This is a genomic window from Bacillus sp. ISL-7 (assembly GCF_018613065.1).
In genome coordinates this window covers 1-206,924 of the sequence record NZ_JAGGQW010000046.1, presented here as the reverse complement: position 1 = coordinate 206,924, position 206,924 = coordinate 1, and the positions used below count along the sequence as shown (strand labels likewise).

Below are 206,924 nucleotides of genomic sequence, written 5' to 3'. Positions count from 1 at the left end.
GCAGGAGTCTGCGTGCCTTCCGCGCAAATCAACAGGCCCATTAGCAGGTACAATGAATAATTAAATGCTGAGAATAAAAAATTGCCGAGAAAAATACCCTTTCTCGACAATCTGAGGATGGGGCAACCCCATCCTTTTTTTTACCTATTTTTTCTCTTTTTCCTCGCGGGCCACCCGGTGTGCGAGTCTGCTCGATGCGGCCGCTGCAATCGCACCAACAATATCATCTAAAAAGGTATGGCACTCTCCCGTTGATTTATCATTTAAATGGGCTAAAATCCCTGGCTTTAACTTATCGATGTAACCGTAATTTGTAAAACCAATCGAACCGTATACATTTACAATGGAAAAGGCTAGAATTTCATCCACACCATAGAGGCTTTCATCTGTTCCAATGATGGATTGAAGAGGCTCTTCAAGCATTCCTTTTTCAGCAAGTATATCCAGCTGTATTCCTGTTAAAATTGCGTTCTGTACCTCACGTTTTGAAAGAACGCGTTCCACGTTCGCTAAGCAATCTTCCATTTTTAAATTTTCGTGATACTTTTCCTGTAAAAAGAAAACTAAATCAGCGATGTCCTGTACTTCAACGCCTCTTTCTTTCAGCCATCTGCGTGCAGTTACTTCGGTTAGATTTACGTTTTTGTCGTCTGCCATTCCTCTGATCACCTTTTCTATGGATTTTCACTAAATATATACTTTATTATTCTAACTTATGCAAATTCACCTTAAAAAAGAGCATGGATAAAACCTTATATTCTCCATCATTTTTCTTCGTTATTCAGAAACAAGTTTTTTAAGCTAAATACATATACATGAGGTAAGAAAAGAGAAAGAAATGAGGTGGGACCTTAATGCTTCAGAAAATGCTGGAAAATCAATATGGCATTACGGTGGATGAATATGTAAAATTAGATACTTACGATGCGTTAAGAGGAAATGGCTGGCTCTACTTAATCTCCAAACCAACTGGTAAGGAAGAAGAGGATCTTGCCGAGCTTGAAAAAATATCGCAGCATTTAAGAAATTATGGCGATCAAAATGTCCCGGTCTTTTTGCAATCGAAAGAAGGTCATCTAATTACGACATGGGAAGAAAATAAATATTGTGTCTTGGCCAATCGACAAACGGAAGCACAGCGAAAAATAAAATTGGGGAGGAAATTGGCTAGATTTCATGAACGTGGGAGAAGGGTTCCCTTTCAAATAGAGAGGTCCAGCAGGATTGGCCAATGGAAGTCATTATGGGAAAAGCGGCTTGAGCAAATGGAAAAGGTTTGGAATGGATTGCTTTTTCAAACACCTGAAGATGAGTTTCAACGAATGTTTATTGATTCTTTCCCCTATTATTTAGGGTTAACGGAGAATGCTATTCAATATTTAGTGGATACCGAAATCGATGATGAACCATTGGAAACAGATAGCGGCACTGTTTGTCATGAACGTTTTACCCAAAAAACATGGGGGCCACTCAATAATTATATGATTAAAAACCCATTTGATTGGGTTTTTGACCATCGCAGTCGTGACCTAGCTGAATGGACAAGAGAAAGATACCTTCACAATTTTCAAACCTATGATGTGGAATTAAAACGATTTTTTGAAGAGTACCAAAGTATTTCACCATTGTCGCCTTTTACATGGAGATTACTATATTCGCGCTTAATTTTCCCGCTTCATTACTTTGAATGCATCGAGAGTTATTATATAACGACATCGGAACAGGATAAAAAGGTATTGGAGGAGAAGTTAACTAGAATTTTACGGCAGTCTGGCGAATATGAACGGTTTTTGGCTGGTTTTTATCAACTAACGGATGCCCCCATTAAGACTTTAAAACTCCCGCTATTGGAATGGCTTTATTAATAATTAATTACAGGTATCACGAAAAAAGCGATTGCCTCGGTAGGCAATCGCTTTTTTTGAGTATTATTTAAAATACTTGCTCTACTTCAACAATACCAGGAACTTCTTCTAAAAGAGCTCTTTCAATACCAGCCTTAAGTGTGATTGTTGAACTTGGGCAGCTTCCACATGCACCTAACAGGCGAAGTTTTACAATGCCTTCTTCCACATCTACTAATTCACAATCTCCGCCATCGCGAAGAAGAAATGGACGTAATTTATCTAATACTTCTTGAACTTGCTCAAAAATTTCTTGTTCTGCCAAATGAATCGACTCCCTTCCTATAGTTTATATTATAATGTCATCGGCGCTAAAAATCCATTATCAGAAATTAGGAAAACACACATTTAAAGACATTTTCTTTGTTTGTATAGTATAAATAAGATAGTCAATCTTAAAGGAAAAGGCAGGAATCATATGATGAATAGTCAAGAAGTAGAAATTGTTGTTTATGGAGCGGAACAATTATGCCCAAGTTGTGTAAATTTACCTTCTTCAAAAGAAACGTTTGGATGGCTGGAGGCAGCTATAGCTAGGAAATTTCCGGATCAACCTTTTAAAATGACGTATGTTGATATTTACCAGCCCACAGGGGAGAATGAACAACTCGATTTTGCCAAAAAGGTGGTCGAAGAGGATATGTTTTACCCGGTAGTTGTCATTAAAGAAAAAGTCGTTGGCGAAGGGAACCCTCGCCTAAAAACTATTTTTTCAGAACTAGAAAAATATGGGTATAAAGCAATTTAATGAGAAGAAGCATTCCATAACATCGGAATGCTTCTTATTTATTCAGCCATTATGATATTTGTACATCCAGAGTATACCGGTTTTAAGCATACGGGCGACGCGTCCTGTAATGGCGCGGTCTGCCATCATCCCAAAACCATGCTTTTTCCCCAGGGAACCAAGGATCCCCTTTAATTTAATTTGTGGGAAGGAAGCAGGAGGTTCTTCACCTTTCCAACGTCTCTTTAAGACTTCAACAATTTGTTCAGCCTGTCCCTCTGCTAATTGAGCACTTGGTGCATGGGGGAGACTTGCACAATCACCGAGTATAAAAACATGTTCATCATTTGGTAAATGATGAATTGGGGTAAGGACTAGTCTGCCCATTCCGTCTTTTTCCCCGTCCATATCGCGGACAATTTTATTGGCTTGAATCCCTGCCGTCCAGACAATCACATCGCAATGAATAGGCTGATCGTGATTGTATAATACATTTTCTTCCACCTTGGTAATATTGGAACCGTTGATAATTTCAACATTGTTTTTCACAAACCAATTTTCAACATATTTGCTTAAACGTTCTGGGAAAGAGGAAAGAATATGTTTTCCTCGATCAAATAATTTAATGTTTAGATCTTCACGGCTTTCACTTAATTCACTTGCTAACTCTACACCGCTAAGACCGGCTCCCACAATACCGACAACTGAGCCAGGTCCCAAATTGTTTAAGACGGAGTAAGTAAGGCGGGACTTTTCGATACTCTGTATACTGTAAGTGAACTGATCTGCGCCGGGAACATCATGGTACTTGTCCTCACAGCCAAGGCCGATAATTAAATCATCGTAGGCGATGGGTTCTGCATCTTTCATTACGACTCTTTTCCCCGCGGAATCAACGGCGATTACTTCACCATATTTTACAACTAATTGAGGGTGTTCCGGAAAAGCAACACGGACTTCTTTGTCTGAAATGGTTCCTGCGGCTAAAGCGTAGTATTCCGTTTTTAAGCAGTGGTAGGGTACACGGTCCACAAGAGTAATCGTTACGTCCTCTGGTAAATGGTTGGGGAAAAGTTCGTTTAAAACTTTCATCCCACCATATCCTCCACCTAAAATTACAAGGTTTTTCATTATTATTTCCCCTTTGAATATCCGGTTTTCATATTAAAAAAATTGGCTGAGTGCAATAAAAAAAGTAGTATAATTCTTTCGTTTCTTTACCAAATACGAGTATATCTAAAATGTGTAGAAATAACAACATTATTCATGATTTTCTTGACATCAGCAGGGTAAACATGGTAATTGACTAAGCAAATTAAATAGAGTAGGATAAGTAGTTGTGGAGAGGTGAAGGCAATGATTCAACCCATCATTGAATTTTGTATTAGCAATCTTGCTAATGGTGCACAAAAAGCACTTGAAAAATTAGAAAAAGATCCTAACTTGGATATTATTGAATATGGATGTCTTGGATATTGCGGGAAATGTGCAACTACCCTATATGCTCTTGTAAATGGCGAAGTGGTAACGGGAAAAACAGCCGATGAGTTGGTAGATAACATTTATCAATATCTAGAAGAAAATCCAATGTTTTAAGAAAAGCGGAAGCGCTAAGTTCATCAGTATGAATAAAATAAGGGAGCAACGCCGCTCCCTTATTTTTTATTATTCCATATATTAGTTAAAAGGATTCAATTAGTTGAGTAGTTAACAATCTGTGTATATAATTTAATAAAAGCCTCATTTAAGGAGGGGAATACAATGAGTAATGAAGTGGTTATTTTAACAGAAGCAGCTTCGCTCCATATTAAAGAAATGATGAAGCATAACGAAGAAGAAGGTGCACTGTTACGAGTCAGTGTAAAAGGCGGTGGCTGCAGCGGTTTATCTTATGGTATGGGCTTTGAGCATACGGTAAACGAAGATGATCTCACGTTTGAACAATTCGGGATAAAAGTGCTGGTCGATAAAGAGAGTGCTGCTATTTTACAAGGGACGAAGATTGATTTTAAAGAATCAATGATGGGCGGCGGCTTTACGATTGAAAATCCGAATGCCATTGCATCATGCGGCTGTGGCTCTTCGTTTAGAACGGCTACAACAACAGGTACACCAGAAGAATGCTAAAATATTGAACATGAAAAAGCGTCCGCTGAGGGACGCTTTTTTCCCTTATTTATTAAACATTGATGAACTGTGTAAAGGCTGGATTTTTGCTTTAGGATCAATGAAGGCTTTTGCATTATTAACGGCGGTTGGTGCTTCACCAAAGCCACAAGCAATTAATTTCACTTTTCCGTCATAGGTGCAAATATCGCCCGCAGCATAAATGCCAGGTATATTGGTTTCCATTTTCGAATTTACAACAATGGAATTCTTTTCGATGTCTAGACCCCATTCCTTAATGGGTCCAAGGGATGAGACAAAACCATAGTTACAAATAACAGCATCCACATCGAGTGTAACTTTCTCTTCACCATTAACCGTTTCAAGAACTACCTGCTTAATTCCACTTTCATCGCCAATAAGTTCGGCAGGAACATAAGGTGTCTTCACATCTACTTTTGAGTTATACAAGTTTTCGACACTATGTTCGTGAGCACGGAATTTATCTCTGCGGTGAACAATAGATACTTTCTCAGCAATTGGCTCAAGCATTAGTGCCCAGTCAACGGCAGAATCTCCGCCACCAAAAACAACAACTTTTTGGCCTGCAAACTGATTTAGATCCTCAATAAAGTAGTAGAGATTTTTTCGTTCATATTGAGCAGCGCTTTCTAGCTCTAAACGACGCGGTTGGAAAGCACCATTTCCGGCGGTAATAATAATCGTTTTTGAATAATGAACTTCTTTATTTGTTGTTAATTTGAACGTGCCATCTTCTTGTTTTTCTAACTTTTCAACAGATTGCTCAAGAGCAACTGTAGGTTCGAATTTGCGCATCTGTTCTTTTAAGTTATTTATTAATTCTTGTGCACGGATTTTTGGAAAACCTGCCACATCATAAATATATTTTTCTGGATAAAGCGCTGATAATTGACCGCCTAGCTGTGGCAAGCTCTCGATGATCTTCACAGATGCTTGTCTCATTCCTCCGTAAAAGGCGGTAAATAAACCGGTAGGGCCTCCACCGATGATTGTAATGTCATAAACTTTTTGATTCTCTTGCACTCCGTATCCCCCCCAACTTGTAGTTAGAAACTCTACACACTATAATATCATAAAACAGAAAATTCTCACATTATTATATAAGGTAATATTCGCAACAGAAACAATATTTTAAACTAGAACTATAAGATAACAGGCGATGCAATTCCTTATCTTTTAAAGTTAATTAATTTATAAAAATTGCTTGATAATCCTGTGAAAGTAGCATAAGATGTATTGAGGATAGATTGTTAAATTTTTGTGTCACAAAAAGCACATTTTTATGACAATCAGGAAAAAATATTTACTTTCTTAGCGTAATAAATCTCTGCGAAAATCGATATCCTGACCAAGCAGTTCGTTTTTTTTAGACTCATACGTGAATTATATCACATACATTTTTCTATTATTCAAAATAAAAATGGATAAAGCAGTGGAAGCTAAGAAAAAGAGATTTTATTCAAAAAAAATAAAAGGTGGAAGTGATCACTTTGAGAAAGCCTAAAATTGTTATTCTCGGTGCAGGTTATGGTGGACTAATGACAACAGTTCGCTTACAAAAATTAATCGGCGTTAATGAAGCGGATATTGTATTAGTGAATAAAAATGACTATCATTATGAAACCACATGGCTCCATGAAGCTTCTGCAGGAACGTTACATCATGATCGTGTCCGTTATGATATACGTGATGTGATTGATCGCAGTAAAGTGGATTTTGTTCAAGATACAGTAGTAGAAATAAACAAAGAAGAAAAAAAGGTTATTTTAGAAAAAGGTGAAGTCAACTATGACTACCTTGTTATTGCTCTTGGCGGTGAGCCAGAAACGTTTGGTATTAAAGGATTAAAAGAATTTGCATTTGGAATCTCTAATGTAAATTCTTCACGTCAATTGCGCGAACATATTGAATACCAATTTGCCACCTACAATATGGAAGAAGAGAAGAACGACAATCGCTTGTCTATTGTTGTTGGTGGTGCTGGATTTACAGGTATTGAGTTCTTAGGTGAATTAACAAACAGAATACCGGAATTGTGCCATGAGTATGATGTGGATTCCCATAAAGTAAAAATTATTTGTGTTGAAGCTGCACCAACCGTACTCCCTGGTTTTGACCCAGAATTAGTGAATTACGCCGTTTCACAATTGGAACGAAAAGGTGTCGAATTCTTAATTGGAACAGCGATTAAGGAATGCACGGAAGAAGGAATTTTTGTAGCAAAAGGTGATGAGGAACCACGTGAGATTAAGGCTGGTACCGTCGTTTGGGCCGCTGGCATTCGCGGGAACTCGATTGTTGAAAAATCAGGTTTCGAAGCCATGCGAGGCAGGGTAAAGGTTCAGCCGGACCTTCGTGTTCCTGGCTTTGAGGATGTCTTCATGATTGGTGACAGCTCCCTTATGATTAATGAGGAGATTAATCGTCCTTATCCTCCGACCGCTCAAATTGCTATGCAGCAAGGCGAAGTTTGTGCCCGTAATATAGCGGCCCTAGTTCGCAATAAAGCTGAGTTAGAAACTTTTACGTTTGACAATAAAGGGACTGTTTGCTCCCTTGGTGAAGATGATGCAATCGGTGTTGTTTTTGGTAAAAAAATAACTGGTGCCAAGGCATCCTTCATGAAAAAAGTAGTCGATAATCGCTCTTTATACATGATTGGCGGCGCAGGCCTAGTATTGAAAAAAGGTAAATTTAACGTATTTTAAAATATTTTAATGTGAAAGGGACAGAGAAATCTGTCCCTTTTTGATATGATTGAACAAATGAATTCTTTGTTAGGGGGAGTTTGGGTGAGCAATCGTGAAAAACGCGGGAAGGTTTGGTTGGCTGTTGCTGGGGTGGTAAAGTCTAAAGATGGACAATGGCTTGTCGTGAAGAAAAGATATGGCGGTTTAAAAGGACAATGGTCATTGCCAGCAGGCTTTGTTGAGATGGGGGAAACTGCGGATGAAGCAGTCATTCGGGAAGTCAAGGAAGAAACCGGTATTCAATGTCAGGTCAAGGGGTTCATGGGATTGAGAACCGGTGTTATTAAAGACGAAATTAGTGATAATTTACTTCATTTCCTGCTTGAACCGATAGAAGAGGGTGAGGTTATCCACCAGGAAAACGAACTCTTTGAAGCGAGATTTATGTCTCCAGAAGAACTTCTGCTCGAGAAAGACGCATCGATTATTCTCCACTACCTGATAAAAAATGATGTTTCCTTTTCGAAGCCAGGTATTAGTGACCTGAACCCTGGCGATCAATTCGGGTATACAGCCTATAAATTATTTTTATAATTTTTAGAAAATTTAAGGAACACTTAGTAAATGAAAGAATACTTAATGTGTATCCGTTTTCTTGGGGTAATTCGCTCGAATTCTGACCTTTCCATTTTAGCTAATCCTTGATATATTATCAGAAAATTAAGTTAATTTTTAAGGAGATGATGGACAATGACAGTTAAGAGTTTGGATTCAACAACCTGTGATTATTGCTCTGGAAAAGGATATTTTCAACTAGTACTAGGCGGATCAGAAACCTGTACGTGCTGTAATGGAACAGGCAAGAAAAAAGAATAAGGCTTTTTACCTTTTCTGTACCGGTTGGATAACGAGCCATAACTGCTTCTTCGAGACTTTCGAGGGGCTTTTTTTTTTCGTAAGGAAAGTATTGCCTTGCAAAAATAATTCGTTTATATTGACTCCCTTTTCGACATTAAGTACACTAAATGTTGATGTATAAGGGGGAATCTCGGATGCAAATGAGCATTGTGGTCTTAATCATTTCGATTTTATTATTCTTTGTTTTATTTTTTGGAATTGGATTTATCTTAAATATGCTTCTAAGAATGTCATGGGTTATGGCAGTAGTTTATCCAATTGTGGCAATTTTTATTGTAGATAAAGTAAGGTTTAGTGAATATTTTACAAATAGTAAAATGGCCTTCAACGAGTTGGGCCACAGGTTTACTTCGCTAGCAACTGCAGATATTCTTATCTTAATAAGTGGGCTTGCTGGTGCAGTCGCAGCTGGTTTTACAATCAAGCTTTTACGAAAAAATGGATACCAAATGTTTTAAGACTTTTAATAAATGAATACCAGATGATTTTAGACTTTTACCTCTAGGTAAGGGTCTTTTTTGGGGAACAAGGATTTATGGAATTGAAAAATCAGTTCTAAAAATTTTCCTCCTCCTTTTTTGAATAATTTCCTCTAGCTTGGGAATGAATATTTTGGGAGGAGTGAAAATTTTTATGAATAAAATGAAAAATTGGACTAGGCGTTTTGCGATGGTGTGTCTTTTCTTGATGGCAATATTAGCGACCTTCCAATCTATTTCCGGAGTAAATGCCGAGTTGCTAATTAAGCAATTTGCAACGGTTATCTCAACCACTGAAACCGTTGCTGGAACCTCACGTTCCTTAGAAGACGAAATTGATTGGTCAAAATATCCTAAGCTAACTGTTACAGCCACTGGTTATACTGCGGGAGTAGAATCAACAGGAAAGAGTAAAGGTCATCCTGAATACGGGATTACCTACTCAGGAGTAAAAGTTAAACGTGATTTATTTTCAACGATCGCAGCAGATTTATCTGTTTTTCCGATTGGAACGATTCTCTTTATCCCTGGATACGGGTATGGAGTTGTAGCTGATAAAGGCGGGGCTATTAAAGGGAATGAACTAGACCTTTATTATGAAACGGTAGATGATGTTTATAATAAATGGGGGAAAAAGAAGTTAGATATTTATGTCGTCGAAAAAGGTAATGGGAAACTGACAGAGCAAACACTCAAATCATTAAATGAAGATAAATCAATGCAAGTTTTTCGCGGGCAATACATTAGCTCGGAGAAACGATAGAAGCAGGCTGCTGGCCTGTTTTTTCTTTTAATAAATTTCAAGATAATTAGTTAGTCGAAATAAACGTTTATTCGTTATAATAAAAATACAATATTATGGAGGTGAAGTAGTTTGTTTGATGTTAAAAAGGAAATAGACCTATCTACTGAGCATGAGGGTTTAATCATTGGTCTTTTTGATAAACCAGAAAAATTTTCAGGATTATTGACAAGTCTTGATTATCGGTTCGAAGGCCAGCTTACAAACCTAGTAAAATCGGGTGATTTATCGGCCAAGTTAAAAAGTATCAGTAAAGTACATAGTTTTGGTAAAATCGGTGCAAAACGAATTTGGTTTGTTGGTCTAGGGAAAGAAAAGGATTTAACCTTCGATAAACTAAAAGAAGCGTTTGGCAGGCTTTTTAAGGAAATACAAAAGAGTAAAATTGAGGAAACCGCTGTTTATTTAGATTCCTTTACAGCAGTGGAAGTAAATGGTTTAGATGCCTCACATGCGTTGAGTGAAGCACTTTCTCTTTCCACTTACCAATTTGAAGGCTACAAACAAAAATCGAACGAGCCTGAGAAAAAACTCGAGCATGTGACGATTTATTGTGATACATATGAGGAAGATGAAGTCGAAGCATCACTAACTGTAGGGTTTGCGTTTGGAAAAGCAACGAATTCGGCGAGAACACTTGTTAACCTCCCAGGCAATATGTTGAAAGCAACAGATATGGCTAATTATGCCAAAGACCTTGCTGTAAGGTATGATTTCGAAGTGGAAATCTTAGATAAAGCAGAGATCGAAAAGCTCGGTATGGGAGCCTTCCTTGCAGTTAACCAAGGGTCCACAGAGCCGCCAAAAATGATTGTCCTGAAATATCAAGGAAAAGACCAATGGAAAGATGTCATCGGCCTCGTCGGAAAAGGGATTACCTTTGATACAGGCGGTTACTCTATTAAAACAAAAGCTGGAATTGTTGGGATGAAAACGGACATGGGCGGAGCAGCAGCAGTGCTAGGGGCAATGGAAATCATCGGCGAGACCCAGCCAGAGCAAAACGTGGTCGCGGTCATTCCATCCACAGATAATATGATTAACGGTCATGCCTTTAAACCTGATGACGTCATTACCTCGATGAGCGGTAAAACCATTGAGGTTTTAAATACCGATGCAGAAGGGCGCCTTGTGTTAGCTGATGCAGTTACCTATGCCAAGCATCATGGCACAGATTACCTGGTAGATGTGGCAACTTTAACCGGTGGAGTGATAACAGCTCTTGGCCTCCATACTACTGGAGCAATGACTAATCATGAACAATTATATCAACAGGTGTTAGAAGCTTCGGTGGAAGCTGGTGAGCAGATGTGGCAGCTGCCATTATTTGAAACGGAGATCGAGCGGGTAAGAAACAGTAAAGTCGCCGATTTAAATAATTCCCCAGGCAGTGAAGGCCATGCGCTTGTTGCTGGGGCGTTTATCGGTGAATTTGCCGAAGGAACACCGTGGGTACACTTAGATATCGCAGGGACGGCAACCTCTTCCAAGGCATATGATTTAGGTCCAGCTGGGGCAACAGGAGTCATGACCCGTACACTTGCCTTATTTGTAGAACGTTTTGAACCAATCGAGAAATAACCACTTGAACTGTCCTCATGACCGCCTCATGAGGACAGTTTTTACTTTACGTTGCTGATTTCCATGACATCTATCTATATTGCTATTGATTGCGTTTCTCCTCGCCGTAGAAAACCAATATGTCGTTTTGGTGATCTTTTTCGCCCACTCCAAACCCCTTTATTTCGCATATGAAATAGTGTAGGCAAGTATAGAGCAAAAGGAGGTATGGTTATATGTACCCTTATCGAAGTCACTACCCAGTACAAGATCAAAGGTTTATAGGTTTTGGATTGCCTTTGGCAATAGGTGGGCTAAGCTTTTTAGGAGGTTTAATAGGAGGCGGACTAGGTGCTTCATTTGCGGCACGTCCATTTTACGGAGGATTCGGTTACCCTGGATATGGGTATCCTGGTTTTGGAGCTCCCGGTTTTGGAGCCCCTGGTTTTGGAGTTCCTGGTTTTGGAGCCCCTGGTTTTGGAGCCCCGTATTACTATTAATGAAAGAGAAACAGCTCTAGTGGGGGCTGTTTTTTTCTATAAAAGAATTAATTGCAAAAAAGGAAAATTAATAAATAAAGCGAATAGATTAATATAGACAACATTTTACATATTGGAGGAATAAATATGATTGAAAACACATTACTGAAAGCTCTTGGAATTGAAATTACCCATTTAGAAGAAGGTAAGGTCATTGCAACAATGCCCGTTGATGAACGAACCCGACAGCCATTCGGATTACTCCATGGGGGTGCATCTGTTGCATTAGCCGAAACGGTTGCAAGTGTTGGTGCTTATGAATTGGTAAATAAAGAGACCGAAGCCGTAGCTGGTTTAGAAATTAACGCTAATCATGTTCGTCCCAAAACGGAAGGGGTTGTTACAGCGGTAGGAACTGTCCTTCATCAAGGGAAATCGACTCAGGTATGGGACATTAAAATTACCGACGAGCAAGATCGCCTTATTTGCGTGTCTAGATGTACGATGGCGGTCATTAAGTTAAAAAGATAAAAACGTACATACCAAGATTGTATATAAGGATGGAGTCATTCCCATTCTTTTTTATATTGATGAAAAATTTAAAAAATTAACTTTAATTTCATGTTATAATGTAAGAAATAAAAAAATAGAAAAAAAGCACAATTCTTTGTACAGGTTTCTTTATATAATGTATTAAGAAGAAACGTAAAGGTGGTGAAATTGATGAGAGCAAGGCGGCAATATTTGTTTATCGATTTTGAGTTTACAATGCCTGAACGAAATGTACGAATGAAGGACTTTTATGCAGAAATTATCGAGGTTGGAATAGTTGCAGTCGTTGATGACCAAGTGACGGAACAGTTTTCTTCCTTTGTGACTCCACTTAAATTCCCAAAACTTACGGAACGCTGTAAATCCTTTTTACATATTTCCCAGCAGCAAGTAGACAAGGGTTTATCTATTTTTGAACTTGTAAAAAAATTGGAGGAGTTCAATAAGCATAATTATGAAACAACCATTGTTACGTGGGGAAATATGGATATGAAGGTCCTTCGGCATAATTGCTTAAAGGCAGGGGTTGCTTTTCCGCTCAAGGCAGCTGAATTAGATCTTTCCATGGAATATAAACGCTTTTTTGGTGACCAAAATCAAACTGGCCTCTGGAAAGCTGTACAGGAATATGGGAAAGAAGGGACAGGCAGGCATCACCGAGCACTTGATGATGCGTTGACTACCTTTAATATATTCAAGCTCGTTGAAAAGGATAAACGTTATTTAGAAAAACCAGAACCAACGACAATTGGTGATCGGATTGATTTCTCAAAGTTATTAAGCGAATTCGCATAAAAGGCCAAATCATTCAAACTGATTTGGCCTTTAGCATTTTTATAATTTATAATCTTTTTCTAGCGATTCTAATGCCTTTAAGCTCATCTCAGCCCAATCTGAAGATGTCTCTGCCAGTTCCTTTTTCATAATGGCTACGGCCTCTTTTAAGGACTCCATATAGTCTGGAACTTCATTTTCGAAGGCCTTAACCATTTTGTATGGAATATTCGCTTGCTCACGATAGCTGAGCGCTTTTCTCTCATGAAAAATAAGTACATCAGCATCTTTCGGATTATGTAAATCTCCTTGCATCGGATGTTTAAGTACTGCGAGGATTCTTACTAAATAATGCTGTGGGCGTACTTCTGTTATTTCTCCGATATATTTTCCTGTTTTATAAATGGCTGTTACGATTTCACCGATTTGTAATTCTGACACAACAAACACCCCTTTCGCTTTTCCTCTTTCATTTTAATATGAAACATAGTAAATTTAAAACATTGTGAGGAAATTATTTCGGTTAAAGTGAAAAAAATGGAGGAATGATATATGAGAAAGAATTTGCAAATCTTGTTTACATTATGGGCGATTGTTTTAGTATTGGCCGCATGTGGGACAAGCACAAAGAAAGAAGAATCCACACCGAAAACGACGACACCAAAAACGGAACAGAAGGAAGGGGACCAACAAGTGACAAATGAAGGCTTTCCTCAACTTTCAACCGAGGTTTCCGATGATGAAAAGCTTGTTGAAATGGAAACATCAATGGGAACCATTAAAATCAAATTATTCCCTGAGCATGCACCAAAAGCGGTTGAAAACTTTGTAAAACATAGTGAAGAAGGTTATTATGATGGACTAATTTTTCACAGGGTCATAAAGGATTTTATGATTCAGGGCGGGGATCCGAACGGGAACGGAACAGGCGGAGAGAGCATCTATGGGAAGCCTTTTGAAGATGAGTTTTCAAAGAATCTTTATAATCTCCGCGGTGCCTTATCCATGGCAAATTCGGGTATCAACACTAATGGGAGTCAGTTTTTTATTGTGCAAAGCTCTTCACTTGATCCAGCAATGAAAGAACAAATGGAAAAGGCTGGGTATCCAAAAGAAATTATTGAAGCTTATACTAAAAACGGCGGTACACCGTGGCTGGATCATCGTCATACGGTTTTTGGCCAGGTGATTGATGGCATGGATATCGTTGATAATATTGCCAACACTCCAGTTGGTGCCCAAGATAAACCAAAAAAAGACGTTATCATTGAAAAGATTAAGGTTTTAAAATAAAGAAATGATTATCGAATTGATAAAGTGGTAGGAAACATTTTTTGTTGCTATAATTAATTTTTAGAGCAGTTCCTTGATAGAAAGGGAGAAGGAAAATGTTTCAACCATTGGTACTTTCTTTATTTTTATACTTTCCAGAAGATAAATCAGAATATATTCCTGCTGCAATTACGTTTACAATTTTTTTAATTGGAGCCTTTCTTACGATGCGATTAATAATTGTGGTTTCCAAACGGGAGGCCCAAAAAGCAAAAGAATTAGAAGAACAATTAAAAAATCAGCAGCCACCACAAAGGAACAGTTAACAAATAACTGTTCCTTTTCATTTATCCTTCCATTGGATAAAGGAGGGGGTGATTGACCATACTAAGGGCAAATTGGCTAGTGTGGGGGTATACATATGAAGAAAAGCTGGTTGATCATTCCACTGCTCATTCTTACAGGTTGTACTGAAAAGGAAATTAGAAAGATTGATGTGGAAATGTATAATGCAGTGGGAGATTCGCTTGGTAAAGTTAAGTTAGCTGAGCAAGCTAGTGGTGTGAAATTATCAGTGGATTTAAAGGGCCTTCCAGCTGGGGAACATGCCATTCATATTCATGACAGCGGGAAATGTGAGGCTCCAGATTTTAAATCTGCAGGGGACCATTTTAATCCTGAGAATAAGGAACATGGGCTTCTCCATCCTAAAGGTGCCCACGCAGGGGATCTTCCTAATTTAATCGTCGAGGATGATGGGTCAGTTAAGGCAGACTTAATGGCACCCAATGTTACCTTAAAAGATGGAAAAACTTCATTGTTTACAAAAGAAGGAACCACGATTGTGGTTGATGAAGGAAAAGATGATGGCATGACACCACCTGCAGGAGATTCAGGTAAACGGATTGCTTGCGGTGAAATTACTAAAAATAAAAAAGAAGGTCAAAAGAATGCTCAGGATGAGAAATAATAAAATTTTAATGGCTATCACCGAAATGTGATAGTCTATTTTTCATCATGAAGGTTTTTATTTTGAGAAATTTTCTTCTAAATAGGTAGTAATCTAAGCTTATCCTAAAAGTGGACATACACTAGCATGGAGACAGTTTAGGAGGCGAAAATAATGGAAAAAAGGCAATTCTTTGGAGGATTTCCGGGACAACCTGGTTACCAACAAATGGGAGGATACCAACAACCTGGTTATCCACAAATGGGAGGATACCAACAAATGGGCTATCCACAAATGGGAGGATACCAACAACCTGGCTATCCACAAATGGGAGGATACCAACAACCTGGCTATCCACAAATGGGGGGATACCAACATCCTGGCTACCCGCAAATGGGGGGATACCAACAACCGGGCTATCCACATATGATGGGTGGATATCATCACGGATCCCCTCAAGGCATGGGAGGGTTCCCGCAAATGATGGGAGGACAACAAACAGGATCCCCTCAAGGCATGGGAGGGTTTCCGCAAATGATGGGAGGACAACAAACAGGATCCCCTCAAGGCATGGGCGGATTACCGCAACTGATGGGCGGACAACAGCATACTGGGTTCTCTCAAGGCATGGGCGGCTCTCAGCAGAGTGGACAAAAACCACCAACTAAACCCACGCAGCGTAAAGAAAAGAAATAACAAATAAGAAATAATATGGTGAGAGAAAACTGTTCCTTCATAACCGAGGGAACAGTTTTCTTATACCTTGATTTATTTCCCTTTTTTCACGACAATGAGTTTATAAATAAATGTTAAATACATAGGAGTGCACAACAAAAATGGAGAATAAATTGTATTATCAGGACGCATATATAAAAGCCTTTACAGCGTTGGTGTTAAAACAAGAGCAAGACTCTACTGGAAATTGGTACGTGGTTTTGAATCAGACCGCCTTTTATCCAACTGGTGGCGGACAGCCACACGACTTAGGAACCCTTGCTGATCAGAACGTAATAAATGTTGAAGAAATCGACGGGGAAATTCGGCATTATCTTGTGGGGCCATTACCAGGGATAGGGAAGGAAGTATCTGGTATCATTGCTTGGGAACGACGCTATGATCATATGCAGCAGCACGCTGGACAGCATATTTTATCTGCGGCCTTTGACCAGTTATTCGAGTTCAAGACCGTCGGCTTCCATTTGGGTGCGGAATTGCTCACGATTGATTTAGAGACAGAAAATCTAACCCAGCACCAAGTTCAAAAAGCAGAAGAACTTGCGAATCAGATCATCCTGGAAAACAGGCCGATCGAGATTAAATGGGTGTCTGAAGAAGAGTTGACTCAATTTACACTACGAAAAGAAACCAAGGTCAAAGAGGATATTCGCCTTGTTAATATTCCAGACTTTGATTATAACGGCTGCGGTGGCACGCATCCAAAGGCAACTGGTGAGGTTAGCGCAATAAAAGTATTGGATTGGGAAAGGCAAAAGAAAAAAGTTCGAGTCCAATTTGTTTGTGGAAACCGAGTGCTTAAGCAACTTGGTCAAAAACAAAAGGTGCTGCTAGAATTAACAAAGATTCTTAATGCACCAGAAAAAGAAATGGAACAAGCTGCCCTTCGTCTCCTTGAAAATAATAAAACCTTAGAAAAAGCCCTGGAACAAACTCAGGAAAACCTTCTCCATTATGAGGCGCAAGACTTACTTGGAAATAGTAATCCGAATGAGCAGAAACTCGTCAGTGAAGTATTTCAAAACAGATCGCTTAAAGATCTGCAAAAGCTTGCCCGAATCATCACTGCGGAAGATGAAACAGCAATCGTTTACTTTGTTTCACAAACTGAAAATCGGCTCCAGCTAGTTTGTGCGAGGGGGGCATCTGGAACGGAAAGTATGAAGAAAGTAATCGCCAAGGCGCTTTCCCTTATAAACGGAAAGGGCGGTGGAAATGATTCCTTTGCCCAGGGTGGCGGTGAAGCCCTGATGTCAGGGGAGCAAATGCTGCAGCATATATTGGAAACAGCACAATAGTCACGCAACGCAAAATAGGCCTCCATTCCAAGGAGGCCCAATGCAATCAAAGCTATTACACCTCCCTATTTAAAAAGTATACAGGGTTGATCCCAGGGCAATATAAAAGTGCTCATTTAATCAAAGGTAAGGATGGACTTGAAGTAAATTATTAGTTTGAAAGGGTGAAGTTAGTGGGGTTTTTAGATGGATTGATGGGTAACGCATCAGAGGTAAATGCCGCCGATGTACAGCGGGAATTTGGAAAAGTGCTTTCACCGAATGAGCGTATTGATAAAGCGTACAAGTTAATTCGTGACATGTTTATTTTTACCAATAAACGTTTGATTTTAGTAGATAAACAGGGGCTAACGGGTAAAAAGGTTGAATACCATTCCATTCCCTATAAAAGCATTACACATTTCAGCATTGAAACTGCGGGAAACTTTGATTTAGATGCGGAACTGAAAATATGGATTTCTGGAAATGCCCTGCCATTACAAAAACAATTTAACAAGAACTTAAACATCTACGAGCTTCAAAGTGTTCTAGCTGAGTATGTTCTTAAGTAAGTGAAACAGTGTATTATGGTATACTATTTAAAAGCAAAAATTAGGAGTAAAGCATATGAGAAAAGAGCTTCAAATAAATTTGCAATATGTTGACCTATTAAATGAGTGGGACCCATTCCAATTGACCAATGGAGGATATGAAACAGAAATCGCTGATACGATCCAAGCGATTCATGAACTTGATGCCTCGGATGAGTTGGCCAAAAAAATACAAAGCATTTATGAATTTTCATTTGAAAAGGTAATACCAATGGAAAAATGTCTGAAAGTAGCAAAAGAATTACTAGCTATTAAAGCAAATGATTCTTGTTCCATTTAGCAATTTAGGAAAAAAAAAGGGACATACCATTATTGGATGTCCACTTCAAAAAAGGGGGGAATACTAGAAAGCCTTATGATATAAAGGTTTTCCAATATTCCCTTTTTTTATACCGTCGTGGAAAGAAAAAACGGATTATTTTACCATAAGGATCATTGCATCAAAAAAATGGTTGAATATGTTATTGTTTTAATAACTCTGTAGCTGGGAGATCTAAAACAGTAGATAACTTTAACAGTGTCTGCGTACTTGGAATTTGTTCGCCAGATTCGTATTTCTCAATTGTGTGTGATCCAACTCTGATTTTTTGTGCCAGCTCCTCTTGAGACATGTTGAGCATTTCGCGGGCATTTTTAATGGTTTGGCCGATTGTATTCATTTGGTTCACCTCTCCTTTAAAAATAGATTTCCTCATTATTAGTGTATCACGTTTGGTATATCTTTCTCCTGCACAACTTGAACATTATGTTAAAATTTTTGAATGAGCCCTTTTATATTTAATATTTTTTGATTAAAGGCATTCTTTGTGATATAATATTATAATGCATATATAATGGATAAAATAATTAATCACTTAGGAGTGTTTTCATGTCAGAAAAGATCGAAACTGGAAGTATATTAGCAGGTAAAGTTACAGGAATTCAACCATATGGAGCGTTTGTTGCGCTTGACGATAATACCCAAGGCCTTGTGCATATTTCTGAAATTACACATGGTTACGTGAAAGATATTAATGAACACCTTAAAGTAGGCGATGAAATTAAGGTTAAAGTATTATCAGTAGATGAAGGTGCAGGCAAGATTGGTCTTTCCATCCGTGCTACTGAAGAGGCACCTGTTCAACAGCAGGCTGCTCCAAAAGCAAAGAAGCCTCGTAAACGCCAAGCAGCTGCGATTATTCCAGAAGTGGAAGGTCAACAAGGCTTTAACACATTAAAAGATAAGCTTCAAGAATGGATTGACCAGTCTCAACGTGAAGATTTAATTAAAAAATAAATTTTAAAAAAAGCCTAGTCCAAATGCTATGATTTTAGCAGTGGACTAGGCCTTTTTTTTATGCACAAAAATTATGCAAAAATATAGCCTTTTTCATAAATAAAAGTTTGGATGAAGTGTTCATTCTTTTTTCAAGCTCGGCTACAATAGAACTATATATACATATCCCAGCTTTGAAATGGAGGAAATTCATTATGACAACAAACGTTAATTCGAATGAATTAATCGCAAAAACAGAGAAATACGGTGCGAATAACTATCATCCATTGCCAATTGTCATCACTCGTGCAGAGGGTGTTTGGGTAGAAGATCCTGAAGGGAATAAATATATGGACATGCTTAGTGCTTATTCTGCGGTAAACCAAGGGCATCGTCACCCACGAATTATTCAAGCGTTAAAGGATCAAGCAGATAAGGTTACATTAACTTCTCGTGCTTTTCATAATGACCAGCTGGGCCCATGGTATGAAAAAGTTTGTCAATTAACGAATAAAGAAATGGTGCTGCCAATGAACACAGGGGCGGAAGCAGTGGAAACGGCTGTGAAAACGGCGCGACGTTGGAGCTATGATGTTAAAGGTGTGGCAGAGAACCAAGCAGAAATTATTGCATGTATTGGAAACTTTCATGGCAGGACCATGACGGCAGTCTCCTTATCATCTGATGATGAATATAAACGCGGATTTGGACCAATGCTGCCAGGAATCAAACTTATTCCTTATGGTGATTTGGAGGCATTAAAAGCTGCGATTACGCCTAATACTGCAGCGTTTTTAATTGAACCCATTCAAGGTGAAGCTGGGATTGTCATTCCGCCTGAAGGCTTTATGAAGGCGGCCTTTGATTTATGTAAGGAAAATAATATTCTGTTTATTGCTGACGAAATTCAAGCTGGTTTGGCCCGAACAGGTAAAATGTTCGCCTGCGAGTGGGAAGGGATCGAACCTGACATGTATATCCTCGGTAAAGCACTTGGCGGCGGCGTGTTCCCTATTTCGTGTGTAGTTGCTAATAAAGATATTTTGGGTGTTTTTAATCCAGGATCGCACGGTTCTACCTTTGGTGGAAATCCGATGGCATGTGCGGTTTCAATTGCTGCACTTGATGTGCTAACGGATGAAAAACTTGCTGAAAAATCCCTTGAACTTGGTGATTATTTTCTCAGTAAATTAAAAGAAATTAAAAATCCGTTAATCAAAGATGTTCGTGGCCGCGGCTTATTTATTGGTGTTGAACTAACGGCACCTGCCCGCAAATATTGTGAACAATTAAAGGACCAAGGTCTACTCTGTAAGGAGACACATGATACGGTGATTCGTTTTGCGCCGCCGCTGGTTATCAGTAAAGAGGAATTGGATTGGGCGATAGAAAGGATAAACAACGTTCTAGGATAATGGACTACTAATTAGGGGTGCCAAAATGGGGATTTATGATGTAACGAGTAGTGGAGATGAAAAGGATATAGAGAAATTGAACCTACTCACATCAACACAGATTGTTATTCATGATGCATTAAAAAAAATAGGCTATAACGAAGAAATGTACGAATTATTAAAAGAACCGTTAAGAATGTCGGATGTCAGAATTCCTGTTCGGATGGATGATGGTTCTACAAAAATTTTTAGCGGGTTTAGGGCACAGCATAATGATGCGGTTGGACCGACCATGGGTGGTGTCCGCTTTCATCCTCAAGTGACTGCTAATGAGGTAAAAGCATTATCGATGTGGATGAGTTTAAAATGCGGAATTGCTGACTTGCCTTTTGGAGGGGGAAAAGGAGCCATTCTTTGTAACCCCCGAACGATGTCATTCGGTGAGCTTGAGCGATTAAGCAGAGGTTATGTGCGTGCAATCAGTCAAATTGTCGGACCTACAAAGGATATTCCGGCACCCGATATGTATACAAATTCTCAGATTATGGCCTGGATGATGGATGAATACAGCCGTCTTCGCCAATTTGGCTCTTCCGGTTTTATTACAGGCAAGCCACTTGTACTTGGAGGTTCTGAAGGGCGGGAGAAGGCTGGGGCAAAGGGAGTAACCATTTGTATTGAAGAAGCGGCCAAAAAACGCGGAATGAAGGTAAAAGGAGCCCGTGTGATTGTCCAAGGATTTGGGAATGCTGGCAGCTATATCGCTAAATTTATGCATGATGCGGGAGCAATCGTGGTGGGTATATCCGATGTTTATGGTGCCCTCTATAACCCGGATGGTCTAAATATTAATTATCTCTTGGACCGCCGGGACAGCTTTGGTACGGTGACTTCGCTTTTTGAGGGGACAATTACCAACAAAGAATTACTAGAGCAGGAATGTGATGTGTTGGTCCCTGCAGCGATTTCAAATCAGATTACAGCTGAAAATGCCTCTAACATCAAAGCAGGAATTGTCGTAGAAGCGGCAAATGGACCGACGACGCTGGAGGCAACGAATATTCTTACAGAACGAGGGATTCTGCTCGTTCCAGATGTTTTGGCAGGTGCTGGAGGAGTTACAGTCTCCTATTTTGAATGGGTTCAAAATAAGCAGGGGTTATATTGGAATGAAGATGAGGTGGAGGTTAAATTACGTACCAAGCTTATTAAATCGTTTCATGATATTTATCATCTTTCGCAAACTAGCAACGTCAATATGCGATTAGCCGCATATATGGTTGGTGTAAGAAAAATGGCGGAGGCCTCCCTGTTTAGAGGATGGGTATAAAAAAAATCCTTGCATTATTCAATATGCAAGGATTTTTTTGTCTAGATCTTAGCTAGTTTTTTTTGCAAATTGAACCATAATAACTAATAATGGAAAAGGTAAAGGATGGTGTTTTATTTTGGAAAATTTTACATTTTTGAATCCAACCAAATTAATTTTTGGAAAAGGTGAGTTGGAACAATTAAAAACAGAAGTACCTCGTTATGGTAAAAAAGTTTTACTCGTCTATGGCGGCGGCAGTATCAAACGAAGTGGCTTGTATGAAAATGTTATTAGCCTATTAGCTGAAATCGGTGCTGAGGTTTTTGAACTCCCGGGAGTGGAACCGAATCCACGGATAACTACCGCACGAAAAGGGGTAGAAATTTGTAAACAAGAGGGGATTGAATTCTTGCTGGCTGTTGGCGGAGGCAGTGTCATTGATTGTACAAAACTAATTGCAGCGGGAGCGAAGCATGATGGAGATGCCTGGGATTTAGTCGTTAAAAAGGCGCTTGCAGAAGATGCACTCCCTTTTGGAACCGTCTTAACACTTGCGGCAACAGGCTCAGAAATGAATCCAGGTTCCGTCATTACTAATTGGGAAACAAATGAAAAATATGGCTGGGGAAGTCCAGTAACTTACCCTAAATTCTCGATATTAGACCCAGTTAATACATTTACGGTTCCTAGGAATCAAACGATATATGGAATGGTCGATATGATGTCACATGTCCTTGAACACTATTTTCACTTAGAAGAAAATACAGACTTTCAAGATCGCATGTGTGAATCACTGCTTATTACTGTTATGGAAACCGCGCCAAAATTGCTCTCAGACCTAGAAAATTATCAACACCGGGCAACAATCCTTTATTGCGGTACAATGGCTCTCAATGGCATCTTGAATATGGGATATCGCGGCGATTGGGCTACTCACAATCTTGAACACGCTGTATCAGCAGTCTATGATATCCCACATGGTGGGGGTCTTGCCATCCTATTCCCGCACTGGATGCGCCATAATTTAGCGGTGAAGCCGGAACGTTTTAAGCAGCTTGCTGTTCGGGTATTTGGGATTAATCCTGAAGGCAGGAGTGCCGAAGAGGCAGGGCTTGAAGGCATTCAAAAGTTACGTGAATTCTGGAATAGCATCGAAGCACCTTCACGGTTAGCCGATTATGACATTGACGATTCGAAGCTTGAGTTAATGGCGGACAGAGCGATGGAAAACGGAGAATTTGGAAACTTTACTAAGTTAAACCGTGAGGATGTATTGGCTATTTATCGTGCATCACTATAATATATCGATTGTGAAGAAATTTGTCGAAATTGGGTGCGCTTACATGGAGTGACCTTCCTTGATAATCATCTCATCATTCGATAAAGTGGTTAGTGAAAAATAAATTTTTGGAGGATCATGCATGACACACGTTCGTTTTGATTACTCAAAAGCATTAAGCTTTTTCGGAGAACATGAACTTACATATTTACGAGATGCTGTAAAAGTTGCTCATCATTCTCTACATGAGCAAACAGGTGCAGGCAGTGACTTTTTAGGGTGGATTGAACTTCCAACCAACTATGACAAGGAAGAGTTTTCACGCATACAAAAATCAGCTGAAAAAATCAAAGCTGATTCTGATGTACTTCTTGTCATTGGAATCGGTGGTTCATACCTTGGAGCAAGAGCTGCGATCGAAATGCTCCAGCATAGTTTTTACAATGCGTTGTCAAAAGAAAAACGAAAGACACCTCAAGTAATATTTGTTGGTAATAATATCAGTTCTACTTACATGAGAGATCTTATCGATGTCCTCGACGGAAAGGACTTCTCTATTAATGTTATTTCCAAATCGGGAACGACAACCGAACCAGCAATTGCTTTCCGCATTTTCCGTAAGCTTCTTGAAGAAAAATATGGTCAAGATGAGGCGCGCAAACGAATCTATGCAACAACGGACAAAGCAAGAGGTGCTCTTAAAACTTTAGCAACAGAAGAGGGCTACGAGACATTTGTGATCGCCGATGATATTGGCGGCCGTTATTCTGTCCTAACAGCAGTAGGGCTGCTTCCGATAGCAGTAAGCGGAGCAAACATTGAAAAAATAATGGAGGGCGCCGCACAAGCACAAACCGACTTTGGTCATTCTGAACTCGAAGATAATGCCGCCTACCAATACGCTGTCGTTAGAAATGTGCTTTATAATAAAGGCAAGACGATTGAAATGCTGATTAATTATGAGCCAGGACTACAGTATTTTTCAGAGTGGTGGAAGCAGTTATTTGGAGAAAGTGAAGGGAAAGACCAAAAAGGTATTTATCCATCTTCAGCAAATTTTTCAACGGATCTTCACTCGCTTGGACAATATGTTCAAGAAGGTCGTCGTGATTTATTTGAAACCATTATTAAGGTAGACAAGCCGCGCCACGAGTTGAAAATTGAAGCTGTCGAGAATGACTTAGATGGGCTGAATTACCTCGCTGGTCAAACGGTTGACTTTGTTAATAATAAGGCATTTCAAGGGACAATGCTTGCCCACACAGATGGCGGCGTGCCGAACTTAATTGTTAATATTCCAGCAATGGATGAATATACATTAGGCTATCTTGTTTATTTCTTTGAAAAGGCCTGCGCGATGAGCGGCTACTTACTGGGTGTAAATCCTTTTGATCAGCCAGGGGTAGAAGCCTATAAAGTCAATATGTTTGCTCTCTTAGGAAAACCGGGATATGAAGAGAAAAAGGCAGAATTAGAAAAACGATTATAATAAACAGAAAGAGAACTGATAGTGAATAAATCAGTTCTCTTTTTTTTATTGAAATTTACCTGATTTGGAGAAACTAATTGTATCGATAATTAGGGGGTAAATTTTTATGATTGACGTACCATCAAAGGTGGAAGGTAAGCAGTTTGATTTGTATAAGCTTGAAAAAAAACTAAAACCAATCGGCTATACGATTGGCGGGAACTGGGATTATGATCATGGTGCATTTGATTATAAAATTAATGGTGGTGAAGAAGAAGGCTATCAGTTCTTGCGCTTGCCCTTTCAAGCAGTCGACGGTCAGCTTGATGCTAATAATTGTACCGTTAAGCTAGGACGACCGTTTCTATTGTCGCACCTATTTGAGGCAGAACTAGATGACGAAGCAGGAACAGGCACCTTTTCAGGAACCATCAATCAGTTTCAAGAGCCTGTCGATAAGGATGCTAGCTTTCCACAAGCATATATCGATGACGGGAAAGCATTGGTACAGGAATTGGAAATGCTGCTCCTAGCTGATTAGGTTATTTAAAAATTAACAGTTGATCATTTTCTTCGATTGGCAAGGAGTGGGATGGATTCAGCAAGGTTTCATCCCCTCTTTGAATCCCAATCAGAAGGAAGCCCTTTTTTAAAAGGATATGGCAAACATCGCTGAAGGGCTTTCCAATCTCCTGTTCCTCGGCTCGATAGGAGGACAATCGACTTTCCTGTAACTCATGAACAATGTTTGATAAGAGTCCATTCCCATTCGAGTGCAGGCTGTTAACCATAAAAACACATGTCAGTTTATTGGATTGTATTACTTCGTCGGCACCAGCTCTAAAGGCGTTGACCACTTGCTCAGCCGTTAATATTTCAACGATACATTTTACTTGAGCACATATCCCTTTTATCGTTAATAAGGTAAGAATACTGTTCATATCTGCTTGGAGTTCATCGTTTCCTCTGTCAGCAGTAATCAGCACCTTCTCCGCTCGATTGATATCACTTTTGATGATCGTTTCATCGACATGGCCTTTCCCTTGGATAAAGTGGACAAACCGTGAATTCACTGGGTTTGCTTCAAGTGTTTCATCTATTAAAACAATCATTTGTGCGAATTTCGTGTGGGTAAGCTTACTTATTAACTCTTTTGACCGTTCATTCCAACCGATAATGATGATATGGCCCTCGCCTTTAAAAGGAATTCTTCCTTCGGAAAAGGCATCTTGCTTCGTAACGGCAGCGGCTGCCAATGTTCCAAAATAGGAAGAAACAAATCCAACACCTAACAGTATTAAAATTAACGCTGTTAGTCTGCCTAAGAAGGAATGTGGTACATAATCGCCATATCCGACTGTTGATGCAGTAATAATGGCCCACCAAATGCCATCGAAAATGGTTGGAAACGTATCAGGTTCTAATAAATGAATGGATATTCCAAATGAGAGAAACACTAGCAACGCAATTAATAGAATTCGAACGAGGAGCGGTAAACGCAAGAAACTGATATATACTCTGTTCGGCACGAATGTCACCTCTTTTCTCGTGATCTAGCTCCATCACTTAGATTTGTTGCTGAAACAGTTATTCCTATTATTGACGAAAAAGAATCGATCTAATAGGACTACTTGATAATTTTAAAAATAGGTCAATGTTCACAAAAGATACGAATATTTTTCTCTAATCTACTTGTATTTAATGCTTAAAACTTATAAATTATGGTTATTAACATTAATATATTTACAACATCGAAAGAGGGTTGGTTTCATGGGGATTGGTTTGAATACGCTACTATCAAAAATTGAAAAAACAAGGTCAGAAATGGTTGAATTAGCGCATCTTTACGGTTATTCTAATCCAAATGTAGTACAATGCAGCCAGAAACTCGATTCTCTATTAAATGTCTTTTATAATTCTGGAAAAAAATAATTCATGTCCACAACATAAAACCTTCCGGCAAACCCGGAAGGTTTATTTTTGTCAAATCGGAATAATATTTTCCAAATGGCAAACGTTAAAACGGAATTGTCCTTTTTAAGTTTTGACCTATGAGGTGAAGAAGAGTGCTTATTGAAACCAAAAAAGAGCAAAGATTCATCATCATTGCTCTCCTTGTTATAGCAGCCTATCTTTCTCCACTTTTTATTCTCCAAGAAAATGCACATATACGTGTTCATGATAACCTTGATTCGAACCTGGCATGGTATAAGGTTTTAGCGAGAAGTGGAGAAATGTTCGGCCCTGTTGATGCGAAGATTCCCCAAATCATCAATGGACAATTATCGAGAAATGCCTTTGGGACTGAATATAGTATCATTGTCTGGCTTTACGCCCTTTTTCCAACAATGATTGCCTATGGTTTAAGCCAAGCCCTGACAAGAATCGTAGCTTTTTTTGGAATGTATTGGCTCTTAAAAAAACACTTTTTACCTGGGGAGAAATGGCTGTTTTTACAAATTGGAACCGCTCTTGCCTTTGCCTTGACGCCTTTTTGGCCGTCTGGGATGTTGAGTACGTTGGGGATGCCGCTTGCACTTTGGGCACTTCTTAACATTCGCAAAGGTGAGGGAGCTTGGTCGGATTTATTGGTGCTAACCCTCATACCTTTTTATGCAAGCATTGTTTTAGGATTTTTCTTTTTTTTAACTGCGATCGGGTTCTTATGGATAACTGATGGTGTAAGAGGGAAGGGATGGAACCTTCGTTTTTTTGCAGCGATTATTTATATGACCGTCATTTTTATGTTCGTTGAATATAGGCTCATTTTTTCATTTCTATTAATCGATGAACCGAATAGTCGGGATGAATATTTTAATCCAACCTTGCCTTTTTGGAGATCGGTTAGGCTTACCGCAAAAAATTATCTGCTCGGACACACCCATGTGATGACGGTTCATACGCTATTTATTTTACCTGCAACCATTACCGCCATATGGTTTGTTTTTAGAAAAAAGCTTTGGAGGCAGGAAAGCCTATTTGTCTTTTTATTCTCACTAAATATTGTGCTATCGATCTGGTATGCTTTTTGGTTTTATGAGGGATGGGCACCAATAATCAAGCGGTTCCATTTTTTGGCTACCTTTAATTTCGCCCGTTATCATTTTTTACGGCCAATGGTTATTTATGCAGGCTTTGCCCTAGCATTAAAAGTCCTTTCGCTTCAAGGAGAGAGCTGGGTTAGAACAGCTAAGTGGTATGCCGTCTTGCAACTTCTCTTTTTGGGACTTTTTAATGATGAAATCATTTATCGGGAAAAGCCTACTGTCAAAGCATTTTTTGCTGAGGAAATGTTCCATGAAATAGAGGAATATATCGCACTTCCAAAGGAAGAATATCGTGTTGCCAGTATAGGAATACACCCAGCCATCTCTCAATATAACGGGTTTTACACACTGGATACCTATAATAATTTTTATCCATTAACCTATAAACATCAGTTTAGGAAAATAATTGAAAGGGAATTGGCTAAAAATAAAAAGGTTCGCACCTATTTTGATAAATGGGGAGGCCGTTGTTACATTTTTACCGCACAGCTTGGAAAACATTATATGATCAAAAAAGATTCTAAACGTCATTTGAAACATTTAGAACTGAATACGGGTGTCTTTAAAAAAATGGGAGGCCGCTTTATTTTTTCGGCGCTGCCTATCGATAACGCAAAGGAAAATCAATTATTGCTAATGAAAGTATTCGAATCGAAAACATCAGCATGGAAAATATATTTATACAAGACTTTGTAGACAGCGGGGGTTTTAAACAGATGATGGAACCAATTCTTACAATTGTTGTGCCTTGCTATAACGAGGAGGAGGTTTTACCTTTGACCATTGCTGAGCTCCAGCAATTGGTGAAAGAGCTGATTAACGATAGGCTTGTTTCTAAACAAAGCAAGATCTTGTTTGTTGATGATGGAAGTCAGGATCGAACATGGGAATTGATTTATAAAGAGGGATTAAGAAATGAATTTGTTCGGGGCTTAAAATTATCCAGAAATGTAGGTCACCAAAATGCATTACTTGCTGGTTTATTTACAGCAAAGGATCTTTCTGATTGCGTTGTATCTATTGATGCGGATTTACAGGATGATATCAATGTAATCCGTGAGTTTGTCCTGAAGTTTCATGAAGGGTGTGAAATTGTTTACGGTGTAAGGAAGGGGCGTGACACGGATACTCTCTTCAAACGAGGTACTGCCCAAGGATTTTATAAGATCATGGAAAAGATGGGAGTTGACCTCGTTTATAATCATGCCGATTTCCGATTAATGAGTAAAAGAGCAGTGCAAGAATTAGAACGATTTAGCGAAGTCAATTTATTTTTACGGGGGATTGTCCCTCTCCTCGGCTTTCGCTCAGATATAGTTTATTATGACAGGCTAGAGAGACAAGCGGGTGAAACGAAGTATCCTTTAAAAAAGATGCTCGCCTTTGCTTTTGACGGAATTACCTCCTTTTCTGTTTCGCCGATTCGCTTTGTGTTAATCATCGGTTTGGTTTCTTTTTTCTTTAGTCTATTCTTTGGAGTTTATTTTTTAACGCTAAAGTTTTTTGGGAATACCGAGACGGGCTGGACGTCACTGATTACTTCGATTTGGCTTATTGGCGGCTTGCAGTTAATTGCAATCGGATTGATTGGCGAGTATGTTGGGAAAATTTATAAAGAATCAAAACAGCGTCCAAAGTATATTGTTGATATCGATTCCTTTAATCTGGCAAAACCAAGGCACCATTTGCTTAATCCAACAGTAGAGGATGAGTTTTATAATCTTGACCTTAGACAAATATCTGAAACCAACAACTAACTCACTTGTTCGATTTCTCCTTGTAGGCATTGTAAATACAATTATTGGTTTGACTTTTATGTTCTTTCTTCTTAACGTTGTGGGCTTATCCTACTGGACATCCACATTTGCAGGAAATGCGATCGGGGCATGTGTAAGCTTTTTATTAAATCGGTCGTTTACGTTTAAAAGTAATGTTTCCTTCCATAGAGGTCTGCCAAGGTTTTTCGCGCTTCTTTTTATTTGTTATTTTTCCGCCTATTTCTGTAGTGAGAAATTGGTCGAGCTGGCAAGTCAATTTGTTCTTCTTAGCACGTCTATTAAGGAAAGTGCTTCCGTTCTATTAGGCAGTATTTTGTATACAATTGCCAATTATCTTGGACAAAAGTATTTTGTCTTCAAAAATCTAAAAACTGCGTGATAGTTTTCCTGAATTATTAGTAAGCTCATTTTATTTTTTTGTCGTACAAACCTATTTCTCTGAATAAAAATGGATAGACAAGCTTCTACTCATTTATTAGGGGAGAGATATGGATGAATGTATTCTTGAGCTACATACTTTTAGGATTGTCACTAGCGGCTCCTATTGGACCGATTAATGCCGCGCAAATAGACAGAGGCATAAGAAACGGTTTTATTAACTCGTGGCTTATTGGAGTAGGGGCAGTTGTCGCAGATGGCATATATATGTTTGTTGTTTACATAGGAGTTGTCCAATTTCTTGAGACTGCATTTATGCAAACCTTTCTCTGGTTTTTTGGTTGTTTTGTACTGATGTATACAGGCATAGAAACCTTTATGAATGCAGGCAAGATTAATTTAGAGCATTCCAGAGGGAAGGAACCGCTGATCAAATCTTTTTTTTCTGGGTTCCTAATGTCGATATCCAATCCGTTAACCATTCTTTTTTGGTTAGGTATTTATGGGTCTGTACTTGCCAAAACTGCTGCAACCTATAATACTGGTCAATTAGTGATTTATAGTAGTGCAATTTTTATCGGACTCTTAATCTGGGATATTGCGATGGCAAGTGTCGCTAGCAGCTTCAGACAATTTTTAACAGCCCATTTACTTGTAGTCATCTCCTGCCTATCTGGTCTTTCATTGATTGGCTTTGGGCTTTATTTTGGCATGCAAGCTTTTAATATTTTACTTGGATAACAAAATAAATCCAGCGAAAAAACTCGCTGGATTTTTTATGCTGTTGGCCAAGGGTTCAGTACTTTTTTCTTAGACTTTTTCCATTTGAACGACATGATTAATGTAATTGCTCCAATAATCACAAGAAACGCTACGCTTATAAAAAAGCCGGGTCTGCTTGTTTTGTGAAAAAGTGTTCCACTGACAGCAATTAAAATAAATAATGCACCAATTGAATACATTATTTTTTCTTTCAGCTTTAACTCTAAGATTTTTCTTGAGGATGCAAGGATAAAGAGCCAATTATAAAGTAGCATTAATGCTGCTCCTGTTGTCACCCACTCATAAATTTGATCTGGCAGTACCAGTGCGGATACAATCGACGCAGTAATTCCTAGCATTGTAACTAGAAGTGCAGGGAGGGGAACCTTTAATTTTCCCTGTTTTGAAAAACTTTCGGGTGCATCGCCTTCTTCTCCAAGGGTAACAAGAACGCTTGTAACGCCATAAAGAGATGCTGTCATTGTCGAAAACCCTGCTATAATTAACGCTGCATTAAATAAATGCGGAACAAAAGTTAGATGGTAAGCATCTAAGGCAACCACAAATGTACTTTCCTTTGTATTAAATTGATTCCATGAAACGATGATGACCGCTAGGCCGATCGAAATAACATAAATAACCATCAGCGTAAACAACATCACTTTTCCTGCTTTTGGAGCCTCCTTTGGATCTTTTAAATTTGTTGCCATTAAACCTAAGATTTCTATTCCCCCAAAGGCATAGAAAGCAAATATTACAGCCGACCACAAACCTTTAAAGCCATGTGGAAGGATTTCGCTTTTACTATTCGGGTACTGAATCGGGCGATCCCCATTAATGACCCCAAAAAGGGCTAGCAAAGCGATAACGATAAACATTAGTATTGCTGAGATTTTTAAGATGGCAAGAATATTTTCGAGCTTGTTTAAAACTTTTACCCCGATTAATATAACGACTAATCCTAGAACAGCATAGATTGCGGCGAAAATCCACAATGGTATTTTTGGAAGCCAAAAACGAGAAAAAATGGAGAGGGCCGTCATTTGGCTTCCCATGATTAGCACCTCTGAGGACCAGTAAACCCAGCCGCTGCTAAATCCTGCCCATCTTCCATAGGCTTTCTTGGCATACGACCTAAAACCGCCCTTAAGAGGCTCTTGGGAAGTCATCTTTGACAGAGCATCATAGACAAAATAGGTACCAAGGGCAGCGATCATAAACGCAACTAAAATAGAGGGGCCCGTCATCTTAATTGCTAAACCAGAGCCAAGGAAAAAACCTGTCCCAATTGTGCAACCCACTCCAAATAAGGAAAGCTGCCACCATTTCATGTCGTTTTTTTCGCCCGCACCGGCTTTAGATTTACTCATTGAAATTCTCCTTTAACTAAATATCCCGTCCGGTTGCTCCTGGTGATTTGTCGGTATTATCTTGATTATTATATTCTGGATCATTAAGGCCTGGCTTTTGCGTTTTGTTACCGCCTAAATATACTGCTTGATGTTCCTTTTGTTCTTGTCTGAATTTATCAAAGTTTTCATTAACCACATAATCTCCTCATTTCTCTAATTGATATTTCTTAAGATACTCGCCTGGTCAATTCTTATTCAGTTAATAATCGATGCATTAGTTAGGTTTTTGATGGAATTAAATTTTCATTACATAATCAACCGCGAAAAAAATGAAAATATAGGAGAACGAAAAAAATAAAAACAATAAATGCTGAAATAGATCGAGTAATAAATAATTGCGCTTTTCATTGAAAGGGGTTTATCACATGTTATCGACACAGCAGCTAGCTGAGTTACGGTTACAGTTGTTACAGGAGAAGAGTGAAGTGGAAGGGCATTTAGAACAAAATGATCATTTTGGTTTAGAAAGAGGTCATTTTCATGAGTCAATGGGGGAGTTATCCAGTATTGATAACCATCCAGCTGATGAAGGAACCGAATTATATGAACGGGAGAAAGATATTGCTTTAAATGAACATTATCAATTTGAACTAAGAAATATAAATCATGCTTTAGATGCGATGGAAAATGGAACCTATGGAAACTGTGAGGTATGCGGAAAGGAAATACCGTTAGAACGTTTAGAGGCCTTGCCAAATACAACCTATTGTATCGAGCACAGCCCCGATCAGGTTACCTCACGTAAACGACCAGTTGAAGAAGGCGTTTGGATGCCGCCATTTGGTAAGTTTGATATGGATGAAAAAGACGAAAATGTTGCATATGATGCCGAAGATTCTTGGCAGACGGTTGCAGCATGGGGAACATCCGAAACTCCATCTGATTTAGCCTTCCCACAGGATAGTTATAGTGATATCTATTCTGAAGCAGACGAAAACATTGGCTATGTCGAGGACTATGAAAATTTCGTTGGAAATGACATGTATGGTAATGAAATCAAGGTTTATCCAAACCCTCAGCATGAAAAATATGAAGATGCCCTGGATGAGGAAGGAATCATGACAAGCTTTGGGGATTTACCTGCATTTGAACACGACCCTTACGTTGATCATGATGATAAATGATGGGTTAAAAAAAGAAAACAGCTTTCAAGTGAGAGCTGTTTTCTCTAATTTTATTGTTTATCATAGCCTTTTTGTGGAATGGGGATATCCTTACCGTTTACATCATCAATCACTGCGCCAATTTCACCTTCTGTATACGTGTCACTAGCTTGCTCATGTGTAGTGGCAAGCCCGGCAGAAAGGTCATCTGATTCTTGATAATAACTTGGATGATAGAAACTACCTGCCAATTCTTTCTTTGGATTAGCTTTCTGATTCTTATTGTCCATCTTAATTCCTCCCTTTTCGTGTTTGATACAAGGGTATTTTTTTCTTTTTTTGACAGGATTACTCCCAATAAAAAATAAATCTCAAATGGAGGTTACATTATGAACGAAAAAAATGAATTCCCATCTCGGGAAAAGTTAGACGAAGCTTTTCATTTTCTGCATGACCAAATCAATAAAATTTCTGTTGTTGAAGAGATCGAAATGGTAAAAGAGGATAGTCAAGGTGAAGAAGGATTATGATTTTGCGTATGCCCAACATAGCTTGAAGCAGGCAAGACTTTTTCTCTAGACCCATCTAGGTTAGGTTTGCTATGATTTCTAGAGGTAATTTTAAAGGTGGTTTACTTATGGAGATGAGAGAAACTCTGGCTAAAAAAGTAGCCTGGATCAGTGTAATCAGTAACATTATTCTTACATTAGGCAAAATAGTCATTGGTTGTTATGGACATAGTGACGCGGTCTTTGCAGATGGAATCCACTCAGCCGCAGATGTTTTTGCATCTGTCATTGTGCTGTTAGTGATTAAAATTGCTAATAAGCCTGCCGATAATGAACATCCTTATGGACATGGGAAGGCCGAAGTCATTGTTTCAGGCATTATTGGTATATTGCTTTTTCTCGTCGCCATTTATGTGGTTTACGAAGGCATTAGCGGTTTCTTTCATAAAGTGGAATCACCCAGTTTTCTAGCGATGTGGGTTGCCCTATTTTCATATGTAACCAAGGTTATTTTATACCGCAGTTCATTAAAGGTTGCGAAACAGAATAAGAGTAAAGCCATTGAGGCAATTGCCTTTGACCATAAAGCAGATATTGTCGCATCAATTGCTGCTGCAATAGGGGTTCTCCTTTCAATAGCGGGGAATCGGTTCGATATCCATTTTTTACTTTACGGAGATAAGGCAGCCAGTATTTTTGTCGCCTACTTAATTTTTAAAATAGCGAAGGAAATGTTAACAGAGGCATTTGACATCTTACTCGAACGTAATATTAATACAGAGACACTTCAGGAATACATCGCGGTTGTTAATGAGTTCCAAGAGGTAAAACGAATTGACCGGATTAGAGCAAGAGAACTTGGTCATTATGTATTGGTTGATTTACGTATAGCGATTGATCACTATAAAACGATCAAGGAGGGGCATGACCTCGCAAAAACCATCAAACAAAAATTGATGGATAAATTTGATAACATTCAGGAAGTTTTAATTCATTTAAATCCCTATTTTGAGGAAGATGAATAATTCCAAAAAAACTCCTTTGTACTTTCGATGATTTGGGTTTATGATAGGAAAGGATATATATAAGGTGAGAGGGAGTTGATATTTTTGAGTTATTCCGTAGACCCGGACCCAAGTAGGCGAGGGGAAGTCAATGTTATCTTTGAATGGATTGAATTGAATATCAAGAATATCAACTCTAGAAAAGGTTATTGGCTTCCTCAAACAAAATGAGTGAGGAGGTTAAGTCATGCTGGAAATATTTAAAAGCACGGAGACAAAAGTTTTAGAACAAGTAGATGTAATCTCAAAAGGCTGCTGGGTTAATATGTACGCCCCAACACAAGAAGAAATTAACAAGGTATCAATGGATGCTCAAGTGGATGTGGATATCATCAAAGATGCCCTGGATGATGAAGAACGCCCGAGGATTGAACGTGATGATGGCCGAGTCTATATTATTGTTGACTTTCCCTACATTGTTCATGATGAAGATGGTTTTGCTGGTTATGAAACCATTCCAATCGGCATTATTCTTACGGACGAATGTATCATTACCGTTTCCTTAAAAGATACACCGATTTTAGAAGAATTTCGGAAAAACAGAGTGAAAGAGTTTTTTACGTTTAAAAAGACACGCTTTGCGTTGCAAATTCTGTTTGTCATCTCTTCTTATTATCTTCGGTACTTAAAGCAAATTAACAAGAAAACAAATGAAATTGAACGTGTCGTTCATCAATCGTTGAAAAATAAAGAGCTATTCGCCTTCCTGGCTTTAGAGAAAAGTTTGGTTTATTTTACGACTTCGTTAAAGTCAAATAAGGTTGTCCTCGATAAAATTTTACGCTTTAACTATTTAAAAATGTATGAAGAAGACAAGGACTTATTAGAAGATGTTATTATTGAAAAAACACAGGCGATTGAAATGGCTGAAACCTATCGTTCGATCTTAACAGGTATGATGAATGCCTTTGCATCGATTATCTCGAATAACTTAAACATTGTAATGAAATTCTTAACTTCCATTACAATTATTTTATCCTTCCCAACGATGGTAGCGAGCTTTTATGGGATGAACGTTGATATCCCTTTCCAGCATGCTACTCATTCCTATGCAATACCACTAGTAATCTCTGCTTTTTTAACAAGTTTAACAGCCTTCGTTTTTTGGAAAAAGAAATATTTTTAGATTTACCAGTCCTTCGGAGGGCTGGTTTTTTTGTATATTATAAAAATTTTCCCAAGTTTTAAGTGGTACTAAAATTCTTATTTTTTTAATAATCAGAAAAGTATCTGTATGAAATACATAAATTGTTGTAAAATAGTGTAAAAAGGAAAGGCACGCTGGGTGGTATTATGGAATTTGGAGCTCTGATTAAATTCTATCGAACTCAAAGAGGAATGACACAAGCTGAGCTTTCCAAAGGGATTTGCTCTGTCCCGCATTTAAGTAAAATTGAGAACAATTCAAAAGAAGCAAACGAAGAAACAATTTCCCTGTTACTCAAGCGGCTAAACATAAGCCTTGAAGAGATGGAGGAAAAAGAAGAAGAAATAAAGATCTTACTAAGAAGGCTAGACGATAAGATTAATTTTTATCTAAGGGATGAAATAGAAGAAAATTATCAGAAACTAGTGAAAATAGAACACCTCATCCCATTCTCCAAATATATGTATATCTACGAGCTATATAAATTTAGATATCTTATATTTAAGGGACTTGTTGAAGATGCAGAGCATCAAAGAGCTCTTTTATATAAGCAAAAGAAAAATTTTTCCCAACATGAAGATTATTTATTTCGATACTATCATGCGATATTCTTAATGTGGAAGGGTCAATATCAAAATGCGGATGAAATTCTCGATGTTTTACATACAGAAAATAATAAGGAAGCATCAAGTGGGGAATTTCTCTATCATCGATCACTTGTAAAAAGCTCACTTGAGCAATCAGGACATGCTATCCATTTTGGTAAGATGGCCCTGCAAATATTCATGAATCAGCATAACTTCATCCGAATTCTCCACACACTTATGCTGCTCGGGATTAATTATACCCACTCCAATATATATGAGGAAGCACAGGAGTGTTTTCAGCACATAATCCGTAACGCAGAATTATTAAAGAAAGTTAAATTACTTCCCGAGATCTATCATAATATGGGCCATTTGCAATTTAAAATGAAGAATGCAAAGGAAGCTCTTTACTATTATCAAAAAAGTTTGGCCATGCAGCCAAACAAAAATCAGCACTATCTGGTCACATTACATGCGATTGGGGAGCTATACCATTCACTTAACTCCATCGAAAAAGCAAAAGACTGCTTCCAAGAAGTTAACTTACTGTCAAAAGAGCTGGGGGTTAAAAAATATAGACTCTTGGCGGACTTTTATCTCCTCCATATGGCCTCTCCTGCAAAAGCGTTTAAATATTTGGAATCTAAGGTAATTCCCTATTTTGAAGAGGAAAATGAACATAGTGATGACCTAACCTGTTTTTATAAAATGCTTGCAGATTATTACAATCAAAAGGGTATGGTTGTTGATGCAGTTACTTATTTAAATAAAATAACTTAAAGCCAAGGAGGCAATTTATATGAAAAAGTTTGTTGTCATAATGTTTTCAATCTCACTGATTGCTCTTTTTACTTCAACTAAGGATGTGAATGTGTCAACATCAAGCAGTGACGTGGCCTATTCAACTGGTGGCCCTGCATATCATCCCATTCAACCGCCAATTGGCTGATCGTTATCAAAAATCCCTGAACTGATCAGGGTTTTTTTTTTTGAGGATTGGAATGGTAATTAAAATTAAGGCAGACAATACTAGGAAAATATTATTATGAAAGAGGTGATAAAAATGAAAAAAGAAAAATCTCCAAGTGAGAAAAATGAGGGGAAATCAGTCGACGAACTTTACGGACTGGAACCGAAAATGAGTTTACAGTCAGTTAATTTCGCTCCAAGTGAAAATACACTCTTAAATGAACATTTTGAAGGGGAAGAGAAACAGTGTGATTAATGATGTCACCTTTTTACCTATTTTTAACTGATTAGGAATGAAACGTGCTTGAATTAGGGCATGCTATTGACATGTGTTTTTTATTACGGAAAAGAATGAAGGAGGAAAACATGAAATCATTTGTTGTCGGATTCCATCAAGAAGATAATGTAGATAGCATGCAGATTCAAAAACTTAGTCAAGAAGATTTTACGAAAGCCACGGAAGGTGGAACAAGGCATTTATTTGAGCTCGACACAAATATTGGTCTATTTGTGTTTTTTGATGCAGAAGATGAGGACGGGGACCTCTCTTATATGGTATTGCATTATGAGGAAGACAATGAAGACCCAGTTGGCTGCTATTCCTTCCAATTGAAGGACTTTTACGAATTTATGGCGCTATTCTTAAATGACATGGAGTTTAATGAGGAACCAGACGATGAGGACGAGGAAGAATATGGCCCGATTCATCATCTAGCCCATCTTCTGTTCCATGTAGTCGAAGAAGGAAAGGATCTCGAGGTATAACGAGGGGGCATTTTTTGAAAAAGATACTCGCTTTCCTCAATATTATGGTAGAGGACACCTAATTTAGGTGTCCTCTATTGGTTTTGATCGATATTTTTCTTTAATGGGGTAATGCAAGTGGTACATTTTTGATTTATGGGCGAATTTCTGCGTTCAATGGGCGAATCTACAGATTTAATGAGCGAATTTCGGCGTTTAATGGGCGAATTCCGGCGTTCAATGGGCGAATTTCGCAACTTTATGAGCGAATCATTTTTACCCTGTTAATAAATTTGAAATTAAAACTCACCATGGGAAACTCTTTGGAGCATAGGACCAGGATCTGTACTTTCCAAGGCATTGCAGATTACAAGATAGCAGTATTCTTTTTGCTACATCCCGTGATTTTAAGTGAGCAAATTCCCGAAACTGCTTATTTGTTATCGTCGGACCAAAAAGCAGAAAATAATCGTACAGTGCGTTAATATGTGCATCCTTTGAAAAAGTATCGCAGGCAGCACAGTACCATTTGTGGTTCTTACGGACAAGGGAATGATTAGAGTGGGTAGGACAGTGGACACCCGTTAACAGGTCACATTTCTGAATACCATATTTATTCAATACATAGCTTGTTGGAATGGTATTCTTTTTCACGAGGAGGCGGCAAAGCTTACGGAGGTCTTTAGCGGTCAGTAGCGGTTTCGGATATTGTTTTTCTAATAGGGTAATTTTGTTTAAGAAGACGTCGGCCTTACATACTCGAGGTTTAACTTTGTGAGTGTTTTTTCCTGTAACAGCATATGTTGTATAGCTATTACTAATCACCACTAAATATTCAACTGGAACTTGAGGGAAATGATGTTCAGCAAGAAGTTTCTGTAAGTATTTTTGATGTCTTTCTCCCTGAGCAATCGGATAGGGGTAACCTTTTTCATTTCCATTGTTGATTTGAATAAACTGTTCATTTTCAGTATCAAATATTAACTTTCCGGCCATGTTTTTTACATCGATTGCTATTGCAAATTCAGGTGTTAGAAGAAGGGTATCGATTTGGCAGTTGTAGTCACCATCAGGTAGGTTTAAATCGTGGAGGATCATATATTTCTGCTGTGGAAGGTCACGATAATAGTAATCGAGCGATTTCTCACCAAGGTAGCCGGCCTGCCTCCTTCCTAGCTCTTCTAAAATTTTTTGGTACTTTTGGTGACTGTAGGGGAGTCGCCGCAGTAAAGCTTCTAATATAAGCATAATTAATGGTTTTGTCCGTTCTTTTATTAGCAAAATTAACACCCCTCTCAGTTTATGAATGAATTCTAGTAGAAGTATAGAAATTCCTGCCGAATTTTATCGATTTTTGTAAAATATTTATCCGAATATATTTCAATGAGCGATTTTCGGAGTTCAATGAGCGAATCCCCGTATTTAATGGGCGAATCTACAGATTTAATGAGCGAATTTCAATGTTTAATGGGCGAATCCTGGTATTCAATCAGCGCATCCCATTTTTGCACATATCAATCCTTAAATTTGATTAAACAACTCTATAACGATACCATTATCATAATTTACAAAGGGAGGATACAAAGGATGAGCGAAATTTTTCAAAGGGGTATTGACCGTGTTTGGACGGTACAGCTCCACCAGAATAGTCCGATACATATAGCGGGAATGGTTTTGGATCCAAATCAAATGAAAGAGTCAGATCCATTTCTATTTCTAGCAGAAGATTTTTTTAAAAAAGGTACCTTTGATTTCCACCCGCATCGTGGGATTGAAACAGTGACTTATGTGATTGAGGGTAAACTTGAGCATCAGGATAATAAAGCGGGACGGGGGGAGCTTGAGCCTGGTGATGTCCAGTGGATGACAGCCGGAAAAGGCGTGATCCATATCGAAGACCCGGCTGAAGGAGAGACCGTTCATTCCTTGCAGCTATGGGTGAACCTGCCGCGTGAGCATAAAATGGCTGAACCGCGTTATCAAAATCTCCGTGCCAAAGACATGCCAGTGCGCGAAGAGGATGGGGTATTAATCAGAATCTTTTCCGGTTCATCAGGCGGCATTCAATCGACAACGAAAAATTATGTTCCGGTGACAATGGTTGAAATCAACTTACAACCAGGAGCAACCGTTACCCAGGATCTTCGGGGAGACTACAATGGCTTCATGTATGTTTTAGAAGGAAAAGGTCAGTTTGGAAAAAGTAAGACAGAGGCCGAAAAAGGCCATGTGCTTCTGCTAGGAAAAGGCGAGGAGGGACAAGACAGTGAAGTTACTATTACCGCCAGGGAATCTCTTCGCTTGTTGTTATATGCAGGAAAACCACTGAATGAGCCAATCGTTGCGAGGGGACCTTTTGTCATGAACACCGAAGAAGAAATCCGCCAGGCCTATCGCGATTATATGGACGGGAAGTTTGCAGAATAAGATTACAAAAATAAGCACTTGGGATAAAAACGCCCAAGTGCTTAACTATTATCCTTTTACCTGTTTCTTACTGACTTCTACCCGGGCATTGCCCATGAATAAGATTGTAATCGCCGCAATCGCAATGGGAATCAATGTTAGTAAAAAGGTATGTGTGATTGAATCCGACATCGCATGAACAATTTTATCTAAAATAAAATCTGGAATTTTTGAGCGTTCACTCGCTTGGAAAATTTGGCGGGGATCGCCCATTTTAAAATCTCCTGCACCCTGCATGCCTTTAAACGCATCTTTCAATTTATCCGTAAACAAATTGTTTTGCAGGCTTCCAAAGATTGTTACCCCAAGTGTCATTCCAAATGACCGTAAAAATGAGTTTGTTGAGTTGGCTGTCCCGCGGTATTGCGGCTCCAAATTGTGCATAGAAGCAGTTGGTAATAAAGAAAAGGAAAAACCAACCCCGAAGCCAACCAAAATCATATAAATCGTCAGCAAGGAACGTGCTGTATCGACAGTCAAGGTACCAAGGAAATACATGCCAAGAACGTATGAAATAATCGAAACAATCATCAAATTGCGGTAGGAGGTTTTCGTCAAGAAAATACCGCCCACCGAACTCCCTGCAACAGACCCGAGCATCATTGGTGTTAAAATCAATCCAGCATTCTTAGCCGACCCACCATAAACCGCTTGAACGAAGATCGGGATAAACACGGTTAAAATAATAAACGTACCGCCGTATAAAAAGGACAAGATTTGCGAGGTGGCAAATAAGCGCCTTTTGAAGAGCCAAAGCGGTAAAATCGGTTCAGCAGCCTTTATTTCAGCAATGAAAAAGGCCACAAAAAAGACGAAGAAGCTTGCAAACAAAGCGATGATTGGAGTAGAATCCCAAGCATATTCTTTCCCGCCTAGCTCAAGGGCAAACATTAAGCTCACCACCGAAATGACCAGTGTTATCGCCCCAAGCCAATCAACCTTTTGCTTGGAATGCTGTAATGATTCATGATAAAAACGAACAATTAAGTAAATCGATACAATACCAATTGGCACATTCACATAGAAAACCCAGTGCCAACTAATATAATCAGTTATGTAGGCCCCAAGTAATGGCCCTAAGACGCTGGATGCTCCGAAAACTGCCCCCAACAAACCGGTCATTTTCCCGCGGTTTTCAGGGGGGAAAATATCAAAAACAATCGTAAAAGCAATCGGCATCAGGGCTCCGCCGCCGATCCCCTGAATGGCACGGAAAATACTTAATTGAACGATGCTCTGGGCAATACCGCATAATGCCGAGCCAATCAGAAAGACGATGAGTCCAAAAATAAAAAAGCGTTTCCGTCCGTACATATCGGAAAGCTTACCGAAAATAGGCATTCCTGCCATTACCGCTACCATATAGGCAGAGGTGACCCATATAAATTTATCAAAGCCGCCGAGGTCTGCTACAATCGTAGCCATCGCCGTAGCTACAATGGTATTGTCCATAGCTGCCATTAAAATCGCTAACAGTAAACCAGCGACAACTGGTTTAAGATTCGTATCTTTTTTAATCATAAAATTTCCCCTTACTCTAGAAAATGATAAGTAATGAAACCGCTCCTTGTATGTTTTTAAAATATTTAGGAAGATTACCAAAGCTAATGATAATCAAGTTAAACCAATTTTAAAAGGAAGGTTTTAGACTGTCAATTTTTATGTAAAAAGCATCTTGTACTCACAATGAAGAAAAGGGACTCAACTGCTGAGTCCCTTTTCTTAAATTTAACTTACCTTTGGAAAAACTCGACTTTTTCACCATCGGGTCCTTGCACAAAGAAATTACGATATCCGTTCGGAAGTGACACGATCTCATCACTAATGAAAACTACGTTGACACCTTTTAAACGCGTGAATTCATCTTCTATATCGTCCACCAAAAAGGCAACGTGATTAACTTTCCCTTCAGTTGGAAGGTCGGGATTTCCACCATACACTAATTCTAATTCTGTTTCGTCTGACCCATTGAACCCAAGGAAGGCTAAATTTATCGTACCGTTGGCAATCGTAAATTGGTCTTTTAACTCCATCCCAACCACTTTTTGATAAAAAAGAAGTGAGGCATTAAGGTCATTTACCATTACGCCGACATGGTCCATTTTCTTTACTGCCATCTGGCTTCCCCCTTTATGTATCCTTTTTTAAGCTTTTAAAACATCATGGTCAACATAACGTACACCGTTTATTTCACTAATAACATTAATCGCCACCTTGGCACCGTCACCAGCAGTAATAATGGTATGCATACTCACACCGGCAACTGTTCCTGCTGCCCAAATGCCGTCAATATTTGTTTTTCCAGCAGCATCTACGTCAAAAATAGTCTTGATTCTTGGCTCTGTACCTGGCTTTGTTTGTAAACCCGCTGTTTCAGCTAGATCAACAGACATGCCAGTGGCAAGGATAACATGTTTAGCCTCATATTCCCCTTGATCGGTTTCAACTTTAAAACCGCTTTCAGTTTTACTGATATTTGAAACTGTAGCGTGGACAATTTCTGCACCGAATTTGCTGGCTTGTTTCTTACCAGTTTCAACTAGGTCAGGTCCAGTAATTTCTGCAACACCATAATGGTTCTCAATCCAAGCACGCTTGGTCACACTTTTATCATTATCAATAACCAATGTTTTCTTACCAGCTTTAGCTGTAAATAGGGCTGCACTTGCCCCTGTAGGCCCAGCACCAACAATTAATACGTCAAACATATCAATAACCTCCATTTTTTAAAAAATTAAAGCTAGATTAAGCTTAGCGTAAATAGAAACTTATGTAAAATCAACTGCCCATACTAGAAAATATTTCTTAATGGGCAGACCGTCAAACAACGATTAGTGCTAGCAGCAAAATAAAAAGAACCATCATTTCCTGCTTAGGATTGATGGTTCCTTTAGTTAAATTATTCATTTTTAAAAGGGTATAGCAAGTATTAAGAGTTAACGTTATTTAACTCTGTTTTATGTTCCTTAAGCGATGCTTGTTTTCGCGTATGAAGAAAGTAATAAAGAACAATACCGAAAAGAATATAGAATGAACATAAGAAGTATAGCGAGCTATAATCTATTTTTGCGGCCGCTAAGCCTAAAAGAAACGAGCCCAATGCAATCCCAATATCATAGATTGATAGGAAAGTAGCTGTAGCTAACCCTCGTTTTCTAGGCGCAGCATCTTGAATGGCGATGGTTTGAAAGGTTGGAAAAAGTGTTCCCCAGCCTAAACCAATCATTCCTGCTGAAAGGAGAAAGCTGAGTGCGCTGCCGCTTTGACTTAAAATAAACATCCCAATGGCAAACAATGCGATGGATGGATAGACAATCACATTGGGACCATGCTGGTCTAACCATTTTCCAGTAAAAGGTCTTGAAATCAATAAAACAATCGCATAGACGACAAAGAATAGACTAGAAATCTCAGTAAGGTGTATTTCAGTGGCAAATACAGATACGAAAGAAAGAAGCGCTGAATAAACGATGGCAAGAAAGCAGCCGACAATTGCGATAGGAATGGCGGAAACTTCGAAAAAATTTCGAAATGAAAACGCAGAATGGACGACCATGTGGTCTGCTTGCCCCATTTCTTTAACCTTTACGCTTAAACCTGTAATCAGGGCCCCAATCGCGACAATGACACTGACGATAAACAGGGTTTTTGCACCCCATTGCTGAATGGCCGTTAAGCCGATAAATGGCCCTAGCACCATAGCCATATTCGTCGACATAATGAAATAGCCCATGCCTTCACCACGGCGTGAAGTCGGAATGAGATCCGCCACGATTGCCCCTGCAGCGGTTGTTGCCATGCCAAAACCAATTCCATGTAATAACCGAATGAAAAGAAAACCAATGATTGTTTTTGGAAAAAAGTATAACAGGGAGGCGCCTGAGAAAATTATCAGTGCGGTAAGCAGCACCTTTTGGTGACCAGCTTTTTCAAGACATTGACCAGCCAGAGGACGGGAGATAATCGCTGAAAATAAAAAGACCGTTGTCATCAATCCCGCTTTTGATGCATTGCTATGGAACTCCTGTATCGCATAAATAGGAAGTGTGACGAGTAAAACATAAAAGGTTAAAAATAGAAAGAAGTTACTTAAAGAAATACTTATAAAACTTTTCGTCCATAATTTAGGTTTATTCATATGATCCGCTCCTTTTATAAAAGCTTTTGCAACCAGCTTTTTTGCAAATTTAAAAGCTCTTCCTGTGATGTTTCTGGAAAATGCTTCAGTATTAACTGATTCGTTTCAAAGACTCTTCTTTCCCATTCGGGGAACATCTTTAACGCCACATCTGTTAATTGAATCAGTTTCTCACGTTTGTCTTTACCGGGGGCCTGAATTACGTATCCTTGCTTAACAAGCCGTTGAATGGTACGGGTCATTGGAGGTGCCTCAACAAATAAGTAATCACAAAGTTCTTTTTGGCTTAAAGAGCCTTTGGTTTTTAAAACAAAAATAACAGACCATTGTGACCCGTATAACCCTAATGGTTTTAATGCTTCATTGAGTGTATTGGTAAGATGGCGTGATAACTGATGCAGCGTATGGAATAATTCATGGCTATTCATTTATGTAGGTCACCTCAAAAATCACTAATTAGTTACCTAGGTAACTATAGTGGATTTGTTGGAATATGTCAAGAAAGGTCCACAGATTTAAGGCTGTAAATCCGGTTCGCGGAATTAAATACCAAGTTCGCGGAATTATGTTGGTTTGGCGGAATTCCACACAACATTGGCGGAATTCAATCCGTTTTTCGCGGAATAACGACAAGAGGTGCTCACGGAAAAAGAAAAATTCCGCGGAATGACGAACTTCCGCGGAATCTCATATAAAAACCTTATCTTAACACATTAAAATATCTAGCTTCCGGATGGGCAAATACGATGGCAGAAACAGATGCTTCTGGCTCCATCATACAGCCCTCTGTTAATTGGATGCCGATCTCCTCCGGTTGAATCAACTTAAACAGCTTCTTTTGATCTTCTAGTTCTGGACACGCTGGGTAGCCAAACGAGAAACGCTGTCCTTGATATTTAGCGGAAAACCTGTCTTGCATTGTAAAATCCAGTGGATCTGGGAAGCCCCAACGGTCACGCATTTGGCGGTGAATTAATTCAGCGAAGCCTTCCGCCGTTTCAAGTGCCAATGATTGAAGTGCATGGCACTCCAAAAAGCGTCCTTCCGCTTTAAATTGTTCTGCCTTTTCACGAATTCCTCTACCAGCCGTGACGGTGAAGAAGCCGACATAGTCCTTTTCTCCGCTATCAACTGACTTTAGAAAATCAGCTAAGCAAAGACCTGGTGCTGATTCCTGACGTGGGAAGTCGAAGGTTTCCAAAATTTGATCAGGATTTTCCGGATGATAAATAATGACCTTATTCCCATCGGATTGTGCTGGGAAAAATTGATAAACAGCGGCAGGCGTAATCCAATTGTTTGCACTAGCATTTGCTAGTAATTGATCCACCACTTCTTTTACCTTAACAGCCTTTTCATCCTTTTCAGCTAGCAACTTCGCGATTTTCCCTTTTACACCGAGATGGTGGCCAATCAACATTTGCATATTGATATAGGGCTCGATATGAGAAAGTGAATACGATTTAAGGATATGTCGCTTTGTATCCATTGGCGTAAATACAGGAGCCTTTGTCGATACCGCTGGCTTCGGTTTTACGGCAACGGAAACAGTGGATGGACGTTCATACTCCCTCGGCACATTTAAAGAGGCTAGCTTTTCATTTTTCTCAAGCATTAATTTCTGAACTTCCTCTTCCGAATTCAATTGATTCGCAAGGGCTAAACCATTCATTGCATCCTTTGCATAAAGGACAAGGCCGTCATATTCTTTGGAAATCTTCGTATCTGTGAATTTCCGTGAAAGCGCCGCACCGCCAACAAGGATAGGTACTGCAATACCAGATTCTTTCATATCCTGTGCTGTTAACACCATTTGCTGCGCAGATTTCACCAGCAAACCCGATAAACCAACCATGTCTGGTTTTTCTCTAAGAATGGCTTGAACCAAGTCAGTTGGATTCACCTTAATCCCAAGGTCGATTACTTCATAGCCATTATTGCTGAGAATAATATCGACGAGGTTTTTACCGATATCATGCACATCGCCTTTTACGGTAGCTAAAATGATTTTCCCTTTTGTAGCAGAAACATCGCCTTTTTCCATATGAGGTTCTAAATGCGAAACGGCTGCTTTCATTACTTCAGCACTCTGGAGAACCTCAGCAACGATGAGCTGGTTATCGTTAAAGAGTCGGCCAACCTCTTTCATCCCGTCCATTAATGGTCCATTAATAATATCAAGCGGAGCTGGATAAGTTTCAAGGGCTAGGTCTAAATCTGGAAGCAAGCCTTCTTTTGTACCTTCAACCACATAATAGGCGAGTCTCTCTTCTAAGGTCATATTTGGAACAGTTGTTTTCGGTTCTTTCTTTTTGCCGCGGTAAAATTCAGTGAATGTAGCGAGAGACTCATCTGTTGTATCAAACAAGAGGTCCTCCGCTAATTGAACTTCTTCTTTTGAAATAGATGCAAACCGTTCTAGTTTTTCTGTATTAACAATAGCATAATCAAGTCCAGCCTGGGTGCAATGGTAAAGGAAGACAGAGTTTAGAACTTCTCTACCGACTGGAGGCAATCCGAAAGATACATTACTAATTCCAAGAATTGTTTGTACTTCCGGGAGTTGCTCCTTGATTAACCGGATGCCTTCTACTGTAGCCTTGGCGGAACCAATATATTGTTCATCACCTGTACCTACTGGAAAAACGAGCGGATCAAAAATGAGATCCTGCGGCTTCAGATGATATTTGTTCACTAATAAATCATGTGACCTTTTGGCAATTTTTAGCTTTTGCTGCGCAGTTACTCCCATGCCTTCCTCATCAATGGTGCCTACAACGACAGCAGCACCATAGCGATGGATTAATGGGACAACTGCTTCAAATCGTTCTTCACCATCTTCAAGGTTAATCGAATTGATAATTGCTTTTCCTTGTGAATATTTAAGTGCTCTCTCGATGACCTTTTCGTCGGTTGAATCGATCACAAGGGGAGCCTTTACTTTCTTGACGACTTCTTTAATGAAGTTTTCCATATCAACCATTTCTTCACGGTCAGGGTCGGCGAGGCAAAGATCAATTACATGCGCGCCGCCTTTGACTTGGGCTCGTGCAATCTCTGACGCTTCCTCAAATTTCCCTTCGGTGATTAACCGTTTGAATTTGCGAGAGCCAATGACATTGGTCCGTTCGCCGACCATAATCGGTCTTAACGTCGGATCGTCATAGATGAATGGCTCGATACCCGAAACCATATGAACAGTAGATGTTTTGACTTCCCTTGGTTGATATTGTTTCATTGCCTCGGCAATAGCCTTAATGTGGTCTGGCGTGGTACCACAGCAGCCGCCAACAATATTAAGCCAGCCATGGGCGGCAAAATCAGACAGCTTTTTGGCTAAAGTCTCTGGTGTTTCATGATAATGACCTTCTTCATCAGGCAAACCTGCATTTGGATAACAGCTGACTGCCGTCGACGCCAGATTTGCTAATGAGCGGACATGGTCCTGCATGAATTCTGGCCCTGTTGCACAGTTAAGTCCCACAGCAACGGGATTCATATGTTCAACGGAAATAAAAAACGATTCAATTGACTGCCCTGCGAGCGTTGTACCCATTGGCTCGATCGTCCCTGAAATAAAAAGCGGCAGAGTTTTACCGGTTTTTTCAAACGCCCTTTCAATCCCAACAAATCCTGCTTTTACATTCAGCATATCTTGACTTGTTTCTAGGAGGAGTAAATCCACACCGCCATCAATTAAGCCGATTGCTTGTTCTTCATAGGATGCTGCAAGTTCATCGAAGGTCGTGCCGCCTGTTACACTTAATGTTTTTGTGGTCGGGCCCATCGAGCCTGCCACATAGCGCGGCCATTCATCGGTTGTAAGTTTGTAGGCTTCTTTAACGGCAAGAAAGGCAGCGATTTTATTAATCTCATAGGCTTTAAACCCTAAATCATATTCATCCAGAACAAGGCTGGTCGCCCCAAATGTATTGGTTTCAATAATATCTGCCCCAGCCTCTAGGTATTCACGATGAATATTGGCAATGACAGAGGGGGCGGTTAACACTAGGTTTTCGTTACAGCCTTCATACTGCTCGCCGCCAAAATCTTCCGCTGTAAGATTTGCTTCCTGGATCATTGTACCCATTGCCCCGTCCATCACGAGGATTCGTTTTTTGAGTTGTTCAGTAAATGGTGTTTTCGGCATAGGTGCTCCTCCTCAATTCACTAGCACGCTGACGGGTATATAACGCCAATTCAGCAGTTAATTCATAGCGTAAAAATGGTGTAATTAAATAAATACCGTTAAATAAATCTAAAGCTGTATCAATTAGTGACTTGGTAATGGCAATTCCTTCACTAGCTGCCTGAATCGGATCATCACCCAACTGGGCCATCCGGGTGCGAATAGAATCCGCAATTTTGATTCCAGGTACCTCATTATGGAGGAACTCAGCGTTCTTGCTGCTAATTAGTGGCATTAAGCCAATATAGATTGGTGCATCAAGATGCTTTGTATGTTCATAAACTTCGAGTAATTTTTCCTCTGAAAAAACCGGTTGGGAGATAAAGTAATCTGCCCCATAATGAACTTTTTTTTCAAGTCTCTTCACGGCTTTCTCCAGTGAGCGGACATTGGGATTAAAGGCTGCCGCAATGCTAAAGTCTGTCTTTTGCCCCAGATCTTTCCCTGAAAAAGACAACCCTTCATTCAACTGCTTAATCATTTGAATAAGTTCAAAGGAGGAGACATCGTAAACAGATGATGCACCTGGAAAATCGCCTACTCTTGCAGGATCACCGGTAATAGCAAGAACATCATTCATCCCAAGCGTATGCAGACCCATTAAATGCGATTGCAAGCCGATAATATTGCGGTCACGGCACGCAATATGAATGAGCGGACGCATTCCTAATTCCTGTTTCACTAAATAGCCCAGCGATTCGTTGGAAATTCGGACCGTTGCTAGTGAATTATCAGCTAAGGTAATCGAATCGATTCCCGCTTCTTTTAAGGCTTTAGCTCCTTGGAAAAACTTTGTTGTATCTAGTTTTCTAGGTGGATCTAATTCAACGATTACCGATGGTCTCTCTTTCACGAGTTCCTGCAGGGGAGTAAACTCCCTTTTTGGCGCAAGAGATTCAACGATTATCTTCTTTGGCTCTAATTTTACTACTTTTTCAGTAATTGGAACACTATTCTTTAGTTCAGAAGCATAGGCTTTGATATGTTCAGGTGTGGTACCACAGCAGCCCCCAAGCAACCGAATCCCTTGATTTCGGAACGCTTTAGCTGAGTTCCGAAAATAATCTGGATCCCCTTCATAATGAAACTTTCCGTCTGTATAAGTTGGAAGGCTGGCATTTGGATAGGCAGAAAGATAGGCATGCTTCGGAATTTCAATCTGTTCAAGTGCTAGCAGCATATGATGGGGGCCTAGTCGGCAATTAAGACCAACGACATCCGCCCCAAGTCCTTCAAGTCTTTTTAAGGCGTCATTTACTGGCGTCCGATCCTGTAAAAATCCAGGCTCTTGAAGGGAAACTTGTGCAATAATCGGAATCTTCGTTTCCTTCCTAGCAATGGTTAGAATGGTTTCAAGTTCTTCTAGGTCGTAAAAGGTTTCAAGTAATATTCCATCCACCCCTTCGAGAAGGAGGCAATAAAGCTGTTCACGAAAGCTTCGTTTTATTTCTTCTATTGTAATAGAGTTCGTTTTAATCCCGCGGTTTCCACCCATTGTTCCAAGCACATAAGCGTTATTTTGAGCTGCCTGTTTGGCGTGACGGACTGCGGCACTATTAATCTCTTTAACTGAATCTTCTAATCCATAGCGCTGCAATTTTAAATAGTTAGCAGCATAGGAATTGGTTTGGATGACATCCGCTCCGGCGTCAATGTATGCATGATGGATATTTTGGATTTGTTCCGGCTGGGATAAATTCAACTCCTCAGAGCATGAATCGACTCCGTAGGAATAAAGCAGTGTACCCATCGCTCCATCAGCTATTAAAATTTGATTTTTTAATTTTTCTAAAAGGCTCATGATGTTTCTCCTCGTTGAAAGACCAACTGACTTTGTTCAACCTGCTTAAATGCCTGTGAAAAATCCTTCATTAAATCATCAGGATTTTCAAGTCCGACCGATAATCGAACAAGACTATTTGTAATCCCGCGCTTCTCTCGCTCTTCTTGAGGCATGGCTGCATGGGACATTTTTGCTGGATAGGATAGAATCGATTCTACCGCTCCGAGACTGACAGCAAATACAGGAATTTTTACATTGGCAAGAAAGGTGCGAAGTGCATCTTCATTAGCCAATTCAAACGATAAGACCGCTCCTGGACCAGCTGCTTGCGCTTTTTGAATTTGATATTGTGGGTGACTTTCCAACCCTGGGTAATGAACCTTTTCAACAAGCGGATGAGCATCTAAAAATTCCGCTAGTTTAATAGCCGATTTTTGTGATTGTTCTAGTCGGACGTGCAGCGTTTTGATCCCTCTTAAAACGAGCCATGCATCTTGAACACCTAAGATCGCCCCAAACCCATTTTGCAAAAAGCCTAATCTTTTCGCCAAGTCTTCGTCTTTGACGACAGCAAGTCCGGCAACGACATCACTATGGCCCGATAAAAATTTCGTCGCACTATGGAGCACGACATCGGCTCCTAACTCCAATGGCCGTTGGTGGGAAGGGGTAAGGAAGGTGTTATCGACAAATGTTAACGCGCCCGTTTCCTTAGCTAAATTGCTAATTGCCTTAATGTCAGTCACTTTCATTAATGGATTCGATGGTGTTTCGACATAAAATGCTTTTGTATTTGCCTGAATGGCTTGTTTTACTTCATTTAAATTCGTCATATCGACGAAGGTATGTTCAATTCCGAGCCGCGTGAGGACCTCTGTGACCATCCGAAATGTACCGCCGTAGACATCTTCCGTAATGACAATATGATCACCTGCAGATAGCAGGAGAAATGCCGTCGATATGGCGGCCATACCGGATGCAAAGGCAAAGCCTTTTAACCCGCCTTCAAGTTCAGCAATGACATTTTCAAGTGCTTCCCTTGTCGGATTTAAACTGCGGCCATAATCGTACTTGCCAAACTGATCGAAATCAGATTGGTGAAAAGTGGATGCATGCTGTATGGGTACACTAACCGCTCCTGTTGTAGGATCAATTTTGTGCTTATTATGAAGGAGCCTGGTTTCAAATGTGTATTCTTCGTGTGCCATTATGCAATCACTCCTTCTTGAACATGGGCAAAAGCTTTTTCCAAATCTTGAATTATATCTTGTGAATCCTCAAGTCCAACGGAGAAACGCAATAAACGATTGCAGACGCCGGATTGAATTCGGATTTCTTCAGGAATATCGGCATGAGTTTGTGTTGCCGGATAGGTAATAAAACTTTCTGTACCACCTAAACTTTCCGCAAAACTGATTAGCCCTAACCCTTGTAAAAATGGATTAACCCATGTTTCGTCTTTTATCCTAAAGGAAACCATTCCGCCTCGACCCGGATAGAGGACATCTGTGACAGCATCATGCTGGGAAAGAAATTCGACGATATTCTTTGCATTTTTTTCATGTCTCTCCATTCGAAGGGATAATGTTTTCATACCGCGCATTAATAGCCAAGAATCGAATGGACTTAAAACCGCACCGGCACCGTTATGATGAAAGGCTAATGCTTCACAAAGCTCTTTCCCCTTTGCGACTACAAGACCGGCAAGGACATCATTATGTCCTCCTAGGTATTTCGTTGCACTGTGGATGACAATGTCCGCGCCAAGGGTAATCGGCTGTTGTAATAATGGAGTATAGAAAGTGTTGTCCACTATTAATAATAATCCGTGCTGTTTTGCAATTTTTGAAACAGCGGCAATATCGGATTCCTGCATAAGTGGATTGGTTGGTGTCTCAAGGAAGATGGCCTTTGTTTGAGGCGTAATTTTCTTTTCAATCTCTTCCGGACAACAGGTATTCACATATTGAGTAGTTAAGCCCCATTTTTTATAGCCCTTTTCTAATAGGCGGTAGGTACCTCCATATAAATCTTCACTAACGATCCATTCGTCTCCAGATTCAAATAGAGCAAGGATAAGTTGAATAGCAGCCATACCTGAACTGCATGCAAATCCCTGATCAGCACTCTCTAAATCAGCGATTGTTTTCTCAAGGAGCTGACGCGTTGGGTTTCCTGTTCTCGTATAGTCAAATCCAGTTGATTGGCCAATTCCCTCATGGCGGAAAGCTGTTGAAAAGTATACAGGCGGATTAACCGTTCCTGTAGTTGTTTCACTTCGGTTGCCTATTTGTGCAAGTTTCGTATCAATTTTGTACATGAATACCACTCCTCTTTTTTAACAAAATATTAATCTATATTAGCTGAACGTATAAATACAACTTAGCTCTGTCTTATTACAACAGCTCACTAGTCAGCTGATTTCCCCTTTATAAAAACAAAAAAGTCTTCTATAAGAAGAAGACTTTTGTCGGCACGACCACAATGTCATTCTTCTTATCTTGCAAATTAGCAACTAATTTGCAGGACTTAGCACCTTTTCAATGAATGAAGCCATTGATGGTTGCTGAGGCGTCGCAGGGCCATTCCCTCAACCTCTCTTGATAAGAAAATCAATATTTAGATTATTTATAAAATTTACTACATATTAGTGATGATGTCAATTCGTTTTTAAATTTAGCCATGTTTAAAAGGATCCAGGAGTTAAATTCCAGAAAAAACAAAAAATATAATTTGTTAACTGAAAGTTGTTGACAGTGATAGGTTTAGAAGATATTATTAATTCATTGAACGTTCTCGATAGAGAACCACGATGGAATAATACATAGGTAATAAGTTTTATAAATCATTAGATTTTGTACTTAATATTAATAAAATGAAATATTTACAAGGGACTTTTGATTCGGATAAGATTCCTATAATTAAGCATGATCAAAATGTTCTTTTTAGTGAACTACGAAAAGAATCTGAAATAATAGAATAGGTACTAAGTAGATTTCAAGCCTGGCAGGGGGAAAAGATGAGCGCGATAGCCGGAATTTATCATTTAAACGATGAACCAATCAATTTTGAGCACGGAAATCGAATAATGAAAGAACTAGAAAAATATCCGGCTGATGATATTCAAACTTGGCATAGTAACAAAGTCTTCCTTGGCTGCCATGCACAATGGATTACACCGGAGTCTGTAGGCGAAAAACTTCCTTATTATGATCATGAAAGGAAGTTAGCCATTACAGCTGATGCGATTATTGATAATCGGGATGAATTATTTGAAAGATTACAAGTTGATAAAAGAAAAAGAAAAGAAATAACTGATAGTGAACTAATCTTGCTTTCTTATCATAAATGGGGAGAGGACTCTCCGAAGTATCTAGTTGGTGATTTTGCCTTTATGATTTGGGATGAAAACAAACAACAACTCTTTGGTGCAAGAGATCCATCTGGTTATAGGACACTTTACTATTTCAAGAATAATTCAAAGCTTACTTTCTGTACAACTATAGAACCCTTATTGTCCGTGCCTTATATTGAGAAGCAATTAAACGAAAATTATATTGCTGAATTTCTTGCAATCACTGGAATGATTGACACAGTAGATGCACGTATGACTCCTTTTAAAAATATAGATCAAGTGCCTCCATTTCATTCCATTTCTATTGTAGGGGGAAGAATTAACTTAAAAAGGTACGGTACCTTTACCCCAAAAGAGAAATTGAAATTAAAGTCAAACGAAGAATATGTAGAGGCATTTCAAGAGGTTTTTCAAAAAGCAGTAAACTGTAGGTTACGAACGTACCGTGAAGTAGGTTCTCAATTAAGTGGGGGATTGGATTCAGGTGCAATTGTAGGGTTTGCTGCAAAAGAGCTGCAAAAAAAAAATAAGACTCTACATACCTTCAGTTATATTCCACCAAAAGATTTCGTAGATTTCACACATAAACGATTAATGCCGGACGAGCGGCCGTTTATTAAGAAAACTGTTGAATATGTAGGAGGTATCTCTGACCATTATTATGATTTTGATGGGAGAAGTTCCTATACTGAAATCGATGAGTATCTTGATGTGATGGAAATGCCGTATAAATTTGCAGAAAACTCTTTCTGGTTAAGGGGCATATTTGAGAAAGCGCATGAAAAAGGCGTTGGAGTGCTTTTAAATGGTGATAAAGGTAATTCGACAATATCATGGGGTTCTGCACTTGATTATTATGCGATTCTATTAAAAAAGTTTAAGTGGCTGCGTCTTATTCAAGAATTACATTTTTATAGTTTGAAAACTGGTGGAGCCAGATTTCGATTACTCCCGGATATTGTTAAAATAGGCTTTCCCTTAATAAATCAAATGGCAGCAAGAAACGTGGAGGATCTTCCGGTTTTAATTAATTCCCGGTTCTCAGAGAGAACCGGCGTATTTTCAAAGTTAAATGAGTATGGAATTGATAGTTCCGGATGGTTAGTATCTAAAAATCTTTATGAACAAAGAAGAATCATATTTGATAATATATCCACTTGGAATTCTGGGAGTACTTTTAATGCCAAACTCTCATTACGATATAAACTCTGGAAACGCGATCCTACAAATGATCTTCGGGTGGTCCGCTATTGTTTTTCAGTACCTGAAGATCAATTTGTTCAAAATGGATTAGATCGGGCACTCATTCGAAGAGCAACAGAAAATATACTACCGGACCAAATCAGGTTAAACCAACGTGTCTGGGGTATCCAGGGTGCAGATTGGCTCCATCGAATGGTTCCATATTGGACTATGCTCATTGAAGAGGTTAAGGATCTACTCAAAAATTCAAGCGTGATGGAATTTTTTGATGAAGAGGTAATAAGGTTAGCATTGGCCAATAGTGAAAAGGGACTAAGACTGGAGAGTATGTCTAACCCCGACTATAGGATATTAATGAGAACAGTAATAGTGTATCGCTTAATAAAAAAATACTTTGAAAGGGGGTGATTAGATGAAAAGAGAATGGCAAAAACCGGTATTAGAAATGTTAGATGTGAAGATGACAATGCACAATGTTACTGGAAGCAAATATGATGCAGATTGGTCCAATGGACAGCCAATACCTACAGACTCAAATGGTCACCATTTAGATTCTAAGAGCTAATTGAGAAGAAATATTAAAATAATATTTTAAGAGACTGTTATTTATTCTGATCTATTTGAACCTCGTTTTTAGGAATTCATCTAGACAGTATTGGTTTGACTTACATAAAAGGCCCTTATATAGAGAAAATGATATAAGGGCTTTTTATATAATCAGGGATTCATTGGAGTGAATGTGATGGAGAAAGTTGCAAATGAAGTAATTTATAAGGCCTTTGGATTTTCGGTGAGAAGTAAAATCTCTCTCCCTGAGTTATTAATTGAAGATTTTTGTGGGGATTCTGTTGATATTGAAATAGGATTTAAGGATTTATCAGATTTATGGTTAGAATTATCCAATTCGCAAGGTAGATTTGTAATGAATGAAGCTTTAGTTATGTTTAAGGTTCTTAATACTGCTATTTTTCTTATCGAAGAAGGTAGACGAATTACTATTTCACCTCTGAATGAATATAAAGAAGATGAGATACGACTCTATGTATTGGGAAGTTGCATGGGGGCTATTTTGATGCAAAGAGGAATTCTCCCTTTACATGGGAGTGCTATCGCAATCAACGGAAAAGCTTACGCTATTATTGGTGATTCTGGGGCCGGAAAGTCTACACTGGCATCCGCATTTCTACATAAAGGATATCAATTGCTAACAGATGATGTGATTGGTGTTACTTTTACAAAGGAAAATGAACCAATGGTAATTCCATCTTATCCCCAACAAAAACTCTGGCAGAAAAGTTTAGATGAGTTTGGAATTGATAATAGGGATTTCAGACCTATTTATCAAAGAGAAACCAAGTTTGCCATTCCAATTAGAAACAAATTCTCCCCAACGCCACTACCACTAGCTGGTATATTCGAACTAGTATTAACTGAGAAAGAAGAAATAGAACTTAAACAAATTGACGGTCTTGCTCGATTACAAACACTTTTAATTCATACTTACAGGAATTCACTTATCCAAAACCTTGGCCTTTCTAATTGGCATTTTACTAATTCAACGAAGATTATTAATCAGATAAAAATGTACCAGTTACGGAGACCTCTAAATACATTTACGGCAAATGAGTTGGCTTCACTAATACTAAACTGTGTAAACAAGGAGAATGAAAAATGAAAATGTTAAGTGCAGATATACTCTCTATGGAAACAACAATTGTTCAAAGTCCAGGAAATATCATAAGTGATATGGATGGAGAGACAGTGATGATGAATATTGATAACGGAAAATACTACAATTTAGGTACAATTGGTGGATCTATTTGGGAAATATTAAAGACGCCTAGTTCTATCGCTAAATTAATTTCGAAATTAACTAACGAGTTTGATGTCGAAAATAGTGAATGCCAGAAAGAAGTCATCCCCTTTCTAGAACAATTATTAAATGAAAAGTTAATTATGATTGAAAAAGGTTTATAGAATTATCAGTGTTTAAATAGTAAGGAAGGGTTCGTGAAATGTGAGAAGGATATGGTTATTCTTAACTTCAGATGTTCAGATGAAAAATTTACTAATTGAAGCTTACATTCTATTGGCATGGGCACGTGTGTTAAAAGCCATCCCTTTCAGAAGGGTTTCCCCTTTTCTTGGATCTAAAATGAGTGAAACATCTTTTGAGATGGATGCAGCAAATATAAAATTAGTAAAACAAATATCACATGCAATCCATATTATGAGTAAATATACTTTTTGGGAAAGCAAATGTTTGGTAAAGGCAATTGCTTCTATGAAAATGCTGGAACGGCGCCAAATAGACTGTACACTCTATTTAGGGACTGGCAAAGATGAGAATGGAGAAATGATTGCTCATGCATGGTTAAGGAGTGGTCCGCTTTATTTGACAGGTGCAGAAGAAATGAAGAAATTCGTGATTGTTTATACATTTGCAAAAAAGTCGAGGTATTTATTAAATAAGGAGTAATTTACAGTGAAAAAATTCATTCTCGACGTGCGAGATGTTCCTAACGAATTATTACTTATACTTGAAATGTTAAAGAATGATAATGGTTGTATTCAAAAATATTTAATGGAAGAATACAATAATATAGATTGGAAAATGTTTTTGGATTTAACAATACATCATCGAGTTTTTCCATTACTAGCTTCTAAACTTCAAAGCTTTGATGATAGATTGATTCCCCAATTTGTGGTCCAAACAGTTAGTGATTTCTATAAGAAAAATATTTTCAAGATGCTCCAACTGAGTGGTGAAATGGATCAATTAGCAAAAGTATTTAATACTAATGATATAAAAGCTATCTTTTTAAAAGGTCCTATGCTTGGTTATGAAATCTATGGTGATATTTCGCATAGAACATGTGGAGATTTAGATTTACTAATTCCAATTGAAGATTTAGATACCATTCATAAGCTTATGGGGATTATAGGATATGAAAAAGATGATTATATACAAAGCGTTTTAGAAGATTGGAAATGGAGACATCACCATGTTACATATCACCATCCAACAAAAAATATTAAGGTAGAAATTCATTGGAGATTGAATCCGGGACCCGGAAAGGAACCAAGCTTCAACGAATTATGGGAACGAAAAAGAAAAAGCCTGTTTTCAAACAGTCCAATCTATTTCCTAGGTAGGGAGGATTTATTTTTATTTCTTGTTTCTCATGGTGCAAGACACGGCTGGTCACGTCTTCGTTGGTTAATAGATATTAACCGAATGATTGGACAGGGAATTGACTGGCAAGAAATTAATCTACTGGTGAAAAGATACAACAATTTCTATGTTGTTGGGCAAAGCATTATCTTATCATCACAACTGTTAAATGGCAAAGTAACTAAAGAAATGCGCATGTTTATAACCAATAATCAATCAAAATTATTGGCTCAGGAAGCAATATTTTATATTAGAAAAATGGTTAATTTACATAATGACCCTTTACCAAAAGATGTTTCTTCCTATCATGGGCGCCATTTATTTTCATTAATGTCACGGCAGCATAAGGTTTTATTTATTTTGAGTTATTTATATCCCTATCATATTGATACAGTTACATTACCACTACCCAAAAAACTTCATTTTTTATATTTTATATTAAGACCTTTTTTATGCTTATGGAGAAAAGTTAAGAAGCAAGAACTATCCTTGGAGGAACCAAAATGAAAGAAGCGATGCATTTTGTAAAACAGATTCATTCCTTTTCAGGGAAAATCCTATATTTTAACCTTGTGGCAATGATATTGATTAGCCTATTTGAAGGTGTAGGCATTTTTTTGCTACTACCCTTAATTAGTCTAACAAAAATTGTAGACCTAAATATACCTGATAGTTATTTAAACACTAAATTCTTTTCCATCTTTCAAGGTATTCCACAAAGTATGGGTTTATCAATAATCTTAGGTATATTCGTTGTAGTAATGATAGGACAAAGCTTTTTTCAAAGGAATCAAACAATATTAAATACAAAAATCCAACAGGGCTTTGCTCGTTATTTAAGAGAAGAAACCTATAAATTAATTTTATTAGCTAAATGGGGGTTTTTTCTGAAAAATAGGAAATCTGATCTCGTTAACTCAATGATTACGGAAACGGCTCGCGTTAGTGGAGGTGTTAATCTTTTTTTAAATTTTATCTCTGCCATCGTATTTACACTAATTCAAATTGGGATTGCTTGTTTATTATCGATAAAGATGACCATTTTTGTTACTACTTTTGGATTTTTATTGGTCCTTTTCTCACGTAAGTTTATTAAACAAACCAGTAAATTAGGACAAGATAATATTGAATTAGCACAAACATATATGGCGGGAATAACCGATCATTTCAACGGTATAAAAGATATAAAAAGTAACAACATAGAGGAGCATCACATTTCGTGGTTCAATAAACTAAACGAAAAAGTGGAAAAAAACGTAATTAGTACTGTGGATTTAAAAACAAAATCTAACTTTATCTATAAAGTAGTATCCGCATTTTTAATTGGTATTTTTATATTTATTTCTATAAAAATGTTCCAAGGACAGTCGGCTTCTTTGTTTCTAATTCTTATCATATTTTCTAGAATATGGCCCCGAATTACTGGGATACAGTCAAGTTTGGAACAGTTAGGTTCAGTATTGCCTTCATTTAAAAAACTCCTCGCTCTGCAAAAGCAATGTTTTGAGGACCAGGAGCTAAATGAAAGAATGATGCATAATATTAAGCCAATCCTAATCAAAAAAGGTTTAGAGTGTAATAATGTATATTTTAAATATAATAGAGAAGTGGAAACCTATGCATTAAAGAATGTAAACTTAAAATTTCCCACCAATCAAATGACAGCTATAGTGGGACCATCCGGTGCTGGTAAAAGCACATTAATTGATTTATTAATGGGGCTTAATCAGCCAGAAACGGGGGAGGTTTTAATTGATGGAAATAAATTATTAAGTGAAAATTTACTTTCATTGAGACGTTCAATCAGTTATGTACCGCAAGATCCATTTCTGTTTAATGCTTCTTTACGAGAAAATTTATTAATTATTAATAAAAATGCTAATGAGGAACAAATTTGGGGTGCACTAGAATTCGCGGCAGCTGCTTGTTTCGTTAGAAAGTTACCTAATGGACTAGATACTATCATCGGCGATAGAGGGATAAAGCTATCTGGAGGAGAAAGGCAGAGGCTTGTTCTAGCACGAGCAATTTTACGCAAACCCTCGATACTGATTTTAGATGAAGCAACAAGCGCATTGGACACCGAAAATGAATCCAAAATCCAGGAAGCTATTGAGCAACTTAAGGGAAAAATGACAATAATAGTTATAGCACATCGCCTGTCCACTATTCGAAATGCAGATCAAGTGGTAGTACTTGATCAAGGAGAGATTATCCAGCAAGGACAATTTAATCAGCTCGCTAGTGAAAACAAAGGAATGTTCAGTCGGTTGCTTAAAAAGCAATTAGAGGTGAGTGTTTAATAATTTTAATTTTTTGTAAATGAGACATTTTCCGGAAAATTTGATTTGACACGTTCTTTATAATGAACTAGTATAAAGAATAGAAAATACAATTTAATGCTTTTACAAGGTTTTAATAGAGTTTTATCAAACTTGTATTTTTTTTGTTTTACTTGTTCTCTATTCAGAACTAAATGTTCTTGAAAAAAGTCTCACATAAAAGGTGGTTTTATGGATAGTTTTCAAAAAATGAGCCAAGGAAATCAAAAACGGCCAAAGGAAATTAATCTGAAAGAATTGTTCCTTGTGATAAAAAGGCGTTTCATGGTCATTTCATTGGTGACCCTTATAGCTGGAATAGCGGGGTATATCTTAAATCAAGCCACAGTGGTCCCGTTATATCAGTCTTCATCTAGAATCATTATTGGTGCAGATGAAGAATCTAGAAAAACTCTACAAGTCATTGTAAGAGATTCTTCTATCCTAGACATCGTTCTTAAGAAATTAGACTTAAAAGAAACATCGGAACAATTGGCAAATCAAATTTCAGTAGCCAGTGTAGAGAGCTCTCAGGTAGTCAGCATAAGTGTATTGGATACTGACCCAGTTAGGGCAGCAAAAATTGCCGATACAACAGCTGAGGTTTTTAAAGTAGAAGTTCCCAAAATCGTGGAGCAAGACTATATTCGGATCCTATCCAAGGCAAAGGTAAATCCAGTTCCTATTAATCCAAAGACAAATAATAAGATGTTTTATGGAATAATTGGCGGTATTGTAGCTGGGATTGGATTAGCCTTCTTTTTAGAAACATTGGATGATAGAATCCGCTCCAAAAAAGAAATTGAAGAATTATTAGATGTCCCCGTATTAGGGAGAATACCAAAAATTAATAAAAGGAATATGAAAAAAGCAGCAAATAAAAGTAAATTTGAAGTAGAAATGAGGGGGGAGACCATTGATTATAAATAAAAGGACAACAAAGCAAACAAAAAAAAGGAGCCCCTTTGTTACCTACTATTATCCCGAATCTAAATTAGCAGATCAATTTCAAATGATTCAAACAAATATTAATTTTCTTATGTCTGAAAAAACGACTCAAACCTTCTTAGTGACCTCCCCTGAAGAGGGAGATGGAAAGTCGACAATCTTAGCCAACCTAGCTGTATCAATGGCACAACAGAAAAAGAAGGTTCTCTTAATTGATACAAATTTAAGAACCCCTGCATTACATGAATTCTTTCATACGGTTAATTCAACTGGATTGTCAGATTTATTGACAGGAAGGATGACCTTTAGTGAGGTTGTTTATCATACCGAGATATGGAGACTAGACTTACTGGCGTGTGGTTCAATTCCCAAAAATCCGGTTGAATTATTAGGCTCAAAAATGATGAAGGATCTGCTAGTAAAACTAAAAGAATCCTATGATGTTATTATACTTGATTCTTCAGCTCTTCTTAAACTACCGGATACAAAGCTGTTGGCAAATCTATGTGATGGTGTACTTTTGGTAGTTAAAAACGGCAAAACAAAACTCCAGAGTGCAACTGAAGCTAAAAAAGTGATAGAATTCGCAAAAGCAAGACTTATAGGTGTTATTTTAAATCAGTAGCTAACGAAAGCTTATTTTTTTTAATCTGGATGTTCTTAATTCAGAACGATAAGTGTATCTTATAAAAGATTTATCGTAGTGGAAATGTCTCCTGTCCATTATCAATGGAGGCACTCGGTCATGCTGTGGGTAAAGAGCCTTAGACGCTTGTCGTCGAAAGTGTGATGTGAGGACGGGTTAGATGCCCATAATAAAAATTTTTATTTATGTGCTCTTTTCGAAGAACCTATAATTAAAAATTTTTAAGGAAGTGTTGTTTTGAAGAATGATCATCATTATCCAAAATGTATCAAAAAGGCAGTTAGGTATATTAAACAGGATGCACCAAGAGCTCAACTGGATGAAATTAAGAAAGTAATAGACAATGCAATCCGAATTAGAACGAAAACAGCGACTTAAATTGTATTCGAGTAAACAATTTCTATTATTTTAACAGGGGGGGGTTATATGTCATATCGGCAACGATTATCCTTATTTATTTTTATAGATTCATGCATTGTATTAACAGCTATATTTATTAGCTGTTTTTTAGTGAATGGAACCATTCAGGTTATTACCTTTCCAATTGTATTAAGCTGTATTGTCATTTTATTAAGTCATTATTCTCTGTCATTTAAATTTCATTTGTACAAAAAAGCCTGGGAATATGCGAGTGTTGGAGAATTATTAAGTATATTAAAGATCGTGACAATTTCAGTCTTTCTTGCAGCAGTTGTCCAACAGGTGATTGTTCAGGAAATTTTTGTAAGACTATTGGCAGTAACGTGGTTACTTAATATGTCTATCATTGGAGGATCGCGTTTTTGCTGGCGAATGCTTCGGGATTCACATCTTAATAAAATCGATAATAAAATAAGAACGTTAATTGTCGGGGCAGGATCCGCTGGAACCATGGTCGCAAGACAATTATTACAAAATAATGAAGCAGACTTAATGCCAGTGGCATTTATCGATGATGATGCTAAAAAGCATAGACTTGATATTTTAGGGATACCCGTTGTTGGTAGCATTGACAAAATCGAGACTGCAGTTACGGACAATGATATTGAAAATATTGTAATTGCCATTCCTTCACTAAGCAAGAAGGAATTGAATACTATTTTTCTTGAATGTGCAAAAACAAACACTAAAACACAAATTTTGCCATTGCTAGAAGACTTAATGACAGGGAAAGTATCTGTTAGTCAATTTCGTGATGTACAGGTGGAAGATTTACTTGGAAGAGAGCCAGTTGAACTAGATGTGAATAGTATTTCAGATAATATCACGAATAAGGTGGTTTTAGTTACTGGTGCAGGAGGGTCTATTGGTTCAGAAATCTGTAGACAAATATCCATCTTTAATCCAAAGACACTTATTTTATTAGGGCATGGTGAAAATAGCATTTATTCCATTGAAATGGAATTAAATGAAGTGAATAAACATACTGAAATTGAATTTATTCCAGTGATTGCGGATATACAAGATGAAAAGAAATTGATGTCGGTAATGAGCGCATACCAACCTGATATAGTCTATCATGCGGCTGCACATAAACATGTACCTTTAATGGAAGCTAATCCAGAAGAGGCAGTCAAAAATAACATCATTGGAACAATGAATGTAGCAAAAGCTGCTAGCTGGAACGAAGTAAAGACCTTTGTTATGATCTCAACCGATAAAGCAGTGAACCCAACAAGTGTGATGGGTGCAGCAAAAAAACTTGCCGAAATGATTATCCAATATATGGACAAACATAGTGATACTAAATTTGTAGCCGTTCGTTTTGGAAATGTATTAGGTAGCAGAGGCAGTGTGATTCCCCTATTTAAGAAGCAAATTGAAAAGGGGGGACCAGTTACAGTTACCCACCCTGAAATGGTTCGTTACTTTATGACGATTCCAGAAGCATCACGGTTAGTGCTTCAAGCAGGTGCCCTTGCAAGTGGGGGAGAAATTTTTGTATTAGACATGGGCGAACCTGTTAAAATTGTAGATTTAGCTAAAAACCTCATCAAACTCTCTGGCAATTCTATTGAGGAAATAGGAATTGAATTTTCGGGTATAAGACCAGGGGAAAAGCTTTTTGAAGAATTATTAAAGGAGGATGAGGTTAACGAGCAGCAAATTTATCCAAAGATTTATATTGGAAAAACTTCTGAACTATTAATAAAAGAAATAGAGGAAATTATACAAACCTACCCTAGCCTTGGTAAGGACGAAATTAGGGAAAGACTAATCGATCTTGCTAACTATAAAGTAACGCCAAAATCTAAGATATCAGTGCCAGTTTAAAGGAGTGGGATTTATTCAAACAACAATTGAATTCGCCTGAAGCGTAAGGATCTAAGAAGTTAATTATTGAATATCTATCTGCTACTCTAGACAAGGAACTGATTAAATAAACCCTGTGAAGGATCGGGTGTAATACTCTGAAAGGACCTTTTGTATGACTGTCCTCTGGATCAATCTTGCTATCGTATTTTTATGTTCATTACTTTCGCGTTATTTTTCAAGAACTCTAGTATTACATGGTTCATTAGTGTCATTAAAACCAAATAAATTATTTGCTTTGGTTACTATAATATCTTTTATTTTAGTTTCTGGACTACGTAATAATATAGGAGATACCCCCTTCTATATACATACCTACAATATTACTGATTTTACTTGGGAGTTAGTTAAATCTCAAGATGATATTGGATTTGCAGTTCTTCAAATGATTTTAAAAAGATATTCGAACGATCCACAAATTCTAATATTAACTACTGCTTTAATAACGAATGTTCTTATCATTATTGGTTTATATAAATATTCTAGATTATTTGAATTAAGTATCTATGTTTATATAACAGGCGGCTTGTTTTTAGTCACAATGAATGGGATTAGACAATGTCTCGCAACAGCAATTATTTTTACTGGTACTAAATATTTAATTGAGGGTAATTGGTTTAAATATATAGTAATAGTAATTTTTGCATCGCTTTTCCACCAAAGTGCACTTATCTTAATTCCTATTTATTTTTTAGTAAGGTATAAAGCTTGGTCAAAGGCAACTTTAATCCTATTACTCTTTTCGGTACTAATTGTTTTAGGTTTTAATCAGTTTTCAAGTGTTCTATTTTCTGCCATCAAGGATAGTCAATACGGTGTATATAGCAGCTTTAATGAAGGCGGAGCAAATATTTTAAGGGTAATAATTTTTGCAATTCCACTCGTAATTGCTTTCTTTGGTAGAGAAAAGCTGAGAGAAATATATCCAGAAAGTGACATTATTGTAAATATGGCAATAATCGGTCTGTCATTTATGATTATTTCAATGGGAAACTGGATTTTTGCCAGGTTTAATATTTATTTTGAACTTTACCAAATAATCATACTCTCATGGATCGTAAAGGTTTTTAGAAAAAAAGACCAAAAGCTTGTATATTATGCAATAATAATATGCTATTTAGCATATTTTTTCTATGAAAGTGTAATTAATTTAAATATAGTATATAGAAGTAATTACTTAGGATAATGAAAGTTCACATCAATGAATCATATTATTATAAATTATAGGAGGGAATAAATGGCGATATTAATTACTGGAGGAGCCGGGTATATTGGTAGTCACACATGCGTTGAATTACTAAATGCAGGCTATGAAATTGTGGTCTTGGATAATTTTATTAATAGCAAGCCTGAAGTAATTAAAAGAATAACAGAAATAACAGGTCGTTCTTTTAAATTTTATGTTAATGATTTGTTGGATGAAAACAGTTTGGATGAGGTTTTTTTAGAAAATAATATTGAGGCAGTTATTCATTTCGCAGGCTTGAAAGCAGTTGGAGAATCGGTATATCTTCCACTTCAATATTATCATAACAATATTACTAGTACCCTAGTCTTATGCGAGACGATGAAAAAATATAATGTGAAAAAATTAGTATTCAGTTCATCTGCAACGGTTTATGGAGTACCGGAACGATTCCCCATTTCTGAGGATAGCCCATTAGCAGCGCTAAATCCTTATGGGCGTACAAAGCTTATAATTGAGGGGATTTTACAAGATCTTTATGTATCAGATAATAACTGGAGTATTTCTATATTGAGATATTTTAACCCAATTGGTGCTCATGAGAGTGGACAAATTGGTGAAGATCCAAATGGCGTTCCCAATAATCTTATGCCTTATATCGCACAAGTGGCTATTGGAAAACTAGAGGAACTCAATGTTTTTGGTAATCAATACCCGACAAAGGATGGAACGGGTGTAAGAGACTATATTCATGTTGTTGATTTAGCCTTAGGACATTTGAGAGCTTTAGAAAAGATTACATATTCAACAGGTGTTGAAGTATACAATCTAGGTACTGGAAAAGGATATAGTGTCTTAGAAATGATTGCTGCATTTGAAAAAGCTTCAAGTAAAAATATTCCCTATAAAATAACTGATGCAAGACATGGTGATGTAGCTGTTTGCTACGCAGATCCAGTAAAAGCGGAGAAGAATCTGGGCTGGGTTGCTAAAAAAGGAATAGACGAGATGTGTGAAGATGCTTGGCACTGGCAGACTAAAAATCCAAACGGATACGAAAAAAATCAAGATTTAGAAAGTCCTCACTTCATTCTAAGTGAGGACTTTTTAATTAGAAATGAATAATGATTCTAAAGAGAGGTTAATAAAATGTCTTTATCTGAACATTTAACCCAACAGAAACTTCAAGCAATCTTGAGCAATATTTGTGTTATGGGAAAAGAGACAGAAAACATCCAGGTCAAAGATTTTATTGAAGAAATAAAAAAACAATTATTAGCTGATTCCAAATAGCTCGGGAGGTAATAACATGAAAAGGCTATTTGACTTTACGGTTTCTTTAATCCTATTTGTTGGTCTTTCTCCCATTTTTATCGTAATTGCATGGTTAGTAAAAATGAAGCTCGGTGCTCCAATTATCTTTAAACAAGAACGACCTGGTTTATATGGGAATACTTTTTATTTATATAAGTTCAGAACCATGACAGACGAAAAAGATGATCAAGGTCAATTGATGCCAGACTATATCAGGTTAACATCTTTTGGAAGATTCCTTCGTAAATATAGCTTAGATGAATATCCACAATTATGGAATGTAATAAAAGGGGATTTAAGCTTAGTCGGACCAAGACCATTACTCGTTAATTACCTGCCGCTCTATACAAAAGAGCAATCTTTAAGGCACAACGTAAGACCTGGGATAACGGGGTGGGCACAAGTGAATGGGAGAAATGCTTTATCTTGGGAAGAAAAATTTAGATTGGATGTTTGGTATGTAAAGAACCGAACTTTCATCCTTGATTTGAAAATATTAATTCTTACAGTATATAAAGTTCTTGTATCGGATGGGATCAATCAACCAGGGAGTGCGACGGTGGAGAGTTTTAAGGGATCAAATTCATCAATTGGCGGGGGGAGTTCATGAATATTTTCGTGATAGGACACGGAGGCCACAGTAAGGTTGTTTCAGATATAATTCGGACCAATAACAATTATCAAATTATTGGTTATTTGGATAATAAGTATGAAGGAGTTCAAATGATCAATAACGAATTTTGTGGACCTATTAGAGCAGCGAGGCAACTTATTGAAGACTTTACAGATGTAAAATTTGTAATAGCCATTGGGGATAACAAGGTAAGAAAAGCAATCGTTGAGGAGCTTGCCTTTACCTTAGAACACTTTGTAACACTGATTCACCCTTTGGCCAGTATTAGCCCAACTGCAAAAATCGGCCCTGGTACAGTTGTTATGCCGTATGCAGTCATTAATGCAGATGCTGTTATTGGGAATCATTGCGTCATCAATTCATGCTCAGTTGTTGAGCACGATAGTAGACTAGAAGATTTTGTTCACCTCTGTCCAAATAGCACAATTGCTGGTACCGTGGAAATACGTGAGGGTTCAAGTGTGGGAAGTGGAGCAACGATTATTCCAAACAAAAAAATAGGTAAATGGACAATGATTGGTGCAGGAGCAACTGTAATCGATCATCTTCCAGATAGTTGTCTAGCTGTGGGTACACCTGCCAAGGTGAAAATGAATAATAAAGTGAATGCGGGGTGAAGGTCATTGGGTCAAACAACCTATAAAAAAAGGATCTTTCTGTCCTCTCCACATATGAGTGGGAAGGAGCATAAATATATAAATGAAGCATTTGAAACCAATTGGATTGCTCCTCTTGGACCAAATGTGGATGCTTTTGAAGAGGAAATAGCTCAATACGTGGGAGCCAGTGAAGCGGTCGCCGTTAGTTCAGGAACGGCAGCCATTCATCTGGCTCTTTCTTTATTAGAGGTGGGAAACGGTGATAAGGTATTTTGTTCGAGTCTTACCTTTATAGCTAGTGCCAATCCAATTATTTATCAGGGGGCCGAACCGATTTTTATTGATTCAGAACCTGAAACCTGGAATATGTCCCCACAGGCTTTAGAAAGAGCTTTTTATGATGCAATACAAGATGGGAATCTTCCGAAGGCAGTAATTGTTGTAAATTTGTATGGTCAAAGTGCCAAAATGGAAGAAATTTCAGCCATCTGTGATCAATATGGAGTTCCCATCATTGAAGATGCAGCAGAATCAATTGGTGCTTTGTACAAAGGAAAAGCAAGTGGAACGTTTGGTAAGTTTGGTGTCTTTTCCTTTAATGGGAACAAGATTATTACAACTTCAGGAGGCGGAATGCTTGTTTCGGATGATCGAGAGGCGTTACAAAGGGCAAGATTCTTAGCTACACAAGCAAGGGATGCGGCGCCTCACTACCAACACAGTCAAATTGGATTCAACTATAGATTGAGTAACATTTTAGCTGGGATCGGTAGGGCGCAATTAGAAGTACTGGATGAAAGAATTGCTGCAAGAAGAACGATTTTTCAACGATACTATGATGAACTTTCCAGCTTAGCTGGTATTACGTTTATGCCTGAGTTAAAAGATACTTTTTCTAATCGATGGCTAACAGCATTAACAATTAATGAGAAAGAGGCTGGAATTTCTGTATCAGAGATACTGAGTTCATTAAGTGCGGAAAACATTGAAGCACGACCGGTTTGGAAGCCACTTCACCTTCAGCCTGTATTCAAAGAAAGGAATTATTATCCTCATAATGAACAAGAAAGTGTTTCAGAAGACCTCTTTAAAAACGGGTTGTGCTTGCCATCAGGGTCGAATATGACTATGGAGGATATAGAAACTGTCATTCACCATATTAAACAAACAGTTATTGTAAGGAAGGAAAGAGCGGATATGTTTAATATTTAGTATTTATTTTATGAAAAACGGGGTATGAGTCGTGATCGGAAAAACGATGTATGAATTTCGGAAGCAAAAGGGGCTAACTTTGTCCGAATTAGCCAAACGCACTAAAATATCTAAGTCGTACTTAAGTAATATTGAACGTGATCTAAATCGGAATCCTTCTATTGATGTAGTAAAAAGAATTGCTACAGTGTTAGATGTGGAATTAGACATATTTTTAAGTATAGAAAAAACGAATGACGTTCCGCAAGTAGTAGATCAAGATTTAATTGATTTTGCAGCACAATTAAAGGAAACAGGAATTGAAATAGAACAAATTAAAGATTATAAAACTTTGTTTGAATTTATTAAATGGAAAAATCAAAACTCAAGAATAGAAAAAAACTGAGGTAAGCGACATGGAGTATATTAATAAGATTCCTAAGACAATCCATTACTGCTGGTTTGGTAGAAAAGAAAAACCTGTAATTGTAAAAAAATGTATAGAGAGCTGGAAAAAGTATCTACCACAATATGAAATTTTAGAATGGAATGAAAGTAATTTTAATATCGATTTAAATTCATATGTGAAAGAAGCCTACAACGCAGGGAAATATGCTTTTGTCAGTGATTACGTTCGAGTGTTCGCTCTCTATTATTATGGTGGGATTTATCTAGATACAGATGTTGAGGTGTATAAACCCTTTGATGATCTTTTGCATCTTCCTTCTTTTTGGGGATTTGAACAAGAGAACTTTATCGCAACAAGCACGATCGGAGCGGAAAAGGGAAATGCCTTAATAAAGGAATTTTTAGATTCATATAATGAGAAAAATTTCATTAGAAATGATGGTACGTTTAATCAATTAACCAATGTAGCTATTATTACTAAGTTACTTGAGGATAAAGGATTAAAATCAAATGGCCAATACCAGGAAATTAATGATATGGGAGTTTTTTACCCTCAGACTTACTTTTCTCCTTATGATTATATAAATTGCCAAACATTCATTACTGAAAAAACATATACCATCCATCATTTTTATAAAAGTTGGCTGCCACCAGGGAAAAGAATAAAAGGAAAAATAAAATTTATCCTGTCAAAACTAATAGGTGGTCACAATATTGCTAGATTAAGAAAAATATATCGGTAAGTCAGTTTTTTAAGGAGAATAATCATGGTCAATATTGGCAAAAAAATAATTCTGACACTTATATCCGAAAGTAAAAAACGTGGTTTTTTTATTATGATTCTCATGAATTTATCCCACTTGGTGGGGATTATAAGGGGTTTTTTTTATAAAATCATTTATTTTAAAAATATTAGGTCATCTATCTTTTCTCTTCAAGCCAATAGTAAGATAGAGGTTTTTAATATACAGGCAAAAATTTATATTGGAAAGTTTGTTTTTATAAGGAAGAATGCCAGCATTCGGATCGATTTTGATGGTGTACTAAACATAGGGAATAATGTTTTTATAAATGACAATTGTAATATTAATTGTGTGAACCGAATCACGATTGGAAAAAACACCAAAATAGCTCCTAACGTTTGTATTAACGACCATGATCATAATTATAAAAAAAATTCCTCTGACCATTTAGTGAGGGGAGAAGTAACAATTGGTGATAACGTCTGGATAGGTGCGAATGTCGTCATATTAAGGAATACCCATATTGGTGATAATGTGGTTGTTGCTGCTGGAAGTGTTGTTAAAGGAATCGTACCACCTAATACAATATTCTTAAATAAAAGAGAGACGGAATTTAAACAATATAAAAGTAAAGACAAGGTAGTGCAGTTTAGCGTTTAAAGGTGAGGATAGAGATGAAAAAGAATATTTTAATTTCTGTTTATAATATGGAAATTGGCGGAATTGAAAGAAGTTTAATTAATATGTTGGAAAGCTTTGACTATCAAAAGTTCAATGTTGATCTTTTAATCTTTCATCATGTTGGCGAGTTTATGAGTTTGATCCCTAAGTCAGTAAATATTTTACCTCAGGTAGGAAGTTACTCTGTTTTTCGTAAATCAGTTACTCTTTGCATTAAAGAAAGACAGTATTCATTAGCTTTTATTAGGGTTCTATCCAAGTATTTAGCAAAAATAAAATCCAAAGCTAGAGACCTGGAAGAGGGAGCCGGATATATACAAATGCAGCTAACTCAAAAATACTCCTCCTTCTTATTACCAAAGCTTGATAAAGAATACGATGTAGCAATCAGCTATGCGTGGCCACATGATATCATTGCAGATAAGGTAAAAGCTAAGAAAAGAATTGCTTGGGTTCATACTGATTATAGCAAGTTGGAAATTGATAATGAGTTGGACCTTAAAGTTTGGAATGAATTTGATTATATTGCTTCAGTATCGGATGCATGCAGGGAGGCATTTTTATCTACCTATCCAACCTTGATAGATAAAATGATGGTTGTAGAAAATATAACTTCACCTAATTTCATAAAGAAAATGGCGGAGGAAGAGCTGCCACTTAATCAAGAAAAATCTAAAACCTTTAATCTTGTCTCTGTAGGTAGGTTATCGTATGTCAAAGGGTTTGATTTGGCAATACAAGCTCTTAAACTGCTGCATGACAAAGGGTTAACCAATATTAAGTGGTACATTATCGGTTATGGCGGATACGAGAAGGAATTGACAGATTTAATTTCCAAACATGATTTAAAAGATAGTTTTATCCTTTTAGGTAAAAAAACAAATCCTTATCCTTATATAAAAAATTGTGATTTATATGTTCAACCGTCTAGATATGAAGGAAAAGCAGTAACGGTTTCTGAAGCTAAAATTCTAGGAAAACCAATTCTAATTACAAATTATCCAACAGCATCTAGCCAAATTGAAAATGGGATTGAAGGAATCATCTGTGATTTAAGTGTTCCAGGTTTAGCGAAAGGGATAGAGGAGTTTTATCGTAATCAAGAATTGAAGAATACTTTAGTTAACAATATAAGAAATAAAGACTACAGCAATAGTTATGAACTAGATAAGCTCTATAAAATCATTAGTTAGTAAAAATAAGATTAATAGAACAAACAAAATAGGCAGTTCCAGAATTAAATACTGTAGGTTTATGTCGAAGGGTTGTGCTTTAATAAGAACGATTTGTGAGTTATAATTTAAAAAAGAGAAATACCGATAACCATAAAAATAATGTATATATTTTTTTTGTAATTACGTTCATTATAATGAACAGTTTCTGATGATTAAGTTAAAACTCATTTTTTACTTTAAACCTGATAATATTGAATACTGGGGTTAAAGATTATTAATTTTAAGGTGTGACTAAATTGAAGGATACAATAAAAAAGCTTCGGGTTCTTTTTAATAAAAGAGATAAGAAAAAGTTTTTATTACTTTTTTTTATGATGATCGTTGCGGCTGTATTTGAAACAGTGGGGATTGGTTTAATTGTTCCTTTTGTTGGAATTGTTACAAATCCTACTATGATACATGAACAATCCATCCTATCATATGTATACGAAATGTTAAACTTCAAATCAACGAATGCTTTTATTTTATTTGGTGTTGTCTTTCTATTAACAGTTTTTATGATTAAAAATGCCTACCTATTGTTATTTTACTATGTACAATATAGAGTTATTTTTAATCAAAAAGTAAAACTATCGAGTGCATTGTTTAAGGCGTATTTAACAAAACCATATACATTTCACTTGCTGCGAAATTCCTCAGAATTATTAAGAAATGTAAATGGAGAAGTAACGAAAGTTTTCGATGGTATTATATTATCGAGTTTTCAGTTGCTAACGGAAATACTAGTCATCATTTCTATACTTACGTTACTAATAGTTACAGCACCGGTAGCTACATTTACGTCCGGTATTTTGTTGGGTGGAAGTGTTCTGGTTTTCTTTAAGATTTTCCGCAATAAGATAACTCATTTAGGAAAAGAAGAACAAAGAGTAAGTCGTGAGCTGATTAAATCGATAAATCAAGGATTAGGGGCAAGTAAAGAAGTTAAGGTTTCTGGAAAAGAAAGTTACTTTGTGAATTCGTATGCTAAACAAAGTCAAATCATGGCAAACAATAATATTTATAAAAGAATGTTAGATCAAATACCAAGGCTTTTTATCGAGACAATATTAGTAGCAGTTGTCCTTATTACGATGATTATAATTGTATTTCAAGGGACAGATACGAATACATTAGTGGCCACTATGTCATTATTTGCAATGGCTGCTTTTCGTCTTATGCCTTCTATAACTAGAATCGTTGCAATGCTAACAACCATTCGTTTTAGTCAACCAGCTTTGACGGTAATTTATAATGATTTGATTAAAGATAATAGATGCAAATACCCAATATATGAAGATGCGACCATTGATTTAAAACCAGTAAAGGTGAATAGTGGTGAAAAAACATTCCTTAATTCGATTAAATTAGAAAACGTACATTTTCGTTATCCAAATCAAGAGGAATATTCCATTAAAAGTCTATCATTAACAATTCCAATTGGGAATTCAGTTGCCTTTGTTGGAACTTCTGGTGCTGGTAAAACCACTATTGTTGATATAATACTAGGACTATTTGAACCTGAGAAAGGTCGAGTATCAGTTGATGGGAAAAATCTAAATGAACTCATGTCAATATGGCAAAATAAGATTGGCTATATCCCACAATCCATTTATTTATCCGATGATACAATCCGAAAAAATGTAGCATTTGGAATCACGGATAAACTGATTGACGAAGCTGCTGTTCATAGGGCAATTGAAGATGCACAGTTAAAGGATTTTATTAATACTCTCCCAGAAGGATTAGATACTGTTGTTGGAGAGAGAGGGGTTAGGCTCTCTGGAGGACAACGTCAACGAATCGGGATTGCTAGAGCATTGTATCATAATCCGGAAATTATCTTTTTAGATGAAGCAACATCTGCTTTAGATAACGATACAGAAAAAGAGATTATGAAATCAATAGATGGTCTGAAAGGCGACAAAACATTAATTATTATTGCTCATAGACTAAGTACAATTGAAAACTGTGACATGGTTTTTAAAGTGGATAAAGGTAAGTTAATATCAGTAGATAACAAACTTAAACAGTCAATTTAAAAGTATTACAAATACATTGAAGGGAGGAAAAAGATGCTTCCGAAAATCAGCGTGGTTATCCCAGTATATAATGTTGAAAATTATTTACACCGTTGTGTTGATAGTGTACTAAATCAAACCTTTCAAGATTTTGAAATTATCCTAATTGACGACGGTTCTAAGGATCATTCGGGCAAAATTTGTGATGAGTACGCGCAAAAAGATAAACGGATAAAGGTTTTTCACAAAAAAAATGCCAGAGTTTCAGCAGCTAGAAATGACGGGATTAAAATGGCAAAAGGTAAATTTATAAGTTTTATTGATTCAGATGATTGGATAGAACCTGAAATGTATCAGGAGATGATTAATCGAGCTGAAAAATTAAATTTAGATTTTATTATGTGTGACTACAAAAAAAGATCAAACGATTATGAAGATATACGAACACAACCCATTCGGGGAGGGTATTATTCAAAACATGACATAAAAAATGAACTGTTCCAATGTTTAATCATGTTTGAAAGCATTGAATATCCACCTACCATATCAAACTGGGTTTGTTTATTTAATTTGGAATTTCTAAAAAAAAACACTTTATACTATGATGAAGATATACATTACGATGAAGATTCTATATTTGGCTCAAAGATTATGTATCATGCAACTAATTTCTACTATTTGAAAGATCATCATTTTTATAACTACTTTTATAATCCAAATTCTACTACCAATACGTATAATGAAAAAAAGTGGAATTCCTTCCTTAAAATTAATGAAAGGTTAGTAAAGTATTTTGGAAATACTATTGAATATGACTTTTCAAGACAAATAAAAATTAATATGTTGTATTTTGCGTTAAGTGCATTAGGACAAATAAAATACTCCGAGAACGACCGGCAAGAAAGAATAAATATGATTAAAAGAATTATGTATTACCCTAAAGTTACGGAAATATTTAAGGACTTTAAATTACCAAACGTTTCTTGGAAGACGAAAGTTATTATACTTTTAATAAAATTTAAAATGGTTAGACTGTATAGTTTATTGGTACTGAATAGTCAAAGGCCTGGCACATTACACTTTACTGATGAGTTACTGGATAAATAAATAACAATAGAAGAGAAAAATCATTAGTACATTGTGAGGTAATAATTTGAAAAAGAATGTTTTATTTGTAAATGGTCATTTAAATGTTGGTGGGATTGAGAACTCGCTTATAAATGTGCTAAAAAGTATAGATTATAATTATTATGAAATTGATCTTATATTATTTGAAGAGCTCGGTGATTATGCTAATGAAGTTCCAAAAGAAGTAAATATTATCTACTACGATATGTCAAATGTGTATGGGCCTATTACGCAGTGTATTATTGAGAACATAAAAAAATGGAATTGGTTCGCGTTAGGACTTAGATTAATATTTTTGCTTGAGAAAATAATGGGAGTAAAGGCATTATATCTTGCTAAGCCACTTTTTAATTTGAATAAAGAATATGACTGCGCCATTGCATATCGAGTTGGCATCTGCACTGATTTTGTTGGATATATTATTAACAGTAAAAAGAAGGTAACTTGGTGGCATCACGGAACATATGAATATCCCGAAAATCAAACAAAACGATTGATCGAAGTATTCAAAAATTTTAACAAGATAATAGCTGTATCGGATTGCAGCAAAGAAATGTTAATAGATAATATTAATGAAATAAATAATAAAATGATTACTATCCCCAATATAATTAACGTTGATGAAATTCGACACAAAGCAAATGAAAGAACTAGATATGACATTAATATTAATTTTAATGGTATAACGCTATTGAGTGTAGGGAGATTATCACCTGAAAAAGGTATGATTAATTGTGTTCATACCTGTAAAAATTTAGTTGATAATGGGTATAACGTAAAATGGTATCTCATAGGTGAAGGTTCGCAACGCGGTGAGATTGAAAGATGTATTAAAGATTATAAATTAGAAAATAGTATATATCTTTTAGGTGCTATCTCCAATCCTTACCCATATATCAAAAATGCATATATATACGTTCATCCATCTCTTGTTGAGTCATTGTCAATTTCGGTATTGGAAGCTCTGGCTATAAATACACCTGTTACTGTTGCAAAGTCTATGGGACCTTTGGAGTTTATCCGACATAAAGAAAATGGATTACTAGTAGATCCAACCCCAGATGCTTTATTTAACGGAATTGTTTCTTTGATTAAGGATAATGAACTATATACCCAATTGAAAAAAGATAAAAGTGATGTATTAAAGAATTACAGTCCGGAAGTGATTATGAAAAAAATATATGATTTAATCGAGGCTAGCTAGCATGATGAAAAATGTTAAAAGATCGATAGTTGAATTAAATTATAGAACTAAAAAATATTTAAAGGAATCCTTATTTCCCTTTTCTAGAAACGGAAAAAACATAAAAACTCTAAAAAACCTTCATTTAAATAAACGCTGCTTTATACTTGGAAATGGTCCAAGTTTAATAGGTGAGGACCTTGATAAATTAAAAAATGAGATTACGTTTGCTTTTAATCGAATTTACTATATATTCGATCAAACCGATTGGCGACCTACATATTACTGTTCTGAAGATGATAAGACCATTTTTAAAAGTAAAGAAGAGATCAATAATTTAAAGATAGAAAGCAAGTTTTTCCCTGTTAACTTTCCATGGGATTATAAGATTCATTTTAAAAATGCAAAGTATTTTATATTTAAATTCGGTGATAGGAATGTTGAACCCAAGTTTTCTGAAGACATTGTTAAGGGAATATACTGGGGAAATACCGTAGCCTATACCGCAATACAGTTAGCCGTTTACATGGGAATCAAAGAGATTTATTTATTAGGTGTTGACCATAATTTCAGTAGAATGGTAAACGATAAAGGTGAACTTGTAATTGATGAGACAGCAAAAGACTATTTTACTGAAAATTATAATACTGATAAAGAGGATTTATATATTCCTAATATTGAAGTTTCCACTAAAGCATTTAGAGCTGCAAAAAAATATGCAGATAACCACAATATAAAAATATTTAACGCAACTCGCGGTGGAAAATTAGAAGTATTTGAGAGAGTAGAATTTGATAAAATAATTATTTAGAAAGAGTGGTATCAAGTATGAAAATAGTTGGAGTAATACCTGCAAGAGGCGGGTCAGCAAGATTTTATAATAAACCTTTAGCAAATATTTTTGGAAAACCTATGGTTTGGTGGGTTTACACACATTCAAAAGAAGTTGAATGCTTTGAAGAGGTATATATTGCCACAGATAGCGAAGAAATTAAAACTGTATGCGAAGGCTTTGGTGCAAAAGTGATCATGACTTCAAAGGAGCATGATACTGCAACGGAAAGACTTTATGAAGTATCTCAGAAAATAGTTGCTGACCTTTATGTAATGGTAAATGGTGACGAGCCTGTCATAGAAGCGAAAGATATTGTAAAATGCATTCCAGCTGATTTAAAGAAAGAAGATTTTTATGTATCAAATCTTATGACAGATTTTACTGATCCAGTTGAAGTTGTTGATACAACTAATTTAAAAATAGTTACGAATAAAGATGGGATTTGTTTGTTCATTTCCCGTAGTCCAATTCCATTCCCTAAAGGTGGTATGAATTACACCTACCAGAAATTTGTTGGGGTAGGGGCATTTACGAAAACGGCTCTTCAATACTACCATGAAACACCACGAGGGCCTATTGAAAAAATTGAAGAAAATGATTCTTTTCGATTTATAGAAAACAGGAAGGACATTAATTATATAAACGCACATTGTAAAACAATTTCAGTTGATACTCCTAAAGATATTGAAAAGGTTGAAGAGTATTTGTTAGGTAATGAAAAAAAACCAGTTTATTCACTTTAATAATGAAACAGTTGAAGATTATATATTAGGAAGGAAGAATTAATAATGAAAAAAATGAAGGTTGGTAATCTTACAGTTGATAATACTATTTTTACGTTAATTGCAGGACCTTGTGTGATAGAATCTGAAGCACAAGTGATAGAAGTGGCATCAAGAATGAAGGAAATTACCGATCGACTTGGTATTCCTTTTATTTTTAAATCATCATTCGATAAAGCGAACAGAACGTCCATTTCAGCGTACAGAGGTCCTGGAATAAATGAGGGTCTACGTATACTTAAGAGAGTGAAAGATGAATTAGGTTTACCTGTCGTAACAGATATTCATGAACCTTATCAAGCAAGGGTTGCTGCTGAAGTTGTGGATATGCTTCAAATACCAGCTTTTCTATGCAGACAAACAGATTTATTGGTCGCATCAGCTGAAACCGGGTTGCCAGTAAACATTAAAAAAGCACAGTTTTTATCTGCAAAAGATATGAAAAATGTAATTACAAAGGTTGAAGAATCTGGTAATGAAAATATTCTATTATGCGAAAGAGGTAACACATTTGGTTATAACAATTTAGTTGTGGATATGACTAACATAATTGAAATGAAAAAGTTCGGCTATCCAGTTGTTTTTGATGCAACACACAGCGTTCAAAAACCAGGGGGCAACCTAACGTCTACCGGTGGTAATCGAGAGTATGTAGAACATTTAGCTAAAGCAGCTTTAGCTGTCGGTGCAGATCTATTATTTATGGAAGTACATGAGGATCCTGATAATGCGAAGTCCGATGGACCTAATATGGTTAAACTTGATGAAATCGAGGTTATGCTTAAAAAACTAATTAAAATCTATAAGGCGGTGCACGAAGTTGAATCAAATCAATATTCTCACTGAACCGAAATATGTACATCAAATCGATATTCTATCTGAATCAAAATATGTCTTTGAAACTGAACTAAATGCAATAAACCTAGTAAAAGATTCTCTAGATGAAAGGTTTGTAAGAATAGTAGAATTAATTTCCGATTGTACCGGTAAAGTTATTGTTACAGGGATGGGTAAACCTGGGCATGTTTCGAGGAAAATTGCCGCAACAATGTCCAGTCTTGGGACACCCTCGTTTTTTCTTCATCCTGCAGAAGCTCTACATGGAGACTTAGGGATGATTTCGGCAAATGATATTGTAATAGCTATTAGTTATAGTGGAGAAAGTGAAGAGATTACTAGAATTCTGCCTAATATAAAAATAATAGGTGCAACATTAATTGGTATCTCTGGTAATCCAAATTCATCACTTGTCCAATACAGTGATTATTCTTTTGTATTTCCTAAATTTAAGGAAGCGTGTTCGATGAATTTAGCACCTACCTCAAGTACAACGGTTGAATTAGTTTTGGGAGATGCATTAGCAGTTTGTTTATCAAAAATCTATGGTTTCCATGAAAGTAATTACGCATTGTATCACCCAGCTGGTTCCCTTGGTAAAAAACTGCTAGTAAAAGTGAATGATATTATGCATACAGGAGATAACAATGCCGTTGTAAAGGCTGGGACCAAGTTAAAAGACGCTATTATTGAGATGAGCATGAAAGCGATCGGGATTATTAATATTGTAAATAAAAATCATGAATTAATTGGAGTCTTTACGGATGGTGATTTAAGAAGGACATTTACAAGAGAAGTAAATGTTTATGATTTGTCAATTGATGATGTAATGGCAAAAACACCTCTATCTATAGATTCTCACATGCTCGCTGTAGATGCGCTAAAAATGATGAAAAATAATAATATCTCTGCTTTACCAATTGTTAAGGGTAAGAAACTGGTCGGAACAGTAAGAGTTAACGATATTCTTGGAGTGGGTATATTCGTATGATTAAAAATAAAGACTTATCAAAAATAAAAATGCTAGTTATGGATGTAGACGGTACCCTAACCGATGGGAAAATTTATGTCGGTGCAAATGGTGAGGTTTTTAAAGCGTTTAATGTAAGAGATGGGTACCGATTAATTAATATTGAAAAGTATAATATAATCCCAGTTATCATTACTGGTAAGAAGTCAGAGATTCTAGCTAATCGTGCTGCTGAACTAAAAATTGAAGAAGTTCATCAAGGAGTTGATGATAAGCTAAAGGTTTTGGATGAGGTTATTCATCGATACCAGTTAAAATACGAAAATGTTGCTTATATCGGTGACGATGTAAACGATATTGATTGTATGAAAGTATGCTATCTTAAAGCTTGCCCAGCAGATGCAATGGTTGAAGTAATAGATGTTGTAGATTATGTTTGCAAATCTAATGGTGGAAATGGAGCTGTTAGGGAATTTATTGATTTAATTGTAATGTGAGGGATATATAAATTAAAACAATACAAATAACATATGGATTTTATGATAAAGAAATTTATTGATTTAATTGTTTTACATACTAAAATTGGGTCAATAAATTTCGTGCTGAAAATATTTAATTTCATCAAATTGAAAATTGGGAAATATTTACTCAAAGAGATTTGGCTTGAAGATTATAAAAAATCAGGCATGAAAATTGGGGAAAATTGTACAATTCAAGCAGGTGTAACTTTTGATTATTCCTTTTGTTGGTTAACAAAAATTGGAAACAATGTAACAATTGCTCCAGAAGCTTTTTTTCTGGCACATGATGCAAGTACAATGAAGGAACTTCACTATACAAAGGTTGGATCTATTACCATTGAGGATAATGTTTATATAGGGGCAAGATCCCTAATTATGCCTGGGGTAACTATCGGAAAAAATTCAATAGTAGCTGCAGGGAGTATTGTTAAAAAACAGTTCCAGAAAACTCTATAGTTGCAGGTAATCCTGTAAAAGTGATATCAACCACAAATGAGTACATAGATAAGAGTAAAAAGTTATTCAAACAATCTAGTGTTTATGACTATTCATACAAAGGTAATGCCACGAATTTTAAAAAAGAAAAGATGTTTGGTGAATTAAAGAATAAAGTAGGGTACTTATTAGCACGAAAGTAACTTTAAATAGTATTATTAAAATTTTATTTAGTTCTAAATGAAAAGAGGCAGACATAATTAATTTTAAAGAATTATAAAGTGGATTATATGAAGGGGTAAAAAGTAGCTGTTCTATATGCAAATTCAGCTAGTGGAATCGGAAACGTTATAGAGTTTGTTGAATTGATTGTGAAAAAAATGATGACTAAATAATACTGTAGAAGAATTAGTAATAGGAGATTTAAGATGTTAAAAATAAAAAGAAGTATAATTAAAGTTTACAACGCTCTATATTTAATAATCTTTTATATTGTTGATTCTTTCTCGAAAATCAATATCCCTTTAACAAAAAATAACTATAAAATACTAAGGTTAAAAAACAAATATAAAGGTGAGCGTTGTTTCATTATAGGTAATGGGCCAAGTTTAAAACCCGAGGATCTAGAAAAATTGAAAGGTGAATTTACATTTGCTTCTAATAAAGTATACAAAATTTTTAATAAAACTACTTGGAGACCATCATTTTATATGGTTGTTGATCCAATAGTACTGGAGGAAAATGTAGAAGACATAAATTTAGTTGAAGCAAAAACAAAATTCTCTTTAAGAGTTTATAAAGGTCTATTTAATGCAGATATATACTTTAATAATAATGTTAATAAGAACAAACGAAATTCTTTTTCAACTAATATTATGGAGTCTTTATACTCGTCTGGAACTGTTTCATACCATCTACTTCAAATAGCTCATTATATGGGGTTTTCTAAAGTGTATTTGGTTGGGCATGATTACAATTTTAAAGGGGCAGTTTCGAAAACCAAAGATTTATCCTTCCTTAAAAAAGAAGAAAATTCACAAATTTATTTTAGTGAAGACTACATAAAAGCAGATGAAAAGAAACCAGGTCAGGCTCCGGAAGAAATGTATATTGGAATGGAAAAAGCGAAATTGATATTTGAAAGTTCTGGCAGAAAAATATATAACGCGACACGGGTTTCTTACTTGGATGTATTTGAACTTAAGAATTTTGATGAATTGTGTGGAGATTAAAATGGTAATTTTAATAAAAAAGTCAACAAATAAATTATTGTCATTCTTTATATGGACGTATAGAAAAAATATTAAACCATCTTATATAAATATGAGAATAAGAATTCTGTCTAGAAAAGTAAAAAAACTTAAAGATAGTCATATAGGTGAAAGTTGCTTTATAATCGGAAACGGTCCTAGCTTGACAGTTGAAGATTTAAATATGATAAAAAACCAAGTATCTTTCTCAAGTAATAGGATTAATTTATTAATAGAGAAAACTGATTGGAAACCTTACTATTATACCTTTACTGATTCCTTAATGGCCAGTAAATTTTTTGATGAAGTATATAACATGCAAAAGAAGGAGATGTTTGTAGTTGTTTCAAATACAAGTTATAAATCATTAAGAAAGAAATTAGGGAAGAATTGTCATTTTTTAAGATCTTATTATGAACTGGAAAATAGTGGTTTACCAAAATTTAGTTACGATATTTCGAAAAAATTAATCCAACATGGTACTGTAACGTATGCAAATATTCAGCTTGCAACGTATATGGGATTTAAAAATATATATCTGATTGGTGTCGATCATAATTTTGGAATTAGTAAGCAAAAAGATGGGAGTATTAATTTTAATAAAGACTTGATAGGTAAGGATCACTTTGATGAAAATTACTACAATTCTGTCGAACATAAAAAAGAGGTACCAGTAAATGTATATGAAATGACAGAAGCATATTTGTCTGCAAATAGAAATTGCGTAGAAAGAGGAGTAAATATTATTAATGCTACCAGAGGTGGCAAACTCGAAGTTTTTCCACGGGTAAACTTTGATGATTTATTTGATAACAATGGTGAATTTATTGGTACAGCAGTAGAGGTAGAGAAAAAAAATTTATTATACCAATAACTTTCGTTTTAGTATTCAGAATATTCAATGAATAGTAAGTTGATATAGGAGATTATATTTTTAATAGATGAAGTATCCTAATTTTTCCAAAAATGAATGATGTTCGAATAAAATTGTTTCCTACTCTTTAGGAATAAATACTTTTAAGGCTAGTTTTTTATTGGGAGGTAATAAAATGAGTAAACCATATATTCAAATTGGAGATAGAAAGATTGGAGAGAATTACAAACCATTTGTAATTGCTGAAATTGGAATTAATCATGAAGGTAGTCTAGAAGTTGCTAAACAAATGGTTGATGCGGCATATAAAGCTGGAGCTGAGGTTGTAAAACATCAGACTCACATTGTAGAAGATGAAATGAGTAAAGAAGCTAAAAAAGTTATACCAGGAAATACAGATGTATCAATTTATGAGGTAATGGAAAGATGTGCGCTTAACGAAAAGGATGAGATAGAATTAAAAGAATATGTTGAGTCATTAGGAATGCTTTTTATTAGCACCCCATTTTCACGAGCTGCAGCAGACAGGCTTGAGAGAATGGGAGTATTAGCTTATAAAATTGGATCTGGTGAGTGTAATAATTATCCCTTAATTGAACATATTGCTTCATTTGGCAAACCCATGATCGTTTCTACTGGTATGAATGATATTGAGAGCATAAAGAAAACAGTTGAGATTTTAGAGGAAAAAGGTGTGGAATATGCCCTTTTACACTGTACTAATTTATATCCAACACCACCACATCTAGTAAGACTAGGTGGTATGCAAGAATTACAACAATATTTTCCACGATCTGTAATTGGACTTTCTGATCATACTGCTAACAATAATGCAGCATATGCAGCAACTGCTTTAGGGGCATCTATACTAGAAAGACATTTTACAGATTCAAAAGATAGACCAGGGCCTGATATTTTGTGTTCCATGGATGCAAAGGATTTGAATGACTTAATTGTTACTAGTTCAGAGATTGCTGAGATGAGAGGTGGGAAAAAAGAAGCAGCCTTAGAGGAGCAAGTAACAATTGATTTTGCTTTTGCAACTGTAGTAACAACTAATCAGCTTAATCATGGTGAAGTTTTAACCAAAGAAAACATCTGGGTCAAAAGGCCAGGCATAGGTGAAATTAAAGCAGAACAGTTTTATTCGATTTTAGGTAAAAAGGTAAATAGAGATATTGAAATAGATGAACATCTTTCATGGGATGATATTAAATAAAATTATTTTAAATTTTTATTATAATAAACGAAAACTTATTACAGAAAGGGAAGAAAAAAGTAGATTGGGGGTTTATCAAATGAAAAAAATACTATTTTTAACTGGTACTAGGGCTGATTATGGAAAAATAAAGACTTTAATGAAAAAAGTAGATTCAAGTCCAAATCTTGAACTATATGTATTTATTACTGGAATGCACATGTTATCTAAATATGGGTCAACATGGAAAGAAATAGATAAAGATGGTTTCCAAAACGTATATCACTTTGTAAATCAACAAACAAATTACAAAATGGATATGGCCCTTAGTAATACGATAATGGGATTAAGTAATTATGTTCACGAATTAAAACCAGACCTAATTGTAGTCCACGGTGATCGACTTGAGGCATTGGCTGGTGCAATTGTAGGTGCTTTCAATAATATAAAAGTAGCACATATTGAAGGGGGAGAGGTGTCTGGTACTATAGATGAATCTATCAGACATGCTATAACAAAATTTTCTCATCTTCACTTTGTTAGTAAAAATGAAGCTAAAAAAAGAATAATTCAATTAGGGGAGCATGAAGAAAATATTTTTGTAATAGGTTCACCAGATATTGATGTTATGATGTCAATTGATTTACCAACAATATCAGTAGTAAAAAAACATTATGGTATTAATTTTGAGAATTATTCAATTTTGATATATCACCCTGTTACTACACAGGTTGATAAATTAAGTAATAATATAAAAAATGTAGTAGATGCATTGATAGAAAGTAATAGGAACTATGTAGTTATTTTTCCAAATAATGATGAAGGCAGCGATATAATATTAAATGAATATAAAAGATTAAAAGATAATGCTAATTTTAAGATTTTTCCATCTATGAGGTTTGAGTATTTTTTAACCTTATTAAAACATTGTGAGTTTATGATTGGTAATTCAAGCGCTGGTATTAGAGAAGCGGGAGTATATGGAGTTCCTTCAATTGATATTGGTAACAGGCAGACCGGTAGATATGAGCCTAGTTTTTCTAAAAATATTACTCATGTTAGAGAGAATAGCATCTTAATTATGAAAGCAATAGATGAACAAGATGGGATTAGAATATTTAGTCATGAATATGGTGATGGTGAGAGTGCAGATAAATTTATTCGAATAATGGAGAATACTCTTATTTGGGATATAGATATTCAGAAGCAATTCATAGATATTAATCATATAGGTGAAAACGCTTATGTATAATAAAAAGTCCTTTTTAGCTATTATTCCTGCTAGAGGTGGGAGTAAAGGTATTCCAGGTAAAAACATTATTGAAGTATACAATAAACCATTAATCCAATATACAATTGATGCAGCTCTTGATTCGAAATACTTAGATAGAATCATTGTCTCAACGGATAGTAAATCAATTGCTCAAGTTTCATTAAAATGTGGAGCAGAAATACCATTTATGAGACCCAAATTCTTATCTACAGATACTTCAAAGACTATTGATGTTTTAATACATGCATTAGAAGAGTTGAAGAAAGAAGGGAATAAATACAACTATCTTGTACTCCTACAACCAACGCAACCCCTAAGAACAGGTCAAAATATAGATGAAGCTATTGAAATGATTGTTAATAATAATGAAGAAAGTTTAGTAAGTATTTCAGAAGTATCAGAACATCCATTTTTAATGAGGGAACTTGATGGAAATGGTAAACTTCAGAATTTATTAAATATGGAAAGTACGGTGAGAAGACAGGATTTTCCAAAATACTATAAAGTAAACGGTTCAATTTATATTAATGAAATTAATACCAATCTTAATTTAAATACAAGCTTAAACGATAACAAATTAGGTTATGTTATGAATGAAGAAAACGATATTGATATAGATGATCCTTTTGATCTAGAAATATTAAAGTTAAAGATAGATAAAATAAAAGTCAATAGATAAATTATGTCTGTTTATTATATTGAGTTTTATGTACCTTTAAGATGTAGTGATCATAACAAATGTAGGGTTGTTACTTTTTTTGTTTAGAAAGTTATAATAGTGATACTAATTATATAATTTAAATGAGGTTTTAAAATTAATTTGATTGTAGTATTTATAATAGGAGCGGAATAATTGAATAACAGAGTTGTATCTTTAGATTACTTAAGAGGTTTAATGGCTTTATCTGTAATGATTTATCATTATACGGTGTGGCAAGATATTAATTTGGTTTACCCGATTGGAGATTTATTTTTTAAATTAGGGATTTATGCTGTGTCCTGCTTTTATGTTTTAAGTGGAATTAGTTTAGCTCTTGTATACTCAAACAAAGATGTGAATATGAGTTTTATTCAAGATTTCATTAAAAAAAGGTTTTATAGAATTGCTCCACTGTTTTATATGGCAACTACATTAACAATCACATTAAAACTTTTAGTAATCTATTGTTTTGGGCAATGGGTAGAATTTCCAACAGCAAAAGAGATACTTTTAAATTATACATTCTTATTTTCGTGGTTTTCTCCAGGTGGTTATATCGCTGCAGGCACATGGTCTATTGGAAATGAGCTTGTTTTTTACTCATTGTTTCCTATTATGATTTTTCTTTTTCATAAAGGAAAGAATTATTTAAATGCTTTTTTCGGTATAACTATAGTTCTAACTTTAATATTTTCTTTTATTATACTTGATAGAAGTGTTAACCTCGAAAACCAATGGAATTTTTACATTAATCCACTTAATCAACTTTATTTTTTTGTAGGTGGAGTAGTTATTGGTGCGTATACAAAGTTTCACAATGGGATTAATAAGAAATATCTAACCTCTTATATTATTTCTCTTTCCCTTATCTTTATTTTTTTACCAATTGGCGGTTCCGATCAAATCTTCGTGGCTACAGGATTTGAAAAGTTTGTTTTATCATTATGTATTTTGGGATTATGTTCAGCTATAGCTTATTGGAGAAATACAAAAGAAAGTAAAGTGAATAAGGTCTTAAAATACTTTGGGGATATTTCATATTCATTGTATCTTTTACACCCAATTGTAAATACCATACTTAAAGCTGTTTTTAATCAAATACAACTAAATGATACTACAGTTATTTTGGTGACTTGGGTATTTTTTACTTTAATCTCATCAAGCATTTCATACTATTTAATTGAGAAACCATTTACTAATATGGCTAGAAAAAAAATAGTTACGAAAGAACAACCTATATCAAAAGTAAACTGAGCACTTATTGTTTTAAGAAAGAAGGATACCCCTTAGAAAATTTATTAATAGGCGGCGTAGGATAGTTAATTCTCTAACCATTATCTAATAAATTGCAAAATTAAACGAGAGTTCCAATATGAACTTATTAATAATAAGTAGTTAAAGGGAAAATTTAAATTTCTTAAGAAAAAAAGAAGATGGAAATTAGCTAATCTAAAAAAATAAACTAGATTAAAGAAGGGCAGGAGTTATGGAATTAATACCGAATAAGGAATTAATGAAAGTAGGAATTATCTTAAATTCATTCGATGTACCAAAATGGATAGAAAAAATAATTTCTGATATAATACAAGTTGATTTTTTAGAATTAAAAGTAGTTATAGTCAATAACCACAATTATCCAAATAAAATACATAAAAATAATTATAGACATTTTCTTTATAAGCAATATTGTAAATTAGACTATAAATATTATAGTACAAAAGTTAAAGAAAATGCGTTTGAAAAAATAAATATAGAATCAACTTTTACTCAATCAAATAACAAAGTAGATATAATTATGTTACATACTATCGGATTCTCTCAAGTGGAGATTGAAACTTTAAGGAAGGAAAAACTGGATGTAATTATACAATTTGGTTTTAGTGAAATTAGACCACATCTGATTGGTTTATCCCAAAATGGTATATGGTTCTATCCTCACGATAATTTTGGTGAAGGATATATTACGGAACCCAAGTTTTTTAGATCGATGTTTAACAAAAATGATCCTTTAGAAATTTCTTTAAATTGCTTTTTGGAAAGTCCAGAAAAAAGTAATTTTATCTATAAGTCGCAATCATCAGTAATAAGAGATTCCTTATTCTTTAACAGTAACGCAGTATATTGGAAGTCCTCGGAATTTATTTTAAAAAAACTTCGTGATTTAAACGAAGGAAAAATGAAGTGCTTTAATATTAATTCAGAGGAAAGATTAATGATGCTAAAAGACAGCAACATCCCAAAAAACTTAGAGATTCTTAACAAATTGCTAAGTTTGTCATTTGAAAAAGTTAAATCAAGGGTATTTTCCGAACAATGGTTTCTAGCATTTAAAAAATTAAATGGTAAGAAGGAAAATTACACTATAATTAAGCCCCCTCTTGATAGGTTTTATGCAGACCCATTTATTATTAAAAAGGATAACAGAACTTTCATCTTCTTTGAGGAATTTATATATAAAAAGGGAAAAGGTGATATTTCTGTCCTGGAAATAGATTCTGAAACCAATATATGCTCTGAACCCATTACTGTATTAGACAAATCATATCATTTGTCATATCCTTTTCTTTATGAGTGGGAAGATGATATTTATATGATACCTGAGACTTCTGGAAATAGAACAATTGAATTATATAAGGCGAAGAAATTTCCATATGAGTGGGAATTAGTTAAAGTTTTAATTGATGATATAAATGCTGTGGATGCAACCATTATACATTATAATAATAAGTTTTGGATGTTTACTAATGTGTTTATTGATGGATCATCTTCATTAGATGAGTTGCATATTTTTTATTCTGATAATCTGCTTGGTGAATGGAAGCCACATCAGATGAATCCTGTAGTTTCTAACGCATCTTCTGCTCGTCCAGCAGGAAATATATTTTTAAAAGAAGGGAAGTTAATGAGACCTTCGCAAGACTGTTCATTCAGTTATGGTTATTCTGTTAAATTTAATGAGATAGTGGAATTGACAGAAGAAGCCTATAGTGAAAACCTTCTATCTGAATTGAAACCTAACTGGTTAAAAAAAAATAAAGGAACACATACTTATAATTTTAATGAGGATTATGAGATAATTGATGGAAGGATTATTGGGCGGAGAAGGTTTAGAGGGTAATGTATCAGCACTTTAAATATACTTTGGGTAAAAAAGCTAATAAATTTTTTAGAATCCTCTGTGCTGTAAACGTCAAGTACTTTAGAACACTTTTTATTAGAGATTATCCCCGCCTTTCCTATTAAAAAGGTGGGGATAATCTCTAATTATTGATAAAAACAGCATAATTCCTAACAAATTCTTTTATGCTTACTCGCGTTTGTAAGCTAAAAACTTCATAATCCCCGCCTACTTTAATTCCGTTGAGTTTTCCCTTACTTATCCATTTCTTATTAGTTTCCATATCGCATTTCACCCCAGATGTGAATGCATAAGGAGGTAGCCTCTGTTATTGTTTATGTGGTAGTAGTCATTTCCTTTCAACCCCCCGTATGATTTTGACTAAAAAATAGTAGATTGATGTTTTAGTCTATAGCATTCATCTTCATTTAACTGAATAACTTGTACTTGATGAAGTAATCAATACAGAATTGCAGTTGTTATTTTTTGATCAATCAGTAGTTCACCCCAATTCTTCTGGACCTTTATAGAAGGTTAAATATAATGCAACTACTTTCATAATTGATAATCTTACACAAGAAAGAATATTCAATTTATCTCTGAACAAGAATCACAGGACAACCAACTTCATATTAAATCATTAAATGCAGTGTTCAATGTGTGGAAGTTGCATTTAATCAATCACACTATATCAATTGCCTACATATATATGGAATAACAAAAGGTTTAAGGAAACAGCTACCTTAAAGGCTATTACTAAGGTTTTAATTCTTCAAATGAAAAAAACAAAAGTAATATATCCAGCGATGCTTTTATATATCATTTATCACCAAATTGCGTTTTCTAACCAGAGACTAGCTACAGTAACAAGGACAAGCGTTGGTGGGACAAGCAAACTTTTCCCAATTATATAGAGGATAAATCAGTACAGTAAAAATTGATGGAGATGAATAGTATTGGATGGTGGTTTATTTACAGTAACCCCGGACTCAATAGTGGATGGAGGAACATTTATTGAACAACCTAGCGGGGAAATTATAAACGGCGGGTTATTTTCATTAAGAAATATTTTTTTTGTGGATGGTGGATTATTTACAGCAATCCCGGATTCGATGGTGGATGGAGGAACATTTATTAAACAACCTAGTGGGCAAATAATAAGCGGCGGGTTATTTTCATTAAGGGGTATTTCTATAAATAAAAGCATTGATACTCTTGAAGTAGGAGAAAACTTCACCGCTATGGCAACAATATATCCTTATGATGTGATGGATAGCAATATAGTTGAATGGGAAACATCGAACCCAGAAATATGCACGATAAAGTATGGGGTTCTGGAGGGTGTCTCCGTGGGAGCTTCAACAATTACGGCTTTTGATAGTACAAGAACATATTCTAAGAGTTTTACAATCGAGGTAAAAGAGCCAATAATACAAACCTTAACACCAACGGATATATACATCGTAACAGCTTCAAGTTATGGTATTTATTTAGATAATACCCATTCTACTGAAACCACATATGGGATTATCAAAGCTTTAAACTATGCTAAGTCAATAGGGTATAAAAAGATTGTTTTCCCATATGGAACATATCTTGTTACGCCTATGGCGGGAACAGTTAATTTTCCTAGCAATATGTTAATTGACTTTAACAATTCCGATATAAATATCGAAATTAGTGCTAAAACATCGACTGGATACGTCATGTTTAAAATGGATAACGTCCAATATACAAAGCTAGTTAACACAAATGTTTTTGGGGAAAAGGACTTTACAACTATTGCAGAGTCGCATGAAGATTGTGTTTCTTTACTCATTGGTGATGCCTTTAAGTCCGGGATTGAATTATGTACCTTTAGTAAATCACCTGGTTTTAATGTCAAAACATCAACTAAACTTAGGAAAGATGGTACAGGTGATGCTTGGTTTACCTATTCCAATTTTGAACCAGGTAATATTGATAATTCAGGTGTCAATGATGATAATACCGTTACTTATCATTACCGCACACCTAATTTTATTGACATATCACGTTTAGGAAATCATTATATGGTGGGCTATAATCAAGGCTATTGGGATTATCGTTTCTTACGGTCACGATTATATAGCATTTATTTTTATGATGTTAATCATCATTTCATCGAAGTTCAACATTACAACTTGCAATATTACTGTTACGATAAACCTCAAAATGCATATTACACAAAGATTGTTGTTTATCAAGATGAACCCCCGACGACGGGTGATACAGATTATAAAGGTGCAGTTGCTTTCATACGAACATTAGGAATCCCGCGAAAATGTTTTATTAAAAACTCTATCCTTTCAGATAGTTGTTCTACAGGATTAGCAATGACAGGTGGACAAGATTGGACTTTATCAGGAAATACATTTTCAGGTAATGGAGGAAGATCACCGGGGTGTGATATTGACTGGGAAGATGGCTGGGATGCAATGGTGGGCGATATTGTTAAAAACAATACATTTAACTCCACACTAGGTATTGTTACGGCAGCAGGAGCAAACCATTCTATATTCGATAACACTTTTAATAATTCATATATTTATATATGGGCAAGAACGCAAAATTGGCGAATATTTAGGAATAACTTTAATGGCAGGGGTGGTCCATTGGAACAATTTAATATACGCCTCGAAACTCAAGGAGATTCATACTTTGCGAAAAATACATTAAAAGAAATCCGATATACTACAGCTAAGAATCATCCAGACGCAGATTATGATATTCATTTTATAGAAAATAATTTAATATAAATGATAAGAGGGTTGAGAAAATGACTCAAATTCAAATCCGCAGAGGATTGAAAGCAGATTTACCTGTTCTTAGTGAGGGTGAGTTTGGTTTTTGTTTAGACACAAAAGAACTATATATTGGTACAAGCGGAGGTAATGTTTTAGTAAACAACTTTTCCTGGTCGAGTATTCTAGGTAAGCCTAGTTTTTCAACGGTAGCAACAACTGGAAGTTATACGGATTTATTAAATAAACCCTTTATTCCTTCCGTCTACACGTTGCCTATAGCTAGTAAAATTACATTGGGTGGGGTAAAGGTCGGTAATGGTATTACTCTAGGTAATGATGGTACTATTTCCGTTTCAGGTAGTACAGGCGGAACTGCATTAGAGCTTTATAAAACTGAGCCAATAGGTGAAATATTTACCCCACCAGCAAACTATAATGCTTGGTGTCCTAGCAATCTACAATTTGATAAAACAAGAGGGGTTTACGCTATTCTAATTAACGGGGCAAATGATCATGTATTTACTGCCTTAAACCAATATTTTTGTACAATTAACCCTGATACACTTGTTTCAACAACGCCAAAGCTTATTTCAGTGGTGGATACGAACGGGAATCGAGTTTCGTTTGATATTTCTTCCTCAAATAACTTTATGGTATTTGAAGATGGAACTTATATGTACCTACTACGAAAAAATGGTATTTATCACAGAATTACCTCGATTGATGGTGGGGTGACTTGGGTAGACCGGGGGCAAATAGTGGTAAGTCCCAGCAACAGTTTAACAACCTCTAGCAATATATGGGGCATTACGAAATTATCTAATGGTAGATTAATATGCGGGTTCGGAGCACAAGCTGAAGTTCGTGGAAAAGTAATCTATTCAGATGACAAAGGGATAAATTGGACAGTTGTATCTGTTGGTACAAGTTATCCTAGCGGTACGACTAGCGCTGAGCCTTGTATTATTGAAGTATCTCCTAACAAACTAATTAGTCTTGCAAGGAAAACAACAGCTGGGGCACCCGCAGGTAGTCCGCCTGAACCTGCTCTAATTTCGTTTTCTACCGATAACGGGGCAACATGGACAAATTATAAAGATTCTACTTCCATTCTTAATATGAATGCGTCAGGAGCAACTGCATACGTTCATGCTGGCATTGTTGAAGTATTCGTTGCTTCAAGATTTTACTCAACGACTGCTAATTCGAACACAGGAGAAACAGGTAGTATAACTCACTATATTGCAACATTAGAGAATGCACTTAATGATAACTTTACGTTGAAAGAGACGACTGTTTATGCAAATGCTGCAAATAGTGTAGACTTCCATTCCCCATGTGTTTCGATTGATGATAAAAAGAGATTATTGTTGATGTATATGGACGAATCCGAATATCTAAATGCTGACGTTAATTATTGGTTTGTAAGAGGTGGGCTAGGGTATGTTCCTTACAATAACCGTGATGGTGCAAAATCCCCTTTCTTTAGTTATAGTGGAAAATATATTGATTATTTAATCTCTAATTTAAGGACAGATTTAGCTAGCCTCCAATATGCAGTGTCGCAAATAAGCACAGGTGGGTCTGGCGGTGGTGGTGTAGTTAATCCACCAACAGGAACACTTATTTGGACAAAACAATATAGTGCCCAAAATGAACAAATACTATTAATTAATGACCCAGCTTTTATTGGTAAAATAAGGTGGGGTAATTCAACCCCTGATTATAACCAATTAAGAACTGATGCAAATGGAATTACTTATAACTGGAACGGTAATGATTGGGGATTGGCTATTACAACAGCAAAACCTAATTTTTCAATTGCTTATAAAGGAACGGTTGGTAATAATTCTATTGGGTTACCTGTTGTTGGTGCTGTTATCAATGGAGTTGGTTATGGTATTTACAAAATAGGTCCGTCATATGGATTATCTCGTGCTACACTTTATGATTTTAGATTTGAATATTGGGAAGGAACAATGAAAGCATTTGTTAATGATAACGAAGTAGCAGTTAAAACCTTCTCATTTGATTCAACAAACGTAATTAACTACACATACCTAACCAATGTTATCGGTCCAGTGGATACCACAAAAATTTATGCCATCCATGGAGGTATAAGCGGCGGTAATATCTACGAAGTAAAGTTCGGTGAGTGGAATAGCTAAAGAATATTGAACAAAATAGCGACATTCATAGAGGCTGAATTCAGGCCTCTTTTTATTTTAGGAGGAATCGGGATAATACACTTTATTCGTGGTCTGCTAAATCAATCTACGTTAAGGAACTTCAACATGCCAAGAGAAGAAAGATTAAATTCCCTTTATGAATGAAGCATGTGGATGTAACGGTCTCTATGCTGGTCTGTTTGTAGCAAGAAATGAGTTAGGTTAGCCTACTAAAATAGGATTAGAAGAAATCTACCGGGACTCTTGGAGGTGACAGGAAAAGAATCTGCATGGATATGGAGTAACAAAATTGTTTAGTGGATGAATATATATAACTTTTTGAAAATTTTATCAAATCTTTTTAAAAAAATAATATTGACTTCATTTCCTTAAGATAATATGATATTCATATCAAAATGTTCGTAATAGAGAACCTAAAAATTATTTATAAAAATAAAAATTCATTTGATTAATAAAATATGGAGAGGAATATGCATCTAAATATAAAAACTCTCGATTTTTTTGTATTTATCGTTCTATTTAATGAACGATAAATGCTGGGATTATGCTAATTGTTGAAAACATTCACACACTCCGCTCTTGCAGCGCCGGTTTATCTTGGCGCGGATATTGTCATTCATAGTTCAACGAAGTACTTGGGATGTCACACTGATGTTTTTGTCGTTTTAAATTTTTGCTAAGGGAAAGAATTGTGTAATACTTTAGCGTTTTTATATGCAGACGTGGATAGGGATATAACTGAAACTGGAGCTTATGTTGGTTCCGGTTAGGGAGAGTTTAGAAGATGAAAATTCTTGTGTTAGCTAATTTCGGTATGGGGTTGTATAACTTTAGAAAAGAATTATTAGAAGAACTGATCAATCAAAATAACGAAGTCTATATTTCCTTGCCAAATGATGAATATGTACCAAAGCTAAAAAGTTTAGGGTGTAAATTCGTAGAGACACTTCTGGAAAGACGTGGTACCAATCCAGTTAAAGATTTTAAGCTTTTGCTTAAATACATAGAAATAATTAAACAAATTAAACCAGATGTTGTGTTGACTTACACGATTAAACCGAATGTCTATGGCGGCCTGGCATGTCAATTTACAAAAACACCTTATATTACAAACATAACCGGACTGGGTACCTCAGTTGAAAATGAGGGTGTCATTCAGAAAATCACGTTGATGCTTTACAAAGTAGGATTAAAAAAGGCATCATGCTTATTTTTTCAAAATGAAACAAATCTAAAGTTCTTTTTTGATCAGAAAATTGTAACGGGCAAGACCAAACTAGTTCCCGGTTCCGGCGTAAATTTAGAACAACATAGTTTTGAAGAATATCCCGAAGATCAGGAAAAGAACAGATTCCTCTTTATTGGACGAATCATGAAATCAAAGGGGATAGAAGAACTGCTGCAAGCGGTTAAAATTGTCAAAGAAAAATATCCAAATACACAATTTGATTTAATTGGTAATTGTGAAGAAGATTACAATCAAAAATTAGTTGAATTAAATAAATTAGGAATTATTAATTATCATAGCCAACAGGATGATGTACATTCGTTTATTAAGAAATCTCACGCTACAATTCTTCCTTCTTATCATGAAGGAACAGCTAATGTACTGCTTGAATCTGCTTCTTCTGGGCGTGCTGTTCTAGCGTCAAGAGTACCTGGTTGTAAAGAAACTTTTGAAGAAGATGTAAGTGGTTTTGGATATGAGGTTAGGAGTGTGGAGAGTTTAGTTGAAGCAATTATTAAATTTATTAACCTCCCCTATGAGCAAAAAAAAGCAATGGGGATGGCTGGACGCAAAAAGATGGAAAACGAATATGATCGTAAAATTGTGATTAAGGCATATATCGATGAAATTAACAATTTATAAGGAGAAATGAAATGAACTTATATGAAAAGATTCTTAACAGAGAAGAAATAGTATCTTTAATCGGACTTGGATATGTTGGTATGCCAATTGCTGTTTCCTTTGCTAAGAAAGCTAATGTCATTGGATTTGATGTTAATAAAGAAAAAATTGAACTTTATAAAAATGGTATAGACCCTACAAAAGAAGTGGGTAATGAAGTGATTAAGAATACAACTGTCGACTTCACTTCAGATGAAAAAAGACTGAGAGATGCTAAATTTCATATTGTCGCAGTACCTACACCTGTCAAAGAAGACCGGACTCCAGATTTAACACCGATAGAATCTGCAAGCAGAACGCTTGGTAGAAACTTAACCAAAGGTTCAATTGTTGTCTTTGAATCTACTGTTTATCCAGGTGTAACAGAGGATATCTGTGTTCCCATTTTGGAAAAAGAGTCTGGTTTAAAGTGTGGGTTAGATTTTAAAGTTGGATATTCTCCTGAAAGAATTAATCCTGGGGATCAAGAGCATAGATTAGAAACGATCATTAAGGTAGTTTCTGGTATGGATAAAGAGACACTGGATATCGTGGCAAAAGTGTACGAATTAGTTGTAGATGTTGGGGTTTATAAAGCAGAAAGCATTAAAGTGGCTGAGGCTGCAAAGGTTATTGAAAATTCTCAACGAGATATTAATATCGCTTTTATGAATGAACTTTCTATTATCTTTAATAAGATGGGCATTGATACAAAAGCTGTATTGGAGACGGCAGGAACGAAATGGAACTTTCTTAACTTCTCTCCTGGACTCGTAGGTGGCCACTGTATCGGTGTTGATCCATACTATCTTACATACAAAGCGGAACAAATGGGCTACTATTCTCAGATTATCCTCTCGGGTAGAAAAATAAATGATGATATGGGTAAGTATGTAGCGGAAAGCACTGTAAAAAGCATGATAAAAGCCAATAAACAAATAAATGGCTCAAAAGTAGCTATCTTTGGTGTTACCTTCAAGGAGAACTGTCCTGATGTTCGTAATACAAAGGTAGTAGATGTAATTAAGGAATTAGAAGAGTTTGGAGTAGAAGTAAAAGTTGTTGACCCTCTAGCCGATAGAGACGACCTATGGCATGAATATAGAATTAATCCATGTGAAATTCATGAAATAAAAGAGATGGACGCAGTTATCTTTGCCGTTCCACATGATGAGTTTAAATCTATTCGATTAGAAGATGTAAAGAAAATGTTTCGATCATCAGGGCATATGTATATCCACTCTGAAGCTATGAATGAAGTGGCTGTAACTTCTGAGTTTAATACAGTAGTTGACAGTAACGTAATAATGGACATCAAGGGAGTATTTAATCGAACAGAAGCAGAGAATGCAGGCTTTTTATATTGGAGGTTATAAAGTGGGATATAAAAATATGAGTTTTCCAGAGGGGTCTAAGTTCTTAGTAACTGGATCAGCGGGATTTATTGGATCCAATTTAGTGGAAGTAATATTGAATTTAGGTTATCAAGTTAGAGGACTTGATAACTTTTCTACTGGAAAAAAAGAAAATGTAGAAGAGTTTATTAATAATCCTAACTATGAATTCATTGAAGGAGATATTCGTGAACATGAAACATGCATGAAAGCTTGTGAAGGGGTGGATTATGTTCTTCATCAAGCAGCATGGGGGAGCGTCCCCAGAAGTATAGAGATGCCTTTACTTTATGAAGAGATTAATATTAAAGGTACTTTGAATATGATGGAAGCAGCTCGGAAAAATGGAGTGAAAAAGTTTGTTTATGCCTCAAGTTCATCAGTTTACGGAGATGAGCCAAATCTTCCGAAGAAAGAGGGAAAGGAGGGTAATTTGTTATCACCATACGCTCTTACAAAAAAAGTAGATGAGGAATATGGGAAACTCTATACAAAGTTATATGGACTTGATACCTATGGTTTACGATATTTCAATGTATTTGGTCGAAGACAAGACCCAAATGGAGCCTATGCTGCAGTCATTCCAAAATTTATTAAACAATTACTAGATGATGAAAGTCCAACTATTAATGGTGATGGGAAGCAGAGTAGAGACTTTACTTATATAGAAAATGTAATTGAAGCGAATTTGAAGGCTTGTAATGCAGATAGTGAAGCTGCAGGAGAGGCCTATAATATAGCCTACGGTGGTAGAGAGTTTTTGATTGATATCTATACTCACTTGTTGAATGCTTTAGGAAAAGATCTTCAACCAGTATTTGGACCTGAACGAAAAGGAGATATTAAGCATAGTAATGCAGATATATCTAAAGCAAAAGAGATGCTGGGGTATGATCCGGAATGGAGTTTTGAGCAAGGGATTGAAGCAGCGATAGAATGGTATAAGGAAAACTTGGGTGTTAAAGTTGGAATTAGTGTTAAGTAGGAGTGGAGTGAATGGGTAAGCCTATTAGAGTTTTACACGTCGTAGTGAACATGAACAGAGGCGGTGCAGAAACGCTGATTATGAATTTATATCGGAATATCGACCGATCCAAAGTTCAATTCGATTTTCTAACGTGTAAAGAAGGGGTTTTTGATACTGAAATCAAAGAACTTGGTGGGACCATACATCGGATTCCATATATTAATGAAGTGGGTCACTTTAGTTATATAAAATCCCTTAATAATTTTTTCACTAAGCATCATGACTATACAATCGTACATTCTCATTTAAATAGGATGAGTGGATTTGTAGTTAGAGCAGCAAAGAAAGTTGGAATTCAGTATTGTATTTCTCACAGTCATAATACTGGTGGAGAAGGTGGGATTTTGGCTAAAGGATATAAATGGTATTCAGGATTATATATTCCCTCCAATTCTGATTATACCTTTGCCTGTTCCGAAGCGGCTGCCAAGTGGTTATTTGGCAGTAAATCAAATCAATCAAAATTACTTAATAATGGAATAGAACCAGAAATTTTTTCTTTCTCTCCTGAAGTTAGAACGTTGAAAAGGAAGGAATTAGGGATTAGTGACCAATTAGTTTTTGGACATGTCGGTAGATTTACAAAACAAAAAAATCACAAATTCTTAATTGAAGTATTTGCTGAATTTGTTAAAAGAAGACCTGATTCTATTTTATTGCTATGTGGTGACGGCGTATTACGGAAAGATATTGAAAAAAGGGTAAATGAATTAAATTTACAAGAAAAAGTAAAGTTCCTAGGTGTTAGAAGTGATATTAATCAATTACTTCAAGCTTTTGACCTATTTTTATTTCCTTCGCTACATGAAGGTTTACCAGTAACTCTAATAGAGGCACAAGCAGCAGGATTACCGTGCTTAATATCGGATGAGATCACTAATGAGGTTGACTTGGGTTTAGATTTAATGGAATTTTTGAAACTAACAAGTAAAGATTTATGGGTTGCTGAACTAGAAAAATTTAAGATGGATAAAATAGACCGTCATACCTCAAAACTCAAGATGCTAAGAGATAGAGGATATGATATAAAAAATACAGCTGAATGGCTTCAAGATTTTTATATATTGAATTCGAGGTGAAAGTTCTTGCCGATATTAACGATATTTACCCCGACATATAATAGGGCCTATACACTTCACAAATGTTATGAAAGCCTTAAAAGACAATCAAATAAGGATTTTATTTGGTTAATTATTGACGACGGTTCTTCTGATAATACGGAAGAATTAATTAGAAGTTGGATAGGTGAAAATGTTATTACGATTCGATATTATCGACAGGATAACCAAGGGATGCATGGGGCTCATAATACTGCGTATAACCTGATCGATACAGAATTAAATGTTTGTATAGACAGTGATGATTATATGCCGTACGATGCTGTTGAAAAAATAGTTGCTTTTTGGAAAGAAAATGGTAGTGAAGATATTGGTGGTATAGTTGGTCTTGATTGCAATAATAGAGGAGAAATAATAGGGACAGAGCTGCCAAAGGATATTAAAACATCGACACTATTTAACCTATATAATAGATACGGAGTAAAAGGAGATAAAAAGCTAGTCTATCGGACGAAACTAACAAAGAAATATCCTTACCCAGTTTATCAAAATGAAAAATTAGTACCTCTATCGTATAAATATTTCATGTTAGACCAGGAATATGAAATGATGATAATGAATGAAGCGCTTTGTTGTGTGGAGTATCTGCCAGATGGATCATCAATGAATATACTAAAACAATATAAAGTTAGTCCAAAGGGTTTTCGATTTTATCGAATGGAAATGATGAAATTACCAAACACTCCGATTCTATTTAAATTTAAGCAGGCAATCCATTATGTATCCTGTAGCATTTTTGCCGAAAGTAAAGTCGTTTTAAGACATTCACCTCAAAAGCTACTGACACTTATTGCACTACCATTTGGTTTCGTACTAAATAAATATATTATTGCTAAGGTGGCAGAAAAGTAGATTTAAAAGTTTTGATTTAAAGGGATTTTGTCCTTTTTAATGTTGTATGGCTATAGTAACTTTTTAGCTATTTCATAATAGAAAATTGCAGGTATTTGTCGAATGGTTGTTCTTTAAAGAGAATACCCTTTGAGCTATAATTTAAGATAGTGTTAACATTAGAATTTATTATTTGTGTATATGATTTAATAGCTCTTTTTTTAATTTTTGTGTTCTTTATATTGAACGTTTATATCAAGTAAGGAGGTGAAATAATGATTATAGAAAAGGTTTATTCTAGACCAATCGTCTTAAGCCATCAACCAATCCAGTTTGAAACTAGGCATAGTTGGAATCCAGGGAAAGGTAATTCACCTGAATCAAATGGGAATGGAGGAATAAATTTCCCGGTTGAAACAAATCCAAATCCACAACCTTGTGGAGCAGGAACCCCTGGAAATGGAAACGGTAATGGAAATGGAAATGGAAACGGAAATGGTAATATCGGAGTAGGTCAGTGTAATCCAAATGTTAACCCTTAATTTCACAGAGGCGGAAGACCAAAGGGAATATCTCCATTGGCTTCCCTTCCTAATCAATATCGACTTATCCTATAGGAGGCCAATATGAACGAAATAAAAACAAAAATTGGCGACCATTTCATACATATAATCTGTGAATCTGTAAATCTAAAGAAAATGTTTGAAAAAAATTATCAATCCCATATATGTGCTGATAATCAGAAGCAAGATCTAGTCATCAAAATTGAAGAGGGGTACGGTGTCTCATTTCAAGATTATGACGTAGAAATCACAAAAAAACACAACCAAATCCTTTACCGCCGAGCTGATTACTTAATAAAGGTAGATACTGACTTTAGGACTGCGACTATATCAGTTTATAATGATTTCGCCTTAAAACACGCCTTAACGAATTTATACAGTTCCTTCATCGTTTATCATAATTGGGGTCTGTTAATTCACTCTTCCTGCGCAATAGAAAATGGTAAAGCCCATATTTTTGCAGGTCAATCGGGGGCAGGTAAATCAACAGCAGCCAAACTGTCGTATCCAAGACCTCTTCTTTCGGATGAGGCTACCCTTGTCAAAATTACCTCAAATAAAGTTACTGTGTATAATTCACCATTTCGTAGTGAACTCCAAGCAGACTCTTTTGAGGGAAATGTAGAATTAGCTAGTGTTCAAATACTCTACCAAGCCCTTCAAAATAAAAGAAACAGGTCTACTAAGTCGGATGCTTTCCTTCATTTAATGGATAAAGTCTTCTTTTGGCCCCATAGTGGTGAAGAGACGAAAACCATAATGAGGCTAATGACAAAACTGGTGAAGAACGTGCCTGTTTATGAACTTCATTTTCAAAAAAATAATACATTTTGGGAGTTAATATCATGATGACTCAATATATTCAAAAAGGAAATTATGAAGCTACCGAGCTTGATGGTGAATGGATTATTTTGAATACAGATCAATTTACCATCACGAAATTAAATGATGAGGGTGGACATTGCTGGTCAATGCTAAACGAGGTTCAAACAACGGATTCTCTAACACATTCCTTATTAGAGAAATTTTCAATAACTGAAAATGAACAGCAAGTAAAAAAGGACATGGAAGAATTTCTAGCCAATCTTGTTCAGTGCGGGCTGATTGAACATGTTGATTGACAATCATACCTTTGCACTTCTTAAACGTACGATCCAAAAGGACGGCTGGTTGGAGCTGCCTGCACATGGAAATAGTATGTTTCCTTTTATTCAACAAGGTAATCTTTGTAGGTTTATCCCATGTCAATCTTCACAAATAAAGAAGGGCGATGTGATTCTTTTCTATTCGCAAACTGGTCAATTAATTGCCCATCGATTTGTGAGCGTAAAAAAAATAGATAACCAACTGTTTTTCTTATTTAAAGGTGATACAAACCTTGGGTACGATCAACTTATAAGAGAAGAGTATATCCTTGGTAAACTAGCAAGTGTGCAAAAAAAACAACTGACTATAAACCCGCAACATTTACTTGCTCGCTGTTGGGGAAAAATGATTCTTACCTTTCCTTTACTATCAGGCATGCTTAGAAAACATTTAAATAGGAAGTTCAAATTACAATTCTAATAAATTTTGGAGTGTCCATATGATGAAGGAACGGATTGATTCTTTAATTAAACAATATTTTACCATGAAAGATATTCGCAGGACCTTTTCCTTTGTTTTACCTTTTATCATGAGACGCTGGAAGGCCTATATTGTCATTCTTCTATTATTAGGTTTGGACATTTACTTAACGATCGCTTTCGCAAAGTACTATGGTCAGATTACTGATGCAGCTATTCATGGTGGCTATCAACAGATTTTAACATTCATTCCATATGGTGCATTGCTTATTTTATTGAGTATCGTCTCAAGTGTTTCGTATACATATTTTAATATGATTGCGACGAATGGGGTGAAAATGGATATTAAAAACCATTTTTTTCACCATGTATTAAGACTGCCAGCAGCAAATACATCAAATATTCGCTCCGGTGAATTAATGTCCCATTTTTCTAATGATATTCATGGTGTTGATGGGGTGATTGGCAGTAATCTTATCAGTCTAGTCAGACTGCCCATTATCTATGTTGTCGTATTTTTTTATTTGGTAAATATTAATCTGACACTATGCTTGGTAAGCCTTATCATAGCGCCAATCGCGGCATTATCTGGTGTCGCATTTGGCTTGTTACTTCGGAAAAATGGTAGATTAATACACCGATTAGTAGGAAATATTAATAGCCTCCTAAATGAGACGTTTCACGGCTTCACGGTTATTCGATCGTTTACACTTGAGAAACTTCAATATAATAAGTACGCCAAACAAAATAAGGAATTATTCCAATTGGAGCTAGAAAATGCAAAGCTTCAAAGTTGGTATAATACGGGTGGTCAAATATTAGGTTCTATCACATTTATGATTAACCTGTCTGTTGGAGCCCTTTTCGTATCTAAAGGGGTACTAACTGTGGGAGCTTTGCTAACGTTTCTTAACTTGGTTGGTCACTTATTTTATCCAATCACGGGAATGGCCAGTCTGTGGGCTGGCTTTCAAAGATCTGTAGCTGCACTTGAGAGAGTGCTAGCGGTTCTCGAAACACCAGCTGATTTAAAAGAATTACCTTCTTTTGAACCACCCATGAAACGGGTTGACTCCATTCAGTTTCAAAACGTTACCTTTAGTTATATGGAAAATAAAAATGTGTTGGAACATTTTCATTTAGAGATTCCTGCTGGAAAAGTGGTGGCGTTAGTTGGCCCTAGTGGAGCTGGTAAGAGTACACTTTTTAATCTTTTACAAGGATTTTATAGGCCGCAATCAGGCGAAATAAAGATTGCTGGTAAGCCTATCACAGAGATTTCCGCTTCAGCATTAAGGAGTTCGATTGCCCATGTCCCTCAAGAAACCTTCTTATTTGCTGGAACCGTTCGAGATAACCTTTTGATTGCCCGTCCAAATGTGACTGAGAAAGAAATGGTGGAAGCGGCAATCAATGCTGAGATTCATGACTTTATTCTCTCACTTCCTAACGGATATGGAACTCAAATTGGCGAAAATGGGGTTAAGTTATCTGGCGGCCAAAAGCAAAGAGTCGCAATTGCCCGTGCGATATTAAAAGATTCGCCCATTTTATTATTAGACGAAGCTACTTCCGCTTTGGATGGTGAAACCGAATATTACGTCAAAGAAGCACTGGATGAATTGATGAAAGGTCGAACGACGATTGTTATTGCCCACCGCTTGTCGACAATCCAAAATGCTGATGAAATCATGGTGATGAATGATGGGAAAATTGTTCAACAGGGAACACATGAGGAGTTAATCGAACAAAAAGGTTTATATCGAAAACTCAACGAAACATCTTATAGTTCAAATAAAGATACACCTTTGTCTTTAGTTTCAAACTAATATAATGGGAGATGAGGCTAGTGAGTTTAGAGTTCGTGAGATTTTTATATGATAATCAGAAATCACTGCCTCAGGATGAAGTGTTTTATCATCAAGCTCTTCACGATATTGAAAATGACGGTATTGCATCACAGGTTTATTTTTTATTAAAGCAGCAGGGGAGGCTAGAGCAAACGCCTGCATTTTTTCAATTTAGTCTCAAGGAAGAGTATGAAAAAAGTTTTTATCAAAACCTGTTTATTAAAAATCAAACGGATCAATTATTGCGAGCATTTGAGGAGAAAAAGATAGATGTTATTGCTCTAAAAGGGGTTTATTTTGCTGAGAAATATTTTGGTCATATGGGGGCAAGGGCTACATCTGATATTGATTTGTTAGTTAGAATACAAGACCTAAATATCGCCATTGAATCCGTAAAATCATTAGGTTTTACTTTTGAAGAGGAGCAAATACCTGGTCATTTCCATTGCAGTTTTAGCAAGAGATTACCTACCTCGCCCACTCCGTTAGTGGTGGAATTACATTGGGATTTGGTGAAGAGAAGTACCTCGAGGTTTAATATTAATGACCTTTGGAAACAGTCGATACCCGTGAGCAAATCCGGGTATATTAAAGACCTATCCCAACTTCATACCTTTTATATGATATGCCTTCATGGCTGGCGGCATAATTTAGACTCGATGAAATATTTTATGGATATTATTCAAGTCATTTACAAGGACAGTAATGAGATTGATTTTGACCAATTCATAAAGCTTGCGGAATCTCACCAAACATTAAAACGAATGATCAGGACCTTATCCATCGTTTATCAGCAATTTCCACACTTAGACGATGTCAAGATGTATCCATTTAAAGCGAATAATACTCTTTGGGAGTACCAATCTGTAAAGGGGTTTAGGCAGTACTGGGATTTCCTCGATTATCAGTTTTTAAGCTATGATACAGTCAAACATACGTTGATTGAAATCGGAAACTGGATATGGCCTTCAAAATATGAAGTATCTTCACAAATAGGTGAGCAGTCACAAGGAAAGAAGATGTACTTATTGTTGTATAAGAAGAGACTTACCAGTATATTAAAAGCGGTATTGCCACATTAATAGGCCATCCGGAGCAACCAGATGGCTTATGTTCCTTTTAATGTTTCGGGTATTACCTTAAAAATTCAACATTCCTTTAAAGAAGATTAGGACTTTGGATTAATCCCCAATAACCCTCTGAATATTGAAGATAAACTCCTGTTATTTATAATAGAATACCTTCAAATTGTTTTTTCCGTCAATTGTGGCTAGTAAGACGTTCTGTATCTCTGTTTGATGCGTTTGATTAAGAGTGTGAACAAGCCACCCTTCATCCTTGTTTTTTTCCTTTAGTGTATGATGAACAATCTTTCCTTCTTTTATTACGGTCTGTGGGAGATCAAAAGGCTCAGTTTTCATCTGATAGGTTGATGGCGTAATCGCCGCATATTGCGGATCTAAGAAGATTGAAAGTTTCCCATCAGATTCCCATAATGCTAACGCAACCTTTTTAATATCTTCTACCTTTTCTTTCCTTAATTCAGCTAATAAATGATTAACGGATATTCTAGCTTTCTTTAAGGCCTTATAAATGATTTCTCCTTCTTTAATAAGGGGAAATGGCGCGGGGTCTAGGAACTTATCGATGAGTGCCGATTTTAAGCTGACCAATATACCCCCTGTATACAAAGCAACCAATACAACGGTAGTAATCATCGATCCTTTCATCCCAAGATGTTCATCTGATAATGGATGAGCAATAATATTTCCTATGACCAAGGCGATAACGAAATCCAGTAATCTTAATTGGGAGATAGCGCGTTGACCCATGATTTTTGCAACAATGAGTAAAAAGAAAAATCCAATGATGGCTCTTAGAATCCACTCAATTATACTAAGTGTTTCTTGGCTATGAAAAAAATTCAAGAAAGTCACATCCTTTATCTCTGATAAGCATCTCATTTAGTATTGTCTTGAATTCCTTTTTGTTTGCACAGACTTATCAAAAACACTAAAACAGGATGAGCAAAGTGGCCCATCCTGTTTCATCTAATATTAAACCTTTTTAAACTAAAAAATACTGATAAAATACCGAATGAATCAATAACTAAGTCATAAAAACGTCCATCTCTCCCGAAAAATAACTGCAGGAATTCTGTTAGAAACGCAAAAGTAATGGATATACCGATAGAATATTTGTGGCTTCTTAATAGATTGAAGAGAAGAAAATCCATTATCCCAAAACCGATAAAATGGCCTAACTTAATTTTTATAAATTCAGAATGAATCAAAGTTAAATCAGTAAAATAAAAGAAAGACAAAAAGTCCGGATTTGATACCCACTTTAATCCGAATGAATGTAAATATATTAGACGCTCTATACTTTCTGTCCAGGTATTTACCAACAAAAATAGCCCCCATAAAATAATCATTAGGACTTTTATAAAAAGAAATCGTTTCTTTGTTTTTCGCTTACGTATTCTACTACCTTGTATTGGTTGATAATCCAAAATCCTTGCTCCTCACTAACTAGTATTTCTTAATTGAATTATATTATTAATTTTATCATTGTTCCCTTTAAAGAACAAATAGGAGATATTTACACTAAAATAATCCAATTATGCACAACTTTCGTATTATAAGTTAATGATATTTATATAGGTAAAATTAACTTGTTTCCATTTACAAAATTCTGCATTTTCTTTATAATGAGCATAAGTTGTTCTTATTTAGGAACCGATAATTAGAAAAGAAAGGAAATCATGATATATCCACTAATAAAAGAAAGAAACCAAATTCACATTGTGAAAGATTCCTATCATTGTGCATGCGGTCTAGAATTTAATAAGGATCGAATTATTAAAAGGAGGACCCTTAGAAAAATTAAATTTATTGAATTAGGTCAGGTAACATGTGAGAACTGTTGTTTAAAACTTCTAAATTATGACTAATGGGTTTAAATATTTTTTGTCGAAATTGTGTCGAAATTTTTGGAAATATTTACATTTAGTTTCCCGTAAGACTATAGTACTATTAGTTTATACTTTAATACTTTAATACTTTAATACTATGAACGACAAAGGCAAACCTTTCGAAAGATTGGGACGCAAAGCTACAGGTCTAAGGTTTTTAACTAGGATGGCTGAGTTACCTAAAATAGTAATCATTTTAGGAGGGTGAATTTTGTCTGCATTAACCAATGAAAAAGATTTTGATACAGAATGGTTAGAACTTATTAATGAAGCTAAAAAGATAGGACTTTCCATTGATGAAATTAGGGATTTCCTAAAACGTACCTATTAGAGCCAATTTAATTTATCCCTTTGAGCCGGAGTATATAATTAATACGAGGGTTATTGATTATATAATTTTCAGAATATTCAATTTTGTGGACGGCAGCGGGCGCAAAGTATAAGACCTCAGGTGATTATAGCAGATTATTATTTTTCGTCTGTACATTATGGAAAAGCAATATAATAAAATACCCTTTTACAGAGAACGTATTTTTATTAAGTAAAATTTTAAAGAGAATAAAATGTTCTATAAATTTGAAACAGCTTAACAAATTAATGAGCAATTTGTTAAGCTGTTTTAGGTATGGGTTAATAATTTAAAAACTTTACACAAACCGCATAAGGCACAGTAATATCAGACTCAATCAACGTCAATTTCCCCGAAAACTCATCCCTTGAGAACAATACTAAATTGCCTGACTCCTGATTCGAAGCAACCACAAACTTCCCGCTAGGATCAATTTCAAAATCCCTTGGCCAATCACCTTCAGTCGATGTATGTTCAACAAAGGTAAGCTCGCCTGTTTCGATATCCACACGGAAAACGGCTATACTGTTATGTCCGCGATTACCGGCATAGACAAAGAGTCCATCAGCTGAAATATGAATCGCACTGCCTTGATTATTTTCAGAAAAATCAGCGGGAAGTGTGGAAATATATTGTCTTTCTGTGAAATGTCCATTTTCCGGGTGGTAGGTTAACACAATGACCTCCGAACTAAATTCAGTCATGATGTAAGCAAATTTTCCATTCGGATGAAAAACCAAATGCCTTGGGCCGCTTCCAGCTTTTAAAGGAAGCAGATTCGCTTTGGAAAGTGTGCCGTCACTGTGGACCGCATAGGTGATAAGTGCATCAATTCCCAATTCAACAACGGCCAGATAATTCTCATCAGGGGTGACTCCGGCATAATGGGTATGCGGTTTTTCCTGTCTTGGATCTGGCCCAGAGCCTTCATGCTTAATAATCGAGGCTGCGGGATTTACGGAACCGTCTTCCTGATTAATTAAATGGGATTCTACTAATCCTTGATGATAATTTGCACTGAAAACATATTGATTTTTACTGTCGACACTTACATGACATGGCGACGAACCTGGAAGCAATTGTTTATTAATTTCTGCAAGTTCGCCGTTGTCACCAATAGAAAAAGCAGCGATTCCTCCAGTTTCACCTTCTTTTACAACGGAATAAAGGTATCGGTTGTCATTACTGATTGTTAAATATGTAGGGTTTTCAAGTTGTGCGACAACCTTAATATCCTTTATTCTTTCCTCCTTCGTATCTAATGTAAAGGAATAAATTCCTTTGCTATCTCCCTTCGTATACGTTCCAATATAACCCATGAACTCATTGTTACCTGTCATCATCTTCGCTCCTTTAGATATTCATTTCGTTTTATTGTATCAAACTATGCAATAATTACTCCAATTTCTTACCTATAAGTTGTTGGTGTTATTTTAAAAGGTAATTTAACCTAATGAGTTTTTTACCGGAATTTCCCGATGAATAAAGAAATATAAGGAAATAGTAGTGCAAGTACATCTTTCCATTTATAAAAGAAGCGTTGAAACGTAATCCTAACATGAAATTGTTCGCATCCCCATGGAGCCCTCCAACATGGATGAAGTTCCCTAAAGCATACAACTATGGAAAACTGCGTTGGGAAAAGGAAGTTTTGGAGGCGTATGCTTTATACTTTGTAAAGTTTGTAGAGGCTTACAAACAAGAGGGTATTAAGATTGACCAAATCCATGTCCAAAACGAAGTGGTTGCTGATCAGAAATTTCCTTCATGTGTTTGGACCGGCGAGCAGCTTCGTGAATTCATTTCTGATTATTTAGGTCCAGCTTTTGAACGACATGGACTAGACACGGAAATATGGCTAGGAACCATTAATGGAATTGTCAATGAATTATTTCAAAAATCAGCATCTGATTATGATCAACTGGCAAATTCGGTCCTAAGTGACCCTGAGGCTTATAAATACATTAAAGGTGTCGGCTATCAATGGGCAGGAAAGTATGCCATACAACAAACGGTACAAAGCTATCCAGAACTGCGTTACATGCAGACAGAAAATGAATGTGGAGATGGAAAAAATACGTGGGAATATGCTCAATACGTCTATAATTTGTTTCGACATTACTTCGTGAATGGTGCAAACTCTTATGTTTATTGGAACATGGTCTTGGAACCGTTTGGCCGAAGCACTTGGGGATGGGAACAAAATTCTATGATTACCGTAGATCCTGAAACAAAGGATGTCATTTGTAATCCAGAGTTTTATGTGATGAAGCATTTCTCTCATTTTATTAAACCTGGTGCGGTTAGGATTGAAACAAATGGTCCATGGACTGGAAATGCAGTTGCATTTAGAAATCCGGATGACTCAAGAATAGTTGTTATTTCAAATCCGTTTGAAAATCAACGTGAACTTTGTATCGGAGAAGGAATTGAAAGATATAAAGTTACATTAGAACCCTCTTCATTTAATACATTCGTATTGTAATTAATGGCGAGAACCTCGGCATGATTTATTATTAAAATGATTAAAAATAATCAAAGAAAATTCAGTAGGGTTCCTATTAAAAGGAATATCATTTATCTTTATTAAGGGACTTCAAAATATTTGCACATTATTCTAATTTATAAGATATGCTTAGTTTGTGTGGTATTTGCTGCTCATCAAAAATATAGAAAAGAGGAAAAAAATATGGTTTACCAAGCAGCAGAAAATCGTTATGAACCAATGAAATATAATCGCAGTGGCCGTTCAGGATTAATGCTTCCTGCGGTCTCGCTTGGACTATGGCACAATTTTGGTGGTGTTGATACATATGAAAATGGACGGGCAATGCTGAGAAGAGCGTTTGATTTAGGGATTACCCATTTTGATTTGGCCAACAATTATGGCCCGCCGCCGGGGTCTGCTGAAGAAATGTTCGGTAGAATATTAAAGACTGATTTTGCTCCTTACCGTGAAGAAATGATCATTTCTTCAAAAGCAGGCTACACGATGTGGCCAGGACCATATGGGGATTGGGGCTCAAGGAAATATTTAGTATCAAGTCTGGACCAGAGTCTAAAACGAATGGGACTTGATTATGTTGATATTTTCTATTCGCACCGTCCAGACCCAAACACACCGATTGAGGAAACCATGGGAGCATTAGATTCTATTGTTCGTCAGGGTAAAGCGTTATATGTTGGAATTTCTAACTACAGTGCAGAACAAACAGCTGAAGCGATTAAAATCTTGAATCAGTTAGGAACACCTTTGTTAATCCATCAACCAAAGTATTCCATGTTTAACCGCTGGATAGAGGACGGCTTACAGGATGTGCTTCAGGAAAGTGGAGTCGGTTCGATTGCGTTTAGTCCGTTAGCACAAGGCTTGTTAACCAATAAGTATTTAACTGGGATTCCAGCCGATTCTCGTGCAGCAAAATCAACAGGGTTTCTAAGTGAAGATCAAGTTAAAGCAGAAGTTATTGAGCGTGTTCAAAAATTAAATGAAATTGCAATAGAGCGTGGTCAAAGTCTATCACAAATGGCGCTGGCCTGGGTTTTGCGTGGAGGAAAGGTTACTTCAGTCCTGATTGGTGCTAGCAGAGTGAGCCAAATTGAGGAAAATGTTGCAGTATTGAATAACCTTGAGTTTTCTGATCAAGAATTAGCAAGGATTGAGGATATTCTTAAAAGCTAGAGTTCTAACATTAAAAAAGAAAGGGTCCCAAAGGTTGTAATAAACAACTTTTTGAGACCCTCTTGTTATTTTGGGGGAATGCAATTAATCCATTAAAAAATATAAACCAGTATTTTGATGTTAAGAAGCATTAACTTGTTGAATTTTAGAAAACACTCTGTTACATAAAAAGTATATACTATACGCACCTAAACTGAAAATAAATAATGAAGTTACTGGCCAAGTATAGAGAATAAAAGACATTAAAGCGATATAGATAACCGCGACAAGAGTAGTCGGAAGATATCTAATGGAAAAGAACACCGAATTTTTTATTGCGTCCCACCAATTCATATCAAAGTTAGCGATGGTTGGAAAAATAAAGACCGAAGTAGTAAGAACTATGATTCCTAATAAAGACAGTATCGGTAATAGAATATATTGAAAATCACCAAGATTATCCATTAAGGTAAAATCAATATAAAACAAACTACCAAAAAAAGTCCATAAAATGCCTAACAATAAACTCTTTTTAAAATTTTCTTTGAAATATTTAAAGAAAGGACGAAAAACACTATAGTCCTTATGTAAAATCCATTGTCGTGTGACGCAATACATGGCAACAGTTGCAGGGAAAATGGTTATAACTGGTAAACATAATAACAGCCATAGGATATTTAACTGAAAAAAGGCTGTAACAAATTCAAGTAATCTATAGAATTTACTATTAAATTTCATCCATATCACCAAGATTTCATAATTTTTTTCTGTACAATAAAAATAGCATAGATTCCGCTAAAAAAGAAGGAATATTAAAGATGAAGTGGAATTAGCAAAGCCCAATCCACAAGTATTCAGTCACGTAGCACAGGAAGTGAAAATATTACCAAGCGAACTTCTTTATATTGGTGATTCTTGGACCAATGAGTCTTCAATACATTAAACAATCTAAAATAATAATAATTCCAGAGTAATGCATTTTCACAATACCTCATTAAAATCAATCATTTAAGGGGAAATCTCATGTCTAGTAAATTTGGAGTTTATGGATTCCGCTTTTTAGATACCTTAAATAGTTCCTTCTACCAGCTTTTTGCCGTAGGGCACCAGCATATAGAAGATACTTCATATGAATGGGATGGATTAAAACGTAAAGATGGTCCATTATTATTGTTTCAATATACCATTTCAGGCAGTGGAAATATTGAGCTAGATGGTGTAGTTCACAAGCTAACTGCAGGCAGTGCATTTATGGTAGAAATTCCAAGTGATCATCGCTATTATTTGCCTCAAGACAGTGAGAACTGGGAATTTTATTTTATCTTATTTAGACCAACAAATCTTCAAAAAGAATGGACAGAACTAATTAAATTAATGGGGAATGTTCCTCAAATTTCAGAGTTAAGCTCCCCCATTACCTTCTTGAAAAATGCCTATTATGCTGCAAGCAAACAGCAGATTACTGATGGATTTCGTGCTTCAACGATTGTTTATCAATTTGTAATGGAGCTGTACCGATATACTGCGGCTTATAAAAAGGAAAAAGAAATCTGGCCTGAAAAAGTGATTCAAGCTGTCCATTTTTTAGAGGAAGATTACTGTACTATTCAAAGTCTTGATGTGCTTGCACTAAGAGTAGGCTTATCAAAATTTCATTTTACCCGTCTTTTCAAACGAACAACTGGACTTTCACCAATGGAATACTTAACAAAGGTCCGAATGGAAAAAGCGGTCCAGCTCCTAAGGAACACAGATATGACCATTGAAGAGACTTCAAAACAAATTGGTTATTCCAATAGCAGTTACTTTATAAAGGTCTTTCGTGAATGGATAGGTTTTTCTCCAGGTGAGTTTCGGTTAGGAAAAGATCTAGCCTTTTTAAATGAGTTTAGATTCGATTAAGTATTATCAAAAGAGCAATATTTTACAATATAGAGCAAAAATTTATTATAGATGTAGATGTCTCAATTCCTTATTATTAGTTTAAAGAGCAATAATTTAATAGAAAGGAATGGACGAAATGAGGCATCATACTTTTGTCAAAACACCACCTTTAGGCTGGAATAGCTGGGATTGTTATGGAGCGGCAGTAAGGGAAGAGGAAATTGTAGGGAACGCTGAATATATGGCAGAACATCTAAAACCATATGGCTGGGAGTATGTTGTGGTTGATATTCAATGGTCTGAACCCGGGGCAACATCATCAGTGTATCGTCCATTTGTTCCGCTTGAAATGGATGAATACTCAAGGTTGGTACCTGCAGTTAATCGTTTTCCTTCTTCAGAAGGGGGCAAGGGTTTTAAACCGTTAGCGGATTATGTACATAACCTTGGATTAAAGTTTGGCATACATATCATGCGGGGGATCGCACGCCAAGCCGTTCATGCCAATACACCCATTTTGGGCACTAATATGAGAGCAAGAGATATTGCACATCCAAATTCCATTTGTCCTTGGAATACGGATATGTATGGGGTGGATGCTTCTAAAGAAGGTGCACAGGAATATTATAATTCTTTATTTCAATTGTATGCCGAGTGGGGAGTGGATTTTGTCAAGGTGGACGATATTGCAGCTTCCCGGCTTTATCATATCCATGAAGATGAAATAAAGTTAATTCACAAGGCAATCGATAACAGTGGAAGAGAGATGGTCCTCAGTCTATCACCTGGTCCGGCACCGTTGGAATCTGCTGTAACCTTAATTGACAATGCTAACATGTGGAGAATGACCGATGATTTTTGGGATCATTGGAGCCTTTTATATGGCATGTTTGAAAGGTGTGAAAAGTGGAGTCGGCATGTGGGACCAGGGCACTGGCCAGACTGTGATATGCTGCCTCTTGGCCATATTGGAATTCGTTCAGTTGACGGAGGAGGGGCGGACCGCTGGACTCGATTTACAAAAGATGAACAAATAACAATGATGACATTATGGTCGATCTTCCGCTCCCCGCTTATGTTTGGGGGAGAACTTCGGGATAACGATGACTGGACGCTTTCCTTGCTTACAAATAAAGAGGTTTTGGAACTAAACCAATACAGCCACAGTAATCGCTTGGTCTATCGGGAGGATGACAAAATTGTCTGGACCGCAAAAGGTGACGATGGTCATACTTACGTAGCCTTGTTTAATGCCGCTGAAGAAACAGCCGTTGTCGATGTTTCATTGGAACAGCTTGGTCTAACTTCGAAAAAAACGGCAAGAGATCTTTGGAAACAAGCGGAACTTGGAGTCGTTGCCGAAAGTATTAAACAAACTCTTCCGGCACACGGCTCCATTTTGATTAAATTGTATTAAATGAGGAAGTTACTGGAGATTGTATTTAGAAACTCACATAGTGTAAAAAAGGTGTCCCAAGTTTATTTGGGACACCTTTTTAGCAAGAAAAAGTAAGCGCAAACATTTTTGGCGTAGGCTTGGCTAGCCTAGCCTAGTTATTTGTGCACTGCTGCAGTTGAGTTTCGTATCACTAACTCTGGTTCATAAACAGTAGAAGGTTGATTAGTTCCTCGTCTTTCAACTGCTGAGACAATCCATTTGGCCGCTTCAATCCCCATTTCCATTTTAGGGTGTGTAACAGATGTTAGTTTCACATCGGTTGCCTCTGCTAAGAAAGAATCATCATAGCCGACAATGGAAACGTCGTCTGGAACACTTAAGCCAAGTCTTTTTAACATATTTAGAACTTGTAAGGCTAGTTGATCATTATAACAGACAATTGCAGTTGGTTTTTTTTCTGTCATGAAAAATTGCTTTAACCGTTCAAGTAGTTGAGATTCCGGGTCATCGGTTGTATAAGTAATAACCATTTCCGGGAAAAAGGTGAGATTGTATTCCCTAAAAGCTCGGATAAAACCTTGCATCCGATTTACTCCTTGGAGGTCATCGGTTTTAAAAAGACCGATTATTTTTTCATGGCCAAGATTAATTAAATGTTCCATAGCAATATAACCACCATGTTCATCATCCATAATGATGTGCGGCGGCATTAGTTGGGAGTAAAATTGGTTAATCATTAAGTAAGGGATATTGTTTTGTTCTAACTCTAAATAGTAATTAATGTTAGGATTGTAATTGCTACTTCTTGTAGGCTCGACAATCAACCCATTAATATTCCGGCTTAACATGGTTTGTAAACATTGTTTCTCTTTATCCACATCATTATCTGTACAAGCAAACGTTAAGGAATACCCCTGAGCTGTTAAATAGGATTCCATACCTTTAATAATAGAAGGAAAAATATAATCTGAAATATAGGTTGTTATTACCCCAATGTTTTTCCCAGTGGTTTTCAAAGGTTGTACGTGGGTGTTAGATTCGGCCAACGGTTCTAACATTTTATTGGAACAGAAAGTTCCTGCCCCCTGTTCTCTATAAAGCCAGCCTTCGTGTACTAAATCCCCCACCGCTAGACGCACAGTATGTCTGCTGACCGCAAACATTTTAACTAGTTCATTTTCAGAATAGATCTTTTCACCTGGTTTTACCTTACCATTTGTGATCCATTCTGTAATTTTTTCCTTGACCATTGTATATTTGGTCTTTTGGGCCATTGGTATCACCACTTTCGACTTGTATGCATCTTTAACTACTTATACGTACAACAACTAATAATATGAATATCGTAACAAAAAAAATTAAAAAAGACTATAATATCTTTATAATATTTTTCATTTTAGTAGGACATAAAGAGATCATATCAAAACCATTTACTTCAAATCGATTTATTTCCAAAAAACAGTAATATGGTCTACAATTGGGTATTTTATTAGCCTCTCTAAATATTTTAACTGATCAACATGAAAGACAGAATGCGAAATTTAATTGTACCCTTTCAATAAATAGGGGATTTCAACACGTCCGTACATAATTTTTTTTAACAGAAAAATGATTGACATGTACGAACAGGTATATTACTATTTGAACTATAGAGAATACGCTTTCAAAGTTTCGTTGAAAATGGGAAAAAGGCCTAAAGATTTAAGATTAGACTTAGTGAATTGATATAATGGAGTCTTTTTAGGAGGGATTTTTATGTAACAGCATGACATGTCCGTACATCTAATTTAACTAGCTTAATAGAAATTCCTAACACTCTCTGTAATTAGTCTTATTTTTTCGTAAAGTGATTATGCTTTCAACTTTTGGATTTTTTGGTCTTTTAAGTTTATTTTATCAAATTCATTGGAGGGATTTACTTGTTTAAAGCATCTAAAAAGTTAGGTACAATGCTGTTGCTTGCGATTATGGTAATCAGTTCAATTCTCGCAGGATGTTCAAACGAAAGCTCAACTGGAAAGAGCGGCGGTAAAACTGAACTTACCTTTATGTTCCGTGGCCAGCCTAAAGAGCTAGAAGCTTATAAAGCTACAGTTAAGAAATACGAAGAGTCTCATCCAAATGTAAAAGTTACTGTTGTCTCTGTTGCTCCTGACCAATATGACACAAAATTAAAAGCTGCGATTGCAGGACACAAAATTCCGGATGTTTTCTTCTATAATCCAGCTCAAGTAAAAGCATATGTAAACTCTGGAATCTTACTAGATATTACGAAATATGTTGAAGGTTCAAAAGATGTTAAATTAAGTGATATGTGGGAAAAAGGTGTAAACAAATACCGTTATGATGGTAAAAATCTTGGTGATGGCGCCATCTACGGATTACCAAAGGATATCAGTGGATTTGCACTAGGATACAATAAAACAATGTTTGAAAAAGCAGGGATTCCACTTCCAGATAAAGATAAGCCATATACTATGCAAGAATTTATTGATGTAGCGAAAAAATTAACAAAAGATACTAACAATGATGGTAAAGTTGATCAATACGGTACTGGATTTAACGTTCAATGGTCATTACAGCCAATTGTTTGGAGCAATGGCGCAGACTTTATTGACGGAACACATACAAAAGTAACTATAGATGATCCTAAATTTGTTGAAGCATTACAATGGTTTGCAGATCAGCAAACTAAATACAAAGTTACCCCATCTATCTCTGAAGCACAATCACTTGACACATACCAAAGATGGATGAAAGGCCAATTAGCATTCTTCCCTGTAGGTCCTTGGGATATGGCAACATATGCTTCATTAGACTTTGATTATGATTTAATTCCATGGCCTGTTGGTTCAACTGGTGAAACAGCTGCATGGATTGGTTCACTTGGAATTGGTGTAGCTAAAACTACTAAGAACCAAAAAGCAGCTGCTGAATTAGCAACCTATCTATCTGCTGACCAAGAAGGACAACAAGCATTAGTTGATGCACAAATTCAACTTCCAAACAGCGTGAAAGTTGCTGAAAAGTGGGCAGCTAATACTTCCACAAAACCAGCAAACAAGCAAGAATTCTTAGATATAATCAATGAGTACGGCCGCAGCTTCCCAGGTGAGTACACTTATACTAGTGAATGGTATGATGAATTCTTCAAAAACATTCAGCCTGTACTTGATGGAAAGAAAACCGCTGCCCAATATGTAAAAGAAGAACAGCCAAAAATGCAGAAACTATTAGATGCAGCAATTCAACAAGAAAAACAATCTGCAAAGAAATAATGAACACAAACTGACATAGTGTAAATGGTGCTAGTTGAAAGAAGTTTTATATTAGCGCCATTTATTCCTTTTATCTAACTTTTTTAGTCATAAGAAATTTAGAGAAAGGGAAATGTACTTGACAATGCATTGAAAGGGTGGGGAAAGGTGAAAACAATATCCAAGCTGTATAGTACGGAACAAAGATACGCCTATTTATTTATAGCAGCACCAGTTTTAGGGTTTCTCATATTTGCAATGGGTCCTTTATTGTATTCGATCTACGGAGCATTTACGGATTGGAACGGTTTAGGACAAATGAACTTTATTGGCTTGGAAAACTTTAAGAATGTATTCCAAGATGAATACTTCTATAAGTCTATGTATAACACCATCTTTATGATGCTGGGGATTCCTATTGGTATTGTATTAGCATTATTACTTGCCTTAGCATTAAATAGAGGAATTCCTGGAACTAATACTTTCCGAGTTCTATATTATATCCCGGTTATTTCTTCACTCGCTGCTATTTCGATTTTATGGCAATGGGCATACAATGGCGATTATGGTTTAGTAAACCAGTTTCTAGATTTATTTGGCATTAAAGGTCCAAACTGGCTGCAAAATACATCCACAGTAAAACCAGCCTTAATAATTATGGCAGTATGGAAGGGCTTAGGCTATACGATGTTATTGTATTTAGCAGCACTTCAAAGTGTGCCGAAATCCTTTTATGAAGCGGCTAAATTAGATGGCGCGAACTCATTCCAAGCATTTTGGCATATTACCTTACCAATGGTGAAACCTGTAACCTTCTTTATTATTGTAACCAATATTATTGGCGGTGCCCAAATTTTTACTGAAATTAACGTTATGACACCAACTGGCGGTCCTGAATTTGGTTCCGCATCCGTTGTATTCTATATATGGCAGAAAGCATTTGGTAACTTCCAATTAGGTTATGCATCGGCCATGGCCTTGGTACTGGGACTTTTCATCTTTATTATTACCTTGATCCAATTTAAGATAAACGAGAAAAATTCTTTTGAGTTGGATTAAAAAATAGGTGAATAAAAGAGTAATAGAAAGGGGCTTGAAAAAATGGAAGTTGCAATTGCAAAAAAGACAGTTAAAGCAGAACCAATGTCTGAAAAAAAGAAAAATAGAATTACGAATATATTTGTTTTTGCCTTACTTAGTGTTGGAGCAATCTTCATGGTAGCTCCGTTATTGTGGATGTTTTCCACTTCCCTTAAATCGAAGGAAGATGTATTTGCTTTACCACCAGTGTGGATTCCTCATACCATTTCATTTAGTAAATATCTTGAAATCTGGGATATGGGGCCGCTATTATCTGGTATCGGTAATAGTTTAATTGTAGCTGTTACAGTTACTGTAATCGGAACATTCACTTCCAGTTTAGCTGCGTTTGCATTTTCGAAACTACACTTTGCTGGAAAGAATAAAATTTTCATCATGCTCTTTGCATCCGTAATGATTCCGTATCCTGTTGTTATGATTCCTCAATTCATTATGTTTTCGAAAATTGGCTGGATCGATAGTTTATTACCATTAATTATTCCTGGATTGTTTGGTAATATATTTATGATTTTCTTTTTACGACAATTCTTAACCAGCATTCCAAACTCAATCATTGAAGCGGCGAAAATTGATGGATGCTCTTATTTCCAAATCTTTTATAAGATTATTTTTCCATTAATTAAACCAGCGGTAGCTGCACAATTAATTCTATGGTTCATGGGAATCTGGAATGATTATTTAGGTCCGATTCTTTATTTGAACTCACCAGAAAAACAAACATTGCAATTAGTAATTGCAAACTTTAACGCATCATACGCGATTCAAAGTGACTATCCGCTGATTATGGCGGCTTCCATGGTGGCGTTATTGCCGATGTTAATCGTATTTATTATCTTCCAAAAACAAATCATTGAATCAATTGCGATTTCTGGTGTGAAAGGTTAATTCCATTAAATTAATGCTAGTGCATTTATAATTGTTATTTACAGTTTAATAGTAGGTAAACTGAAAGGCACTTATTATCATTAATTTTTGATAAGTGCCTTTTCTTATATCGTACCAATACTGGGAGAATATAAAAATGAAAACTAAAACAAAAGTAATCCTGTTTGGCTTGTTGATAGCGATATTCATCGTTCCAGCTTCCATATTAGCTTATCAACACTATCAACCAAAGGAAGATGATTTTACCGGAATAAAACTGCCTTCAGCACCTGCAAAATCTCCAGTTAAAAATGTTAATACGGATGTTCTTTACGATGAAAAGAAATGGACGACAAATTTCACCCATGATGGGGCAATAATTAAAGCGGATGGCTGGTATTATGTGTTCTCTACAGATTATATGGTGGGGGCACCGCCAACTCCGGGGGTCCAAATAAGAAAATCCAAAGATCTGATTCATTGGCAATTTGTTGGCCGTGTTTTTGAACAAGTTTCTCAAGAGGCGTGGACCTGGACACATGGAACGACATTTTGGGCACCGAACGTCATTCAAATGAATGGGAAGTACTATTTATATTATTCTGTTTCTGAAGTAGGGAAAAGGAACTCTTATATTGGTCTAGCGACAAGTGACAAGATCGAGGGGCCCTGGAAAGATGAAGGGGCTGTCTTTAAATCGCAAGAAGGCGACGGAAATACGGTTAATGCGATTGACCCAGACATAATATTTGATAAAAGTGGTCAGCCGTGGATGGTATATGGATCTTATTTCGGAGGGATCTTTGTTACAAAGGTAGATAAAACTACAGGGAAACCAGGAAATCCTAGTGATCAAGGAACGTTGCTTGCCCAAAGGAAAGACATGAACTCTGGAATTGAAGGTCCAGAAATCATCTATAACAAAAAAACGGGTTATTATTATTTAACTGTCTCTTATGACTGGCTGGAAGATACGTACAACGTGAGAGTCGCCCGGTCTAAAAACATAACAGGACCATTTTTAGACTATAACAATGAGGGTATGATTGACCTTAGCGACGACTCTTTTAATACTGGAAATAAAATTGTGGGTCCTTATTCCTTTGGAGACGATCCGGGATGGCTGGGAACAGGACATAATGGATTACTTCAAGATGGAGACAATTACTATCTGATTCACAATGCCAGAGCCGGAGAGGATAAGTATTGGTCCCATTTGCATGTAAGAAAAATTGTCTGGACCGATGATGACTGGCCGGTAGTTTCCCCTGAACGATTTGCTGGCGAAACAGAGCAAATAGTAAAGGAGTCCAATCTCGTTGGAAATTGGCAACAGATTATCCTCAACCGATTCGATGATGGAATCCAAAATTCCACCAAATTTCAATTACTACCTAATGGGGAGATTAAGGATGGTAGTGGAAAAAGTCAATGGAAGTTAACAGCGAAGAACACTTTGAAGTTATCTATCTATAATCCCGAGGAAGCTCCTAATGGCTATTGGAAGTTTACTGTAAAAGTCATTCCCGGATGGGATTGGGAGAACTGGAACGGTACTTTGGTCTTCACTGGAATGAATCAAGAAGGTACCGTTATCTGGGGAAAGAAAATCATAAACAAATAATCAAAAAACTAATTAAAGTTTTAAAAGTAATGATGGGGAGAGGAAATATGAAGGTAAAAGGATTTGAACTAAACCAAGCCTGTATCACTGGCGGACCACTTAAACATGCAATGGAATTAAATAAAGAATATTCGAGGGAGAACACGTGGGATTAGGAGTGTATGAAACAATTAAAGAAAACTTGAATTAATTTTAAAAATACCATTGAAAAAAAACTGATAGATGGTAAAATTTAATCAATGTTATACGTACAAGTTGAAGTTGTTTAGGTGACTTGTAAGGATTAATGATAAGGTTTTCAACTTTATTAAACTATCTTGTACGTATAATAAAACTATTATTATAGAATTAGTGAACAAGCTATTAATCTTGCTTAGATTAAATAAAATTTTTTATCAGTTTTGTAAACGTATTCTTATTAAGGACAGGTGATTTTCATGGCGAAGTATACGATCGGTGTAGATTATGGCACACAATCAGGAAGAGCTGTACTTGTTGAAGTAGAAACCGGCAGAGAAGTGGCCTCAGCTGTAAAACCATACACACATGGGGTTATGGATGAATTTTTACCTAATGGAACTACGAAATTAGAGCATGATTGGGCCCTGCAGCATCCAGCAGATTATCTTGAAGTATTACAGATTACCGTACCAGAAGTATTAAAAAACGCACAAGTTTCAGCTGACGATGTTATCGGCTTAGGGATTGACTTTACTGCTTGTACGGTCCTTCCAATTGACGCAAATGGAACTCCATTATGCTTTAAAGATGAATTTATTAACCACCCACATAGCTATGTGAAACTTTGGAAGCATCATGCGGCACAAGATGAGGCGAATCGCTTCAACGAAATTGCCGAAGCACGTGGAGAAAAGTTCTTACAGCGTTACGGCGGGAAAATCTCTTCTGAGTGGCTATTTCCAAAAGTATGGCAGATTCTAAATGAGGCGCCTGAAATTTATGATGCGGCAGATCAAATATTAGAAGCAACTGACTGGGTGATATCAGAGTTAACAGGTCAAATCAATCGGAATAGTTGTACAGCTGGATACAAAGCAATCTGGCATAAGCAAGATGGATATCCATCCAATGAATTTTTCAAGGCACTTGACCCACGCTTAGAAACTGTTATAGAAGATAAACTTTCTACAAAGATTGTTCCGATTGGTTCTAAAGCCGGGGAAATTACTGAAAAGGCTGCTAAGCTTACTGGTTTAAATCCTGGTACAGCAGTCGCAGTTGCTAACGTAGATGCACACGTTGCTGTACCTGCAGTAGGGATTACTGAACCAGGTAAATTGTTGATGATCATGGGAACTTCTACTTGTCACATCCTTTTAGGGGAAGAAGAAAAAATTGTTCCAGGTATGTGCGGCGTTGTTGAAGATGGCGTTATCCCTGGATATATGGGTTATGAAGCAGGTCAATCCTGTGTAGGAGACCATTTTGAATGGTTTACAGAAAACTGTGTTCCTGTAAGCTACCACGAAGAAGCAAAAGAAAAAGGAATCAATATCCATCAATTATTAACAGAAAAAGCAAGCCAGTTACAAGTTGGTGAAAGCGGTCTCCTTGCGTTAGATTGGTGGAACGGTAATCGTTCAACCCTTGTAGATGCTGATCTAACTGGTGTTCTTCTTGGTGCTACTCTTTTAACTAAGCCAGAAGAAATCTACCGTGCATTAATTGAAGCAACTGCTTATGGTACACGAATGATTGTAGAGACCTTCCGTCAAAATGGCGTACCGGTAAATGAAGTATATGCAGCAGGCGGTATTGCTGAGAAAAATGCGATGATGATGCAAATTTATGCGGATGTATTAAATATGGATATTAAAATCTCAGCTTCTTCACAGACTCCAGCCCTTGGTTCTGCGATGTTCGGAGCAGTTGCAGCTGGAAAAGAGCGCGGCGGTTACGATCATATTACAGATGCAGCCAAAGATATGGGAAGAGTAAAAGATTATATCTATCAGCCAATTAAAGATAATGCAGGGGGTTACGATCAACTTTTCAATGAATATGCACGCCTTTACGACTACTTTGGCCGTGGCGAAAACAATGTCATGAAAACGTTGAAAAAGATTAAAAAGGAAAGCTCTTTTGAGAAGAAGGAGGAAGAAACAGTATGTTAGAAAGATTGAAAAGAGAAGTATTGGAAGCTAATTTACAACTCCCAGAACATGGTTTGGTTACTTTTACTTGGGGAAATGTGAGCGGGATTGACCGTGAAACAGGTCTTGTGGTTATCAAACCAAGTGGTGTTCCGTATGATGAGTTACAAATTGATGATCTTGTTGTCTTAAATTTAGATGGAAATATTGTTGAAGGGTCATTAAGACCTTCTTCAGATACACCCACACATCTTGCTTTATATCAGGCACTCCCGCTAATCGGCGGAATTGTTCATACACATTCTCCAGGGGCTACAAGCTGGGCTCAAGCAGGACGTCCAATTCCAGCACTTGGAACAACTCATGCGGATTATTTTTACGGAGAAATTCCATGTACACGCACCCTGACTAAAGAGGAAATTGACCGGGGATACGAGCTTGAAACAGGAAATGTCATTATAGAAACATTTGAAAAAGAAGGACTTGACCCTGTTGCAATGCCTGGAATTTTATTATCAGGTCATGCTCCATTTAGCTGGGGGAAAAATGCAAACCAAGCCGTTCACAATGCTGTGGTTTTAGAAGAAGTGGCCAAAATGGCATTAAACACTTTTATCCTAAACCCGCAAATTAAACCTATTGACCAATTCTTGCTTGATAAACATTATCTTCGTAAGCATGGTGCAAATGCCTATTACGGACAAAAGTAGACTTAGAGGAAAGCAACCGCTTTAATCAGGGATAACTTGTACGGATAACTGGTTATAGATTACTAATTAATTATTACCATAAAAATATCTTGCATTTACTTAGGAGGAATTATCTTGTTAACAACAAAAGCTTATGAATTCTGGTTTGTAACAGGAAGTCAATTATTATACGGAGAAGATGTACTACGTCAAGTTGAGGAAAACTCAAAAACCATCGTAAACGGGTTGGCTGGTGATTCTGCAGTAACTTATAAGTTGATTTTTAAATCAGTAGTAAAAGATTCTGATTCAATTCGCAAATTGATTCTAGAAGCAAATGCTGATGAAAATTGTGCGGGTATCATTACTTGGATGCACACATTCTCACCATCAAAAATGTGGATTGCAGGTCTTTCTGCACTACAAAAGCCTTATCTGCATTTAGCTACACAATTTAACCGTGATATTCCTTGGGATTCAATCGATATGGATTTCATGAACTTGAATCAGGCTGCACATGGTGACCGTGAACATGGATTCATCGCAGCAAGAATGAATGTAAAACGTAAGGTTGTAGTTGGTCATTGGGAAAATCCAGAAGTAAGAGAACGTGTTGGAAGCTGGATGAGAACAGCAGTAGCATTTGAGGAAAGCAAAAACCTTAAGGTTGCAAGATTTGGTGATAATATGCGCCAAGTAGCGGTAACAGATGGTGATAAGGTAGAAGCGCAAATCAAGTTTGGCTGGACAGTAAACGGTTACGGAGTAGGTGACCTCGTGCAACGCATGAACGATGTAACTGAACAAGAAATTGACCAGTTAATGGCTGAATACGAAGAGCAATACGATATTACTCAAGAAGGACTTACTGATGGTCCAGTTCGGGATTCCATCCGTTATCAAGCTAGAGTTGAACTTGGTATGAAAGCATTCTTAACTGAAGGAGGTTATACTGCATTCACAACTACTTTTGAAGATTTACATGGTATGCGTCAGCTACCTGGTTTAGCTGTACAGCGTTTAATGGAACAGGGCTATGGTTTTGCTGGTGAAGGTGACTGGAAAACCGCTGCTCTTGTTAGATTGATGAAAATTATTGCGGGTAATGAAGGAACTTCCTTCATGGAAGATTACACGTATCATTTCGAGCCAGGTAAAGAAATGGTCCTTGGTGCCCATATGCTGGAGGTTTGCCCAACCATTTCAGCAACACGTCCAAAAATCGAGGTTCATCCACTTGGAATTGGTGGTAAGGAAGATCCTGCTAGAATCGTGTTTGATGGAAGAGGCGGCTCTGCACTAAATGCAACCATTGTTGACCTTGGACACCGTTTCCGTCTGCTTGTAAATGAAGTGGATGCTGTACAGCCGGAAAAAGATATGCCAAAACTTCCTGTTGCACGGGTATTATGGGAGACTCAGCCATCATTAAGCCAAGCGGTTGAAAACTGGATCCAAGCGGGCGGAGCACACCATACAGGCTTTTCTTATAAGGTAACAGTAGAACAGCTTAGAGATTTTGCTGAACTAACTGGAATTGAGTTCCTCCTTATTAATAACGACACAAACACTCATACTTTCAATAACGAAATCCGCTGGAATGATGTTATTTTTCGGTAATAAGTGGCACTAATTAAGTAATCTTTTTAACTATAATAAGCAGGGCTATTAGAAAAATAATAGCCCTGCTATTAAGTTGACACATACATTTCTAGGATTGCTAAAGAATATGGATTTACCCCTGATAGCATCATAAACAAAATCAAAGACCGTCTATAAATTTCTTTTAATAAACCAATAATACAAGAGTTGTGGACTCCTTTTAAATTCTATCAATCTAAAAAATGGAGGCGTTAATGTTGGCGAATAATGTAATTATCAACACGGATATTCAAAAAGGAAAAATCAATAAAAATATCTATGGCCATTTTGCAGAACACCTTGGAAGATGCATTTATGAAGGCATTTGGGTTGGTGAAGATTCTTCCATCCCAAATACAAAGGGTATTCGTAATGATGTGTTAGCAGCATTAAAGAACATTATGGTTCCAGTACTCCGCTGGCCGGGCGGATGTTTCGCCGATGAATACCACTGGAAGGATGGCATTGGTCCTAAGGAAAACCGCAAGCGCATGGTTAATACCCATTGGGGCGGTGTCGTAGAAAACAACCATTTTGGTACACACGAATTTATGCTTCTCTGTGAATTATTAGAGTGTGAGCCATATATTTGCGGTAACGTGGGAAGCGGAACAGTTCAAGAAATGTCTGAGTGGGTTGAATATATGACATTTGAAGGCGAATCACCAATGGCTAACTGGCGCCGTGAAAATGGCCGCGATGAGCCATGGACACTAAAGTATTTCGGCGTGGGTAACGAAAACTGGGGTTGCGGTGGAAACATGCGTCCTGAATATTATGCTGACCTTTATCGTCGTTATCAAACCTATGTAAGAAATTATGGAAATAACAAAATCTACAAGATTGCCGGCGGTGCCAATGTAGATGACTATAACTGGACAGAAGTGTTAATGAAAAATGCCCACTGGTTAATGGATGGGCTAAGCCTTCACTATTACACCATTCCAGGAGATTTCTGGCTGGGTAAAGGATCTGCTATTGATTTTCCGGAAGATGAATGGTTTATTACCATGAAAAAAGCACTTTATATGGATGAGTTAATCACAAAACACAGCACCATCATGGATAAATATGATCCACAAAAACGCATTGGCATGATCATTGACGAGTGGGGCACATGGTTTGACGTAGAACCAGGTACAAATCCAGGATTCTTATATCAGCAAAATACAATCCGTGATGCGCTAGTAGCCGGATTACATTTTAACATTTTCCATAACCATGCGGATCGTGTTCAAATGACAAACATTGCTCAAACAGTAAACGTGCTTCAAGCGATGATTCTAACAGAAGGCGAGCAAATGATCCTTACTCCAACCTATCACGTGTTTGATATGTACAAGGTTCACCAGAATGCCGAGCTTTTAGCAGTTGATTCATCATTTGGCACTTATGAGTACAATGGTGAAACATTGCCGCAGGTAACTGTATCCGCATCTAAAAACGCTGAAGGTAAGATCCATGTAAGCTTATGTAATATCGATCACCAAAATGGGGCTGAATTGGATTTAGATCTACGCGGCGTTAATGCAGCAAATACAAAGGTGTCAGGCACCATTATCACTGCCGACACGATGAATGCTCATAACACATTTGAACAGCCGGATGTTGTTAAGCCAGTTGAATTCACTAGTGTAACAGTGGAAAACAATAAATTGGCAATCAAGCTTCCACCTATGTCTGTTGTGACCTTATTAATTGAGTAAAAGGAAGAGGGGGGATTACAGTGAAGGAAAAAAGTCTGTGCAAAGGCTGCGTGGAAAGTGTCATGGTAACAGAAGAGGTCATTCAAGAATTAGTAAAAGAAGCCGAAGAGGATTCATCTGTTATTGTTTCTGACGAGGTCTACCAAGCAAGATTAAAGAATTGTGAAAGCTGTCCTTCCCTTCAATATGGTACCACTTGTGCTCATAGCGGATGTATTGTCCGCTATCGGGCCAAGTTTAAAAACAAAAGCTGTCCATTTGCAGGAAAACCAAAATGGGAAAAAGTTGGTTAACCGTTAAATAGAAACGATTTGGCAGTATTTTTATTATAGTAGTTTTTCCGTTTACTAGACTATTAATGAAGCATGGGAGGAAAACTGAACATGACCACTAATAAGGCAAAAATGATCTTAGAAAAGGATTTTAAGATCTCTGAAATTGATAATCGTATTTATGGGTCTTTTGTTGAACATTTAGGACGTGCCGTATATGGCGGTATTTATGAACCAGGTCATCCTCAAGCAGATGAAAATGGCTTCCGTCAAGATGTAATTGAAATGGTAAAAGAACTTCAGGTTCCCCTTGTTCGCTACCCAGGCGGAAATTTTGTTTCAGGCTATAACTGGGAAGATGGAGTAGGTCCTCTTGAAAATCGCCCACGTCGATTAGAATTGGCTTGGCGTACAACCGAAACTAACGAAATGGGAACAAATGAGTTCATGAAATGGGCCCAGCTGGTAAACGCGGATGTAAACATGGCCGTTAACCTCGGAACACGCGGGATTGATGCTGCTCGAAATTTAGTCGAGTATTGTAACCATCCCGGCGGCTCTTACTATAGCGATCTACGAAAATCCCATGGAGTAAACGATCCTTATAACATTAAGACTTGGTGTTTAGGTAACGAAATGGATGGTCCATGGCAAATCGGTCACAAGACGGCTGCTGAATATGGCCGCCTTGCCCAAGAAGCGGCAAAAGTAATGAAGTGGGTTGATCCTACAATCGAGCTTGTTGCATGTGGAAGTTCACACCGAAATATGCCGACTTTTGCAGATTGGGAAGCAACTGTCCTTGACCATACCTATGATCATGTCGAATTTATTTCGCTTCACCAATATTACGGCAACCATGATAATGAAATTTCTAACTATTTAGCCCTCTCTTTAGAAATGGATGACTTTATTAAATCTGTCATTTCCATTGCCGACTATATTAAAGCAAAAAAACGCGGCAAAAAGAATATTAATCTATCATTTGACGAATGGAATGTTTGGTACCACAGCAGAGAGCAGGACAAACTGATTGAACCGTGGAGTATTGCACCGCCACAGTTAGAAGATATCTATAACTTTGAAGATGCTTTATTAGTAGGCTGTATGCTGATTACTTTATTAAAGCATGCCGATCGTGTGAAAATTGCCTGCCTTGCTCAATTGGTAAACGTAATTGCGCCCATTATGACAGAAGATAACGGACCTGCTTGGAAGCAAACTATTTTCTATCCATATATGCATACCTCAGTATTCGGCCGTGGCGTATCATTAAATCCAATCATCTCAAGTCCTAAGTATGATAGTAAGGATTTCACTGATGTTCCATATTTAGAGTCAACGGCTGTTTACAATGAAGAGCAAGAAGTATTAACAATCTTTGCGGTAAACCGTCACCTTCAAGAGGGCTTAGATCTAGAGGTCGATATCCGTAACTTCGAAGGCTACGAAGTAGTTGAGCATATTGTTCTAGAAAATGATGATATCAAGCAAACCAATTCAGCTAAAGGAACACCTGTTGCACCTCATTCTAACGGAAATGCAAAGACCGAGAATGGCGGAGTGACAGCGGTACTTCCGAAATTATCTTGGAATGTAATCCGTTTAGCTAAACGCAAGTAATCCATGTATTCCATCTCCTTTTTAATCCCCCTGATTGAAAGGAGATGGAACTATTTTTGTATATGGATGTTATCGATACGAGCGAAAATAGAGGAAAGAAAGGCAGGATCAATATGAAAGTTATCCAAGAAAAGTTTGGTCAAATAAACAATCAAACTTTCAATTCATATACACTTGTCAACGACCATGGTTTTGAGCTGACATGCATTAATTATGGTTGTATTATTACTAAAATCATCACTCCTGATAAAGAAGAAAACTATGAAAATATTGTTTTAGGCTATGACACGTTAGAAGAATATCAAAATGGCAGTTATTTTTTTGGAACGGTCGTGGGACGTGTAGCGGGCCGGATAAAGGGTGGATCGTTCGAGCTTGACGGAAAAACATATACCTTGGCAAAAAACGAAAACAACAACCATCTCCATGGGGGTAATAAAGGGTTTGATAAAGTCATTTGGGATGCCTCCGTTACAGAGAACGACGAAGAAGTAAGTGTTCAATTTTCATACCTAAGCCCTGATGGGGAGGAAGGTTACCCTGGAAATGTAAATGTAAAGGTAACCTATACAGTCAATAATCATAATGAACTGACCATCCAATATTCTGGATTATCGGATGAAAGTACACTATTAAATATGACCAATCATTCCTATTTTAACCTAAGTGGAAATATTAAACGGGATATTCTCAACCATTCTCTATCTATTAAGAGTGATAAGTTCCTAGAATTAAATGATGAATTACTTCCAACCGGAAAACTGCTGGACGTTGAAGGCACACCATTTAATTTTACTAGTAATAGATTCATTCAATCCGGGGTTGACTCCAATTATCCTCAAAATCAATTAGCCGGTAATGGGTACGATCATCCCTTTTTACTAACATCAAACCATGACCAGGAAATTATTCTTAAAGATTCCGAGAGTGGCCGTACATTGACAATTGAAACAGATGAGCCTGGAGTAGTCGTTTACTCTGGAAACCAAATAAAGTCAGAAGGTGAGATTTATGGTGTTCCTTCCCGTAAATACCTTGGCATTTGTTTAGAAACCCAGGGGCTGCCAGATGCCATCCACCATCCTAATTTTCCTTCTTGGGTCCTTAAAAAAGACCAAGTGTACACATCTGTAACAAAATATAAGTTCGGGCTAACAGCAAATTAAGTAAAGCAAGAATTAGGGTAAAGTTTTGAAGGAGCAGGAGGAACAATAATGGAAAGAGTAATAACAGAAATTATCAGTCTAGCAAACAGTTGTGACTGCGGCAATCATCATAATGGGATACCGATTGAGACAATTTTAGTTGGCAACAATGTATTAAGGGAAGCAGCAGTCTACTTAGAAAGAAAAGCTTTTAAAAAGGCAGTCATCATTGCAGACGAACATACTTTTCGTGTTGCTGGAGCAGACCTAACCAAATATTTATCAGCAACTAAGGTTGGTTATTCTACCTGTTTATTAAAGCCTGACGAGAATAATGATGTAGTGGCAGACGAAAAGTCTTTAGTGCAAGCATTGTTAGATACTTCTCAAGATACTGATGTCATTATAGCTGTAGGTTCTGGTACCATCCATGATATCGCTCGCTTTACAAGTACTAAGATAAAAATTCCGTTCATTTCTGTCCCTACTGCTCCTTCTGTCGATGGCTTTACATCAATGGGAGCACCATTAATTGTTAGAGGAATAAAGCAAACTTTTCAAATGATGGCGCCAATTGCGGTATTTGCTGATTTACACGTATTTCGAAATGCACCAAAGAAAATGATTGCAGCAGGATTTGGGGATATGTTAGCCAAATATACATCCCTGGCAGATTGGAAGTTTGGAAATCTGACTGTCGGTGAGCCATATTGCCCGCAAGTTGCAAAAATTACAAGAGAAGCACTTGATATATGCGTTGAAAAAGCAGATAAAATTGCCGCTGCAGACGAAGAAGGCATTCGTATCCTAATTGAGGCCCTCATTAAATCCGGTTTAGCCATGTTATTATTTGGCCAATCCCATCCTGCTTCTGGAGGGGAACATCACCTTTCACACTATTGGGAGATGGAATTTATACGACAAAACCGCCCGCAAGTCCTTCATGGGGCAAAGGTAGGGGTGGCGGTTTCTCTCCTAGCGGATGTATATGAAAGGGACTTTATCCAACTAATTTCGGAATTTACAAAATTAGAGGATAGTATTAAAACAACTGAAGATGATAGTCTCGTGAAAAATATTAAAGAAAACATTCAAGATATTAGAGCTTTATACGGGGCTATTCCAAAAGCTTCTCAACTACGTGAGCTTATAGAACAAGTTGGAGGCGAAACAATGCCGGGACAATTGGGAATTGACGACGATCTTCTGGTGCGAAGTTTATCCGAAGCTCATCAGCTAAGAGACCGTTTCACAGCTCTAAAGTTTCTAAATGAAGTAGTCAAAGTTAATCATCAAGTAAAAGTTAGAAATTAACCGGAAAAGGTGATCAATTATGCCAAAGGCTGAAACATTAAATAATCCCATTGTCGAGCAGCGTGCCGATCCATGGGTATATAAACATACAGATGGTTACTACTATTTCACAGCATCGGTTCCAGAATATGACCGGCTTGAAGTCAGAAGGGCGGCAACAATTCAGGGATTAGGTGAAGCCGAGCCTGTAGTTGCTTGGAGAAAACATGAAAAAGGCCCGATGAGTGCGAATATTTGGGCACCTGAGATTCATTTCATCGACGGAAAGTGGTATATCTATTTTGCGGCTGCTAGAGCAGACGAGATTTTTGACCATCGTATGTATGTGATTGAAAATGATTCCGAGAACCCGCTTGAAGGAACTTGGGTAGAAAAGGGGCAAGTGAAAACAGATTGGGAGTCCTTTTCACTTGATGCCACTACCTTTGAGCATATGGGGCAAAGATATTATGTTTGGGCACAAAGAGACCCTGGAATTGTTGGAAACTCTAATCTTTACATCGCTAAAATGGTGACTCCGTGGAAGATTGAAGGTCCTCAAGTAATGATTACAAAACCTGAGTATGATTGGGAGACCATCGGCTTTTTAGTGAACGAAGGTGCAGCAGTCTTAAAGAGAAACGGAAAAATATTCATCTCCTATTCTGCGAGTGCCACAGATTACAATTATTGCATGGGTCTCCTGTCTGCAGATGAAAATAATAATTTATTAGACCCAACATCTTGGAAAAAATCAGAAACACCTGTGTTTCAAACAAATGAAGAAACAAGCCAATATGGACCAGGACATAACAGCTTCACGGTCTCTGAAGATGGAAGCCAAGATATTCTTATCTATCATACGCGTAACTATAAGAATATTGAGGGTGACCCGTTATGGGATCCAAACCGCCATACTCGGGCTCAGATTTTTACTTGGAACGAAGATGGTACACCGAATTTTGGCGTTCCGGTAGCAGATGCAAAATAATTTAGAATAGCTGACATCTTTTTATAGGGGAGATATCATGGTAAAAGTAACAATCGAAGAAGCCAAAACATCAAAGGATCTGATTATCGAGCAAAGAGCGGATCCATGGGTATATAAACATACGGACGGATACTATTACTTTACTGCATCTATTCCTGAATATGACCGCATCGAGGTTAGACGTTCAAAAACAATCCAAGGCATAGCGGATGCAGAAACCGCGGTTGCTTGGAGAAAGCATGAAACAGGACCAATGAGCGCACTGATTTGGGCACCGGAGATTCATTACATTAATGGCAGCTGGTATATATATTACGCGGCTGCGCCATCAAAGGAAATTATTGATGGACTTTTCCAACACCGCATGTTCGTAATTGAAAATAAATCTACTAACCCGCTAGAAGGAAAATGGGAAGAAAAGGGGCAAATCAATACCGATTGGGAATCATTTGCCCTAGATTCTACTTCTTTTGAGCATAATGGACAGCAATATCTTGTTTGGGCTCAAAAGGATCCTAACATCAGAGGTAATTCCAATCTATACATTGCACCATTAGAAAACCCTTGGACCATCATAGGACCTCAAGTGATGATTGCAAAACCAGAATATGATTGGGAAACGATTGGCTTCTGGGTAAATGAAGGACCAGCGGTTTTAAAGAGAAACGGTAAAATATTCATTTCTTATTCGGGAAGTGCTACCGACGAAAATTATTGCATGGGACTACTAACTGCGGATGAAAACAGTGATGTAATGAATCCAAACTACTGGAGTAAATCTACAGAACCTGTATTCAAAACTAACTATGAAGCAGGCCAGTACGGTCCTGGTCATAACAGCTTTACAGTTTCTGAAGACGGAAGCAAGGATATCCTTGTCTACCACGTGAGAAACTATACAGAGATTGTTGGAGACCCGCTCTATGATCCGAATCGGCACACATGTGCGAAAGAGTTTACCTGGAATCCGGATGGAACTCCAAACCTTGGGCTTCCTAAGTAATTAAATAAAACGGACATTCAGTGCATTTACAAAAAAAGAGAGAAAAAGATTCATATCATCTTTTTGATATGAATCTTTTTCTGTAGGAGGTGAAGATAAAAAATGGGAAATTCAATTGATCAAAATAATAGAAAAATAACTTTACTTGCCATTACCTGGCCAATTTTTATTGAATTGCTGCTTCAAATGATCATGGGGAGCACTGACACCATCATGCTGTCGCATATTTCTGATGATATTGTGGCCGCTGTCGGAGTGGCAAATCAACTTGTCTTTTTTGGTATTCTAATATTTAGTTTTACTGCAACTGGGACGGCTGTACTTATTTCACAATATTTAGGAGCTGCCTTGAGGGAAGGTGCTAAACAAGCGGCTGCTGTCTCATTATCGATCAATTTGATAATTGGCTTAGTTGTAAGCTGTTTAATGGTCATTTTTAAAGGCCAGCTATTAGAGTTATTCCACCTTAAAGATGATATTGCCGCGATAGGTTATGAGTATCTATCGATTGTCGGCGGAACCTTATTTTTACAGGCCATCTTAATTACTGTTTCTTCTATTCTTAGGGCAAATGGATTTACCAGAGAAGCCATGTTTGTATCGATTATTATGAATGTGATCCATTTAGCGGGAAACAGTTTGGTTATTTACGGCTTATTCGGATTCCCTGAAATGGGAGTAAAAGGGGTAGCCCTTTCAACTGCTTTTAGCAGGGCGTCAGCTCTCATTATTGCCTTTATTCTTATGTATAAGCGGCTCCCAATAAGAATTAAACGAGAAGATTATTTTCATTTCGATTTACCACTTATTAAAAAAATCCTAAAAGTTGGTATCCCAGCTGCCGGGGAACAAATCAGTTACAATACCAGCCAAATGGCCATGACAGCCATTACAGCTATACTTGGAGCAGCTGCCTTATCTACTCGTGTTTATACTTGGAATATTATGTCCTTTATTATGCTGTTTGGATTAGCGATGGGACAGGGGACACAAATCCTAATAGGATACCGTGTTGGATCGGGAGACTATGAAGGAGCGTATCGTCAATTATTTAAGAGCCTTAAATCCAGTTTTGTTATTTCCATTTTAGTTTCCATTTTAGTTTCTTTTTTCAGAGAAGACTTAATGAGTCTGTTTACAAATAATAAAGAAATTATTCATACAGGCAGTACTTTATTATTATTATGTTTAATTCTTGAACCAGGCAGGACCTTCAATTTAATCGTAGTAAATTCACTGAGGGCAACTGGGGATGCCGCTTTTTCTGTAAAAATGGGGGTTTTTTCCATGTGGGGGCTTGCTGTTCCAATATCTTATATCTTAGGAATTCATTTTGGTCTGGGCTTAGCGGGAGTATGGATTGCCTTTATCGTAGATGAGTGGTTTAGAGGGATTGTCATGTATTTTAGATGGAAGAGCAGGGCATGGGAGAAAAAGGTATTAGTCGTAAATAAAAAAGCTGCAGCTGTAAGTTCCTAATATATGAAACAACTAAAGAAGGAGGAAGGATAAATGAAATATCGAAAACTTGGAAATAGTGGTTTAAAGATTAGTGAAATTGGTTTAGGCAGCTGGTTAACCTACGGAAAGGCTGTTAGCAACCAAACCGCATATGATTGTATTCATAAAGCCTATGAACTAGGCATCAACTTTTTTGATACTGCTAACGCGTATGAAGGGGGAAAAGCAGAAGAGGTGCTGGGCGAGGCATTAAAAGCTTATCCGAGAAGCAGTTACGTCGTAGCAACCAAACTATTTTTCCCAATGGGAACTGGGCCAAACGAACGCGGACTTTCCAGAAAACATATCTTGGAACAATGTGATGCCAGCCTAAAACGTTTAGGGTTGGATTATATTGATCTTTATCAATGTCACCGTTTTGATCCGGAGGTGCCCGTTGAGGAAACCTTATACGCTTTAGATGATTTAATCAGGCAAGGGAAAATATTATATGCCGGTGTAAGTGAATGGAGTGCCGCACAAATTGAAAACGCGGTGGGGATTGGAAAGGCCAATTATTTAAGACCAATAATATCCAATCAGCCCATCTATAATATGCTTGAGAGATATATAGAAAACGAGATACTGCCGGTTTGTACCGAAAAAGGACTGGGGCAAATCGTCTTTTCACCATTAGCTCAGGGGATATTAACGGGGAAATATAAACCAAATACTGAAAAACCAGAGGATAGCCGGGCAGCTAATGATGCGACCAACTGGGTTATCAATAGCTATTTTAGGAATGATGTACTTGAATCTGTGCAAAAGTTGAATGAGCTGGCTAGTGAATTGGGAGTTACGTTAAGTCAGTTATCACTTGCTTGGATTCTTCGTCTTCCAAGTATTAGTTCGGCTATTATCGGAGCCAGCCGGCCACAGCAAATTGAGGAAAATGTTAAAGCGGTTGATATTGAATTAAGTAATGACGTTTTACTGGAAATTGAACAAATTCTTGGAGAAATAAAGGATTTTGCTCCTTTAAGGTAGTTTGGAAAGCCCATTATGATCATTTTCTTGATCATAATGGTGCTTTTTTTATTAAAGTAATTATAAATATGAAGCTAAATCGGACGATTGCGTTTTTTCTACTATTATGAGTTATTTATCGGGATTTTTCCTATATATTGTTTTCGAAACTGATTAGGTGATAAACCCTCTAGTTTTTTAAAGGTTCTACTAAAATAGGCGGATTGAGTAAACCCACAGCTTTCTGAAATTCTATCAATATTCCAATCGGTTGAAACTAGTAAGATCTTTGCTTGATCCATTCGAATTTTATTAACATATTCAATCGGTGTGCAGCCAAATGCCTGAATCATGCATCTTGCAATATGGTTTGGATGGAATCGAAGCGCATGACCAAGATCCTCATATGTAATCTTTTTTGCATAATTCTTTCTCAAATAAACGGCAGCTTTTTCTGCAACAGCCAAGGCAGGCATAGAGTTAGCTAAGTGCAAATGATTTGAAAGTTCCTGAAGCAATTGTTGAAAGAGTACTTGTCGCTGCCATTCCCCGGAGTAAATCGATTCATTTTCGGATGTAATAATTTTTGAGCACAGCCTTTCAACAGCTTCGGGATTGGATAATTGACAAAATTTAGGTAGTGTTATTCCGAAAGGGTTTTCAGAAAAGACGTTTCTGCATTCTGAAGCTTTTTTCTCATTGTTATGAAAAGGTTTAGAGATGGTAAGATCCTTCCATCCTTTCGATGCAATGAAATGAAACCAAAAAAAATGGGTAACTTGATCACACGGTGAGATTGAAAAATGATGCCGATCTGGGGAGAGGATAAGGGTCTTTCCTTCACAAACCTGAAATTTATGATAGTCTTCACCCATGTGTAATTGTCCTTTTGTAACCACTAATAAATCAAAAACACCAATGTTGTTCCGGTTTATATGTGATTCGCCAATATCGAAGGTATGTTCTCCTGCCGCAAGAAGAGTCGGCAAAGGAGGGGCTAGTAATTGGAGCATTTTCTTTCTCCTCCAATGTTAGGATTGTGCAATTTTTTGTTATGATTATACATTTAATTCTGTAATTATAACACTATAATAGGTTAATGAATGTTTTTATTTTTATAATTGAGGTGAAAGAAACATGGGTGAAAAATAAACAAACTCTTACTATGGTCCTAATATTCCAATGCTCTTACATATAATGGGAAATCCAATAATATGATGTATTTATGTTTAAAAGCTCTTCAGGGAGGAGGAAGTCGATCATGCAAAGCATGCGTTGGGCATGGGGGTATATAAGGAATTATCGTGTTAGATTATTTTTTGGTCTTTTTTTGGCTCTTGTTGTTTCCATATTAAATATGATCAATCCATATATCGCGGGTAAAATCATTGATAAGGTCATTTATGGACATCAGAAAGGTCTAATATGGTATCTTTTGGGGTCAATGATCATCGTAACTCTAGTTAAAACCATTATCCGCTATAATTATCAATTGATTTTTGAAGTTATTTCTCAAGGTGTCATATTTACGATAAGAGGGCAGATGTATGACCGGCTTAACCAGTTGGATTTCAGTTTTTATGACCGGACCAAAACGGGAGATATTATGGCCCGAATGACCGGTGATATGGAAGCTGTAAGGCATTTTACGGCTTGGGTTATTTATATGATTTTTGAAAACCTTACCATTTTACTATTTGCGATTGGGTTTATGTTTTATATTAACCCGCTATTAGCATTGGCCATGCTGGCAGTTACACCAATTATCGGCTTTTTTGCGACACGGTTATCCTTTACCGTTAAACCTACTTTTTCGGCGATCAGGGGCCAGTTTGCCAGGCTGAATTCAGTAGTGCAGGAAAACATTAGCGGGAATCGAGTCGTTAAGGCCTTTGCGAAGGAAGATTACGAGATTGAAAAGTTTTCAGTAGAAAATGAGGCCTTTAAGGAGAAGAACCTTGCCTCCGCAAGAGTTTGGGAGAAGTATCTGCCCGTCCTCGATTCACTAGCGGGAGTATTAACGATTGTCATGATTTTAGTGGGAGGCACTATGGTCATTAATCATTCCCTTACTTTAGGTGAATTAGTGACATTTAATTCGCTGATTTGGGCATTAAATAATCCAATGCGTATGGCTGGATGGTTAATCAATGATGTTCAGAGGTTTATTGCTTCAGCTGAAAAAGTGGAAGATTTGTTAAATACAAAACCAAAGATCAAAAATGAAGGAAAAAGATTTAATGTAAAGCACATCAATGGGGTAGTGGATTTTAATCAGGTTTCGTTTAGCTATGGTGACGAACCGGTTTTAAAGGATATCAGCTTTAAAGTGATGCCAGGACAAACGGTTGGTATTATCGGACCAACCGGTGCAGGAAAATCCACATTAGTCAATCTTTTAAGCAGATTTTATGATGCAACAAGCGGGGAAGTAAGAGTCGATGGTCTTAATGTAAAAGAATGGGATATCGCTAAATTAAGGGATAGCTTGGCAATGGTAATGCAGGATGTCTTTCTTTTTTCAGATACAATTGAAGGAAATATTGCCTACGGGAACCCAGAAGCTACCTTAGACGCAGTACAATCTGCTGCCAACATGGCAGAGGCCGATGATTTTATTTCCAAGCTCCCAGAAGGATACGACACCATTATTGGGGAACGGGGGGTAGGTCTTTCCGGAGGTCAAAGACAAAGGATTGCGTTAGCCCGGGCGATTCTAAAAAATCCATCCATCCTGATCCTGGATGATACAACATCAGCTGTGGATATGGAAACAGAGCTACGTATCCAACGAACATTAAAGTCCATTTTAAAGGAGAAAACCTGTTTTATTATCGCTCATCGGATTTCATCTGTAAAAGAGGCAGATATAATTCTGGTAATGGAAAATGGCACGATTATTGAAAGAGGAAAGCATAAAGAACTGCTTGCGAAAAAAGGGTATTACTATAAAGTGTTTAGGAACCAAAATGGGAATTTTGATGGTAAGCACGATGGTGAGGATGTGATATATCTCAATGGCGCGCAATAAATTTGATGTAGATGAAGAATTGGAGTCCCCGTTTAGTTTTATTCATCTTAAGCGGATGTTTACTTATTTAAAACCTTACAGAAAAAAGATCCTTTTAATCGTTTTTATCATGCTGATTGCTAGCTCCGCCAATTTAATCGGTCCTTATTTGATTAAAAAAGCCATTGACGAGAAGATTCCAAATAACGATGTTGCTGGTTTATGGGGTCTGGCCGGAATTTACTTAATCGCCCTCTTTATAACCGGAATTTGCATGAAATTTAAGATTAGAATGATGTCTCAGATTGGGCAAAGTGTCATCCTTCATATTAGGAAAGATTTGTTTACCCATTTGCAAAAGCTATCCTTTTCATTTTATGACAGCCGGCCGCATGGGAAGATTTTAGTAAGAGTCGTAAACTACGTAAACTCATTAAGTGATCTATTATCTAATGGACTAATTAATTTGATTACTGACCTTTTCAGTCTTTTCGTGATTATCGGTTTTATGTTAGCCATTGATGTAAAGTTAACGCTTATGGCCATGCTGGGTTTTCCAATCCTTGCAGCAGTAATCCTCCTTATAAAAAATGCCCAGCGAAAGGCATGGCAAACGTTAAGTAACAAACAATCCAATATGAATGCTTATATTCACGAAAGTATCAATGGAATTAAAGTGACTCAAGCTTTTACGAGAGAAGAAGAAAATAAACGCATTTTTAATAATGTATCTGAAAGTTATCGCAGCTCATGGATGAAGGCAGTACGAATTCAGTTTCTGTTATGGCCTTCGATTGAAAACATTTCAATACTGACAACCTCATTAATATATCTTGTTGGTATATCGCTGATTGGTAATGGCGTATCAGTTGGGGCTTTGGTGGCATTTGTCGGCTATATCGGAATGTTTTGGGCACCAATCGCAAATATAGGGAATTTCTACAATGCGATTATTAATGCAACAGCCTATTTGGAACGAATTTTTGAAATGATTGATGAACAACCAACGGTCAAAGATCGTCCGAATGCTGTAGAACTTCCTTTAATCAAAGGAAAAGTAGAATTTAAAGATGTTATTTTTGGATATGAAGATGGGGAACAAATCCTAAAGAACATTAATTTCTCTGTCAATCCGGGTGAAACGATAGCTCTAGTCGGGGCAACTGGTTCGGGTAAGACAACGATCGTCAGTTTGCTAAGCCGCTTTTATGATGTAAGCAGAGGACGAATTGAAATTGACGATATCGATATTAACACGGTCACTATTCCATCTCTCAGGAAGCAAATGGGTGTCATGCTTCAAGATCCGTTTATTTTTTCCGGCACGATTATGGATAATATTCGGTATGGACGGCTTGATGCTACAGATGAAGAAGTAATCGAAGCGGCGAAAGCGGTTCAAGCACATCCATTTATTAGCGGATTGTCAGATAGATATCAAACAGAGGTCAACGAAAGAGGCACAAGGCTTTCCACTGGTCAGAGACAACTCATCTCCTTTGCCCGTGCACTGTTAGCTGATCCGAAAATTTTAATCCTGGATGAGGCTACATCATCAATCGATACGGAAACCGAGCTTGCCTTGCAAAAAGGACTTGAGACTTTACTGGCGGGCAGAACTTCCTTTATAATTGCGCATCGCCTTTCCACGATTCAAAATGCAACACGCATCCTTGTGATTGATAAGGGCAGAATTATTGAGGAAGGCTCTCATCAAGAATTAATGGATCGAAAGAGTTACTATTGGAAGCTGCATCAATCACAGCATAAATCTTTAGAAGTGGGGTAGCTGCAGAAGAAGAGAACTGTATATTAGGAGATACAGTTCTCTTTTTAAATGATGAATGATAAAGAGGAATGGGTGAATGTCTATGCAAGCAATTTACAAAAATGGGGATTCATTAATAAATGGAGTCTCTCAAACTAAAATTCATTATGACATGTTTCCAAATAATCGGGATAACCCCGCTTACTTTGTAGATTACTTATTTCACCATTATCCAACTCAAAAGTTCCATATGATGGTTCCGGGTGAAAGATTTATTTATCATAAATAATTAATAATTCATAAAATGAGAAGAGTATACAGATGCCTGTATGCTTTTTTTGTACTAGAAAAAGAAAGAAAGTTTGTCATATAGTCTTGTATAGGCCTAATTATAGTAGTATTGTATTATTGTTAATATATTTATTAATGGTTTTTAAGGTGGAGAAGTAGAAATGAATTTAGATATTTCGGAACATTCATTGCCTGTTTTTGAGGCACTTGCCAGCAAGGTAAGAATAAAAATTATTCACCTCCTGGCTGAGCGACCGCGAAATGTAAAGGAATTGGCTGAAAGCCTTGAACTTAGCAGCGCAATCATGACCATGCATGTCAATAAATTAGAAAAAGCTGAAATCATCCATTCAGAATTAATTCGCGGAAAAGGCGGACTGCAAAAAAGGTGTTTTCTAAATGTTGAAAGGTTAGAGATTATTTTCCCTTCAAAAGAGCGTGAAATAAAGAAATTCCATGAAACAGATGTGTCAGTCGGTCATTATACTGATTTTTATGTCGAACCTACATGCGGTTTGGCAACTGCAGAAAAAATTATAGGGGAATTTGATGATCCTCGTTACTTTCTTCACTCTGACCGCATGAATGCAAAGGTATTGTGGTTTAGTAAAGGATTTATTGAGTACAAAATACCTAATTTTTTGCTTGGAAATCAGAATCCGAACGAACTAGAAATATCACTAGAAATATCCTCAGAGGCTCCGTTTACTAATAGCGATTGGCCATCAGATATTTATTTTTCCCTAAATAATATTTCATTAGGTAAGTGGACTAGTCCGGGAGATTTTGGCGACAGCCGCGGCAAATATACGCCTAACTGGTGGCCATCGGAGATCAATCAATACGGCTTGCTAAAACGTCTGAGAATTACTTCTGAGGGAACTTATATGGATGGGATAAGGATCTCAAATGTGAGTCTTGACGATGTAAACATCCATGATAAGCAATGGACGTTTCGGATTGCCGTCCATGAAGAAAGTGAAAATGTCGGTGGTGTAACTCTGTTTGGAGCAGGATTTGGGAATTATAATCAGGATATTCGTTTCCGGTTGTATTATAGTGATAAAGAAATAACTAGGGCTGAATAGTTAAACCGCTGGAAAATCTGAAGAGGTCTACGTGACTGGAAAGCGGCCAAAGCGAAAATACCGGTAACGTAGGAAGAAATCTATGTGACCGAAATAGGCCGGAACAGAAAATTCGGTCACTTAGAAATAATCTACGTTACCCTTAAACAATTTGGAGCAAGAAACCGGTCTCGTAATTCTCAGCAAACAACAAATAAAAAAATCGTATGGATCAACCATACGATTTTTTTCATTTTATTAGTTTGTCTTTGCTAATTCCGCAATTTGTGACGGTGTTAATGCACCTTCATAAATCCGTAAGTCATCCATTAAGCCCTTATATGGAGTATCCCACCAGTTGACAGCTAGGCTAAATTTGCCATCGGAAGTCGTAAAGATATTGGAGAAGTCTGATCCTGTATACTTTTCAACACCATTTACATAAACTTTAATCGTGCCATTATCAACTGAGAAAGCTAAATGTGTCCATTGGTTTTTAGGGATAGTTGAACCTATAGGAGCATCATACCATCTTGCACTGCCAGACCAGACCATGGTGTTATTGGCTGCCGGTCCTTGCGGAAGAAGGCTTACCCAGTTATTAGAATCTTTCGCTCCAAAGAAAGTGGTAGTGTAAGTAGTTAATTGTTCAGGTTTTAACCAAAGAGATACAGAATACTTGTTGCTTTTTATGAGCCCGTCGGGTAAGCGAACACCAGATGCTCCGTTAAATACGGCGGCTTGGCCATTTTTTCCTGCAGCATAAGTAATGCTGCCGCCTGTATTATCGATTCTATTTCCGGTTAAATTACCATCAGCAAATTTTTCATTAATGTCACTTAAATTATTTTCAAATCCATAATATGCTGTTAACACAGCGTTTGTCCATGGTAACACAGTAATTTCAAAGGTTTTGGTTGCTGTGACAATACCTTTCGTAATTGTTGCAGTGAGGGTTGCAGTCAAAGCTTCTGAACCAGCTTCTGGGCGATTGATTTTTCCAGTGTTAGAAACAACTGATTCGTCTGATGATGACCATGAAATCGTTGTATGTCGAGTTCCCTCAGTAGGAAGTGCCAAATTGGAAATGACTTTTGTTGTATCACCAAGTTTCAAATCATTAACAACAGCTGCTACGACTTCTTCATCGGTTTTATCTGCCAATTTACTTCCCCAAACAGATACACCTTCATTTGATAAGGCAGTAAATGTCATCACGTAGCGTTCTGAAGTTGGATCCCATTGACGGACAAATACCCCATTATAAGTAATGCCATCTATTACTAGTATTACTTGATTTTGGCTGTCCTTTTCCCATGTACCAGTCACATCGCCAGTAATCGTATTGTCTTTATTTAAACGAATGAAGACTGATTTATGAATAGCTGCAGAATATTCTTTGCCTTGGTTAATAAATTTATATTCACCAATTAGGTCTTGTCTGTTCACCTTATCAAGTGTTTCACCTGCATAGCGGTAAGGAGCAACCACAGGCCAGCCATCTTTGTTCATAAACATTTGGTGAACGCGGACTTCATGATACTCACCTTTTTGTGGGAAGCGGCTATGGAAAACTAAAAATTGCTGCCCAGTCTTAGAATCCAAGTAAACTGAATTATGTCCTGGGGAAAGATAACCTACTCCAATTCCTGTTCCAGGATCACCTACTTTTCTTTCGAACAAGAAGTTACCCATGATCTTATTTCCGTATGGAGTATTTTGAACATCGCCTGGAAGAACAGCATTTTGTCCTGCAGCATCTACATAAGGACCATCAGGGCTAGTTGAGCGGAACTGTCTCATGTTATAACCGCCGTCAGCGCCTAACCAGCCATACGTCACATATAAATAATAGTAGCCAGTATTTTTATCATAGATAACGTAAGGGCCTTCGCCGGATTTATAATAACCGCCGGCTATTTTGGTTCCAAAATAACGGTCAATTAGTCTTCCGTCAGATGTTTTCCCGTCTTTACCAGGATAGATCGCATTACCAGTGGCCTTATCAATCTCAAGTACATAAATTCCTCCGGACCAAGAACCATAGGTCATCCACAACTTGCCATCCTTGTCATAAAACACAGTAGAATCGATTGCATTGGGAAAGTTACTATTATTAAAAGAACCATTACCATTAAACCAGCCAGACCTTGGACCTTCTAATTTACCTTCATCAATAAGATTTTTAATATTAGTATTATCCCATTTCTTATTTACAGTGCTATTTGCATCGTAAGCTTCATCTCTAGTAAAACCAGAATAAACGATAGTATTCACATACTTATATGGACCTTCAATATTTTGCGATACAGCATAGCCAATAGCGGAACGGATATAAGTAGATGATGCACTATAATAAATCATATAGGCACCCTTTGTTCCATCCTCATTAACATAGTCTTTATTATAGAACACGTCCGGAGCCCAAACGGCAAAACCGCCCTTGCTGTCCGAATCATTTTCACCGGCCCATTTAAAAGAACCAGCTAAATTTTTAGATAAATCACCGTATATCTTATTACCAGGCGTTGTATAGCCATTGGTAAATGTTTGCCAATTGATTAAATCAGTTGATTTAGCAGCTTCAATATGAGAGCCGAATACGTAAAAAGTGTCACCATCTTTTACAATAGAAGGGTCGTGAACAGATACATTTTGAAAATCAGGCGTTTCACCTTGATGGTCAAGGTGTGGCTTATTATTATTTTCGCTTGGCGGACTAATAGGATTTTCTGTACCAAGTGCAGTTGTTGGGATAATTAAGATAAGCATTAGCAAAACAAGTGAAAAACTTCGTATTAAACATTTCCTCATTAGGTTGTTCTCCTCTCTTTTTTCAAATCCTTTTGAAAATACATCCAATCTGCTAAAACTAGAAATCCCTCCCATCGTTAGATTTTATTACCATCAATAAAACGCTTACGAACTTAAATAATTAATATAAATATTAATGGATTAATAATACTATGAGTTAAATAAATACTCATGGGTATATAGTCTTATTATTTGCCGAAAGACATAATGTTTAATGAATTTTGAAAGAAAGCCTTCGTTTTGTGTTGTCGTTTTGTTAATATTATTATTAATATATTAATTTAATTATTAATATTTGATAGAATTTGAGGAAATCATGACTTAAACTATTAAAAAGGATTGGTGAATAAGATGAGTAACTCGAATAACTTTGGCGGAGTTAACTTTTACAATATGGAATGGAATTTGAAGGGGGATTTATGGGCTCATGATCCGGTAATCGCAAAGGAGGGAAACCTCTGGTATGTTTTTCATACGGGAAACGGCGTTCAAACGAAAACATCTGAAGATGGGGTCACTTGGAAGCAGGCAGGACAAATATTTCCATCGTTACCGGAATGGAGTAAGGAGTATGTTCCTGAGAAAGAAGAAGATAGTTTATGGGCTCCAGACATCTATTTTCATAATGGAGTTTATTATTTATATTATTCTGTCTCAACCTTCGGGAAGAACACCTCGGCTATAGGGTTAACGACCAATACCACCCTTGATCCGGAAAATCCCGATTATGAATGGAAGGACTTGGGGCATGTTATCTACTCGACTGCAGCAGATAACTACAATGCGATCGATCCTAATTTAATTTTTGATCAAGAAGGCCAGCCATGGTTAAATTTCGGTTCCTTTTGGTCGGGGATGAAGTTGATCCAATTAGATCTGGCAACTATGAAGCCTGCTCCGGGAGCTGAACTGATTTCCATCTCAACCCGGAACGAAGAACCAAATACAATTGAAGCGCCATTTATTGTATATCGAGACGGGTATTATTACCAGTTTGTATCGTTTGATTTTTGCTGCCGCGGCATTGAAAGCACCTATAAGATTGTTGTGGGCCGGGCAAAAGAGATAAGCGGGCCTTATATGGATAAGAATGGGGTTTCAATGATGGAAGGAGGCGGTACGTTGATTGATGCAGGAGATGAACGCTGGATTGGACCGGGGCATTGTGCCGTTTTCTTTTCCGGTAATTCGAGCATCCTCGTTAATCATGCCTACGATGCCTTGAAAAAAGGGAAACCTACTTTGCAAATAAGACCTTTGTATTGGGACGGAAACGGCTGGCCGCATTTATAGAGGAGCGAATATAAAGAGGCCCTCCATCTAAGGACGTATATGGAGGGCCTCTTAGCTGATGAATCGAAAGATGTTAAAAAACTGGTCCGATAAATGGAGAGATTGTCATTTTATTTACCTCAACAACCTTAGTAATCTTTTCGATTGTTATTTAAGGTTAATATTATTGTTAATCAATAAATAAAAAAATAATTGACCAAAATATAAGTAAGCGTTATCATTTAAATATCCTCAAAACATTTAGTTAATAGATTAATATTTTTATTAACTAAATTAACACCTCAAGAATCCTGTCAATTTACCAATTAGATAAGGTCTTCTAGATAATAGTCAATCTGACTTAAGAACTTCACCTGTTTTTCGTTAACGTACACGAACTTTATTACTTGGCCTGTATCAAAAATAAATAACTTACTCTCGTTGTACCTCGTGAACGTTATCTTTTTCTTATTGTGTACGTTCACGTTACATATACTTCCATTTCTTAAAAGGGGTGAACAGAGAAAGAGTGTGTTTTTCTTCTGAAGGAAATGGTTTTTCAAAAATTGTAAAAATGGGGGAAATCAGATGAAAAAGAAAAAGGTTTTAAGGAGTTTACTGGCACTATCTTTATCTGCCTCAATATTAGCTGCTTGTTCTAACGATAAGGCATCTAACGAAGAAAACGCGGCAAGTGGCGGCAAGACACAAATAACTGCCCTTATTACAAAACATCCCTTAACACAAGATCTTTCAAAAATGGAATGGTTAAAAGAAGTAGAAAAACGTGCAGGCGTAACAATTAAATGGCAAGAGGTTACCGCGGACTGGGATCAGAAAAAGGGTGCAATGCTTGCCAGCGGTGATGTTCCAGATTTAATTATTGGACCAAACGCTATTACAGATGCAGATCAGGTACAATACCAAGGTTTGTTTGAAGATTTATCTGACGATATTGACAACAAATTGCCAAATGTAAAAAAGATGTTTGAAGCAAAACCGGAAACAAAGGGAATTGCCACACAGCTTGACGGAAAAATCTACGGACTGCCTAAATATCAACGGTTTTGGCCTGCGACAGCAACAAGACAATTTATCAACCAAAAATGGTTAGACAATCTAGGGTTAAAAGCGCCGACGAATTGGGATGAATTGTATGATGTTTTAGTAGCTTTTAAAGAAAAGGATGCTAACGGCAACGGCGATCCTAATGATGAAATTCCGATGGACTTTGCTCCAACTGGAACAGGAGGCTTTGGTTTCTTCCATCCGACAGTTCTTTTGGGAAGCACTGGGATTACTTTAGCTGAAGGCAGCGGCCAAGGCTATTTTGTTGAAGATGGGAAAGTGAAAAACTTCCTTACAGACGATCGTTATAAAGAATTTATTAAATTCTTAAATAAGTGCTATAAAGCCGGGTTAATCAGCAAAGAAGTATTTACTCAGGATTACACAAAATACCAATCTGTTGCCCGAGGCAATGGTGATGTTGCAAAGGTTGGTTATACGTATGGCTGGGAAGTAACAGACAGATTCGGAAACACACTGGCTTCGCAATATACAACGTTGGCTCCATTAAAGCAGTCAGCTGACTCAACTACAAAATTATCCTGGACCTACGATTACAATGCACTAAACTATGGTGCCAATATGATTACATTGTCAGCCCAAAGTAAAAACAAAGAAGCTGCCATGAAATTTATCAATGAATTGTACGATCCAAAAGTCAGTATGCAAGTACTGTTTGGTTCAATGGGTACCAATATCGCGGATAACGGAGACGGCAGCTACAAGGTATTGCCTCCGGCGGATGCGAAAATGGACCCAGGCACATGGAAATGGACTTCTACTTGGGCCGATAACGGACCTATGTATATTGCTGATGATTTAAAGCTTGAACTTGGTACGGATATGCAATCGGTTGGCAAGCAAACCGAACCGCTAATGGGTGCACTAAATGCTGTAGATGAGGATAAAGACGTTTACCCTGGTATGTTTATTAAATACAGCAAAGAGGACAATTCGAAATTAAGCTTAAACGATACAAACCTTATGAATTTGGCGATGCCGAAATACTCGCAGTGGATCACAAAAGGCGGCATTGACAAAGAATGGAATGCCTATGTGAAAAATGCCGAGAAAACCGGCCTGCCTGAAAACCTAAAGGTTAAGCAAAAGTATTATGACGATTACAAGAAAAATCAGAAATAACATATCATTCTGGAGGATGCTATACCATCTTGAAGTGGTATAGCATCTTCTTAAAATAAAGGAGGTACTTTTTGTGGCCTTTATAAACACGGAAACTAATAAATTAAACAGAAATTTATCAAGTATACCTGGTGCCAAAACAGTAAAGAAAGCAACAATATTAAACACCTTTAAACGTGACTATCAATTGTGGCTCATGATCTTGCCTGCTATTGTTGTTATTTTTATTTTTAACTACATACCGATGTATGGCATCCAGTTGGCTTTCCGAGAATTTGATTTTACCAAGGGGCTTACCGGGGGAGAATGGGTTGGGCTCAAGTATTTTGAACAATTTGTTACTAACTATATGTTCAAAGATTTAATGACCAATACAGTCACCATCAGTTTAACAACGATTATACTAGGATTTCCGGCACCGATTATTATGGCGCTGATTATCAATCAAGTTTTTGGTAAGAGGTGGAAGAAAACGTTACAGACAACTGTTTACTTGCCACACTTTATCTCCATGGTTGTTATGGTTGGTTTGTTAAATGTCTTATTATCACCAGAAACAGGAATTGTCGGCCATGTCATGAAATTGCTAGGGCTCGGGGACATCAACCTATTGGCTTCCGAAAAAACCTTTGTCCCAGTATATGTTCTTTCTGATATATGGCAACATGCCGGATGGAATAGCATCATTTATTTAGCGGCGCTGGCAAGCGTAGATCCGCAATTATATGATTCTGCAAAAATCGATGGCGCAAGCAGATGGCAAACGATTCGGTATGTTGATTTACCAGCCATCGTTCCTACGATGATTATCCTCTTTATTCTTAGTATGGGAAATATCTTAAATACAGGATTTGAAAAAATATTCTTAATGCAAAACCCATTGAATCTTCCGGTTTCTGAGGTTATTGCCACATATGTATATAAGATCGGTATTATTTCAAGTCAATTTAGCTACTCTGCTGCCATTGGTTTATTTAATACACTCATCAATTTTATTTTCTTACTAGCTATGAATTTTATTGCGAAGAGATTTTCAAATATTAGTTTATGGTAAATATATAAAATAAGGGTTTTGCTAGGATGAATCTTAACCATGCAAGGAGGTAAAGTCATGGTGCTTTTTAATCGGAAAGGAAAAACTACTTCAGATATAATTTTTGATTTTATTATTTTTGTATTTTGTCTGTTTATCTTTTTAATTGTTGCCTATCCTTTGTACTTTGTCATTATTGCATCTGTCAGTGACTCCACTCTGGTGTCTACTGGAAAAGTTCTACTGTATCCAAAAGGGTTCAGCCTATTCGGATATACGGAAATTTTTAAAGATACAAGAATTTGGATGGGTTACAAAAATACTATTATTTACACACTTTTAGGTACGTTTATCAATTTACTGCTTACCTTGCCGGCAGCCTATGTTCTATCAAGACATGAGTTTAAAGCAAGACGATTATTAATGTTTGTATTTGTCTTTACCATGTTTTTTAACGGAGGTTTAATTCCAACTTATCTATTAATGAAAGATTTAAATCTCACAAATAATATGTGGGTTTTCATCATTCCTTTTTCTGTCAATGTATTTAACCTCATTATTACACGGACATTTTTTGAAAGCTCTATACCTAAAGAATTGTTTGAGGCAGCACAAATGGATGGCTGCACACATTTTCAATTTTTTGGGAAAGTGGTGCTGCCACTTTCAAAAGCGGTTATATCAGTTGTAGGGCTCTATTACTTGGTAGGGCACTGGAACGACTTCTTCACAGGTTTAATTTACATTCGCGACTATAGTTTACAACCTCTGCAAATCGTTTTAAGAGACATTCTTCTTTCCAATCAAGTATTTGCTGAAGGCGCAGGTTCTGGAGGGGCATCCGGGGGTTACGCACAAAAATACGCAGATCAAATCAAGTACGGGGTTATCATTGTATCTACTCTGCCAATTTTAATTGTTTATCCATTTATCCAAAAATACTTTGAAAAGGGCGTTATGATCGGGTCTGTAAAGGGATGATCAAAGAAATGTATATTCCAGATCCTGTATGTTTAGCTATCGATTCAATTAAATCGATAGCTATATAAATCTAAACAGAAGGAGGGGACGTAATGGAAAACGTTACGTTATTAGATGGTATTTTTAAAGAATCGCAAGAAAAGGGTAAAGAATATTTGATCTATTTAGATATTGATAGACTTATTGCACCATGTTATGAAGCAGTTTCGCAAACACCAAAGAAAGTTCGGTACGGCGGGTGGGAATCAACTCCCATCAGTGGACATTCGATTGGTCATTGGCTTTCAGCTGCTTCTGCTATGTATACGGTTACGAAAGATGAAGAATTACTGAATAAAATTGAATATGCTGTTAACGAACTAGCTCTTGTCCAAAGCTTCGATGAGGATGGCTATGTCAGCGGCTTCCCTCGTACATATTTTGATAAGGTTTTTACAGGAAATTTCGAGGTTGAAAATTTCAGTCTAGCAGGCGGATGGGTTCCTTGGTACAGTATTCATAAAATTTTTGCAGGTCTTATTGAAGTCTATTCCCTTACTGGAAACAATAAAGCATTAGAGGTTGTCACAAAGCTTTCTGACTGGGCAAAAAAAGGAACAGACAATCTGAATGATGAGCAGTTTCAAAGGATGCTGATTTGTGAACATGGCGGAATGAACGAAGCAATGGCCGATCTATATACCATTACAAATAATGAAGATTATTTGAAGCTGGCCATCAGATTTTGCCATCATGCTATACTCGATCCTCTTTCTAAAGAGATCGACGAACTTGAGGGAAAACATGCGAATACACAGATACCGAAGGTCATCGGGGCAGCTAAGCTATATGAGATTACTGGGAATGAGGATTACAAGAATATGGCGGTTTTCTTCTGGAATGAAGTAACGAAAAACCGTTCCTATATTATTGGCGGAAATAGTATAGGAGAACATTTTGGACCAGTAAATAAAGAAACATTAGGTATCACAACGGCGGAGACTTGTAATACATATAATATGCTGAAGCTGACTGAGCATTTGTTCCAATGGAATCATAAGGCTGAATATATAGATTACTATGAAAGAGCACTCTACAATCATATTCTAGCATCACAGGATCCAGATTCAGGCATGAAAACATATTTTGTTTCGACGCAGCCAGGGCACTTTAAAATCTACTGTTCACCGGATAATTCTTTCTGGTGCTGTACGGGGACTGGGATGGAGAATCCTGCCCGATATACAAGAAACATTTATTATCAAGAACAGGAAGATTTGTTTGTTAATTTATTTATTGCTTCTGAATTAATCATGGATGAAAAGAAAATAAAGCTAAGGCAAGAAACTGATTTTCCTAGGTCTAATAAAGTCCGATTATACTTTGAAGAAGCAGCAGCTGAATTCTTCAACGTACATATCCGTGTACCATATTGGGTTTCTGGAGCTCTAACTGCTTTTGTAAATGGTGTAAAAACCAATTTGATTTCAGAAAATGGTTATGTAACTATCGGCAGGAACTGGAGTAGAGGGGATACAATAGAATTTACCCTTCCCATGGATCTCCATACCTATACAGCTAAAGATAATCTTAGAAAAGTTGGCTTTATGTATGGACCTGTTGTTTTGGCAGGAGCACTTGGTAAGGAGAATTTTCCGGAAAGTGATATTCTCGAAGATCATTTAAAATTAAACAATTATCCACTTATTGATGTTGCTAGCTTTGTAGCTGACAAAGTAGACCTTAATCAATGGATTAAACCTATTGAAGGCTTTCCATTGACATTTGAAACAGACAAAGTCGGGCAGCCTGGCAATCAAAAAATTACTCTCGTTCCATTTTACAACTTGCATCACCAGCGCTATACATTATATTGGAATCTGATGGATGAAGAGGCCTACAAAACGTTTGTAGATAAAGAGAAAGAGGAGCTTGAAAAGTTAAGAGTTATCACCGTTGACGTTGTACAACCAGGTGAACAGCAGCCTGAGATAGAGCACCGAGTTAATAGCAAGAACTCTCAAACAGGTTATTTTAATGTGGTGGAAAAATCGTGGCGTGATAGTCGCGGGGAAGGCTTTTTCAGTTATGAAATGTTAGTGGAGCCTGATAAGAAAATGTACTTACAAGTAACTTATTTTGGCGGGGATAAGACACTTTTTGCAGATGGAAAAAAATATGAACGCGACTTTGAAATTGTGATTGATGGACAACTGGTTGCCATTCAAAAACTTGAGGGAAATCATTCTGACGGTCTTTTTAATATTTATTATGAGATTCCTTTAAGAGTAACTGAAGGGAAGCAACAGGTTGAAGTGAAATTTCAGTCTGGCGAAGGTAAGGCAGCAGGCGGTGTGTATGAGGTAAGAGTAATAAATTCCTTAAGTAAATGAGGTCTTAAGCTTTCAGAAATATCATGTTGTGAAATAGTGGAGGCACTCACTATGCGGGTTACGATAAAGGATTTAGCGAAATATTGTGGTGTTTCATCGGGTACGGTGGATAGAGCATTAAATAATCGTCCAGGAATAAAAGAAAAGACAAAGAAGCTTGTTTTAGAAGCAGCTCGCGAGTTAAACTACCGTCCCGATTTTACAGCCAGGAGTCTTGTAAAAGGTAAAACAATGACTTTAGGTATTGTTTTATTTGATTTATATAACCGATCTTTTGCACAATTGTTAAATGCAGTGGAATATAAGGCAAGAGAGAATGGGTACTTTATTTATATTGCATTATCAGATAAAGATCCAGAAAACGAAAAGCTATGTATTGAATATCTAGCAAATCATAAAGTGGATGGAATTATCCTATTTACAGTCAATCAAGGTAAAGAGTTTGAGGACTATTTACAAGGATTTTCAATACCTGTTATTACTATATTTAATTATTTGTCAGAAAACTGGGAATATGTTGGAATTCAAGAAAGAGAAGCAATGATTGATGGAGTTAGTTACATTGTTGATAAAGGATATAAGAAATTTATCTATATTTGCCCTCCATTGACATACCAAGGAAAGACAAATATTTATACACAAGAAGAAAGATTAAATGGATTTTTAGAAGGATTATCAATAAAAGGCATCAATGAAGTTCCTTTAATCATAAAACATAATGATTATTTAAGTGAGCTGGAAGAATTAAAGTTTGAGAAAATTAATAAGACAGCCATCCTCTGTTCTTGTGATTTGTATGCTCTTGAAGTCATGAACTATTTAAAGTATAAGGATATAAAAATCCCAGAGGATGTCGGACTGATGGGTTTTGATAATATTGATGTACTAAAATACGTTACTCCTAAATTAACAACAGTTGAATATCCAGTTGAAAAGATTGGATTTATGGCCGTGGAAAGACTAGTTCATAAAATAGAAGATGGGGAATTTTTTACCGAAACAGCCCCATTTATTGATTATAGGATTATTGTGGGAGGATCGATTTAACCTTTAACTATTAATCCATAGGAAGGTGAAGGGGAATGATAAAGCATCGTATTGTTGTGGCAGGGTGTGGAGAAATGTCGAATACGTGGATAGATTATGCCAATAAACGTGGTAATACAGAAATAGTTGGGTTAGTCGATGTGAATATTGATGCAGCCACAGGGATGGCAAAACGGAAGGGCCTTAGTGCCCCTGCATATAATAATTTATTACAAGCTATTTATGAAACCAAGTCCAATCTTGTGTTTGATGTGACAATTCCATCAGCACATAAAGAAATTGTTACGATTGCATTGAAAGCTGGCTGTCATGTTTTCGGTGAAAAACCAATGGCAGAATCCATGGAAGATGCAAGAGATGTTTTACAGTCCGTTCAACACTATGGCAAGAATTATACTATTATGCAAAATCGTAGATACTTAAAAAAGATTCGTGCATTACAAAATCTATTAGCAAACAAGGCAATAGGAACAGTAGGTTCTGTTCACGTAGACTTTTTTCTGGGCCCTCATTTTGGGGGGTTCCGTGATTTGATGGATAACCCATTAATATTGGATATGGCCATCCACACATTTGACCAAGCGCGCTTTATTATTGGTTCAGACCCTGTATCTGTCTATTGCCATGAGTATAATCCTCCTGGCTCTTGGTATAAAGGAAATGCGTCTGCTATGTGTATATTTGAAATGAGTAATGGTATCGTATTCACTTATCGCGGATCGTGGTGCGCAGAAGGGCTAAATACCTCATGGGAAGCAGACTGGAGAGTAACAGGGAGTAAAGGAAGTGTTCGTTGGGATGGAATAAATCTTCCAATCTGCGAAATAATTGATGAATCCCAACCAAAAGATTTCATAAGTAAAGTTAAATCGATCGATGTTCCAATTAAATGGGAAGGCCAAGAAGGTCACTGGGGTTGCTTTGATGAGATGTTTTTATCCCTTGAGGAGAATCGCTTGGCTGAAACTGATTGTCGTGACAATATTAAAAGTATGGCAATGGTCTTTGGAGCAATTGAAAGCGGAAAAAAGATGAAGAAAATCATTTTATAACAAATCTTCCAAAACCTAAAAGGACTTGACATTTATAACTTTCAGAAATTTGGTGGCAAATTGAACATTTTTGATAGTAGATTTTACGCTGTAGTTGATAGACTTTCTAATCTTTTTATCCTTAATCTTTTTTGGATTATCTCATGTCTTCCAATCGTAACAATTGCACCAGCTACTTCTGCGATGTATAGCGTTGTAAGACAATGGAAATTAAATCAAGATACGAGTGTGGTTAGAAACTACTTTCGATATTTTAAAGAGAATTTTAAACAGAGTTTTTTAATAGGAATCATTTGGATGTTGCTAGCGGTATTACTTTATTTTAACTATTTCTACCTAAATCAAGATCAATCTGGGTTAAAGTTTCTGATGATAATACCACTTATAATAATAAGTGTAGTGTTTTTAATTATTTCTACTTTTTTGTTTCCAGTAATGACTCATTATAGCGCCACTTGGAAAGGTGCTATTAAAAATTCATTTCTTTTGGCTATAGTAAATTTCCCGTCTACTATACTCATTCTTGGTTTTCTAGCTTTAATTACTGTTATCATAATATATGTGCCAGCAACGTCTTTAATCATTTTTAGTGTTGGTGCATACATTAATTTTTCTCTATGTAATCGTGTTTTTCATAAAAATGAACAATTTGCAATCAATAATAATAAAATTATGGAAATTAATTAATAGAAGAAAAATATATAATTTAATAGTAACTTTTTAAAAGAATTAGCATTCGTCACATTCTATTGACGAATGTTTTTGTTTTTCTAAATCGTTAAATATAAGTATTGTTTTAATTGAAACAATGTCCTTAACTACTCAAATTTAATCGGCATTAAGAAGTCAAAAGACTTTCTATTTGCATTACAGAATAAGTTTAGTAAAATTTAATATATCAATGAACAACAAATCATTAACCAAATTTTTTAATTAGCGCTAATTCATTTAAAGGAGACTATTATGGCAAATAATAATAAAAATAAGAAAAAAGAAGCAAAATCATCATCTACCTTTACTTTTTGGATGATTGGATTGGTTGCAGTTTTTATTTTAGCATTCATTTTTTTAGGCAATCACTCCAAACAACAGGATAAAACCACTACAAAAATTGATTATAGCAATCAGCCATTCAAAGGTAAGGAATCAGCCTCTGTTTCGATCATTGAATTCGGTGATTATAAATGCCCAAATTGCAAAAACTTCGCTAAGGATGTCGTACCAATTATCCAGCAGGAACTTGTGGATACTGGCAAAGCAAAATTTTACTTTATGAATGATTCGTTTATTAACGTGGACTCGACTCGATCTGCGAAATTTGCGGAATCAGTACTCCAAGAGCTTGGAAATGAAACGTTTTGGAAATTCCATGATCTTTTATTCGAAAAACAGCCTGAAGACACTAAGTATGAAAAAATCGATTTGTTTACTGAAGACTTCCTAGTTGATACATTGAAGGAAGTAGCTAGCGATAGTGACGTCGATAAGGTTGTGAAAAACTTCCAGGACAAGAAGTCTGATAAGGCTTGGGATAAGGATATGGATTACGCTGTAAAACTAGGTGTTACAGGAACCCCAACTATTTTTGTTAATGGAGAAAAGTTCGAGGGACAAACCATTGATGACTTAAAAGAAATGGTAGCGAAAGCCGCAAAAGGTGAATAGAATGAATAAATCCTTACTTCTCTCCTGGATTGCTGCCATCATAGCTACACTTGGCAGTTTATATTTTAGTGAGGTTATGCATTTCATTCCTTGTACACTTTGCTGGTACCAAAGGATCTTTATGTACCCGCTGGCAATCATCTTAGGGGTTGCCGTCTACCGGAATGATAAAGGAATATTTAGATATGCGCTGCCATTGTCAATTATCGGGATGCTGATCGCAGGATACCATACGTTATTACAAAAAATCCCCTATTTACAACAGTTTGAAATGTGTACAAGCGGAGTGCCTTGCTCAAAGGATTATATTAACTGGCTTGGCTTTATTACCATTCCGTTATTAGCATTGATTGCTTTTACGATTATTACTGTAAGCTTATTTATTTTAGCTCGCAGCAAAAAGTAGATCCTTACATCCATAAAAAAGAGCGGTGAAACCAATGGTTTCCCGCTCTTTTCTGCTTTAGAGCCTCTAAAGTGTCTACTCAATTAGTACATAAAAGATGCTCCAACGATGATCAATAAAATAAACAACACAACAATTAACGCGAAGCTGTTGTTATTTCCGCCATGTCCCATAGAAATCACCTCCCTCTGTTGTTTAATAACAATGTATGCATGAAGCATTGCTAGTGAAATGGACAAACGTTGACTACTAGAAAAAATGATGGGTTAATTTAATATCGCATAGCTTGTTTGCAGAATTTTAATAAATAAATAATTTTATAGGACTTTTTATTGTAGTATAATAATATACAGTTAATTGGATTATTGGAAAAGGCAGTCATTTTACTCAGGAGGGGTGATAGGCTATGGCAAAAATTTTAGTAGCAGGTGAGATTCCCCAAAAGGGGTTAGAACTATTATCGAAGGATCACTTGGTTGAAGTATTTACAGGAGAGAAATTGATTACTGAAGCAGAATTAAAAGAGCGCATCAAAGATAAGGATGCCCTTCTAAGTTTATTATCTACCTCTGTAACGAAGGAAATAATTGACCAAGCACCCCATTTAAAAATTATTGCGAACTATGGAGCCGGATATAATAATATTGATTTTGATTATGCAGCTTCCAAAGGAATACCGACCACCAATACACCAATAGCATCGACAGCTGCTACCGCTGACCTAACGTTTTCCCTTTTATTAGCATCAGCAAGAAGAGTGGTTGAAGGAGATGAAGTATGCCGTACTGTTGGATTCAATGGATGGGCTCCTCTTTATTTTCGCGGTCGTGAAGTATCTGGAAAAACAATCGGGATTGTCGGATTTGGTCAAATTGGCCAAGCTGTTGCGAAAAGAGCCGCCGCTTTTGATATGAAGGTTCTATATACGAGTCCAAGTCGAAAAAGTACTCAAGTTGAGAATGCACTAAACGCGACATATGTATCTTTTGAAGATTTAGTTGCTGAATCTGATTTCATTACCATAAATTGTTCCTATAATCCAACCATGAAACACATGTTTAGCACAAGTCAATTTGAAATGATGAAATCAACAGCTTATTTAATTAACTGTGCACGAGGACCAATCGTTGATGAAGCCGCACTTATAAAAGCGTTAGAAGAGAAACAGATTGAAGGAGCAGGGATTGACGTATTTGAATTTGAACCTGAAATTAGTGAGGGATTGAAAAATCTGAAGAACGTTGTATTAACTCCACATATTGGTAATGCTACCTTTGAAGCACGAGATGCCATGGCGAATATGGCAGCGGGAAACATTGTTAAGGTATTAAACGGCGAAGCGCCTTATTATGTTATCAATGGAGTTGTTAAAGAGACAATTCTAGTCTAATAATATCGGGAAAAAAAGACGGCAGCCGCCGTCTTTTTCCTGAAAGATTAACTATATTGGGGACGAAGTTTGGTGCGTTTATTGACGTGCTGCTCAGCACTTAAAGCCGCAATCGCCCCATCAGCTGCTGAAATAACTGCTTGTTTAATTGGTGTTCTTCTAGCGTCACCGCCCGCAAAGACGCCGTCAATATTGGTTCGAAGGTACTCATCTACGATCACATAGCCTTCTTCATCGCGCATAACTGCACCTTTTAAGAAGTCCGTTCCTGGCATCATCCCGCCGAGGTATAAGAAAATTCCATCGACATCCCATACCTGTTCCTCCTTTTTATCAGTAAGGACGACAATTTTCTCAACACTATCAGTCCCAATAATTTCTCTTACACGGTGACGTTTATAAATTTCAACTTTTGAGTTATTTTCTAATTGAGAAAGATCCACGTCCCCTTTTAGTTCAGTTGGAATTAACAATTTCACTGTTTTACAATACTTGGCCAATGTTTCGGCCTCGTGGATCGCTTCATCATTATCTCCAACAACCGCGACAACTCGGTCTTGATAAAAGGCGGCATCGCAGGTTGAACAATAGCTTACACCCCGTCCAGTAAATTCCTCTTCGCCTTTAATCTTGCCAGAAGGAGCTTTTGCGCCAACGCCAATGAAGACACTTTTAGCTTTGATGGTACCTTCAGCTAATTCAATTATTTTGATTTCATCCGAAAAATCAACCGATAGAACGGTGGAACGGATGAAGTCTGCGCCAAAATCCTTTGCTTGTGCTTGCATTCTTGTTAATAGTTCAAGCCCTGTAACTTCTTCGCGCACACCTGGGTAGTTCGCAATTTTATGAGTAATTGCTAGGGTGCCTGCTTTTGGAGCTTTATCAATGACAAGTGTTTTTAATTTCCCACGTGCAGCATAAACAGCAGCAGAAGCACCTGCGGGTCCGCCGCCGATGGTGACAAAATCATATACGTCTTGAAGAATTTTTTCATTAACTGATTGGAAAATAGTATCTGCACTTTCTTCGCTGGTTTCTGGTATAGAATTGCTCACGGCGGGAGCAAAGTCCTCAGATAATCCAAGCAGCTTATTGAATTTTTTCTCTTGAAAGCCAAGGACCAGCTTTCCATTAATGATTGTTGCAGGAGTTCCATAAATTTTACGTTCCTTTAATTGATCAAAATATTCCTTATGTATGGAAGCATTTCGCTCTTCATATGCAAAGCCTTGATCTTTTAGGAATGTTTTTACTTTTTCACAATAGGGGCAGCCGGTGCTGCTATAAACGATAATTTCAGGTGTTGACATTTAGGGAACCTCCAATTTGTAAGTATCTTTAATTTAATAATAGTATAATTACTAAATAAAAGTCAATAGTTTTTAATAATTATTATAAATAACAAAACAGTCCAACAAATTGTTGGACTGTTTGCTTCTCATATGAAAATTAAATGGATCTTCCTAAGAATGCAGTTAGCATCCATACATGCTTCTCAAGCCCCGAATGAATCGCAAGCAGCATGTCTCCTGTTGTTTCATCGTTCCTCTCATCCGCAAAGCTCATGCCTTCTTTAAGTTCGCCAATGATAATAGAGAAGTCATTGATGACTGATTCAACCATTTCATCAGCAGTTTCATTACCTGTTGCTTCATTAATAGATGAAATTTCTAAGTACTCTTTCATCGTAGCTGCCGGTTTTCCACCGATTGCTAGCAATCGTTCGGCTAATTCATCAACATGCAGGCCAGCCTCATTATAAAACTCTTCAAATTTGACATGTAATGTGAAAAATTGTCCACCTTTTACATACCAATGATAGTTATGTAACTTCGTATACATGACAGACCAGTTTGCAATTTGTTTGTTAAGTATGCTGACTACCTGATTTTCCATATAAAATAGCCTCCTTTTATTAACCTCTCTTATATTATTACCAAAGTTAGGAGTGAAATCCTGTATGAATTCAAGGGATATAATGTCAATTTGGTGAATAACCGTTGTTAAAGGACATTATGCCCTTTTATGAATGTTACATGGCTGAAACAGATTGTAATAAAAAATCCTATCATATCCATCAAGTCCATTTAGTGGAAAGAGTTAAGAAATAGAAGATTATTCCATTTGGTAGAGAAATACCTTCATGGTGGGCGCTGTCTTAGCCAAAAATGCCTTACCACTTTTTGGTTAATGAATTGGAATGTTACACCTGTTAGCCTTAATAGTAGAGAAGCGCACACAAAAATTGGAGGTATTAATATGAATAAACTTAAAAAGCTAATAATTGCTACCGGCCTAATCTTATCAATGACAGCCTTTACGTTAAATGGAACAACAGAAGCGGCAACAAGCACGCATAAAGTACAATCGGGTGAAACCTATTGGAAAATTGCAGCGAAGTACGGTGTACCTGTTAATAGTCTATTAAAAGCAAACAATAAAACTGGCAGTCTTTTATATGCAGGAACAAATCTAGTAATCCCGAACTCTGCTATTACAGCAGCAGAAAAAGAATTGATTGCTAGACTAGTCCGTGCTGAGGCAGTAGGTGAGCCGTATGCTGGTAAAGTAGCAGTAGCAACGGTTATTCTTAACCGTGTAGCCAGCCCTGATTTCCCAAACACCGTTAATGGAGTAGTATATCAGAAGTCTAATGGCTATTATGCATTCACGCCTGTCAAAAATGGTACGATTAACCAAGCGGCTGATGCTGCTTCAAAAAGAGCTGTAAATGAAGCACTTGCTTTCAGAGGGCAAGGCAAAGGATCATTATTCTTCTATAATCCAAAAACAGCTGTTAGTAAGTGGATCTTTTCACGTGAAGTAACGGTAACGATTGGTAACCACCGTTTCGCGAAGTAATTATTAAAACTAGCTTTCCCAAAAAATAATTGTTTACACAAAAGCAGTGGATTCCTAAAATGGAACCCACTGCTTTTTGCTTTTACAAGGAATTATTGTTGGTCGAACTAGGAATTAATGAATCTTTATTAATTTTAAGTGCTACGAGGCTGGCAAATTCATGAATGATGGTAGCAGCAAGTAAGGAAGTAATTTGAGTTGGATCATAGGGAGGCAACACCTCTACTAAGTCAAAACCGATAAAATTAAAATCAGTTAACGAGCGGATAATTTGCAATGTTTCAAAGCTATTTAAACCACCGACTTCTAGTGTACCCGTTCCAGGAGCACATGATGGATCAACAAAATCGATATCAAAGCTAAGGAAACAAGGGGTGTCACCAATTTTTTCTTTTATTTCAGCTATTACATTTCCTATGCCTCGTTCCTTTAGCTCAGGGGTTGTAATAACATGATATCCCAGATCTGTGCTTGCATCGATATCTCCTGGATGATTTAGGGTTCCTCGAATTCCTACCTGAAAAACTTTATCTGGAATGAGGAGATTCTCTTCATATGCACGGATAAATGGGGAACCATGCCAATATTTTTCTTCATAATACGTATCCCATGTATCTGTATGGGAATCAAAATGGATTAAGGCTACAGGACCATGTATTTTTGCAGCAGCACGAAGATTGGCTAATGTAACGGAATGATCCCCTCCAAGCCCAATTGGGATTATCCCCTTTTCCATTAGGTCCATCATTGCCTTTTCAATTATCTCATAGCTTCGATGGATATTATGGGGAATGACGGAAACATCACCAATATCAATCGCATTGCAAGCATCAAAAGGATAGACCTTGTGAATCGGATGATAAGGAAATAAGGTCATTGAAGCTTGACGGATGGCTTGAGGTGCGAACCGAGCCCCAACACGGAATGAGGCTGCTGTATCAAACGGCACACCAACGATTGCCAATTTCACATTTTCTCTTTGTGAAGGTAATCGCATAAAGGTCCCGGTGGTACAAAATTCTGGTTTGACATCTGGTGATAATGGATATTGCATCTAAAATTCCCCCACATATTTATTTATATAATTAGTTTTGCAAGTTTTGTGCCAATAAAGAATAAAGCGGATCGGCTTAATGTATGTGACAAATTCTACTTAATTTGGAATAATGTATGCGCAAATGAATAATTTCGAAGATTTAAAAAATTATAAATTTAACTTCAATTACCTTCCTTTAAGGATTGCATAAGTAATAAGGTGAAATTTTACAAGAATATAGCTTGGCACAAAAATTGCGAGATTACATTCTGAATTTCCAAAATCTAAGGAGGAGAAATAATCTATAGAAATCAAGGGGATTATCCGGTAATAAAAGCGTTTTAATTAAAGAGGAGGTATGATATGTGGAAAATGGCGTAAAGCTGAAAAGATCGTTAAAGCTGTGGCAGGTCGTTATCATGGGACTAGCTTATATGACACCTATGGTGGTTTTTGACACATTTGGAATTGTTTCTGGTATAACGAAAGGTCATGTACCAACAGCATATATTATTGCATTGATTGGGATGTTATTCACTGCAGCGAGTTATGGGAAGCTTGTAAAGGTTTTCCCTCAAGCAGGCTCAGCCTATACTTATACCCAAAAAGCAATAAACAAGCATCTAGGTTTTCTAGTTGGCTGGTCTTCTCTACTTGATTATTTGTTTTTGCCGATGGTTAACGCTTTATTAACAAAACTGTACCTGAATGCTTTGTTTCCAGCAGTTCCAGATTTTATTTGGGTATTAGTGTTTGTTGGAATTGTTACCTTCCTAAACCTACGTAGCGTAAATATCCTAGCAAATTTCAATACATTATTTGTTTTAATTCAAATTCTCATCATGATTGTCTTTATAATACTAGTTGTTAAAGGATTAAACGCAGGTGAGGGAACAGGTACTGTTTTTAGTTTACAACCGTTCTTTGTTGAAGGTATGAACATGCCGGTTCTCATTACTGGTGCAACGATTCTCTGCTTTTCGTTCCTTGGTTTTGATGCTGTTACGACGCTAGCTGAAGAAACGCCTAATCCGGAAAAGACAATTCCAACAGCGATTATGCTTACAGCTTTATGGGGCGGGGTTATTTTTATTACCACATCGTTTTTTATTCAATCCTTTTTTCCAGACATATCTAGGTTCAAAGAACCTGACGCTGCACTTCCAGAAATTGCACTATATGTTGGTGGAAAGCTGTTTCAACCGATTTTCTTGTGTACAACCTTTGTCAATACACTAGCTTCCGGACTTGCTTCACATGCTAGTGTTTCACGACTCTTATATGTTATGGGGCGTGACAAGGTATTCCCAGAAAAATGGTTTGGATACGTTCATCCAAAATGGCGAACACCTGCGTTTAATGTGTTATTTGTTGGAGTAATCTCCTTGTCGGCCTGGTTCTTTGACTTAGTTACAGCAACTACTTTAATTAATTTCGGTGCTTTAATGGCCTTTACGTTTGTTAATCTTTCTGTAATTAATCACTATGCCGTTCGTCAAAAAATGCACAGGACACCTAAAGGTTTTTTTGATTACGTTATAATGCCTTTAATTGGTGCGGGGGCGGTTGGGATACTTTGGATTAATCTTGAGGTTAGTTCCTTGATTATGGGAGTTATTTGGTTTGCTGTTGGATTTACTTACTTAATTTTCCTAACGAAAGCATTCAGAATAGCACCACCGCAATTTAAAGCTGAGGAAGCATAATCGAATTATTTTTTAAGGAAGCAGTGGATTCTACGAGAAAAATCCACTGCTTTTTTTGTCGATTGCGTCAATTTTATGCAAACCTGAGTAGGTTATGCATTTTTTCATAAAAATAATAGTTTCATTTGATAGATTGCAAATTTGATTAAAAGTCGTAATGCCAATTTTTTGGTCCTGAAAAGTAAAAGTATATTTTAATAAGGAAGAAATTTAATTGGCATGAAAATTGCAATTATTTAAAATAATAGGATTTTAGTACAATGGAAGGAGGAGCTGATCTACGATTAGTAAGTTGTTTTTTTTTAGATTAAGTATTTCATCAATCCTAGAACAAAATGTAAATGCTTACAATTAATTATTAATAAACAAATATCCGGATATAAAAGGAGAGATGGTTAAATTGGAGAATACGACTCTTAAACGCTCACTTGGGCTATGGGCGATCGTTATGCTTGGATTGGGTTATATGACACCAACCATAGTATTTGATACCTTTGGGATTGTCTCTGAAGAAACAAATGGTGTGGTCCCATTAGCATATCTAGCAGCATTGGTTGTAATGGTATTTACCGCTATAAGTTATGGAAAAATGGTACGGGTTTTTCCAAGTGCTGGATCTGCCTATACGTATACCCGAGAGACCATGAGCCCTCATCTCGGATTCATAGTCGGCTGGGCAGCGTTGCTTGATTATATATTGCTTCCGATGGTAAATGCATTGATTATTCGTATTTATATGGTATCTGTATTTCCAAAGGTGCCAGCCTGGATTTGGGTTGTCGCTTATGTTGCAATCGTCACTGCGATTAATGCTTGGAGTATGGGGAAAACCTCTAATTTAAATGCCCTGCTCGTTATTTTTGAAGTGGTCTTAATTGCAGCATTTATTGTCCTTGCCCTTGTCCAGCTTTCCAAAGGAATGGGACAAGGCACGATTTTAACAACAACACCGCTTTTTCATTCAGATATCCACCTCGGAGCAATTTTGACAGGGGCAACAGTGGTTTGTTTCTCCTTTATCGGATTTGATGCCGTAACTATGTATGCAGAGGAAGCAATTGACCAAAAAACGATGCCGAGAGCGATTATGTTAACGGTCTTTATTGGCGGCGCCATCTTTTTCGTCTGTAGCTATTTCGCCCAAGCCTTATTTCCAGATGTTTCTGGTTTCAAAGTAACTGATGATACATTACCTGAAATCGGATTGTTTGTAGGTGGAACACTTTTTAAACTGATATTCCTCTCAGGTGCTTTTGCAGCAACAGTAGCTTCAGGACTAGCCTCACATGCAAGTGTTTCAAGACTTTTGTACGTAATGGGACGAAATGGGGTCCTGCCTAAAAAAACGTTCGGTTATGTCCATCCAAAATTCCGGACTCCGGTTTTTAATGTCATCTTAGTCGGGGTTGTTTCACTGCTTGCAATTGCCCCAAGTCTTGAGTTGATTTCCTCCTTTATTAACTTTGGTGCGTTAATTGCTTTTACTTTCGTCAACTTATCAGTCATTGCTCATTTCGTTTTTCGCCAGAAGAGATATAAAACAGCTAAAGATATTTTCTCCTATTTAATTATGCCGATCATTGGAGCTGGATTAACGGGAATTTTGTGGGCAAACTTACAATTTGATGCACTCATTGGCGGGATTGTTTGGATCGGAATTGGTCTGATTTATATGCTTTTCCAAACAAAATTCTTTAAAATCAAAATTGCTGATTTAAATATTGATGACGCTGAAAAGACCTCTTCCCTTTAACAAAGAAAGTTACCTGAGCCAGGCTAATCGCCTGGCTTTTTTATTTTATTAGGATGATGGTTTGAAAGGTATGCAGCAATGAATAATTCAATCATTTTTACATAGCGTTCAGCTCCTCTTTACTAGATCACCGTATTGAAAACGCTATTTATTAGTTGGCACGAAACTTGCTTTAACCTTAAGTAACAATAAAAAATGAGGTGTTAGAATGGCAGTCAAATCTCTAGACACGAAGAATACGAAAGGAAGAGAACAGGATAATTCCCTTCTTGAGTTTCAAGAAACGTTAAAAGAAGCTGTGAACATCCTGAACTACCCACCCCAAGTATTCGAATTTCTAAAGAAGCCGATGAGATTTTTAGAAGTAAGTATTCCTGTTCGAATGGACAACGGACAAACAGAAATATTTCAGGGGTACCGGGCTCAGCATAATGATGCGTCAGGTCCAACCAAAGGAGGAATCCGGTTTCATCCAGACGTCACGGCAGATGAGGTAAAAGCATTGGCCGGCTGGATGAGCTTAAAGTGCGGGATTACCGACCTTCCTTATGGTGGTGCAAAGGGCGGGATCATCTGCGATCCTCGTAAAATGAGTTTAGATGAATTGGAAAAGTTGAGCCGGGGTTACGTTAGAGCGGTTAGCCAGCTGGTCGGTCCAACAAAGGATATTCCAGCGCCTGATATGTATACGAACTCGCAAATTATGGCGTGGATGCTCGATGAATATGATCATATCCGTGAATTCGACTCTCCCGGTTTTATCACGGGAAAGCCAATTGCACTTGGGGGATCGAAGGGCAGGGAAACAGCGACATCAAAAGGTGTTTTATATACGCTGCAAATGGTATGTGAATTAAGGAAATTACAATTAAAAGATACCCGTGTCATCATTCAAGGGTTTGGGAATGTCGGCAGTTTCCTAGCCCAGTATTTATATGAGATTGGCGCAAAAGTAATTGGGATTGGAGATATCCTCGGAGGTTTATATGATGAAAAGGGGCTAGATATACCATATCTCTTGGAAAATAGAGATTCATTTGGCATTGTGTCAAATCGCTTTAATAGTTCAATTTCAAACCAGGATTTATTAGAAAAGGAATGTGATATCCTCGTTCCAGCAGCAATCTCCGGAGTAATCAATAAATATAATGCAAGTAAACTTAACTGTAATATTATCATTGAAGCTGCCAATGGACCAACCACAAAAGATGCGCTTAAAATACTAGATGAACGGGAGATCTTGGTTGTCCCTGATATACTTGCCAATTCCGGCGGTGTCATTGTCTCTTATTTTGAATGGTGTCAAAACAATCAAGGCTATTACTGGACGGAGGAAACCGTAGATGAGCGGCTCAAGGAAAAAATGACAGCCAGCTTTTTAAAGGTTTATCATACCTCTAAACGGTATGGTGTAAATATGAAAATTGCTGCTTATATTGAAGGATGTCAAAAGCTTACAGAGGCTTCAAGGCTTAGAGGATGGTTGAAATATTAAAAAATCAATTGATAAGAGGAGGCCATTTTGTATGAAGCTAGATATATTATCTGAACAAAAAGAACAGCAGCTGTTACACTACTTTTGTTTAATTTCAAATAACCACCGTTATGATTTGACGATTGGTTATTCAGAGCAGTTTTTTGGGAAAGCGATGGTCACTTCGATTCAGTCTGGGAAAATGGTGTTACTTTGCCAAGAGGACACCTATTCAGACGATCATTGGGCAGAAAGACTGGGAATCCAAGCAGAGGATATCCCTGAATTTCAAGAATTCTTCAGTTTAGTATTACAGACACGGCCTTTTCAAGAGCAGTATTAAACCATAAGGGAGAGGGATGTTCATGTATTATGGTGTAGTTCTTAGCCCTTGTTATGGAAAGGTGGCAAGGATTTCGATTAAGGGCGAGTCAAGAATTTATGAGTGGGAAACCTTATTTATGATCAAAACAGAATCAGGCAAATTAGAAACGGTTCAGACTAGTTTGAGCGGCGAAGTTGAATCGCTTGAAGTGCAGGAAGGTGATAAAGTTATTCCAGGGATGGTTCTCGCTTATATTAAAGAAGATTTATTTGTTAATGGTAATGATTAATTGCTAGGAAAAGAAGATGGGACGCACATCTTCTTTTTTTTTGCCATATTTAATTTAAAATATTGCAAATAAAGTGATAGTATTAGATTGATAAGGTGTTAAGGGGGAAGTAAACGATGTTTTCCGTTGCCAAAGAAAAAGTGAAACCAATTATTTCAGTAGACGTGGATGAATGTGAAGAAGTTTTTCGATCTACCTTAAATAACCTTAAGGAACCCTTTTTGTTTTTAAAAAAACAAAATCACTTATTTGCTTATGTACTGCTTGAAAACCATAAAAAAGAGCATGCTTCGATTGCATCTCTACATAATCAAGCGAAATCGCTAGAAAGCATCTGCCATCTTAGCGAACAAATTTCCTTGCCTGCTTTGTTCCAAATAATTGGCGAACCCTTTGCGATCATTAGAGGTGAGGATGGTATTCCAGCAGGCTATATTCGCAGAGAGGACGTTCTAGCAGAGCTTTTTAAGCAGGAAAATAAAAGTGTCGACTTACTTAAAATTATTCTAACTTCGATTCCAATGGGGATTTTTGTATTGGATAAGGAAAAACGAATTATTAATTATAATGAAGCTGGATTAAAAATGATTCGTTCAACAGCTGATAAGGTTATGAATCTTCCTGCAGGAGACATTTTTAGCGGCACCCATCTTGAACAGGTATTTACAACCGGTAAGACGCTTCTTAATCATCTGGTCATCAAAAATGAAATCGGGATTCTTGTCGATTATAGCCCCATCTTAAACTATGAGAATGAAGTCGATGGCATCATCATTGTTGCCCAGGATTTGCCTATGGTCGAAGAAATGGCCATGGAAATTGAATATATTAAGGATTTAAATAAGGACCTTCATGCGATTTTGTCTAGTATATATGATGAAATCCTCGTGGTGAATGACAAAGGGGAACTAATTAGGTTCAGTGAAAACATCATTCAAGATTTCTGGAAAGTAGATTTAAAAGAACTGATTGGTAAGAATATTCTCGAACTTGAGGACCAAGGGCTGTTTACACCTTCGGTCACAAGACTTGTTTTAGAAAAAGGAAAAAAAGTCTCTGTTGTTCAAGAAACAAAAGCTGGAAGAAAAATTCTTGCCGTCGGAAATCCGGTCTTTAATGAAAAAAATGAACTCGACCGGATTATCATTGCATCACGCGATATTACCGAAACTACCCGATTAAAAAATGAACTGCAAGAAATTAAAAAGATATCAGAACAATATAAGAAGGAATTGGACGATTTTAAAAGTAAGGACCGCTTTTTGAAAAAGCTTATTTACTGTAGTCCGAAAATGGAGAAGATTATCAATCAAGCCAAGAAAATTGCTGACTTTTCTTCGACAGTCCTTCTTAACGGGGAATCTGGAGTTGGAAAAGAAGTAATTGCTCAGGCGATCCATCAATTAGGCAGACGCTCGACAAAGCCATTTCTTAAATTAAACTGCGGGGCGATCCCAGAAAATTTACTTGAAAGTGAACTATTCGGTTATGCGAAAGGGTCATTTACCGGAGCGGATAAGAATGGAAAAGAAGGATACTTTAAACAGGCTGATGGCGGTATTTTGTTTCTGGACGAAATCGGTGAGATGGCAATCCATCTACAGGTAAAATTGTTACGTGTACTGCAGGAGCAGGAAGTAATTCCGATTGGAACTACAACACCAATAAAGGTGGATGTGCAGATTATCGCTGCCACCAATAAAAAATTAGAGAAAATGGTTGAAGAGGGTACCTTCCGCGAGGATTTATTCTATCGCTTGAATGTCATTCCGATCCACATTCCGCCATTAAGAGAACGGACGGAGGATATTTCGCTGCTCGCCTTTCATTTCCTTCAGCAATTGAATGAGAAATATGAGCGGAATTATCATCTAACCCCTGATGCAATTAATGTTCTAGAGTTTTATCCATGGCCGGGTAACGTCAGGGAACTTCAAAACATTATTGAAAGATTAGTAGTCACTGCCGAACACCCTACGATTGATGCTGAATTCGTCAGCCAATTTTTATCAATCGGCTTGGAACATAAAAAGATGAAGCCAGTAATTACAAGGGTCATTCCATTGCAAGAGGCTATTGATCATGTTGAAGAGCAGTTAATTGTGATGGCGATGAATCAATATAAAACGACCACAAAAGCCGCCAAAGCCTTAGGCATCAGCCAGTCATCTGTAAGCAGAAAGTATCAAAAAATAGTGTCAGAGAAAAATATCAGAATCGAAAACTTACCTACCTTCTAATGAAAAGCTGTTTTAGATCTCTTAGATCTGAAGCAGCTTTTTTCTATGCAATTATTCATAGGGTTATGCAAAATTGAATAGTATATACTCGGATGTTTTAAAAGATAACTATTTTGATAGGTTTTATTCTTTGGCACGGTTCTTGCAATATTAGTTATTGAGGGTGAATAAAGGAGGAATTTAAATGGTCGAGATAAAAAACCGAGTTGTTAACCTGAAGATGTTTATTGATGGTGAGTGGAAAGATGCCGAAAATCAAGAAACACGTCCAGTAATTAATCCTGCAACTGGTGAGGTTATTTCATATGCACCTGAAGGAACGATCACTGATGCTCGTACTGCAATTTATGCAGCACGAAGAGCGTTCGAAGAAGGTGTTTGGTCCGGGATTTCCGTTCAAGAAAGAGCCTCCTATTTATTAAAAATTGCTGACAAAATTGATGAATATGCCGATGAATTAACCCAGTTGGAAACGATGGATAACGGGAAACCATTGAGAGAAGCAGGCTTTGATGTCGGCGACGCAGCTGCTTGCTTCCGTTATTATGCCGGCCTGATTACAAAGCCTGATGGACAGACCTATCATGTCGCCGATCCTATGCAGGCTATGGTTGTCCGCGAGCCGGTGGGGGTTTGTGGCTTAATTGTTCCGTGGAACTATCCGCTGTTAATGAGTGTTTGGAAAATTGCCCCTGCCTTAGCCGCGGGAAATACAATTGTCTTTAAACCGTCTGAAGTGACACCAGTGACCCCGAAAAAGCTATTTGAAATTTTTGAAGAAGTCGGTTTGCCAAAAGGGGTGGCTAATATGGTAATGGGCGCTGGAGCGGTTGTTGGAAATGAAATCGCTTCCCATCCTGAGGTCGATATGATTTCGTTTACCGGCGGTACGAAAACGGGCAAGCACATTATGAAAACAGCAGCTGAGACGATGAAAAAAGTTTCATTAGAATTAGGCGGTAAATCGCCCAATATCATTTTTGCCGATGCTGATTTTGAAACGGCAGTCGATTATGCCTTATTTGGGATCTTCGCAGGGTCCGGTCAAGTCTGTTCAGCTGGTTCAAGGATCCTTGTCGAAGAAAGCATCTATGATCAATTCGTCCAGCGGTTTGTCGAACGAGCTAAGCAAATTCAAGTAGGACCAGGAAATGTATCTGGAACAGAGATGGGTCCGCTTGTCAGTCAGGGACACTTAGAAAAGGTTCTTTCATATATTGAAATAGGAAAACAAGAAGGTGCGACAGTTGCTTGCGGAGGAAAGCGGATGGTTAGCAACGGGTTAGAAAAAGGTTATTTTGTTGAACCCACCGTTTTTGTCGATGTGGTCCAAGAAATGAGAATTGTCCAAGAGGAAATCTTCGGTCCTGTTGTTGTGATTCAGAAGTTCAAGGACGAAGCGGAAGCTATAAAACTTGCAAATGGTACGGTATATGGGTTAGCCGGTGGTGTGTTTACCAATAATGGTGCAAAGGGCTTGCGGGTCATTAAAAAGCTGCGTGCAGGGATTACTTGGGTAAATTCCTACCATCCTACTTATAACGAAGCACCATGGGGAGGCTATAAGCAAAGTGGGATTGGGCGCAGCCTTGGAACGTTTGGGCTTGAAGAATTTCAAGAAATAAAACAGATTAATATCAATTTACAGGTTGAGCCGGTTGGCTGGTTTTCAAACTAATTTACTACTAGGAGGAATATAAATTATGAGTATCGATTTAGAACGAGAATTAAAAAATGAGCAAAATAAAAATGTAAGTGAATATATTAATAAGGTTCTAAGTTTAATAGAAAAAGAGGAAATTAACGAAGCAGAAGCAGCTTGGATTACGAAAGAAACCGTTGACGGCTTCCGTGAGAACGTCAACCCAGGCTTCCTAGAATACCGCAAAACAGTTACTGAAGGCGGCCAATTTGCTGCAGTGGAATGGTCTGATAATGGATCATGCTTTAAGGATGTTAATGGTAAGGAATACATTGATTGTCTGGGCGGCTTTGGCATCTATAATGTTGGTCATCGCAACCCTAAGGTGGTTAAGGCGGTAACGGACCAATTAAAACGTCAGGCACTTCATAGTCAGGATTTGCTGGATCCGCTTCGTGCGATGTTAGCAAAAATCTTAGCCGATATCACTCCAGGCAATTTAAAGTATGCCTTTTTTACCAACAGCGGGACAGAAAGTGTGGAAGCAGCCTTAAAGCTCGCGAAAATGTACAGCGAGCGGACAACATTTATTTCTACTACTCGTGCATTTCACGGGAAAAGTTTAGGCTCGTTGTCAGGAACGGCTAAAGGGATGTTCCGTAAACCATTCTTACCGTTAATACCAGGCTTCCGTCATGTGCCGTTTGGCGATATAGACATGATGAGAAAAACGTTTGAAGTCTGTGCTTCCGTTGGAGAAGATGTGGCTGCAGTTCTTTTAGAGCCGATTCAAGGTGAAGGAGGAATCATCCTTCCACCGGAAAATTATTTAAAACAAGTTCGTGAGCTCTGTGATCAATATGGCTCCTTACTCATATTTGATGAAGTGCAAACAGGAATGGGCCGAACTGGAAAAATGTTTGCTGCTGAATTGTATGAGGTTGTTCCAGATATTATCTGTCTAGCAAAAGCCTTTGGCGGCGGAGTGATGCCAGCAGGTGCTGTTGTAGCTACAGAAAATGTATTCAGGAGCTGGTTTGATAATCCATTTATGCATACAACAACCTTCGGGGGCAATCCTTTAGCATGTGCGGCTGCGATTGCGACGATTGGGGTGTTAATTGAAGAAAAGTTACCAGAAAGAGCAGCGGAAGTGGGGGCCTATTTCCTTGCAGAACTGAAAAAGGCAGCAGAGGGCCATCAAGATAAGGTTCAGGAAATCCGAGGTCAGGGATTAATGATTGGAATTGAATTCCATCAAGATGAAATCGGCTACGAAGTTTCAAAAGGAATGTTTGACAGAGGGGTCCTAGTAGCAGGGACTTTGATTAATTCAAAAACCATTCGTATCGAGCCAGCTTTGACCATTAGTTATGATGAGGTAAATAAAGTGGTTAGCACCTTTAAAGATGTATTAGAACATTTAGATGCCTAACGATTTTTTAAAAAGGGGGAGCACAGAAGTGGAAAAGAAATATGTTAAGCTCCAAACAGAGATACCTGGGCCGAAGTCTAAGGAAATTTTGGAGCGGAGAAATAAATATGTCCCCAAAGGAATCAGTAATAACTGCCATTCCTTTGTTAAAAAGGCGCAAGGATCCCTGGTCGAAGATGTGGACGGTAATTGTTATATTGATTTTGCTGGTGCTATTGGAACGATAAATGTTGGCCATTCACATCCAAGAGTGGTTAGAGCTCTTCAAGAACAAGCTAGTCAATTTATCCACACGGGCTTTAATGTGATGATGTATGAATCGTATATAGCACTAGCCGAGCGGCTTTGCCAGCTTGCCCCAGGTGATTTTGAAAAGCAGGCGGCTTTTTTTAACAGTGGTGCCGAAGCGGTTGAGAACGCTGTAAAAATTGCTAGGAAATATACAAAGCGCCAAGGAATTGTTTCGTTTACAAGAGGGTTCCATGGCCGGACATTAATGACAATGACTATGACAAGTAAAGTAAAGCCGTATAAATATGGGTTTGGACCATTCGCACCAGAGGTGTACAAGGCGCCGTATCCCTATGGGTACCGCCGCCCGGAAGGAATGAACGAGCAGCAATATAGCGCCATGATTATCGAGCAATTTGACCAGTTTCTTCTAGCAGAAGTCGCCCCTGAAACGATTGCTGCTGTCGTGATGGAACCTGTGCAAGGAGAAGGCGGCTTTATCATCCCTGACACAGCTTTTGTTAAGCGTGTAAGAGAAATCTGCACCCAGTATGGGATCTTGTTTATTGCCGATGAAATCCAAACCGGGTTCGCGCGGACTGGAAAATACTTTGCCATCGATCATTTTGGAGTCGTCCCTGATTTAATTACGATATCGAAATCAATGGGGGCTGGTGTTCCGATCAGCGGCGTAATTGGCAGGGCAGATATTATGAATACCGCTGAAGTTGGCGAAATCGGCGGAACCTATGCTGGAAGTCCGCTCGGATGCCGGGCAGCACTGACAGTATTAGATATAATTGAAAATGAACAACTTAATGACCGCGCCAGAATTATAGGAGACCGCGTGCTCGAAAAGATGCACCTCCTTGCGGAACGTTTCGAAGGAATTGGTGATGTCCGCGGCCTTGGTGCCATGTGTGCGATGGAAATCGTCAAGGATAGACAATCGAAAACACCCGATAAAGAAGCGGCTGGAAAAATTGTGAAAGCTGCAGGGGAACGTGGCTTGATGTTACTTAGCGCGGGGATATATAGCAATGTTATTCGCCTGCTCATGCCCATAACGATCCCTGATGACCAACTGGAAGAAGGATTACAAATTCTCGAAGAAGCAATGGAAGCAGTTTATAAAAATGATCCTGCCATATACGTTGGAGGGGAATAAAATATGGATACTGTAAAGAAAAACTATCAAATTTATCCCATGTATCTTAACGGAGAATGGGTTGGAAGTGATTATGAGGTTATAACAGAAATAATCAATCCTGCAACAAAGGAAGTAATTGGTGCCGTGCCAACAGGCGGCGCATATGAAGCAGAAAAGGCTGTAAATGCTGCCCATAAAGCCTTCAAAATCTGGTCGAAGAAAACTTCGGAAGAGCGTTACAAGCTGCTGATGAAATGGTTCAATTTAATTGAAGAAAACAAGCATGATATTGCACGGATTATGACGATAGAACAGGGTAAACCGCTAAAAGAAGCACTTGGAGAGGTTCAGTATGCCAATGGCTTCATCTCTTGGTATGCCGAAGAGGGAAAACGGGTGTACGGTGAAACGATTCCGGCATCACATCCAAATAAAAGAATCCTAGTTAGAAAGGAACCAGTTGGTGTAATAGCGGCGATAACCCCGTGGAACTTCCCGGCGGCAATGATTACGAGAAAAGTAGCACCAGCCCTAGCTGCAGGTTGTACGGCTGTGGTGAAGCCGGCAAATCAAACACCGCTTACGGCATTAAAAATGGCGGAGCTTGCCCATGAAGCTGGAATTCCTGCAGGTGTGTTAAACGTGATTACAGGAAGGTCTTCAGAAATAGGTGAAGCGTGGCTGAAGGACCCGCGCGTGACAAAAATTACCTTTACTGGCTCAACAGAAGTTGGAAAAACGTTGATGCGCGGTGCCGCAGAAACTGTCAAAAAGGTATCGCTCGAACTCGGCGGAAATGCTCCATTTATTGTGATGGATGATGCAAATTTAGCAAAAGCTGCTGAAGGACTTGTGCAATCAAAATTTCGTAATGCAGGTCAGACTTGTATTTGTACAAACCGAGTATTTGTTCAAGAAGGAATAGCCGACAAATTTATTAACCTTTTTCAAACAGAATTAGAAAAGCTTAAAGTCGGCAACGGACTGGAAGAGGGAACAGATATCGGCCCACTAATTGATCAAGACGCTTATAAAAAAGTAGAAGGACTGGTCAAGGATGCAGTTGAAAAGGGTGGAAAAGTTACTTATAGCGGGCTCAAGCCTGCGGAAGACAACGGCTATTTCTATGCTCCAACAATCTTGACCAATATTAATGACGAAATGGAATGCATGAAGGATGAAATCTTTGGACCACTCGCTCCGATTTCCACCTTTAAAACGGAAGAGGAAGTTATTGAACGGGCCAATAATTCTTGTTACGGATTAGCTGCCTATGTGTATACAGAAAATTTAAGCCGTTCCTTTAGAATTACGGAACAACTGGAATACGGAATCATTGGCCTGAATGATGCCCTGCCTTCAGTCGTTCAAGCCCCATTCGGGGGTTTTAAAGAGAGCGGTCTGGGTCGAGAAGGCGGACACTACGGCATCGAAGAGTTTTTAGAAGTAAAATATATATCGATAGGTTTGGATTTATAGCAGTCATTTTTTCTTCGAGAGAAACCACGACTAAAAGCTACAATCATGCAAGGGGAGTAAGCGCTCGGGTATCGCGAGGACAAACCATTGAAGAAAGTTTAATTAAAGGGTAAATCTATTTTAATAGGAACAAGCCGTACAGTTTGAGAATCTCATATACGGCTTGTTCTTTTTATTTTAATTTAAACAATTTACTTCAAATTGATCGTCCTACTGTGTTACGATAGCGTATAAAAGCAAACTGGGAAATGAGGGTGGGATAAGTGATTAAAACAATTTTGTTTGACGTTGATGGGGTACTTTTAAGCGAGGAGCATTATTTTGATGCTTCCGCCTTAACCGTTTGGGAGATGTTGATTAGCTGTAATTACTTGGGACTTGAACCAGAGCAGTTTATAACGGATTATAGTGAAGATGAAATCAAGGAAATAAGAGAGTTAGTATTTGAAAACGATAAAGTTCTCAAGTTTATGAAATCACGCGGCTTAAACGCCAACTGGGACATGATCTACCTATCATTCTGCCACCAACTTATCCACCTGTTGTCACAAATTAAGGATACTGAATTTGAGAAAATCACTAAATGGTGTCAGGCACCAATAACTAGAGAAAAATTATTGGAGATTGGCAGGGTGTTGAGTAATTATCGTGTAAAGTTGAATTTCAATTTGTTTGTGGAAGAGTTTGCGCGCTCAGAAGCAACGAAGCAGGAGTTGTTTAGTTATTTGAATGAGTTGGCGAAGGAGAAGCTTGGGGTCGAAACTTCTATTTTTAAAAAGGGAGAACTTTGGTCCGTTTGTGAGCATGTATCCCAAGAATGGTATGTGGGGGATGAACATGTTCTTGCCTCTACGGGAAGACCCTCTGTTCAAAAGGGGAAAAAGGGCTTTCTGGCAAATGAAACCACATTAGCCCCGAGGCAGGAAATTGATGAGTTATTTCAATTCTTAAATTCATCAGGTTTCACGATTGGAATCGGGACAGGCAGGCCTGAATTAGAAACAATTCAGCCGTTCCAGCATTTAGATTGGTTAAAGCATTTTGAAGTGAATCGGATCGTCACCGCTGATGAAGTGCTAATGGCGGAAAAAGAGCTGCCCGAAAGGAAGTCGCTGTCGAAGCCGCATCCATTTACATATATCATGGGACTTCTCGGAAAAGAAGCATCAGTTCAGGATTGTTTAAATACGCGTTTACCGCTTGAAAATGCGGAGACCGTTCTAGTGGTTGGCGACTCATTGGCGGATTTGTTAGCGGCTAGACAACTGGGCTGCCCGTTTGCCGCGGTGTTAACTGGTCTGTCAGGAAAAGATGCGAGAAGTGATTTTGAAAAGCATGAAGCAGAATATATTCTTGATACGGTGCTCGATTTGAAAGGGATATTATAGGTGCAAAAAAGAGGGATTGCTTGATCGCAATCCCTCTTCCTCTGCCTAGATACTTTCTACTTTTTCTATTTCCATACGTCCCGGTTCAAAAGAATCCACATTTGATAACTCCAAGACTTGTGCTTCCTCTAGTCCATCAATTAATTTTAAGGCGTGAATGACATTAGCATTTAATGTCTTATCCAGGGTTAAAACCATGATAGCTTCGCCGCCGACCTCTGTTCGACCAACCTGCATTGTTCCAATATTGATTTGGTGATCACCCAATAGAGAACCGACCTTACCAACCATCCCTGGTACGTCACGATGCTTAATATATAACAGGTATTTTTCTGGTTTGACATCAATCCGGTATTGATTGATTTTTAGAATTCTAGCTCCGTAGCCGTTTAAGACCGTAGCACCAATTTTGGCCGTCTCAAAATTATTGGTAACACTCAGTTCCATATAATTTGCAAAGCCTTTATTCGAAGCGTTTTTTACAACATTATAAGAGACTCCTTGTTCCTTCAACAGGTGAAGAGCATTAATTAAATTGACCGAATCACTTAAATGATAAGAAAGGACACCTTTAAGCATCGTACGAGTTAACAATTCTGTATCTTCACCGATTAATTCGCCATAATAATTAATTTCAATTTTAGTAGGTGCCTGTTTGTTTAATAATTGAATGACAAGCTGCCCCATTTGATCACCAAGCAGTAAGTATGGCTGCAGTTTCGCCTGTGTTTCTCCTGACATTTGCGGCATATTAACCGCATTTTGAATGGATTGAGATTCGAAAATCTCAATGATTTCTGCACTTACCTCCTGGGCCACTTTTTCTTGAGCTTCAACCGTGGAAGCCCCAAGATGCGGTGTTACAATAATATTTGGATTTTGCAGTAATCCTGGATCGGCAACAGGCTCTTTTTCAAAAACATCAAGGGCTGCTCCAGCCACATGTCCTGTCTGAATGGCTCTAACTAGTGCCTTTTCGTCGATTACACCGCCGCGGGCACAATTGACAAAACGGACCCCTTTTTTGGTTTTTCGCAAATAGTCATCATTAATAAGTCCTCTTGTGTCATTGGTAAGGGGCGTATGAATCGTAATAAAATCTGATTCTTGAGCAATTAAATCGAGACTGGCTTTCGTCATGCCCAGTTTCTTTGCGCGCTCTTCAGTTAGATAGGGATCAAACCCTAAAATGTTCATCCCAAAGCTTTTTGCTCGTTTCGCCACTTCAGTTCCAATTTTACCCATTCCAATTACGCCAAGTGTTTTCTTATATAATTCCACCCCTTTAAAGGAGTTACGGTCCCATTCGCCGGAGGTCGTTTTCTGATGGGCTTGGGGAATTTTTCTTGCTAATGATAACATCATTGCCATGGTATGCTCGGTTGCTGCAATTGTATTAGCACCAGGTGCATTGATGACAATAATCCCTTTTCTAGTTGCCGCATTCACATCAATGTTATCGACACCGACACCTGCTCTAGCGATCACACGGAGACGGCCAGCTGCTTTGAGCAGTTCTTCACTTACTTTCGTTTGGCTTCGGACAATAAGGGCATCGTATTCGCCAATGATCGTTTTTAACTCGTTTGTCGGAAGTGTTGGCTGTCGGTCTACCGTAAAATTAGGATGATCTATTAAGCTTTTCAACCCCGTATTGCTAATTCCATCGGTAACAAGGACTTTAAACATTTTTGAATCCTCCTTTAATTTCTAATAAAAAACGTCCCTCATAACAGACAGAATTGTCTTGTTATGAGGGACGTGAATAAACGCGTGGTGCCACCCTCTTTTGCTGCAAAATAAAAGCAGCCTCAACAAGTTAACGGTTTCAACCGGGCACCACCTACTAAAACTTTCGGCGGCCAGTTCAGAAGGGCTGGGCATCTTAAGAAAACTGCACTGGTTCGCAGCAAGCACCAGCTCTCTGAAGCATTTTCTTAATACCGTCTTCGTCATCACTTTTCATTTATGGAATATCTAAAAGATTGAAATTTCAAAAAAATAACTGAATATAGTGATTATTCTACAACCATACCTTCAATATTGTAAAGGGATAAAAAAGAAAAAATATTTCAAATTTTGCTAAAAAATTTTGCTCAATAATAGTAATCCCTTTATAATACGGTAGTAAGCGGTTAAAATATAATTACTAGAAACAAACCTATTGTAAAAAAATAAAGAGAATCATATAATGTCTACAACAGAGAAACAATTGTATGTCTTGAGTGGACAAAAAAGTAGGAGGGTAAAACATGAAAGCAATCTCGATTGGGTTATTGGGGTTAGGTACTGTAGGTTGTGGGGTAGTAAAGATTATTGAAAAAAATCAAGATAAATTAATCCACCAGGTGGGCTGCCCGGTTGTAATAAAAAAGATACTTGTCCAAGATATACATAAAATTAGACCAGTTGAAATAGATGCTAAGGTTTTAACCTCAAACACGGAAGAAATCCTTTTCGATGAGGAAATTGATGTTGTAATCGAGGTAATGGGCGGAGTACAAGATACAAAAGATTATTTAATCACTGCCCTTCGTCAAGGTAAGCATGTAGTTACTGCGAATAAGGATCTAATGGCCTTGCATGGTTCGGAACTGTTAACCGTAGCTTCTGAACACGGCTGTGATTTGTTTTATGAAGCAAGTGTTGCTGGAGGGATCCCAATTCTGCGAGGATTAGTCGATGGGCTTGCCTCTGACCGAATTAAGCAGCTGATGGGAATTGTAAATGGAACAACCAATTATATACTAACCAAAATGAGCGACGAAGGCCGTTCCTATGAAGAGGTCCTCAAGGAAGCACAGGACCTTGGGTTTGCCGAAGCAGATCCTACCTCGGATGTAGAAGGACTAGATGCTGCCCGTAAAATGACAATCTTAGCGACATTAGGCTTTTCGATGCATATTGATTTGGAAGATGTACAGGTATCCGGTATTTCGAAGGTAACCGATGAAGATTTGCGCTATGGAAAACAATTAGGATATACGATGAAACTAATTGGCTATGCCCATCGAGAAGGGGAAAAAGTAGAGGTAAGTGTGGCCCCTACGTTCTTATCAAATAATCATCCACTTGCTTCGGTTCAAAATGAATATAATGCTGTTTACGTTTATGGTGAATCGGTTGGTGAAACAATGTTTTATGGACCGGGTGCTGGAAGCTTGCCAACTGCAACTGCAATCGTTTCAGACTTAGTCGCGGTAATCAAAAATCTAAGGCTTGGGGTAAATGGACGAAGTGCTGTGACACCTCAATATCCAAAGCAATTAAAAGATAATGGGGAGAAATACTCTAAATATTTCTTAAGGATTCATGTGCAAGATGAGGTTGGTGTTTTCGCTGATATCACCACCATCTTTGCAAAATATGGAGTCAGCTTTGAAAAGATCTTACAGCTGCCTGTTAAGAAAAACGAAACATCAGAAATTGTTTTAGTGACACATCGAGCATCATTAACTAATTATGATCAAATTTTACAAAAATTAAATGATCTCAAGGCAGTTAAGGAAATAAAAAGTGCGTATCGGGTAGTGAGGAAATCGCTATAAGCTGGCCAGGATGATTAAAAGAAGATATACGAGTAAGCCAATCCCATTACCAAATGATGAAAAGGCAGTGACTGAACTTATTCGAGGAGTTGTCAATAGTGACATTAAATGATCGTTTTACTATCAAAGTACCTGCAAGTACAGCAAATCTAGGACCAGGTTTTGATTCAATGGGACTAGCTGTTGATTTGTATTTGACGTTAGAGGTGGAGGAGAGCCAAAAGTGGGATATTCGGTCAGCTTGTGATGAATTGAAATCCCTCCCAACTGATGAGACCCATTTTATCTGTCAGATTGCTATTAAAACGGCATCTAACTATGGCATCGAATTACATCCTTGCAAAATAAAAGTCGACAGTGATATTCCACTAGCACGTGGGCTTGGTTCAAGTGCTGCAGCGATAGTTGCGGGGATTGAACTAGCCGATACGGTAGGAAAGCTAGGTCTAACACAGCAAGAAAAGCTGCTAATCGCAACAGAGATTGAGGGTCATCCAGATAATGTGGGTGCTTCTCTTTTCGGTGGACTGGTCATCGGCTCATATAAACAAAACGAAGTAGATATATTAAGCTTTTCTAATATTACTTTTGAGATGGTAGCAGTTATTCCAGATGAGATCCTCTTAACAAAGGACTCACGCGGGGTGCTTCCAGCAGCTTTTTCCCGTGAAGAGGCCATTCAAGCTTCTTCTACTGCTAATCTTTTGGTAGCGGCCCTATTAACACAAAACTGGGAGATGGCAGGGAAAATGATGGAGCAGGACCTTTTTCACCAACCCTACCGAAAACCATTGATTAACTTCTATCAAGAAATAGTAGATATCGCTAAATTCAATGGTGCATTCGGAGTGGCACTAAGCGGCGCTGGACCAACTGTTCTTTGTTTTACGGAGAAGGGAAAAGGAAACCAGCTCGCACTAGGAATCCAAAGTGCATTTTCAACTATGTCAGCGAAGATACTAAATATAGATTATAGAGGAAGCAGGGTTAATATGGTGGAGAGATTTATTAATTAATCTCTCCACTTTTATTTTGATCCGTTCGAAGGTATTGCTCAAATTCCTCTGTGTTTAACGGTTTGCTAAATAAATAGCCCTGCATTTGAATGCAATTTTTCGATAGTAAAAAATCTCTTTGATACTCTTTTTCGACGCCCTCTGCGATTACATTGAGATGGAGACTTCGAGCAAGGTTAATAATCGCCTCTGGGATCTCTGAATTTGCATAATCTTCATGGATATCTTGAATGAATGATTTATCAATTTTCAAGGTATCGATTGGTAAATTTCTCAAATAGCTTAAGGAAGAATATCCTGTTCCAAAATCATCAATCGAAATAGCAATGCCCATGCTTTTAAGCAATTTAAGTGATTGAATAATTTCCGTTGAATTATTCAAGAGAATGCTTTCGGTAATTTCTATTTCAAAATTATTAGAACCCAATTGACTTTCCTTCAGAATCTCTGTGACATGTTTTACCATGCTATAAGGTTCATGAAATTGATGGGCCGAGAAATTAACTGAAACTGATATCGGGTTGGGACGGTTACGATTCCACTTGCTCACCTGATAACAAGCTTCCTTCATAACAAATTCCCATAAAGGATGGATTAAGCCGATATCTTCAGCAATAGGAATAAACAGTTCGGGTGAGACAAATCCAAGTTCATCATCATTCCATCTTAATAGTGCCTCAGCTCCATAAATTTTACCGGAATCAACAGTAACCTTCGGTTGATAATAAACGTCTACCTTGCCTTTTTCAATGGCCTTCCGTAACCTAGCTTCAAGCTTTGGTCTTTCAATGTTCGACTCTATTAATTTCTCGGTATAAACAATGACTTTGTTACCACCTTGCTTTTTGGCAGAGTACATTGCAACGTCAGCATAAACAACGAGCGCTTCCATATTTTTTGTATGCTCTGGAAATAAGCTAATACCGCAGCTTGCACTGAGATAAATTTCGTTGCCATCTAATAGATAGGTTTTTTTAAGAGTATTGACAACTTTTTCTGCTGTAGCTTTTGTTGCTGAGAGATCAAGATTCATTAGCAAAATAATAAATTCATCACCGCCTTGTCTAGTAATGATACTATTGTCACTAGGCAAACACGCAGTAATCCGCTCGGCAACGATTTTCAATATTTCATCCCCTTTGTTATGTCCAAAGGAGTCATTCACCTGTTTAAAACGATCCATATCAATGAATAAAACCGAAACCGTTTCACCAGTTTCTTTTGCGTGTTCGATGGTAGGTTTTAATTTTTCTGAAAAATATCTTCTGTTTGACAAACCAGTTAATGGATCATGATATGCCTGGTATTCAATTAATTCTTTGCTCTTATTCAAATCATTCACATAGTTCTGCAAATCATTAGATAAGGCATTTACATTTTCCGTAAGCAGGCCTAATTCATCTTTTCGTTTTAAGTGTAATTTATTATTAAAGTTACCTTGTGCAATTTCATTCACTTGCTCAACGATATAACCGATTGGCTGTGTAATCGAACGGGAAAAAATCAAACTGATAATAAATACGATAATCATAATAAAGAAGGAAAATAAAATATGAACAAAAAGTTCATGTGTGAGTTCTTTCTCAATGAGCCCATAATTATAAACAAGGCCAATGACAAATGGTTCAGTGGGTGTGGAGAAAACTGGTACAAAGGTTTTCATTATATCTTTACCATTAAAATCATCTCTGTAGGATTGCACTTTTTTTGAATTTATCGCCTGTTTAATAAATTTTGCATCAACTTGATAGTTTTTATATCTATATGATCCGTACCATACTGGTTTAGCAGAAATACGAATATAACTATTACCGTTTAAAGTGACAACTTCTTTCTTTTTACCGAAGTTCTTTGGATTGAACACTGTCAGTTCTAAGATGCCTCGTTCTTTTGTAAAACCTTTAATTACTTCCCCAGGTCCAAATCGTCGTTCATACTCTAATACTTCATTGTCACGAAAATAAGGATTGATAATATAGTTGGTCGTGCCATCAAAATAATAGCCCCATTTATCCGTATGCTTGGGATTGGAAGAAGCAATCTCAATCGGCCCAGACCAAAAGTAAGGCAAGGTTAAACCTTTTCCAACAGAAACAGGCGTTAACGCAAACAATTGGTGAAATGCATCATACCAATATCCCCATCCCTTGGTAGACATATTAATTTCTTTAAGGTCTGATGACCGAACACCAATAATATCATCTGCAGTTTTCGCTAACAGGGTTATATGCGATACCCTTACTTCTTGGGCAAGTTTCTTTAGTTGCTCATTTGTAATATCTTGATAGTTACGTGGCAGTGCATGTTTTATCGCTAACGATGCTGTCCTTAATTCTCTGGCATGAATATCTTCAACATACAATGTGCCTTCTCTTATATTCTCAACTTGGAATGACACTTCTTGAGTGATCATTTCAATTTCTCTTTCATTAGTTTCGAGCAGCTGGTTTTTTGAACGAATGTAATGAAAGGCATTATTGGTTAATAAAATCAAAAAAACCAATAAGCAAAAAATCAATGGCATCTTTTTTTTGATGGACAATGACGCGACACTCCAATTAAACTGTGACCCATCCATTTTAATAGGGAGGAGTCACAGCTGTTTTGTTATAACTTCACTACCAAATAGGATTTTAACCTTTCAAACCTTCCAACCATTCTTTATAACATTCATCACAAAGTGATTCATTTCTTTCCTGGTTTGAGGATACAAATGAGACATAGTGCAACTGTCTTTCTTCAATCTCAGTGGTACAATAAAAACATTTTTCAAGCATAGAAACCCTCCTTAGTTCTTATTTCTATAGTTTTTTCCATTATTTATTTTTATTACATAGAAAAAATCCCCACTTATGTTTAAATTAACAATTGATTGTGTTTTCCTTCCTACTCGTACACTTATTACTCCCAATATGGTAAAATAGTGTAAATATTGCGAAAATGGAAAGGGGGCCGATCATTTGAATCTGCCGATCATTCAAACAAAGCTGCGTATTCCAGTTGTAAAAGATGACTTTATCAGAAGGGCTAAGCTCACTCAGAAAATGAAGAAGATCCCTGAATACCCTTTGACCCTTATTCATTCTGGGGCTGGTTTTGGGAAAAGTACGGCACTTGCTTTATTTATGAGGGATGAAAAAATTCCAGGCTGCTGGTACTCCATTTCATCGATCGATGATGATATCCTGCCTTTTCTCACCTATATCATCCATTCCATTCGCGGAATTACTCCTGACTTTGGAACCGAACTAGTTACATACATCGAATCAATGGATCGTTATATTCGCGATGAGGAATTAGGTGTTTTGTGTTCCCTATTTATTAATGAAATCTTATTGATAAATGAAGAGATTACTTTAATCCTCGATGACTTCCATCAAATTGAACATTCCTATGCCATCAATAGCTGGATTGAAAAATTACTTGAACACATCCCTGCCAATTTTCATTTAGTTATTTCAAGCCGGAGCTGTCCAGGATGGAAGCATCTGACGAAAATGAAGGTCTGTGGGCAATTATTAGAGATTACAAGAGATGACCTAGTCCTTACGATTGAAGAGATGGACCTGTTATTAACAGATCTTTACGGATTAGAAGTTGAATCCCAACACCTCCAAACCATCTACCAAATGACAGAAGGCTGGGTTATAGCTTTGTGCATGATTGCCACTCAGATTCCACTAAAGAATGATATATCTGAGCTTTTTGAACACTCTTCGCATTCCCTTCAAGACTTTTTTCAGTATTTAGTAATGGAAGTCTTTTCAAAGCAGCCCCTAATAATCCAGCAGTTTCTAGAACAAACTTCAATCTTTGAAGAGATGGAGGAAGAAATATGTGATGAGGTAATTGGGATTCATGGAGCCTCCAGTATGCTTGAACAGCTAAAAGACCGGAATTTATTTATCCAAAAGATTGGATTAACCCACTACCGTTATCATGCCTTATTTAAAGAGTTTCTCGAAAATGTTTTTCAAAAAAATAACCCGGGAAACTATGCTAGTCTCCACGAAAAATGTGCTCGTTTTTATGAGAAAAGGAAACTGTGGGAGGCAGCACTTCATCATTATAAAAAAATCAATCACTATCAAGCGATTGCCTCCATCTTACAATTGAATGGCTTAACGATGCTTGAAAGCGGAAAATTGGAAAGCTTATATGATCAGTTAACGATGATTCCTGATTCGGATATGGATGTTTATTACCATCTATGGTATTTAAAGGCAGAAATTCATCGCTATCGTTCCCACTATACAGAGGCAGAGGATTGTTATAATCGGACCTATTCTATAGCAGAAAAAAGGCAAGATTATCTTGGGATGAGTAAAGCATTAGAAGGGAAAGCCAAAATTTATCTAGATACAATTCAGCCGCAGCATGCTGAGAGGTATTTATATGAGGCAATAACCTATCGAGAAAAATCCAATGGTTCAGTTGAGGAAAAGGGTAAACTTTATCAATTGCTATCGGAGAATCTGCTAAACTCGGGTAAATCATCAGAGGCAGAAAAATGGATCAAAAAGACACAGGAATCGAAGTCTTCAAGTCCGAACGGAAATTTACAAGCAAGATTGTATTTAAGAACCGGGCGTTTTGATGATGCGAAGAAATTGCTTTATCTGTTTCAAGAGGAAAAGAACGGGACTAAGGTTGCGTCCCTGCCGCAAGCACACCGTGAAACCAATTTATTACTATCATTAATTGAAGCGTTTACGGGCGAGGGATTAAAGGCAAAAGAACTTGCACAAGCGGGAATTCAGCAAGGAATAAGCCTAAAGGCCCCATTTGTTGAGGCTTGTGGCTGGATTCGAATGGGTCATTCCGTACAGATTCTAAATAAATATGAATTAAACTTAGCTGAAAACTGCTACCAGACTGCTTTAGAAATTATGGATCAATTGAATGTCGACAGAGGGAAAGCGGAACCACTAATGGGTCTCTGTATTTTATATGGAACGAGTGGAGAACTCCAACGGGCCTTAGATGCAGGCGAAAAAGCTCTTCAAGAGACAGAGAAAGTCCATGATGTCTGGCTTTCTGCATTTATTACTCTTTGCATGGGGATCGCCTGTATTTATAATCAACGGCTGCCTAAGGCCCATCTGTTTTTAGAAAAAGCCAATTCTTTATTCGAACAATGTGAAGATTCATTTGGGCTAATGTTAAGCAATTTCTGGTTTTCCTATATTTTTTATTTACAGAAAGAAACAGATTTATTTATGAAAACGATGACTGAATTCTTACGTTCCGTCCAAGTTCACGATTTTGAATTCTTTTTTCAGAAGAGGTCTGTATTTAGTCCAAAGGATTTGCAAGTGTTTGTACCTTTGTTAATTGAATGCAGGAAATTGGAAATTCAAAAATCATATGTCGAGAAAATCCTTCGGGAAATGGGAGTGGCCACCTTTGATGCACATCCAGGTTACACAATTCGGGTTCAAACTCTTGGTCAGTTCAAACTATGGCTCGGTGAGAAGGAAGTTGGGGAGAAGGATTGGCAAAGAGAAAAAGCCAAGGAGTTGTTTCAGTTATTAATTACAGTAAGTGAATCGATTGCCAAGGATGAAATCATTCAGATCCTTTGGCCCTATCAAGATAAAAAGAGTGCGGACCGTGATTTTAAAGTGGCCTTAAATAGTCTGAAAAATGTGCTGGAACCATTACGGAAGGCGAGAGCTGCACCATTTTTTATAATAAGGGAAGGCTTGTTTTATGGGCTAAATCCGAATGCTGTGATTGAATTAGATACGACCCAATTTCAAACATGGATTCTAGAAGGATTACAAGAATCTGATCCTGATAAAGTCATTAACTTTTTAGAAAAGGGCTTGCAACTTTATCAAGGAGAATACTTACCTGACCGCCGTTATGATGATTGGTGTATTAACAAAAGAGAGAGCATGCTCGTTTATTTTTTACGAGGGGCCGAGAAAATGGCCCAGTTAATGGTCCGCAAGGAAAATTACGAGACGGCAATCTTCTGGTGTGAAAAAATCCTTGAACGTGACCGAACATGGGAAGAAGCGTATCGTTTGCTTATGTATTGTTATTACCGGAAAAATAACCGTCCTCAAGCGATGAAATGGTATAAAAAATGTACAGAAGTATTAGAGAAAGAACTAGGAGTAACTCCGTTAGAACCGACCAAGCAAATGTATCAGATGATCATTGAATCAGAAAAAGTCATCCATCCAATGAAGCAGCCTTAATAAGAGGCTGCTTCTATTTTGTAACTAGTTTGTAACTTCCATCTCCTATCATAAAATCAAAGCTATGCCATTTTGATATTAAACATTTTAAGGGGGAAAAAGAGTGAAGGGTAATAGAGGGAAATGGGCAATTTTAGGTTTACTTATTTTTGTGATGATGTTTGCCAGTGCATGCAGTTCAGATCAATCATCATCAGACTCAAAAGACAATGGTGGTTCGGAAAATAAAAATCCAATCAAAATTGGCGTGCTTGCCTCCAAAACTGGGGCTTTAGAAGCCTATGGAAAGCAAACCTTAAGAGGTTTTGAGCTAGGCCTTGATTATGCAACAGAAGGTAAATTGGAGGTTGCTGGAAGAAAAATCGAATTCATTGTGGAAGATACAGAAACGAAGCCGGAAGTAGCTGTGCAGAAAGCAACAAAGCTTTTAGAGGAAGATAAGGTAGATTTCCTTGTTGGATCCTCCAGTTCTGCGGATACCTTGGCCGTCTTACCGCTCGCTGAAGAATATCAAAAGATAATGGTAGTTGAACCTGCAGCAGCTGATAGCATTACAGGTTCAGAGTTTAATAAGTATATGTTCCGTTCAGCACGTAACTCTTCTCAAGATGCCGTAGCAGGTGCTGCAGCGATTGCAAAAAAAGGAGTGAAAATAGCGACACTTGCTCCGGATTATTCGTTTGGTCGTGATGGCGTTGCTGCCTTTAAAGAAGCCGCCCAAAAGCTGGGTGCTGAAATCGTAAAGGAAGAATATGCGGATCCAGCAGCGACAGATTTTACTTCTAATATTCAAAAAATTGTTGACTCAAAACCTGATTACTTATTTGTGGTATGGGCAGGAGCAAACTCCCCTTGGAAACAATTGTCCGATATGAAGGTTCAAGAAAAAGGAATCAAAATTTCGACTGGGGCCCCGGATATTGCTGCTTTATCAACAATGGAGCCGTTGATTGGGATGGAAGGTTTTACTGTTTATTATCATGACCTGCCGAAAAATAAAATTAACGACTGGCTTGTAGCGAAACATAAGAAGAGATTTAACAACGAAGTTCCTGATTTATTTACCCCAGGGGGGATGAGTGCTGCTATTTCGATTGTAGAGGCATTGAAGAAAACGGAAGGTTCTGCAGATGCTGATAAATTAATCGAAACCATGGAAGGTATGACCTTTGAAACACCGAAAGGAAAGATGACTTACCGACCAGAAGATCACCAGGCACTGCAAACCTTGTATGCAATTAAGCTAGAGAAAAAAGATGGTGTTCCATACCCGGTCCCAGTACTGATCAGGGAGCTATCTCCTGAAGAAACTGCACCGCCAATACGGAATAAATAAGTTAAAGTCATCTCAACTGATAAAAAATGACGAGGGTTTGACCGACATAAATTGCTGGTCACCCTCTTCCTTATTTTATGCTAAGAACTTAGGTGGTGAAACGAATGTCTACACTTATTGAAACCGATGATTTATCAATTACGTTTGGCGGTCATACTGCAGTGGATTCCGTCAGTATTTCCGTTCCTGAAAAACACTTCAAATCAATTATAGGACCAAATGGGGCCGGGAAAACAACCTTTTTCAACCTGTTAAGCGGACAATTAAACCCTACTAAAGGAAAAATATATTACCGCGGTAAAGATATTACGAAATTTTCATCTACGAATCGAACAAGGGTGGGAATCGGCCGTTCTTTTCAAATCACTAATGTCTTTCCAAATCTAACAGTCTTAGAAAATGTCAGGTTAGCCGTTCAATCGCAAGCAGGAATTCGTTACCAAATGTTTTTCCACTATAAAAAGTACCGGGTATTTGAAGAAAAGGCGCTTGAGTGGCTGAAATTGGTCCTATTAGATGAAAAAAAGAATTCACTAGCAAGTAACCTCGCACATGGGGAAAAGCGGAAGCTTGAAATTGCGATGCTGCTGGCTCTTGAAACTGAAGTACTTTTATTAGATGAGCCAACAGCGGGGATGTCGCTTGAAGAAGTTCCAGCGATATTAGAAGTTATTAAGAAAATAAAAGAACAAGCGAACCGGACGATTGTCCTGATTGAACACAAAATGGATATGATTTTGGATCTATCGGATTCAGTGATGGTGTTATTTAATGGAAAACTGCTAGCAGACGGAACTCCTGAAGAAATCATGAAAAATGAAACCGTTCAGTCTGCCTATTTAGGAGGTCATTTTGATGAACGACCTGTTGAAGCTTGATCAAGTAGAAACGCATATTGGTCAATACCATATTCTACAAGGTGTTTCCTTTGATGTGAAAAAAGGCGAAGTAACGGTACTGCTTGGAAGAAATGGAGCAGGAAAAACGACGACATTACGAACCATTATGGGACTAAATCCAGCTTCGAAGGGAAGTATTGCTTTTAAAGGAGAAACAATACAAACACTGCCCACCTATACCATTGCTAAAAAGGGTATCGGCTATGTCCCCGAAGATCAAGGGATTTTTGCAGGTTTAACCGTAGAGGAAAATATGCGCGTGGCGATTCAGAAAGAAAATGAAGAAACGGCTAAAAGGATGGATTCGATTTTAGAGTTGTTTCCAGACTTGAAAAAGTTTTGGAAAAAACCAGGCGGCCTTTTAAGCGGAGGGCAAAAACAAATGCTTTCGATTGCCAGAGCCTATGTAAATGAAAACGAGCTCTTGTTAATTGACGAGCCTAGTAAAGGCTTGGCCCCCATCGTGGTTGAGAAGGTGATGGAATCTATTTTACAAATGAAAGATCAAACCACCATTGTGTTAGTGGAACAAAATTTCATGATGGCAAGCACGATTGGTGATTGCTTTTATATTATCGATGATGGAAGAACTGTAAGTCAGGGAACAATGAAGCAATTAAAAGAAGATGAAGAAATGAAACGAAAATATTTAGGGATTGCGTAAGGAAGGGGGAACATCTTTGTGGAATTACTCATGAATTTAACCTTAAATGGCTTGGCAACAGGGATGCTGATTTTTTTATTAGCCGCCGGTTTAACCCTCATTTTTGGTTTGATGGACGTGCTGAATTTTGCTCATGGCGGGTTATTTGCCTGGGGAGCTTATAGTGGTCTTTGGATTTACTCGAAAACAGGCAGCTTTATGATTGGAATTATTGGCGCCATCCTAACAGGATTCCTGTTAGGGATTATTACCGAAAAGTGGATCATTAAACCGGTGTATGGAAATCATGTCCAGCAAATATTAATTACTCTTGGTTTAATGCTGGTTTTATCCGAAATGCTGAAAGTCATTTGGGGTCCTAATCAAATAACCGCATCTCCCCCCGATTATTTAAAAGGAAGCTGGGAGCTTGGCGGCGTCATTATTATTAAGTATCGAGTCTTTATCATTTTTGTGGGATTTCTCATTTTTACCGGCGTTCAATTTTTACTCAAAAAGACCAAAATTGGTCTAGTGGTCCGAGCTGGCGTCATGAATAAAGAAATGGTTCAGGCGCTTGGAATCAATATTCAAAGGGTATTTATGTTTGTGTTTATGATTGGTGCCGGAATGGCTGCTCTAGGTGGTGTCCTCCTTGGACCATATTCGGGAGTAATCCATGCGGGTATGGGAATGGAGTTTGCCATTTTAGCGTTCATTGTTGTCGTCATTGGGGGGATGGGCAATTTTAAGGGCTCCGTTTTAGCCGCCATCTTAGTAGGGCTTTCCGGTTCTTTTATGGCCTATTATGTCCCGGACCTCTCACTGGCAGTTAATATGCTCCTAATGGCAATTGTCCTTATTATTCGGCCGCAGGGTTTATTTGGAGCGAAGGGGTGAAAATACATTGAGATTTATTCAAGGGAATAGAATGACAGCGATATTTTTAGTCGTCGCCGCTTTTCTGCTGCTATTACCTTTTGTTTATGAATCTAGAAACCTATTGATTTTGTTAACACAAGTGTTTGTGTTTTCAATTTTTGCGATGAGCTATGACCTCTTATTGGGCTTTACGGGAATCGTTTCCTTTGGGCATGCCATGTTTTTTGGAATTGGGGCTTATTCTATGGGCATTTTTATGAAACGATTTGAACCAACGCTTATTTTCTTCTTACTGGCAGTCTTAACAACAATTGTGCTTACAGCTGTGGTCAGCTTCATTGTTGGGTTGCTTACACTACGTTTGAAAAGCCATTTTTACGCTATGCTAACCCTATCTTTATCTGGCCTTTTCCTCGTTCTAGCGGAAAAGTGGCGGACCTTGACCTATGGAAATGATGGGTTCACTTTTCGGGTCCCAGAATTGTTTATTGACCGAACTAATTTTTATCTCCTCAGTCTTATTGTTATGGTTGCCGTTTTTCTCATCCTGAAGCGATTTACCAATTCACCGTTGGGACGCGTGTTGCAGGCAATTAGGGAAAATGAGCAGAGAACGGAATCATTAGGGTATCATGTTCTTCATTATAAAATTGCCGCAAGTGTTGTATCTGGAGTACTGGCGGGTGTTGCAGGGATTTTATATGCGATTTCGCTCCGATTTGTGAATACGAGTGTGTTCTCAATGGATCTCACCTTAGACGCCTTATTAATGACGATCATTGGCGGGGTTGGAACATTAATTGGGGCAATTATCGGGGCAGGATTAATTGAATTTGCTCATGATTGGCTGACAGAATTAGCGAAAGAGCATTGGATTTTTGAGCGTTGGATAATCTTCTTCGGGATAATTTATATCTTGGTGGTTATGTTTTTCCCTCGTGGAATTGTTGGTACGTTGAGTACGCTTTCATGGAAAAGAAAAAAACAACCATCCGCAAAAAAAGAGGGGAAATTGGCGGGATAGAGGGAGGAAGGAATGGAGCTAAATCAAATTGCTTCTTTTGTTGTTCGGTTTCAGTTGGCCGCTTTTGAAAAGGAAACAGGCGAGAAACAATGGAGAATAAAAGTTACCCATGTTCAAGAAGACAAAGAAACATTATTTGAATCAATTGAAGAAGCGCTGATTTTTATGAAGGCTATGGCGGAAAAAGCATAGAGAGGTAGGTGATTAGCTTTGCAAATCGGGATCCTAAGCACGGGCATTTATTTGCCTGAACAATTTTTGACTGGAAAAGAGATTGCAGAAATGGCCGATATCCCTGTTTCAGTTGTTGAAGAAAAAATGGGCATAAAGAAAAAGTATATCCCTGGACCGGAAGACCATACGTGTGAAATGGGGATCGTCGCTGCAAAACAAGCTATTGCTAAAGCAGCAATCGATCCAATGGAGATTGACCTTGTCATTTATATTGGTGAGGAACATAAGGAGTACCCTCTGTGGACCGCTGGTATTAAACTTCAAGAAGCAGTTGGAGCTTTGAATGCATGGGCATTTGATGTTGCCTTAAGATGCGGGACAACTGTCATGGCATTAAAAGTAGCAAAATCTATGATGATTGCTGATCCAGGTATTCAAACGGTTCTTCTCGCAGGTGGGTATCGGAATGTGGATTTCATTGATTACGACAATCCAAGGACCCGTTTCATGTTTAATCTCGGTGCTGGTGGTGGAGCCATACTTTTAAAAAGTGGCCATAACGAAAACCTATTAATGGAAACGGATATAATTACTGATGGTTCTTTTTCAGATGACGTCGTCGTTGTTTCCGGAGGGACTAAGAACCCCATTACAAAAGAGGCTATAGCTCAGCGGCTTAATAAGCTCGATGTTCTCGATCCAGAAGGTATGAAGGAGCGCCTCGAACAGAAATCAATGAATAATTTTCTAAAGGTCATTCGTGAATCTTTAAGGAAAAGTGAGTTTAGCGAGAAGGATATTTCTTATCTTGGTATCCTTCACATGAAAAAGTCCGCACATGAATATGTTTTAAATGAACTGGGTTTGTCCGAGAAGCAGTCTATTTATCTAGAAGATTATGGTCATATCGGGCAAATTGATCAGATATTGTCCTTGGAGTTGGCCTTATCAGATGGAAAAGTTAAAGAAGGCGATGTTGTCGTTTTAGTTAGTGCTGGAATTGGCTATGCGTGGGGAGCTACTACTATTAAATGGGGGTAGGTTGATCAGGATGATTAATGTGACATTAAAGGAAGCTAAACTTACAAATGGCGAAACACTTACTTATCGGGAAAGGGCTGGAGGAGAAATAAAAGTTTTGTTAATCCACGGAAATATGACTTCATCGAAGCACTGGGATTTGGTGCTTGAGAATTTGGATGCCAAATATAAACTATATGCGGTTGACTTACGAGGATTTGGCGGTTCAACCTATACCAATCTAGTGATGTCTATAAAAGATTTTTCAGATGATGTAAAGCTGTTTGTTGATGAAATAGGCTTAAAGGATTTTGCGGTTGTTGGATGGTCAACCGGCGGTGCGGTTGCCATGCAGTTTGTCGCAGATTACCCTGGGTACGCAAACAAACTTATTTTGTTAGCATCTGAATCCACCCGTGGCTATCCATTTGACGGGAAATTAAATGAAAATGATGAGCCGAGGAGATTTGCGTTACATGAAGAGATTAAAAGGGATGTTACTAAAACTATTCCTGTCCAGACTGCCTATGACACGAATAACACTGAATTATTGAAGCTCATTTGGAACGCTGTTATCTATACTCACAATCAGCCTGCACCTGACCTTTATGATGAGTATGTTCAGGATATGAGAACCCAGCGGAACTTAGCTGAGGTGCATCATTCCAATAACACGTTTAATATTAGCCACCATCATAATGGACTTGTTGAAGGAAATGGGAAAGTAGATGATATTACGGTACCAGTACTGGTACTAAGCGGAGACCGTGATTTTGTGGTAACTGGAGACATGACGAAGGAATTACTTGAGGACCTAGGGGAAAAAGCTAGGTTTATTGAGTTAAAGAATTGTGGTCACTCCCCATTGGTGGATGATCTTCCACAGTTAGTAAACGCAATTACACAATTTATAGATAGTGATGTTTAAGAAAAATGTGTCGATAACCATTCATATCCGATATTAGAGTCTGATTATGTAACTCCCTTGTAACCGGAAATAAGTAAGATAGTTGCATCTAGTAGTGAAGGAGCGATTATTCGGTGAGGTGGGAACTGGATTGGCTTGATAGTAGAGCAAGATTATCTCCGGAAAAGGATGCAATTATAGATGAAAAAACAAACCAAGCTTGGACGTTTAAAGAAGTAAATACACGGGCAAAGTCTGTAGCAAGCTGGCTCCTGTCCCTAGGTGTTAGAAAAGGCGATCGGGTTGCCCTTTTATCACCTAATGATATTAGCTATTTTGATTTATTATTTGCCTGTGGAAAAATAGGAGCTATCTTGGTTCCTCTGAATTGGCGTTTATCGCAGCATGAGATCAGCGAAATATTGCAGGATTGTATACCCGTGTTAATTGGAATCCATCAGCAATTTGAGACGATCTACGAACAATTAACCAACGTTTACCCGAATTCCTTTTTAATTAGCGCGGAAAATTATCTTGAAATTTCTTCGTATCCAATTAGAGATAGTTTTACAGAAGAAATCATTGAAACCGACCCGTTGGCGATGATTTATACAGGGGGAACAACCGGTAAACCTAAGGGTGTAGTGTTAAGTCATCAGTCAATCTTATGGAATGCAATGAACACAATAATAAGTTGGAGCTTAACAGCTGAGGATGTTACGGTAAATTATTTACCGATGTTTCATACGGGTGGAATAAATGCGCTTAGTATCCCTGTCCTTATGATTGGTGGGACTGTCGTTATAGGCGATCAATTTACCGGGCAAAAGGCTGTGGAATCCATCAATCGTTATCGCTGTACAATTATTCTCTTGGTTCCTACCATGTATCATTTGCTCATTCAAACCGATGAATTTCAAGGCAGTGATTTTCCGACAATGAAAATCTTTTTATCAGGTGCCGCGCCCTGTCCTTTACAAATATATGATTCTTTTCAAAAAAAGGGGTTAGCCTTTAAAGAGGGTTATGGGTTAACGGAAGCAGGGCCGAATAATTTTTATATTAGCCCGGAAGATGCCCAAATAAAACGTGGGTCTGTCGGTAAACCGATGCTGTTTAATTCGATTAAATTAGTAAAACCAGATGGACGAGAAGCAGAAAACAATGAGGTTGGTGAGTTATTAATTAAAGGGAAGCATGCCTTTTCGTTTTATTGGAATAATGAACAAGCAACATCGGAAACGTTGATGGAGGGCTGGATTCATACAGGGGATTTAGCCAAAAGGGATGAAGAAGGCTTCTATTATATTGTCGGCCGAAAGAAAGATATGATTATCACCGGCGGGGAGAATGTATATCCGCTTGAAATAGAGCAATGGCTCGCGGAACACCCAGACATAGATGAGGTCGCAGTCCTCGGATTGCCGGATAAAAAATGGGGAGAAATTGTAGCTGCTTTTATTGTGTTAAAAGACTCCTCAACTGTAGGAGAGGAAGAATTGAGACCTTATTGCGCGGCTAAACTAGGCCGATACAAAATTCCAAAGCGATTCATTTTCTTAGAAGAACTGCCAAAAACCCATGTGGGAAAAATAGATAAAAAGAAATTAAAGGAAATGAGCACGGTCATTTAAAGGGAGAACAAACTGTTCTCCCTTTTTCTAATAATCTAATTCGAGGCATTTTCCTTCTTTTGTGCAAGATTTAATGCCGTATCTGACACCGTTAGGTCCACCTGCAGCTGCTCACTTAAATCATGTGGATGATAAAAACCCTTTGCTACCATAAAGTTGGTTATTTTTTCATGTGTAGCAATGGCGTCATTTAATTGTGCTCGTAAGGCTGCTTTCAATTCTGGTGTAGCGGTCTCCGTAATCGCAACAGCATAATTTCTCACACTGGCCTTTGCGGAAATGAGAAAGTCAGTTGCAATGACTTGGTCAGTCATTCCGCCCATTCCCATCATATTTTGAATGAAATGATTCACTGCTTTTCCCTCCGATCTGTCAAAAACTGCTGTAGCTGTTGTATATGCTGGGTTCCTGTAGTGACATCCCCTGAAAGTATTGCCTTCAGTTCTTCGTCTTGGACCAAAACACTCATCGTTGTCGCTTTAGTTAGGCAAAGATTTTTAAATGATAACAATTCATGAAGGTCTAATGTTTCATGAAGGCCTAAATACTTTGTCATTGTTGTTCCCTCCAACACGAACATACTTTATCCTCATTATATTTTCTTAGGTAATCCCAGTTTATTCACCTTATTATCTGCATAAAAGGAAACGGCATAAGGGGAAAATACATATGTTATAAACTGGAGGTGCTTATATGGAAGTAGGCAGCTTGGGCTTACATGAGACGATGGAAACCCATGAAATTCTAAACTTTAAAACGGTTTGCTTGCTTAAATCAAAATTAATGCAAGGAATCTGTTTCGATAATGAACTAAAAGCACTAATGGAAAAAGATGTGCAGCAAACGATTAAAGATATTAATGAACTTATCGGTTTCTATAAACAAAGCCAATTACTACAATAAGTGAGGTGGAAAAATTGGAGGACTATTTAGATCCAAGGAATGCAGAAGGAATGCCGAATTTGGCTGATTCAGCTTTTGCCATGGATTTTTTACTTGCGGTGAAAACAGGAATACGTAATTATGGTTTTGCGATAACCGAAACCGCCAATCCTGAACTTAGAAGGGCCTTACATAAACAAATGGAAGCAGCGATTGATTTGCACACGGAAATTTCTGACTTAATGGTTAAAAAGGGCTGGCTTCATCCTCATAATCTAAAGGAACAATTCCCTATTGATTTGAAGTCTGCTGAAACAGCCGTGCAAATTGCCCAATTAAACCTTTTCCCTAACGATACGGATCGCCTTGGCATGTTCGCGACACCAAACAAATAATAGGAGGGAGAAAACTGAATGAAGGCAGTTACATACCAAGGCATAAAAAATGTTCAAGTAAAAGAGGTCAAAGATCCAGAAATAAAAAATGCTGATGATATCATTGTGAAAATTACCTCTTCAGCGATATGCGGTTCCGATTTACATTTAATTCATGCGATGATTCCAAGCTTGCCAACAGACTATGTTATTGGTCACGAGCCGATGGGAGTAGTCGAAGAGGTTGGCCCAGAAATTACTAAACTTAAAAAAGGTGACCGAGTGATAATTCCATTCAATGTTAGTTGCGGTCATTGTTGGTATTGTACTAATGACCTAACAAGTCAATGTGATAATTCCAATCCTCATGGAGAAATTGGAGGTTTCTTCGGTTATTCTGAATTAACCGGTGGTTATGCAGGGGGACAGGCTGAATACATGCGCGTCCCATATGGGAATTTCACCCCATTTAAGATTCCAGAAAATTGTGAGGTGGAAGATGAAAAACTAGTGTTACTTGCTGATGCAGCTCCAACTGCATACTGGAGTGTTGATCATGCTGGTGTAAAAGATGGTGATACGGTTATTATTCTTGGCTGCGGTCCGGTGGGATTGTTAGCCCAAAAATTTGCATGGTTAAATGGTGCAAAACGAGTGATTGCAGTTGATTATATTGATTACCGTTTGCAGCATGCCAAACGAACAAATAAGGTGGAAATTGTTAATTTTGAACAACATGCTAACACTGGAGAATACTTAAAGGAGATTACCCAAGGCGGGGCCGACATCGTGATTGATGCAGTCGGAATGGATGGAAAATGGACACCGCTTGAATTTCTTGCTTCGGGCATGAAACTTCATGGTGGGGCGATGGGAGCGATTGTCATTGCTAGTCAAGCAGTCCGAAAATGCGGAACCATTCAAATAACAGGTGTATATGGGGGTCGATATAATGCTTTTCCTCTAGGAGATATTTTCCAACGAAATGTGAATATTAAGACTGGACAGGCCCCAGTTATTCCTTATATGCCGTTCCTATACGATATGATAAATAGAGGAAAGCTTGACCCTGGGGACATTATTACCCATGTACTGCCCTTGGACCAAGCAAAACATGGGTATGAAGTATTTGATACAAAAATGGAAGATTGTATTAAAGTTATCCTGAAACCGTAATACCCTGTTCCTTGAAAAAATAAAGTAGGCTGAGTATTTACTCAGCCCCCTTTGTGTGGTTACCGCCAACCAAATCCAAGGCACCTTCAATAAATAATTTTGATAGGAGTGATTGCGTTTTATTAATGTTGTAAACAAGATAAAAATATCTTTCGTCATCAAAGCCATTTATATCATGCATCTTAAGCATATTTTTAGAGGAATATTCGCTTGCAGCAATTTCAGATATAATCGAAATGCCAATATCCTGTAGGACAAATTGCATTAAACTCTGGCCGCTTTCTATATAAGCAATGATATTTAATTTGTCCTTATGAATCTTACTTTTCTTAAGGAAACGTTCCAAAAGAGCATTCGTTCCTGAGCTAGAATTACGCATCACAAATGGATAATCTAAAACCTCCTCGATATTGACAGGTCCCACAATCTCGTTTTGGTTCGATGTAATTAAGACTAGCTTTTCTTTTAATAAAGGAATATAGTGAAGTTTGTCGTTTTCGTATTTATCACCCAGTATTCCAACATCAACAGATCCATTTAAAACCTTTTCGGCCACAATTTTTGAGGAAGATTGATTGATATGAAACGTCGCTTCAGGATACTGTACTCTAAATTGCTTGACCATTCGCGGAACCATAAATTGCCCAGGAACAGAGCTCGCTGCGATCCTTATCATTCCACGGAGGTCTGTCATCCCCTCTTTTAGGTCAAGCAATGCTTGGTCCTTAATAAGCAAAAGCTTGAGTGCCCACTGATATAAGCGTTCCCCTTGAGGAGTAAGAATGCTTTCTCTTCCGACACGATCAAAAAGATTCATATTTAACATCTTTTCTAATGCTTGGATATGAGAGCTAACGGTTGATTGACTTAAAAAAATATCATCTGCTGCTTTTGAAAAGCTTTTGTGTTCAACCACTTTTGTAAAAACATACAACTGATGCAAATCCAAATGTATTTCCTCCTTGAAATATTTATATAATCGATTAATTGTGATTGATAAAACAGATAAAATTAATTTATATAATGGCTTAGAATGGAAGAAACGTCAATAAAAAGAAGGAGTGATGTCTCACTCCTTCTTTTTATCAATATTGAACAATTTCTTTACGAGAAAGACATAAATCTAAGATCCATGGCCATTCCCCGTGTCCGGACTGCGTATTAATATGACCAGCATTTGGTATGGTAACGGAAGGCAGCCCGAGATTTAAATAGTTTTTTGAATCGTCCAAACTGCAATAGGGATCATTAGAAGAATGGACAAATAAGGTTTCCGCAGATGTTCGCATTAAATGGTTTCCATCCAGCGGTACCGGAAAGAAGGATTTCGCTTCAGTGAGAATATGTGATGGAGATGGCGGTGCAACGAGTATAACTTGTTTGGCAATTTGTTTGTTTAGAGTAGAGGCATAATGAAGCCATAGCAAGCATCCTAGACTGTGTGTGATAATCGTTAAGTTATTTTCCTCAGGAATCGTCTTCATCGTAGCGGACAGTTCCTCCAACCAGACATTCTTATTAGGTGAATCAAAGTTAGAGAAAGTTGGGTAACAAACATGATGATTCCTTTGTGTTAATTCTTGAGCCAGCCATGTTTGCCAATGATCAGGTCCGCTCCCTCCTAGGCCATGCATGATGAGAAAACTGTTTTGGTTCATATTTTTATTCTCCACCTCCAAAGTTTACTATTCCGATGGAATAAGTTGGTATTATATTGTGATACAAAAATTATAGTTGTTTTAAAAGAAAAAGGCAACTAATGTCTGAACATTTATATATTTTTTTGAATATCGACAGGAAAAGTATATTTGCAATAGGAATGATAAACAATCAAAATAAATGGATAGGTTAAAAATGAAAGTAGGGGTTTTTTTGTCAGATTTTTTAAAATTGGGTATTTCAGAAACATTAGTGAATAAATTACGCGGCCACGGTATAGCAAAACCGACACCGATTCAAGAACAAGCGATTCCATTTGTGATAAATGGTAACGATATAATTGCACAGGCGCAAACGGGAACAGGGAAGACGTTTGCATTTATTCTACCGATACTTGAAAAAATTAATCATGATGCAGAACAGGTTCAAGCGCTTATCGTGACTCCAACCAGAGAATTAGCACTGCAAATTACAGATGAATTTGAAAAATTGATGGCAGACATTAACGGTGTAGATGTCCTGGCTGTCTATGGCGGGCAGGATGTCGATAAACAGTTAAAAAAATTAAAGAGGGAAATGCAAATTGTTGTTGGGACTCCTGGCCGACTTTTAGATCATATTAGAAGAGAAACCATCCGTTTATCGGAAATATCCTTCCTTGTTTTAGACGAAGCAGACCAAATGCTCCATATAGGCTTTCTTAATGAAGTGGAGGATATTATTAGAGAAACTCCAGCAAGCAGGCAAACGATGCTGTTTTCAGCAACGATGCCTCCTGAAATTCGCAAACTAGCAAAAAAGCATATGCGTGATCCTGAATATATTCAAGTAGAAAAAACACAAGGTCCGGCTGAAAATGTTAAGCAGATTGCGATTCATACAACGGATCGTGCTAAACAAGCCACGCTTATTCAATTAGTGGAAACGTATCGTCCCTATTTAGCGGTAGTTTTTTGTCGGACGAAACGAAGAGTAAGTAAACTTTTTGATGTCTTGAAAGCAAACGGCTTTTCTTGCGATGAATTGCATGGTGATTTGTCTCAAGCGAAGAGAGAACGAGTTATGAAGCGTTTTAGGGATGCCGAAGTGCAATTGTTAATTGCTACAGATGTGGCGGCGAGAGGACTTGATGTTGAAGGCGTCACGCATGTGTTTAATTATGATATCCCAGAAGATGCTGACAGTTATGTTCATCGAATTGGCCGAACAGGCAGAGCTGGAATGACAGGTCTTGCAATTACCTTTTATTCTTCGGCGGACAAGCCTATGCTCGAAACGATTGAACAAGAGTTAAACATCATCATACCAAAACAAAATATGGGAAATAGCAAAGAGAAATCAGAAACAGAAGACGTTAAAAAAGAACGTAATACAGTTCATAAAGATAAACGTGGAATGAGTAAAGCAAGAACAAGCACATCACGAAATCGAAACGATACAGGTAGAAGGGAAAATAGGTCTGGAGGAAGAGGCAGCTCTGAAAGAAGGTCCCAAACAGTTACGTCAGGAAGAAACAGTACGAAAACAGGTTCAGGTAGAAAAGGACCAAGATAATATACATTTTTAAAACAAATGGGACTGAAAATGATTCAGTCCCATTCGCTTATTTAACTACCAATTCTAATACCAGTATTTGATTTAACCAGTACTTCCTCATATCTTTTTACATCGGCTTTTTGGCTTGAGAAAATAGTTCCAAGATAGCCCGCAATAAATCCGAGTGGAATAGAAACAATTCCTGGAGTTGTATACGGGAACCAAGGCTCGCCTACAAAAATAGCTTTTCCAACTTCAGGGCTGAATACATTCGGGCTGACTAGCACCAAGCCGATTGCTGAAATAAGCCCAACCACCATAGCCCAAACGGCACCGGTTGTATTAAAGCGTTTCCAGTAAATTGTATACAGAATAACAGGTAAATTTGCACTGGCTGCGACGGCAAAGGCAAGTGAAACTAGGAAGGCAACATTAAGAGTTTGTGCACCTAACGCAAGTATAATAGATATGACAGAAACTCCAACTGCTGCCCAGCGTGCCATACCCACTTGCTGCTTTTCTGTTGCTTTTCCCTTTTTAAGGATAACGTTATAGAAATCATGGGCAAATGCTGAGGCAGCTGTTAGAACTAGGCCAGCAACAACAGCTAGAATAGTTGCAAAAGCGACTGCTGAAATAAAAGCAAATAACATATTTCCACCAAGAGCTTGGGCTAAAAGCGGAGCAGCCATATTTCCTGCCGGATTAGCTGCAACAATTGTACTGTTACCTACAAAAGCTGCCGCACCGAAGCCAAGAAAAATGGTCATAACGTAAAAAATCCCAATGATCCATGTGGCATATACAACTGAGGAACGAGCTGTTTTTGCATCCTTTACCGTAAAGAACCGAACAAGAATATGGGGCAGACCTGCTGTTCCTAGTACTAATCCCATGTTTAAGGAAATGGTATCAAGACCAATTTTGTATTTTACGCCAGGATTTAGGAAAGTTTCCTTTAATGGTGTTGCAGTTTTCATTTGCGCAAACATATCGGTAATACTCCAGTTAAATTTGGCAAAGACAATAATAGAAATGACTAAGGTACCACCCATTAATAGAACGGCTTTAATGATTTGGACCCAGCTTGTTGCATGCATTCCTCCAAAAATAACATATACAGTCATTAGTACGCCAACAATTAAAACGGATGTGGTATATTCTAAGCCTAATAATAATTTGATAAGTGCACCTGCACCAACTAGCTGAGCAATCATGTAAAAAATCGAAATGGTTACCGTGTTCATGGCGGCAAAACCACGCACTTTTTTTGCATCAAATCTTGCAGCAATCATATCTGCAAAGGTATATTTTCCGAGGTTTCTTAGAGGTTCAGCTACCAAATAAAGTACAACAAGATAGGCAACTAGGAAACCAATGCTATAAAAGAAGCCATCAAATCCCGTTAAGGCGACTGCCCCTGCAATTCCAAGGAAGGATGCAGCGGACATATAATCCCCAGCGATGGCAAGTCCATTTTGCCAGCCAGTAAGACCTCCGCCAGCCGTGTAGAACTCACTTGCATTTTTCGTCCGTTTTGAAGCGTAGTATGTAATCACTAACGTAACAAAAACGATACATAGAAACATAGTAAATGCAGCTGTATTCATTAGTTAGTCCCCCCTTCTTGGATGACTTTATTAGCTAATTCATCAAATCTTGCTGCTTTTTTCGAGTAAAGCATACATAAAACCCATGTCATGACGAATTGTAAGAAAGCAAAGACCCATGCCCATGTTATACTTCCGATAAACTTATCATTTAACACTGTCGAATAGGAAGTTAATACAGGCAATGCAAAATAAAAACAAAAAAAGAATATGGTGATTGGCACGATGAATTTTTTCTTTTCGGAGAGTAATTTTTGAAATGATGATGATTGAACAATTGCGGTGTAATCGCTTTCAGAATTAACCTTTGTTTTTTTTGCCTCCAATGTTAGTTCCCCCTCTCATTTAAAAGCCCTTTGTTCAAATCTGAGGTCAAATAAAAGACAATGCTGATTGGTCATTTTTTGAGGAAAAATAGATCGTGGCGGTAATTATACTGGAAGAAATTAATTTTTTTAAAATTCGCTCCTTTAAATACAGATTTTTCTAAATTTTTAAATTACATTTTCGATTTTATTATATTGAGAAGGGAATTTGCAATAGGAAATTTTAAAAAAGGTAAAAATACCCATTAAAAATTTTAGGAGAAATAATTGCGAGGGTTGGATGTTATTTTGTAAATCAGAGAAATAAAAAAAAACCTTGCAGCGCAAAGGTTTTCGAATATATGGAGAATAGGGGGCTCGAACCCCTGACCTCTTGCATGCCATGCAAGCGCTCTCCCAGCTGAGCTAATCCCCCAGTTTATTGGTACAAGAAAAATTATATCTGTATTGCTATTATCTTGCAAGAGAAAATTTTGATTTAACATAAAATTTTTTTCTAGCCAATACTTTCGATTTCAACTTTCTGAACACCTTCTAAATTCGATACAGAAGAATACACATCGGTTGTCTTTTCACGGTAATCCACTGCAACTAAGATTTGAACAAGATGGTCCCCGTTGTCTAAATCTTTAATCTTAAGTCTACGAACAATATAATTTTTTTCTAATAAGAAAGAAATCGCTTTATCAATTTGATTTTGATCTCTAATAAACAAGTGCAACATGACTTCTTTTTCCCGTAATTGTTTAGGACCAATGATCTTCATTAAAAATGGAACAAATTCCACACTAATCATAAGTAGTGCAACACCAACAAATGCCTCTATGAAAAAACCAGCTCCGACAGCTATGCCAATTCCTGCGGCTCCCCATATCATCGCAGCAGTTGTTAATCCTGAAATACTATCATTGCCCCGTCTTAGGATAACACCCGCACCTAAGAAACCAATTCCTGAAACAATCTGTGCTGCTAAGCGAAGAGGGTCCATTGTAATTTTAACATTATCCGAATTGGGAAACATATACGCCGATTCAATCGATACAATTGTCAGCAAACAACTCACAACCGAGATAACCAGACTTGTCTTAAGTCCAACTGGTTTCCTTTTTAATTCTCGTTCTAGGCCGATAATAAGGCCAAAAACAGCAGAAACACCTAACTTAATTAATATATGGATATCGATACTACTCATCTCAGGTTCACGTCCAATTACACAGTCTGTTGACTGAAGTTTTGTTTGTTGTGGTAGAAAATATAGAGCATTGGAAAAAATTATAGGTTTTCCTATGTTGATTCTACACATAAACGAGTATCTAATGGAAGTACAAGTGGGAACTTATATTTTTATGAACTATGGAAATTACTTACTATTAATCAATAACCGTCTATTTATTATATGATAAGAAGGATCAAAAAAGGCTATATCAATTAGGTTTACATTTCCCTGTTTTTTATATGGTCCTTACTTTAGTAATAAGAATGAGCTTTTTAAAAAAACTTTTAAAATTATATTGCAAACATTAATTTATCATGTTATATTAAATCTCGTCCTCATCGAGAGAGTCAACTAACGAAAAAAAGATTTTAAAAAAGTTGTTGACATTAAGATGTTGGATGTGATAAATTAATAAAGTCGCTTATGAGCGAATGAGAAATTGATCTTTGAAAACTAAACAAACAAAATCGTGCAAACAAACAAAAATATTAGTTTCTATTAAGAAACTAAGCCAACGTA

At 37.2% G+C, this 206,924-nt stretch carries 194 protein-coding genes, 1 tRNA gene, 2 pseudogenes, 2 riboswitches and 1 other annotated feature; of the genes and pseudogenes, 155 read left to right on the top strand and 42 right to left on the bottom strand.

Features of this window, described 5'->3' with window-relative positions:
- Nucleotides 1-144 precede the first annotated feature (144 nt).
- A complete protein-coding gene (locus J7E66_RS19040; protein WP_215002695.1) occupies nucleotides 145-657 on the bottom strand; it encodes a phosphatidylglycerophosphatase A family protein in 513 nt (170 codons plus the stop codon).
- Between the two features lie 197 nt (nucleotides 658-854).
- Here J7E66_RS19040 and yutH point away from each other — a divergent pair, with 197 nt between their 5' ends.
- Nucleotides 855-1,865, top strand: a complete 1,011-nt coding sequence (gene yutH / locus J7E66_RS19035) for a spore coat putative kinase YutH (RefSeq protein ID WP_215002693.1) — start codon at nucleotides 855-857, stop codon at nucleotides 1,863-1,865.
- A 67-nt stretch (nucleotides 1,866-1,932) separates the two neighbouring features.
- Here the strand turns inward: yutH and J7E66_RS19030 are convergent, their stop codons facing one another.
- Nucleotides 1,933-2,190 (bottom strand): NifU family protein, encoded by a 258-nt coding sequence (locus tag J7E66_RS19030; RefSeq protein ID WP_246869831.1) that lies wholly within the window; start codon nucleotides 2,188-2,190, stop codon nucleotides 1,933-1,935.
- Nucleotides 2,191-2,325: 135 nt separating this feature from the next.
- Between J7E66_RS19030 and J7E66_RS19025 the strand changes: the two genes are divergently transcribed.
- Nucleotides 2,326-2,652, top strand: coding sequence for a YuzD family protein (locus tag J7E66_RS19025; RefSeq protein ID WP_215002741.1), 327 nt, complete (start codon nucleotides 2,326-2,328; stop codon nucleotides 2,650-2,652).
- A 42-nt stretch (nucleotides 2,653-2,694) separates the two neighbouring features.
- Here the strand turns inward: J7E66_RS19025 and J7E66_RS19020 are convergent, their stop codons facing one another.
- The gene (locus J7E66_RS19020; protein ID WP_215002691.1) at nucleotides 2,695-3,762 is read right to left on the bottom strand and encodes an NAD(P)/FAD-dependent oxidoreductase; all 1,068 of its coding nucleotides are present in this window, start codon (nucleotides 3,760-3,762) and stop codon (nucleotides 2,695-2,697) included.
- A 225-nt stretch (nucleotides 3,763-3,987) separates the two neighbouring features.
- Between J7E66_RS19020 and J7E66_RS19015 the strand changes: the two genes are divergently transcribed.
- The gene (locus tag J7E66_RS19015) at nucleotides 3,988-4,227 is read left to right on the top strand and encodes a YuzB family protein (protein WP_088089474.1); all 240 of its coding nucleotides are present in this window, start codon (nucleotides 3,988-3,990) and stop codon (nucleotides 4,225-4,227) included.
- Nucleotides 4,228-4,392: 165 nt separating this feature from the next.
- Complete coding sequence (locus J7E66_RS19010) at nucleotides 4,393-4,758, top strand: HesB/IscA family protein (RefSeq protein WP_215002689.1); 366 nt, start codon at nucleotides 4,393-4,395, stop codon at nucleotides 4,756-4,758.
- A 45-nt stretch (nucleotides 4,759-4,803) separates the two neighbouring features.
- Here J7E66_RS19010 and J7E66_RS19005 read toward each other — a convergent pair whose 3' ends face one another.
- Nucleotides 4,804-5,802 (bottom strand): NAD(P)/FAD-dependent oxidoreductase, encoded by a 999-nt coding sequence (locus J7E66_RS19005; protein WP_215002687.1) that lies wholly within the window; start codon nucleotides 5,800-5,802, stop codon nucleotides 4,804-4,806.
- Between the two features lie 467 nt (nucleotides 5,803-6,269).
- Between J7E66_RS19005 and J7E66_RS19000 the strand changes: the two genes are divergently transcribed.
- From J7E66_RS19000 to kapD, 9 genes are all read left to right on the top strand, one after another.
- Nucleotides 6,270-7,487 carry an NAD(P)/FAD-dependent oxidoreductase gene (locus tag J7E66_RS19000; protein WP_215002685.1) on the top strand — a complete coding sequence of 406 codons (1,218 nt, stop codon included), beginning with the start codon at nucleotides 6,270-6,272 and terminating at the stop codon, nucleotides 7,485-7,487.
- An 84-nt stretch (nucleotides 7,488-7,571) separates the two neighbouring features.
- Nucleotides 7,572-8,063 (top strand): NUDIX domain-containing protein, encoded by a 492-nt coding sequence (locus tag J7E66_RS18995; RefSeq protein WP_308162546.1) that lies wholly within the window; start codon nucleotides 7,572-7,574, stop codon nucleotides 8,061-8,063.
- Nucleotides 8,064-8,219: 156 nt separating this feature from the next.
- Nucleotides 8,220-8,345 (top strand): YuiA family protein, encoded by a 126-nt coding sequence (locus J7E66_RS18990; protein WP_215002681.1) that lies wholly within the window; start codon nucleotides 8,220-8,222, stop codon nucleotides 8,343-8,345.
- 176 nt (nucleotides 8,346-8,521) lie between these two features.
- On the top strand, nucleotides 8,522-8,845 hold the full coding sequence (locus J7E66_RS18985) for a YuiB family protein (protein ID WP_214714945.1): 324 nt from the start codon (nucleotides 8,522-8,524) through the stop codon (nucleotides 8,843-8,845).
- Nucleotides 8,846-9,020: 175 nt separating this feature from the next.
- Nucleotides 9,021-9,629, top strand: coding sequence for a 3D domain-containing protein (locus J7E66_RS18980; RefSeq protein ID WP_215002679.1), 609 nt, complete (start codon nucleotides 9,021-9,023; stop codon nucleotides 9,627-9,629).
- A 111-nt stretch (nucleotides 9,630-9,740) separates the two neighbouring features.
- Nucleotides 9,741-11,249 (top strand): leucyl aminopeptidase, encoded by a 1,509-nt coding sequence (locus tag J7E66_RS18975; protein WP_215002677.1) that lies wholly within the window; start codon nucleotides 9,741-9,743, stop codon nucleotides 11,247-11,249.
- Between the two features lie 215 nt (nucleotides 11,250-11,464).
- Nucleotides 11,465-11,728, top strand: coding sequence for a hypothetical protein (locus J7E66_RS18970; protein ID WP_215002675.1), 264 nt, complete (start codon nucleotides 11,465-11,467; stop codon nucleotides 11,726-11,728).
- A gap of 126 nt (nucleotides 11,729-11,854) precedes the next feature.
- Complete coding sequence (locus J7E66_RS18965; RefSeq protein WP_215002673.1) at nucleotides 11,855-12,238, top strand: hotdog fold thioesterase; 384 nt, start codon at nucleotides 11,855-11,857, stop codon at nucleotides 12,236-12,238.
- 192 nt (nucleotides 12,239-12,430) lie between these two features.
- Nucleotides 12,431-13,054 carry a 3'-5' exonuclease KapD gene (kapD, locus tag J7E66_RS18960; RefSeq protein ID WP_088089465.1) on the top strand — a complete coding sequence of 208 codons (624 nt, stop codon included), beginning with the start codon at nucleotides 12,431-12,433 and terminating at the stop codon, nucleotides 13,052-13,054.
- Between the two features lie 39 nt (nucleotides 13,055-13,093).
- Here kapD and kapB read toward each other — a convergent pair whose 3' ends face one another.
- Nucleotides 13,094-13,474, bottom strand: coding sequence for a kinase-associated lipoprotein KapB (gene kapB, locus J7E66_RS18955; protein ID WP_215002671.1), 381 nt, complete (start codon nucleotides 13,472-13,474; stop codon nucleotides 13,094-13,096).
- 111 nt (nucleotides 13,475-13,585) lie between these two features.
- Here kapB and J7E66_RS18950 point away from each other — a divergent pair, with 111 nt between their 5' ends.
- From J7E66_RS18950 to J7E66_RS18920, 7 genes are all read left to right on the top strand, one after another.
- Complete coding sequence (locus J7E66_RS18950) at nucleotides 13,586-14,326, top strand: peptidylprolyl isomerase (RefSeq protein WP_215002670.1); 741 nt, start codon at nucleotides 13,586-13,588, stop codon at nucleotides 14,324-14,326.
- 95 nt (nucleotides 14,327-14,421) lie between these two features.
- Nucleotides 14,422-14,631 carry a hypothetical protein gene (locus J7E66_RS18945; protein ID WP_215002668.1) on the top strand — a complete coding sequence of 70 codons (210 nt, stop codon included), beginning with the start codon at nucleotides 14,422-14,424 and terminating at the stop codon, nucleotides 14,629-14,631.
- Nucleotides 14,632-14,726: 95 nt separating this feature from the next.
- Nucleotides 14,727-15,275 (top strand): superoxide dismutase family protein, encoded by a 549-nt coding sequence (locus tag J7E66_RS18940; RefSeq protein ID WP_215002666.1) that lies wholly within the window; start codon nucleotides 14,727-14,729, stop codon nucleotides 15,273-15,275.
- Nucleotides 15,276-15,428: 153 nt separating this feature from the next.
- A complete protein-coding gene (locus J7E66_RS18935; RefSeq protein ID WP_215002664.1) occupies nucleotides 15,429-15,950 on the top strand; it encodes a polyadenylate binding domain-containing protein in 522 nt (173 codons plus the stop codon).
- A 140-nt stretch (nucleotides 15,951-16,090) separates the two neighbouring features.
- The gene (locus J7E66_RS18930) at nucleotides 16,091-17,287 is read left to right on the top strand and encodes an alanyl-tRNA editing protein (RefSeq protein ID WP_215002662.1); all 1,197 of its coding nucleotides are present in this window, start codon (nucleotides 16,091-16,093) and stop codon (nucleotides 17,285-17,287) included.
- Nucleotides 17,288-17,460: 173 nt separating this feature from the next.
- Nucleotides 17,461-17,838, top strand: coding sequence for a PH domain-containing protein (locus J7E66_RS18925; RefSeq protein WP_088089458.1), 378 nt, complete (start codon nucleotides 17,461-17,463; stop codon nucleotides 17,836-17,838).
- A 55-nt stretch (nucleotides 17,839-17,893) separates the two neighbouring features.
- Nucleotides 17,894-18,157, top strand: a complete 264-nt coding sequence (locus J7E66_RS18920; RefSeq protein WP_215002660.1) for a DUF1871 family protein — start codon at nucleotides 17,894-17,896, stop codon at nucleotides 18,155-18,157.
- 184 nt (nucleotides 18,158-18,341) lie between these two features.
- Here the strand turns inward: J7E66_RS18920 and J7E66_RS18915 are convergent.
- A pseudogene (locus tag J7E66_RS18915) lies at nucleotides 18,342-18,608 on the bottom strand (helix-turn-helix domain-containing protein); the annotation flags it as partial.
- Between the two features lie 137 nt (nucleotides 18,609-18,745).
- Between J7E66_RS18915 and yugI the strand changes: the two are divergent.
- From yugI to J7E66_RS18885, 6 genes are all read left to right on the top strand, one after another.
- Nucleotides 18,746-19,153: a S1 domain-containing post-transcriptional regulator GSP13 gene (gene yugI, locus J7E66_RS18910; RefSeq protein ID WP_215002656.1), complete on the top strand. Its 408-nt coding sequence runs from the start codon at nucleotides 18,746-18,748 to the stop codon at nucleotides 19,151-19,153.
- Between the two features lie 194 nt (nucleotides 19,154-19,347).
- Entirely contained in the window at nucleotides 19,348-20,547 is a 1,200-nt protein-coding gene (locus tag J7E66_RS18905; protein WP_215002654.1) for an ornithine--oxo-acid transaminase, read from the top strand.
- 25 nt (nucleotides 20,548-20,572) lie between these two features.
- On the top strand, nucleotides 20,573-21,856 hold the full coding sequence (locus J7E66_RS18900; RefSeq protein ID WP_215002652.1) for a Glu/Leu/Phe/Val family dehydrogenase: 1,284 nt from the start codon (nucleotides 20,573-20,575) through the stop codon (nucleotides 21,854-21,856).
- A gap of 118 nt (nucleotides 21,857-21,974) precedes the next feature.
- On the top strand, nucleotides 21,975-23,138 hold the full coding sequence (locus J7E66_RS18895; RefSeq protein ID WP_215002650.1) for an iron-containing alcohol dehydrogenase: 1,164 nt from the start codon (nucleotides 21,975-21,977) through the stop codon (nucleotides 23,136-23,138).
- Between the two features lie 121 nt (nucleotides 23,139-23,259).
- Complete coding sequence (locus J7E66_RS18890; RefSeq protein ID WP_215002648.1) at nucleotides 23,260-24,606, top strand: glucose-6-phosphate isomerase; 1,347 nt, start codon at nucleotides 23,260-23,262, stop codon at nucleotides 24,604-24,606.
- Between the two features lie 106 nt (nucleotides 24,607-24,712).
- Complete coding sequence (locus J7E66_RS18885; RefSeq protein WP_215002646.1) at nucleotides 24,713-25,126, top strand: YugN-like family protein; 414 nt, start codon at nucleotides 24,713-24,715, stop codon at nucleotides 25,124-25,126.
- A 1-nt stretch (nucleotide 25,127) separates the two neighbouring features.
- On the opposite strand, the gene J7E66_RS18880 is transcribed toward J7E66_RS18885, so the two are convergent.
- A complete protein-coding gene (locus tag J7E66_RS18880; protein ID WP_215002644.1) occupies nucleotides 25,128-26,114 on the bottom strand; it encodes a potassium channel family protein in 987 nt (328 codons plus the stop codon).
- Nucleotides 26,115-26,355: 241 nt separating this feature from the next.
- Between J7E66_RS18880 and J7E66_RS18875 the strand changes: the two genes are divergently transcribed.
- The 5 genes from J7E66_RS18875 (at nucleotide 26,356) to J7E66_RS18855 (ending at nucleotide 30,529) form a co-directional block, all read left to right on the top strand.
- Nucleotides 26,356-26,517, top strand: a complete 162-nt coding sequence (locus tag J7E66_RS18875) for an aspartyl-phosphate phosphatase Spo0E family protein (protein ID WP_215002641.1) — start codon at nucleotides 26,356-26,358, stop codon at nucleotides 26,515-26,517.
- A gap of 134 nt (nucleotides 26,518-26,651) precedes the next feature.
- On the top strand, nucleotides 26,652-28,328 hold the full coding sequence (locus J7E66_RS18870) for a DUF6044 family protein (RefSeq protein WP_374103865.1): 1,677 nt from the start codon (nucleotides 26,652-26,654) through the stop codon (nucleotides 28,326-28,328).
- A 20-nt stretch (nucleotides 28,329-28,348) separates the two neighbouring features.
- The gene (locus tag J7E66_RS18865) at nucleotides 28,349-29,389 is read left to right on the top strand and encodes a glycosyltransferase family 2 protein (RefSeq protein WP_215002639.1); all 1,041 of its coding nucleotides are present in this window, start codon (nucleotides 28,349-28,351) and stop codon (nucleotides 29,387-29,389) included.
- A complete protein-coding gene (locus tag J7E66_RS18860) occupies nucleotides 29,355-29,789 on the top strand; it encodes a GtrA family protein (RefSeq protein ID WP_251032997.1) in 435 nt (144 codons plus the stop codon). The genes J7E66_RS18865 and J7E66_RS18860 overlap by 35 nt, the downstream gene beginning before the upstream one ends.
- Before the next feature lie 113 nt (nucleotides 29,790-29,902).
- Entirely contained in the window at nucleotides 29,903-30,529 is a 627-nt protein-coding gene (locus tag J7E66_RS18855; RefSeq protein ID WP_215002635.1) for a LysE family transporter, read from the top strand.
- Nucleotides 30,530-30,564: 35 nt separating this feature from the next.
- Here J7E66_RS18855 and J7E66_RS18850 read toward each other — a convergent pair whose 3' ends face one another.
- The gene (locus J7E66_RS18850) at nucleotides 30,565-31,920 is read right to left on the bottom strand and encodes an amino acid permease (protein WP_215002634.1); all 1,356 of its coding nucleotides are present in this window, start codon (nucleotides 31,918-31,920) and stop codon (nucleotides 30,565-30,567) included.
- A 16-nt stretch (nucleotides 31,921-31,936) separates the two neighbouring features.
- Entirely contained in the window at nucleotides 31,937-32,098 is a 162-nt protein-coding gene (locus tag J7E66_RS18845) for a hypothetical protein (protein ID WP_179195943.1), read from the bottom strand.
- A gap of 229 nt (nucleotides 32,099-32,327) precedes the next feature.
- Here J7E66_RS18845 and J7E66_RS18840 point away from each other — a divergent pair, with 229 nt between their 5' ends.
- A complete protein-coding gene (locus tag J7E66_RS18840; protein ID WP_215002632.1) occupies nucleotides 32,328-33,086 on the top strand; it encodes a yteA family sporulation protein in 759 nt (252 codons plus the stop codon).
- Between the two features lie 50 nt (nucleotides 33,087-33,136).
- On the opposite strand, the gene J7E66_RS18835 is transcribed toward J7E66_RS18840, so the two are convergent.
- The gene (locus J7E66_RS18835; RefSeq protein ID WP_098930799.1) at nucleotides 33,137-33,355 is read right to left on the bottom strand and encodes a YozQ family protein; all 219 of its coding nucleotides are present in this window, start codon (nucleotides 33,353-33,355) and stop codon (nucleotides 33,137-33,139) included.
- 99 nt (nucleotides 33,356-33,454) lie between these two features.
- On the opposite strand from J7E66_RS18835, the gene J7E66_RS18830 reads away from it, so the two are divergent.
- The 7 genes from J7E66_RS18830 (at nucleotide 33,455) to J7E66_RS18800 (ending at nucleotide 38,106) form a co-directional block, all read left to right on the top strand.
- Nucleotides 33,455-33,595, top strand: a complete 141-nt coding sequence (locus tag J7E66_RS18830) for a hypothetical protein (RefSeq protein WP_215002630.1) — start codon at nucleotides 33,455-33,457, stop codon at nucleotides 33,593-33,595.
- Nucleotides 33,596-33,702: 107 nt separating this feature from the next.
- Nucleotides 33,703-34,599, top strand: coding sequence for a cation diffusion facilitator family transporter (locus tag J7E66_RS18825; RefSeq protein ID WP_215002628.1), 897 nt, complete (start codon nucleotides 33,703-33,705; stop codon nucleotides 34,597-34,599).
- 226 nt (nucleotides 34,600-34,825) lie between these two features.
- On the top strand, nucleotides 34,826-35,764 hold the full coding sequence (locus tag J7E66_RS18820) for a magnesium transporter CorA family protein (RefSeq protein ID WP_088089439.1): 939 nt from the start codon (nucleotides 34,826-34,828) through the stop codon (nucleotides 35,762-35,764).
- 167 nt (nucleotides 35,765-35,931) lie between these two features.
- On the top strand, nucleotides 35,932-37,152 hold the full coding sequence (locus tag J7E66_RS18815; protein ID WP_215002627.1) for a tetratricopeptide repeat protein: 1,221 nt from the start codon (nucleotides 35,932-35,934) through the stop codon (nucleotides 37,150-37,152).
- Nucleotides 37,153-37,171: 19 nt separating this feature from the next.
- Entirely contained in the window at nucleotides 37,172-37,321 is a 150-nt protein-coding gene (locus J7E66_RS18810; protein ID WP_215002625.1) for a hypothetical protein, read from the top strand.
- 114 nt (nucleotides 37,322-37,435) lie between these two features.
- A complete protein-coding gene (locus tag J7E66_RS18805) occupies nucleotides 37,436-37,597 on the top strand; it encodes a hypothetical protein (protein WP_179195941.1) in 162 nt (53 codons plus the stop codon).
- A gap of 110 nt (nucleotides 37,598-37,707) precedes the next feature.
- Nucleotides 37,708-38,106 carry a cytosolic protein gene (locus J7E66_RS18800; protein WP_098930793.1) on the top strand — a complete coding sequence of 133 codons (399 nt, stop codon included), beginning with the start codon at nucleotides 37,708-37,710 and terminating at the stop codon, nucleotides 38,104-38,106.
- 285 nt (nucleotides 38,107-38,391) lie between these two features.
- On the opposite strand, the gene J7E66_RS18795 is transcribed toward J7E66_RS18800, so the two are convergent.
- Nucleotides 38,392-39,366, bottom strand: coding sequence for a nuclease-related domain-containing protein (locus J7E66_RS18795; protein ID WP_215002623.1), 975 nt, complete (start codon nucleotides 39,364-39,366; stop codon nucleotides 38,392-38,394).
- Between the two features lie 306 nt (nucleotides 39,367-39,672).
- Here J7E66_RS18795 and J7E66_RS18790 point away from each other — a divergent pair, with 306 nt between their 5' ends.
- Nucleotides 39,673-40,512, top strand: a complete 840-nt coding sequence (locus J7E66_RS18790; protein ID WP_215002621.1) for a pirin family protein — start codon at nucleotides 39,673-39,675, stop codon at nucleotides 40,510-40,512.
- A gap of 48 nt (nucleotides 40,513-40,560) precedes the next feature.
- On the opposite strand, the gene J7E66_RS18785 is transcribed toward J7E66_RS18790, so the two are convergent.
- The 9 genes from J7E66_RS18785 to J7E66_RS18745 form a co-directional block, all read right to left on the bottom strand.
- Complete coding sequence (locus J7E66_RS18785; RefSeq protein WP_215002619.1) at nucleotides 40,561-42,072, bottom strand: MDR family MFS transporter; 1,512 nt, start codon at nucleotides 42,070-42,072, stop codon at nucleotides 40,561-40,563.
- A 212-nt stretch (nucleotides 42,073-42,284) separates the two neighbouring features.
- Nucleotides 42,285-42,668, bottom strand: coding sequence for a VOC family protein (locus J7E66_RS18780; RefSeq protein WP_215002617.1), 384 nt, complete (start codon nucleotides 42,666-42,668; stop codon nucleotides 42,285-42,287).
- Nucleotides 42,669-42,695: 27 nt separating this feature from the next.
- Nucleotides 42,696-43,259, bottom strand: a complete 564-nt coding sequence (locus J7E66_RS18775; protein WP_215002615.1) for an NAD(P)/FAD-dependent oxidoreductase — start codon at nucleotides 43,257-43,259, stop codon at nucleotides 42,696-42,698.
- A gap of 221 nt (nucleotides 43,260-43,480) precedes the next feature.
- On the bottom strand, nucleotides 43,481-44,689 hold the full coding sequence (locus J7E66_RS18770; protein WP_215002613.1) for an MFS transporter: 1,209 nt from the start codon (nucleotides 44,687-44,689) through the stop codon (nucleotides 43,481-43,483).
- A gap of 14 nt (nucleotides 44,690-44,703) precedes the next feature.
- Nucleotides 44,704-45,117 (bottom strand): MarR family winged helix-turn-helix transcriptional regulator, encoded by a 414-nt coding sequence (locus tag J7E66_RS18765; protein WP_215002611.1) that lies wholly within the window; start codon nucleotides 45,115-45,117, stop codon nucleotides 44,704-44,706.
- Nucleotides 45,118-45,389: 272 nt separating this feature from the next.
- On the bottom strand, nucleotides 45,390-48,839 hold the full coding sequence (gene metH, locus J7E66_RS18760; RefSeq protein ID WP_215002609.1) for a methionine synthase: 3,450 nt from the start codon (nucleotides 48,837-48,839) through the stop codon (nucleotides 45,390-45,392).
- Nucleotides 48,817-50,679 carry a bifunctional homocysteine S-methyltransferase/methylenetetrahydrofolate reductase gene (locus J7E66_RS18755; RefSeq protein ID WP_215002607.1) on the bottom strand — a complete coding sequence of 621 codons (1,863 nt, stop codon included), beginning with the start codon at nucleotides 50,677-50,679 and terminating at the stop codon, nucleotides 48,817-48,819. Before J7E66_RS18755 ends, metH begins: the two co-directional genes overlap by 23 nt.
- Nucleotides 50,676-51,869, bottom strand: coding sequence for a cystathionine beta-lyase (gene metC / locus J7E66_RS18750; protein ID WP_215002605.1), 1,194 nt, complete (start codon nucleotides 51,867-51,869; stop codon nucleotides 50,676-50,678). The genes J7E66_RS18755 and metC overlap by 4 nt, the downstream gene beginning before the upstream one ends.
- Nucleotides 51,869-52,981: a methionine biosynthesis PLP-dependent protein gene (locus tag J7E66_RS18745; protein ID WP_215002603.1), complete on the bottom strand. Its 1,113-nt coding sequence runs from the start codon at nucleotides 52,979-52,981 to the stop codon at nucleotides 51,869-51,871. Before J7E66_RS18745 ends, metC begins: the two co-directional genes overlap by 1 nt.
- A gap of 173 nt (nucleotides 52,982-53,154) precedes the next feature.
- A riboswitch (SAM riboswitch) is annotated at nucleotides 53,155-53,271 on the bottom strand.
- 409 nt (nucleotides 53,272-53,680) lie between these two features.
- Between J7E66_RS18745 and J7E66_RS18740 the strand changes: the two genes are divergently transcribed.
- The 37 genes from J7E66_RS18740 (at nucleotide 53,681) to J7E66_RS18560 (ending at nucleotide 89,696) form a co-directional block, all read left to right on the top strand.
- Entirely contained in the window at nucleotides 53,681-55,627 is a 1,947-nt protein-coding gene (locus tag J7E66_RS18740) for a lasso peptide isopeptide bond-forming cyclase (protein ID WP_215002601.1), read from the top strand.
- 4 nt (nucleotides 55,628-55,631) lie between these two features.
- Nucleotides 55,632-55,784: a paeninodin family lasso peptide gene (locus J7E66_RS18735; RefSeq protein WP_215002599.1), complete on the top strand. Its 153-nt coding sequence runs from the start codon at nucleotides 55,632-55,634 to the stop codon at nucleotides 55,782-55,784.
- Between the two features lie 177 nt (nucleotides 55,785-55,961).
- On the top strand, nucleotides 55,962-56,894 hold the full coding sequence (locus J7E66_RS18730) for a phosphoenolpyruvate carboxykinase (ATP) (protein ID WP_215002597.1): 933 nt from the start codon (nucleotides 55,962-55,964) through the stop codon (nucleotides 56,892-56,894).
- A gap of 2 nt (nucleotides 56,895-56,896) precedes the next feature.
- On the top strand, nucleotides 56,897-57,196 hold the full coding sequence (locus J7E66_RS18725) for a lasso peptide biosynthesis PqqD family chaperone (RefSeq protein ID WP_215002737.1): 300 nt from the start codon (nucleotides 56,897-56,899) through the stop codon (nucleotides 57,194-57,196).
- Between the two features lie 79 nt (nucleotides 57,197-57,275).
- Nucleotides 57,276-57,698 carry a lasso peptide biosynthesis B2 protein gene (locus tag J7E66_RS18720; protein WP_215002735.1) on the top strand — a complete coding sequence of 141 codons (423 nt, stop codon included), beginning with the start codon at nucleotides 57,276-57,278 and terminating at the stop codon, nucleotides 57,696-57,698.
- 66 nt (nucleotides 57,699-57,764) lie between these two features.
- Nucleotides 57,765-58,901 carry a nucleotidyltransferase domain-containing protein gene (locus J7E66_RS18715; protein ID WP_215002733.1) on the top strand — a complete coding sequence of 379 codons (1,137 nt, stop codon included), beginning with the start codon at nucleotides 57,765-57,767 and terminating at the stop codon, nucleotides 58,899-58,901.
- Nucleotides 58,898-60,697, top strand: coding sequence for an ABC transporter ATP-binding protein (locus J7E66_RS18710; RefSeq protein ID WP_215002595.1), 1,800 nt, complete (start codon nucleotides 58,898-58,900; stop codon nucleotides 60,695-60,697). Before J7E66_RS18715 ends, J7E66_RS18710 begins: the two co-directional genes overlap by 4 nt.
- Before the next feature lie 210 nt (nucleotides 60,698-60,907).
- The gene (locus J7E66_RS18705; protein WP_215002593.1) at nucleotides 60,908-61,645 is read left to right on the top strand and encodes a YveK family protein; all 738 of its coding nucleotides are present in this window, start codon (nucleotides 60,908-60,910) and stop codon (nucleotides 61,643-61,645) included.
- Nucleotides 61,632-62,288: a CpsD/CapB family tyrosine-protein kinase gene (locus J7E66_RS18700; protein WP_251032995.1), complete on the top strand. Its 657-nt coding sequence runs from the start codon at nucleotides 61,632-61,634 to the stop codon at nucleotides 62,286-62,288. Before J7E66_RS18705 ends, J7E66_RS18700 begins: the two co-directional genes overlap by 14 nt.
- 258 nt (nucleotides 62,289-62,546) lie before the next feature.
- A complete protein-coding gene (locus J7E66_RS18695) occupies nucleotides 62,547-62,687 on the top strand; it encodes a hypothetical protein (RefSeq protein WP_215002591.1) in 141 nt (46 codons plus the stop codon).
- Between the two features lie 48 nt (nucleotides 62,688-62,735).
- Nucleotides 62,736-64,562, top strand: coding sequence for a polysaccharide biosynthesis protein (locus J7E66_RS18690; protein ID WP_215002589.1), 1,827 nt, complete (start codon nucleotides 62,736-62,738; stop codon nucleotides 64,560-64,562).
- 154 nt (nucleotides 64,563-64,716) lie between these two features.
- Nucleotides 64,717-65,787, top strand: coding sequence for an EpsG family protein (locus J7E66_RS18685; protein ID WP_215002587.1), 1,071 nt, complete (start codon nucleotides 64,717-64,719; stop codon nucleotides 65,785-65,787).
- Between the two features lie 51 nt (nucleotides 65,788-65,838).
- Nucleotides 65,839-66,912, top strand: a complete 1,074-nt coding sequence (galE, locus tag J7E66_RS18680) for a UDP-glucose 4-epimerase GalE (protein ID WP_215002585.1) — start codon at nucleotides 65,839-65,841, stop codon at nucleotides 66,910-66,912.
- 24 nt (nucleotides 66,913-66,936) lie between these two features.
- On the top strand, nucleotides 66,937-67,080 hold the full coding sequence (locus tag J7E66_RS18675; RefSeq protein ID WP_215002583.1) for a YwzD family small protein: 144 nt from the start codon (nucleotides 66,937-66,939) through the stop codon (nucleotides 67,078-67,080).
- A gap of 16 nt (nucleotides 67,081-67,096) precedes the next feature.
- Nucleotides 67,097-67,711 carry a sugar transferase gene (locus J7E66_RS18670; RefSeq protein WP_215002581.1) on the top strand — a complete coding sequence of 205 codons (615 nt, stop codon included), beginning with the start codon at nucleotides 67,097-67,099 and terminating at the stop codon, nucleotides 67,709-67,711.
- The gene (locus J7E66_RS18665; protein WP_215002579.1) at nucleotides 67,708-68,352 is read left to right on the top strand and encodes an acetyltransferase; all 645 of its coding nucleotides are present in this window, start codon (nucleotides 67,708-67,710) and stop codon (nucleotides 68,350-68,352) included. Before J7E66_RS18670 ends, J7E66_RS18665 begins: the two co-directional genes overlap by 4 nt.
- 54 nt (nucleotides 68,353-68,406) lie before the next feature.
- A complete protein-coding gene (locus tag J7E66_RS18660) occupies nucleotides 68,407-69,546 on the top strand; it encodes a DegT/DnrJ/EryC1/StrS family aminotransferase (protein ID WP_215002729.1) in 1,140 nt (379 codons plus the stop codon).
- Between the two features lie 31 nt (nucleotides 69,547-69,577).
- Nucleotides 69,578-69,931, top strand: coding sequence for a helix-turn-helix domain-containing protein (locus J7E66_RS18655; RefSeq protein ID WP_215002577.1), 354 nt, complete (start codon nucleotides 69,578-69,580; stop codon nucleotides 69,929-69,931).
- A 10-nt stretch (nucleotides 69,932-69,941) separates the two neighbouring features.
- Nucleotides 69,942-70,676 carry a glycosyltransferase family 32 protein gene (locus J7E66_RS18650; protein ID WP_215002575.1) on the top strand — a complete coding sequence of 245 codons (735 nt, stop codon included), beginning with the start codon at nucleotides 69,942-69,944 and terminating at the stop codon, nucleotides 70,674-70,676.
- 24 nt (nucleotides 70,677-70,700) lie between these two features.
- Entirely contained in the window at nucleotides 70,701-71,336 is a 636-nt protein-coding gene (locus tag J7E66_RS18645; protein WP_215002573.1) for an acyltransferase, read from the top strand.
- Between the two features lie 14 nt (nucleotides 71,337-71,350).
- On the top strand, nucleotides 71,351-72,550 hold the full coding sequence (locus tag J7E66_RS18640) for a glycosyltransferase (RefSeq protein ID WP_215002571.1): 1,200 nt from the start codon (nucleotides 71,351-71,353) through the stop codon (nucleotides 72,548-72,550).
- A gap of 269 nt (nucleotides 72,551-72,819) precedes the next feature.
- Nucleotides 72,820-74,613: an ABC transporter ATP-binding protein gene (locus J7E66_RS18635; RefSeq protein ID WP_308162545.1), complete on the top strand. Its 1,794-nt coding sequence runs from the start codon at nucleotides 72,820-72,822 to the stop codon at nucleotides 74,611-74,613.
- A 33-nt stretch (nucleotides 74,614-74,646) separates the two neighbouring features.
- Nucleotides 74,647-75,699, top strand: a complete 1,053-nt coding sequence (locus J7E66_RS18630; protein WP_215002567.1) for a glycosyltransferase family 2 protein — start codon at nucleotides 74,647-74,649, stop codon at nucleotides 75,697-75,699.
- Between the two features lie 46 nt (nucleotides 75,700-75,745).
- Nucleotides 75,746-76,924 (top strand): glycosyltransferase, encoded by a 1,179-nt coding sequence (locus J7E66_RS18625; protein ID WP_215002565.1) that lies wholly within the window; start codon nucleotides 75,746-75,748, stop codon nucleotides 76,922-76,924.
- 1 nt (nucleotide 76,925) lies between these two features.
- Nucleotides 76,926-77,714: a 6-hydroxymethylpterin diphosphokinase MptE-like protein gene (locus tag J7E66_RS18620; protein ID WP_215002563.1), complete on the top strand. Its 789-nt coding sequence runs from the start codon at nucleotides 76,926-76,928 to the stop codon at nucleotides 77,712-77,714.
- A gap of 17 nt (nucleotides 77,715-77,731) precedes the next feature.
- Nucleotides 77,732-78,481 (top strand): 3-deoxy-manno-octulosonate cytidylyltransferase, encoded by a 750-nt coding sequence (locus J7E66_RS18615; protein WP_215002561.1) that lies wholly within the window; start codon nucleotides 77,732-77,734, stop codon nucleotides 78,479-78,481.
- A 45-nt stretch (nucleotides 78,482-78,526) separates the two neighbouring features.
- Nucleotides 78,527-79,366: a 3-deoxy-8-phosphooctulonate synthase gene (kdsA, locus tag J7E66_RS18610; RefSeq protein ID WP_374103864.1), complete on the top strand. Its 840-nt coding sequence runs from the start codon at nucleotides 78,527-78,529 to the stop codon at nucleotides 79,364-79,366.
- A complete protein-coding gene (locus J7E66_RS18605) occupies nucleotides 79,341-80,348 on the top strand; it encodes a KpsF/GutQ family sugar-phosphate isomerase (protein ID WP_215002559.1) in 1,008 nt (335 codons plus the stop codon). Before kdsA ends, J7E66_RS18605 begins: the two co-directional genes overlap by 26 nt.
- Nucleotides 80,345-80,824, top strand: coding sequence for a KdsC family phosphatase (locus J7E66_RS18600; protein WP_215002557.1), 480 nt, complete (start codon nucleotides 80,345-80,347; stop codon nucleotides 80,822-80,824). Before J7E66_RS18605 ends, J7E66_RS18600 begins: the two co-directional genes overlap by 4 nt.
- A 42-nt stretch (nucleotides 80,825-80,866) precedes the next feature.
- Complete coding sequence (locus J7E66_RS18595; protein WP_215002555.1) at nucleotides 80,867-81,304, top strand: acyltransferase; 438 nt, start codon at nucleotides 80,867-80,869, stop codon at nucleotides 81,302-81,304.
- 407 nt (nucleotides 81,305-81,711) lie between these two features.
- Entirely contained in the window at nucleotides 81,712-82,515 is an 804-nt protein-coding gene (locus J7E66_RS18590) for a 6-hydroxymethylpterin diphosphokinase MptE-like protein (protein ID WP_215002553.1), read from the top strand.
- A 1-nt stretch (nucleotide 82,516) separates the two neighbouring features.
- Nucleotides 82,517-83,407, top strand: a complete 891-nt coding sequence (locus J7E66_RS18585) for a 6-hydroxymethylpterin diphosphokinase MptE-like protein (protein WP_215002549.1) — start codon at nucleotides 82,517-82,519, stop codon at nucleotides 83,405-83,407.
- 175 nt (nucleotides 83,408-83,582) lie between these two features.
- Nucleotides 83,583-84,626 carry an N-acetylneuraminate synthase family protein gene (locus tag J7E66_RS18580; RefSeq protein WP_215002548.1) on the top strand — a complete coding sequence of 348 codons (1,044 nt, stop codon included), beginning with the start codon at nucleotides 83,583-83,585 and terminating at the stop codon, nucleotides 84,624-84,626.
- Nucleotides 84,627-84,705: 79 nt separating this feature from the next.
- Nucleotides 84,706-85,857: a UDP-N-acetylglucosamine 2-epimerase gene (gene neuC, locus J7E66_RS18575; protein ID WP_215002546.1), complete on the top strand. Its 1,152-nt coding sequence runs from the start codon at nucleotides 84,706-84,708 to the stop codon at nucleotides 85,855-85,857.
- Nucleotides 85,850-86,557, top strand: coding sequence for an acylneuraminate cytidylyltransferase family protein (locus J7E66_RS18570; RefSeq protein ID WP_215002544.1), 708 nt, complete (start codon nucleotides 85,850-85,852; stop codon nucleotides 86,555-86,557). Before neuC ends, J7E66_RS18570 begins: the two co-directional genes overlap by 8 nt.
- 174 nt (nucleotides 86,558-86,731) lie before the next feature.
- A complete protein-coding gene (locus J7E66_RS18565) occupies nucleotides 86,732-87,832 on the top strand; it encodes an acyltransferase family protein (protein ID WP_215002542.1) in 1,101 nt (366 codons plus the stop codon).
- Between the two features lie 232 nt (nucleotides 87,833-88,064).
- Nucleotides 88,065-89,696 (top strand): glucosamine inositolphosphorylceramide transferase family protein, encoded by a 1,632-nt coding sequence (locus J7E66_RS18560; RefSeq protein WP_215002540.1) that lies wholly within the window; start codon nucleotides 88,065-88,067, stop codon nucleotides 89,694-89,696.
- Nucleotides 89,697-89,838: 142 nt separating this feature from the next.
- Here the strand turns inward: J7E66_RS18560 and J7E66_RS18555 are convergent, their stop codons facing one another.
- Complete coding sequence (locus J7E66_RS18555) at nucleotides 89,839-89,979, bottom strand: hypothetical protein (protein WP_215002538.1); 141 nt, start codon at nucleotides 89,977-89,979, stop codon at nucleotides 89,839-89,841.
- A 673-nt stretch (nucleotides 89,980-90,652) separates the two neighbouring features.
- Between J7E66_RS18555 and J7E66_RS18550 the strand changes: the two genes are divergently transcribed.
- The 14 genes from J7E66_RS18550 (at nucleotide 90,653) to J7E66_RS18485 (ending at nucleotide 105,968) form a co-directional block, all read left to right on the top strand.
- Nucleotides 90,653-92,473, top strand: coding sequence for a hypothetical protein (locus tag J7E66_RS18550; RefSeq protein ID WP_215002536.1), 1,821 nt, complete (start codon nucleotides 90,653-90,655; stop codon nucleotides 92,471-92,473).
- 20 nt (nucleotides 92,474-92,493) lie between these two features.
- The gene (locus tag J7E66_RS18545) at nucleotides 92,494-94,629 is read left to right on the top strand and encodes a hyaluronate lyase N-terminal domain-containing protein (RefSeq protein ID WP_215002534.1); all 2,136 of its coding nucleotides are present in this window, start codon (nucleotides 92,494-92,496) and stop codon (nucleotides 94,627-94,629) included.
- A gap of 572 nt (nucleotides 94,630-95,201) precedes the next feature.
- Complete coding sequence (locus J7E66_RS32925; protein ID WP_215002532.1) at nucleotides 95,202-95,330, top strand: PLP-dependent transferase; 129 nt, start codon at nucleotides 95,202-95,204, stop codon at nucleotides 95,328-95,330.
- 104 nt (nucleotides 95,331-95,434) lie between these two features.
- A complete protein-coding gene (locus J7E66_RS18535) occupies nucleotides 95,435-96,520 on the top strand; it encodes a glycosyltransferase family 4 protein (protein WP_215002530.1) in 1,086 nt (361 codons plus the stop codon).
- Nucleotides 96,521-96,531: 11 nt separating this feature from the next.
- A complete protein-coding gene (locus J7E66_RS18530) occupies nucleotides 96,532-97,914 on the top strand; it encodes a nucleotide sugar dehydrogenase (protein WP_215002528.1) in 1,383 nt (460 codons plus the stop codon).
- A 1-nt stretch (nucleotide 97,915) separates the two neighbouring features.
- Nucleotides 97,916-98,917 carry an SDR family oxidoreductase gene (locus tag J7E66_RS18525; RefSeq protein WP_308162544.1) on the top strand — a complete coding sequence of 334 codons (1,002 nt, stop codon included), beginning with the start codon at nucleotides 97,916-97,918 and terminating at the stop codon, nucleotides 98,915-98,917.
- A gap of 11 nt (nucleotides 98,918-98,928) precedes the next feature.
- Nucleotides 98,929-100,038 carry a glycosyltransferase family 1 protein gene (locus J7E66_RS18520; protein ID WP_215002526.1) on the top strand — a complete coding sequence of 370 codons (1,110 nt, stop codon included), beginning with the start codon at nucleotides 98,929-98,931 and terminating at the stop codon, nucleotides 100,036-100,038.
- 6 nt (nucleotides 100,039-100,044) lie between these two features.
- The gene (locus J7E66_RS18515; protein WP_215002524.1) at nucleotides 100,045-100,929 is read left to right on the top strand and encodes a glycosyltransferase family 2 protein; all 885 of its coding nucleotides are present in this window, start codon (nucleotides 100,045-100,047) and stop codon (nucleotides 100,927-100,929) included.
- 254 nt (nucleotides 100,930-101,183) lie between these two features.
- Complete coding sequence (locus J7E66_RS18510) at nucleotides 101,184-101,450, top strand: hypothetical protein (RefSeq protein ID WP_215002523.1); 267 nt, start codon at nucleotides 101,184-101,186, stop codon at nucleotides 101,448-101,450.
- Nucleotides 101,451-101,534: 84 nt separating this feature from the next.
- Nucleotides 101,535-102,320, top strand: a complete 786-nt coding sequence (locus J7E66_RS18505) for a hypothetical protein (RefSeq protein WP_215002521.1) — start codon at nucleotides 101,535-101,537, stop codon at nucleotides 102,318-102,320.
- Nucleotides 102,317-102,592, top strand: coding sequence for a PqqD family protein (locus tag J7E66_RS18500; protein ID WP_251032994.1), 276 nt, complete (start codon nucleotides 102,317-102,319; stop codon nucleotides 102,590-102,592). Before J7E66_RS18505 ends, J7E66_RS18500 begins: the two co-directional genes overlap by 4 nt.
- Nucleotides 102,582-103,037 (top strand): signal peptidase I, encoded by a 456-nt coding sequence (locus J7E66_RS18495; protein ID WP_215002519.1) that lies wholly within the window; start codon nucleotides 102,582-102,584, stop codon nucleotides 103,035-103,037. The genes J7E66_RS18500 and J7E66_RS18495 overlap by 11 nt, the downstream gene beginning before the upstream one ends.
- 19 nt (nucleotides 103,038-103,056) lie before the next feature.
- On the top strand, nucleotides 103,057-104,865 hold the full coding sequence (locus J7E66_RS18490; protein ID WP_251032993.1) for an ABC transporter ATP-binding protein: 1,809 nt from the start codon (nucleotides 103,057-103,059) through the stop codon (nucleotides 104,863-104,865).
- 20 nt (nucleotides 104,866-104,885) lie between these two features.
- Complete coding sequence (locus tag J7E66_RS18485) at nucleotides 104,886-105,968, top strand: nucleotidyltransferase family protein (protein ID WP_215002517.1); 1,083 nt, start codon at nucleotides 104,886-104,888, stop codon at nucleotides 105,966-105,968.
- Between the two features lie 141 nt (nucleotides 105,969-106,109).
- Here J7E66_RS18485 and J7E66_RS18480 read toward each other — a convergent pair whose 3' ends face one another.
- Both J7E66_RS18480 and J7E66_RS18475 read right to left on the bottom strand, forming a co-directional pair.
- Entirely contained in the window at nucleotides 106,110-106,814 is a 705-nt protein-coding gene (locus J7E66_RS18480; RefSeq protein ID WP_215002515.1) for a DUF421 domain-containing protein, read from the bottom strand.
- 119 nt (nucleotides 106,815-106,933) lie between these two features.
- Complete coding sequence (locus J7E66_RS18475) at nucleotides 106,934-107,398, bottom strand: VanZ family protein (RefSeq protein ID WP_251032992.1); 465 nt, start codon at nucleotides 107,396-107,398, stop codon at nucleotides 106,934-106,936.
- Nucleotides 107,399-107,959: 561 nt separating this feature from the next.
- Nucleotides 107,960-108,043, top strand: a riboswitch (cyclic di-GMP riboswitch).
- Nucleotides 108,044-108,071: 28 nt separating this feature from the next.
- On the opposite strand from J7E66_RS18475, the gene J7E66_RS18470 reads away from it, so the two are divergent.
- Nucleotides 108,072-108,191: an anti-repressor SinI family protein gene (locus J7E66_RS18470; protein ID WP_215002510.1), complete on the top strand. Its 120-nt coding sequence runs from the start codon at nucleotides 108,072-108,074 to the stop codon at nucleotides 108,189-108,191.
- A 299-nt stretch (nucleotides 108,192-108,490) separates the two neighbouring features.
- Here the strand turns inward: J7E66_RS18470 and J7E66_RS18465 are convergent, their stop codons facing one another.
- Complete coding sequence (locus J7E66_RS18465) at nucleotides 108,491-109,549, bottom strand: lactonase family protein (RefSeq protein ID WP_215002508.1); 1,059 nt, start codon at nucleotides 109,547-109,549, stop codon at nucleotides 108,491-108,493.
- A 170-nt stretch (nucleotides 109,550-109,719) separates the two neighbouring features.
- On the opposite strand from J7E66_RS18465, the pseudogene J7E66_RS18460 reads away from it, so the two are divergent.
- Nucleotides 109,720-110,694 (top strand): annotated as a pseudogene (locus J7E66_RS18460) (glycoside hydrolase family 30 protein); the annotation flags it as partial.
- A gap of 204 nt (nucleotides 110,695-110,898) precedes the next feature.
- Entirely contained in the window at nucleotides 110,899-111,891 is a 993-nt protein-coding gene (mgrA, locus tag J7E66_RS18455) for an L-glyceraldehyde 3-phosphate reductase (RefSeq protein WP_215002506.1), read from the top strand.
- 120 nt (nucleotides 111,892-112,011) lie between these two features.
- On the opposite strand, the gene J7E66_RS32920 is transcribed toward mgrA, so the two are convergent.
- The gene (locus J7E66_RS32920) at nucleotides 112,012-112,608 is read right to left on the bottom strand and encodes a YesL family protein (protein ID WP_215002504.1); all 597 of its coding nucleotides are present in this window, start codon (nucleotides 112,606-112,608) and stop codon (nucleotides 112,012-112,014) included.
- A 285-nt stretch (nucleotides 112,609-112,893) separates the two neighbouring features.
- Here J7E66_RS32920 and J7E66_RS18440 point away from each other — a divergent pair, with 285 nt between their 5' ends.
- Nucleotides 112,894-113,772 (top strand): AraC family transcriptional regulator, encoded by an 879-nt coding sequence (locus J7E66_RS18440; RefSeq protein ID WP_215002501.1) that lies wholly within the window; start codon nucleotides 112,894-112,896, stop codon nucleotides 113,770-113,772.
- 118 nt (nucleotides 113,773-113,890) lie between these two features.
- Nucleotides 113,891-115,171: a glycoside hydrolase family 27 protein gene (locus tag J7E66_RS18435; protein ID WP_215002499.1), complete on the top strand. Its 1,281-nt coding sequence runs from the start codon at nucleotides 113,891-113,893 to the stop codon at nucleotides 115,169-115,171.
- A gap of 137 nt (nucleotides 115,172-115,308) precedes the next feature.
- On the opposite strand, the gene J7E66_RS18430 is transcribed toward J7E66_RS18435, so the two are convergent.
- Nucleotides 115,309-116,427, bottom strand: coding sequence for a GntR family transcriptional regulator (locus J7E66_RS18430; protein WP_215002496.1), 1,119 nt, complete (start codon nucleotides 116,425-116,427; stop codon nucleotides 115,309-115,311).
- A 675-nt stretch (nucleotides 116,428-117,102) separates the two neighbouring features.
- Between J7E66_RS18430 and J7E66_RS18425 the strand changes: the two genes are divergently transcribed.
- The 16 genes from J7E66_RS18425 to J7E66_RS18350 all read left to right on the top strand — a co-directional run bounded on the left by J7E66_RS18425 (nucleotide 117,103) and on the right by J7E66_RS18350 (nucleotide 136,963).
- Nucleotides 117,103-118,431, top strand: a complete 1,329-nt coding sequence (locus J7E66_RS18425) for an ABC transporter substrate-binding protein (RefSeq protein WP_215002710.1) — start codon at nucleotides 117,103-117,105, stop codon at nucleotides 118,429-118,431.
- Nucleotides 118,432-118,578: 147 nt separating this feature from the next.
- Entirely contained in the window at nucleotides 118,579-119,469 is an 891-nt protein-coding gene (locus J7E66_RS18420) for a carbohydrate ABC transporter permease (protein ID WP_215002494.1), read from the top strand.
- An 84-nt stretch (nucleotides 119,470-119,553) separates the two neighbouring features.
- The gene (locus J7E66_RS18415; protein WP_215002708.1) at nucleotides 119,554-120,396 is read left to right on the top strand and encodes a carbohydrate ABC transporter permease; all 843 of its coding nucleotides are present in this window, start codon (nucleotides 119,554-119,556) and stop codon (nucleotides 120,394-120,396) included.
- A 136-nt stretch (nucleotides 120,397-120,532) separates the two neighbouring features.
- Nucleotides 120,533-121,999 carry an arabinan endo-1,5-alpha-L-arabinosidase gene (locus J7E66_RS18410; RefSeq protein ID WP_215002492.1) on the top strand — a complete coding sequence of 489 codons (1,467 nt, stop codon included), beginning with the start codon at nucleotides 120,533-120,535 and terminating at the stop codon, nucleotides 121,997-121,999.
- A 437-nt stretch (nucleotides 122,000-122,436) separates the two neighbouring features.
- The gene (gene araB, locus J7E66_RS18405) at nucleotides 122,437-124,134 is read left to right on the top strand and encodes a ribulokinase (RefSeq protein ID WP_215002490.1); all 1,698 of its coding nucleotides are present in this window, start codon (nucleotides 122,437-122,439) and stop codon (nucleotides 124,132-124,134) included.
- Nucleotides 124,128-124,823 (top strand): L-ribulose-5-phosphate 4-epimerase, encoded by a 696-nt coding sequence (gene araD, locus J7E66_RS18400; RefSeq protein WP_215002488.1) that lies wholly within the window; start codon nucleotides 124,128-124,130, stop codon nucleotides 124,821-124,823. Before araB ends, araD begins: the two co-directional genes overlap by 7 nt.
- Before the next feature lie 114 nt (nucleotides 124,824-124,937).
- Nucleotides 124,938-126,422, top strand: a complete 1,485-nt coding sequence (gene araA, locus J7E66_RS18395; protein ID WP_215002486.1) for an L-arabinose isomerase — start codon at nucleotides 124,938-124,940, stop codon at nucleotides 126,420-126,422.
- Between the two features lie 236 nt (nucleotides 126,423-126,658).
- Complete coding sequence (locus J7E66_RS18390; RefSeq protein WP_251032990.1) at nucleotides 126,659-128,149, top strand: alpha-N-arabinofuranosidase; 1,491 nt, start codon at nucleotides 126,659-126,661, stop codon at nucleotides 128,147-128,149.
- A gap of 20 nt (nucleotides 128,150-128,169) precedes the next feature.
- Nucleotides 128,170-128,442 (top strand): DUF6171 family protein, encoded by a 273-nt coding sequence (locus J7E66_RS18385; RefSeq protein ID WP_215002482.1) that lies wholly within the window; start codon nucleotides 128,170-128,172, stop codon nucleotides 128,440-128,442.
- A gap of 90 nt (nucleotides 128,443-128,532) precedes the next feature.
- Entirely contained in the window at nucleotides 128,533-130,044 is a 1,512-nt protein-coding gene (arfA, locus tag J7E66_RS18380; RefSeq protein ID WP_215002480.1) for an arabinosylfuranosidase ArfA, read from the top strand.
- Nucleotides 130,045-130,157: 113 nt separating this feature from the next.
- On the top strand, nucleotides 130,158-131,210 hold the full coding sequence (locus tag J7E66_RS18375) for an aldose epimerase family protein (protein WP_215002706.1): 1,053 nt from the start codon (nucleotides 130,158-130,160) through the stop codon (nucleotides 131,208-131,210).
- A gap of 48 nt (nucleotides 131,211-131,258) precedes the next feature.
- A complete protein-coding gene (locus tag J7E66_RS18370) occupies nucleotides 131,259-132,503 on the top strand; it encodes a sn-glycerol-1-phosphate dehydrogenase (RefSeq protein WP_215002478.1) in 1,245 nt (414 codons plus the stop codon).
- 19 nt (nucleotides 132,504-132,522) lie between these two features.
- The gene (locus J7E66_RS18365; protein ID WP_215002476.1) at nucleotides 132,523-133,473 is read left to right on the top strand and encodes a glycoside hydrolase family 43 protein; all 951 of its coding nucleotides are present in this window, start codon (nucleotides 132,523-132,525) and stop codon (nucleotides 133,471-133,473) included.
- Nucleotides 133,474-133,510: 37 nt separating this feature from the next.
- Nucleotides 133,511-134,476 carry a glycoside hydrolase family 43 protein gene (locus tag J7E66_RS18360; protein ID WP_215002474.1) on the top strand — a complete coding sequence of 322 codons (966 nt, stop codon included), beginning with the start codon at nucleotides 133,511-133,513 and terminating at the stop codon, nucleotides 134,474-134,476.
- A gap of 102 nt (nucleotides 134,477-134,578) precedes the next feature.
- Complete coding sequence (locus J7E66_RS18355; protein WP_215002472.1) at nucleotides 134,579-135,955, top strand: MATE family efflux transporter; 1,377 nt, start codon at nucleotides 134,579-134,581, stop codon at nucleotides 135,953-135,955.
- Between the two features lie 33 nt (nucleotides 135,956-135,988).
- Nucleotides 135,989-136,963 carry an aldo/keto reductase family protein gene (locus J7E66_RS18350; protein ID WP_215002470.1) on the top strand — a complete coding sequence of 325 codons (975 nt, stop codon included), beginning with the start codon at nucleotides 135,989-135,991 and terminating at the stop codon, nucleotides 136,961-136,963.
- A 104-nt stretch (nucleotides 136,964-137,067) separates the two neighbouring features.
- Here the strand turns inward: J7E66_RS18350 and J7E66_RS18345 are convergent, their stop codons facing one another.
- Complete coding sequence (locus tag J7E66_RS18345) at nucleotides 137,068-137,955, bottom strand: helix-turn-helix transcriptional regulator (RefSeq protein WP_215002468.1); 888 nt, start codon at nucleotides 137,953-137,955, stop codon at nucleotides 137,068-137,070.
- A gap of 248 nt (nucleotides 137,956-138,203) precedes the next feature.
- Here J7E66_RS18345 and J7E66_RS18340 point away from each other — a divergent pair, with 248 nt between their 5' ends.
- The 4 genes from J7E66_RS18340 to J7E66_RS18325 all read left to right on the top strand — a co-directional run bounded on the left by J7E66_RS18340 (nucleotide 138,204) and on the right by J7E66_RS18325 (nucleotide 143,099).
- Complete coding sequence (locus tag J7E66_RS18340; RefSeq protein WP_215002466.1) at nucleotides 138,204-139,973, top strand: ABC transporter ATP-binding protein; 1,770 nt, start codon at nucleotides 138,204-138,206, stop codon at nucleotides 139,971-139,973.
- Complete coding sequence (locus J7E66_RS18335; RefSeq protein WP_215002464.1) at nucleotides 139,960-141,741, top strand: ABC transporter ATP-binding protein; 1,782 nt, start codon at nucleotides 139,960-139,962, stop codon at nucleotides 141,739-141,741. The genes J7E66_RS18340 and J7E66_RS18335 overlap by 14 nt, the downstream gene beginning before the upstream one ends.
- A gap of 76 nt (nucleotides 141,742-141,817) precedes the next feature.
- Entirely contained in the window at nucleotides 141,818-142,009 is a 192-nt protein-coding gene (locus tag J7E66_RS18330; RefSeq protein WP_215002463.1) for a hypothetical protein, read from the top strand.
- A 163-nt stretch (nucleotides 142,010-142,172) separates the two neighbouring features.
- Nucleotides 142,173-143,099, top strand: coding sequence for an ArsR/SmtB family transcription factor (locus J7E66_RS18325; RefSeq protein WP_215002461.1), 927 nt, complete (start codon nucleotides 142,173-142,175; stop codon nucleotides 143,097-143,099).
- Between the two features lie 237 nt (nucleotides 143,100-143,336).
- Here J7E66_RS18325 and J7E66_RS18320 read toward each other — a convergent pair whose 3' ends face one another.
- On the bottom strand, nucleotides 143,337-145,892 hold the full coding sequence (locus J7E66_RS18320; protein WP_215002459.1) for a LamG-like jellyroll fold domain-containing protein: 2,556 nt from the start codon (nucleotides 145,890-145,892) through the stop codon (nucleotides 143,337-143,339).
- Between the two features lie 351 nt (nucleotides 145,893-146,243).
- Here J7E66_RS18320 and J7E66_RS18315 point away from each other — a divergent pair, with 351 nt between their 5' ends.
- From J7E66_RS18315 to J7E66_RS18270, 10 genes are all read left to right on the top strand, one after another.
- On the top strand, nucleotides 146,244-147,185 hold the full coding sequence (locus tag J7E66_RS18315) for a family 43 glycosylhydrolase (RefSeq protein WP_215002456.1): 942 nt from the start codon (nucleotides 146,244-146,246) through the stop codon (nucleotides 147,183-147,185).
- Between the two features lie 567 nt (nucleotides 147,186-147,752).
- Nucleotides 147,753-149,375, top strand: coding sequence for an extracellular solute-binding protein (locus tag J7E66_RS18310; RefSeq protein WP_215002454.1), 1,623 nt, complete (start codon nucleotides 147,753-147,755; stop codon nucleotides 149,373-149,375).
- Nucleotides 149,376-149,571: 196 nt separating this feature from the next.
- Nucleotides 149,572-150,429 (top strand): ABC transporter permease, encoded by an 858-nt coding sequence (locus tag J7E66_RS18305; RefSeq protein WP_215002704.1) that lies wholly within the window; start codon nucleotides 149,572-149,574, stop codon nucleotides 150,427-150,429.
- Nucleotides 150,430-150,486: 57 nt separating this feature from the next.
- A complete protein-coding gene (locus J7E66_RS18300) occupies nucleotides 150,487-151,389 on the top strand; it encodes a carbohydrate ABC transporter permease (protein WP_215002453.1) in 903 nt (300 codons plus the stop codon).
- Between the two features lie 92 nt (nucleotides 151,390-151,481).
- Nucleotides 151,482-153,761 (top strand): glycoside hydrolase family 127 protein, encoded by a 2,280-nt coding sequence (locus J7E66_RS18295; protein WP_215002451.1) that lies wholly within the window; start codon nucleotides 151,482-151,484, stop codon nucleotides 153,759-153,761.
- Nucleotides 153,762-153,812: 51 nt separating this feature from the next.
- Nucleotides 153,813-154,808, top strand: coding sequence for a LacI family DNA-binding transcriptional regulator (locus J7E66_RS18290; RefSeq protein WP_215002449.1), 996 nt, complete (start codon nucleotides 153,813-153,815; stop codon nucleotides 154,806-154,808).
- 35 nt (nucleotides 154,809-154,843) lie between these two features.
- Nucleotides 154,844-155,860 (top strand): Gfo/Idh/MocA family protein, encoded by a 1,017-nt coding sequence (locus tag J7E66_RS18285; RefSeq protein WP_215002447.1) that lies wholly within the window; start codon nucleotides 154,844-154,846, stop codon nucleotides 155,858-155,860.
- A gap of 60 nt (nucleotides 155,861-155,920) precedes the next feature.
- On the top strand, nucleotides 155,921-156,547 hold the full coding sequence (locus tag J7E66_RS18280) for a YesL family protein (RefSeq protein WP_215002445.1): 627 nt from the start codon (nucleotides 155,921-155,923) through the stop codon (nucleotides 156,545-156,547).
- A 276-nt stretch (nucleotides 156,548-156,823) separates the two neighbouring features.
- On the top strand, nucleotides 156,824-157,525 hold the full coding sequence (locus tag J7E66_RS18275) for a DsbA family protein (RefSeq protein ID WP_215002444.1): 702 nt from the start codon (nucleotides 156,824-156,826) through the stop codon (nucleotides 157,523-157,525).
- 1 nt (nucleotide 157,526) lies between these two features.
- Entirely contained in the window at nucleotides 157,527-157,931 is a 405-nt protein-coding gene (locus J7E66_RS18270; protein WP_215002442.1) for a disulfide oxidoreductase, read from the top strand.
- Nucleotides 157,932-158,014: 83 nt separating this feature from the next.
- On the opposite strand, the gene J7E66_RS18265 is transcribed toward J7E66_RS18270, so the two are convergent.
- Nucleotides 158,015-158,104, bottom strand: a complete 90-nt coding sequence (locus J7E66_RS18265) for a YjcZ family sporulation protein (RefSeq protein WP_215002441.1) — start codon at nucleotides 158,102-158,104, stop codon at nucleotides 158,015-158,017.
- A gap of 233 nt (nucleotides 158,105-158,337) precedes the next feature.
- On the opposite strand from J7E66_RS18265, the gene J7E66_RS18260 reads away from it, so the two are divergent.
- Nucleotides 158,338-159,321, top strand: coding sequence for a 2-hydroxyacid dehydrogenase family protein (locus tag J7E66_RS18260; protein ID WP_215002439.1), 984 nt, complete (start codon nucleotides 158,338-158,340; stop codon nucleotides 159,319-159,321).
- A 47-nt stretch (nucleotides 159,322-159,368) separates the two neighbouring features.
- Here the strand turns inward: J7E66_RS18260 and J7E66_RS18255 are convergent, their stop codons facing one another.
- Together J7E66_RS18255 and J7E66_RS18250 are read right to left on the bottom strand one after the other, a co-directional pair.
- Nucleotides 159,369-160,634, bottom strand: a complete 1,266-nt coding sequence (locus J7E66_RS18255; RefSeq protein ID WP_215002437.1) for an FAD-dependent oxidoreductase — start codon at nucleotides 160,632-160,634, stop codon at nucleotides 159,369-159,371.
- Between the two features lie 139 nt (nucleotides 160,635-160,773).
- Nucleotides 160,774-161,220, bottom strand: coding sequence for a Dps family protein (locus tag J7E66_RS18250; protein WP_215002435.1), 447 nt, complete (start codon nucleotides 161,218-161,220; stop codon nucleotides 160,774-160,776).
- A gap of 363 nt (nucleotides 161,221-161,583) precedes the next feature.
- Here J7E66_RS18250 and J7E66_RS18245 point away from each other — a divergent pair, with 363 nt between their 5' ends.
- Entirely contained in the window at nucleotides 161,584-162,186 is a 603-nt protein-coding gene (locus J7E66_RS18245) for a cell wall hydrolase (protein WP_215002433.1), read from the top strand.
- Nucleotides 162,187-162,268: 82 nt separating this feature from the next.
- On the opposite strand, the gene speB is transcribed toward J7E66_RS18245, so the two are convergent.
- Complete coding sequence (gene speB / locus J7E66_RS18240; protein WP_215002431.1) at nucleotides 162,269-163,240, bottom strand: agmatinase; 972 nt, start codon at nucleotides 163,238-163,240, stop codon at nucleotides 162,269-162,271.
- Between the two features lie 347 nt (nucleotides 163,241-163,587).
- Between speB and J7E66_RS18235 the strand changes: the two genes are divergently transcribed.
- The 11 genes from J7E66_RS18235 to J7E66_RS18185 all read left to right on the top strand — a co-directional run bounded on the left by J7E66_RS18235 (nucleotide 163,588) and on the right by J7E66_RS18185 (nucleotide 178,334).
- Nucleotides 163,588-164,928 (top strand): APC family permease, encoded by a 1,341-nt coding sequence (locus tag J7E66_RS18235; RefSeq protein WP_215002429.1) that lies wholly within the window; start codon nucleotides 163,588-163,590, stop codon nucleotides 164,926-164,928.
- A gap of 391 nt (nucleotides 164,929-165,319) precedes the next feature.
- A complete protein-coding gene (locus J7E66_RS18230; protein ID WP_215002427.1) occupies nucleotides 165,320-166,681 on the top strand; it encodes an APC family permease in 1,362 nt (453 codons plus the stop codon).
- Nucleotides 166,682-166,889: 208 nt separating this feature from the next.
- A complete protein-coding gene (locus J7E66_RS18225; protein WP_215002425.1) occupies nucleotides 166,890-168,176 on the top strand; it encodes a Glu/Leu/Phe/Val family dehydrogenase in 1,287 nt (428 codons plus the stop codon).
- A gap of 31 nt (nucleotides 168,177-168,207) precedes the next feature.
- Complete coding sequence (locus tag J7E66_RS18220) at nucleotides 168,208-168,498, top strand: SAV0927 family protein (RefSeq protein WP_215002423.1); 291 nt, start codon at nucleotides 168,208-168,210, stop codon at nucleotides 168,496-168,498.
- 22 nt (nucleotides 168,499-168,520) lie between these two features.
- Nucleotides 168,521-168,769, top strand: coding sequence for a biotin/lipoyl attachment domain-containing protein (locus J7E66_RS18215; protein WP_215002421.1), 249 nt, complete (start codon nucleotides 168,521-168,523; stop codon nucleotides 168,767-168,769).
- A 116-nt stretch (nucleotides 168,770-168,885) separates the two neighbouring features.
- On the top strand, nucleotides 168,886-171,009 hold the full coding sequence (locus J7E66_RS18210; protein ID WP_215002419.1) for a sigma 54-interacting transcriptional regulator: 2,124 nt from the start codon (nucleotides 168,886-168,888) through the stop codon (nucleotides 171,007-171,009).
- A 184-nt stretch (nucleotides 171,010-171,193) separates the two neighbouring features.
- Nucleotides 171,194-172,687: an aldehyde dehydrogenase family protein gene (locus J7E66_RS18205; protein WP_215002416.1), complete on the top strand. Its 1,494-nt coding sequence runs from the start codon at nucleotides 171,194-171,196 to the stop codon at nucleotides 172,685-172,687.
- A gap of 25 nt (nucleotides 172,688-172,712) precedes the next feature.
- Nucleotides 172,713-174,086: a putrescine aminotransferase gene (locus J7E66_RS18200; protein ID WP_215002414.1), complete on the top strand. Its 1,374-nt coding sequence runs from the start codon at nucleotides 172,713-172,715 to the stop codon at nucleotides 174,084-174,086.
- Between the two features lie 28 nt (nucleotides 174,087-174,114).
- Nucleotides 174,115-175,485 (top strand): 4-aminobutyrate--2-oxoglutarate transaminase, encoded by a 1,371-nt coding sequence (gene gabT / locus J7E66_RS18195; protein ID WP_308162542.1) that lies wholly within the window; start codon nucleotides 174,115-174,117, stop codon nucleotides 175,483-175,485.
- Between the two features lie 39 nt (nucleotides 175,486-175,524).
- The gene (locus J7E66_RS18190; protein ID WP_215002702.1) at nucleotides 175,525-176,946 is read left to right on the top strand and encodes an NAD-dependent succinate-semialdehyde dehydrogenase; all 1,422 of its coding nucleotides are present in this window, start codon (nucleotides 175,525-175,527) and stop codon (nucleotides 176,944-176,946) included.
- A 263-nt stretch (nucleotides 176,947-177,209) separates the two neighbouring features.
- On the top strand, nucleotides 177,210-178,334 hold the full coding sequence (locus J7E66_RS18185; protein ID WP_215002410.1) for an HAD family hydrolase: 1,125 nt from the start codon (nucleotides 177,210-177,212) through the stop codon (nucleotides 178,332-178,334).
- A gap of 45 nt (nucleotides 178,335-178,379) precedes the next feature.
- On the opposite strand, the gene serA is transcribed toward J7E66_RS18185, so the two are convergent.
- On the bottom strand, nucleotides 178,380-180,023 hold the full coding sequence (gene serA / locus J7E66_RS18180) for a phosphoglycerate dehydrogenase (RefSeq protein WP_215002408.1): 1,644 nt from the start codon (nucleotides 180,021-180,023) through the stop codon (nucleotides 178,380-178,382).
- 63 nt (nucleotides 180,024-180,086) lie between these two features.
- Nucleotides 180,087-180,299: a binding site (T-box leader), on the bottom strand.
- Between the two features lie 287 nt (nucleotides 180,300-180,586).
- On the opposite strand from serA, the gene J7E66_RS18175 reads away from it, so the two are divergent.
- Together J7E66_RS18175 and thrB are read left to right on the top strand one after the other, a co-directional pair.
- On the top strand, nucleotides 180,587-181,882 hold the full coding sequence (locus J7E66_RS18175) for a homoserine dehydrogenase (protein ID WP_215002406.1): 1,296 nt from the start codon (nucleotides 180,587-180,589) through the stop codon (nucleotides 181,880-181,882).
- A gap of 98 nt (nucleotides 181,883-181,980) precedes the next feature.
- On the top strand, nucleotides 181,981-182,898 hold the full coding sequence (gene thrB, locus J7E66_RS18170; protein WP_215002404.1) for a homoserine kinase: 918 nt from the start codon (nucleotides 181,981-181,983) through the stop codon (nucleotides 182,896-182,898).
- On the opposite strand, the gene J7E66_RS18165 is transcribed toward thrB, so the two are convergent.
- Nucleotides 182,891-185,440 carry a bifunctional diguanylate cyclase/phosphodiesterase gene (locus J7E66_RS18165; RefSeq protein WP_215002402.1) on the bottom strand — a complete coding sequence of 850 codons (2,550 nt, stop codon included), beginning with the start codon at nucleotides 185,438-185,440 and terminating at the stop codon, nucleotides 182,891-182,893. The two genes, thrB and J7E66_RS18165, sit on opposite strands and share 8 nt — an antisense overlap.
- A gap of 418 nt (nucleotides 185,441-185,858) precedes the next feature.
- Here J7E66_RS18165 and J7E66_RS18160 point away from each other — a divergent pair, with 418 nt between their 5' ends.
- The 10 genes from J7E66_RS18160 to J7E66_RS18115 all read left to right on the top strand — a co-directional run bounded on the left by J7E66_RS18160 (nucleotide 185,859) and on the right by J7E66_RS18115 (nucleotide 197,626).
- Entirely contained in the window at nucleotides 185,859-189,107 is a 3,249-nt protein-coding gene (locus tag J7E66_RS18160) for a winged helix-turn-helix domain-containing protein (protein ID WP_215002400.1), read from the top strand.
- 154 nt (nucleotides 189,108-189,261) lie between these two features.
- Nucleotides 189,262-190,443 (top strand): substrate-binding domain-containing protein, encoded by a 1,182-nt coding sequence (locus J7E66_RS18155; RefSeq protein WP_215002700.1) that lies wholly within the window; start codon nucleotides 189,262-189,264, stop codon nucleotides 190,441-190,443.
- Nucleotides 190,444-190,547: 104 nt separating this feature from the next.
- A complete protein-coding gene (locus J7E66_RS18150; protein ID WP_215002398.1) occupies nucleotides 190,548-191,321 on the top strand; it encodes an ABC transporter ATP-binding protein in 774 nt (257 codons plus the stop codon).
- On the top strand, nucleotides 191,299-192,006 hold the full coding sequence (locus tag J7E66_RS18145; RefSeq protein ID WP_215002396.1) for an ABC transporter ATP-binding protein: 708 nt from the start codon (nucleotides 191,299-191,301) through the stop codon (nucleotides 192,004-192,006). Before J7E66_RS18150 ends, J7E66_RS18145 begins: the two co-directional genes overlap by 23 nt.
- Nucleotides 192,007-192,024: 18 nt before the next feature.
- Nucleotides 192,025-192,885 (top strand): branched-chain amino acid ABC transporter permease, encoded by an 861-nt coding sequence (locus J7E66_RS18140; protein WP_168245429.1) that lies wholly within the window; start codon nucleotides 192,025-192,027, stop codon nucleotides 192,883-192,885.
- 31 nt (nucleotides 192,886-192,916) lie between these two features.
- Nucleotides 192,917-193,891, top strand: coding sequence for a branched-chain amino acid ABC transporter permease (locus tag J7E66_RS18135; RefSeq protein ID WP_215002697.1), 975 nt, complete (start codon nucleotides 192,917-192,919; stop codon nucleotides 193,889-193,891).
- A gap of 12 nt (nucleotides 193,892-193,903) precedes the next feature.
- Nucleotides 193,904-194,083 (top strand): hypothetical protein, encoded by a 180-nt coding sequence (locus tag J7E66_RS18130; protein ID WP_215002393.1) that lies wholly within the window; start codon nucleotides 193,904-193,906, stop codon nucleotides 194,081-194,083.
- Nucleotides 194,084-194,101: 18 nt separating this feature from the next.
- The gene (locus J7E66_RS18125) at nucleotides 194,102-195,106 is read left to right on the top strand and encodes a 3-oxoacyl-ACP synthase (protein WP_215002391.1); all 1,005 of its coding nucleotides are present in this window, start codon (nucleotides 194,102-194,104) and stop codon (nucleotides 195,104-195,106) included.
- Nucleotides 195,107-195,116: 10 nt separating this feature from the next.
- Nucleotides 195,117-196,013: an intracellular short-chain-length polyhydroxyalkanoate depolymerase gene (gene phaZ, locus J7E66_RS18120; RefSeq protein WP_215002389.1), complete on the top strand. Its 897-nt coding sequence runs from the start codon at nucleotides 195,117-195,119 to the stop codon at nucleotides 196,011-196,013.
- Between the two features lie 113 nt (nucleotides 196,014-196,126).
- A complete protein-coding gene (locus J7E66_RS18115) occupies nucleotides 196,127-197,626 on the top strand; it encodes an acyl-CoA synthetase (protein ID WP_215002388.1) in 1,500 nt (499 codons plus the stop codon).
- A gap of 35 nt (nucleotides 197,627-197,661) precedes the next feature.
- Here the strand turns inward: J7E66_RS18115 and J7E66_RS18110 are convergent, their stop codons facing one another.
- Both J7E66_RS18110 and J7E66_RS18105 read right to left on the bottom strand, forming a co-directional pair.
- On the bottom strand, nucleotides 197,662-197,979 hold the full coding sequence (locus tag J7E66_RS18110; RefSeq protein ID WP_215002386.1) for a spore coat protein: 318 nt from the start codon (nucleotides 197,977-197,979) through the stop codon (nucleotides 197,662-197,664).
- On the bottom strand, nucleotides 197,976-198,182 hold the full coding sequence (locus J7E66_RS18105; protein WP_215002384.1) for a hypothetical protein: 207 nt from the start codon (nucleotides 198,180-198,182) through the stop codon (nucleotides 197,976-197,978). Before J7E66_RS18105 ends, J7E66_RS18110 begins: the two co-directional genes overlap by 4 nt.
- A gap of 137 nt (nucleotides 198,183-198,319) precedes the next feature.
- Here J7E66_RS18105 and J7E66_RS18100 point away from each other — a divergent pair, with 137 nt between their 5' ends.
- The 3 genes from J7E66_RS18100 to J7E66_RS18090 are packed head-to-tail and all read left to right on the top strand — an operon-like array spanning nucleotide 198,320 to nucleotide 200,058.
- Nucleotides 198,320-198,529, top strand: a complete 210-nt coding sequence (locus J7E66_RS18100; RefSeq protein ID WP_215002382.1) for a spore coat protein — start codon at nucleotides 198,320-198,322, stop codon at nucleotides 198,527-198,529.
- A gap of 14 nt (nucleotides 198,530-198,543) precedes the next feature.
- Complete coding sequence (locus tag J7E66_RS18095) at nucleotides 198,544-198,903, top strand: spore coat protein (RefSeq protein ID WP_215002380.1); 360 nt, start codon at nucleotides 198,544-198,546, stop codon at nucleotides 198,901-198,903.
- 18 nt (nucleotides 198,904-198,921) lie between these two features.
- Complete coding sequence (locus J7E66_RS18090) at nucleotides 198,922-200,058, top strand: zinc-dependent alcohol dehydrogenase (protein WP_215002378.1); 1,137 nt, start codon at nucleotides 198,922-198,924, stop codon at nucleotides 200,056-200,058.
- Nucleotides 200,059-200,095: 37 nt separating this feature from the next.
- Here the strand turns inward: J7E66_RS18090 and J7E66_RS18085 are convergent, their stop codons facing one another.
- Nucleotides 200,096-201,007, bottom strand: a complete 912-nt coding sequence (locus J7E66_RS18085) for a selenium metabolism-associated LysR family transcriptional regulator (RefSeq protein ID WP_215002376.1) — start codon at nucleotides 201,005-201,007, stop codon at nucleotides 200,096-200,098.
- Between the two features lie 136 nt (nucleotides 201,008-201,143).
- The gene (locus tag J7E66_RS18080) at nucleotides 201,144-201,716 is read right to left on the bottom strand and encodes an RBBP9/YdeN family alpha/beta hydrolase (protein WP_215002374.1); all 573 of its coding nucleotides are present in this window, start codon (nucleotides 201,714-201,716) and stop codon (nucleotides 201,144-201,146) included.
- Between the two features lie 214 nt (nucleotides 201,717-201,930).
- On the opposite strand from J7E66_RS18080, the gene J7E66_RS18075 reads away from it, so the two are divergent.
- The gene (locus J7E66_RS18075) at nucleotides 201,931-203,271 is read left to right on the top strand and encodes a DEAD/DEAH box helicase (protein WP_215002373.1); all 1,341 of its coding nucleotides are present in this window, start codon (nucleotides 201,931-201,933) and stop codon (nucleotides 203,269-203,271) included.
- Nucleotides 203,272-203,324: 53 nt separating this feature from the next.
- Here the strand turns inward: J7E66_RS18075 and J7E66_RS18070 are convergent, their stop codons facing one another.
- The 4 genes from J7E66_RS18070 to J7E66_RS18055 form a co-directional block, all read right to left on the bottom strand.
- Nucleotides 203,325-204,863 (bottom strand): solute symporter family protein, encoded by a 1,539-nt coding sequence (locus J7E66_RS18070; protein WP_215002372.1) that lies wholly within the window; start codon nucleotides 204,861-204,863, stop codon nucleotides 203,325-203,327.
- Nucleotides 204,863-205,189: a DUF485 domain-containing protein gene (locus J7E66_RS18065; RefSeq protein WP_215002371.1), complete on the bottom strand. Its 327-nt coding sequence runs from the start codon at nucleotides 205,187-205,189 to the stop codon at nucleotides 204,863-204,865. The genes J7E66_RS18070 and J7E66_RS18065 overlap by 1 nt, the downstream gene beginning before the upstream one ends.
- Nucleotides 205,190-205,531: 342 nt before the next feature.
- Nucleotides 205,532-205,604: transfer RNA gene (locus J7E66_RS18060), tRNA-Ala, on the bottom strand.
- An 81-nt stretch (nucleotides 205,605-205,685) separates the two neighbouring features.
- A complete protein-coding gene (locus tag J7E66_RS18055; RefSeq protein ID WP_215002370.1) occupies nucleotides 205,686-206,381 on the bottom strand; it encodes an MgtC/SapB family protein in 696 nt (231 codons plus the stop codon).
- Between the last annotated feature and the right edge of the window lie 543 nt (nucleotides 206,382-206,924).

What these genes read in the sequence shown, in the direction of transcription:
- serA (WP_215002408.1), bottom strand. Translation starts at nt 180,023, where the DNA reads ATGTTTAAAGTCCTTGTTACCGATGGAATTAGCAATACGGGGTTGAAA.
- J7E66_RS18745 (WP_215002603.1), bottom strand. Translation starts at nt 52,981, where the DNA reads ATGTACAAAATTGATACGAAACTTGCACAAATAGGCAACCGAAGTGAA.
- J7E66_RS18220 (WP_215002423.1), top strand. Translation starts at nt 168,208, where the DNA reads ATGAAGCTAGATATATTATCTGAACAAAAAGAACAGCAGCTGTTACAC.
- J7E66_RS18780 (WP_215002617.1), bottom strand. Translation starts at nt 42,668, where the DNA reads ATGGCAGTAAAGAAAATGGACCATGTCGGCGTAATGGTAAATGACCTT.
- J7E66_RS18250 (WP_215002435.1), bottom strand. Translation starts at nt 161,220, where the DNA reads ATGGAAAATCAGGTAGTCAGCATACTTAACAAACAAATTGCAAACTGG.
- J7E66_RS18560 (WP_215002540.1), top strand. Translation starts at nt 88,065, where the DNA reads ATGGAATTAATACCGAATAAGGAATTAATGAAAGTAGGAATTATCTTA.
- kdsA (WP_374103864.1), top strand. Translation starts at nt 78,527, where the DNA reads ATGAAAAAAATGAAGGTTGGTAATCTTACAGTTGATAATACTATTTTT.
- J7E66_RS18430 (WP_215002496.1), bottom strand. Translation starts at nt 116,427, where the DNA reads ATGGCCCAAAAGACCAAATATACAATGGTCAAGGAAAAAATTACAGAA.
- J7E66_RS32920 (WP_215002504.1), bottom strand. Translation starts at nt 112,608, where the DNA reads ATGAAATTTAATAGTAAATTCTATAGATTACTTGAATTTGTTACAGCC.
- J7E66_RS18465 (WP_215002508.1), bottom strand. Translation starts at nt 109,549, where the DNA reads ATGACAGGTAACAATGAGTTCATGGGTTATATTGGAACGTATACGAAG.
- J7E66_RS18490 (WP_251032993.1), top strand. Translation starts at nt 103,057, where the DNA reads ATGATGAAGGAACGGATTGATTCTTTAATTAAACAATATTTTACCATG.
- J7E66_RS18520 (WP_215002526.1), top strand. Translation starts at nt 98,929, where the DNA reads ATGGGTAAGCCTATTAGAGTTTTACACGTCGTAGTGAACATGAACAGA.
- J7E66_RS18500 (WP_251032994.1), top strand. Translation starts at nt 102,317, where the DNA reads ATGATGACTCAATATATTCAAAAAGGAAATTATGAAGCTACCGAGCTT.
- J7E66_RS19025 (WP_215002741.1), top strand. Translation starts at nt 2,326, where the DNA reads ATGAATAGTCAAGAAGTAGAAATTGTTGTTTATGGAGCGGAACAATTA.
- J7E66_RS18580 (WP_215002548.1), top strand. Translation starts at nt 83,583, where the DNA reads ATGAGTAAACCATATATTCAAATTGGAGATAGAAAGATTGGAGAGAAT.
- J7E66_RS18765 (WP_215002611.1), bottom strand. Translation starts at nt 45,117, where the DNA reads ATGAATAGCCATGAATTATTCCATACGCTGCATCAGTTATCACGCCAT.
- J7E66_RS18145 (WP_215002396.1), top strand. Translation starts at nt 191,299, where the DNA reads ATGAACGACCTGTTGAAGCTTGATCAAGTAGAAACGCATATTGGTCAA.
- J7E66_RS19015 (WP_088089474.1), top strand. Translation starts at nt 3,988, where the DNA reads ATGATTCAACCCATCATTGAATTTTGTATTAGCAATCTTGCTAATGGT.
- J7E66_RS18840 (WP_215002632.1), top strand. Translation starts at nt 32,328, where the DNA reads ATGTTATCGACACAGCAGCTAGCTGAGTTACGGTTACAGTTGTTACAG.
- J7E66_RS18225 (WP_215002425.1), top strand. Translation starts at nt 166,890, where the DNA reads ATGGCAGTCAAATCTCTAGACACGAAGAATACGAAAGGAAGAGAACAG.
- J7E66_RS18825 (WP_215002628.1), top strand. Translation starts at nt 33,703, where the DNA reads ATGGAGATGAGAGAAACTCTGGCTAAAAAAGTAGCCTGGATCAGTGTA.
- J7E66_RS18885 (WP_215002646.1), top strand. Translation starts at nt 24,713, where the DNA reads ATGATTGACGTACCATCAAAGGTGGAAGGTAAGCAGTTTGATTTGTAT.
- J7E66_RS18985 (WP_214714945.1), top strand. Translation starts at nt 8,522, where the DNA reads ATGCAAATGAGCATTGTGGTCTTAATCATTTCGATTTTATTATTCTTT.
- J7E66_RS18545 (WP_215002534.1), top strand. Translation starts at nt 92,494, where the DNA reads ATGACTCAAATTCAAATCCGCAGAGGATTGAAAGCAGATTTACCTGTT.
- J7E66_RS18775 (WP_215002615.1), bottom strand. Translation starts at nt 43,259, where the DNA reads ATGTTTGACGTATTAATTGTTGGTGCTGGGCCTACAGGGGCAAGTGCA.
- J7E66_RS18370 (WP_215002478.1), top strand. Translation starts at nt 131,259, where the DNA reads ATGGAAAGAGTAATAACAGAAATTATCAGTCTAGCAAACAGTTGTGAC.
- J7E66_RS18275 (WP_215002444.1), top strand. Translation starts at nt 156,824, where the DNA reads ATGGCAAATAATAATAAAAATAAGAAAAAAGAAGCAAAATCATCATCT.
- J7E66_RS18800 (WP_098930793.1), top strand. Translation starts at nt 37,708, where the DNA reads ATGAAATCATTTGTTGTCGGATTCCATCAAGAAGATAATGTAGATAGC.
- arfA (WP_215002480.1), top strand. Translation starts at nt 128,533, where the DNA reads ATGACCACTAATAAGGCAAAAATGATCTTAGAAAAGGATTTTAAGATC.
- J7E66_RS18435 (WP_215002499.1), top strand. Translation starts at nt 113,891, where the DNA reads ATGAGGCATCATACTTTTGTCAAAACACCACCTTTAGGCTGGAATAGC.
- J7E66_RS18290 (WP_215002449.1), top strand. Translation starts at nt 153,813, where the DNA reads ATGCGGGTTACGATAAAGGATTTAGCGAAATATTGTGGTGTTTCATCG.
- J7E66_RS18630 (WP_215002567.1), top strand. Translation starts at nt 74,647, where the DNA reads ATGCTTCCGAAAATCAGCGTGGTTATCCCAGTATATAATGTTGAAAAT.
- J7E66_RS18685 (WP_215002587.1), top strand. Translation starts at nt 64,717, where the DNA reads ATGACTGTCCTCTGGATCAATCTTGCTATCGTATTTTTATGTTCATTA.
- J7E66_RS18530 (WP_215002528.1), top strand. Translation starts at nt 96,532, where the DNA reads ATGAACTTATATGAAAAGATTCTTAACAGAGAAGAAATAGTATCTTTA.
- J7E66_RS18950 (WP_215002670.1), top strand. Translation starts at nt 13,586, where the DNA reads ATGAGAAAGAATTTGCAAATCTTGTTTACATTATGGGCGATTGTTTTA.
- J7E66_RS18350 (WP_215002470.1), top strand. Translation starts at nt 135,989, where the DNA reads ATGAAATATCGAAAACTTGGAAATAGTGGTTTAAAGATTAGTGAAATT.
- J7E66_RS18730 (WP_215002597.1), top strand. Translation starts at nt 55,962, where the DNA reads ATGGAGAAAGTTGCAAATGAAGTAATTTATAAGGCCTTTGGATTTTCG.
- J7E66_RS18265 (WP_215002441.1), bottom strand. Translation starts at nt 158,104, where the DNA reads ATGGGACATGGCGGAAATAACAACAGCTTCGCGTTAATTGTTGTGTTG.
- J7E66_RS18330 (WP_215002463.1), top strand. Translation starts at nt 141,818, where the DNA reads ATGTCTATGCAAGCAATTTACAAAAATGGGGATTCATTAATAAATGGA.
- J7E66_RS18835 (WP_098930799.1), bottom strand. Translation starts at nt 33,355, where the DNA reads ATGGACAATAAGAATCAGAAAGCTAATCCAAAGAAAGAATTGGCAGGT.
- J7E66_RS18410 (WP_215002492.1), top strand. Translation starts at nt 120,533, where the DNA reads ATGAAAACTAAAACAAAAGTAATCCTGTTTGGCTTGTTGATAGCGATA.
- J7E66_RS18105 (WP_215002384.1), bottom strand. Translation starts at nt 198,182, where the DNA reads ATGACAAAGTATTTAGGCCTTCATGAAACATTAGACCTTCATGAATTG.
- J7E66_RS18905 (WP_215002654.1), top strand. Translation starts at nt 19,348, where the DNA reads ATGACAACAAACGTTAATTCGAATGAATTAATCGCAAAAACAGAGAAA.
- J7E66_RS18135 (WP_215002697.1), top strand. Translation starts at nt 192,917, where the DNA reads ATGACAGCGATATTTTTAGTCGTCGCCGCTTTTCTGCTGCTATTACCT.
- J7E66_RS18945 (WP_215002668.1), top strand. Translation starts at nt 14,422, where the DNA reads ATGTTTCAACCATTGGTACTTTCTTTATTTTTATACTTTCCAGAAGAT.
- J7E66_RS18720 (WP_215002735.1), top strand. Translation starts at nt 57,276, where the DNA reads ATGAAAAATTTACTAATTGAAGCTTACATTCTATTGGCATGGGCACGT.
- J7E66_RS18070 (WP_215002372.1), bottom strand. Translation starts at nt 204,863, where the DNA reads ATGAATACAGCTGCATTTACTATGTTTCTATGTATCGTTTTTGTTACG.
- J7E66_RS18740 (WP_215002601.1), top strand. Translation starts at nt 53,681, where the DNA reads ATGAGCGCGATAGCCGGAATTTATCATTTAAACGATGAACCAATCAAT.
- J7E66_RS18595 (WP_215002555.1), top strand. Translation starts at nt 80,867, where the DNA reads ATGATAAAGAAATTTATTGATTTAATTGTTTTACATACTAAAATTGGG.
- J7E66_RS18620 (WP_215002563.1), top strand. Translation starts at nt 76,926, where the DNA reads ATGATGAAAAATGTTAAAAGATCGATAGTTGAATTAAATTATAGAACT.
- J7E66_RS18325 (WP_215002461.1), top strand. Translation starts at nt 142,173, where the DNA reads ATGAATTTAGATATTTCGGAACATTCATTGCCTGTTTTTGAGGCACTT.
- J7E66_RS18935 (WP_215002664.1), top strand. Translation starts at nt 15,429, where the DNA reads ATGGAAAAAAGGCAATTCTTTGGAGGATTTCCGGGACAACCTGGTTAC.
- metH (WP_215002609.1), bottom strand. Translation starts at nt 48,839, where the DNA reads ATGCCGAAAACACCATTTACTGAACAACTCAAAAAACGAATCCTCGTG.
- J7E66_RS18375 (WP_215002706.1), top strand. Translation starts at nt 130,158, where the DNA reads ATGAAAGTTATCCAAGAAAAGTTTGGTCAAATAAACAATCAAACTTTC.
- J7E66_RS18310 (WP_215002454.1), top strand. Translation starts at nt 147,753, where the DNA reads ATGAAAAAGAAAAAGGTTTTAAGGAGTTTACTGGCACTATCTTTATCT.
- J7E66_RS18640 (WP_215002571.1), top strand. Translation starts at nt 71,351, where the DNA reads ATGAAAAAGAATATTTTAATTTCTGTTTATAATATGGAAATTGGCGGA.
- J7E66_RS18900 (WP_215002652.1), top strand. Translation starts at nt 20,573, where the DNA reads ATGGGGATTTATGATGTAACGAGTAGTGGAGATGAAAAGGATATAGAG.
- J7E66_RS18805 (WP_179195941.1), top strand. Translation starts at nt 37,436, where the DNA reads ATGAAAAAAGAAAAATCTCCAAGTGAGAAAAATGAGGGGAAATCAGTC.
- J7E66_RS18650 (WP_215002575.1), top strand. Translation starts at nt 69,942, where the DNA reads ATGGAGTATATTAATAAGATTCCTAAGACAATCCATTACTGCTGGTTT.
- J7E66_RS18755 (WP_215002607.1), bottom strand. Translation starts at nt 50,679, where the DNA reads ATGAGCCTTTTAGAAAAATTAAAAAATCAAATTTTAATAGCTGATGGA.
- J7E66_RS18425 (WP_215002710.1), top strand. Translation starts at nt 117,103, where the DNA reads ATGCTGTTGCTTGCGATTATGGTAATCAGTTCAATTCTCGCAGGATGT.
- J7E66_RS18320 (WP_215002459.1), bottom strand. Translation starts at nt 145,892, where the DNA reads ATGAGGAAATGTTTAATACGAAGTTTTTCACTTGTTTTGCTAATGCTT.
- J7E66_RS18415 (WP_215002708.1), top strand. Translation starts at nt 119,554, where the DNA reads ATGTCTGAAAAAAAGAAAAATAGAATTACGAATATATTTGTTTTTGCC.
- yugI (WP_215002656.1), top strand. Translation starts at nt 18,746, where the DNA reads ATGTCAGAAAAGATCGAAACTGGAAGTATATTAGCAGGTAAAGTTACA.
- yutH (WP_215002693.1), top strand. Translation starts at nt 855, where the DNA reads ATGCTTCAGAAAATGCTGGAAAATCAATATGGCATTACGGTGGATGAA.
- J7E66_RS18815 (WP_215002627.1), top strand. Translation starts at nt 35,932, where the DNA reads ATGGAATTTGGAGCTCTGATTAAATTCTATCGAACTCAAAGAGGAATG.
- J7E66_RS18555 (WP_215002538.1), bottom strand. Translation starts at nt 89,979, where the DNA reads ATGGAAACTAATAAGAAATGGATAAGTAAGGGAAAACTCAACGGAATT.
- J7E66_RS18615 (WP_215002561.1), top strand. Translation starts at nt 77,732, where the DNA reads ATGAAAATAGTTGGAGTAATACCTGCAAGAGGCGGGTCAGCAAGATTT.
- J7E66_RS18345 (WP_215002468.1), bottom strand. Translation starts at nt 137,955, where the DNA reads ATGCTCCAATTACTAGCCCCTCCTTTGCCGACTCTTCTTGCGGCAGGA.
- J7E66_RS18270 (WP_215002442.1), top strand. Translation starts at nt 157,527, where the DNA reads ATGAATAAATCCTTACTTCTCTCCTGGATTGCTGCCATCATAGCTACA.
- araD (WP_215002488.1), top strand. Translation starts at nt 124,128, where the DNA reads ATGTTAGAAAGATTGAAAAGAGAAGTATTGGAAGCTAATTTACAACTC.
- J7E66_RS18585 (WP_215002549.1), top strand. Translation starts at nt 82,517, where the DNA reads ATGGTAATTTTAATAAAAAAGTCAACAAATAAATTATTGTCATTCTTT.
- J7E66_RS18255 (WP_215002437.1), bottom strand. Translation starts at nt 160,634, where the DNA reads ATGTCAACACCTGAAATTATCGTTTATAGCAGCACCGGCTGCCCCTAT.
- J7E66_RS18495 (WP_215002519.1), top strand. Translation starts at nt 102,582, where the DNA reads ATGTTGATTGACAATCATACCTTTGCACTTCTTAAACGTACGATCCAA.
- J7E66_RS18715 (WP_215002733.1), top strand. Translation starts at nt 57,765, where the DNA reads ATGTTAAAGAATGATAATGGTTGTATTCAAAAATATTTAATGGAAGAA.
- J7E66_RS18965 (WP_215002673.1), top strand. Translation starts at nt 11,855, where the DNA reads ATGATTGAAAACACATTACTGAAAGCTCTTGGAATTGAAATTACCCAT.
- mgrA (WP_215002506.1), top strand. Translation starts at nt 110,899, where the DNA reads ATGGTTTACCAAGCAGCAGAAAATCGTTATGAACCAATGAAATATAAT.
- J7E66_RS18590 (WP_215002553.1), top strand. Translation starts at nt 81,712, where the DNA reads ATGTTAAAAATAAAAAGAAGTATAATTAAAGTTTACAACGCTCTATAT.
- J7E66_RS18210 (WP_215002419.1), top strand. Translation starts at nt 168,886, where the DNA reads ATGTTTTCCGTTGCCAAAGAAAAAGTGAAACCAATTATTTCAGTAGAC.
- J7E66_RS18190 (WP_215002702.1), top strand. Translation starts at nt 175,525, where the DNA reads ATGTATCTTAACGGAGAATGGGTTGGAAGTGATTATGAGGTTATAACA.
- J7E66_RS18215 (WP_215002421.1), top strand. Translation starts at nt 168,521, where the DNA reads ATGTATTATGGTGTAGTTCTTAGCCCTTGTTATGGAAAGGTGGCAAGG.
- J7E66_RS18735 (WP_215002599.1), top strand. Translation starts at nt 55,632, where the DNA reads ATGAAAAGAGAATGGCAAAAACCGGTATTAGAAATGTTAGATGTGAAG.
- J7E66_RS18855 (WP_215002635.1), top strand. Translation starts at nt 29,903, where the DNA reads ATGAATGTATTCTTGAGCTACATACTTTTAGGATTGTCACTAGCGGCT.
- araB (WP_215002490.1), top strand. Translation starts at nt 122,437, where the DNA reads ATGGCGAAGTATACGATCGGTGTAGATTATGGCACACAATCAGGAAGA.
- metC (WP_215002605.1), bottom strand. Translation starts at nt 51,869, where the DNA reads ATGGCACACGAAGAATACACATTTGAAACCAGGCTCCTTCATAATAAG.
- J7E66_RS18690 (WP_215002589.1), top strand. Translation starts at nt 62,736, where the DNA reads ATGTCATATCGGCAACGATTATCCTTATTTATTTTTATAGATTCATGC.
- J7E66_RS18340 (WP_215002466.1), top strand. Translation starts at nt 138,204, where the DNA reads ATGCAAAGCATGCGTTGGGCATGGGGGTATATAAGGAATTATCGTGTT.
- J7E66_RS18810 (WP_215002625.1), top strand. Translation starts at nt 37,172, where the DNA reads ATGAAAAAGTTTGTTGTCATAATGTTTTCAATCTCACTGATTGCTCTT.
- J7E66_RS18360 (WP_215002474.1), top strand. Translation starts at nt 133,511, where the DNA reads ATGGTAAAAGTAACAATCGAAGAAGCCAAAACATCAAAGGATCTGATT.
- J7E66_RS18920 (WP_215002660.1), top strand. Translation starts at nt 17,894, where the DNA reads ATGAGAAAAGAGCTTCAAATAAATTTGCAATATGTTGACCTATTAAAT.
- neuC (WP_215002546.1), top strand. Translation starts at nt 84,706, where the DNA reads ATGAAAAAAATACTATTTTTAACTGGTACTAGGGCTGATTATGGAAAA.
- J7E66_RS18675 (WP_215002583.1), top strand. Translation starts at nt 66,937, where the DNA reads ATGTCTTTATCTGAACATTTAACCCAACAGAAACTTCAAGCAATCTTG.
- J7E66_RS18600 (WP_215002557.1), top strand. Translation starts at nt 80,345, where the DNA reads ATGATTAAAAATAAAGACTTATCAAAAATAAAAATGCTAGTTATGGAT.
- J7E66_RS19020 (WP_215002691.1), bottom strand. Translation starts at nt 3,762, where the DNA reads ATGAAAAACCTTGTAATTTTAGGTGGAGGATATGGTGGGATGAAAGTT.
- J7E66_RS19010 (WP_215002689.1), top strand. Translation starts at nt 4,393, where the DNA reads ATGAGTAATGAAGTGGTTATTTTAACAGAAGCAGCTTCGCTCCATATT.
- J7E66_RS18080 (WP_215002374.1), bottom strand. Translation starts at nt 201,716, where the DNA reads ATGAACCAAAACAGTTTTCTCATCATGCATGGCCTAGGAGGGAGCGGA.
- J7E66_RS18505 (WP_215002521.1), top strand. Translation starts at nt 101,535, where the DNA reads ATGAACGAAATAAAAACAAAAATTGGCGACCATTTCATACATATAATC.
- J7E66_RS18055 (WP_215002370.1), bottom strand. Translation starts at nt 206,381, where the DNA reads ATGAGTAGTATCGATATCCATATATTAATTAAGTTAGGTGTTTCTGCT.
- J7E66_RS18335 (WP_215002464.1), top strand. Translation starts at nt 139,960, where the DNA reads ATGGCGCGCAATAAATTTGATGTAGATGAAGAATTGGAGTCCCCGTTT.
- J7E66_RS18830 (WP_215002630.1), top strand. Translation starts at nt 33,455, where the DNA reads ATGAACGAAAAAAATGAATTCCCATCTCGGGAAAAGTTAGACGAAGCT.
- kapD (WP_088089465.1), top strand. Translation starts at nt 12,431, where the DNA reads ATGAGAGCAAGGCGGCAATATTTGTTTATCGATTTTGAGTTTACAATG.
- J7E66_RS18890 (WP_215002648.1), top strand. Translation starts at nt 23,260, where the DNA reads ATGACACACGTTCGTTTTGATTACTCAAAAGCATTAAGCTTTTTCGGA.
- J7E66_RS18285 (WP_215002447.1), top strand. Translation starts at nt 154,844, where the DNA reads ATGATAAAGCATCGTATTGTTGTGGCAGGGTGTGGAGAAATGTCGAAT.
- J7E66_RS18090 (WP_215002378.1), top strand. Translation starts at nt 198,922, where the DNA reads ATGAAGGCAGTTACATACCAAGGCATAAAAAATGTTCAAGTAAAAGAG.
- J7E66_RS18295 (WP_215002451.1), top strand. Translation starts at nt 151,482, where the DNA reads ATGGAAAACGTTACGTTATTAGATGGTATTTTTAAAGAATCGCAAGAA.
- J7E66_RS18865 (WP_215002639.1), top strand. Translation starts at nt 28,349, where the DNA reads ATGATGGAACCAATTCTTACAATTGTTGTGCCTTGCTATAACGAGGAG.
- J7E66_RS19040 (WP_215002695.1), bottom strand. Translation starts at nt 657, where the DNA reads ATGGCAGACGACAAAAACGTAAATCTAACCGAAGTAACTGCACGCAGA.
- J7E66_RS18205 (WP_215002416.1), top strand. Translation starts at nt 171,194, where the DNA reads ATGGTCGAGATAAAAAACCGAGTTGTTAACCTGAAGATGTTTATTGAT.
- J7E66_RS18875 (WP_215002641.1), top strand. Translation starts at nt 26,356, where the DNA reads ATGGGGATTGGTTTGAATACGCTACTATCAAAAATTGAAAAAACAAGG.
- phaZ (WP_215002389.1), top strand. Translation starts at nt 195,117, where the DNA reads ATGATTAATGTGACATTAAAGGAAGCTAAACTTACAAATGGCGAAACA.
- J7E66_RS18355 (WP_215002472.1), top strand. Translation starts at nt 134,579, where the DNA reads ATGGGAAATTCAATTGATCAAAATAATAGAAAAATAACTTTACTTGCC.
- J7E66_RS18990 (WP_215002681.1), top strand. Translation starts at nt 8,220, where the DNA reads ATGACAGTTAAGAGTTTGGATTCAACAACCTGTGATTATTGCTCTGGA.
- J7E66_RS18705 (WP_215002593.1), top strand. Translation starts at nt 60,908, where the DNA reads ATGGATAGTTTTCAAAAAATGAGCCAAGGAAATCAAAAACGGCCAAAG.
- J7E66_RS18970 (WP_215002675.1), top strand. Translation starts at nt 11,465, where the DNA reads ATGTACCCTTATCGAAGTCACTACCCAGTACAAGATCAAAGGTTTATA.
- J7E66_RS18365 (WP_215002476.1), top strand. Translation starts at nt 132,523, where the DNA reads ATGCCAAAGGCTGAAACATTAAATAATCCCATTGTCGAGCAGCGTGCC.
- J7E66_RS18260 (WP_215002439.1), top strand. Translation starts at nt 158,338, where the DNA reads ATGGCAAAAATTTTAGTAGCAGGTGAGATTCCCCAAAAGGGGTTAGAA.
- J7E66_RS18785 (WP_215002619.1), bottom strand. Translation starts at nt 42,072, where the DNA reads ATGATTAAAAAAGATACGAATCTTAAACCAGTTGTCGCTGGTTTACTG.
- J7E66_RS18300 (WP_215002453.1), top strand. Translation starts at nt 150,487, where the DNA reads ATGGTGCTTTTTAATCGGAAAGGAAAAACTACTTCAGATATAATTTTT.
- J7E66_RS18510 (WP_215002523.1), top strand. Translation starts at nt 101,184, where the DNA reads ATGATTATAGAAAAGGTTTATTCTAGACCAATCGTCTTAAGCCATCAA.
- J7E66_RS18850 (WP_215002634.1), bottom strand. Translation starts at nt 31,920, where the DNA reads ATGAGTAAATCTAAAGCCGGTGCGGGCGAAAAAAACGACATGAAATGG.
- J7E66_RS18390 (WP_251032990.1), top strand. Translation starts at nt 126,659, where the DNA reads ATGTTGGCGAATAATGTAATTATCAACACGGATATTCAAAAAGGAAAA.
- J7E66_RS18710 (WP_215002595.1), top strand. Translation starts at nt 58,898, where the DNA reads ATGAAAGAAGCGATGCATTTTGTAAAACAGATTCATTCCTTTTCAGGG.
- J7E66_RS18660 (WP_215002729.1), top strand. Translation starts at nt 68,407, where the DNA reads ATGAGTGGGAAGGAGCATAAATATATAAATGAAGCATTTGAAACCAAT.
- J7E66_RS18245 (WP_215002433.1), top strand. Translation starts at nt 161,584, where the DNA reads ATGAATAAACTTAAAAAGCTAATAATTGCTACCGGCCTAATCTTATCA.
- J7E66_RS18150 (WP_215002398.1), top strand. Translation starts at nt 190,548, where the DNA reads ATGTCTACACTTATTGAAACCGATGATTTATCAATTACGTTTGGCGGT.
- J7E66_RS18725 (WP_215002737.1), top strand. Translation starts at nt 56,897, where the DNA reads ATGTTAAGTGCAGATATACTCTCTATGGAAACAACAATTGTTCAAAGT.
- speB (WP_215002431.1), bottom strand. Translation starts at nt 163,240, where the DNA reads ATGCAATATCCATTATCACCAGATGTCAAACCAGAATTTTGTACCACC.
- J7E66_RS18570 (WP_215002544.1), top strand. Translation starts at nt 85,850, where the DNA reads ATGTATAATAAAAAGTCCTTTTTAGCTATTATTCCTGCTAGAGGTGGG.
- J7E66_RS18670 (WP_215002581.1), top strand. Translation starts at nt 67,097, where the DNA reads ATGAAAAGGCTATTTGACTTTACGGTTTCTTTAATCCTATTTGTTGGT.
- J7E66_RS18820 (WP_088089439.1), top strand. Translation starts at nt 34,826, where the DNA reads ATGCTGGAAATATTTAAAAGCACGGAGACAAAAGTTTTAGAACAAGTA.
- J7E66_RS18155 (WP_215002700.1), top strand. Translation starts at nt 189,262, where the DNA reads ATGATGTTTGCCAGTGCATGCAGTTCAGATCAATCATCATCAGACTCA.
- J7E66_RS18790 (WP_215002621.1), top strand. Translation starts at nt 39,673, where the DNA reads ATGAGCGAAATTTTTCAAAGGGGTATTGACCGTGTTTGGACGGTACAG.
- J7E66_RS18130 (WP_215002393.1), top strand. Translation starts at nt 193,904, where the DNA reads ATGGAGCTAAATCAAATTGCTTCTTTTGTTGTTCGGTTTCAGTTGGCC.
- J7E66_RS18665 (WP_215002579.1), top strand. Translation starts at nt 67,708, where the DNA reads ATGAATATTTTCGTGATAGGACACGGAGGCCACAGTAAGGTTGTTTCA.
- J7E66_RS18305 (WP_215002704.1), top strand. Translation starts at nt 149,572, where the DNA reads ATGATCTTGCCTGCTATTGTTGTTATTTTTATTTTTAACTACATACCG.
- J7E66_RS18535 (WP_215002530.1), top strand. Translation starts at nt 95,435, where the DNA reads ATGAAAATTCTTGTGTTAGCTAATTTCGGTATGGGGTTGTATAACTTT.
- J7E66_RS18200 (WP_215002414.1), top strand. Translation starts at nt 172,713, where the DNA reads ATGAGTATCGATTTAGAACGAGAATTAAAAAATGAGCAAAATAAAAAT.
- galE (WP_215002585.1), top strand. Translation starts at nt 65,839, where the DNA reads ATGGCGATATTAATTACTGGAGGAGCCGGGTATATTGGTAGTCACACA.
- J7E66_RS18100 (WP_215002382.1), top strand. Translation starts at nt 198,320, where the DNA reads ATGGAAGTAGGCAGCTTGGGCTTACATGAGACGATGGAAACCCATGAA.
- J7E66_RS18440 (WP_215002501.1), top strand. Translation starts at nt 112,894, where the DNA reads ATGTCTAGTAAATTTGGAGTTTATGGATTCCGCTTTTTAGATACCTTA.
- J7E66_RS18175 (WP_215002406.1), top strand. Translation starts at nt 180,587, where the DNA reads ATGAAAGCAATCTCGATTGGGTTATTGGGGTTAGGTACTGTAGGTTGT.
- J7E66_RS18645 (WP_215002573.1), top strand. Translation starts at nt 70,701, where the DNA reads ATGGTCAATATTGGCAAAAAAATAATTCTGACACTTATATCCGAAAGT.
- J7E66_RS18930 (WP_215002662.1), top strand. Translation starts at nt 16,091, where the DNA reads ATGGAGAATAAATTGTATTATCAGGACGCATATATAAAAGCCTTTACA.
- J7E66_RS18315 (WP_215002456.1), top strand. Translation starts at nt 146,244, where the DNA reads ATGAGTAACTCGAATAACTTTGGCGGAGTTAACTTTTACAATATGGAA.
- J7E66_RS18980 (WP_215002679.1), top strand. Translation starts at nt 9,021, where the DNA reads ATGAATAAAATGAAAAATTGGACTAGGCGTTTTGCGATGGTGTGTCTT.
- J7E66_RS18770 (WP_215002613.1), bottom strand. Translation starts at nt 44,689, where the DNA reads ATGAATAAACCTAAATTATGGACGAAAAGTTTTATAAGTATTTCTTTA.
- J7E66_RS18230 (WP_215002427.1), top strand. Translation starts at nt 165,320, where the DNA reads ATGGTTAAATTGGAGAATACGACTCTTAAACGCTCACTTGGGCTATGG.
- J7E66_RS18940 (WP_215002666.1), top strand. Translation starts at nt 14,727, where the DNA reads ATGAAGAAAAGCTGGTTGATCATTCCACTGCTCATTCTTACAGGTTGT.